Genomic DNA, 224,936 nt, shown 5'->3' on the forward strand with positions numbered 1-224,936 from the left:
GCCGAAGCGAAGGAGCCCCCGGAGAGCGCATCGCGTCTCTCCCTGTCAATTGCTTCATCCATCCTGCGGGTCGCCCCATAAACACCTCCTGATTGAAGGTGTTGCGACGACCGGTTGAATCCGCCTAGTTAGTAGCGGTGCAGTTAATTTGTCCAATACCGGTACCCTGATTGGTCGCGGTCTGGTAGCGGGCAACATCACCGGTGGCGCTGCCAACACCATCACCGCCAGCGGTGGCGCATTGACATTGGGCAATTTGGACTCTAACGGCGGCTACACCTTTGGCGGCACGTTGAACGTGGGTAGCCAACAAGTAGTGCTGTTGTCCGCAGACAAGGCCCAACTGGGCATGGCCACCAACCTGGGCGCAGGCGGCAATCTGAGCACGGTCAACGGCGCTAATCTGACCAACGGCAACAGCCTCAACTTCAACGGCAACAGCACCATCCAAGGCAACTTCACCAACAACGGCAGCGTAGTTGGCAGTGCAGGCACATTGAGCTTTGTGAACGATGTCAACGGCGCAGGCAGCTACGCCGGCAACATTGATTTCAAAGCCGCCTTCAACCCCGGCAACAGTCCGGCAGCGGTGAGCTTCAACGGTGGTAACGCCACCTTTGATACCGCATCAGTACTGAACATGGAAATCTTTGGCAGCACCCCTGGTACCCATTACGACCAATTGGTCAGCATCAACACGCTCACCTTCAACGGCAAACTGAATCTGGTGTTTGGCAACGGATATGTGCCCTTGGCAGGCAGCAGTTTTGCGCTGTTTGGGTTCAATACCTTCAGTGGCTCCTTCGGCACTGCGGCAGATGGTTATTCCAAAATCACGGTGGCCGGCTACGATCGCACTAAACTGGACTTTTCACACTTGGCCATAGACGGCACATTGAGCGTGACCGCAGTACCTGAACCAGAAACCTACGCCATGCTGCTGGCTGGTTTGGCGCTGCTGGGCGCAGTGGCACGTCGCCGCCGCGCAGTGGTTCAATAGGCGTAACTATGTTGACCAAAACCCAATACTTTCTGAGCGCCACCTTGGGTGGTGCGGCCATTGCGCTGGCAGTAGCGAATGGCGTGATGTTTACCGCTAACCAAGCTGTACAGGCTGAACTGGCCCAAAAGCAAGCCTACTTGCAGCAGACAGGCCAGCTGGAGGGTATCTACACCAATATCGCCACTTCCTTGGCGCAGTGGGCAGTCAAAGACAACGACCGCGCAGTGATTGATATGCTTGGCAATCTGGGCTTGAGAGTCACAACTAATGCAGCGCCTGCCGCTGAAACTGCCCCGGCCAAGAAGCAATGAGCACGACCATGAACGCGCTAACAAACGCAACCCATAGGCCCTACAGTCCTTTTATCCCTTTATTGTTGATGGGCGTAGCGCTAGTGGGCTGGCTGAGCTTTCAGACCGTGCAACTGGTAGCTGAGCGCAACCAACTTAGCGCCCAATCCACGGCAATGGTCCCCACGCTGGAAAATGCTGCCAAGTTGCGCGCGCAAGGTGATGCCTTGGTCAAGGCCACGCAGGCACTTGCTGGCCAGGGCAACCCTAACGCTCAGCGCATGGTAGCCGAGCTGCAACGCCGCGGCATCACCATCAAAGCACAAGAAAAATAGGCCTCTAGTCCTGACTGGTACTGCGCGAGTAGCTGCGAAATTTGTAGCAAAAGTGCTGTGCCAAGCCAGCGCTATATGGGGTTATCAGACCTGCCTTTCTACAATAGAGCCCAGTTCAACGGGATTTCTATGACCAGCACGCTTCCCCGGGTTCAGCCGGGCTCCTTTCTTACCTTGCATTACCGCCTGGGCGGCCCCGCCGGGGACATCATCAACACCTTCGACGGCAAGCCCGCCACCCTGAGCTTGGGCACCGGCGAACTCTCCCCCGCTGTTGAAGCCTGTTTGATGGACATGGAAGAGGGCGCCCGCGCCACGTTTGAGTTGCCCGCAGGGGCCGCTTTTGGCGAGCGCAACCCCGATATGCAGCAATGGCTGGCCCGCAAGGTACTAACCCAGATGGGCGACCCGCTGGAGACCTACAACGTGGGCGATGTGGTGCAGTTCCCCACGCCCGATGGCCAAGGGCAGTTTGCAGGCGTGGTGCTGCAACTGCGTGGCGAAGGCGCGGAGCGCGCGGTGTTGTTCGACTTCAACCACCCGCTGGCCGGCCAGCCGGTCACGTTTGAAGTGCAGCTGATCGGGGTGCTATGACAACGCCTGCCATGCCTCAAGAAATCCTTCTGGCTGAGCCACGTGGCTTTTGTGCCGGCGTAGACCGCGCCATTGAAATCGTGGAGCGCGCCCTGGCCAAGTTCGGCCGCCCTATCTACGTGCGTCACGAGATCGTGCACAACACCTATGTGGTAAACGACCTCAAAGAGCGCGGCGCCATCTTCATTGAAGAGCTGGACGATGTACCGCCGGGCGCCACGCTGGTGTTCTCGGCCCACGGCGTGAGCCAGGCCATACAGCGTGAGGCTGAGCGCCGGGGTTTCCAGATATTTGACGCGACCTGCCCTCTGGTGACCAAAGTGCATGTGGAAGTGGCCAAGCTGCACAAGGAAGGTTATGAGTTCATCATGATCGGCCACAAGGGCCACCCCGAGGTGGAAGGCACCATGGGTCAGCTGGAGAGCGGCATTCATCTGGTGGAAGACGTGGCCGATGTGGCTCGCATCCAGCCCGGCCAGACCGACAAGCTGGCGGTGGTCACCCAAACCACCCTGAGCGTGGACGATGCGGCAGAGATTACCGATGCGGTGGTTGCCCGTTTCCCGCTGATCAAGAAGCCCAAGATGCAAGATATTTGCTACGCCACCCAGAACCGCCAGGACGCGGTCAAGGTGATGAGCCCGCAGGTGGACATCGTCATCGTGGTGGGTAGCCCTACCAGCTCCAACAGCAACCGCCTGCGCGAAGTGGCCAAAAAACTGGGCACTGATAGCTTCATGGTGGACAACGCCGATGAGCTCAAGCCGGAGTGGTTTGAAGGGCGCTCCCGCGTCGGCCTGACAGCTGGCGCCAGCGCCCCCGAGATTCTGGTGAAGGCCGTGATCGACCGCATCAAGGCGCTGGGCGCCGTGTCGGTGCGCAAGATGGACGGCATTGAAGAAACCGTGAAGTTCCCGCTGCCCAAGGGCCTGAAGCTGGACGCATGAAGCTTTGGTGAGTTGCTATGAAATACGTAGCTACTTGCGCAATAAAATAGAGGGCTAGAGCCTGATTTGATTAAGAAAATAGAAACACCATGTTAGACATTACCCTGCTGCGCAAAGACCTTGACTCGGCGGTTGCCCGCCTGCTGACCCGCAAGAACCCCCAAGCCTTTCTGAATGTGGACGCGTTCAAGGCGCTGGAAGCCGAGCGCAAAACCATCCAGATGCGCACCGAAGAACTGCAGGCCAAGCGCAACAGCGTGAGCAAGCAGATCGGCATGCTCAAAGGCAAGGGCCAACATGCAGAAGCCGACGCCGCCATGGCCGAAGTCGGCACCCTGAAAGCCGAGCTGGAAGCCTCTGCCACCCGCTTGGATGCCATTCAAGCCGAGATGGAAAAAATGCTGCTGGCTGTACCCAACCTGCCGCACGAAAGCGCGCCCGTGGGAGCAGACGAATCCGGCAACGTGGTGGCCCGCACTTGGGGCACGCCAAAGACCTTCGACTTTGAAGTCAAAGACCATGTGGATTTGGGCCAGCCGCTGGGCTTGGACTTTGAGATGGGCGTCAAGCTCACCGGCTCGCGCTTTACCGTGATGAAGGGTCAGATTGCCCGCCTGCACCGTGCACTCGCGCAGTTCATGCTGGACACCCAAACTGGAGAACATGGCTACACCGAGTGCTACACGCCCTACATCGTCAATGGCGACAGCCTGCGCGGCACCGGCCAGCTGCCCAAGTTTGAAGAAGACCTGTTCGCTGCCAAAAAGGGCGGCCAGGACGGCGGCGATGACAACACCGCGCTCTACCTGATCCCCACCAGCGAAGTGCCTTTGACCAACTTTGTGCGCGATGTGGTGTCTGCCGAGAGCGACCTGCCCATCAAGCTCACCGCACACACTCCGTGTTTCCGTTCTGAAGCTGGCAGCGGCGGTCGCGATATCCGCGGCCTGATCCGCCAGCACCAGTTCGACAAAGTGGAAATGGTGCAAATCGTGCACCCGGAGAAGAGCTACGAAGCCCTCGAAGAGATGACCCGCCACGCCGAAGCCATCCTGCAAAAGCTGGGCTTGCCCTACCGCGTGATGAGCTTGTGCACCGGCGACATGGGCTTTGGCGCCGCCAAGACCTATGACCTCGAGGTCTGGCTGCCCGCCCAAAATACCTACCGCGAAATCAGCTCGGTCTCCAACTGCGAGGCCTTCCAGGCACGCCGCCTCCAGGCCCGCTTCAAGAACGCGCAGGGCAAGAACGAACTGGTGCACACCCTGAACGGCTCCGGTCTGGCCGTGGGCCGCGCGCTGGTGGCCGTGCTCGAAAACCACCAGAACGCCGACGGCAGCATCACCGTGCCCGAAGTACTGCGCCCCTACATGGGCGGTGTGGACGTGCTCAAGGCCTGAGTTGGCAGAGCAGGCCGCCGGGCCTGCTAGAATCGCTGCTTCGTTTCGACCGATGCGAAGTCAGGAGAGGTGGCAGAGTGGTCGAATGTACTTGACTCGAAATCAAGCGTAGGGGCGACCCTACCGAGGGTTCGAATCCCTCCCTCTCCGCCAAATGATGAAGCCTGCATTCCCACCGGAATGCAGGCTTTTTTCATGCCTATTGCTGTTTACTTGGTGGTACCCAATGTGGCTTCGAGCTTTTTGTTGTCCAAGTAGCGGCTGAGCTCGGCTACGCCAGCGTTCACCCGTGGGTTGGAGAGCAGCTCGCGGGCCGCCACTTGGCCCAGGGTCTGGAAGCTGCTTTGGAAGGCAGCAGCGCCTTCGTAATTGATGGCTTCGCGGGCTTCGGCGACGCAGGCGCGCGTCAGCAGGCGTTCAAACAGGGCTGCCGCGTTTTTGTTGATTTCGAGGCGCTGGGCGTCCGTGAAGTTGGCGTTGCGGCTGACCTCCGGGTGCAAAGACATCACGGCGAACATCCATTGCGCGAGTTGCGTGCGGTCTTCCTGGGCGGTGGAGCGCACCAGGCACTTGGTGAGCTCATCTCCATACACGCCGGCATGGGCGGGGGCGGCGGCCAGGAGTGCGGTTGTGGTTGCCGCAGTGAGCAGGGTACGGAGACGAACAGGCAAGCGGGCCATGGTGGGGTTCTCGGGTGGATGAAATGCTGCGCATCGTAACCCGAGGGCGGGCGCTGTCATCCTCGCGCAATAGACCGGTGTCACACTCGGGCCCAGACTAGTTTTGGAGTGCATAGCGTGGTTCAAGGTTTTCAACGTCGGCGTGTGGTGATGGCGCTGACGACAGCGTGGATGATGGGCGGTGCCGCGGCCCAAGTCAGTTTTCCCGAGAAGCCCGTCAAAATCGTCGTGCCTTTTGCGCCCGGCGCGGGCACCGATGCCATGGGCCGCCTGATGGCGCAAAAGCTCGGCGAGGTCATGGGCGGCAGCTTTGTGGTGGAAAACCGCACCGGTGCCTCGGGGGCCATCGGCACCCAGTATGTGGCGCAGCAGCCGGCCGATGGCTACACCTTGCTGCTGGTGGCGTCCCCCTTCACGACGGTGGCCGCATCCCTGCCGACGGCGGGTTACGACCCGATCAAGAGTTTTACCCCGGTGGGCATGATTGCCAGTGGCCCCCTGGTGTGGGCCACCAACCACCAGACCGGTATTCGCACCATGCAGGAGCTGGTGGCCTATGCCAAGCAAAAGCCCGGCGTGCTGAACTACGGCTCGGCCGGTGCGGGTGGCGTCAATCACCTGGTGCTGGAGCTGCTCAAGTCCCGAACCGGTACCTTTATTACCCATATTCCGTACCGCGGCGTGGCGCCAGCAGCCATGGACATGATGTCCGGCCAGGTGCAACTGGTGACCGGCACCATCCCGGCCTTGCTGCCGCTGATCAAAGAGGGGCGTATCCAGCCGCTGGCCGTGACCAGTGCCAAGCGCTCCAGCGCCATGCCCGAGGTGCCCAGCATGGCAGAGGCCGGCTTCAAGGGGTTTGACGTGCAAAACTACTTTGCCCTGGCCGCCCCCGCAGGCACACCGGCAGCAGTGATCGACAAACTCAACACCGCCCTGAACAAGGTGGTGACTCTGCCCGAGGTGCAAGCCCGCTTCAAGCTGGATGCCGTAGACGCCACCCCCGGCACACCGGCCGCACAGACCCGCTTTATCGAGGCGGACTACCGCGCCTGGCGCGACGTGGTGCGCACCCAAAACCTGAAGATTGAATAGCCCGTGTTTGCCCGCCTGTTGGCGGCTTCACAGGAGCCCGGCGGGCTGGCTTCTCACGCGGGTGCGTGGAACAATGCGCGCATGTCCTCGCGATTCCTGATTTTCTGCTTGGCCGGCGCCCTGAGCGCCACCCTGTCTTACGCCCAACTGCCTAAGCGCGACCTCACGGTAGAGCTGCGTCAGGTGGAGGATGGGCGCGAAGACGGCGCCACCCGTTTTGGCACCAAACCCGATGTGCCTTTGATGGCGCCGCAAAAAATCCAGGTGCGCAATGGTGAAAAAGGCAGCCTGCGCATGAACCAGTCGGTGCCCATGCAGTGGGTGCAGTCCGCCAGCAGCCAGAGCAACAGTATCAGTTCCGGCGGGACTTCGGTGACTAGCAGCGGCGGCGGTGTGAGTCAGTCGGTGCAGTGGTTTGACGTGGGTCAGAGCATTACCGTCACGCCGCGCTGGCCGGGTGGCAACAAGGATGCGACGGTGGAGGTCGATGTGCAGCAGGCCGATATGGCCGTGCAGCACAACGCCGACATGCCGCGCCAGACCCGCAACCAGCTCAGCACCACGGTAACCACGCCTTTGGGCCAGTGGGTCACGATTGCCGCCACCGGCAATGCGCCGGCCCGCCAAGGCAGCTTCAGCAGCGAGGGCAGCGCCGAGGCACGGCGCCTGCTGCAAGTGCGGGTGCTGGCACCCTGAGGCGAATCAGGGCGTTGGCGTTGACGCCGGCTTAGCGCGCCAGCGGGTTGGGCGTAGGCTCGGCCACCTTGTGCAAGGTGTTGCGGTCGGTGTGGTGAAAAGGCTCGTCGCGGCCCAGAATCTGCAGCACCGTGTCTTCGTCATAGCTCCAGGTGCCATCGGCGTGGATCGTCACTTTGATGCGGAACTCCGTGGTCTTGAAGGCGTGCTGCAAAAACGGTGCCGAGCAAATGCCATAGGTGTCCAGCCCGTGGGTGGCGACCAATTCAAACTCGGTGGCATCGGCGCTGGCCTGGCCGGCTGCCATGGCCACCTGCCCGCGCGGGATGGTCAGCGTGTGGATGATGGTGCCGGTGGCCGGCTCCCACAGCCAGTAGCCCACCTGGTCGTGGTAGGTCTTGACCTGGTCCGGCTTGGTGACATGGGTGTGGTAGCGCAGGCCGTAGAGCAACTGGGGCCCGTTGGTTTGCGGGTCAATGGGCTGCAGCTCAATGCGCTCATGAAACGCCTGCTTTTTGGGGCCTTCGGCCTTGGGCTTCACATCCAGGCCGCGCATGCCTTCCCACACACCGGCCATGGCGCGCAGCGGGCCGAGGTTGGCCAGGGTGTTCACATCCACGGAAAAGGGTTCGGTGTAAATGTCTTTGGGAAAGTCACTCATGGTCTGGCTCCGTCCTGGGTATGAATAAAAATGGCCTCTAGCGCCCGCGCTGCTTGCGCGAGTAGCTACTAAATCAATAGCGTATCAAGCCTGCGCCTTGGCTGCTTTTTCCTTGGCCGCTTCTGCGGCAGCGGCTGCCAGTGCGTCGATGGCTGCGCTGGCAGTGCTTGTGCCGGCTGCATCCAGCGGCTCCAGGGCGCCAGCCAAGGTGTTCAGGGCGGCAGCACCTTCGCGCTGCAGTTGCGCAATGGCTTGGCCGGCGTCTTTGCCAGACGCAAAGGCCTTGCTTTGCAGCAGCACGGTGCCGTCCGCAGCGGCGAGCTTGAAGTAGAACTGGCCGTCTTTCTCGCGGTATTGCTTGAAGGACGCCAGCGCCACTTTTTCCACCTTCGCGGCTGTGTTTTGTGCAGCCGCGCTCAGGCGGCGCAAGCCCACGGCGCTGCGCAGCTGGGCCATGAAGGGGGTGGCAATGGCGCGGGCCTTGGTGGCGCCGGCCAGCAGCAGCGCCTCGACCTTCTCCGGGTGGGCCATGTAGTTTTCGTAGGCGGCGCGCATGGGCGCAATCTCTTGGTCAATGCGCTCCAAGAGGATGGTTTTGGCATCGCCCCAGGCAATGCCCTCGGCGTAGGCCTGGCGCAGCTTGGCGGTTTCTTCTTCCGACGCGAAGGCCTGGTAAATCTGGAACAGGGCCGAGCCCTCGGTGTCTTTGGGCTCGCCGGGCGCGCGGGAGTCGGTTTTGATGCCGGCAATCAGCTTTTTGAGCTGCTCGCGGCTGCTGAAAAGCGGAATCGTGTTGTCGTAGCTCTTGCTCATCTTGCGGCCGTCCAGGCCGGGCAAGGTGGCGACGGATTCTTCAATCTCGGCCTGAGGTGGCACAAAGTGCTCACCGTAGCGGTGGTTGAAGCTGGCGGCCATGTCGCGCGCCATCTCAATGTGCTGAATCTGGTCGCGGCCCACAGGCACCTTGTGGGCGTTGAACATCAAAATGTCCGCGCCCATGAGCACCGGGTACATGAAGAGGCCGGCGGTCACATCCGCGTCCGGGTCCACGCCGGCAGCGGTGTTCTTGTCCACCGATGCCTTGTAGGCGTGGGCGCGGTTGAGCACGCCCTTGCCGGTCACGCAGGTCAAAAACCAGGTGAGCTCGGGAATTTCGGGCACATCGCTCTGGCGGTAAAAGGTCACATGCGACGGGTCCAGACCCGCAGCCAGCCAACTGGCCGCAATTTCCAGGGTGGAGCGCTGGATGCGCTCGGGTTCGTCGATTTTGATGAGCGCGTGGTAGTCGGCCAGAAAGTAAAAACTCTCCACGCCCGGTGTTTTGCTGGCGCGTACGGCGGGGCGGATGGAGCCCACATAGTTGCCCAGGTGGGGCGTGCCGGAGGTGGTGATGCCGGTGAGAAAGCGAACAGTGCTCATGGGTGCAAATCAGTCAGTCAAATCAGGGGTCAGATCACAGGGCGTGCGCAGCTTAGCGCGCCAGCAGGGAAAACGGGGTCAGCAGCAGGTCCAGCAGGCCGAAGGTCAGCCCCATCACGGGTTGCATCCACAGCGTGCTCAGTATGCCGGCAATCACCAGCGCCATCACGATGAAGAAGCCCCAGGGCTCAATGCGCGAGAAGGCCAGCGCTTGTTTGAGCGGCAGCAGCCCCACCAGAATGCGGCCGCCGTCCAGCGGGGGCATGGGGAAGAGGTTGAAGGCAAACATCACCACATTCACCAGCACGCCGCCCTCACACATTTTGAGGAAGAAGGGTTCGGTGACCCCCGCGCCTGCGAGCAGGTACATGGCAATGCCCCAGGCAAGCGCCATCAGCAGGTTGGCGCCCGGGCCGGCCAGGGCCACCCAGATCATGTCGCGCTTGGGGTTGCGCAGGTTGCCAAAGCGCACTGGCACCGGCTTGGCATAGCCGAACAAAAAAGCCCCCGAGGTCGCAAAGTACAAGAGCAGCGGCATGAGCAGCGTGCCCACCGGGTCGATGTGTTTGGCGGGGTTGAGGGTGATGCGGCCCAGCGACCACGCGGTCTTGTCGCCAAAGTACAGCGCCGCATAGCCGTGCGCGGCCTCGTGCACCGTGATGGCGAACAGCACCGGCAGGGCATAAATGGCAACGGTTTGAATCAGGTGTGCAAAGTCCACAGGGGGGGTCTTCTCGGTTGGAATAAAAACAGGATACCTGTTGCGCCTCAGAGCCCGAGGCGGGCAGGGTCTCCGCCGCCCTGGCGGATCAGCTCGGGCTCATCACCGGTGAGGTCCACCACCGTGGTGGGCTCCAGAGCGCAGGCGCCAGCGTCGATCACGGCGGCAATCTGGTGCTCGTAGCGATCGCGGATGTCATGGGCGTCATTGAGCGGCTCGGTTTCGCCTTTTGCTATCAAAGTAGTAGCTAGCAGCGCAGATCCGTAGAGCGCTAGCAGCTCCTGGAGCACATGGTGCTCGGGCACCCGCAGGCCGATGGTTTTGCGCGAAGGGTGGCTCACGCGGCGCGGCACTTCTTTGCTGGCTTCCAGAATGAAGGTGTAGGCGCCCGGTGTGGCGGCCTTGAGCAGGCGGTATTGCTTGTTGTCCACCCGCGCGTAGTTGGCGAGCTCGCTCAGGTCGCGGCACAGCAGGGTGAGGTGGTGCTTGTCGTCCACCCCGCGGATGGTGCGCAGTTTGTCGGCTGCAGCCTTGTCGTCGAGGTGGCAGACCAGGGCGTAGCTGGAGTCGGTGGGCACGGCCAGAATACCGCCTTTCTCCAGCAGGGCAATCGCCTGCTTGAGCAGCCGGGGCTGGGGGTTGTCGGGGTGAACGTCGAAATACTGCGCCATGGCGGTGGGGCGCAGGAGCGCCGGTGATGCGGGTTTATTGGATACGGGAGCTCAGCAACTCCCACACGGGGGTGAGGCCAACGGGCAAAGGGGGCAGAGTGCCCAGCTCGGTGTGGCTCTCGTCGGGGCTGTGAAAGTCGCTGCCGCGCGAGGCGGCCAGGCCAAACTCTTTGGCGGTGCTGGCGTAAATTTGGTATTCGGGCACCGAGTGGCTGCCGGTCACCACTTCTACCCCCTGGCCGCCGTGGCCCTTGAATTCGGTGAACAGCGCAAATTCTTCATTCGGGCTGAACTTGTAGCGCGCCGGGTGGGCAATCACCGCCATGCCGCCGGCTTGGGTGATCCACTGCACCGCGTCTTTGAGCAGGGCCCAGCGGTGCGGCACATAGCCGGGTTTGCCTTCGGTGAGGTATTTGCGGAAGACTTCGTTGGTGTCTTTGCACACCCCGGTCTCTACCAGAAAGCGGGCAAAGTGGGTGCGTGAGATGAGTTCGGGGTTGCCCACGTACTTCAGGGCGCCGTCGTACGCGTCTTGGATGCCGGCTTTGGCCAGCCCATCGGACATTTCCATGGCCCGCTCTCTGCGCCCGCCCCGGGTGCGTTGCAGGCCTTGGCGCAGCTCGTTGTTGCTCGCATCAAAGCCCAGCCCGACGATGTGCACGGTCTGGTGCAAAAACGTCACGGAAATCTCGACCCCGGTGAGGTAGCGCATGCCTTGGGCATGGGCGGCGTCGCGTGCGCGCTGCAGGCCGCCGATTTCGTCATGGTCCGTCAGGGCCCAGAGTTGCACGCCGTTGGCCTTGGCGCGCTCCGCCAGGGCTTCGGGGGTGAGCGTGCCATCGGACACCACGGAGTGGCAATGGAGGTCAGCGTTGAGTAGTTGGGTCACCGCTTCATTTTAGGCGCTGCCCCCCGGCTGTGCCGGTGGCCGGGGCTTAAAACGGCACCGGTGCGCTGAATTCCACCACCTGCCCACTCACCGGGTGGGGAATGGACAGGGTGCGGGCGTGCAGTTGCAGCCGGTCCGACAGCGCCAGCGCCTCGGGTGTGGCATACAGGGTGTCGCCCAGCATGGGGTGGCCCAGTGCCTGCATATGCACCCGCAGCTGGTGGGTGCGGCCGGTGACCGGCTCCAGCTCCACGCGGGAGCAGCCCCGCGCGGTATCCACCCCGATGCAGCGCCAGCGGGTGAGGGCTTGCTGGCCTTCTGCGTAATTGACGGTGCGCTTGGGGCGGTTGGGCCAGTCCACGAGCAGGGGCAGGTCAATCTCCTGCCAGCTGTCGCTAATCGGCAGCAGGCCGATGACCACGGCCTCGTAGCGCTTGTCCACCAGCCGCTTCTCAAAAGACAGGTTGATGGCCCGCTGCGCCACAATGCCACGCGCCATGACCACCAGCCCGGAGGTGTCTCGGTCCAGCCGGTGCACGATCAGGGCTTCGGGGTAGGCGTCTTGCGCGCGCTTGCTCAGGCAGTCCTGCTTGGCTTCGCCCCGGCCGGGCACAGTCAGCAGGCCGGCGGGTTTGTTGAGTACCAGCATGGCATCGTCCACGTACACCACAGGCAGCTCGGTCTGGGCAGGCGGGTTGTAGTGGTCGTCAGGGCTGTGCATCGTGGTTGCGGATCAGGCGCTGCACGGTTTCGCACAGCTCGTTCACATCATTGGGTTTGTAAATCAGGGCGCTGGCGCCTTCTTGCAGGGCGCGCTGCTCGATTTCAGGCGTGACGTAGCCGGAGGCCAGCGCCACCGGCAGGTCCGGGCGTATGGTCTTGGCGTCGCGCAGCAGGTCCACACCGCTGTAGCCGGGCATGTTGTAGTCGGTCACCAGCAGGTCGTACACGCCGGGCTGTTCTTGCAGGGCCTCTTTGGCCTCAAGCGGGTCGGTAAACACCGTGACCTTGAAGCCCTTGCGGGTGAGCACCCGGTTCACCAGAAACACCAAGGCCTGGTCATCGTCCACATACATCACATGTTTGCCGTGGCCTTCGACCACCGGCACCGGCTCGGCCTCCACGGCCGCTACCGGCTCGGCGCTGGTGGCCGGGAAATACAGGGTGAACACGCTGCCCTGGCCCGGTGCGCTTTGCACATCAATGCCGCCCTGGTGGGTTTGCATGATGCCGTGCACCACGGCCAGGCCCAGGCCCGTGCCTTGGCCGACCTGGCGGGTCGTGAAAAACGGCTCAAAGATGCGCTCAATCGTCTCCTGGCTCATGCCGCTGCCGGTGTCGCGCACCCGCAAGGTCACATAGCGGCCCGGCGGCACGCCAATGCGGTCGTTAAACGGCAGTGCCAGCACGGTGGTGCTGAGCTCGATGGTGACCGAGCCCTTCTGGTGCCCCAGCGCCAGAATGGCGTTGGTGCACAGGTTGAGCAGGGCCTGCTCCACCTGGGTGGCGTCTGCCAGCACCGAGGGGCAATCGTCCGGCACCACCAGGCGCAAATCCACACCGGGCGGCAGGGCCACACGCACCAGGCGCTGGGTTTCCTGCACGACCTCGGCCAGTTGAATGGGCAGGCGCTTGGGCGGCTCGTTGCGGCTGAAGGTCAAAATCTGGCGCACCAGATCGCGGGCGCGGCGCCCGGCCTTGTCGATCTCCTGCAAGCTGACCAAGGCGGCGGAGTCGGTGGGCGTGTCTTGTTTGGCCAAGTCCACATTGCCCAGAATCGCGCTCAGGATGTTGTTGAAATCATGGGCAATGCCGCCGGCCATGGTGCCCATAGCCTGCATTTTTTGTGACTCGCGCAGCTGGGTTTCCAGCGCAATGCGTTGGGCCTCTGCCAGTTTTTTGGCGGTGAGGTCGCGCGCAAAAATGGTGGTGATGGAGCCTTGCCCGCCCGGTTGGCCCCGCAAAATGGCAGCGGCCGGGTCCTCGGGGCGGAAGGGCGTGCGGGTGCGCAAACGGCGCTCCAGCGACACGCTGATTTCCACATAAATTTGTTTGCCGCTCAGCGTGGTGGCAGTGAATTCGCCCAGCATGGCCTGCGCAGGCACGGCACCGGCGCTCAGCGCTTTTTCTACATCCGGCAAAAACTGGCCCAGCCGCGCCCCAAAGGCCTCCTCGGCCGGGCAGCCGAACAGGGTGGTCGCCGCCGGGTTGAACACGGTGATGCACTGCTTCTCATCGATGCACAAAATGGCATCCAGCGAGGAGTTGATGATGGCAGCCATTCGGTTTTCGCTCAGCAGCAGGTCTTCATTGCGCTGGCGCAGTACGGCGGCGCTCTCTAGCAAGGCATGGCGCTGAGCCAGCAAGGGGCCCTGGTCGATCACGGCGCAGATGAAGTGGGCTAAATCGTCGCTGGGGTTTTCAATGCGTGCAATGTGCAGGTCGCCGGTGAACGAGCCTTTGGAGCCCGCGAGGAATTGCACCTCACTCACCTCGCTGGTGCCCTCTTGCCGCGCGCTGGAGAAGGCGACTGCCACTTCGTCGGTGTGGTCCGGCCCCACAAAGGGCAACAAAAAGTTCAGGGGCGCATCGGTTTCCAGTGGCTGAAAGAGGCGCAGCGCCATGGCGTTGCTGGCCAACACCAGGCCCACTTCATCCACCACCATCAAGGCCAGCGGCACGTTGGAGAACAGGGTGGCAAAGCGCTCGGAGGCGCCTTCGGCCTCTTGTTGTGAGTAGCGCAGCGCCTTGTTCTGGATTTCCAGCTCGGCCTGGTATTTGCGCAGGTCTTCGATCATTTGCGACGGCGCATAGCCATCGATGATCATGTGCTGGCCCGCCCGCGCTTCACCCAGCGCAGCTTGTACGGAACGCAGGTTGAACTGGGGGCGGCGGTAGCGTGAGAGCTTGGGCATCAACGGCGGACCACCTGCTGGCCCGGCGCGTAGTCGGCAGCTTTGAGCGGGCTGTGCGCAGCGATGTAGGCGCGCAGCACATCGGCGTCCACAAAGCCGGTGTCCACATAGCTCGGGTGTTGGGTGATTTTGGGGTAGCCATCGCCACCCGACGCCACAAAGTTGTTCACGGCCAAGCGGTAGCGCGCACCGGGCTCCACCGGCTTGCCGCGCACGGTAGTTTGCGTGACTACGCCTTGCTCGATCACCAAGCCAATGCCTGCAAACTGCGCAAAGCCCCCGGAGCCGGTGGACAGCTTGGCGACCACGGCCAGGTAGTCCATCAGCTCTTTGCCGGTGAGCTCCACCACCGCAATGGTGTTGCCGAAGGGGTGCACGGTGAGCACATCTTTGTAGGTGATCTTGCCGGCCGGCAGGGAGTCGCGCACGCCGCCCCCGTTGACGATGGCCAGGTCCGCCTGGGTTTTCTCCATCATGGAGCGGCCGATCATCACTCCCAGCGCGGCGGGTTGGCTGCGCACCACGGTGCGGTCGCCTTCCAGGCGCCCATCGCTGCTGCCCACTTCCACCATCAGCTTTTGCTGGCCGAACTCCTGGAAGGGTTTGAGCAGTTGCAGCATCTCAGGAGACTCTGCAATTTCTTGCGTGTAGGGCACGAGGCTGGTTTTGCCTTCGGCGGTCTTCACCGGCTTTTTGAGGTTGATGGGGATGAGTGCGTACTTCACCAGCTTGAATTCACCGTTCTTGTAGGTGAAGTCTGCCCGGCCCACGTACTTGCCCCACTCGTGGGCCTGCACGATCCAGGTGCCGTTTTGCCGGTCGGGCTGGCAAGCGCTGCCCGGCACGTAGGAGCGGTCCAGCACGTTTTCTGCCTTCATGCAGGCCGGATTCTGGGTGTGACCGCCCACCACGAGGTCAATGCCTTTCACCGCCCGCGCCAGCTCCACATCGCCGGGGGCTTGCGTGCCGTGCTGGCCGTTTTCATAGTGGCCCATGTGGGTGGCTGCAATCACCACATCCGCTTTGCTACGCAGCTCCGGCAGCACCTTGGCGGCCTCGGTCTGTGCGTTGCGGAATTCGGTGTTGCGGATGTTGTCCGGGTGCACCATGCGCTGGGTGTCTTCGGTGGTCAGACCCATGACAGCCACCCGTACACCGCCCAGATTGAACAGCTTGTAGGGCTCGAACATGCGCTTGCCATCGCGGTAGATGTTGGCCGACAGCATGGGGAATGTGGCCAGCGCGCGCTGCATTTGCAGCACCACGGGGGGCTTGTCGAACTCGTGGTTGCCCACGGCCATGGCATCGTAGCCCAGCAGGTTCATACCGCGGAAATCCGGCACGGCGTCTTGCAGGTCGGACTCCGGCACGCCGGTGTTCACATCGCCGCCATCGAGCAGCAGGCTGTAGCCACCAGCTGCGGCTACTTCTTGGCGGATCTGGTCCACCACTGTTTTGCGGGCGGCCATGCCGTATTCGCCATCCCGGTTCTTCCAAAAGCGACCATGGTGGTCGTTGGTGTGGAGGATGGTGATGCGGGTTTCCACGTCCGGCTGCGGGCCGTGGGAGGTGATGCCAGCGCAGCCGGCCAAGGCCAGCGCAGAACACAAAAGAAGGGGGCGGTAGACGTGTTGCATAGAGGCCTAGCGGGTGGGGGCGTTGCGAATCTTGTTTATATCAAACTCAGTCACTGGCGCGGCCTGGTTACCCCAGCTGCTGCGGATGTGGTTAAGCACACTGACGAGGTCGGCGTCGCTCAGGGTGAGTTGGTAGGGCGGCATGCCAAAGGGCTGTGGTTTGGCCGGGGTGGAAGGGCCATAGCCCCCATGGAGCACGGCCAGTACCAGGTTGTTGGTGTTGGCCATGCGCACGGCGCGGTTGCCTGCGAGTGCGGGGTAGGCGTCGTCTTGGCCTTCGCCTTGTTTGCCGTGGCATTGGGCGCATTGATTGTCGTAAATGCGGGCGCCTGCCGGGTAGGCGGGGCTGCTGGTGCGGGTTTCGCCGGCGGATGACGCCGTGGCACCGTTGTTCAGGGTTTGCAAATAGAGCGCGACGGAGCGGGCATCGTCCGGGCTGAGGTACTGCGTGCTGTTGCGCACCACTTCGGCCATGGGGCCAGACACAAAGGCCGTGCCGTGTTGGCCCCGGGTGAGCAGGGTGGCAATGTCTTCGGTGGCCCACGCACTGAGTCCGGCTTCCCCGGCGTCGTTGAGCGCGGGGGCGTACCACTGGCCATCCGGCAGCACTGCGCCGCTCCAGGCTGCGCTGCTGCGCAGGCCGCCCAAGGCATTGCGCGGGGTGTGGCACTCGGCGCAATGGCCCAGGCCTTGCACCAGGTAGGCACCACGCCGCGCTGAGGGCGGGCTGGATACGGATTCTGGTTGGTGGGTGTCGATGGAGGTGTCTGCCGGGCTGAAGTGCAAGAGGCGCCAAGCGTTCAACGCCGTTTGGCTACCCAAAGGCCAGCGCAGCTGGTGGGCTGGACGCGATGCGGTGACCGGCGGTAGGGTTTGCAGGTAGGCAAACAGGGCGTCCGCATCAGCCCGGTCTATGCGGGTGAAGCTGGTGTAGGGGAAGGCCGGACTGAGCACTGTGCCGTCCGGGCGCTCGCCGTGGTGCAGTGCGCGCCAGAAGTCCTCAGAGGTCCAACCGCCCAGACCCGTGGCTGGGTCGGGTGTGAGGTTACTGCTGTACACCGTGCCGAAGGGCGTGGTGAGCGGCGCCCCACCGCCGTAGGCCGGCCCGCCCCGGCTGGTGTGGCATTGCATGCAGTTGCCCAGGCGTGCGAGGTAGGCGCCGCGCTGGATCGTGGCGGGAGTGCTGTCTCCCTGCACGGGCACTGTTTGTCCCCGGGCGGCTTGGCGCATGGCAGGGGCCGCGTATTCGGCCCAGAGCACAAAGCTGACTGCTCCCGCTGCGACTAGCAGGCCACCCAGCGCAACCAGCCGGCGTAACGAAAAATGGGCGCGGCTCATGGCGCGCTCCCACATTCCGGCAAGGCGGGGGACCCCGCCGGGCGCGCAGGCAGGGTGGTGGCCGGGGTCGCGTTGGCAGGCACCGGTTGTGAGGACAGCCATTGCGATACCGCATTCACATCCTCATCATTGAGCCGCTTGGCAATGGTTGCCATGCAGTCGGGTGCATGGGCTTTGCGCAGGCCGGTTTGCCAGCCGCCCAGTTGGGCGTTGAGGTAATCCCGCGGCAAACCCAGCAGCCCGGGGATGGCGGGGCTCACGCCGGTGAGTGCACTGCCATGGCACTGCACGCAGGCCGGAATCTGGCGGGCCTTGTCGCCCTCCAGCACCAGGGCTTTGCCTTTGGCGAGCACATCCTTCGTCGCGGTGGCGGCTGCGGGGGGCGGGTAGGGAATATGCAGGCTGGCAAAGTGCTCCGCTATGGCGCGCAGGTATTCGTCGCTTAAGGGCGCAATCAGGCCTTGCATCAGGCTGTATTGCCGCCGGCCCTGCTGGAAGTTTTGCAGCTGGTGGTAAAGGTAGCCGGCGGGTTTGCCTGCCAGGCGAGGGTAGTAGCCATCCGGCCCGGCGCGGCCCTGCTCGCCGTGGCAGGCGGTGCAGGCACGGGTGCGCTCGGCCATGCTGTTGTCAAAGGCCGAGGCACTGGTGGGCACCGCGATGGCCCCCAGGGCGCACCAAGAAAAAAGCGCAGTGAATGCACCGCGCTTCAAAAGGGTCAGGCTTGCTCGCATGAGAGCTAGCTTACCGCAGCCCGTCTAGGCGGGCCCGTCCGCCCAACAGACGGCTTGACGCTCCGCCGACCAACTGGTGAAGTGGGCGCCGTAGGCCGCATCGATACTGCTGCGTTTGACTTTGAGGGTGGGCGTGACCAGTCCGTTTTCAGCCGTCCAGGGGATGGTGGAGGCCGCCAGAAAGTCCAGCTTTTCGTGGGGCTCCAGCTGCTGGTTGACCGATGCCAGGTGCTTGGATAGCTGGGCCTCCAGCGCAGCGCGGCCTTCTGCCGAGTGGCTTTGTTGCAGGGCTTCCGGTGACAGCATGACGATGGCAAACGGCTGCGGGAAGTTGGCCCCGGTGACGGCGCAGGCCTCAATCGCATCGTGGGCCACCAGCCGGTCTTCAATGGGGGCGGGCGCTATGTATTTGCCCTTGCTGGTTTTGAACAGGTCTTTGACCCGGCCGGTGATGGAGAGGTAGCCCCTTGCGTCGATCTGGCCCTTGTCGCCGGTGCGCAGCCAGCCATCTTCAGTGAGAGCTTCTGCGGTGAGTTCTGGGTTGCGGTAGTAGCCTTTCATCAAGGCCGGGCAGCGCATCTGGATTTCGCCGGTGTCTGGCGCAATCCGGCTCTCAATGCCGTCATACGGCAGTCCCACGCTACCTGTCTGGCGGGAGCCGGGCAGGGTTGAGTGGGATACGCCGCTGTTCTCGGTCATGCCGTACACCTCGATCAGGTCCAGGCCCAGGGCACGGTACCACTGCAGCACATCCGCAGGCATGGGGGCGGCGCCACCCGCCGCAAGCCGGCACTGGTCCAGGCCCAGGCCTTTCAAAATTTTGCGGCGCACCACATTGCCCAGTAAGGGGATGCGCAGCAGCACGCGCAATTTGTGCTCGGGCAGCTTGGACTGCACCCCGTGCTGGAACTTGACCCACAAGCGCGGCACCGAGAAAAAGATGGTGGGCCGCGCCCGCTGCAAGTCCTGCACAAAAGTGTCCAGCGATTCGGCAAAAAAGATACGCCCGCCGTACCGCAGCGAGGCTTGCTCAATCAGCATGCGCTCGGCCACGTGGGCCAGGGGCAGGTAGGAGATGTAGCGGTCCCCGCTGTGCATGGGTACTCGCCGCGTGGCGCACGACACGCCCCAGGCCATCGAGTCAAAGGTGTGCACCACGCCCTTGGGCTTGCCGGTGGTGCCGGAGGTGTAAATGATGGTGCTGGTCTGCCCGCCCGGCGGCTGTGGGCTGGCGGCCATGGGGGTGGCTGCGCGCACCAGCTCTTGCCATTGGTGCGCGTGCATGCCGGGTGCCAACGGCAGCGCGATCAGCGGCAGCCCAGGGGGAATGCCGACATCGAGGTTGCGGGTGTCGTCCATCTTGCCGATGAACAGGGCCTTGCTCTCACTGTGCAGCAGGATGTAACTCAGCGCCTCGCCGTTGAAGGTGGGGTAAATGGGCACCGACACATAGCCTGCCATCACGATGGCCAGGTCCGCCAGAATCCAGTGTGCGCTGTTTTGGCCGATGATGGCCACCCGGCTGCCTGCGGGCCAGCCTTGGGCCTTGAGCCAGCTCGCCATGCACCGCACCTGCGAAGCGGCTTGCGCCCAGGTGATGTCGAGCACCTGTCCGCCCCCCATGGGCTGGGAGAGGTAAATGGCGTCGGGGCGTTCTCGTTCCCAGCGGTACAGGCAGGCCAGGGGCAGGTCGGCCGGCTGCACAGTGATCGTGGTGCTCATGGTGGTCCCTGATAGTGCTTCAGGGCATTGTTGGGTGCAGGGCCTTCAAGCGGCAATGGTGATGACCCTAGGTGCCGCAGGGGTGGGACCCCCGTGTTTGTACGGAGGCTCAGCCGGGCAATGCCAGCGCCAGCGGCTGCTCCAGCACCAGGTCGGACTGCGCCCTGGCCACACACGGCAGGCACCAGCCCTCGGCTTTTTCTTCCGCGCTCAGACCCGGCCAAGCCATCGGGTAGGCCACGGTGCCGGAGAGCGCCCGGCATATGCAGGCCCGGCAGGTGCCGTTGCGGCAAGAGCTGGGCAGCTCAATGCCCGCCTGCAAGGCCGCCTGCAGCAGGCTCTGCGTGGTGCTGGCGGTGAATTCGCGGTGCAAGGGGAGCAGTTTGACGACGTGGCGCACATGCTCAGCATCGGTCGTTGCAGGGGGGAATGGGGCGTTCATCGAAGACCTGAAAAAAGGGCCAATTGGGTAGTTTCCCGAATGCTGCGACAATCACGCTCTTTTTTTCAATTTTGCTTGAGTTTGCGTTAGACATGTCCAGTACGACTACTTTCAAGGTTCGCCCCGCCACACTACGTGATGCCAAAGCCATCGCTGAGCTCCACAACTCTTCTGTTCGCGAAGCCTTCAAAAGCATGCTGGCCGATACACCGGTTCCCGTAACCCCCTTGGACAAGCGCCAGGCTTACTGGCGCGAAGCGATTGAGTACGCCGAACCCCAGGTTCAGGTGGCCATGGATGACGACAAGATCGTCGGATTCGTGGGTTTTGACCGCTCCCGCGACAAGGGCACCCCCCCCACTATGGGCGAAATCTGGGCCATTTATGTGGCTTCCAGCCACTGGGACAAAGGCGTGGGACTGGCTCTGTGGGATGCTGCCCGCGAAGGCTTGCTCGAAGAGGGTTGTGCCAACGTCAGTATCTGGCTGCCGATTGCCAACGAGCGCGCCATGCGCTTCCACGAGCTCGCTGGCTTCAAGCGCGAGATGAATACCGCCAAGACCGTGCAGATCGGTGCGGTCAAGATCGAGGAAATGCGCCTCAAGCGCCCCTTGAACTAACTGCCTCTCTTTGCGGGGGCGCACCGGCAGCTATGCTCTGTCTCCATGCAACGCCCCCGCTTTCTCCCTGACGATTTCACCCTGATCCTGCTGGCCGTGGTCACCCTGGCCAGCGTGTGGCCTGCCCGAGGCGGCACGGCCCAGGCGTTTGAATGGATCACCAGCGCCGCCATTGCCCTGCTGTTTTTCATGCACGGCGCCAAGCTCTCTCGCGCCAATGTGGTGGCCGGCCTGAGCCACTGGCGGCTGCACCTGCTGGTGCTGGGCTTTACCTTCGGGTTGTTTCCACTGCTGGGGCTGCTGCTCAAGCCGGTGTTCGCCTGGACGCTGAGCCCCGAGCTGGCGGTGGGCATGCTGTTTTTGTGCACCTTGCCGGCCACGGTGCAGTCCGCCATTGCGTTCACGGCCATGGCGCGGGGCAATGTGGCAGCGGCCGTGTGCAGCGCGTCAGCTTCCAGCCTGATAGGCGTGTTCGTAACGCCGCTGCTGGTGAGCTGGCTGGTGGTGCCCGGCGGCTTGTCGGGGGGGAGCGCGCTGGATGCGGTGATCCACATCATGGAGCAGCTGATGCTGCCGTTTGCGCTGGGCCAGCTGTTGCAACCGCTGGTGGGTGGCTTTGTAAAGCGCCATGCGGCCACGCTCAAAATGGTGGACCAAAGCTCCATCCTGCTGGTGGTTTACACCGCCTTCAGTGCGGCGGTGATCGAAGGGCTGTGGAGCCGGGTGCCGGTGTTCACACTGCTGGTGTTGGTGCTGGCCTGCTGCGCGCTGCTGGCGCTGGTGCTTGCTATTACCACTTGGGGCAGCCGCAAGCTCGGTTTTGCGCTGGAAGACCAAATCACCATCGTTTTTTGCGGCTCTAAAAAGAGCTTGGCCAGTGGCGTGCCCATGGCCAAAGTGCTGTTTGCCGCGCCGCAGGTGGGCATGATGTTGCTGCCCTTGATGCTGTTTCACCAAATCCAGCTCATGGTGTGCGCGGTGCTGGCGCAGCGCTATGGCAAGCGCCCCGATTGATTTGCTATTGATTTAGGAGCTGCTCGCACAGGTTCTGCGGGCGCTAGAGGCTGAATGGACTCTGTATCGGTGCTCTGGGCTACCCCAAGCCTTTCGAGCGGTCGGCCACCATCCGCTTCCGATAGTTGTATCAACACATGTCTCAGGCGCGATACAGACACTGACCGATACAAATTCGGCCCGCACGGGCGGAATTGCGGGGTGATGATGCCGCCTTACGCGCTCACGGCTCGCACGCGGAGCGCTTTGGAATGCAGGTCTACCTGCACATCATTTTTCTGCACAAAAGGCTGTTATGAAATCAATCGCCAAATCCCTACTCACCAGCTCAGTCATCGTGGTGGCCCTGTTGACCAGCGGTTGCGCCAATCTGTCGGCGCGCGACCGGAACACCGTCACCGGCGCCGGAGTGGGCGCGGTGGCCGGCTCCATCCTCACTGGCGGCGGCAGCCTAGGTACTGTGGGCGGTGCCGCTATCGGGGGGTACATCGGCAACCAGGTGCGTAAGTAGCATCGACCGGTTGAGACGGGTGATAGGCCGATGGGCAGCCACGGGAGTTTGCCTTGTGCGGTCGAATGCCTGAGCACCGCCCACAACCCCGCCAAGGCTCAACCTGCTTTCGCTCCCGCCCCATGCGCCAGCAGCACCTTCGCGGCTTCAATCCGGTGCTGCATCTCGATCTGCGGGTCATTCATCACTCGCAGCAAAAACGCTCGGGGGCCGGTACTCTCCATCTCTTGCGCCGTTGTAGCCGTTGCGGCACGCACCGAAGGTGCAGTGTCTTCAGGCCGCAGCGCAGGGCCTAGCAGCGCCAAGGCTTGTTGGAATTGGGGCCGCGTGATGGAGCGCAGCCGGCCCAGTATGTCGGCTTGCTGCTCGGGGTTGGGGGGCAGGTCTAGCCACGGCTCGTCGGCAAATACGGCGGGCAGGTCGGCGCTGATGAAGGCGGACCAGTTGCCGCTTGCTTGGAGTGCGGGCACTTGCGGTGCATGCACCCACACCTGGGCGGCGTCGCTGGCGGGCTGCGGGTAGAGGTGTACTCGCTTGGCAGGCACGCCGGGCAGGTAGCGGCGGTGCAGGCCTTGCAAAAACGCTGCGGCCTCGAGTACCGGCACCGGCTCGCTCACCGAAAACCACAGCTGCAACCCCTCGGTGCCCGATACCGCAATGGCTGCGGCGGGCAGTTCCAAGTCTGCTTGTGCGCCTTGCCATGCGGCAGACAAGGCTGCCCAGTCGGCTGGGCGGGCGATTTCGAGAACAAGGGCGCGCACATGGCCATCGGCGCCGACCAGGCTGGTGGGGGCTTCGTGGGCCGGGTGTGGCACCCGGTAGAGGCGGGAGAGTTCCTGCGTCAGCCGCACTTGGGGTCGCAGACGGTCTGGGATTTGCCGATCAGTTTGCGGGTTTTGAGTTCGTTGCGCGGGCGGTGCTTGCCGCACAAGAAGCAGGACATGGTGGAGGGGCCGGTGCTGGACGCTGTCATGAAGGGGGAGCCCCCGACTTTGGACTTGTAGCGCAGGCCGTCTTCAAGAATTTTGGTTTTGGAGGGTGGCTTAGTCATACCCCCGATTTTACTTGCTCGTGGATAACCCGCATGGGCGGGTCTGTGGGGCCACAGAACTGTCAAACACGCGCACTAGCATGGCCTGGCGATAAACGTGTACTTGATTCCAAAACCCCGAGGCGACAACGAATGCAAACCATCTTCCCATCCACCACGGCCCATGTACTGAGTGCGAACCACAGCCTGGTGGTCAGGGAATCCAACCACTACCGGTTTTGCTCCGGCCGCTGCCAGTCGGAGCGCCCCACCGAGGGCGGGGTGGAATTGGCGCCGGGCCGCTGGCGTTGCATGAACTGCTGGATGGCCATCACCCGCAAGCGCGGCTGAGGCCGCGAGCCTCAGGCCTCGCCGCCGAAATGCTGGGTGAGGTTGTCGATGTACTGCTCCACCAGCTTTTCAAACTCGGCCTCGGCCACCGGGCCGGCCACCATTTTCATGAGGCCCGGCAGGGGCAGGGTGAGTTCGCCCTGAATCTCCAGCACGATGTTGGTGGACTTTTTGTTGTCGGTGATCTTCCAGCTGCCTGCAACCAGGGCATTGCCCTCACCTTTGACGGGCGTCCAGCTCACGGTGCCCTTGGCTTTGTTGGAGGTGTATTTGGAGGCGTACACCGTTTGCAGAGTGATGGAGGCGATGCCGATTTTTTCCATTTCCCAGCGGTAGGCGCCATCGCCCAGGTCGACCAACTGGTCCACCTTGGGGAAGTGGCTGGCCGAGGCGGGCACGTCGGACAACACCGCGAACACCTCGCTGGCCTTGGCCTTCACATCAAATTCGTAACCCAGGTTGATTTCTACGGTGATGGCCATGGCCGGTGTCTCCTCATGTGTGGGGTGTGCCGGCAGATATTACTGTGCTTTGACGCGTGCGGCCTGGAGGTGCGCGCCCAAAAAACGTGCGGATTAACCCGACCTCAAACGCTGCAGGGTGAGCTGCAGCAGCCGCGCATCCGAGCTGGCACGGTGCCGCTGGGTGCCGCGCTCGCTGGCGATTTGCGCTTTGACGATGTGCCACTGCGCGGCCTCCTCCTCCGTCAGAAGCCCTCGCAGGTTTTCGAGCTTGAAGCGCGGCGTCATGCCGGCGGCCTCAAACAGCACATTGAGCCAGGTGAAGTCGTTGGCCCAGCCGTCGGTGTACACCGTTTGGCCGGCCAGCTGGGTGTTGAGCCGGGTGGCCACTTCGCGGGCGCGCAGGCCGCGCTGCTGCAGCAGCTCGCGGGTGATGCGGTGCAGGGCGGCGGCGCTGTCGTCCCAGTGGGTCCAGTCCTGCTCGGGTTGCACCAGGGTGCAGTAGGCGTGCCCGTCGGGCAGCACATAGCCCACCTCGATGGGGTAGCTGCTGCGGCCCAGGCCGGAGGCTTCGATGTCGAGCACCGTAGGGGCAGAGGGCGGGGCAAGACGTTCTTGTGTGACAGTGGCAGACATGGTGGGGAGCGGTACCGCTTTTGTTTTCCATTCTCCAGCAAGCTTTGCGCCAGCCCTGTGGGGGTAAGCCCTGAGGGGCATACGCCAAACGGGTGACAATCGTCGTTTCAACAGCACTTTGTAACCACCATGGCCAGCAGCCTTCTTGCCCTTCTTGACGACATTGCCACCATCCTGGACGACGTTGCCGTGCTCAGCAAGGTGGCCGCTAAAAAGACGGCCGGTGTGCTGGGTGACGACCTAGCCCTCAATGCGCAGCAGGTCACCGGTGTATCCGCCGAGCGCGAAATTCCGGTGGTGTGGGCCGTGTGCAAGGGCTCGCTGGTCAACAAGCTCATTCTGGTACCGACGGCCCTGGTCATCAGCATCGTGGCGCCCTGGCTGGTGACACCATTGCTCATGGTGGGCGGCGCCTTTTTGTGCTTTGAAGGTTTTGAGAAGCTGGCCCACAAGTTCTTGCACCGCGCAGAAGACGACCAGGCCCACGAAGCCGAGCTGATGCACGCCTTGCAAGACCCTGCCGTGGACCTGGTGGCGCTGGAGAAAGACAAGATCAAGGGCGCCATCCGCACCGATTTCATCCTCTCGGCCGAAATCATTGCCATCACGCTGGGCACGGTGCAAACCAGCCCTTGGACCACGCAGCTCATGGTGCTGGCTGGTGTGGCCTTCATCATGACGGTGGGCGTGTACGGACTGGTGGCCGGTATCGTGAAGATTGACGACCTGGGCCTGTACCTGACCCGCCGCCCCTCCGCCACGCCGGAAGGCGGTTTCACGCAGGCGCTAGGGCGCGGCTTGCTGCGTGCGGCGCCGCTGCTCATGAAGGTGCTGTCTGTGGCCGGCACAGCCGCCATGTTTTTGGTGGGGGGCGGCATTCTGGTGCACGGCCTGCCGTTTTTGCACCACCTCACCGAAGGCCTGCCCCTGGGCTTTGTGTGGGACGGGTTGATCGGCATCGCCGCTGGTGCCCTGGTGCTGGCGGGTGTGACGCTGGTGCAGCGCCTGCGCCAGGGTTTGAAGGGAAATTAGCCCTTGGCGCCCGTGCAATCTGCGCAAGCAGCTCCTAAATCCATAGCAACCGGTCTGGCGTTGGCCATTGCCGGTGCCATTGCTTTCAGCGGCAAAGCCATCATCGTCAAGCTGGCCTACCGCTATCCCGGGGTGGATGCGGTGAGCCTCATCATGCTGCGCATGTTGATGGCGTTGCCGTTCTTTTTGGCCATCGTGTGGTGGACGGGGCCGCGTGCCCGCCGGGCCGGCCACACCGTGGTGCCGCTCACCACCCACGACAAGCTGGGTGTGCTGGGGCTGGGCATTACCGGCTACTACTTGGCCAGCTTTCTGGACTTTGCGGGGCTGGCCTATATCTCTGCCTCGCTGGAGCGGCTGATTTTGTATATCAACCCCACCCTGGTGGTGTTGCTGGGGGTTGCGCTGTATGGCCGCAAGGTGAGTGTGGCTCAGGGTGTGGGTATGGCCATCAGCTATGGCGGCGTGCTGCTGGTGTTCGGCCACGAGGTGACGCTGGCTGGCGGCCATGTGGCGCTGGGCGCCGCGCTAGTGCTGGGCAGCGCCATCAGCTACGCGCTGTATTTGAGCTACAGCGGTGAGCTGGTGCAGCGGCTCGGATCGCTGCGGCTGGTGGGGCTGGCCACCAGCGTGGCCTGCGTGCTGTGCATTGCGCAATTTGTGCTGTTGCGGCCGCTGAACACTGCTTTTGCCGTGGCGCCCGAGGTGCTGTGGCTCTCACTGCTCAACGCCACAGCCTGCACGGTGGTGCCGGTGCTGATGGTGATGATGGCCATTGAGCGCATAGGCTCCGGCTTGGCCGCGCAGGTGGGCATGGTGGGGCCTATGTCCACCATCCTCATGGGCGTGCTGCTGCTGGATGAGCCCATGAACCTGTGGGTTGTGGGCGGCACCGTGTTGGTGCTGCTGGGGGTGTACGTGGTGAGCAGCCGGCGCTGAGGCGCTGGGTGTTTGTGCAACAAAGGAGAACGCAAGATGGATTTGGGAATCAAAGGCAAATGGGCATTGGTGTGCGGCGCAAGCAAAGGCTTGGGCTTGGGCTGCGCGCAGGCGCTGGCCGCCGAGGGCGTGAACCTGCTCATCGTGGCGCGGGGTGCGGAGGCCCTGGAACAATCCGCTATGAATTTAAGAGCTGCTTACGCAGACAAGACGGGCGCTGAAGTGCTTTTTTGTGCCCAAGACATCACCACCGTGGCCGGGCGTGAGGCGGTGTTTGCCATGCGTGCGGACTTTGACATCGTGGTTACCAACGCCGGCGGCCCGCCGCCCGGCGACTTCCGCGACTGGGACCGCGAGGCCTGGATCAAGGCGGTGGACGCCAACATGCTCACGCCCATTGAGCTCATCAAGGCCACGGTGGACGGCATGGCCGCACGCGGCTTCGGGCGCATCGTCAACATCACCTCCAGCGCGGTGAAGTCGCCTATCGACATTTTGGGCCTGTCCAACGGTGCGCGCAGCGGCCTGACCGGCTTTGTGGCCGGCGTGGCCCGCAGCAGCCTCGCTGCCAAGGGCGTGACCATCAACAACCTGCTGCCCGGCAAGTTCGACACCGACCGCATTGCCGCCACGGTGAAAGCCACCTCGGCCAAAACCGGCCAGAGCGTGGAAGACATCCGCCGCTTGCAGCAGGCCCAGATTCCGGTGGGCCGCTACGGCACGCCGGCCGAGTTCGGCCAGGTCTGCGCCTTTTTGTGCAGCCAGCAGGCCGGTTACATGACCGGCCAGAACGTGCTGGTGGATGGCGGGGCGTTCGGTGGCACTTTTTAGGGCGGTCCTTTTTAGGGCATCGCTTTTTCAACCACCGGCACCGTAGCCCGGGCTTGGGCGCGGTAGCTTTTAGGTGTTATGCCGAACTGCTGCCGGAAGCTGCGGATGAAATGGCTGGCGCTGGCAAAGCCGCAGCACCAGGCAATTTCTTTCACCGCTGAATCGTTCTCCGCCAGCAGGCGCGAGGCCCGCACCAGACGCTGGCGCAGCACCACCTGCCACAGGTGTTCGCCGGTGCTGCGGCTGTACAGGTTGGAGAGGTAGTCCGCCGTGCAGCCCAACTCTTGCGCCAGAGCGGCCACCGTCAGCTCGGTATCGCCCAGTCGGTTCTGCACCGCCACCCGCAGCCGCGCCAGCAAAGGCAGCTCGCTGGAGGCCGCTGCCTGCGGCGTATCCAGCAGGCGGGCGACGGCCGACAAGGCGGTCAGTACCAGCGCCCGCTGCTGCAGCGGCCATAGCCCGTGTGCGTCTTGGGGCGGGGGCTTGGCTGCGTCGTTGAGCCAGGTCTCGATGCGTGCGGCCTCTACCCCCTGAAAACTCTCCAGAAAAAAAGTGGCGGGCCGTCCGGCGGGCAGCTCGATCGCCGAGTGGCACGACAAGCTCTGGTGGTCCGCATGCACCACGATGTTGAAAAACGGCTGCTCCTGGGCACTGCCCACCCATTCGTCGTGCAGCAGCTTGGGCGGCACCACCAGCGCCTCGCCCGCCTGCAGCAGCACCTGGCCCTGGGGAAAGCGGAACTCGGTGTAGCCCTGCACCTGCAAAAACAGCTCGGCGTTGAGGTGCATATGGCCTGCGCCGCGCGTCGTCAAGCCGGTGTGGGGCGGGGGCTGCACCAGGCGCAGGCTGCCGTCTGCGGCGCGGCGCACAAAGTCGGCTAAGGCATGGCGCAGGCGCTGTGCCTGCGCGGTGGCCTGGGGGTGGTCGGGGCCAATGGCGGCCACGCTGCAGCAGTCGGGGAGTGACGGAGTTAAGTTTTTTGCTACTTTTGTCATTTTGCTGGCATGGATGAAGATTGCTGCTGCTGGCCCAAGCCCTTACGCTATGGCTCTGCTGCTTGCGCTATTTTGGCGCTATCAGGGCTTTTTTTTGTATTTTCATGTCAACCAAGATTAATCATATTCACGGCAGTCCTGCGCAAATTCGCGCAGCTATTTGGGCCACGCGGGGCTTGTTCACGGTGCTGGGTGTTTTTAGTGCGGTATGGGGGGTGCATATTCCGTCGGTCAAGCAGCAGTACGCGCTGGGCGAGGCGGCCTTGTCCTTGGTGCTGGTGGCCTTGGCCATGGGGGCGGTCACGGCCTTGTTTTTTGCCGGGCGCACCATAGGCCGCTTGGGGGCCCGCAATACGGCCATGGTCTGCGCGGTGGTCATGGCTGGCATGCTGGGCTTGGTGCTGCATTGGCCTTCGCTGGGTTGGCTGTTGCCGTCCATGCTGGTGCTGGGCGCGTCGTTGAGCGTGTATGACGTGGCCATCAATACCGAAGGCTCGGCGCTGGAGGCGGCGGGTGGGCGCCCCATCATGGGCAGCTTGCACGGCATGTTCAGCCTGGGGGCCATGGGGGGCGCGGCCATGGCATCGGCCCTGATCGGGCGCGGGGTGCCGGCCTCTTGGCAGCTTGCCGGGGTGGGCGCAGTCGTTGCGGTGTGCATTGTGGTGGGCTCACGCTGGATGCTGCCCACGCCCCCGGCGACCGAAGAGGCCAAGGTGCATTTCACCTGGCCGCGCGGTGCGCTGCTCATCATGGGTTTGCTCACCTTTGCCGGCATGAGTGCCGAAGGGGTGATGTTTGACTGGTGCGTGCTCTACCTGCAGCAGGAGGTGCGCATGTCGCATGAGCTGGCGGCGGTGGGGTACTCCGCCTGCGCGGGGGCCATGGCCGTCATGCGTTTTGCCGCGGACCGCTTGCGGGCCCGCTACAGCGAGCAGCGCCTCATACGCGCCAGCGGCACCGTCACCGCCCTGGCCATGCTGGTGGTGTTGTGGGGGCCTAATCCGTGGATCACCATTGCCGGTTGCGGCGTGGTGGGGGCGGGCCTCGCGATGATCGTGCCGATTTTGTATGGCGCAGCCAGCCGGGTGCCGGGCACCACGCCCGCCGCGGCGATTGCGGCAGTGTCATCCATCGGCTACGCCGGTTTCATGGTGGGGCCGCCCTTGATCGGCACCATTGCCCAATACGCCTCGCTCACCGCCGCCATGGCCGTGGTGGTGGTGGCTGCCACCATCTTGGGCTTGAGTGCGCGCTACGTGCCCGAGAAAACGGGTTGAAAGTGGCGGGCGTGGCCCGCCGGTCGGCTTACTTGCGGGACGATATGACGATGCCCGACACAATCAGCACAAACGCCGCTGCGTGGTAGAGCCGGGGTGCCTCGCCGATGAAGATGGACGACAGCACCGCGGTGAACAGCGGCGTGAGGTTGATGAAGAAACCTGCCACGGCCGGCCCCGCGCGTGACACACCGGCGCCCCAGGCGCCGTAGGCGATGACGGCCGGCCCCACGGCAATGAAAGCCAGCGCGGCGAGCAGCCAGGCGCTCCAGTCGATGTGGGCAGGGGTCAACAGCCACTCGCCACTGGTGAAGGCGAGGGACCAGCCCAGGCCGAACACAATTTGCCCCAGCAAAAACGTAGACCAGTTGGCGCGGATGGCGGCCGACTCCGGGGTGGGGTGGGCCAGCAGCCAGCTATAGGTGGCCCAGGCGATAGACGCCAGCAGCACATACACATCCCCCGGCACCAGACGCAGGTGGCTGATCACCTGCCAGTCCCCCCGCCCCAGCACCAGCAGCACCCCGGCAATCGACAGCACCGCGCCCAGCATCTGCCGGCGCGATACCGGCACCTTGAACAGCACCCGCCCGATCAGCAGCATCCACACTGGGGTGCTGGCACCTACCAGCGTCACGTTGATGGCGGTGGAGGTGTTGAGGGCCAGGTAAAGCAGCGCGTTGTAGCCGCCGATGCTGAACAGGCTGAGCAGCGCAAAGCGCTTCCACTGTTGCCACAGGCCGCTATCCGGGCGCAGCACCCGGCTGGCCAGGGGCAGCAAGATCAAAAACGCAATGGCCCAGCGCAATAGGTTGAGCGTCATGGGTGAAATCAGGGGGGCCACCAGGCGGCCTACCACCGCGTTACCGGACCACATGAGGGGGGGAATCACCAGCAGGAGGGCGGCAGTCGGGGTCAGGCGTTGGGTCATGGCCTGCACTGTAGCAAGGTGCTGCCTATGAGCCTTGCGCTGCGGTGACAGCAGTTTTCTGGCACCATGTTGTGCATACTTTTAACAACCTTCGTCTGGAGACACACAGCATGAGTTCAGTGACATCCCGCGCCATCCACATCGCCCAGCATGGCGGCCCCGAGCAGCTGCAGTTGGTGCAGGTCACGGTGGGCGAGCCCGGCCCGGGTGAGGTGCGCATCCGCCACCACGCGGTGGGGCTGAACTTTATCGACGTGTACCAGCGCTCCGGCCTGTATCCGCAGCAGCTCCCGGTGCAGCTGGGCATGGAGGCTGCCGGCGTGATCGAGGCGGTGGGCGAGGGCGTGAGCCACCTGCAGGTGGGCGACCGTGCCGCCTATGCCAGCAACCCGCCCGGCAGTTACTGCGAAGTGCGGGTCATGCCCGCCAAGTGCGTGTGCAAGCTGCCGGACGGCATCAGCTTCGAGACCGGTGCGGCCATGATGCTCAAGGGGTTGACCGCCCAGTACCTGCTCAAACGCACCTTGCCACAAGGCGGCTTGCAGGCGGGTGACTTTGTGCTCTTCCACGCGGCCGCCGGCGGTGTGGGCCTGATTGCCTGCCAGTGGGCCAAGGCGTTGGGCTTGCGCCTGATCGGCACCGCGGGTTCTGAAGAAAAATGTGCTCTAGCGCTTGCCAATGGTGCGGAGTATGCTATCAATTACAGAGCAGAAAATTTTGCGGCCCGCGTCAAGGAGATCACCGGCGGCAAGGGCGTCAAGGTGGTGTACGACTCGGTCGGCAAAGACACCTGGGAGCAGTCGCTGGACTGCCTGGCTCCTTTTGGCCTGATGGCCAGCTTTGGCAACGCTTCCGGCCCGGTAGCGCCTTTTGCGCCCGGCATCCTGGGCGCCAAGGGCTCTATTTATGTGACCCGCCAAACCCTGTTTACCCACATTGCCACCCGCGAAAGCACCCAGGCCATGGCCGACGATTTGTTTGACGTGGTGCTCAGCGGCAAGGTGAAGATCCACATTGCCCAGCGCTACGCCCTGGAAGACGTGCAGCAGGCCCACAAAGACCTCGAAGCCCGCCAGACCACGGGTTGCACCATCCTCACGCTGTAAGCGGCACCCGACCATAAAAAAGGGCACACCAGAGGGTGTGCCCTTTGCTTTGGGGAGTTAGGCAGGTTTAAAACACGAAACCGGCCGACAACACCTGCTCATTCATCCACAGGGTTTGGTCTGCCGTGCCCTTGTACACCGGCACGCCGCGCAGCACGCCGTAGGCGATTTTGTTGGTCAGCTCGACGAACATCGACTTGTAAACCCGGTAGCGCAAGCCCACTTCCACACCGGCTGTCCAGCCGTTGATCTGCCACCAATCGTTCTTTTTGAAGCAGCAGACGTTTTCATTCTTCGGGCCCACCTCGTTGGCGTTGCCGAAAATAATGTTGTCGGCGTGCGGCAGCAAAATGCCGGCGCCCACGCGACTGATCAGCTGCAAGTCACCCGGTTTTTGCTCGGGGCCCCGCAGGCGGTGCAACCACACCGCGTTGACCATGATGTGGTTCAGGCCGTTGTGCAGCGCGTAGTTGAAGTTCTGCGGGGTGATGGTCATCGACGAGGTGGCGCCCGGGGTGGTCACGGTGCCATCCACGGCCACGGTCTGGCCGTAATCCACGTTGTACTTGCTGTGGTCGATGTTCAGCTCGACCGCAAATGTCTTCTCGGGGTTCAGGAACTTGCCGATCCGGATGTTTTCCTGCGGGTTGGTGAAGTCGAGGTTGAACAGCGAGCTCAGGCTGTCGCCCACGCTGGAGGGGAAGTCGCTGCCCTTGGCCTGGCGCACGGTGTAGTCGTAGCCCAGCTCGGGTTGGGTCACCCGGATGTCCGAGGGCGCGTACTGCTGGCGGCTGTAGCCCCAGGAGAAATACCAGTTTTCATCGGTGTTGACCGCTTTGTTGAACTGGGTGCTGACGGCGTTGGCAGCCGGGGTGGCCTCAGCGGCCGGTGCGCCATTCTGGGCGATGACCACGCTTTGGGCCAGCGCTGCGGAGCAGGGCAATAGAGTCAGCAGCGCTGCCAGCAGCAGGCTTGATCGGGTAGTGGTATGCATAGGGGAGCTTTCAGGCAGAGCGGGCGCACTGCCGGGCAGAGTCGGGCGCGCAGAGAGCTGCGAGTTTAAGGCATCCCCCCGAAAAACCGCCCCGCCGGGGTTTGATGCGCCTCAAACCCGGCCGCTTTTCAGCGCCCCGTGGTTTCCTGCGGCAGGCGCAGGCGGTTGGGCGCCAGCTCACCTGCGGAGTCCAGAATCGGGTAAGCGATGGAGCAGATGTGCGAGTTGATCCGCTTCAGATCGCTGATCAAGTCCAGATGCAGCGAGCTGGTCTCAATGCTGGGCAGCGTGTTGTCGGAGAGGCGGGCGATGTGTGTGGCGGCGTATTGGCGCTCCAGGTCGCGGAACTTGGTTTTTTCTTCCAGCAGGCGGCGGGCATCGCGCACATTGCCGTTCAGAAACACGCTCATGCCCAGGCGCAGGTTGTCCACCAGGCGGGCATGCAGTTCGCAAATTTCGGCCAGGCCGGCTTCGGAGAACTGGCGGCCTTTGTTGATTTTTTTCTCTTCAATGTCTTGAATGACCCGCTCAATGATGTCCCCGATCTGCTCCATATTGATGGTGAAGCTGATGATGTCGGTCCAGCGCTTGGCTTCGTTTTCGCCCAAGGCTTCGCGGGAAATTTTGGTCAGGTAGTACTTGATGTCGCTGTACAGCTCATCCACCGTGTCGTCCATTTTGCGCAGCTCTTTGGCCAGATGCACATCGCTGTCCTTCATGACCTTGATGCTGCCCAGCAGCATGGCTTCCACCACATCGGCCTGGTGCATGGCTTCGCGCACGGCGCAGGAGATGGCGAGGCTGGGGGTGGACAGCGCGGTAGGGTCTAGGTGGCGCTGGCGGCCGGCTACGGTGGTTTTGTCGGGCTTGGGAAGCCAGTGCTCCACCCAGCGCGCCACAACTTGGGTGATGCCGATAAACGCAATGCCCACGCCGACGTTGAACGCCAGGTGAAAGCCCACCACCAGGGTGGCTGCATCGCCGATGTAGGGGCCGGCAACGCGCAGCCACAGGCCTGGAAAGAGCGACACCGCAAAAACGCCCAGTACTTTGAACACCAGATTGCCCAAGGGCACCTGGCGGGTCTCGATGTTGGCGTGCAGGGTCGTCAGCACAGCCAGCAGCCCGCTGCCCAGGTTGGCGCCCAGCACCAGCCCGAGGGCAACATCCACCGGAATCACGGCCGTGCTGGCCAGGGTGGCCGTGAGCAGCACAATGGCCAGGCTGGAGTACGACACCACCGCCAGCGTGGCCCCCACCAGCAGCTCCAGCAACAAATCGCTGCTCAGGCTGCCGAGCAAGGCTTTCACGGTGGCGGCCTGCGTGAGTACCGCCGTGGACTGGGTTACCAGCTTCAAGGCCAGTAGCATCAGCCCCAGCCCGATCAGCACGCGGCCCACTCGCCCGGCCGTGGTGGACTGCTTGGAGATGAACAGCACCACCCCCACAAAAATGAACAAGGGAGACAGCCAGGACAGGTCGCGGGAAAACACCACGGCCATCAAGCTGGTGCCGATATCGGCGCCCAGCATCACAGCCAGCGCCGAGGGCAGGTTCACCAAGCCCTGGCCTACGAAGGACGACACAATGAGTGCGGTGGCGGTGCTGGACTGCACCACGGCGGTCACGCCGATGCCCGAGACGACGGCGGCAAACCGGTTGCTGACGCTGCGTGCCAGGATGGTGCGCAGGTTGGCACCGAAGACCCGGAGAATCCCGGTGCGCACCTGCTGAGTCCCCCACACCAATAACGCAATGGCAGCAAACAGATTCAGCAGATGGGTCACGCAGGGTCCTTATCGCAGCAGGTGGGCGAATGCCTCAGGTTTTTCGCACCCTCAGCAGTTCGTCCAGTATCAGGCAAACCGCTCCCACGGAAATCGCACAATCGGCAATATTGAAAGCCGGAAAGTGCATACCACTCCAGTGGAAGTCCAAAAAGTCCACCACATAGCCGTGCAACAAGCGGTCAATGACATTGCCGATGGCGCCGCCCAGAATGCAGGCCATTGCAAAGCTGAACAGCTTTTGCCCTGCATGCGAGCGCAGCAGCCAGATGATGACCGCCGCCGCCACAAAGCCCAACGCTGTGAAAAACCAGCGTTGCCAACCCCCCGCGTCGGCGAGGAAGGAAAACGCCGCCCCGGTGTTGTGCACCCGTACGACGTTGAAGAAGCTGGTGACATAGGTGCTGTCGCCCAGGCGGTAGAAGCCGACTATCAGTGTTTTGGTGAACTGGTCTGCCAAAAGCAAGATAAAGGCCAGGCCCAGCCACTGCAGCATGCCGCCGCTTTTGCCGGAGCCCTTGCTGAAGGTCTTGCCGAACCCCTTGTTGTTACGGGCCATTACGCGAACTTCCGAGCTTCACCCGCACCATACAGGTTGCTGGTGCAACGGCCGCACAAGGTGGGGTGCGCGGCATCTGCCCCAACGTCGGCACGGTAGTGCCAGCAGCGCTCACACTTTACGTTATTCGAGGCTGCAACGCTGATGGACTGTGCGCCACCAGCTACCAAAGTGATAGCGCTGGTGATGAACACAAACTTCAAGTCTTCGCCCAGGCTGCTCAGGATGGCGAACTCTTCGGCCGGCACGGTAAGCGTCACCTCGGCCTGCAAGGAGGCGCCCACCTGGCCTGCGGCGCGCAGGGTTTCGATGTCTTTGTTGACCGCCTCACGCACCGCACGGATGCGGGTCCACTTGGCCAGCAAGGCTTCGTCCGGCGTGGCAAAGGTGGCGTAGCCGTCCAGGAAGATGGAGAGCTTGGTGGCTTCGGGCGTTTTGCCTTCCGCACCCAATACCGCCCAAGCCTCTTCAGCCGTGAAGCTGAGGAAAGGCGCCATCCAGCGCAGCATGGCTTGGGTGATGTGCCACAGCGCGGTTTGCGCGGAGCGGCGGGCCAGGCTGTTGGCGGCGGTGGTGTAGAGGCGGTCCTTGAGCACGTCCAGGTAAAACGCGCCCAAATCTTCACTGCAATACACCTGCAGTTTGCTCACCACAGGGTGGAACTCGTAGACCTTGAAGTGCGCCAGGATGTCGGCCTGCAACTGCGCGGCACGGGCCAGCGCGTAGCGGTCGATCTCCAGCAGTTGGTCCACAGGCACCGCGTCTTTGACCGGGTCAAACTCGGAGACGTTGGCCAGCAAGAACTTGAGCGTGTTGCGCACCCGGCGGTAGGTGTCCACCACGCGGGCCAAGATTTTGTCGTCGATGTTCAGGTCACCGGAATAGTCGGTGCTGGCCACCCACAGGCGCACGATTTCGGCGCCCATCTTGCTGGTGATGGTTTGTGGCTCCACCGTGTTGCCCAAGCTCTTGCTCATCTTGCGGCCTTGGCCGTCGGTGGCAAAGCCGTGGGTCAGCAGGCCGCGGTAGGGCGCGCGGTCGTAAAGGGCGCAGCCCAGCAGCAGCGAGCTGTGGAACCAACCGCGGTGCTGGTCGTGGCCTTCCAGGTACAGGTCGGCCTCAGGACCTTCTGCATGGAACGGGGGCACCGCGTAGGCATCCTTGTGGCTGCCGCGCAGCACGTGTTGGAAGGTAGAGCCGGAGTCGAACCAGACTTCCAGGATATCGGTGCTCTTGGTGTAGCTCGGTGCGTCGGCTGCGCCGAGGATGTCCTCGACGGACACGCGGCTCCAGGCCTCGATGCCGCCTTGCTCCACGATGTCAGCCGCCTGGTCCAGGATCTCCATGGTGCGGGGGTGCAGCTCGCCACTGTCTTTGTGCAGGAAGAAGGGCACGGGCACACCCCAGCTGCGCTGGCGCGAGATGCACCAGTCCGGGCGGTTGGCGATCATGTCGCGCAAACGGCTGCGCCCGTTTTCGGGGTAGAAGCTGGTTTGCTCGATAGCGTCCAGCGCCAATTGGCGCAAGGTCTTGGGCGCTTTGTCTTTGGTGAATACGCCCGCGCCTTCATCCATGCGGATGAACCACTGGGCGGCTGCGCGGTAGATCACCGGCGTCTTGTGGCGCCAGCAGTGCGGGTAGCTGTGGGTGATACCCACGGTGGCCATCAAACGGTTGTGTTCGCGCAGGGTGTCGATGACGTTGGCGCAAGCCTTCCAGATGTGCTGGCCGCCGAACAGGGGCAGCTCGGCGTCGTACACACCGTTGCCCAGCACGGGGTTCAAAATCTGGTCGTATTTCAGGCCATTGGCAATGCAGCTGTTGAAGTCGTCCACACCGTAGGCGGGCGAGGAGTGCACGATGCCGGTGCCGTCGCCATCGCTCACATAGTCAGCCAGGTACAGCGGCGAGAGGCGCTTGTAGCTGTATTGATTGCCGGCCACGTTCACGTCTGCGGGCAGGTCGTACAGCGGGTGGCGGAACACCTGGCCGCGCAGGGCTTCGCCCTTGGCGGTGGCCAGCACGGTGCCGGTCAGGCCGAAGCGCTCCAGGCACTTCTCTACCAGGCTGGCGCCCAGCAGTAGCACGCCCTTGGGCGTGTCCACCAGCGCGTATTCGAGTTCGGGATGGGCGTTGAGTGCCTGGTTGGCGGGGATGGTCCAGGCGGTGGTGGTCCAGATGACGGCGAAGGCTTGCTTGCCAGCAGGCAAAGCGTTCAGTCCGAAGGCTTTCGCCAAGCCGGCGGCGTCGTTGGACTCAAAGGCCACGTCCAGCGTGTCGCTCTTCTTGTCGGCGTATTCGATCTCGAACTCGGCCAAGCTGGAGCCGCAGTCAAAGCACCAGTACACGGGCTTGAGGCCACGGTAGACAAAGCCACGCTCGATCACCCGCTTGAAGGCCCGGATCTGGCCTGCCTCGTTGGCGGGGTTCATGGTCTTGTAGGGGCGCTCCCAGTCGCCCAGCACGCCCAGGCGCTTGAAGTCTTCGCGCTGCTGGTTGATCTGCTCGGTAGCAAACGCGCGGCTCTTGGCCTGCATGTCGTCGCGGCTCAGGTTGCGGCCGTGCAGTTTTTCGATGGCGTTTTCGATCGGCAGGCCGTGGCAGTCCCAGCCGGGGATGTACTGCGCGTCAAAGCCGCCCAGTTGCTTGCTCTTGACGATCATGTCCTTCAAGATTTTGTTCAGCGCGTGGCCGATGTGCAGCTTGCCGTTGGCATACGGCGGGCCGTCGTGCAGCACAAAGAGGGGCTGGCCAGCGCGCGCATCGCGCAGTTTTTTGTACAGGCCTTCCTCGTTCCACTTTTTCACCCAGGCGGGTTCGCGCTTGGGCAGGTCGCCGCGCATGGGGAAGGCGGTGTCGGGCATGTTCAGCGTCGCGCGGTAAGCGCCGGCTTCGGCCTTGGGGCTGGGGGTAGTGGATTCGGTCATGGCTATGTATTCGGGTCGGGGTGGGCCGCGTGGGGGCAAAAGAGGGGTTCACACGCGGGGCCAGGTGCGCGGTGGGAGGCTAGGCGGGCCCTCCCAGCCCTGTCAAATTCGCTGGGCGAACCAGGCGCGTGCGTCGTCGCGGTCCTTCTGTATCCCCACGGTGAGGGAGTCGAGGCCGTCGTATTTCAATTCGTCGTGCAGTTTGTGCAGCAGTTCCACGCGGATGATTTTACCGTAGGCCCCCTCAGGGCCCAGGGTGGCGGGCCAGTCCAGGCAGTGGGTCTCCAGCAGCACGCGGCCGCCGTTGACATCGTTGGGGTCCAGCGAGGGGCGCACGCCCAGGTTGGCCACCCCTTGCAGGGGCGCGTCGGCTAGGCCGTGCACCAGCACCACAAAAATGCCGCTGGCGGCGGGTTTCCAGTGGGCAAAGCGCAGGTTCAGGGTTTTGAAGCCCAAAGTGCGGCCCAGCTTACGCCCGTGCACCACGTGCCCGGAAATGCAGTACGGGCGGCCCAGCAGGCGGGCGGCGGCGGCCATGTCGCCCCGGCCCAGTGCCTCGCGCACGGCCGAGCTGGATACGCGCAGGCCGTGCACCTCGTAGCTGTTCATGCGGGCCACGTCAAAGCCGTGGGCCTCTCCCGTGGCGTCGAGCAGGGCGTAGTCGCCGGCGCGGGCCTTGCCGAAGCGGAAGTCGTCACCCACCAGCACATAGCGGGCGCCCAAACCATCTTGCAACACCTGCTGGATGAAGTCTTGCGGGCTCTGATTGGCGAGCCGGGCATCAAAAGGTAGCACGATGGTCTGGTCGACACCGGCCTTGGCCAGGTCGTCCAGCTTGTCGCGCAGGGTGCCCACGCGGGCCGGCGCCAGCTCGGGTTTTTGGTGGAGTTGGGCGAAATAGTCGCGCGGGTGGGGCTCGAAGGTCAGCACACAGCTGGGCACGCCACGTTGCTGCGCCTCGCTCTTGAGCAGGGCCAACATGGCCTGGTGGCCCCGGTGCACGCCATCGAAGTTGCCAATCGTTACCGCACACGCTTCGGCGACGCCAGGGTGCTTGAAACCGCGAAAAACCTTCATGGAGTTGTTATCTTTTTGATAGCAGGCCGCGCACACCGGTCCGGCGCCTGAAGCCAATTTGTCATGTAAACACGGTATATTGTGACCTAGCAGGGCTCGGGCGACTCGTCCGGTGCGCACTTGCAGACCTTTGCAGACTTGTGTTGGTGGTTGTTTGAACCGTTGATGGAGGCGTTGCGTGAAAGTCTTGAAGTTGTCGGCCCAAGGGCTGCCCCAGTCCTGGATATCGCTGGAGCAAGCGGTGATTCACTACGCTGCGGACGAGGTGCGCTGGGAAGCCGGCGGCGAGGTGGCCGTGTTCCACGGGGGGCACAACGCGCTCACCGGGCAGCAGTCCATCATCCGCGTCAACAGCATCATCGGCACCCGTGGCGTGCCCCGCATCAATCCCTTCAACCTGCGCCCCGGCCTGACCAACGCCAAGCTGTTCATCCGCGATCGCAATGTGTGCGCCTACTGCGGCGGGCACTTCCATGAAAACGACCTGACGCGCGAGCACATCATCCCGTTTGCGCAGAACGGCATCGACAACTGGATGAACGTGGTCACCGCTTGCCGCCCCTGCAACCACCGCAAGAGCCACCGCACCCCCGAGCAGGCCAACATGCCGTTGCTCTACACCCCGTACGTGCCCAGCTTGTGGGAAGACTTCATCCTGCGCAACCGCCGCATCCTGGCGGATCAGATGGAGTTTTTGATGGCGCATGTGCCCGCCTCGTCCCGCTTGCTGGTTTAGCATGCGGGCATGACCAGCTCCGCACAACGACCCGCTACCCGTACCCCGTCCGACCGCCCGCGCATCGCCCTGATTGCGCACGACCGCAAAAAAGACACCATGGTGGCGCTCGCTCAAGAGTTCGCCCCTTATTTGCACACCTGCATCCTGATGGCCACCGGCACGACCGGCGGTCGCTTGGTCGATGAGGTGGGCCTCACCGTGGAGCGCATGCTCAGCGGCCCCTGGGGTGGCGACTTGCAGATCGGCGCCCGCCTGGCCGTGGGCGAAGTGGATGCCGTGATCTTCCTGCGCGACCCCATGACGCCCCAGCCGCACGAGCCCGACATCAATGCCCTGGTGCGCGCCTGCGATGTGCACGACGTGCCGTGTGCCACCAACCTGTCCAGCGCACGCTTGGTGCTCGCGCAGTTGCTCCTGAAAGCATAGCTGCTCGCGCAATTCCAGCGGGCGCTGGAGCCTGTTTTCATGCTTAACCCACGGTGATCGGCACAAACAAGCGGTCTTCCCCGCGCAGCACCAGCAAGGCCAGCTTCTTGCGGCCTTGACCCAGTTGGGACTTGAGCGCGTCTGGGGAGCTGGCCAGTTCGCCGTTGACTGACAAAATCACGTCCCCGCTGCGCAGGCCCGCGCGTTTGGCGGGGCCGTCCGCCACCTCTTCCACCACCAAGCCGCCCGCCACCTGTGCTTCGGCCCGCTCCTGACGGCTCAGGGGGCGCACTGCCAAGCCCAGTTGCTTTTCTTGCGGCGCTGCTGACTCCGCAGCCACCTTGCCGGATTCCATCTGGCCGAGTGTGATGTTCAGCTCTTTGGCTTTGCCCTGGCGCCACACCCCCAGGCTGGCTTGCGTGCCGGGCGCGGTGTCGGACACCAGCGGTGGCAGCTCGCTGGACTGGCTGATGGCGGTGCCGTTGAATTTCAAAATCACATCCCCCGCCTGCAGACCGGCTTTGTCGGCAGCGCTGCCCTTGTCCACCGAGTTCACCAGGGCGCCAGCGGGCTTATCCAGCCCGAAGGATTCGGCCAGCTCGGGGCTCACTTCCTGGATGGTGACACCCAGGCGGCCACGGCTCACCTTGCCGTGCGCGAGCAACTGGCCCTCGACCTTCATGGCCACATCAATCGGAATGGCGAAGCTCAGGCCCTGGTAGCCGCCGCTGCGGCTGTAAATTTGGGAGTTGATGCCAATGACTTCACCCGCAAGATTGAACAAGGGGCCGCCGGAGTTGCCGGGGTTGATGGCCACATCCGTTTGCAGGAAGGGCACATAGCCCTCGTCGGGCAAGCTGCGCGATTTGGCCGAGACGATGCCGGCTGTCACCGTGTTCTCAAAACCGAAAGGCGAGCCGATGGCGACCACCCATTCCCCCACGCGGCTGTTTTTGGGATCACCGATTTTGACGGTGGGCAGGTCTTTGGCGTCGATCTTGAGCACCGCCACGTCCGACAGCTTGTCGATACCCAGCACCTTGGCCTTGAACTCGCGTTTGTCCTTGAGCTTGACCGTGACTTCGCTGGCATCGGCCACCACGTGGGCGTTGGTCAGCACCACGCCATCGGATTTGACGATAAAGCCCGAACCCGTGCCCCGGGTGGGCGCGTTGTCGGGTTCCATGGGCGGCTGGAAGCGGCGGAAGAACTCATAAAACGGGTCGCGCGGGTCCAGCTGCGGGCCACCACCACGCGCGCTGGTTTTGACCGTGCCCTGCACGCTGATGTTGACGACGGCCGGGCCTTGCTGCTCGGCAATGTCGGCAAAGCCTGCCGGTGCAGTGCCGCGGGCGTCGATGGCGCGGCTGATGGCGGTGGGCTGGGCATCCGCCGGGGCGGCGGCCGGGTTGCGTTGCGAGAGTGCGTAGCCGCCCAAAAAGCAGCTGGACGCCAGCACGCCGATGAAAGTTGCCTTGAGGTAGAGGGAACGCTCTGTGAGTGCCATGGAGTGGATCCTTTCCGAAAACAGACAAGAAGCCGTTCAGATAAGGTCGCTCTGCCCCGAGTTCCAGAGGGGAATTGCAAAGAATTGTGAAGCGCCCGGGCACGTCTCGCGCACCCGGGGCAGAGGTGTGGCCGGTGGCTTACAGCGGGTGGCTCACCAGCTTGAAGTCGGCATCTTCTTCAAAGGTTTTGACGGTGAAGCCAAGGCTGCGCATCAGCTTGAGCATGCCGGGGTTGTGGGTGAGCACCAGGCCCTCGATTTCGCTCAGGCCTTTGTCGCGGGCTACGTCCATGATGGAGAGCATCAGCCGTGAGCCCAGGCCTTTGCCGGCAAAGTCGTCCGCTACCACCAGCGAGAACTCGCAGCTCGATTTGTCAGGGTTGGTCACGTAGCGCGAGACACCGATGATGCGTTCGGTCTCTAGCATCTCGCCGTCTTCGCCCGCAGTGCGGGTTTTGTGGACGGCAACCAGCGCCATTTCGCGGTCGTAATCAATCAGCGTGAAGCGGGCGAGCATGGCGGGGGGGAGCTCATGCATGCTGGAGACGAAGCGGAAGTAGCGGCTCTCTTTGGAGAGGCCTTGCACCAGGTCCTGCAGCATCTGCGCGTCGTCCGGCTGCACCGGGCGCACGGTGTACTCACCGCCGCCGCGCATGGGCCAGAGTTGCTCGTACTGGGCCGGGTAGGGCAGGATGGAGAGGTGGTTGTAGTTGTGCACCCGGCTGCTCACGCCTTGCGGCGCGTTGTCGATGACGATGCGCGCATCCACGGCCAGCGCGCCATGCTCGTCCACGATGATGGGGTTGATGTCCATCTCGCGCAGCTGGGGCAGCTCGCACACCATCTCGGAGATGCGCAGCAAGATCTGCTCCAGCAGGTCGATATTGGCGGGCGCGTTGCCGCGCCATTCACCCAATGTCTCGGCCACTCGCGAGCGCTCGATGAGGCGGCGCGCCAGAAACTGGTTGAGCGGGGGCAGCTCCATGGCGCGGTCGTTGATCAGCTCGATCATGGTGCCGCCGGCGCCGAAGGCAATCACCGGGCCGAACGGGTCATCAGTGACCAAGCCTATATAGATTTCGCGGCCATGGCGCGAGCGCACCATGCTTTGCACCGTGACGCCGTTGATGCGGGCGTCCGGGCGCAGGCGCTTTACGGTTTGCATCATGTCGTTGTAGGTGTCGCGTACGCCGGTGGCGTTCAGGATGTTCAGCGCCACGCCGCCTACGTCCGATTTGTGGCTGATGTCGGGCGAGTCGATTTTGAGCACCGCCGGAAAGCCCAGCTGGGTGGCAATCATCATCGCCTCGTTGGCGCTGCGGGCGAGGATGGTGCGGGTGACGGGAATGTGGAAGGCCGAGAGCAGGGTCTTGGACTCCATCTCGGTGAGCACCTTGCGCCGCTCAGCCAGCACGCTCTCAATCACCAGCCGCGCACCTTCAATGTCGGGTTTGGCCAGGGTGGAGAGGGGCGGTGGCGTTTGCTGCAGCAGCAACTGGTTTTGATAGAAGGACGCAATGTTGCTGAAGGCGCCCACTGCCGCTTCCGGCGTGCGGAAGCTGGGTATCTCGGCGGCTTTCAGGATGCCGCGGGCGGCGTTCACCGTACTGTCGCCCATCCAGCAGGAGAGCAGGGGTTTGCCGATGGTTTTCTTGACCTCGGCCAACGCGCTGGCCACCTCGGAGGCATCGTGCCCAGCTTTGGGGGAGTAGATGGCCAGCACGCCGTCCACGCCCCGGTCTTTGCCAGCGGCGTTGAGTGCGGCTTTGAAGTGGCTGCCATCGGCTTCTTCCGACAGGTCAATCAAATCCACCAGCGAGGCCAGCTCGGGCAAATGGGGCTTGAGGGATGCAGCAGTTTCGCTGGACAGGCGCGCCAGCTGCAGTTGCAGCTCGTTGATCCAGTCGGCTGCCAGCACACCGGGGCCGCCGCCGTTGGTCACGATGGCCAGGCGTTTGCCCACGGGGCGGTAGCGCGAGGCCAGGCACTTGGCGGCTGAAAACAGCTCTACAAACGAGCGCACCCGCACAGCACCTGCGCGGCGCAGGGCGGCGTCAAATACATCGTCGCTGCCCACAATGGCGCCGCTGTGGGTTTGGGCGGCCTCGTTGCCGGCGGGGCGGCGGCCGGCCTTGAGCACCACCACCGGCTTGGCGTTGGCCGCCATGCGCAGGGCGCTCATGAAGCGGCGTGCGTCGGCAATGCCCTCCATGTACACAATGATGCTTTGGGTTTGCGCGTCGTTGGCTAGAAAGTCCAGCACATGGGCAATGTCCACCGAGGTGTGGGCGCCCAGCGAGACGACGGATGAAAACCCCACGGCATTGTTGGCCGCCCAGTCCAGCATGGATGCCGTGAGCGCGCCCGATTGCGACACCAGGCCCAGCGGCCCGCGCTGGGCCAATGGGCCGGCCGCACTGGCGTTGAGCTGGAGCTGCGGGCGCTGCAAGCCGAGGCAATTAGGGCCCAGCAGCTGCACGCCTTCGCGCTTGGCAATTTTGGCCAGCGCTGCCGCCTGCTCCGCGCTGATACCGCTGGAGAGGATGACCGCGGCTCGGCAGGCAATGCGCCCGGCAATTTCCAGCGCCGCGCTCACATCCTTTGGGGGCAGGGCGATGATGGCCAAGTCCGCCCGGGCCTGGGCCAGGTCGGCCAGGGTGCCGGTGCTGTGGATGTCCAGAAAGCGCAGGGTACCGGTGAAGGTTTGGCTTTGGAGCGAGGCCACCAGCGCACGGGCTTGGGGGGTCAGGCCCTCAGGGTGTTCGGTATCCCCGGCAAACACAATGATGGATTGCGGTGCAAACAGGGGGGTGAGGTAGTGTTTTTCCATAAGAACTCCCTTGGGTGGGTGCAGCTGGCGCTCAGTCGGCGCCTATCAGCACTTTGACGTGTTCGGCCACGCTGCGGGCCAGGGGGTTGAGCACGTAGCCACCCTCCAGGCACGAGATCACGCGGCCTTTGCAGTGGCGGTTGGCTACGGCCATGAGCTGGCGGGTGACCCAGGCGTAGTCGGCATCGACCAGGCCAAGGTTGCCCATGTCGTCTTCGCGGTGCGCATCAAAGCCGGCGGAGATGTAGATGAGCTGCGGGGCAAAGGCGTCCAGCGCGGGAATCCAGCGGGTGGACACGGCATCGCGAAAGGCCTCGCTGCCCGAGCGGGCCGGCAGGCCCACGTTGCACATATTGGGGCCAGTGGCACTGTCGCCGGTGTTGGGGTAGAGGCCTTTTTCAAAAATCGAGCACATCAGCACCCGCTCGTCACCCCGGAAGATGTCTTCGCTGCCGTTGCCGTGGTGCACGTCAAAGTCGATCAGCGCCACCCGCTGCAGGCCATGCACATCCAGCGCATGGCGGATACCCACCGCAACGTTGTTGAAGAAGCAAAAGCCCATGGCCGCCGAGCGCTCGGCATGGTGGCCCGGCGGGCGCACATTGCAAAAGGCGGTAGGCACTTGGCCGCTGAGCACCAGGTCGGTGGCTTGCACCGCCGCACCCGCAGCCCGCAGGGCCGCCGGGATGGTGAAGGGGTTCATGTCGGTATCGGGGTCCACCTTGTGGTAGCCCTCTTTGGGGGCGGCCTCTATCAGCTCATTCACATAGTTGCTGGCATGGGCCCGGCCGAGCTGCGCCTTGGTGGCCAGCGGGGCGTCGTAGGTGTTCATGTAGTCCAGCAGGCCGCGCAGCAGCAGCATGTCCTGGATGGCGCCCAGGCGCTCGGGGCACTCGGGGTGGTGGGGGCCCATTTCGTGGCGGGCGCAGTCGGGGTGGGAAATGAAGGCGGAAAGCACGTTGTCTCCTGCATGGATATTTTTTATCAGTCTATGCATACATGCTGACACCAGTCTTGATGTGGGGCAATAAGCCGTGCCCCCGCGGGTTTCGGGGGATTGGGGCGTGCAGCGCTGCACAGTTGATACCATCGTGGCACCCATGACGCCCAAGCCCGCTTCCTCCCCCTTTGCCCGCTCTACCCCCCGTTTCATGACCGCCAGCGCCCAAGGCTTGGCGCTGGTGCTGTGCGTGCTCGTGTTGGTGTACGGCTTGTTGCCCGGTTTGCTGGCCGTGTGCCTGGGCTTTATGGCGACGCAGGCACTCAGCACCCCGAGTGCGCGCTGGACGCGCTGGCGGCCCAGCACCTTGGTGGCGGCTACGGTGGTCATTGTGGTGCCTTTGTTGCTGGTGACGCTGGGCTTGTCCAACGCCAAAGGCATGGTTTTCAGTGCAGGCGCGCAATACGAAGCTTTGTTGCACCACTTGGCCGGCACCGTGCTGGAAATCCGGCAGAAGCTGCCGCCCAACCTTGCCGCCCACCTGCCGGACGAACTGGTGGCAGCGCAGGCTTGGCTGGCGGCGTATCTACAAAGCCAGGCCCATGCGCTCACCGGCATGGGCTCCGCCGGTCTGCAGGGTGGCTTGCTGGCTTATGTGGGGCTGGTCATCGGGGCGCTGATTGTGGGCACGCCGGGTGTGAGCCAGCCGGCGCCCTTGCGGGCGGCTGTCCGCCAGAGGGGGCGCTATTTTGTGGGTGCTTTCCGGCAGATTGTGGTGGCGCAGTTCTGGATTGCGACTTTCAATGCGGCGTGTACCGCTGTGTTTTTGTTTGGCGCTCTGCCCCTGTTGGATGTGCGCATTCCGTACAGCAGCATGCTGGTGGCGTTGACGTTTTTTGCCGGGCTGATTCCCATTGTGGGCAACCTGTTGTGCAACGGCGTGCTCACGCTGGCGGGCATGTCGGTGGCACCCATGGTGGGGCTGGCCTGCCTGGTCTTTTTGATTGCCATCCACAAGTTTGAATACGTCATCAACGCCAAGGTGGTGGGCAAGCGCACCGGCACCTCCGCGTGGGAGTTGCTCACGGTGATGTTTGTGGGCGAAGCCATTTTCGGCGTGGCCGGTTTGGTGGCCGCGCCGCTGTACTACGCCTACGTTAAGCGCGAGCTGGTGGAGGAGGGGCTGGTCTAGCCCTCAAGCGAACACCCCCGCTGTGTCTTGCATGCGGGCCGACACCTCGCCCAAGTGGTGCAGCGTGTCGCCAAAGCTCATTTCCAGCTCGGTGAGCTTGCGGAAGTAGTGGCTCACGATGTACTCGTCCGTCACCCCGATACCGCCGTGCAACTGCACCGCCTGCTGGCCGATGAAGCGCATGCTGTTGCCCAACTGGTATTTCGCGCGGGCCAGGGCCGCGCGGCGCTCCGGTGCGGGGGCGTTGAGCTTGAGGCTGGCGTAGTAGCTCATGGAGCGGGCCAGTTCCAGCTGCATCTTCATGTCGGCCACCCGGTGGCGCAGCGCCTGGAAGCTGCTGATCGCCACGCCGAACTGCTTGCGGGTGTTGAGGTAGTCGGCGGTGATGTCCAGCGTCTTGTCCATCACGCCTACGGCCTCGGCGCAGGTGGCGGCAATGCCAACGTCCACCGCATGCTCGAGCGCGGCTTGGCCTTGAGTAGTGATGAGCTGCGCAGGTGCGTTTTTGAAGAAGACTTCTGCCGCGCGGCCACCGCCCTGGGTGTTGTAGCCCCGGGGGCTGACGCCGGCGGATTCGCGCTCCACCACAAACAGACCCATCACGCTGTTGACCTTGGCGGAGACGAGGTAGGCATCGGCCTTGTCGCCGGCGGCCACTATGCTTTTTGTAGCATTCAGCACATAGCCACCGGGCGCTTGGTGCGCTTTTCCTGCAATGGCGTCGAGTGCGTAGCGGCTGCCGCGCTCCTGGTAGGCCAGCACCACCAGCTTTTCACCGCTGGCAATGCCGGGGAGCCATGCCGCTCGGGTGGCCGCGTCGGCGTAGCCTGCCAGCACCGCGCCGGCGATCAGCGCATGGGGCAAGGGCTCCAGCACCATGCCGCGGCCCAGCTCCTCTATCACCACCATGCCGTCGATGGGACCTAGCCCCATGCCACCATCGTCTTCCGGCACATAAAGGCCGGTCAGGCCCAGCTCAGCCAGCTCGGTGTAGGCGGCCCGGTCGAAGCCACCGGCCTTCTCGGCAGCGCGGCGGCGCTCGAAGGTGTAGCCCTTGTCGACGTATTTGCGCACCGCGTCGCGCAGTTGTTCCTGGTCGTCAGAAAAATCAAAGTCCATGTTCTTCTCCGGTTAGCCCAGCACGACCTGGGAAACAATGTTTCGCTGTACTTCATTGCTGCCGCCATAGATGGTGGTCTTGCGCAGGTTGAAGTAGGTGGAGGCCAAGGGCGCGTTGCCCACTTCGCCACCGGGAAAGCCGCCCAGGGCGCCGGCAGTGGCGTCGCCTTGCCAGCCGGCTTCCATGGCTTCGCGGATGAGCGGCAGGGCAAATGGGCCGGCGGCCAGCATCATCAATTCGCTATAGCGCTGCTGGATTTCGCTGCCCCGGATCTTCAACAGGCCGGCAATGTCCAGCGAGTTTTTGCCGCTCTTCTCAGCCGACAGCACGCGCAGCACTAGCATCTCCAGTGCGATCACGTCCACCTCCAGCTTGGCGATTTCATCGCGGAAGCGGCTGGCGGCGGCGCCTCCGGTGGCCGGGTCCCACACGCCTTCGCGCTTGGCAATGCGCTTCAAGCGCTCCAGCTCGCGCTTGGCGCGGTTCACGTCGGCAATGTTGGTGCGCTCGTGGCTTAGCAAGTGCTTGGCATAGGTCCAGCCCTTGTTTTCTTCTCCAATCAGGTTTTCGGCCGGCACTTCCACGTTGTCGAAAAAGACTTCGTTCACCTCGTGGCCGCCGTCCAGCATGATGATGGGGCGCACCGTCACGCCGGGGCTTTTCATGTCGATGAGCAGGAAGCTGATGCCGGTCTGTGGCTTGCCCTCGGTGCTGGTGCGCACCAGGCAGAAGATCCACTCGCCGTACTGGCCCAAGGTGGTCCAGGTTTTCTGACCGTTCACGATGTATTTGTTGCCCTGGCGCTCTGCACGCGTCTTGACTGAGGCCAGGTCCGAGCCGGAGCCCGGTTCGCTATAGCCTTGGCTCCACCAGACCTTGCCGCTGGCGATGCCGGGCAAGAAGCGCTGCTGCTGCTCCGGCGTGCCAAAGGCCATGATGACCGGCGCCACCATCACCGGCCCGAAGGGGATGACCCGGGGCGCACCGGCGAGGGCGCATTCTTCTTCAAACAGGTGCTTTTGGATGGCAGTCCAGCCCGGGCCGCCGAATTCCTTAGGCCAGCCGAAACCCAGCCAGCCCTTGGCACCCAAAATTTGGGCCCAACGCTGGTGGTCTTCGCGGGTCAACTCCAGGGCGTTGTGTACCTTGTGGGCGATGTCGGCAGGTAGGTGGGCGTGTACCCAGGCGCGCACTTCCTCGCGAAAGGCCTGTTCCTCGGGCGTGAAAGCCAAGTCCATTGCAGTCTCCTCGGTGTTCTTCGAATGGGGTGACCGCTTTTTAGCACGGTCGTTCTTTTATTCTTGTCCGGGTTGCGACATGCCGAGTTCGGCGCACAGTTTTTGCACCGTGGCACGCAGCTCGGCCACCTCGGCTTCCAGCTGGGTAACGCGGGCCTGCAGCTCGGCGCTGGCGGGGCCCGATACGGCGCCAGACCGGCTGACTACCGCCGCGCTGGCATCCACCGGCCCGCACAGCAGGTGGGCCCAGCGCTGTTCGCGGGCGCCGGGTGCGCGGTCGAGCTTGATGACCAGGGGGCCGCCTTTTTCTTCGCTGCGCTCCTGCAACTCGTCCAGAAACGCTTCCACCGACGAGGTGTCGGCAAAGCGGTACCAGCGCTCCGCATTCAGGCGCAGCTCGGCCGCAGTTTGCGGGCCGCGCAGCATCAAGAGGCCCAGCAGCACCGCGCTTTGCTCGGGCACACCGATGCCGCGCTGGGCGTTGTGGGTGAACTTGGTGGCGCGTCCGCCGCTGGTCTCGTGCACCAGGCCAGCCTCGCGCAGGCTGTCGACCGCGCTGCTGACTTCGGATTCGCTCAGCTCCATCAGCGGTTCGCGGCTGGTTTTCTGGTTGCAGCCCAGCATCAGGCTGTTCAGGGTGAGCGGGTAGCTGTCGGGCACGGTGCGGGCTTTTTCCATCAGGGTGGCGAGCACGCGGGCTTCAACAGGGGAGAGCAAGAGGGGGGTGGTCATAATTCAGCCAGTTATGAAAAACATCGTGATTTTGATCTCTGGCGGTGGCTCCAACATGGCTGCCATCGTGCGCGCTTCGCAAAAAGAAGACTGGGCGGCGCGCTATGGCGCCCGGGTGGCTGCGGTTATCAGCAACAAGGGCACCGCAGGCGGCCTGGTGTTTGCCAAAGAGCAGGGCCTGGACACCCATGTGCTGGACCACAAAACCTATGCCGACCGCGAGGCATTTGATGCCGCCCTGGCCCAAGTGATTGACCGCTACGACACGCCGCAGGCGCCGGTGCTGGTGGTGCTGGCCGGGTTCATGCGCATTTTGACGGCGGGCTTTGTGGAGAAATATGCGGGGCGCCTGGTGAACATCCACCCCTCGCTCTTGCCGGCCTTTGGTGGTTTACACACCCACCAGCGGGCGCTGGATGCCGGCTGCCAATTCGCCGGTGCCACCGTGCACCTGGTGACGCCCGAACTGGACCATGGGCCGATTCTGGAACAAGCCGTGGTGCCGGTGCTGCCTGGCGACACGGCAGACACTTTGGCCGCCCGGGTGCTCACGCAGGAGCACCGCATTTACCCCCGGGCGGTGGCCAATTTGCTATCGAAAAAGTAGCTGCCAGCGCACATTCCGTTTGCGCTAGCGGCACTTTTTATGCTGAAGCGCTGAGCAGGCTGCTGGTGGTGCTGCCACTCCAGCCTTGCGCCACTTGGGCGTAAATTTGCTTGGCCAGGGCGGCGATGGCGGCACTGGCTTTGCTGTCATCGGTGCTAGAAGTCGACGAAGCGCTGTCAGATGTGGAGCTGCTGTCGCTGCTGGACAGCGACGACACCGCGTTTTTGATTTCGCCCACCAGCCGTTCGATCTCTGACACCGTGCCGTCCTGGTTGGTGTCCAGCGGATCGTAGGTGGTGCTGCTGGATTCGGACTTGCCTGCGCCGCCAGGGCCGCCACCGGGTGGCGGACCGCCTGGCCCACCGGGGCCTTGCGCACTCTGGGTGCCGCTGCTGCCTTGGGCGCCTTCCGGCGGCTGGGGCTGGCCCGCCTCAAACTCGGTCTGCGAGAGCGAGCCGTTGCCATCGGTATCGAGTTTGCTGAAGTCCTGGCTCACATCCTGCCCGGTGTCCGACTTGATTTTGTCGGTGAGCACTTGGAGCTCGTCTTGGCTGACTGAGCCGTCGCCATCGGTATCCACTTTGGCAAACAGGTCGTCCTGCTTGCCGTTGCTGCCGCCCATGCCACGGGACTGCGCGAAGTCCATGGTGGAGGGGGGCGGTGGCATCAGGTCTTTCATGCCCTGGTCCAACTCGTCGCTGGAGAGGCTGCCGTCGGCGTTGCTGTCCATTTTGGTGAACAGTTCTTTGCTGTCGCCCAGGCTGGTGCCTGTTTTGCTGGCGATATCGCTCAACATGCTGCTGAGTTCGGTCTGGTCGACGCTGCCACTGCTGTCGGTGTCGACCTTGGCGAACATCTTCGCCTGGTGCTGGGCCCGTTGTGCACTGACCGCCGCCCAGGCATTGCTGGAACCGCTGACCCCGCTGATGGTGCTCATGGTCATTTCCTTTCTCGGTAGGTGGGTGAAGTGCCACCCGGAATCCAAAAAGCCGAGCGACAGCTTGATTCTTGAAAGCGGAGGTATCGCCGGTTTGTCGGCTTTGTACCGGGCTTGATACAAAAGGCGGTTTCAAGCGTTGAGAAGCGGGCCGCACACCTGCCAATTCAGGGCTTTGCGAGGCGGGTGGTTTTCTAAACTGAGCGGGCCGAAGGGACTGTCCATGCATACCAAGATATCCATCCTCATCGTTGACGACGACGCCGAAATCACCGAGCTGTTGGGCGAGTACCTCAGTCGATTCAACTTCGAGGTGCACACGGCTTGCGACGCAGACAGCATGCGCGCCCAGTTGGCCCTCCATGCGGTGAATCTGGTGGTGCTGGATGTGATGCTGCCCGGCACGGACGGGCTCACCTTGTCCCGCGAAATCCGTGAACGCTCCCAGATCCCGGTGATCATGCTCACCGCCCGAACCACCACGTTTGACCGCATCATGGGGCTGGAAAACGGGGCGGACGATTACATGGGTAAACCCTTTGAGCCGCGCGAACTGGTCGCCCGCATCCATACCGTGCTGCGCCGCGCCCAGGGCGCCAAAGACGCGGCGCCCAATGTGGCCCGCAGCGATGTGGTCTGCTTTGACGGCTGGGAGCTGCACCGCGAGGAGCGCACGCTGGTGTCGCCTACCGGGCTGGTTGTGGCCCTCTCCAACGCCGAATTCCGCCTCCTGAATACCTTTTTGCAGACGCCCCGCCGCCTGTTCAGCCGCGACCAGCTCATGGAGCAGGCGCGCGGCCGCGCCATGGATGCGTTTGAGCGCAGCATCGACCTGCTGGTGTCCCGCCTGCGGCAAAAGCTGGCCGATGACCCCGACGAGCCTTCCATGATCAAAACCGTGCGCGGTGCGGGCTATATGTTCAACGTGCAATCGGTCCAAGGGCGCATGGCGTGGCGGGCCTGAGCCTGCGAGCCGCCGCGCGCAGCCATGTGGCGGCGTGGGCAGCGCGCTGCCTGCCCGACAGCTTGTTTGGCCGTCTGGCCTTGCTCTTGGCCGTGGCGGTGCTCAGCAGCCATGTGTTGGCGTTGACGTTGCTCTTTGAAATGCGCCCCGACTTTAAGCCGGGCTTTCCACCGCCTGGTCCGCTGGCCACACCGTCTTCTCTGGCGCCGCCTTCGGCATTGGGGCTGAGCGCGCGCCCACAGCCGCAAGATGCTCCTTTTGCGGAGCCCCCGCCCCATCGGGGCCCCGGCCCGCATGGCGGCCCGCCGCCCGAGGGCTTGTTGCTGGACATCGGCGTGCGCCTCACGGCGCTGCTGCTGGCGGGCTGGGTGGGCGCGCGCTGGCTCTCCAGCCCGGTGCAGCGCTTGGCGGATGCCGCCCGCGAGCTGGGGCACAACTTGCACCGCCCGCTCTTGCCGGAGACCGGCACCCGTGAGTGCCGCGAGGCTACCCGTGTGTTCAACCAAATGCAGCAGCGCATTTGCGCCCAGCTGGAGCAGCGCGACCAGTTTGTGGCCGCGGTGTCGCACGACCTGCGCACCCCGCTGACCCGCCTGGCGCTGCGGGTGGAGTCCCTGAAAGACGACACCGAGCGCCAGCGCTTTGGCAAAGACATTGCGGAAATGGACACCATGATCCGCGCCACGCTCGACTACCTGCGCGGCGCGGCAGACGCTGAGCCCTGGATGCCGCTGGATGTGGATTCTCTGGTGAGCAGCCTGGCGCATGACCAGCAAGACTGCGGTCACGACGTCGCGGTGGAGGGGCCAGCGTGCGGCGCGCCGGTACGGGCCCAGTCCAGCGCGCTGCGGCGCTGCATTACCAATTTGCTGGACAACGCGGTGCGCTACGGCGGCGGTGCCCGGGTGCAGTTGCTGCAAGCCGGCAGCACTTTGCGGGTGCTGGTGCGCGACCAGGGCCCCGGCATACCCGAAGGCGAGCTCACTAAAGTGCTGCAGCCCTTTTACCGGGTGGAGGGTTCGCGCAACCGCCACACCGGCGGGGTAGGGCTGGGCTTGGCAGCGGCGCATGAAATCGCCCGCCAGCACGGCGGCAGCCTGCAGCTACGCAACCGGCCCGGCGGCGGGCTGGAGGCCGAGCTGGCCTTGCCAGTCCTGTGAATTTGCTATGAATTTGTGAGCTGCTTGCGCATATTCCGCGAGCACTAGAGGCTTATTTCATTCCTCAATGCGGGTAAAGCGGGGCAGCGCCACGCCATTGATCACCACGGTTTCCAAAAACATGGCCGCAGGCCGCACCCACAGGCCATGCTCGCCGTAAAGGGCGCGGTACAGCGTCATGGGCTCACAGGTTTCGCTGTGGCGTACGGTGTCCAGCACCTGGTATTCCATGCCCTTGTAATGGCGGTAGCGGCCGGGCGGGGTGATCACGAGTGGAGGGAGTTTTTCATCAGACATGGGACAATACTAGGTTATGCATCCAAAAGCCCTGCTTGACGCCTGTTCCGAATTGGTCCGGCTCACCCTCAAATTCGATCACCCCGCAGACGCGATCGTCTCCCGTTTCTTCCGCGATAACCGTGGCCTGGGGCCGCGCGAGCGCGCCACGCTGGCCGAGACGGTGTACACCGTGTTGCGCAAAAAACAGTTGTTTGACCACCTGGCCCCCTCGGGCAGCGGCCCCAAAGAGCGCCGCTTGGCGATTTTGGGTTTCTACGGCCCCGGCGACTTTTTGCGCAGCGCGCTCTCGGACCAGGAAAAACGCTGGCTCGACCAGTGCGAAGCCGTCAAACCCGAAGACTTGATGGAGCGCCACCGCCACAACCTGCCCGAGTGGTTGGTGCAACCCCTCAAAGACCAGCTGGGCGATGGTTTCTGGCCGCTGGTGGACAGCCTCAACCTGGGCGCTGGCTTGGATTTGCGCGTCAATGCCATGAAGGCTAAGCGTGCGGATGTGCAAAAAGAGTTGCAGCAAGCCGGCATCAAGGCCGTGCCCACACCGTTTTCCCCGTGGGGCTTGCGGATTGCCGGCAAACCCGCGCTGAACAAGAACGAAGCCTTTTTGCGTGGCGACTTTGAAGTGCAGGACGAAGGCTCGCAGCTGCTGGCCATGCTGGTAGACGCCAAACGCGGCGAAATGGTGGTGGATTTCTGTGCCGGTGCCGGTGGCAAAACACTGGCACTGGGCGCCGCCATGCGCAGCACCGGGCGCTTGTACGCCTTTGATACCTCCGCCCATCGCCTGGACGCGCTCAAGCCCCGCATGGCTCGCAGCGGGTTGTCTAACGTGCATCCCGCCGCCATTGCCCATGAGCGGGACGACCGCGTGAAGCGCTTGTCCGGCAAGCTGGACCGGGTGCTGGTGGACGCGCCCTGTACTGGTTTGGGAACTTTGCGCCGCAACCCTGATCTGAAATGGCGTCAGACGTTGGCGGGTGTGGAAGAGATGGCGGTCAAGCAAGCAGCCATTCTGCAAAGTGCCGCCCGCATGGTGAAGTCCGGTGGCCGCTTGGTGTACGCAACCTGTAGCGTTTTGCCGCAAGAGAATGAAGCAATTGCCGATGCCTTCTCCGCTGCCAACCCCGATTTCGTGCCGCTGTCCGCGGGTGAAGTCCTTGCGAACCTCAAGGTTGACAATGCACCAAGCCTGTGCAGCGGTGGGGAAGACGGCCAGTTGTACCTGCGTTTGTGGCCCCATTTGCATCAAACAGACGGATTCTTCGCTGCGGTTTGGCAAAAGAAGTGAAACTTTTGACGAAAGTTAATGTTTTTTAACTTCACGTTGATTTATCTAGCCAAAACTGACAGCTCCATCTAAAATAATGGCTTAGCAAAGAGGCGTCTGACGCCTTTTTGTCATAAATAACCAACCTCGTTGAGAGACTGAGTAAATTATGTTTTTATCTGACTGGGCTGTGCTGAACGCAGCGATCGATTGGCTGGCCCACGGTGCGTGGAATATTGCGTGGTGGCAAATCGTGTTGTTTGCACTGGCGCTAACCCACGTGACCATGATCAGCGTGACCGTGTTTTTGCACCGCCACCAGGCGCATCGCTCGCTCGATCTGCACCCCATTGCATCCCACTTCTTCCGCTTCTGGCTGTGGTTGACCACTGGCCAAGTGACCAAGGAATGGGCTGCCATCCACCGCAAGCACCACGCCAAGTGCGAGCAGGCGGAAGATCCGCACAGCCCCCATGTGTACGGTATCAAGACGGTGCTGCTGCAAGGTGCCGAGCTGTACCGTGCCGAGTCGAAAAACAAGGAAACCATGGCCCGCTTCGGCCACGGCACTCCGGACGACTGGATTGAGCGCAACCTCTACACCCGCTATTCTTGGCAAGGTGTGGGTTTGATGATGATCATCGACCTGTTCCTGTTTGGTGCCGCAGGCTTGGCTGTCTGGGCTTTGCAAATGGCATGGACGCCCATCACGGCTGCCGGCATCATCAACGGCGCCGCCCACTACTGGGGTTACCGCAACTTTGAAGCGCCTGATGCGTCGACCAACATCTCGCCTTGGGGCATCATCATTGCCGGTGAAGAGTTGCACAACAACCACCACACTTACCCCACATCGGCCAAGTTGTCGGTGAAGCCTTACGAATTTGATATCGGCTGGATGTACATCACCATCATGAGCGCATTGGGTCTGGCCAAAGTCAAAAAGACACCGCCCAAGGCTGCCTATGGCGACGCCCGCCCTGTGGCGGACGAGAAGACCTTGGAGGCCTTGATCGCTAATCGCTACGAAATCATGGCCACTTACGCCAAGGGTGTTCGCCAGGCGGCCCGCGATGAGCTGGAAGCCATGAAGGCTCGCAGCGCCGATGCCGCCATGATCCAAGCCGCCAAGCGCTGGATGCACCGGGATGTGGACAAGGTACCTGCCGCCGCTGCACCCCAGCTGGCCCAGGCTCGCGCAGCATCTCCCGTGTTGGACAAGATGGTGACCATGCGTGAAGAGCTGCGTCAGATGTGGCTCAACACCAGCGTGTCCCGCGAGCAGTTGACCAAGGACCTGCAAGGCTGGTGCCACCGTGCGGAAGAAAGCGGCATTGCTGCGCTGCGTGACTTCTCCATGAAGCTGCGCGCTGCACGCGTGTAAGCGTTTTTCGCCTGATTTAGAAGCCCGCTCAGCGCGGGCTTTTTTATGTCTGGATATTTCAGTGGTTCGCAAGAGGCGGTGAGCGCAGCGGTTTTGCGCAGGTCAAGGAGGAGCCCGAAGGGCGGAGGACACGGAGCAAAGCCGCTGCGCTCACCGCCTCTGGAGCAGCTACGAACTATTTTTGGACGTAAAAAAGCCCGCACTGGGCGGGCTTTTTCATCAAGGCAAGCGTGAATTACTTCAGCTTGATTTCCTTGTAGTCGACGTGCTTGCGAGCAACGGGATCAAATTTCTTGATCAACATTTTCTCGGGCATGGTCTTCTTGTTCTTGTCGGTCGTGTAGAAGTGACCGGTACCAGCTGTAGATTCCAGCTTGATTTTTTCGCGTCCGCCTTTGGTTGCCATGGTGCTTTACTCCTTAAGCTTGACCACGTGCGCGCAGGTCGGCGAGCACAGAATCGATACCGTTTTTGTCGATCAGACGCAGGCCGGCGTTAGAAATACGCAGGCGAACCCAGCGGTTTTCAGACTCCACCCAGAAACGGCGGTATTGCAGGTTCGGCAGGAACCGGCGCTTGGTTTTGTTGTTGGCGTGGGAAACATTGTTTCCGACCATGGGGCCTTTGCCCGTTACTTCACATACGCGTGCCATGTGGACACTCCGATTGATACGGCCGGTGCAAAAGTGCACCAACCTCACCTCGCCAAGAGAAAGGGTGGCGGTAACCCCCCGCTGATGACTCAGCGGAACTTGCCGAACCCCTCGGGAAGAGGGCGGCCCCTCACGGGGCGAATTCAGCAAAGCCTTGGATTATAGCGTTTCCCCAAAAGGGGTTGCAAACCGCTTATTCCTGCTGTTCCAAGAACCTTTGTGCGTCCAGTGCCGCCATGCAGCCGGTGCCGGCGCTGGTGATGGCTTGGCGGTACACATGGTCTTGCACATCGCCTGCCGCGAACACGCCGGGGATGCTGGTTTGGGTGGCGAAGCCTTTGAGGCCGCCTTGGGTCACGATGTAGCCGTTTTCGAGCTCCAGTTGGCCTTGGAAGATGTCGGTGTTGGGCGCGTGACCGATGGCAATGAAGCAGCCTTTGAGCGTCACATCTTCCGTGGAGCCGTCATGCACGCTTTTGAGTCGGATGCCGGTGACACCAGACGCATCGCCCAGCACTTCTTCCAGGGTTTGGAAGGTTTTGAGTTCAATTTTGCCCGCAGCCACTTTGTCCATTAATTTGTCCACGAGGATGGGCTCAGCTTTGAACTTGTCACGGCGGTGCACCAAGTAGACCTTGCTGGCAATGTTGGACAAATACAGGGCTTCTTCCACCGCGGTATTGCCGCCACCGACCACGCAGCACACTTCGTTGCGATAGAAAAAGCCATCGCATGTTGCGCAGCCAGACACACCGCGGCCCATGAAGGCAGATTCAGATGGCAGACCCAGATATTTGGCAGAGGCGCCCGTGGCGATGATCAGCGAGTCGCAGGTGTAAGAGTCTGTGTCACCCTTAAGCGTGAAAGGGCGCTTGCTCAAGTCCACCGCATTGATGTGGTCGAAGATGATTTCTGTCTTGAAGCGCTCGGCGTGCTCCTGAAAGCGCTGCATCAGCTCAGGGCCTTGGACCCCGTTCACATCGGCGGGCCAGTTGTCCACTTCGGTCGTGGTCATCAGCTGGCCGCCCTGGGCAATGCCGGTGACCAGCACTGGGTTTAGGTTGGCGCGGGCTGCATAGACAGCAGCGGTGTAGCCGGCAGGGCCGGAGCCGAGGATCAGGACCTTGGCGTGTTTGGTGTTAGACATGATGTAACCTTATCAATACGAAAATCAGGAACTGGGCCGTGTACAGTTCGACGGGAAGCACCATCTTCGGGCTGGTGCCGGCGGGCGATACCGAAGGCTTGCAAGAAGCCACCGGCTGATTGTATGAACTAGCACACCAGAAAGCAGGGACTCTTGAAATGGCAATGTTGAGTAACCAGGATTTGATTCGCCGGGTGCCTCTTTTCGCCAATTTGACGCAAGAGCAGGTCGAAGATTTGGCCGTCAATGTCAGCAAACGCAAGATCAAAAAGGGTGAGGATGTTGTCCGCCAGGGGCAAAATTCCCATGCGCTGTTTTTGATTTTGTCGGGTCGTGCCCATGTGGTGATGACGGACAGCAAAGGCAAGGAAGTCATTCTGGCGACCTTGAAAGCGGGCGACTATATTGGCGAGATGAGCCTCATTGACAACGAGCCGCATTCGGCCACGGTGCAGGCAGACACCCAGCTGGATGTGCTGGAGCTGGGGCGTGAGGATTTCACCCGCTGCGTGAACAACAACGCTGCCATTGCTGCAGCGGTGATGCGCGGCTTGGTTCAGCGCCTGCGCACGGCGGACCAGAAGATTGTGTCCCTGGCCTTGATGGGGGTGTATGGACGCGTGGCCAATGTGCTGCTGGACATGGCCGAGCCTGTCGACAAGGGCGAAATGCTGATCCGCGACAAGGTGTCGCGCTCTGACCTGTCCAAAATGGTCGGCGCCTCCCGCGAGATGGTGAGCCGGGTCATGAAAGACTTTGAAGACCAAGGCTTCATCCAAACCAACAAAGACGGCGGCATCCGCGTCTGGGAACGCCGTTCCAAGCCGCGCTGATGCGGTTCTGCACCGCTCTACGCTGGTGCACCATGACATGACATATTCGTTACACACACTCCACTCCCCGACCCGGCAGAAAGCGCCGGAAGCGCCTTCCGGCCTGAGCCGGTTCGGCAATGAAATTGCACTAGTGGTGGGTTTTGTCCTGCTGGCGCTGTGGTTGATCGCGCTGTTGAGCTATTCCGCTCAGGACGCGGCGTGGTCTACCTCCGGCTCCGGAGCGCCTACCCACAACCATGTGGGGCGTTTGGGCGCCTTGTGGGCGGATTTGAGCTACTTTTTATTTGGTTTTTCGGTGTGGTGGTGCGTCGCCGCAGCGGGGCGGGTTTGGCTGTCCTTGCTGGCGGATCGTTTGCGGGGCGAGGAAGCCGTAGAGGCAGCACCTGCGCAGACTGAGAGGCACCGCCGCTGGTTGTTCTGGGGCGGATTGGTATTTTTGATGTACGCCAGCACCACGTTGGAGTGGGCGCGGTTGTACCGCCTGGAGTTGATGCTGCCGGGCGCCAGTGGTGGCGCCTTGGGCCAACTGTTGGGCCCGTGGAGTGTGCGCTGGATGGGGTTTGCCGGCTCCGGCTTGGTGTCGATTGTGTTGGGGCTGGTGGGGGTGTCGCTGGTGTTCAACTTCTCGTGGCCGCGCGTGGCGGAGCGCTTGGGGGCGTTTCTGTATTCCTTGGTGGAATCCCGCCGGGAGAAGATAGAAGCCGCCCAAGACCGAGAGCTGGGCCAATTGGCGGTGCGCGAGCGCGAAGAGGTGTTTTTGGAAGAGCGTGGCGAGGAAACCATCGTTCACCAGCCACCGGCACCGGTGGTGATCGAGCCGGTGATGGTGGAGCTGCCGCCCAGCGTGCGCGTAGCCAAAGAGCGCCAGAAACCCCTGTTCAGCGAAATGCCGGACAGCAAGTTGCCGCAAGTCGCTCTGCTGGACGACCCGCAGGTACGGCAGGAAACCGTGTCCCCTGAAACGCTGGAAATGACCAGCCGCATGATCGAGAAGAAGTTGAAAGACTTCGGCGTTGAAGTGCGGGTGGTGCTGGCCCAACCCGGCCCGGTTATTACCCGCTACGAGATCGAGCCCGCCACTGGGGTGAAGGGTTCACAGATCGTGGGGCTGGCCAAAGACTTGGCGCGTTCCCTGAGCCTGGTGTCCATCCGCGTGGTGGAGACGATTCCCGGCAAAAACTACATGGCACTGGAATTGCCCAATGCCAAGCGCCAGAGCATCCGGCTGTCCGAGATCCTGGGTTCGCAGGTCTACAACGAAGCCAAGTCCATGCTCACCATGGGTCTGGGCAAAGACATCATCGGCAACCCTATCGTCGCCGATCTGGCCAAGATGCCGCACGTGCTGGTGGCGGGTACCACCGGTTCCGGCAAGTCGGTGGGTATCAACGCCATGATCTTGAGCTTGCTCTACAAGGCCGAGGCACGCGATGTGCGCCTGCTGATGATCGACCCCAAGATGCTGGAAATGTCGGTGTACGAAGGCATTCCGCATTTGCTGGCGCCGGTTGTGACCGACATGAAGCAGGCTGCGCACGGCTTGAATTGGTGTGTGGCGGAGATGGAAAAACGCTACAAGCTGATGAGCAAGATGGGCGTGCGTAACTTGGCGGGCTTCAACACCAAAATCGACGAGGCCAAGGCCAAAGGCGAGTTCATTTACAACCCCTTCAGCCTCACACCCGAGAGCCCTGAGCCCTTGCAGCGCTTGCCGCACATTGTTGTCATCATCGATGAATTGGCTGACTTGATGATGGTGGTGGGCAAGAAGATTGAAGAGCTGATCGCCCGCTTGGCCCAGAAGGCCCGCGCGGCCGGCATCCACTTGATTTTGGCGACCCAGCGCCCCAGCGTGGACGTGATCACCGGCCTGATCAAGGCCAACATTCCTACCCGTATTGCTTTCTCGGTGGGCTCCAAAATCGACAGCCGCACCATTCTCGACCAGATGGGCGCAGAAGCCTTGTTGGGCATGGGGGACATGCTCTACATGGCCAGCGGCACGGGCTTCCCGGTGCGGGTGCACGGTGCGTTTGTGAGTGACGACGAAGTGCACCGCGTGGTGAGCTACCTCAAGAGCCAGGGTGAGCCGGACTACATCGAAGGTGTTCTCGAAGGCGGCACAGTCGATGGCGAAGACGGCCCCGGCGGTGAAGACGGTGGGGGCGAAAAAGACCCGATGTACGACCAAGCCGTGGAAGTGGTGCTCAAAAACCGCAAGGCCAGCATCTCGCTGGTGCAGCGCCATTTGAAGATTGGCTACAACCGCGCCGCGCGTTTGGTGGAAGACATGGAAAAAGCCGGTCTGGTCAGCGCCATGAGCGGTAGCGGCCAGCGCGACATTCTGGTGCCCAGCCGCAATGAATAAGGTGAGTATGAAGCGTTTTGCTACTTTTTTGATAGCTGCTTGCGCACTGTCTGCGGGCGCTACAGGCCTGAATGACCTGGAATCCTTTATCAAGGGTGTCAAATCCGGCAAGGCCGAGTTCAGCCAGGTGGTGACGGCGCCTGCCAAAGAAGGGCAGGTGGCGCGCAGCAAGGTTTCCAGCGGAACCTTCGAGTTTTTGCGCCCCGGGCGCTTCAAGTTCATCTACAAAAAGCCGTTTGAGCAAACCATTGTGGCCGATGGCCAAACGCTGTGGCTCTATGACGTGGATTTGAACCAGGTCACCTCCCGCAAGCAGGCGCAGGCCTTGGGCTCCACGCCGGCAGCCTTGATTGCCTCGTCGGCCGATCTGAAAGCCTTGCAGGCCGACTTTGCGCTGGCCGATGCCGCAGACAAAGACGGTTTGCAGTGGGTACAAGGTGCCCCAAAGGCCAAAGAGAGTCAGTTGCAGTCGGTGCGTGTGGGCTTCAAGCAGGGGCAACTGGCGGCGCTGGAGATCGTGGATAGCTTTGGCCAGCGATCGGTACTGACGTTTAGCAGCTTCGCCGCCAATGTGCCGCTGGACGCCGCCGCCTTTCAGTTCAAGCCGCCTGCCGGGGCAGACGTGGTGCAGCAATAAGCGCGTCCGTGGCCACCGCACCCAAACACCAGCCGCTGGCAGAGCTGCTGCGCCCCAAGACATTGGGCGAAGTGATCGGCCAGCAGCATTTGCTGGGGGAGGGCATGGCCCTGCGCTTGGCATTTGAGTCCGGCCAACCGCACAGTTGCATTTTGTGGGGCCCGCCTGGCGTCGGCAAAACCACTATCGCCCGCTTGATGGCAGATGCGTTTGATGCGCAGTTCATCACCATCAGCGCGGTGCTGGGCGGCATCAAGGAAATCCGCGAGGCGGTGGACCAGGCCCTGACTGCGCGGGATGGTCTGGAGCAGCGCCGCACCATTGTGTTTGTGGACGAGGTGCACCGCTTCAACAAAAGCCAGCAGGATGCGTTTTTGCCGCATGTGGAGAGTGGCTTGTTCACCTTCATCGGGGCTACGACGGAGAACCCGTCGTTTGAAGTCAATTCGGCGTTGCTTTCTCGAGCTGCCGTTTATGTGCTGCAGCCGCTGGATGCCGAGAGTTTGAAGCAAATTGTGCTTCGAGCGCAGGCGGAGTCTGCGCTACCAGCTATCGAATCCATAGCAATTGACCGGCTGATTGCGTATGCCGATGGCGATGCCCGCCGCCTGCTCAACACGCTGGAAACCCTGGCGATTGCGGCTCGCCAGGAGCAGGTGCCTGACATCACCGATGCCTGGCTGCTCAAGGTGCTGGGCGAGCGCATGCGCCGCTACGACAAGGGCGGCGAGCAGTTTTACGACACTATTTCCGCCTTGCACAAAAGCGTGCGCGGCTCCGACCCGAATGCCGCGCTGTACTGGTTCACTCGCATGCTCGATGGCGGAGCAGACCCCCGCTACATGGCGCGCCGCTTTATTCGCATGGCGGCGGAAGACATCGGCCTGGCCGATCCGCGTGCCCTGCGTTTGGCGCTGGATGCCGCAGATGTCTATGAGCGTCTGGGCAGCCCCGAGGGCGAACTCGCGTTGGCCGAGTGTGTGGTGTATCTGGCCGTGGCGCCCAAGAGCAACGCGGTCTACAAAGCCTTCAACGAAGCCAAGGCTTTCGTGAAGAAAGACGGCACCCGCCCGGTGCCCATGCACCTGCGCAACGCCCCCACCAAGCTGATGAAAGAGCTGGACTACGGCAAAGGCTACCGCTACGCCCATGACGAGGAGGGCGGGTTTGCCGCTGGCGAGCGCTACCTGCCCGAGGGCATGCCTGATACCGAGTTTTACCGGCCCGTCGAGCGGGGCCTGGAAATCCGTATTGCTGAGAAGCTGCGAGATTTGAAACAGCGCAATCAGAAGAAAAACTAATAGTGCATGAAATGCGATATGAGTTGCCAAATCGGCATGAGACTCAAGGGTAAACCCACCCTGTACCCCCGAGACCCTCTGGTCTGACCTCGCTAGAATCGCGGCACTGCTTTGGCCTGCACCGCCAGTGAACCTGACGTGGCAGGCTTATTGCTTTCGATGGTCTAACGCCACCAGTGTTAACGGCCATGGCCGTTCGCACACAAGAACAACGGAGTTTTCTATGGATATTTTGATACAGCAGATCATCAATGGTCTGGTGCTGGGTAGCATGTATGCGCTCATCGCACTCGGCTATACGATGGTGTACGGCATCATCAATTTGATTAACTTTGCCCACGGCGAAGTGGTGATGGTGGGAGCCCTGACCAGTTGGACCATCATCGGTTTGATGCAAGAGTCCATGCCCGGCACCCCCGGCCCTGTGATTCTGCTGATTGCGCTGGTGATTGCCTGCGTTGTCGCAGCCGCTCTGAACTTTGTGATTGAAAAGGTGGCTTACCGCCCCTTGCGTAACAGCCCCAAGCTGGCTCCCCTGATCACGGCCATCGGCATGTCCATCTTGCTGCAGACCCTGGCCATGATCATCTGGAAGCCCAACTACAAGTCTTACCCTACCTTGTTGCCCGGTAACCCGATTGATATTGGCGGCGCGGTGATCACGCCGACGCAGGTCATGATTCTGGGCGTGACGGCCGCCTCTCTGGCCGTGCTGATGTGGCTGGTCAACTACACCAAGGTCGGCCGTGCCATGCGCGCTACGGCAGAGAACCCCCGCGTTGCTGCCCTGATGGGTGTGAAGCCTGACGTGGTCATTTCCGCCACCTTCATCATTGGCGCTGTGCTGGCGGCCATTGCGGGTGTGATGTATGCCTCCAACTACGGCACTGCGCAGCACGCCATGGGCTTTTTGCCTGGCTTGAAGGCGTTCACGGCAGCGGTGTTCGGCGGTATCGGCAACCTGGCCGGTGCGGTGGTGGGTGCCTTGTTGCTGGGCTTGATTGAAGCCATCGGCGCGGGCTACATCGGCCAGCTGACCGGTGGTGTGCTGGGTAGCCATTACTCGGACATCTTTGCTTTTATCGTGTTGATCATTGTGCTGACTCTGCGTCCTTCCGGTTTGCTGGGTGAGCGCGTTGCGGACCGTGCCTGAGGAGAACCTGCACATGAACCCCCAAAAACGTCTTTTGACCATGCTGCTCTGCGCAGCGGGCTTGCTGATTCTTCCTTTCGTGCTGCAAGGCTTTGGTAACGCATGGGTGCGTATTGCCGATATGGCGCTGCTGTTTGTGTTGCTCTCGCTGGGCTTGAACATTGTGGTCGGCTATGCCGGCTTGCTGGACTTGGGCTATGTGGCGTTTTTCGCCATCGGTGCTTACATGTACGGCCTGATGTCCTCGCCCCATTTGATCGAGACCTTTCCGGCGATTGCAGCCATGTTCCCCGATGGCATGCACACCCCGCTGTGGGTAGTGATTCCGCTGGGTGCCGCTCTGGCGGGTATTTTTGGTGTGCTGCTCGGCGCGCCTACCCTGCGTTTGCGGGGCGACTACCTGGCCATCGTGACTCTGGGCTTCGGTGAAATCATCCGTGTGTTCATGAACAACCTGGATCACCCCGTCAACATCACCAACGGCCCCAAAGGCATTAACCAGATCGACCCGCTGCACTTCTTTGGCCTGAATCTGGGCAAGAAGCTGATGATCGGCGAGATTGAAGTGGCCTCGGTGACTCTCTATTACTACCTGTTCCTTACTTTGGTAGTCATCAGCGTGATCATTTCCCACCGCTTGGAGTTGTCCCGCGTGGGCCGTGCCTGGATGGCTATTCGTGAAGACGAAATCGCCGCCAAGGCGATGGGCATCAACACCCGCAACATGAAGTTGCTGGCCTTCGGCATGGGCGCAACCTTCGGTGGTGTGTCCGGCGCCATGTTTGCTTCTTTCCAGGGTTTCATCTCTCCCGAGTCTTTCAGCTTGATGGAGTCGGTGATGATCGTGGCCATGGTGGTATTGGGCGGTGTGGGTCACTTGCCCGGCGTGATTTTGGGTGCGGTGCTGTTGGCTGCGCTGCCTGAAGTTTTGCGCTACGTGGCAGGCCCTCTGCAAACCATGACCGATGGTCGACTGGATGCCTCCATCCTCCGCCAGTTGCTGATTGCGCTGGCCATGATCAGCGTGATGCTGCTGCGCCCCCGTGGTCTGTGGCCTTCGCCTGAGCACGGCAAGTCCTTGCAAAACGCCAAGAGCTGAACTTTGCGAGCTTCCCGCTGCCAGCGTGCAGCGGGGAACTTCAACTGATTGGAATACCTATGACAGATACAGTATTGAACGTCTCCGGCGTCTCCAAGCGCTTCGGTGGCTTGCAGGCCTTGAGCGATGTGGGCATCAAGATTGAGCGCGGCCAGGTATACGGCCTGATCGGCCCGAACGGTGCCGGCAAGACCACCTTCTTCAATGTGCTGACCGGCTTGTACACACCGGATAGCGGCAAATTTGAACTGGCCGGCAAACCATACCAACCGACAGCGGTTCACACCGTGGCCAAAGCCGGTATTGCCCGCACTTTCCAGAACATCCGCTTGTTCGCTGAAATGACAGCCTTGGAAAACGTGATGGTGGGTCGCCATATCCGCACCCACTCCGGTTTGCTGGGCGCCGTGTTCCGCACCCCCGGCTTCAAGGCGGAAGAATTGGCGATCGCCAAGCGCGCCCAAGAGCTGCTGGACTATGTGGGCATCGGCAAATTCGCTGATTACAAATCCCGGACATTGAGCTACGGTGACCAGCGCCGCTTGGAAATCGCCCGTGCACTGGCCACGGATCCCCAGCTGATTGCGCTGGATGAGCCTGCTGCCGGTATGAATGCGACCGAAAAAGTCATGCTGCGCGAGCTGATTGATCGCATCCGCAAGGACAACCGTACCATTTTGCTGATCGAACACGATGTGAAGCTGGTGATGGGCCTGTGCGATCGCGTCACGGTGCTGGACTACGGCAAACAAATTGCCGAAGGTACCCCTGCAGACATTCTGAAAAACGAAAAAGTGATTGAGGCCTACTTGGGCACGAGCGGCCACTAAGGATTAACGTATGACTACCCAGACTCTGCTCAAAGTAAAAGGCCTGAAAGTGGCTTATGGCGGCATCCAGGCCGTCAAAGGTGTGGACTTCGAAGTGCATGAAGGCGAGTTGGTCTCTTTGATCGGCTCCAACGGCGCCGGCAAGACCACCACCATGAAAGCCATCACCGGTACCTTGCCCATCAATGCGGGCGATATTGAATACCTCGGCAAAAGCATCAAGGGCCAAGGCCCTTGGGATTTGGTCAAGCAAGGACTGGCCATGGTGCCGGAAGGCCGTGGTGTGTTCACCCGCATGACCATCACCGAGAACCTGCAAATGGGTGCTTACATCCGCAGCGACAAGGACGGCATTCTGGCGGACATCGAGAAGATGTTCACCATCTTCCCGCGCCTGCGTGAGCGCAAAGACCAGTTGGCAGGCACCATGTCCGGTGGTGAGCAGCAGATGCTGGCCATGGGCCGTGCGCTGATGAGTCGCCCCAAGGTGTTGTTGCTGGATGAGCCCTCCATGGGTCTGTCTCCCATCATGGTGGACAAGATTTTTGAAGTGGTGAAAGACGTGTACGCCCAAGGCGTGACTGTGCTGCTGGTGGAGCAGAACGCCAGCCGTGCGCTGTCCATTGCGAACCGTGGTTATGTGATGGAGTCCGGCGTCGTCACCATGACAGGCAATGCCGCCGACATGTTGACCGACCCCAAGGTGCGTGCCGCCTACCTCGGCGAGTAAGTTTCCAAGCGCTTAAAACAAAGGCCGCCGGCTTACACCGGCGGCCTTTGTCGTTCAGGCAGAGGCTTTATCCGCCTCGGAAGTAAAGGCGTCTGCAAAAAACTCTTCTTCCGGCAATCCTGCATTTGCCACGAAGTCCCGTTTGGCGGACTCGATCACGATGGGAGCGCCGCAGGCATAGACTTGGTAGGCGCTCAGGTCTGTAAAGTCAGCCAACACTGCCTGGTGCACAAAGCCGGTTTGGCCTGTCCAAGCGTCTTCCGGAAGCGCATCTGACACGACTGGCACGTAGGCCAAGGTAGGCATCTGCTTTTGGACGTCCTTCACCCAAGTGTCCATGTAAAGGTCTTGTGGACGGCGGCCACCCCAATACAGGCTTGCTTTGCGCGTAATGCCTTGAGCCAGCATGTGCTCCAGCAGCGCCTTGATGGGCGCAAAGCCAGTGCCAGAGGCCAGCAGGATCATGGGTTTGTCGGAGTCTTCCCGCAGGAAGAAAGACCCATGAGGCCCCTCCACCCGCAGAATTTCTTTTTCCTTCATGGCGCCGAATACGTGGTCGGTGAATTTGCCACCGGGCATATGGCGAATGTGCAGTTCCAGAGTGTTGCCCTGCGGCGCATTGGCCATGGAGTAGCTGCGGCGCGCGCCATCGCGGAGCAAGAATTCAATGTACTGACCGGCGCGATACAAAAACGTGTCGTTCGCTGGCAGTTGAAGTTGCAGCACCATGACGTCGTCAGACACCTTTTGTAGGGTCGTCACACGGGTAGGCATCTTTTTGATCGGCAAAGCACCTTCTGCTGACACCTGTCTGGATTCCAGCACCACATCGGAGGTAGCGGTCGCACAGCAGGTCAACACCAGTCCTTGCGCTTCTTCCTCGGGGCTCAGTGCCTTTGCTTGATGGGCGCCGTGCACCACGCTTCCGGACAGCATCCTGCATTTGCAGGAGCCACATGCGCCGTCTTTGCAACCATAGGGCAGGCCTACCCCTTGGCGTATGCCTGCAGCCAGCAGCGTTTCGTCGCTGTGTGTGCTGAAGGTGCGTCCGCTGGGCTGCACGGCAACAGAAAAAGTCATGGTGGCGGATGCGGTCTCGCTCATCTTCGGTATCCTAGGTGGCTGCTTTGTCAACAACCCTCGATTTTGCCTTCAAACCAATCCCCCCTCGGTGCGCTCCCGGCGCGGTTCAGACGACCGCGTGTGCTGGTGGTCGGTTGCGGCGATGTGGCGATGCGCGCCATTCGACAGTCCGGTTCGCACATTCGTTGGATGGCGCTCACCTCCAGCGAAGAACGCATTGCTGAGCTCCGTAAAGCCGGTGTGATGCCTTTGCTGGGCAATCTGGATAAGGCGTCCAGCCTGAGAAGATTGGCAGGCTTGGGCAGCCGTTTGATGTACCTGGCGCCGCCGCCCACGGAAGGATGGACCGATCCGCGCGCCGCAGCCTTAACCCGGGTACTTCGATTGCGCAGTCCCTTGCACTCCGCGGTCTATGGTTCGACGACCGGGGTCTATGGTGATTGCTCCGGTGAATGGGTCTCAGAGACGCGAGCTGTATCCCCGCAAACCCCTCGCGCGCAGCGCCGTGTGCATGCGGAAGCTGTGTTGCGCACATGGGGCAAGGCCACGGGCACGCCCATGGCGGTGCTGCGGATTCCAGGTATCTATTCGCCGGACCGGGAGGGTGGGACACCTCGAACCAGATTGCAAAAAGGCACACCGGTACTCCAGCCCCAAGACGACGTGTACACCAACCATATCCATGCGGATGACCTAGCCCGTGCTTGCATGCGGGCGCTCTGGGCGGGCGCTCCCCAGCGAATCTACAACGTGAGCGACGACACCCAACTGAAAATGGGGGATTACTTCGACATGGCGGCAGACTTGTACGGTTTGCCACGCCCGCCCCGTGTGGCACGAGACAGTGCCCAAAAGCAGCTGCCTGTCATGTTGTTGAGCTTCATGAGTGAGTCACGCCGTATCGACAATCAGCGCATGAAGACTGAGCTTCGGTTGCGATTGCGTTACCCGGATGTGGCTGCCGGCTTAATTAATGTCAGTGCCCTTCAGCCCGTAGAGCTTTAGTAGCAGCTGCCAGACAAGCCAGCTGCTCATCAGCGTGATCGGGTAGGCCCATAGCACATCGCTCAACCAGTGGGCGACCGCTGACATGCGGGAGAAGCCGATGGCAAGTCCGGAAACAGTCCCTATCACTAACCACACCTTGCGCCTGCGCGCATGGATCAACATCAGGCTGCTGAAGAAGAAGCCACAGGCCACGTGCCCGCTGACAAAAGAGCAGTTGTTGTCGCATTGGTCCGTCATCACCGCAGCACGGGTGAACTGCTGGGTACCACCAAAATTTTCGACTTGGTAGGGGCGGGCACGTTGCCAGTGCTCCTTGAAACCCCAGTTGACCACCGCACCGGGGCCGGCAATGCCGGCGCAAACCACAAAAGCCAGCGGCAAGCGCCAAGCCTTCCATCGCTGCGCAAAGTGCGAGACGAGCCATGCGATTGCGCAAATGGCCAACATGGTCCGGAATGCGGCTGGCATCCAGGCATTGATCCATTCCACCCACCACCAGCTGACCGAATCAATGGTGGGTGTGGCGCCGGTAAAAAGAGCCGCGGCGCGAAGGTCCAGTTCCGGCCAGATTGTGGGTATCAGCGCCACCAGAACCGAAGCCGCCACCAGTTTCCAGAACAGGGCAGGTGTGCGATCTTCTGTGGAGTGCATGGACATGGTGCGTGGGAGGGACACAGAAAGCAGATTGTGATGCAAGCCGTTTCGGGCGTACGCCGGATCGGGACATTGCCGGTGGACTAGCAGACAAAGAAAAAGCCGAATGTCTTTGGGACATTCGGCTTTTATCTGGTGCCCAGGGCCGGACTCGAACCGGCACGCCTTGCGGCGGGGGATTTTGAGTCCCCTGAGTCTACCAATTTCACCACCTGGGCAGGTATTTTGTGAAGCACGAATTATGGCACATTTACGGCATGAAATATCCAACTATTGAAGAAGCAATCGGAAAAACACCTTTGGTGGCCCTGCAACGCATTCAGGCCGCGGACAACCAGGTGCGCAACAACGTACTGCTGGGCAAGCTAGAGGGCAACAACCCTGCGGGTTCGGTGAAAGACCGCCCCGCACTCTCCATGATCCAGCGCGCCCAGGAGCGCGGCGATATCCAGCCCGGCGATACGCTGATAGAGGCCACGTCAGGCAACACTGGCATTGCGCTGGCCATGGCGGCTGCGGTCAAGGGTTACCGCATGATTTTGATCATGCCGGAAGACCTGTCCATCGAGCGGGCGCAGACCATGAAAGCGTTTGGCGCCGAGTTGATCCTCACGCCCAAAAGTGGTGGCATGGAGTACGCGCGCGACCTCGCCGAACAGATGCAGCGCGAGGGCAAGGGCCGCGTGCTCGACCAGTTTGCCAACGGCGACAACCCGCGAATCCATTACGAAACGACAGGCCCCGAGATCTGGGAACAAACCGGCGGACGGATTACCCACTTCGTGAGCGCCATGGGAACGACGGGCACGATTACCGGTGTTTCTCGCTTTTTGAAAGAAAAGAACCCGGCTATTCGCATCATCGGCGCACAGCCTTCTGAAGGCTCGCGTATTCCTGGCATCCGCAAGTGGCCACAGGAATATTTGCCCAAGATCTACGACCCGTCCAATGTGGATGAGCTGATCTATGTGAGCCAAGGCGATGCGGAAGACATGTGCCGGCGTTTGGCCCGGGAAGAGGGTATTTTCGGTGGCATCTCTGCCGCAGGCGCGTGCTGGGTGGCGCAAGAAATTGCCAAGCGTGAACGGGATGCGGTGATCGTGTTCATCGTCTGCGACCGGGGCGACCGTTATCTCTCGACAGGTGTGTTTCCGGCCTGAGTTTATGAGTCAACTGGCCTGTAGCGCTCGTCCATAGTGCGCAAGTAGCTCCTGAAATAATAGCAAAGGTATCCATGTCTGCAGTATTCACGTTCTGCCCGCAGTGCGCTACGCCCCTGGCTGAGATCACTCTTGCGGAAGATGGCGGTGACAAGACCCGTTGGCGCTGCCCATCCTGCGGCTTTACTCATTGGAACAACCCCACACCGGTGTTGGCTGCTGTGGTGGAGTACCACGGGCAGGTGCTGCTGGCCCGCAATGTCGCCTGGCCGGGCAAGATGTACGCGCTGATTACCGGTTTCATGGAGGCCGGTGAGACGCCGGAAGAGGGCATTACCCGTGAAATTGCGGAAGAAACCAACTTGAGTACCAGTGCGCTCAAGCTCCTAGGCGTGTATGACTTCCAGCGCATGAACCAGGTCATCATTGCCTACCACGCGGTGTGCCATGGAGAGGTCAAGCTCAGCCCGGAGCTCGTGGATTACCGCCTCTATGACCTGCAGGATGTGAAATGCTGGCCGGCGGGCACCGGCTATGCCCTGGCCGAGTTTTTGCGTTCACGCGGGCATGAGCCGGAGTTCATGGACCCGGTATGGCGCACACAGATTGAGCAAGCCGCCGACTAAAATCAACGTCTACGCCAGAAAGCAGCTTGCATGAACTTCGACAAAGAAATTGACACCAGCGGATTGAATTGCCCGCTCCCCATCCTGAAAGCCAAAAAGGCACTCGCTGAATTGCAGAGCGGCCAGACGCTCAAGGTGGTGGCGACGGACCCAGGTTCGCTGCGCGATTTTCAAGCCTTCACCAAGCAGACCGGGCATGAGTTGATTGACCAGCAAACTGCGGGTACCTCCTTCATTCACGTGCTGCGTCGCCGCTGACATTGCGATCAGGGCGTCAACAAAAAAGCCGGCTTGGAGCCGGCTTTTTTGTTATCTGCCGGCGTACCGGCAAACTTGAAATCAGCCCAAACGGGCCAGTTGCTCTTGCACCTTGGTCAGGGTGGCCGCGAAGTCCGCCACGCGCTTGCGCTCTTGCTCCAGCACTGCAGCGGGGGCTTTGGCCACAAAGGCTTCGTTGTTGAGCTTGGTGCTGGCCTTGGCGATCTGCTCTTCCAGGCGCGCCACTTCCTTGCCCAGGCGCAGCTTCTCGGCCGCAACGTCCACCTCCACAAACAGGCACACACGGGCTTCACCCACCACCGCCACAGGGGCAGACTGGGCAGCGGCTTGCCACGCAGCCTCGTTGTCGAACAGCTTGACTTCGTTCAGCTTGGCCAATGCCTGCAGCACAGCGGCAGACGACTGCAGGAAAGCACCTTCAGCTTCTGTCTGGGCTACCACATACAAAGGCAGGCGGGTCGCGGGCGATACGTTCATTTCACCGCGCAGATTGCGGCAGGCATCCACCAAGTGCTTGAGCTTGGCGACATGGGCAATTGCGGTGTCGTCAATGCGCTCGGGCTGGCTGACGGGGTAGGCCGCAATCGAGATCGAGGGGCCGCCACGTCCCGCGACGGGCGCCACCTTTTGCCACAGCTCTTCGGTGATGAAGGGGGCAATGGGGTGCAGCATGCGCAGAATGGTTTCCAGCGTGCGGATCAGGGTGCGGCGGGTGGCGCGTTTTTGCGCATCGTTACCGGTGTTGATTTGCACCTTGGCAATTTCCAGGTACCAGTCGCAGAACTCGTTCCACACGAAGTCGTAGATGGTGTTGGCAACGTTGTCCAAGCGGTAGTCGGCAAAGCCCTGGGCCACGTCGGCTTCGGTCTTTTGCAGCAGGGAAACGATCCAGCGGTCAGGCTGGCTGAACTCCAGATAAGCACCGGTGTCGCACGCGGCGGCATCGTGGTCTTGCAAACCGCAGTCCTGGCCTTCGCAGTTCATCAGCGCAAAGCGGGTGGCGTTCCACAGCTTGTTGCAGAAGTTGCGGTAGCCCTCGCAGCGCTTGCTGTCGAAGTTGATGCTGCGGCCCAGCGAGGCGAGCGCTGCAAACGTGAAGCGCAGTGCGTCGGCACCGTAGGCGGGAATGCCTTCGGGGAATTCTTTCTCGGTGTTTTTGCGCACCGCTGGCGCGGTCTCGGGCTTGCGCAGGCCAGTAGTGCGCTTGTCCAGCAGGGGGCTGAGCGCAATGCCGTCGATCAAGTCCACGGGGTCGAGCACGTTGCCTTCGGACTTGCTCATCTTCTTGCCTTGTGCGTCGCGCACCAAGCCGTGGATGTACACGTGCTTGAACGGCACGCGGCCGGTGAAGTGTGTGGTCATCATGATCATCCGGGCGACCCAGAAGAAGATGATGTCGTAGCCGGTCACCAGTGTGCTGCTGGGCAGGTAGAGGTTGTAGTCGTCGGTGGCACCGGTGCCGGCGCCTTCGTTGCCCCAGCCCATGGTGCTGAAGGGCACCAGCGCGCTGGAGTACCAGGTGTCGAGTACATCTTCGTCGCGGCGCAAGGTTTTTCCCGGCGCCTTGGTTTGTGCTTCGGCCTCGTTGCGGGCCACGATCACGTTGCCGTCTTCGTCGTACCACGCGGGGATCTGGTGGCCCCACCAGAGCTGGCGGCTGATGCACCAGTCCTGGATGTTGTTCATCCATTGGTTGTAGGTGTTAACCCAGTTCTCGGGCACAAACTTCACTTCGCCGCTTTGCACTGCGTCGATGGCTTTCTGGGCGATGGATTTGCCGGTGGCGTCACCCTTGCCGACCTGGTTCATGGCGACAAACCATTGGTCGGTGAGCATGGGCTCAATCACCTGGCCGGTGCGGGCGCAGCGCGGCACCATGAGCTTGTGCTTCTTGACTTCCACTAGGAATCCACCGGCTTCCAGGTCTGCCACCACCTTTTTGCGGGCCACAAAACGGTCCAGGCCTTGGTAGACGGCGGGAGCGTTCTCGTTGATCTTGGCGTCCAGTGTCAGCACGCAGATCATGGGCAGCTTGTGGCGCTGACCGACCTGGTAGTCGTTCTGGTCGTGGGCGGGGGTGACCTTCACTACACCGGTACCAAAGGCCTTGTCCACGTAATCGTCCGCAATCACAGGGATGGTACGGCCGCACAGGGGTAAGGTGACCTGCTTGCCAATCAGCGCGGTGTAGCGCTCGTCTTCGGGGTGCACCATCACGGCCACGTCGCCCAGCATGGTCTCGGGGCGGGTGGTGGCCACAGTGATGTCACCGGAGCCATCGGCTAGCGGATAGCGGATGTGCCAGAGCGAGCCGTCTTCCTCTTCGCTTTCCACTTCCAGGTCCGACACGGCACTCATCAAAATCGGGTCCCAATTCACCAGGCGCTTGCCGCGGTAGATCAAGCCCTGTTCGTAGAGCTGCACAAAGGTCTCGGTGACCGTTTGCGACAGTTTGGGGTCCATGGTGAAGTACTCGCGGCTCCAGTCCACGCTGTCGCCCATGCGGCGCATCTGGGTGGTGATGGTGTTGCCGGACTTTTCTTTCCACTCCCAGACCTTTTTAGTGAAAGCCTCACGGCCCAGGTCGTGGCGGCTGACTTTTTGCTCTTGCAGCTGGCGCTCCACCACGATCTGGGTGGCAATGCCAGCGTGGTCGGTGCCCGGAATCCACGCGGTGTTGAAACCGGCCATGCGGTGGTAGCGGGTCAGGCTGTCCATGATGGTCTGGTTGAACGCATGGCCCATGTGCAGCGTGCCGGTTACGTTGGGGGGCGGCAGCTGGATGGAGAAGTTTTTGCCTTGAGCAGCCGCAGCTGCATCCGGTGCGCTGGTGCCGCGGAAGCCGGCGATGCCGTAGCCGCGCTTTTCCCAATCGGGCCCCCAGTGCGCTTCCAGCGCAGCGGGCTCGAACGATTTGGAGAGGGACTGCAGACCCGGTTGTTCGGGGGCGGTGGGGGCTGCGGGAGTGGGTGTGGAAGCGGTTTCAGACATGGAGGTTCTTCTAAGAGCGAGCGACGATTTTACCGGTGCGGGGGCTGTGAGCCATCTTCTACACTGGCGCCAAGCATTCCACAGGAGACAAACATGCCCAAGGGTTACTGGATAGGCCGTGTAGAAGTGTTTGACCCCGAGGCCTACAAGGCGTATCAGGCCGCGAATGCCGCGCCGTTCAAAAAGTACGGCGCCCGCTTTCTGGTGCGCGCCGGCCGCTTTGAGAATCCCGAGGGTGAGAGCCGCAGCCGCAATGTGGTGATTGAATTCCCCAGCTACCAGGCGGCAGTGGACTGCTGGCATTCCCCCGAATACCAAGCCGCCATCGCCCTGCGCAAAGACGTGTCGGTGATCGACCTGATTTTGATTGAGGGCTACGAGGGCGCGCAGCCGGGGGACTAAGCGGCTGACAGCGCGGTCAGGCGGTGGGCGGGGCGAGGTAGGTGCCCGACTTGCCGCCGTGCTTTTCAAGCAGCTTCACGTCGGTCATGACCATGCCTTTGTCCACGGCCTTGCACATGTCGTAAATGGTTAGCAGGGTGACCTGTACGGCGGTCAGCGCTTCCATTTCCACGCCTGTGCCACCTGTGGTTTCGGCAATGGCCAGGCACTGGATGGCGGGCGGGGTGGTGGCCGTGGCGTGAATCACTTCAAATTCGATAGCCACCCGAGTGAGCATGATGGGGTGGCACAGGGGAATGAGGTCGCTGGTTTTCTTGGCGGCCATGATGCCGGCCACACGCGCCACGCCCAGCACATCGCCTTTGGCGGCCTGCGCGTTTTGGATCAGGTCCAGCGTGTGCTGCTGCATCTGGATGCGCCCGCCGGCTACTGCCTTGCGGTGCGTCAACGGTTTGCCGGCGATATTGACCATGTGGGCATCGCCTTTGTTGTCGAAATGGGTCAGGGCTGAGCCTGCATCTGCGGGGTTGCTCATGGTAGTTTCCTCGTTCGCAATCAATGATGGGTGAGGCGGGCAGCTTCCGGGCCGGGTGCTGTGCGGGCTTAGAGCCTGCGCAAGGCGCCTTCGATATGCGGCTCGCCTTGCGGGAGCACGTTCAGCACAAAGCGGGTGCTGTCTGCCTCTTGCCGGGTATGTAAGGCCACTTCGCCGGGAATCAACAGGGGGCGCTTGAAGCGCAGATCGATTTGCAGGGGCGCGCAAGCGGGCAGATCGCGGCAGAGCAAGTCTACGCAGCGGGCGGCGCTGAACATGCCGTGTGCAATGGCCCGTGGGTAGCCGAACAGGCGTGCCGTGAAAGCACTCACGTGGATCGGGTTCCAGTCACCGGACGGGCCCGCAAAGCGGCGCCCTGCGTTGCCTGCCACCGCCCAGCGAGCCACAGGGCTGCCCCAGTCGGGCCGATCGTCAGGTGGCTGACGTTTTCCGTTACGGGGCAGGGGGGCTAGAAAGGTGCTGGTCTCAGTCCATACCGTCTCGCCCGCAGTTTGCAGCCGGGTATGCAAGGTAAAGGTCTGGCCGCGTTCGGTCGCCTCTATGCCATGGAGCTGGCAGTCCATGTCCAAGGTTTCAAAGTCGCCGATGGGGCGCAGGCACTGCATGCTGTTGGCTAGATGCACCAGACCCAGCAAGCGCAGGGGAAACTGCGGGTGGCTCATGATGGCCATGTGCAGGGGCATGGCCATGGCGTGCAGGTACAGCGGAGGCAAAAAACCAGCGTCGGTGAGGCCGCAGACCTCGCGGTAATGCTTGAGGCGCTTGGCGTCTGCCTGGGCGCCATACCACTGGGCTTCTACTGCAATCGCTAGTTGCTCTGGTGCTGCCTGTGCGGGCCGACCCGCCAGCAGGCTGCGAAACAAGGCCCCGCCATTGCGGGGCCGTGAAGAAAACGCCAGAGAAACGGGGGGCGAAGTGATGAACGGCATGGTGCCGCCATTGTGCATTGCGGCACTGCCGACAGCCCACACCGTTAGAGAGGTGTTTTGCGCAGGGCCGCCTTAAGCAAAACGCGCCCCCTTTTTTTTGGGCATTGGGGGGCAGCGACCCGCGCAGCGGCGGAGCGCGGGGGCTCTTTACTGCGCGTCGACCAGCGCTTGGATGTTGAGCAGGGTCAGCTCGTTGTCATCCGGCTTGCCCAGGGTGCGGCCGCTGGAGTAGGGGAAGTTGTTGTCGTTCACCACCACGATGTGGTTCGCATCCACCACGGTCAGGCCTTCAGGTCCGAGGTGGGGCAGCACAAAGGTTTCTTCGTTCGGGCCGCGCTTGGCCACGCGCTGGGGGTTAGCGATTTTGGTCAGGTCGATAAAGGCCACTTTCCTCACAAAACCATCGGCGTCTGCCTGGGCAAAGTCAATCTTGTAGATACGTTTGAAACGGGCAGGGCGGGTGAAGCAGTCGGTGCGGGGTTCGTCCTTGCAGACGTTGCCGGAGCCTTCGGAGGCATCGTCGCGCTCGATCACGAGGCCGGTGGTGGCACTCAGCATCTGGAAGTCGGCGGCCACATTGCCCGCTTCTTCAAAGGCATATTTCCACTGGCGGGTACTGTAGGTTTTGCTGGCGGCATCCAGTTCCAGAATGCGGGTGTAAGGCTTGCCATTGCGGCTCTCTTGGGCCTTGGCGGCGGCATCCCACAGCGGCCACTCAAACATGGGGTACAGCGTTTTGCCGTCGATGGACTTGGCCATGGGCTCAAAACCGCCGCTGCGGCGCACTTCAAAACCGGCATCGCCGGGGTAGTTGGGCAGGCGGCCATTCATGTAGTGGTCCGGACCGCGGTAGGCCTTGCCACCCACCACGGTCTCAATCACGCCCAGCACCTTGCCTTGGGGGGTCACGCGCAGCACATAGGGGCCGAACTCGTCGCCGATCCACCACTCATCGCCCACGATCTGGATGGACTCGGGGTCAAAGTCCACGCCGGTCAAAAAGCGCTCCGCAGTGGCTTCGTTTTGAATAGCGAAGGGCACCTTGCGGTCCGGGTCGCGCAGGAAGGTGGTTTTGAGGCGGGCCACGTCGCCTTTGGTCCAGTCGGCTTTCACGTGGTGCACCATCAGCAAGGCGTCTTGCGAATTGAGTTTGCTGCCAAAACCGTTGTCGGTCAGGGCCAGAAATTCATTTTTACCCAAGGATACGATGCCTGAGAAGCCTTGTACCGATTGGCCCTTGATCGGCAAGGTGCCGCCGGATTTGCGGGGGTACTTGGGGTCGCCCACAAAGCTGATGCCTTCAATGCTGCCCAGCGCCTCGGTGCGCTGGCGGTTGGCCGCGTTGAACTTGCCCGCAGTTTCAAAGAACGGGCCGGCGGCCTTGGGCGCTTTGACGGTGGTAGTGAATGGCACCGCGGCATGGCCGGCAAGCACGGCGGTGACTTCGGTCTGGGCTTGTGCGCTCATGGCGGACAGGGCTACGGCCAGCGAGGCAGCCAGGCGGGTGGGGGAGAAAGCAATCATGGTGGTCAAGGTTCCCAGTTGAAGAAGGCGCCGAGGCTAAGCCGTTCATATGAAGAAACCGTGACGCTCCAGCGGGGCTTCGCGCCTGCCGGCGGTGGGCTGCAGACCTTCGGGATAAACTGGCTAGCTCGCCCCGCGCAGCCCCCGAATTGCCATGTTGTTTTTGCTCTCCCCCGCCAAATCCCTGGACTACGACACCCCTCTGAACGGGCAGCCGCACACCGCGCCTTTGTTTGTGAAGCAGTCCAAAGAACTCATCACGCTGCTGCGTGACTACTCCCCGCAGCAGATCGCCGAGCTGATGGACCTGAGCGACAAGCTCTCCGCCCTGAACGTAGCCCGCTACGCGGCCTGGTCGCCCAAAGCCACCGAGAAGAATGCCCGCCAGGCCGTGCTGGCCTTCAACGGCGATGTGTACGACGGGCTGGATGCCAAAACACTGGGCTCCGATGACCTTGCTTGGGCGCAGGAGCACGTGTGCATTCTGAGTGGGCTGTACGGCGTGCTGCGCCCGCTGGACTTGATGCAGCCCTACCGCTTGGAGATGGGCACCGGCCTGAAAGGCCCGCACGGCAGTAACCTCTACCACTACTGGGGCCGCCAGCTCTCGGACTACCTCAACACCCGCTTGCAGGCCGACACCACGCCGGTGGTAGTCAACCTAGCGTCCAACGAATACTTCAAGGCGGTAGACCTGAAAGCGCTCAAGGGCAGGGTGGTGGAGTGCGTGTTCCAGGAATACAAAGATGGCAAGTACAAAATCATCAGCTTCTTCGCCAAAAAGGCGCGGGGCCTGATGGCGCGCTACGCCATTGAGCACCGTCTCAGCACGCCCGAGCAGCTCAAAGCCTTTGACGTGGACGGCTATGCGTATGCCGCCGAAGAGTCCACGCCCGAACGCCTGGTTTTCAGGCGAAATAAGGCTTAGGCGCCCGTATATATTGCGCAAGCAGCTATGAAAATAAGAGCAAACGGTATCGACATCGAGGTCGAAGACAGCGCCCGGTACGACCTGTCTTTCACCCACAAACCGGCCGTGCTGCTGATCATGGGGCTGGGCTTGCAGCTAATTGCCTGGCCGCAGGAGCTGGTGGAGGAGCTGGAGGCTGCAGGCTTGCGCGTCATTCGCTTTGACAACCGCGATGTGGGCCTGAGCACCCGCATGGAGGCGGCCGGTAAACCCAACCTTATGTGGGCCAGCCTGCAGTACAAGCTGGGCTTCACCCCTGCCGCCCCTTATTCCTTGAGCGACATGGCCGCAGACGCGATCGGCGTGCTGGACGCGTTGGGCGTGGCGCAGGCCCATGTGGTGGGCGTGAGCATGGGCGGCATGATTGCGCAGCGCGTGGCGCTGGCCGCGCCGCAGCGGGTGCTGAGCCTGACCAGCATCATGAGCAGCAGCGGTGCCAAGGGCTTGCCGGGCCCCGACCCGCAGGTGCTGCGCGCCATGATGAGCCGCCCGCAGGGCAGCAGCAAAGCGGCGGTAATTGACCATTCGGTGGGCTTGTTCCGCGCCATTGGCAGCCCAGCGTTTCCAATCCCCGAGGCTGAGTTGCGGGCCCGCATCACCGCTGGTGTGGAGCGTGCCTTGTACCCGGTGGGCACCTTGCGGCAGATGGTGGCGGTGGTGTCTGACAGCGGCCGGGCCGCCTTGCTGCCCCGCATCACCGCGCCCACGCTGGTGGTGCACGGCACGGCCGACCCGCTGGTGCCTTTTGCCTGCGGGCAAGACACCGCACGCCGCATTCCCGGTGCTACGCTACTGCCTATTGAAGGCATGGGCCACGACCTGCCGCCTGAACCCACTCGCCGCATCCTGGCCGCGCTGCGGAGCCATTTCGAACGGAAATCCTGAATGAACACCCCCGAACAATCCCAACTTGGCAAGTCGTCCGCCTATGTGGACCAGTACGACGCCTCGCTGCTGTTTCCCATCCCCCGTGCAGGCAAGCGTGCCGAGATCGGCATCACCAGTACAGCGGCTGGTGCAGCACCGTTTTTCGGTGCCGATTTGTGGACCGCGTTTGAGCTGAGCTGGCTGAATGCGCGTGGCAAGCCCCAGGTGGCGCTGGTGCACTTCACGATTCCGGCCGAATCGCCCAACATCATCGAGAGCAAGTCGTTCAAGCTCTACCTCAACAGCTTCAACAACACCCGCTTTGCCGATGCCGCCGAGGTGCTGCAGCACCTGCGCACCGACATCGCCGAAGCCGCCTGGCGCGGCGGCCCGGTGCAGTCAGTGGGCGTGCGCCTGATTGCGGCAGACCAGTTTGACCGCGAGCCCATTTACGAGCTCGATGGCCTGAACCTCGACCGCCTGGACGTGGAGTGCACCCGCTACCAGCCGGCCCCCGAGCTGCTGAGCACCGCTCCGGCCGAAGAGGGCGTGGTGAGCGAGGTGCTGGTGAGCAACCTGCTCAAGAGCAACTGCCTGGTCACCGGCCAGCCGGACTGGGGCAGTGTGCAGATCAGCTACACCGGCCTGCAGATTCAACAGGAGGGGCTGTTGCAGTACCTGGTGAGCTTTCGCAACCATAACGAGTTTCATGAGCAGTGCGTGGAGCGCATCTTCATGGACATCTGGACCCGCTGCCGCCCCACCAAACTCACGGTGTACGCCCGCTACACCCGCCGCGGTGGGCTGGACATCAACCCCTTCCGCACCAGCCACCCGCAGGCTCTGCCAGGCAATACCCGTACGGCGCGGCAGTAATTTAATTCAGAAGCTGGGCTTCAAACGCAGCCAAGGGAACCGGCTTGCCGAATAGATAGCCTTGGCAGCGGTGGCAGCCGTGGCGGGCCAGGAAGTCGCGCTGCGCCTCGGTTTCCACGCCTTCGGCCAGCACCTCCAGCCCGAGGTTGTTGCCCATGCCGATGATGGTCTGGATGATCATCGAGTCGGTGGCCTGCACCCCGATGTTGCGCACGAAGGACTGGTCGATCTTGAGCTGGTCCAGCGGCAGGCGGGTGAGGTAGGCCAGCGAGGAATGGCCGGTGCCAAAGTCGTCCATGGAAAAGCGCACGCCCAGTTGCTTGAGGGCATGCATTTTCACGACGGTGTCGTCCACGTTGTCCAGCACCAGGCTCTCCGTCAGCTCCAGCTTGAGCAAATGGGCGGGGGCGCCGCTGTGGCGCAGCACCTGGCGTACCTGGTCCACAAATTCGCTGTGCCGGAACTGCCGTGCGCTTACGTTCACCGAGAGCTGCAGCGCGGCGGTGCGCGGGTCAGCCCGCCAAGCCACCAGTTGGCGGCAGGCTTCTTCGAGCACCCACAAGCCCATGGGCACGATGAGGCCGGTGTCTTCTGCCAGCCCGATGAATTCACCCGGTGCCACCAGCCCTTTGCTCGGGTGGTGCCAGCGGATGAGCGCCTCGGCCCCCACCGGCAGGCCGGTGTCGGTGACTTGCAGTTGGTAAAACAGCTCAAACTGCCGCTCTGCCAGGCCGTGGCGCAGGTCGTTTTCGAGGTTGGCCCGGCTCTCAATCGCAGCGAGCATGCCGGGGTCGAAAAAACACAAGGCGTTGCGCCCGGAGTTTTTCACCTGGTACATCGCAATGTCTGCCTGCTTGAGCAGCTCTGCAGCCGATTGCTTGCCGTCGCCGAACAGGGCCACCCCGATACTGGCCGAGCTGTTGTATTGCTTGCCTTTGAGGTCGTAGGGCTGGTTCAGGGAGCGGAGCACATTGTCGCCCACCAGCTGGGTCTGGCGTGCCGCTTCGCCGGGGTCTGCGCTCAGGTCCAGCAGCATCACCACAAACTCGTCGCCGCCCAGCCGCGCCACGGTATCGGCCTCGCGCACACAGTTTTTGACGCGCGCAGCCACTTGTTGCAGCAGCAGGTCGCCTACGTCGTGGCCCAAGGTGTCATTCAGGGTTTTGAAGTGGTCCAGGTCCAGAAACAGCAGGGCCCCATGCCGCTCGGTGCGCAGGGTGGCGGCAATGGCTTGCTGCAGCCGGTCGGCCAGCAGGCGGCGGTTGGGCAGGTTGGTGAGCGGGTCGAAAAAGGCGAGTTGCTCAATCTCGGCGCTGGCACGACGCAGGCGGGTGACGTCCTGGTAAACGATGACCACGCCTCCGTCCGGTGTGGCCCGCTCGGTGATTTCAATCACATGCCCGTTGGGGAATTCCCGTTCATGGCTGTGCAGCCCCTGAGAGAGCATGGCCATGCGGTTGGCAACCCAGCGCCGGCGGGCGTCTTCGCTCACCTCGCCCAGCGTTTCGCTGGCGGTGATGTGCAGCATCTCTTCAAACGAGCGGCCGACGTGGATGTCTGCCGCCTGCCAGGGGTACATCTGCAGGTAGCGCCGGTTCCAGGTGACGACGCGGCGCTGGGCATCCAGTAGCAAAAAGCCGCTTTCCATGGCTTCCAGCGCCTGGTCGGTCGTGGCCTTGGCCACGCTGATGGAGTGCTGGGCCTGCACCATGCTCTGCAGGTAGCGCACCCCGGCATAGCCCGAGACCGCAAAAAACAGCACCGAGAGCGCCGTGACAAACACAATCACCTGCAACTGCACATTCCAGTCTGCGAGCACCGTGTCCATGGGAATGCTGGCGGTGATCATCAACTCGTTGTAGAGCGTGGCCCGCGAGGCCACGACTGCCGGCCGTTGGCTGATGCGTGATTGCATTTGCACCGCAGCGGTGTTGGTATCCGGGGAATTGCCGAGCGCTGGGCTCAGGAGCAGGCCGGTCAGGGCATCCTGGGCGGGCATGCTGGCCAGCAGCTGCCCGTTGGCGCGTTCCAGGGTGGTTTCCAGTTGGGTGATGTCCGCACCTTGCACCATGATGGTGGTGATCAGATTCACCGGCACCTCGGCCACCGCCAGCAGCTTCTTGCCGTCTGCCAGTTTGAGGTGGCGGGCAAAGTACAGCATCGGCTCCGAACTGCTGGGGCTGAGCACCGGCTGGCTGATGAGCAGGGTGGATACGGGCTGCTCGATGGCCAGCTTTACAAAGCCGGGCAAGGTGCCCAGGGTGGCTTCGTTTTCCGGGCTTTCGGAAGAAGCGATGACTGTGCCTTCGGCATCCAACAGCCACACGTTGCGCACCAGCAGGTTTTGCCGCGTGGCGCCCTGGATCAGCTTGCCCGCCAGCGGGCCTTCCAGCCAATCGGCTTGCATGTTTTCGAGGTTGAGTTGGCTGTTGAGGCTGGCCAGCAGCACATCCACCCCCAGAAAGCTGCGGTTCACCGCGGCTTGCGCGCCGGTCACAAAGCGTTCGGCCTGGGCTTTGCCATCGGCAATGGCACTCTGGTGCAGATTGCGCGCCAGCAACAGCCCTGCGCTGACCACGGCCAGTATCAGTATGGCGGTCAGCAGGACGACGAACCGGCTCTCGGGGGCGTAGGGCTTTTTCATGTCAGGGCTTGCCGGTGCTCGGGGCGAGCAGCGGTGGCTGCTGTGCGCCTATGGTCTGCTCCCAGATTGCTTTGCAGCGGCTGTTGCAGCGCTGCAGCCAACGGGGCAGCACCACCTGGTGCAGGATGTTTTGCCGCAGTTTTTCGTCTGCGGCGGTGGCCAATACTTCTTTTATGCGGCCCCGGCGGCCATTCACACATTCGGGCGCGCCCCGGTTGCAGGCCAAGCCCTCGTTGGTTTGCAAGTCGCTCTCATGCCAGATGGCGGCTTCCAGCTTGGGCAACTCGCGGCGCAGCACGGTGCGCAGGTCCGAGGGCAGGGCCTCCCAGGCGGTGGTGTTGGCACCAAAAATAGCCAGGCCCCAGGTGATGGGCAGCGTATACACATAGCTGGTGACTTCGTGCAGGCCCAGCACATTGCCCGACATGGTGCCGGTAATGGCGCACTCGGTATTGCCTGAGGCCATGTTGGGCAATATTTGTGCAAAGCCGGTCACTACCGGAATGGCGCCCAGTGCACCCACAAAGTCGGATTGGGTAATGCCCGACACCCGTACCCGCCGCCCGGCCAGGTCGGCCAGCGAGGCAATCGGTTTTTTGCAAAACACCACCTGCGCCGGGTAGGTGTAAATGGCCAGCAGCTCAATGTGGTGGCGGTTGCGCAGGGTTTTTTCGAGGTAAGGGCGAAATGCGGAAATGTTTTTGCGCAGGGTCTGGATGTCGGGGTTCATGCCCGCCAGGTCTGCCGCCGCAAACTCCGGAGCCTGGGCAGAGGCTTGGCTTAGCAGCGCCGTGCCCAGCGGCACCACGCCCAGCTGCATCAGCCGCAGCATCTCGTCGCCGGGAATGCCGGATTGGTCAAACGGCGCAATCTCTGCGGTGTATTTGCCGTCCGTCAGGCGGGAGAGTTCTTCGGTCCAGAAGGGGGCTTCGTTGCGGGTGTATTGGTTCAGGCCGGCCAAGCCACCCACCACCTTGAGCCGGGTGGGCGCTGTAGGTGTGTTCTCGGCCAAGGCGCCCACGCTGCCGCACGCCATAGCCGCCACTGCCAGGCACCGCAGGGCCACGCGGCTGGCCAAGCTTGCAAACTGGGCAAAGCGGGAGTGAGGGGAGCGAGCGTCCGGGCGGCGGTGCATCAAAAAACTGTTTCTCATGATTTGAGAGGCACTGTAACGGCAAGACGCTCCAGTCTGCGCGACTCAGATCACAGAATTGTGTTTTGCATGCCGGCAGACAGGGTTAGCGCATCGGCCGGCGCCGGGCGGCCAAAAAAGTAGCCCTGGAAGGCATCGCACTGCATTTCGGCCAGTGCGTCACGCTGCTCTGCGGTTTCTACGCCCTCGGCAATCACCGTCAGGCCCAGGCTGTGACCCAGCGCCACCACAGTGCGGGCAATGACCGCATCGCTCGGGTCGGTGAGCACGTCGCGCACGAAGGACTGGTCGATCTTGAGTTGCGAGAGCGGCAGGCGCTTGAGGTACGAGAGCGAGGAGTAGCCGGTGCCAAAGTCGTCCAGCGAAAAGCTCACGCCCAGCGCCTTGATGGCCATCATCTTGACGATGATGTCCTCCACATCGTCCACCAGCATGCTCTCGGTCAGCTCCAGTTTGAGCTTGTCGGCCGGCGCGTGGTGACGTTGCAAAGCCTTGCCTACGCTGCACACAAACTCGGGCTGGGCCAGTTGGGAGGCGCTCACGTTCACCGCCAGCGTCCAGTGCGCCGTCATGGGGTTTTTGCTCCACTCGTGGAGCTGCTGGCAGGCGCTGTTGAGCACCCATTCGCCCAGCGGCAGGATCATGCCGGTCTCTTCCGCTAGCGGAATAAAGTGGGCCGGCGACACCAGCCCGCGCACCCGGTGGTTCCAGCGCACCAGGGCCTCGGCACCGGTGCAGCGGCCCTGGCCGTCCATTTGCACCTGGTAGTGCAGCACAAACTCGTGGCGTTGCAGCCCCAGCCGAATCTCTTTGGCCAGCTCGGCGTGGGTGGTAACTGCGGCCTGCATGACCGGATCAAAAAAGCGCGCGGTGTTGCGGCCGGCGGCCTTGGCCTGGTACATGGCCACGTCGGCTTTTTTGAGCAGGTCGTCAATGGTTTCGTGGTCTTCCATGAACACCACAATGCCAATGCTGGGCGTGCTGTTGTAGGCGTGGCCGCGCAGGCTGTAGGGCAGGGCCAGGGCGTCCAGAATTTTGTGGGCCACCACCTCGGCCTGGGTGGCGGCGTCGCCGGGTTGGCCGCTCAAGCCTTCGAGCAACACCACAAACTCATCGCCGCCCAAGCGGGCTACGCTGTCGCCCTCGCGCACGCAGCTGCGCAGCCGGTAGGCCACTTGCTGCAGCAGCTCGTCGCCCACATCGTGGCCCAGCGTGTCGTTGAGCAGCTTGAAGTGGTCCAGGTCCAAAAACATCAGCGCGCCGTGCTGGCCCAGGCGGGTGGAGTTCGCCATGGCTTGGCGCACCCGGTCCATCAGCAGGCGGCGGTTGGGCAGGCCGGTCAGCGGGTCGTAAAAGGCGAGGCGGCGGATTTCTTCCTCATCCTGGCGCTGCTGGGTGATGTCGCGCAGGGTTACGACAAAGGTTTCATTCTCGGCATGCGGAATCCGCGAGGCCGATACATTGATAGGCCGCAGCACCCCGCTGGGGTGGCGGCTATTGATTTCGGTGCTGGTGCCCTCTTCGCCATTGCTTTCGGCGTCATCCAGAGAGTCCAGCAGGGTCAGGTGGCCGGCGGCGTTGCGAGGCAAGGGGGCGCCCAGCAGCTCGTCCAGAGTGTGTGGCCGGGCAGCATCGGGCGCATAGCCCATGATGCGGCAGGTAGCCTTGTTAAAGGTGTGAATGCGGCCGTCGCGGTCCAAGGTGACCAGGCCATCCATCATGCTGTCCAGAATGGCTTGGCGGTAGCGGCCTGCCTCTTCCAGGGCCTGGCGGTCGATCTGGATTTGCCGAGCACTTTGGTCGTTTTCAATCGCCAGGCTCAGCAGGTAGGCGCTGCGGCGTGCGGCCTGCAGCTCGTTGTCGGTGGGAATGCACACCCGGCCGTAGTAATTGGCAAAGGTGCCCAGCACCCGCCCCTTGGTGGAGCGGATAGGGATAGACCAGCACGCCCGCAGCCCGTAGGACAGTGCCAGGTCTTTGAAATCTGCCCAGCGGGGGTCAGTGGCAATGTCGGACACCACCACATCCTGGTTGGTAAATGCGGCCGTACCACACGAGCCCATGTTGGGGCCAATGGCCACGCCCTGCACAGCCAGGTTGTCAACCGCGGTGCAGTAGTCCACCGGCAGGCTGGGGCCGGCACCGTGGCGCAGGTACTGGTCGCTGTCGTCCATCAACAGCACCGAGCCCATCACGCCGGGGAATATGCCCTCGTATTGCACAATGAACTCGGCCATGATGCGCCGCAGCGGCGCGCCCGAGGCCAGCACTTCCAGCAGGCTGCGCTCGGCGGCGTTTTGCTGCTGCAACTGGTGCTGCTCGGTAATGTCCCGGGTGGAGCCCACGATGAAGGCGGGCTGGCCCGCGCTGTCAAACACCGGGGCCAGCGTGGTCAGGGTGTGGCGAGGGAGCTGCTGCCCGGTGCCGACCACATCGTCTTCTCTGAAGATAGGTTGCCCGCTGGCAAACGCCTCCAGGTCCCGGGTGTAAAAAAACGCCAGCTGCTCTGCGCTCAGTATCTCGCTCACCGCCGTGGTGGTCGTGCCCCCGAGGGCAGGCGCCACCGACTCTTTCCACGCCTGGTTCACATACATCACGTGACCCTGCGTGTCTTTTACAAACACCGGCACCGGCACTGCATTCAGCAGTTGAATCAGTTCCGGAGCTTCCAGTGTGTGCAGTCTCTTGTCAGGCATGTCCAGTTCAGCGGCGTGGCCGCCTCGTGTTCGTTGTGAGCCTATGGTAGCTGGAACACCTGCACCGCCCGCGACACCGAGGCCGCGCTGCCATTGAGGCCGTCGGCCGACGCCGCGCTCTCTTCCACTAGCGCGGCGTTTTGCTGCGTCACCGTGTCGAGCTGGGTGACGGCTTCATTCACCTGCGAGATGCCGATGGCCTGCTCTTTGGTGGCGCTGGTAATCATCTGAATCAGGCTGCCCACCTCTTTCACATTAGCCACCACGGCATCAATCGTTTGGCCGGCGCGCTTCATCTGGCTGGAGCCCTCCGAAATTTGCTCGGACGACTGGGCAATCAGCTCGCGAATCTCTTTGGCCGCCGTAGCGCTGCGCTGGGCCAGGGCCCGCACTTCGCTGGCCACCACCGCAAAGCCACGGCCCTGCTCGCCGGCCCGGGCTGCCTCTACTGCCGCATTGAGTGCGAGGATGTTGGTCTGGAAGGCAATGCCCTCAATCACGCTGATGATGTCGCGCATCTTGCCGGACGACTGGTCGATGCGCTCCATCGTCGTAATCACATGGTGCACCGCATCGCCACCCTCGGTGGCCGTTTGGGAGCTGCGCGCGCTTTGCTCCGCCACGCGGCTGGCGGTGTCGGCGGTTTGCTTCACGGTGCTGGAGAGCTCCTCCATGGAGGCGGCGGTTTCTTCCAGGCTGCTGGCTTGCGACTCGGTGCGGGCCGACAAATCCATACTGCCCGACGCAATCTCGGCCGCCGAACGGCTGAGGTTGTTGATTTCCTCGCGCACATCACCCACCACCGCGCGCAAGTTGATTTGAATCTGCCGCAGCGCCCCCACCATATTGCCCAAAGGCGGCGGGTAATCGCTCGACACCGTAGAGCGCAAATTGCAGCCTGCCAAGTCGTAAGAAAACTCTTCGGCCGCCTTGATGGCGGCCGAAAACCGCAGGGTGAACCACGCCATTACCCCGCCGGCACCAGCCAGAAGCAGCAGCAGTTGGGCCAGCGGGCCGGCCAGCAGCTCCCAACCCAAGATTTCGGGCGTCATCGCCAAGGCCACCATGCCCAGCAGGGCCAGGCCCAGCCGCGCAGTCAGCGTAATGCGGCCCAGCGCGCCGGCCCAGCCGCGCACGCCCCGGTAGCGCACCTCGCCACCGCGCAGGTACACGGTGGATTTGCCGGCCTTGTCCTCCTGGTTAATTTGGGCATACAGCGCCTCGGCGGCCTGAATGTCTTGCCGGCTGGGCTTGATGCGCACCGACATATAGCCCTTGGGTTTGCCGTTTTCCAGAATCGGGGTCACATTGGCCTGCACCCAGTAGTGGTCACCATCTTTGCGGCGGTTTTTCACCAGCGCGGTCCAGGGATGGCCGCGGCCTATGGTGTTCCACATGTCGCGGTAAGCAGCGGGCGGCATGTCGGGGTGGCGCACCAGGTTGTGGTTTTGGCCAATCAACTCTTCGTAGGTGAACCCGCTGGTTTCCACAAACGCGTGGTTGCAGTGGGTAATGACGCCTTTGGTGTCCGTCATGGACACCAGCATCCGGTCGGACGGGTAGTCGTACTCTCGCTGGGTAACCGGCAAATTGACGCGCATATGGACTTTCCCCTTTTTTAATGGATTCGTTTAAATCACTAAAGACCCTGCACGCTTCTATTTAGCGCCAGGGCCTATAGATAAGTCAATCTGAATAAAGCAGGGGCAAACCCACCCCTCTTTTGAAACTTGACTACGATCAAATAGATTTGAAAACAAATAAAACAAATAAAGTCAAATTCAATTTTTGCACTGAATTCTACAAATAAGCCATCACTACAAATGCATCATGATGTGGCCCCATGAACGCCACGCAATTCATCGCCAAATGGGGCCCCGGCGGCCCCGCTTACGACCTCAACGAGCGCCAAGGCGCGCAGCCCCACTTCATCGACCTATGCCAACTGCTGGGCGTACCCACCCCCGGCACCGATGGCGACTACCTGTTTGAGCAAGACACCCTCATCGTGGGCGAAGCCCGTGGCTATGCCGACGTGTTCAAGCGCAACCACTTTGCATGGGAAAACAAAGCCCCCGGCCGCAATTTGGATGCTGCGCTCAAGCAGCTCCTCACCTACAGCCTGGCCCTCAGCAACCCGCCGTTGCTGGTGGTGTGCGACCGGCTCACCATCCGCATCCATACCCAGTTCAACGGCCACCCGTCTGAGGTACACACGGTGCTGCTGGGCGAGCTGGCCCAGCCAGAAAAGCAAGCCCTGCTGCGCCGCTTGTGGACCGACCCCGAGAGCTTTCGCCCCAAAAAGACCAGCCGCGACATCACCGAAGCCGCCGCCAAAAGCTTTGCCACCCTGGCCGAAGGCCTGCGCAAGCGCGGCCCCGGCACCAACGAGCATGCCGACGAAGTGGCCCACTTCCTTACCCAATGCCTGTTTTGCTTCTTTGCTGAAGACGTGGGCCTGCTCCCCGGCCGCATGTTTGAGGGGCTGGTCAACAACAAGCAACTCACCCCCGAGCGCCTGAGCCAAGGCCTGACCAACTTGTTCACGGTGATGCGCAAAGGCGGCCTGTATGGCAACGACGACATCCCCTGGTTCAACGGCGGGCTGTTCAAGAAGGTGAAAGTGCCCGCGCTCACCATCATGGAAGTGACCGAACTGCGCAACGCCGCGTCGCTCAACTGGTCAGCCATTGATGTGTCCATCTTCGGCACCCTGTTTGAACGCGGCTTGGACCCCGCCAAGCGCAGCCAGCTCGGCGCCCACTACACCGACCCGGCCACCATCCTGCGCATCGTAGAACCAGTGCTCACCCGCCCGCTGCTACAAAAATGGGAGCTGGTCGCGCAGGAAATACGGGCGCTAATGGCCAAAAGTGTCAAAAGAAACGACAAGCACCACCGCGCCGCCCAAACCCAGTTTGTGCGCTGGCTGGAGCAGCTAGACGCCTACCGCGTGCTCGACCCCGCCTGCGGCAGCGGCAACTTTTTGTTTTTGGGCCTCAAGGCCTTGAAAGACATAGAGCACAAAAGCCACCTCGACGCCGCCAACCTCGGGCTAGACCGGCAGGCCGACTTGGTCACCGGCCCGCACAACGTGCTGGGCATTGAGCTCAACGAATACGCCGCCGAGCTGGCGCGCGTCACGGTGTGGATTGGCGAGCTGCAGTGGCGCATAGAGCATGGCTACGACTTCAAGACCAACCCGGTGCTGGAGCCGCTGGACCACATCGAGTGCCGCGATGCGCTGCTGGCGTTTACGCCGGTGGACGCCCCCTCGTCCTCAGAGGGCGGGGCTGGCGCGGCCCCGACATCCGCCCCGCCCCAGCCCCTTGTGGCAACGGAGGCAGAGTGGCCCCGAGCGAGTGTGGTGATTGGAAATCCACCATTTTTGGGCGATCGCAAAATGATTCGCGAGTTGGGCGAGGCCTACACCCTCACGCTGCGCAAGGTGTATGCAGACCGCGTGCCCGGCGGGGCAGACCTGGTGTGCTACTGGTTTGAGAAGTCGCGCAAAGCTATCCAGAGCCATGGTTTGGGCGCAGCTGGCTTGGTGTCTACCAACTCCATACGTGGCGGCGCCAATCGCAAAGTGTTAGACGCCATTTGCGTCGATACGCGTATTTACGAAGCCTGGAGTGACGAAGGCTGGGTCAACGACGGTGCGGCGGTACGGGTGTCCTTGGTGGCATTTGGCCACGCCGATCAGCCCGCCCAATTGGACGGTGCCCCGGTGGCAGCCATCGCCGCAGACTTGAGCGCACAAGATGCGGCGGGTGGCGGCGACCTCACCACCGCCGCCAAGTTGCCCGCTAATGCGGGCGCCTCCTTCATTGGTACCCAGAAGAATGGCCCGTTCGACGTACCCCGCGAAACCGCTGTGGCGTGGCTGGCCCAGCCTAATCCCCATGGGCAATCGAACGCGCAAGTGGTGCGGCCGTGGGCGAATGGCCTAAGCGTTACCCGCCGTCCAGAGGACGTGTGGGTTGTTGACTTCGACAAGATGTCCGAGTCAGATGCCAGCCTCTTCGAGTTGCCTTTTGCTCACGCTGCACAGCACGTCAAACCGACACGCCTAGAACTTCGGCGCGACTGGCATCGCTTGCACTGGTGGTGCCACGGAGACCCTCGCCCCGCGATGAAGCTGGCACTTGCGCAAATACCGCGACAAATCATTTCGCCGCGTGTATCCAAGCATCGTGTGTTTGCTTGGTTTAGCAGCGCAGTGCTGCCTGATAGCGCCGTCGTCGCTATCACCCGCGCCGACGACACCACCTTCGGCATCCTGCACAGCCGCTTCCACGAACTCTGGTCGCTGCGCATGTGCACCTGGCTCGGCGTGGGAAACGACCCACGCTACACCCCCACCACCTGTTTCGAAACTTTCCCTTTCCCCGAGGGCCTGACGCCTGCCGATACGGCCCACCAGCGCACTGAGGCGCTGGCCGGTGGGGCGCTGATTCCGGCCGAGCTTTCAGAGTCCAATCGGCCTCTAGCGCCCGTTAGTTCTGCGCTAGCAGCTCCTAAAACAGTAGCAATCGGCATCGCCCAAGCTGCTAAGTGCTTCAACGATTTACGCGATAACTGGCTCAACCCGCCCGAGTGGACTGAGCGCGTGCCCGAGGTGGTGCCGCTGGGCATGACCACCAGCCCTTACCCCGACCGCATCGTGCCCAAACCCGGCTTCGAGAAAGAGCTGGCCCAGCGCACCCTCACCAAGCTCTACAACCAGCGCCCCGCCTGGCTGCACGCCGCGCACGAGGCGCTGGACGCAGCCGTCGCCCACGCCTACGGCTGGGCCGACTACACCCCCGCCATGCCCGACGAAGAAATCCTGAAGCGCCTGCTGGCCCTGAACTTGGCTCGGGCCGCCGCATGAGGCGACAGCCCCGCGTGCAGCACCACCAACTGGTGGCGCTGCCGTGGCAAACCGATACCGGTTTACTGGGGCCTGCGGTGCCAGATTGGGCGCTAGACAGTTGGGCCAGCAAGCGCCACCGGCATCAGCGCTGGCCCATCGTGGGAGGGGTGGCGCTGCCCAAAGCGCCCACCTATGTGTGTGCGGTGTACCCGTCATTTAAACAAGTGCGTGGTGCGCTGGCCGAGTGGCTGTGCGGTGTGCAAGCGGCTGGCCCCCTGGCGCTGAACGAGCTACTGGCTCGGTTTTGCGCGAGCACAACCACGCTGGAGGACGGTGCTCTGTGCCTCGTGGTGCCGTGGGTGGGCACCGCCAGCACGGGCTCGGCTACCAGCACGGCCCCTGCGCTGCCTGCGTGGCTGGCAACGCTGGGCGAGCGGCTGGTGCGGCGCATACAGGCGCTGCGTGCCAAGTCTTACGGCAGCGGCCGGTGGTGGCCGGCGCCGCAAGCGCTGCAACTACTCGTTGGGCCCGACGGCCGCTTGACCGCGCGCCTGGCATTCGCCCCTCACTTTTGTCCGCCCGGTAAGCCGTGGTGCATGTGGCCATGAAAAAGCCCACCGCCTGTGCTCTGATACGCACAAGAAAAGCTTGATGTGTATCAATAAAGGCAATATCGGTGGGCTAGGCAGGCACAAAGGGGCGGGGTAGCATGGGGCAGAACTTTCACCCTCCTGGACAGGAGGTAACCCATGCTCTCGCAGCTCATTTACACCAGCCAGGCCATTTCGGGCCTTACCGATGCGTGCTTGCAAGACATTGCAGTCACCGCGGCCCGCTTCAATTCCATGGTCGGCATCTCCGGCCTGCTCGTGTTTGACGAGGGCTGCTTTTTGCAGGTGCTGGAGGGGGACGACGCGGCCATCCTCCCGCTCTAACAGCAAATCAAGCAAGACCGGCGGCACCGCAATGTGGTCAAGCTGATTTACGAGCCTATTGCCAAGCGCCGCTTTGCCAATTGGGGTATGCGCCTGGTGGCGGAGGGGGGGGTGGACCGTGGGGCAGACGGCGAGCCCACTCCCGTGCAGCCCTACGGCAGTGCAACGGCCCTGGAGAACTGGCGCGAGCTGTTTATCAACGATGCCTTTGCCCACATTACGGAAGACCGGGTGCGCACGGTGCTCGACGCCTTCGCCCGTGGCCGCTGGCACCCGCGCACCGCCGCCACGCCCGGCGGCGCCCACAGCCACCCCGGCGCGGGCCGCCATGAAGCGGGCGAGCTGTTTATTCCCGGCTGCGCGCTGAGCGACGACCAGCGGCAAGGCCTGCCGCCCACGGCGCCCTTGTTTGCCTTTCAGCCGATTGTGGATTTTGAGAACGGCCGCATCAGCTCCTACGAGGCGCTGCTGCGCGGCCCGGCGGGCGAGCCGCCGCACAGCGTGCTCAGCGCCTTCACTGGCGCGGCGCTGCACCGCTTTGGCCTGCACAGCAAAGCCGCCGCCATGGCCATTGCCCGCCAGCTGGGTAGCGAAGCCCGCCTGTCGCTCAACCTGCTGCCCGAGTCCCTGCTGGTGGACGACAACGCGGTGGACCAACTGGTGCGCGCCGGCGCCGCCTGCGGTTTCAGCCCCGACCGCATGGTGCTGGAAGTGACCGAGGAAGAAGCCATCACCGACCCCGAGCGCTTTGCCGCCGCGGTCAACCGGGTGCGCGCCGCCGGCATGCGGCTGGCGATTGACGACTTTGGCGCGGGCTACGCCGGCCTGTCGCTGCGGGCCGACTTTCAGCCCGACAAGCTCAAGATCGACCGCTGCATCGTCCACAACGTGCACGAAAGCGGGCCACGCCAAGCCATCGTGCGGGCGATTGTGGAGTTTTGCTACTGCCTGGGCATCTCGGTCGTGGCCGAGGGGGTGGAGACGGCGGAAGAATTCCACTGGCTGCGCAGCGCCGGGGTGCACCGCATCCAGGGCTTTTTGATTGCCCGCCCCCAGCTTTGCGCCTTGCCGCCGGTGTGCTGGCCGGGCTAAAACAGTTGGCCCGTCAACCCGTCAACCCGTCTGCCTGCTAGACTTTCTGTATGAAAGCTGCACTCCAACCCGTTGAGCACCTCGGCAAATTTGAGCGATTGCAATTGGTCGAGGATTTGTGGGATGACTTCGCGGGCGAATCCACCTCCGAAACCCGGCCAGACGTCCTGCAAGAGCTGGAGCGCCGTGCCGCTTGGCGCGATGCCAACCCGGGGCAGGGCAAAACGCTGCAAGACATCGCCGCTGCGCTGGGCGTGCGCTTGTGAGTTATCAGGTACTGTTTGAGCCCCCTGCCCAGCTAGACATCGCAGAGGCGTTCACTTGGTACGAAGACAAGTCTTATGGACTGGGCGGTGACTTTTTACGGGTGATAGCCGCCGCCTCGGAGCAGCTACAGCGCAACCCCCACCTGCACCCGCCCACGCAATCCGGATTCCGCCGCGTATTGCTGCGTCGTTTTCCCTACGCGTTGCATTTTCAGGTGCTGGATAACGCGGTGGTGTCTGTGCTGGCCTGCCTGCACCACCGGCGCAGCCCCAGCCGCTGGCCAGGCTAAAACAGCTGGCCGGTCAAACCGTCCGCCTGCCCATCTGCTCCGTTTTTGATAGCTGCTCGCGCACGTTCCGCGGGCGCTAGAGGCCTATTTGGCGCTAAAGACTCCGCCTCGGCCGTCGGCAGCAGCGCACCCACCCGCACCCCCAGCAGGCGCAGGCGCTGGGTCAGCGGGGCGCGCTTGAGGCATTGGCCGGCGATACGGCGAATCTCCTGGGCGCTTGCGGTGTAGTGGTCTACCGTGATGTCGCGCGTCAGGCTTTTGAAGTTGTCAAACCGCAGCTTGATGCCCACGGTTTTGCCCACATAGCCTTTGCGCTGCAAGTCGTCGGCCACCTGCTCGCACAGGCGGGTGAAGATGGCGCCGAGTTCGGCCTTGTCGCGCACGGCGTGCAGGTCGCGCTCAAAGGTGGTTTCGCGGCTCATGCTGACCGGCTCGCTCTCGGTGACCACCGGGCGCTCGTCTTGCCCGTGGGCGGCGGCAAATAGCCAGGCGCCGGTGCGGGGGCCAAAGGTGTCCATCAGCCACTGCTGGTCGCGGGCGGCGAGCTGGCCGATGGTCTCGATGCCGTGTTTTTTGAGCTTTTCGTCCGCTTTGGGGCCGATGCCATTGATCTTGCGGCAGGCCAGCGGCCAGATCATGGGCTCCAGATCGTGCTCGTGCACGATGGCAATGCCGTTGGGCTTGTTGAACTCACTGGCCATTTTGGCCAGCAGCTTGTTGGGTGCCACGCCCACCGAGCAGGTGAGGCCGGTGTCGTCAAAAATGGCTTTCTGGATGAGCCGGGCCAGCACCCGCCCGCCCTCGCGCTGGCCGCCGGGTACGTGGGTGAAGTCGATGTACACCTCGTCCACCCCCCGGTTTTCCATCACCGGGGCAATCTCGGTGATGAGGGCCTTGAAGCGCGCCGAGTAGTGCCGGTATTGCGCAAAGTCCACCGGCAGCAAGATGGCTTGGGGGCAGAGTTTGGCCGCCTTCATCAGCCCCATGGCCGAGCCCACGCCGAACTGGCGGGCCGCGTAGGTGGCGGTGGTAATCACGCCCCGCCCGGTGTAGCCCTGCAAGAGCGGGAAGTCAGTCACCGGAATGTGGTGCAGAGGCCTGTCGGCGTGCCGGAGCAGCAGCGCGTCGTCTGCCTGCCGGCGTCCGCCGCCTATGACGACCGGTAAGCCCTTGAGCTGCGGGTACCGCAGCAACTCCACCGAGGCGTAAAACGCGTCCATGTCCAGGTGCGCAATACGGCGCACGGGGCTGGCGGGGGTGGATGCAGTGGGCGGCGGCATAGCCCGGTAAGGATAGCAAGGCCGCACATGCCCGGGCCTTTGCTCAAGTCCCCCGCCGGCATGACGAAATAAAGCTAAAACCCATTGATTTAGCGGAAATCGATAAAAATAATAATGTTGACATCAAATGTTTTAAACATTAAATTTGCTAAAGTTTGATTTTTCTCAAAACCCGCTGCACCACCCGCAGGAGCTTTTATGACTGCTGAATCGCCCGTTTTCACCGGAACCCACCCTATCGACGTCTCCAAGCTCCCGCCCGCTGCGGTGGAAGATGCATTGCTCATGGGCAAAGCCTGGTACGAAACCCAGCCCACGGTGCAGTACGCGCTCGACGGCAAAGTGCTGGGTGCCAGCCTGCCTTACCTGCAGCTCATGGGCTACACCGCCGATGAAATGGAGGGCTTGAACCGCCGCGACTTTTGCACTCCTGAGACGCTGCAAGACCCGGCGTTTGAGTCGTTTTGGAATCGCGTAGTGGCGGGTGAGTCGCTCACCCAGGTGCGCACCATGGTGCGCAAAGATGGCAGTACCCTGTTTTTGAACTGCGTGTTTGTGCCGGTGCGCAATACGGCGGGCGAGATTTACAAGGTACACAAGCTGGCAACCGATGTGTCCGGCACCAGCGTGCGTGCTCTCGAAGACATGGCCAAGTTCGCCGCTATTGATGGCATGCAGCCGGTGATTGAGTTCACCGCCGATGGCACCATCACCGGCGCCAACCAAAACTTTGTGGACTCCACCGGCTACACCCGCGACGAGCTGGTGGGCCAGCCGCACCGCAAGCTGTGCTTTGACGACTTTGCGGACAGCGAGGCCTACCGCGAGTTTTGGGCCAGCCTGAACGATGGCAAGCCCCATGTGGGCGAGGTGGAGCGCCGCCACAAAAACGGTACCCCCGTGTGGCTGCAGTGCACCTACACCCCGATTGCCGATGTCGAGGGCCGTGTGGCCAAGGTGGTGAAGTTCGCCATCGACATCACCAGCAGCAAGCTTCACTCTTTGGAGATTGATGCCAAGCTCCGCGCCATTGACCAAACCCAGGCGGTGATTGAGTTTGACGTGCAAGGCAACATCCTGGATGCCAATGCCAACTTCCTGCAGGCCATGGGCTATAACCTGCAAGAGCTCAAGGGCCAGCACCACCGCATTTTTTGCGCGCTGGAGTACACCCAAAGCGAGGCTTACAAAGCCTTTTGGGCCGACCTGGCCGCCGGAAAGCCCTCTACCGGCGAGTACCTGCGCCTGAGCAAGACGGGCTCCCCGGTGTGGCTGCAGGCCACCTACACCCCGGTGATGGGTGAGAGCGGCAAAGTGAGCAAGGTGATCAAGTTCGCATCCGACGTAACGCTGGCGAAGAAAAAAGCCCTTGAAGACGAGGGCAAGGTCAATGCCATTAGCCGTGCGCAAGGGGTGGTGGAGTTCGATATGGCGGGCAATGTGCTCACCGCCAATGCCAACTTTTTGAGCCTGATGGAATACGGTCTGGACGACATCGTGGGCCGCCACCACAGCATGTTTGTGGAGCACGAAGAGGCGGGCGGCAGTGCCTACCGCGCCTTTTGGCAGAAGCTGGGCCGTGGTGAGTTTGACGGGGGCGAATACCTGCGCTTTGGCCGGGACGGTAAGCGGGTGTGGATACAGGCCACCTACAACCCCATCCTCGACCTGGAGGGCAAACCCTTCAAAGTGGTGAAGTTTTGTACTGATATCACTTCTACCAAGCTGCTGGCGCTGGAGAGTCAGGTGCGGATGCAGGCGGTGCTGAGCGCCTCGTGCGTGTGGGAGATGGACCGCAACGGCACCATTCTTAAAGCCAATGAGCTCATGTGCAAAGCCATGGGCGGCACCGAAGTCGACCTGGTGGGCAAAAACGAAAACGACTTCATGTTTGACGACACTTCAGACCAAGCCGCCCGCAAGCAGCGCTGGCTCAACCTGCGCGAGGGCAAAACGGCGGCTGGTGAAGTGCGCCGCAAAGCCCTCAACCGCAATGAAGTGTGGTTTGCCACGACCCTAAGCCCCTTGATGGGCTTGGATGGCCAGCTCTCAAAAGTAGTGGTGGTGAGCCAAGACGTTACTGCCCAAAAATTCCAGCGCCTGGATGCAGAGGGTAAATTGGGCGCGATTGACAGAGCGCAGGCCAGCATTGAGTTCGACATGACAGGCAAGGTGCTCATCGCCAATAAAAATTTCCAAAAGCTCATGGGTTACGAGTTGGACGAAATGGTGGGCCGCCACCACCGTATGTTTGCCGAGAGCGCTTATGCGGCATCGGCCGAATACCAGGCGTTTTGGGAGCGGCTGGCGCGCGGTGAGTTTGAGAGTGGCGAGTACAAGCGCATTGGCAAAGACGGTAAAGAGGTGTGGATACAGGCCACCTACAACCCTATCCTCGACCCGCGCGGCAACCCGATAAAAGTGGTGAAGTTCGCCACCGATGTGACGGAGGCCAAGCTGCACAGCGCCGACTTTGAGGCCAAGGTGAACGCCATCGACAAGGGCCAGGCCGTGATCGAGTTTGACCTGCGTGGCAATGTGGTCGCCGCCAACCGCAACTTCCTGGCCAGCATGGGCTACACCCTGCGTGAGGTGCTGGGCCAGCACCACAGCATTTTCTGCACCGTGGAGTACCAGCAGAGCGAGGAGTACCGCGATTTTTGGCTGCGCCTGAACGAGGGCGAGTTCATCACCGGGCGCTTCCAGCGTTTGGGCAAGTACAGCCGCGATGTGTGGTTGCAGTCCACCTACACGCCTATTTTTGACCTCAACGGCAAGCCGGTAAAGGTTATCAAATACGCCTTCGATGTGACCAAGGAAGTGACGCTGGAACACAGCATTGTGACCCGGGCGCATGAGATGAAAAACAACATCAAGAGCCTGGTGCAAAGCATTGGCGAAGTCGCCGAGAACTCGGGTATGGCCTCTGCCAGGGTGAATGAAACCGCCGAAGCCGCCCAGGCGGGCAGCGCCTCGGTGCGGCAGTCCATGGAGGCGATTGAGCGCATACAAGCCAGCACTACCAAGGTGGCCGACATCGTGCGCATCATTGGCGATATTGCCAATCAGACCAACCTGCTGGCGTTTAACGCTGCCATTGAGGCAGCCCGGGCGGGGCAGCACGGCGTGGGCTTCTCGGTGGTGGCGTCAGAGGTGCGCAAGCTGGCCGAGCGCAGTGCGCTGGCCGCCAAAGAAATGGTGGGGCTGATTGACGAGTCGAGCGCCCAAGTGAAAGAGGGCGCACTGGTCAGCCGCGCGGCGGCAAAGAGCTTTGAAGGTATTTTGAGCAACCTGCACACGGCGGTGGACAACGTGTCGCAAATTGCCAGCTCCACCGCCGACCAGCGGGCCATGGCCGACTATGTGGCCGAGTTGATTGCCGGCCTGTCCATGGCTGCCAAGCAGAAAAAATGAGCACCGAGCACGCAGAGCAGCGCTTCGGGGTGTTTCGCCTCGGGCAGATGCAGTTGGCTTTGCCGATTGGCGCGCTCAAAGAGGTCACCCCCATGGGCGCGCTCAGCGCGCTGCCCAGCGAGGCGGGCTGCATCATCGGCGCCATCTCGCTGCGCGGCTTGATGGTGCCGGTGCTGGACTTGCGGCTGGTGGTGCAACACCAGGGCGAGCTGCCCCCCAATGCCGATGTAGTGGTCATGGAGCACGAAGGCCGCCTGCTGGGCCTGGCCGCCGATGGCGTGGTGGGCGTGTATGTGCTGCCTGCCGACGGCGTGAGCCCGGTCAGCCCCATGGAGCCATTGGCCTCGGTGCTGCAAGCCGGCTTTCAGCGGCCGGACGATGGCACCCTGGTGAGCGTGCTCAGCCCCACGGCGATTGCCCGCATTCCCAAAGTGCCGTTTGTGACCGCGCCGCAGAACGCGCTGGCGGGCAACGCACTCACGGCGGGCGTCGGTAAAAATTCAGCCGGCCTGATTGCCGACCCCCGCCACCTCATGCTGATGCGCTGCAGCGGCATACCGGTGGCCATGGCTTCGCAGGCGGTGTTTACCACCCTGATTCAGCCGCAGGTGCAAGGCGCGCACATGGCCTCGGGCAACTTCAAGGGCATGATGCGTTTTGGCGAGCAAGACATTCCCGCGCTCGACCTGGCCGCGTTGTGCGGCTTTGCCCCGCGCGATGCCAGCCAGCCGCCGCAAGCGTTTTTGATGCAGTTTGCCCAAGGGCTGGTGGCGTTTTTGGTAGACGAGGTGGTGAACGTGGTGGTGGCCGATGGGCACCAGATTGCCCCGGTGCCGCTGTTTGCCAACCTCAAGCCCGGCCGGTTTGCCGGCGCACTTCCCGCAGAAGCCATTGCCGAAGACGCGGTGCGCTCGGGGCCGGCGATGGCGGGTTTTCACCTCATTCTGGACGATGCGCACATGCTGGCCGACCCCCATTTGCAAGACGTAGCCGCCATGGCCCGCCAAAGCACCCGCCAAGAAGAGGGCCTGAGCACGGTGGCGCGCACAGCCAAGTCCAAGGGCTTTCGCGAGTTCGGGCAAATGGTGAGCTACCACGTGGGGGTGGATGTGGCCTCGCCCATCCAGCAAATTGCCGAGATATTGACCTGGGACGCCCAAGCCGCCATTCCCGGCATGAACGGCAGCAGCCTGCTCATGAGCCGGGGCCGGCCTATACCGGTGTACTGCCTCTCTGCCCTCTTGGGCAACGCGCGCGGTGCAGCGGCTGCGCAGACCAGCGGCAATGTGCTGGTGGTGGAGGTGAGCGACCAGCTGGTGGGCTTTCGGGTGCCGCACCTGGTGAGCATTGGCGAGGGCAAAACCGCGCCGCGCGAGGCCTCGGACCTGCTGCCCGATGTGGTGCTACTGGGCCAGGGCGACGACGAAAAGGTACTGCGCCTGGTGGATTTGCAGGCCCTGGCCCGCACCCTGCTGGTGTAGCGCCCTAACAGCCGCCTCGGGTAAGATGCCGCCCGGGAGTTATGCCCGGCGCCACTATAAAAAACGGACTGCGCCGGTAAGAAAGTTCACGGCATGTCGTTCACGCCCCCCGCTGTTGTCAGCCGCCGCCAGGTGGTGGGCGCTGGCACGTTTGCGGTTTTTGGCAGTGCCTTGCCGGTGGCTAGCAGCCATGCGCAAGACCGCTATGCCCGCTTCCGGGGGCAAACGGTGGCGTTTTGCATCCCCGACCACCCGCATTACGACGTGATGCAAAAGCTGCTGCCGCAGTTCACTGCAGACACCGGCATCAAGGTGGAGCTGGCGCGCGAAAACATTTTGCGCATGAAGCATGTGCAACTGGCCGAAATGGCCAAACCCCAAAGCAGCTTCGACCTGGTGACCTACATCGTCACCTGGAAGGGCGAGTACGTTAAAAAGAACCTGATTGCCCCGCTGGAGCCGTTTTTCAAAGACGCACGCCTGGCCGACCCCGACTATGCGATGGGCGATTTGGTGCCCCGCTATGTGCAAAACATCGGCTTGGTGGGCGGGCCCAAAGGCTACCTGCCGGGGCCCGGCGCGCGCTTGTACGGCTTGCCCTTTGGCGCCGAGACCTCGGTGCTGGCCTACCGCCGCGATGTGTTTGAAAAACACGGTTTCGTAGCACCCCGCACCTACACCGAGCTGGCCCGGCTGCTGCAGCCCCTGCGTGAGAAAACCGGCATGGCCGCGCTCACCTCGCGCGCGCAGGCGGGCCACAACTGTGTGCATGCTTGGCTGCTGCACCTGAATGCGCTGGGGGGCCGGGTGTTTGACGACCGGTGGATGCCCCGCTTTCACCAGGCGCCCGGCGTGCAGGCGCTGGAGCTGCTCAAGCAAATTGCGGATACCGGCCCCAAAGGCATGGCGCAATTCACCTACAACGACATGCTGGCGAGCTTTCTGCAGGGCGAGAGCGCGATGTATCTGGACTCCACGGCCGTGTTTGGCGCGGTGCGCAGTTCGCCGTTGTCCAAGGTGGAAGGCAAGGTGAGCTATGTGCTGCACCCCCGTGGCAGCCACTACGCCTCGCAATCCGGCGGGTTGGGCTTGGCGATTCCGCGCACGGCAGCGCACGGCGAGGCCGCCTTTTTGCTGATGCAATGGCTGACCGCCAAGGCGCAAGACAAGGCCCTGGCCCGCATGGGCAATGCGCCGGGCCGGGTGTCCACCCTGACGGACACTGCCCTGGTGCGGCAATTCCCCGAGTTCATCACCCTGCGGGAGCAGCTGCGCTATGCCGATCTGGATTGGCGCCCCATCATCCCCGAGTGGGACGAGATCAACACCGGCCCCCTGGGTGCCGCCGTGCACCAAGGGCTGACCGGCGTGAAGCCTCCGGCCAAGGCGCTGGGGGACATCGTGCACCGGGTGAACGACATCATGGCCGCTGCGGGTTACCGCTGAGCGGCCGGGCCAGGCGCTTAGAAAGTGCCTGGCACCAGAATGCCTTGGTTCACATTCTGGATGTTGGTGTGGCCGCAGAAAGCCATGGTCACATCCAGCTCTTTGTGGATGATTTGCAGAGCTTTGGTAACCCCGGCTTCGCCCATGGCGCCCAGGCCATAGACCATGGCGCGGCCGATCATGGTGCCCTTGGCACCCAGGGCCCAAGCCTTGAGAACATCTTGCCCGCTGCGGATGCCACCATCCATCCACACCTCCAACTTGTCGCCCACAGCGGCCACGATGGGGGGCAGTGCGCTGATGCTGCTGGGGGCGCCATCCAGTTGGCGGCCGCCGTGGTTGCTCACCACAATGGCGTCGGCACCGCTTTCGGCGGCGAGCAGGGCGTCTTCCACATCCTGAATGCCTTTGAGGATGAGCTTGCCCCCCCATTTTTCCTTGACCCATTTCACGTCGTCCCAGGAGAGGCGGGGGTCGAACTGCTCGTTGGTCCAGGCGGCCAGCGACTTCATGTCGCTCACCGACTCCACATGGCCCACCAGGTTGCGGAAGGTGTGGCGCTTGGTACCCAGCATCCCTAGGCACCAGCGCGGCTTGGTGGCCAGGTTGATGATGTTGGCCAGTGTGGGGCGGGGCGGGGCAGTGAGGCCGTTTTTCAGGTCTTTGTGGCGCTGGCCGATCACTTGCAAATCCAAGGTGAGCACCAGGGCGCTGCAGCGGGCTGCGCGCGCGCGCTCAATCATTTTGGCCATGGCATTGCGGTCGCGCATCATGTAGAGCTGAAACCAGAAGGGCGAGGAGGTGTTTTCGGCAATGTCCTCGATCGAGCAGATGCTCATGGTGGACAGCGTGAACGGAATGCCAAACTTCTCGGCCGCGCGTGCCGCATGGATTTCGCCATCCGCATGCTGCATGCCGGTGAGGCCCACGGGGGCGATGGCCACGGGCATTTTGGCCGGCACGCCGACCATGGTGGTGGCGGTGCTGCGGTTTTCCATGTTCACCGCGACACGCTGGCGCAGCTTGATCTTCTGGAAATCGCTTTCGTTGGCACGGTAGGTGCCTTCGGTCCAGGAGCCGGAGTCGGCGTAGTCGTAAAACATGCGGGGTACCCGCTTTTCGGCTAGGACGCGCAGGTCTTCAATATTGGTGATCACGGGCATGCAAAGTCTCCTTTTTCGTGCCTGCATGGTAGTGCGCGGCCCGACCGGTGGTTGTGAAATCCGGTTCCGGTGGCGTGAAATTATTGAAGGCCCCTGGGCTAGACTGCGCGGACAAATCAATAGAGGGAGATGCAACATGGTGCTATGGGGTGCAATCTGGGGAGCCATCATCGGGTTTGCCTCGGCCCGGTATGACCAGGGGTCGGCGCTGCTGCTGGGGGCCTTGCTGGGGGCTCTTGCCGGCGTGACCTTGCGCCGCGCTATCCAGAAGCAAATTGCCAAAGAGCTGGCGCAGGCCCAAGCTGCCTATGCGCCTACCCGCCTGCAAGCTCCCGCTGCGCCTGATGATCAGGCCGTACAGCCCGCCACAGCACCCGCAGCCGCAGACGAGCCCTGGGGCGTCCATACCCTGCCACCGGAGCAGGAAACGGTGCAGTCCCCCGAGTTGCCGCAGGCAGAGCCTGCTCAAGCGCCCGGTGCACCCGCGCGCCACCGCACGGTGGACATCAGCACACCGCCCGACTTGGCCTTGCCCGGCTTTGTGGGCGATGCCTGGGCGGCGGCCAAGGCCTGGCTGCTGGGCGGCAACACCATCGTGCGGGCCGGTGTGCTGGTGCTGTTTGTGGGCTTGGCCTTTTTGGCCAAGTTTGCGGCAGACAACGCTTTGTTGCCTCCGGAGTTGCGCCTGGCGGCTGTGGGGGCGGCCGGTATTGCCTTGCTGGTATTCGGCTGGCGCCTGAAAAACCGCCAGCCTTCGCGGGACGCCTATGCGCTGACCCTGCAAGGCGCCGGGGTGGCCGTGCTGTATTTGACGGTGTTTGCCGCATTCCGCCTCTACCAGTTGCTGCCGGCGCAGGCGGCGTTCGGGGTGTTGGCGCTGATTTGCGCCTTGTCGACCGCCATTGCTTTGCTGCAAAACGCGCTGCCCATGGCCTTTATCGGGTTTGCGGGTGCGTTTGCGGCGCCGCTGCTGGTGTCCACCGGGCAGGGCAACCATGTGGGGTTGTTTGCCTACTACCTGCTGCTGGGGGTAGGCATTGCAGTGGTGGCTTGGCTGCGCGCCTGGCGCGCGCTGAATTTGCTGGGCTTTTTTGCCACCTTCGGGGTGGCGACCTTATGGGGCAGCCTGAAGTACGAGCCTGCGTTGCTGAGCAGCACCGAGCCCTTTTTGCTGGCCTTTTTTGCTTTGTATTTGTTGGCCAGCCTGTTTTACGCCACCCGCCATGGCTTGCGCCCGCAGCAAGCGGTGGACGCCACACTGATCTTCGGCCTGCCCATCGTGGCCTTCGGGCTGCAGGCGGCGCTGGTGCGCGAGGTGGAATATGCCGCCGCGTTTTCCGCGCTGGCTTTGGGGGCGCTGTACCTGGGGCTGGGCTGGTGGGCCTTGCGGCGTCAAGGAGGCCATGCAGCAGGTGATGAAGCTGCAGAGGGCGCTCACGTCGGCCGCTGGCTGGCCGAGTGCTTTTTGGCCTTGGGTATGGGCTTTGCCACGCTGGCCGTACCGCTGGCACTCGATGGCCGCTGGACCAGCGCGGTATGGGCCGCAGAGGGCGCTGCCGTGTTCTGGATGGGGCGGCGCCAGCAACGCTGGCTGGCGCGGCTGGCAGGTCTGGTGTTGCAGGTGCTGGCTGCCATGAGCTATTTGCAGAGCGTGCCGCTGTCGTCTGCAAGCGTTTGGCCCTTGGCCAACCCGGCGTTTATCGGTGCGGTGTTGCTGGCCGCTTCGGCGGGGGCGCTGGCGCACTGGACCCGCAGCAGCGCTCCCACGGCGACCGATGCCACAGCGCAGGCCGGCGGCTCCCGCTGGGCGCAAATGCTCACGCTGCTGGAGGGCAAGCTCTCGCCAGTGCTGTTTTGGGTGGGTTTTGCCTGGTGGCAGTGCGCCTTGATGGGTGAGATAGAGCGCCGGGTGCCCGACGCCAGCGGCTACATGGCCCCGTGGTTGCCCCCGATGCTGCAGTCGCACCTGGAGATGCTGGGCTGGCTGCTCAGTGCCTGGGCAGCGCACCGCTTGGCACTGCCAAGCCGGGCCCAACCGTGGGCGATTGCGGCCACGCCGGCGTGGTTCAATCTGCCGGTGATGCTGCTGTTTGCCTTCCAGGGCTTGGCGCAGATGGACCATGTGTTCCAGTACGGGGGCTGGTGGGCCTGGCCTCAGGCTTTGGTGCTGCACTTTGTCACCCTGCGGGGGGTAGACGCTATGGCGCCGCACATCTGGTGGCGCAGGGTGCACAGCGGTGGGGTGTGGCTGCTGGTGCTGTTGGCGGGCAACCTGCTGGTTTGGGCGGTCCAGGGTGCGCAGTTGCAGGGCACCAGTTGGGCGGCCGTGATCTTTTTGGTGGCCGGCGTGCTGGTGCTCTTGCTGCTGTGCCGCGAAGACTGGTACGACGCCGACAGCCGCGCCCGCCTGCGCTGGCCGCTGGACCGGTTTGCCCCAGCCTACTTTTGGACGGCGGCGCTGCCCCTGGTGGCCGGTGTGGCTAGCGGTGCGCTGCTGGTGTCCGTGCACTCCGATGGCAATGCCCGCCCTTTGCCCTACGTGCCCTTGCTGAACCCCACCGATATCACCGTGGCCCTGGCCTTGCTGGCGTGTAGCTTGTGGTTGCGCCGCGTGCGGGAGGGCGGTTTGGACGTGCCGCTGTGGATTCACTCCCGCCGCTGGACGCTGGGCCTGGCCGCGCTCGCCTTTGTGGCCTTCAACACCGTGTGGCTGCGGGTGGCCCACCACTTTGCCGGCGTGCCGTGGGATGCGGGGCGCATGTTTGATTCCTTCCTGGTGCAGGCGGGCTATTCGATTTTGTGGACCCTGCTGGCCCTGGGCCTGATGCTGCTGGCCCACCGCCGCGGGCTGCGGCCGCTGTGGGCGGGCGGCGCAGGGCTGCTAGGGCTGACGGTGGCCAAGCTCTTTTTGGTGGACTTGAGCAACAGCGGTGGCTCGGAGCGCATCGTGGCCTTCATTGCCGTGGGCGTGTTGATGCTCGTGGTGGGCTATGTGGCGCCCTTACCACCTGCACTTTCGCCCCCCCCGGTGGACGTGCCGCTGGACGAGGATGCGCCTACCAAGCCCGGCGCGATCGGAGTCCAGCCATGACGCGGCCGGGGGTGTGGCGCCGCGCCGGTTGGGTAGGTTGCCTACTGGCCTGCACCGTGGTGCCTTTGCGGGCGGCCGAGGCGCCAGTGGCCTCTGAGTTCGCTTGGCGCGGCACCGTGAGCCCGGCTGACGGTAGCAGCCTGGTGCGCATCAGCCTGCCGGTGGATGCGCTGACCCGGCTGCAAACCCACCGCGCGCAGGATGTGCGGGTGTTCAACGCGGCGGGCGAGGTGGTGCCCTACGCGGTGCTTCAGGCCGGCGACTTGGAGCGCAGCGCGCCCGTGGTACAAACCCGCGCCTACCCGGTGCTGCCGCTGTACAGCAGCGCGTTGCCGGGTGCCGCGAGCAGCGTAGCTCCGCCCCCGGGCACGCTGGAAATTCGCTGGAGCGCCGAGGGCACCACGACCTCTGCCTGGGTGCGGCCGGGTGCCAAACCTACGCCCGGCGACGCGCAGGCCTTGCCCGCCGCCTTGCTGGACATGCGCACCGAGAGCCAGCCGCTGGCGGCCCTGGAGCTCAAGGGCGATTGGCCGCGCAACGCCTTGGTGCACCTGGAGCTGGCCAGCAGCAGCGACTTGCAAACCTGGACTCCTGTGCCGGTGAAAGGCCCGGTGTTCCGCTTCGACGGGGCCGACGCCCCGGCCAACACGGCGCTGGAGTTGCAGCAGGCCCAGAGTTTTCAGAACAGCTACCTGCGCGTGCGCTGGGCGGCCGCCGATGGCGTGCGCCTGCACAGCGTGACCGGCCGTGTGGCCCGGCCCCGTGAGCAGGCGGAGCCGGTGCTCACCGATGTGGGCGAAGGCACGGTGGATGGTGCTTTTGCCAGGGTGTGGAATCTGCCCTTTGCCACGCCGGTATTGGCGCTGCAAGTGCAAGCCCTGCAAGACAACACGCTGGTGCCGCTGCGCATCTCCGGCCGTGGTGACGCGGCCCAGCCGTGGCGCTTGCTGGCGAGCACCGTGGTCTACCGCATGGACACGGTGGCCGGTGGACGCAGCAACCCGCCGCAACCCTTGCCCGGCAGTGCCTTGCGGCAGCTGCGTCTGGAAACCAGCAACGGTTTACCGCTGCCCGCTGCGGGTGTGCGGGTGAGTGCGGCATTGGCGCCGGTGCAGGTGGCATTTTTGGCGTCCGGGTCTGGCCCGTTTCAGGTGGTTGCGGGGCGGGCGGGCACTGCCGCCGCATCGGTGGAGGCCGGCACGCTCGCTAGTGCCTCGGCCACGCCCCTGCAGACCCTGCCGTTCACGCCGGTGCGGCAGTTGCGGGCAGACCTGCCCGGTGCGCCCCAGCTGTGGGCCGCCTCGCTATTGCCGGCGAACCTGACGGTACGCAGCGCGGCCCTGTGGGCGGTGCTGCTGCTGGGGGTGGCGGTCTTGGCAGGGGTGGCCTATGCGTTGCTGCGGCAGCTGAACGCCGCCAAGGCTTCGGCATCTCCCAAGCAGGATTGAACGGGCACCGGGCGGGAGGAGGGCTTCCCGCGTGCCCGTTGTCGCGCGTATTGTTTCAGCGGCCCGCGGGCTTCGGGGCCTGCGCTTTGACGCCCGCGCCGCGCACTTCGAGCCGCACCTGGTCGAGCACCTTGCCCTTGGCGTCCACGATCTGAATCACATGCCGGCCCGGCCAGGGTAGCCACAACGCGGTGTTGCCTTTGGCGACTTGCTTGCCGTCGATCAACCAGCGCAAGTTGCTGCCTTCGGCCTCCAGGCTCAGGCGCTGGGCCTGGGGCGGAATGTCGGGATCCAGTGCGAGGATGGTGCCGCTGGTGGGGGCGGTGATGCGTGCGGTGCTGGACGCGCTGTTGCCGGGAGGTTTTGCATCATTTTGGCCTCTAGCGCTCGTGGAATGTGCGCGAGAAGCTCCTTTTTCCATAGCAAAGCTAGTCTGCTCGGTGCCGCTAATGAACCATTCGCTACGAGGCGCTTCGCTTTCCACCGTCACCGTTTTTTGCACCAGACCTGTCGGGGGCTGGGGGGCGCGGCTGCTGCGCTGGCGGTGGAGCTGGTGCATCACCGCGGCCCAGATAGGGGCGGCGCCGGTGGTGCCGCTCACATCCCACATGGGGGCGCCGCTGGCGTTGCCCACCCACACGCCCACGGTGTAGCGCTGGCTGTAACCCACGGCCCAGTTGTCGCGCATGTCTTTGCTGGTGCCGGTTTTGACTGCGGCCCAGAAGCGGGTGGCCAGCACGCTGTCGGTGCCGAAGGTGCGGGCACGGGCCATGGGGTCGCTGAGGATGTCGCCTACGATAAAGGCCGCCCGCGCATCCAGCGCCGGGCTGAAGGGCGGAGGCGCGCGGCCCACGGTGAGCCGGGTGGGGCTGGCGCGGCCACCATTGGCCAGTGTGCGGTAGCTGTTGGTCAGGTTGAGCAGCGTGGTTTCTGCGCTGCCCAGGGCCAGGCTGTAGCCATAAAAGTCGCCACTTTCCTTGAGCGGCATTCCCATGCGGGCCAGCTGTTTCTGAAAAGCGTCGGGCGACACCATGACCAGCGTGCGCACTGCCGGCACATTGAGCGAGGCGCCCAGTGCGGTGCGGGCCGAGACCCAGCCTTTGAACTGGCGGTCGTAGTTCTGCGGAATGTAGAGGCCGCCGGTGGTCTGGATTTGGGTGGCCGAGTCCTCGAGCAGGGAGGCGGCGGTGATGCGCCGCTCCGCCAGCGCCTGCCCGTACAAAAACGGCTTGAGCGTAGAGCCGGGCTGGCGCAGCGAGGTCACAAAGTCCACCTCAGGCGCAGCGCTCAGGGGGCCGCTGCTGTTGACCCAGGCCAGTACCTCGCCACTGGCGTTGTCCAGCACCAGCAAGGCGGCATCTTCCACATGCCGACCACTCAGCTCGCGCAACTGGGTTTGCAGTGCCTGCTGGGCAAAACGCTGCAGGGGCGCGCTCAAGGAGCTGCGTATGGTGGCGGGTGCTGCGGCATCTGACGCTCCATCTGTCGAACGTGAGCGGGCCAGCTGGCGCGCCACATGCGGGGCGATGCCCTCGCTTGCCGCAAAGTCGCGGCGGGCCAAGGCGGACGCCACAAACAGCTCCATGGCTTCGCAGCCGCCGCTGCTTGGGCCTGCGGCCTTGTTTGCGCTGGGGGGCTCCAGGGTTTTGAACACACTGCAGGCCCGCTGGGTGACCTGTGCCTCTTTGGCATTGGGCGCGCGGATCAGGGCGGCGGCCATGGCGGCCTCGCGGTGGTCCAGGCCGTGCGGGGCCTTGCTGAAGAGGCTGCGGCTCAGCGCATCAATGCCCACCAGCTCGCCCCGAAAAGGCACGAGGTTGAGGTAGGCCTCCAAAATCTGGTCTTTGCGCCAACCGCGCTCCAGGTTCTCGGCGGCTATGGTTTGGCCCAGCTTTTGTACGATGCTGCGGCCGGAGTTGCTGCGCTTCAAATCCTCGTCCAACAAGCCGGCAAGCTGCATGGTGATGGTGGAGGCGCCCCGGGTTTTGGTGTTCCACAGGTTGGCCCAAGCGGCGGCGGACACGGCCCGCCAGTCCACTCCGCTGTGCTCGTAAAAGCGTTTGTCCTCGCTCAGCACTAGCGCCGTGCGCAGCGCAGGCGACACATCGGCCAGCGCCACCCACTGCCCGCGGCGCACGTTGGTGTCGGTCCGCAGGCGGTGCAGCACTTCGCCTTGGCGGTCCAGCAGCAAGGTGTCGGAGGGTTGGTAGCCAGCCTTTACTTGCTCAAAAGTGGTCTTGGCGCCCGCCGAATGTGCGCAAGCAGCTATCAAAAGCGTAGCAAAAGTGAGGCGCAGCCTGCCTGTAGCCTTGGTGACCTTGGGCACGGTGTGCCAAGTTTGGTCTGCGTAAACTGTGTTGATCTGCAACCCACCCACCTTTTGCTCTTATGTCTAACGCCGCACCCTTGTTCCAGCCCTTCAGCTTCAAAGGCTTGAAGCTTGCCAACCGCATTGTCATGGCACCCATGACCCGTTCTTTCTCGCCCGGCGGCGTGCCCACTCCGGCGGTGACCGAGTATTACCGCAAGCGCGCTGCTGCCGCTGTGGGACTGATTGTTTCCGAAGGCACGGTGGTGCAGCGCCCGTCCGCCGCCAACGACCCTGATGTGCCGCACTTCTGGGGCGATGCCGCCCTGGCCGCTTGGCAAGACGTCATCAACTCCGTGCACCAGGCCGGTGGCGTGATGGCGCCACAGCTCTGGCACGTGGGCGCAGCCCGCAACCCGCGCACCACCTGGACAGCGCCACCGCCCGTGGATTCGCCCTCCGGCCTGTCGCGCCCCGGCAAAGCCTTTGGCGAGCCCATGACAGACGAGGCCATTGCCGACACCATTGCCGCCTTTGCAAAGGCCGCCGGTGCCGCCAAGCGCCTGGGCTTTGACACCATTGAGCTGCATGGCGCCCATGGTTACTTGATCGACCAGTTCTTCTGGGAAGGCACCAATGTGCGCACCGACAAATACGGTGGCGACTTGGTGGCCCGTGGCCGCTTTGCCGCGGAAATCTTGAAGGCCGTGCGCGCCGAAGTGGGCCCGGACTACCCGGTCATCATCCGCCTCTCGCAGTGGAAGCAGCAGGATTACGCTGCCCGCATTGCTCAGACGCCCGACGAGATGGCCGCATGGCTGCAGCCACTGGCTGACGCAGGCGCAGACATCTTTCATTGCTCGCAGCGCCGTTTCTGGGAGCCGGAGTTTGAAGGCTCTGACCTGAACTTTGCCGGCTGGGCCAAAAAGCTCACCGGCCGCCCCACCATCACCGTGGGCTCGGTGGGCCTGAGTGGTGAGTTCATCGCGGCTTTTGGAGGCGAAAGTTCCAAGCCTGCTTCGCTGGACGAACTGCTGCGCCGCTTTGATCGGGGCGACTTTGACCTGGTGGCAGTAGGCCGGGCGCTCATTAGCGACCCGGATTGGGCTGTGAAGGTGCGTGACGGCCGCGAGGCGGAGTTGTCGAACTTCTCGCCGGCAGCGCTGGGCACCTTGGTCTAAGGCACGCCATGGCCACGACGATCCGCCGACGGCAGGTATGTGTGTTGGGAAGTGCAGAGCCCGGCTCGGCGGCGTATGCACTTGCTGGTGAGGCCGGCCGCCTGATGGCGGGGCTGGGCATCACGGTGGTCAGTGGCTGTGGCAGCCCGGCCACCCGCCATGCCGCCGAATGCGCGGTGGCTGCAGGCGGGCAGGTGCTGAGCATCATCCCCGAAGGCGAAATGCCGTCGCCCGATTGGCCTGCCACCGTGGTGGTGCCTTCAGGTGTGGGGGATGCGCGCAATTTGTTGATGGCCCTGGCGGGCGACGCCTGCCTGGTCATAGGCGGGCGGGCCGGCACCATTTCGGAGGTGTGCCTGGCCTGGTTGCACAAACGGCCCTTGCTGCCGCTAACCGGCTGCGGCGGCTGGTCCGATCAGCTGGAGCAGAACCCGCCGGATGAGCGCAAAAACTCACCCATATTGCCTTGGGTTTCGGTGGCAGAGCTGGAAGCGCGCTTGAAAGCGTTGGGACTCGCTTAAGGCTAATGCCTGCGTCAGAGCAGGTAGAGTGCAGCCAAGCCCAAAACGGCGGGCACGGTCTGGATGTACAGAATGCGCACCATCACCGTGACCGCACCCCATACGCCTGCCACCGCCACGCAGGCCAGCCCGAAAGTGGCAAATGCCTTGGCTATCGCCGGGTCGGGGTAGACCAGGCCCAGCAACAGGGCAGCGGCCAAAAATCCGTTGTAGCAGCCCTGGTTGGACATGGCCGCCTTGCGCGCCTCCACCTCGGACGGCGGAATGCCAAATACCTTTACCCCACGGCTCTTGTAGAGCACGGTTTCCAGCAGAAAGATGTACACGTGGATCAGGCAGACCAGTGCAATGAGGGTTGGGGCTAGGAAGTGCATGGGGTTTGCCTTTGGAGGTGGATATGGCGCGAAGAATACCCACTTGCTGTGCAAGCGCGGGCCATACTTGACGCCTGCGTTACACCCACCGCCCCATGACCGTCCACACCACCCTGCACCTCGGTGCCGACATCAGCAACATTCTCTGCACCGAAGCCGGTAGCGTCGTCTTGCAACAAGAGCTGCCGCTGGGCACCGCATCGCTGGCACGCCAATGGATGCGTCACACGCCGCCTACGCCGCTGGACATTGAGCACGCGATCGAACAGACCGAAGATGTGGTGATGCCACTGGCAGCCAAGCTGGCTCGCACGGAGCAGTTGCAGCTAAGTGGATCAGGCGCTGCGTTGATTCTGCAAGCGGTGAGCGCTGCGCCGGATGCCGCGCTGCATTGGAGCCTGGAGGAAGTGGAAGACCTGTTCAACCGCATCGCCATGGTCAGCCAAGGCCGGCCTAGCGGGCAAGAGGCTTTGCCGACGGCGCCGGAGTTTTATGCGGCGATGGTGATCCTGCGGGAGTGTTTGCACCACCTGAGGTTTGATGGGGTGATGTTGCGGGCTTAGCCCTTTTCACTTCAATGCTGAACAATGTAGACGCCTTCAATTTGGCCATCTGTGTTGAAGTGGATGTCGAGGGAGTCGAAATCGATCCGAAGCCCGCTGCACATGCCAAGGTAGTACTGGTGCACTGAGTCTTTGATTATGTCGGGCTTGCCGAGTAACGCTTCCACGTCATGCGTGGTTTGGCCTGCACGAAGGATGTTGGTTTTTATGTCGTGCGCCATCCCGCCGCGATAGCAGAAAAAATCATCTGCTTTTTTGCTGAGCAACTTCCATTCTTGCGGATGGAAGTTGGATGTTTTGAATATTCCTCCGGTAAACAGCCAGTACTGCCAACCCAGCAAGAGGAGGAAGGCTCCAAGAGCAACAACCATCAAGGTACCGACCACCCGCCACGCACCCCATGTCCTAAGTAATTGAACTCCGGCTTCGGGCGACTCATTTTCATTGCGAGTGTTGCCCATCTTCACTTCACCCCCACCACTTTCACCCGCGCATTCGGCGCCTCCCCAAACATCTCCGGCGCGTACATCGCTTCCACGCGTGAGGGCGGCAGCGAAAACTCACCCACGTTGTTCAGGCGGATGGTGTATTCCATCTTGACCACGCCCTTGGGCAGGTACTCGTAGTAGCTGCGGAAGGATTCGAAGCTGCGTTCTTCGAATGCGGCCCAGCCGTAGCCTTCTTTCTTCTCGCCCTGCGTGGCGATCTCGCTGTCGCGGCCCAGGCCGCTGCCCAGAATCGTGGCGCCGCCGGGCACGGGGTCGGTGATGGCGACCCAGGTCATATCGGCGCTGGCGTTCACCTCAATGCTGATGCGCAGCACGTCACCGCGCGTGTAGCTGCCGGCCGGCAGGCTCTTGTTGGCCTGCTCCACAGGAGTGATGGTTTTCTTGATCTGGTAGCCTGCAAAGAACGGTGCTTTCAGTTGCACCGCTGCTACTGACTGCAGTGTGAGCCACGGCTTGCCCGCGCCCTGGTGGGTCACGTTCAAGGTGTCTTTGACCGCAGTTTTGCTCCAGGGCAAGAACATGGTGTTGTTCTTTAGGTTGCCAGGCGAAGCAGGGGCGCCGAAGATGCTGGTCTGGTGTGCAGCGCCCGAAGCATCGGTGGTCTTGATGCGCTCGACCTTGCTCCAGTCCACTGCCGCTGAGCCTGTGCTCATCGAAGTCTTGGTTGTGCCTGCCACTGGCACGGCTTCAAACTTGGCGCTGAACTTTTCCAGTGCCAAGCCGCCCCACAGGTTGGCGGTGGTGGTGTGCCAGGCGCCGTTTTGTTGGCGGCTGATGAAGCCGTTGGCCAGGCGGCCCATATCGTCTTTCCAGGCCGGGTCGTCCAGCACACTCAAGATGAGGCGCGCGGTGTTCACGTCTCCGCTTTGCATCAGCCACCACCAGTAGTCTTCCTTCTCGCTGCTGAAGATCATCTTGGTGCCCTGGTAGCTGATGCGGCTGCGCAGGATTTGGTTGGCCTCGGCCAAACGCTTGTCGCGCTCGGGTACATCGCTCACGCGCTTCAAGATGTTGAGCCAATCAAGCACCGCATGCGTGGGCCACTGGTTGGGCGCGATGGTGATACTGTTCACCATGCGGCCTTGGGCCTTGCCATAGCGCGACAGTGCTTCGATGGCGGCCAGCTTGCGCATGTCCAGGTCTTTGCGGGGGCTCCAGAACTCGCGCTGGATGCGGCCTTCCACAAAGGCGATCAGGCCGCGCTCCATGGGCGCGCGTATCTCGTCGCTCAGAGCAAACGCCGGGTCAATGCTTGAAGCCTCGTGGGTCGCAGCCAGCAAGTAGGCGGTCAGCGTGTCACTGCCGCGATTGGCCTCTCCATCGCGCGGCGGGAAGTAGTTGGCCAGGCCGTCGCTGTCCAGGTAGCTCGGTATTTGCGCGGCTACGGTTTGCCACAGCTTGCCATCGCGCAGGCCCACGCTCTTGCTGGTCTTTTGCTCCAGGCAGGCAAAGGGGTAGAGGGCAAACCAGTCTTTCACGCCCGGCAGGCCTTCGGCCAGCTTGGGTTGCAGCGCCATCTTCAGGCCGCCACGGCCGGGCAGAGCATCGGCAGGCGCATTCACGTCCATGGTGAGCGGACCGTCAATCTGTACCAGCGTGGCCTGCTGCACCGTGAGCGGCACGGCAGGCACGATGCGTTGGCGGGCCTTCAGCGCGTCTTTGGCGCCGCTGATGGTGTCCTTGGCCTCAATCTCCCACAGGATGGCCTCGTTGCGGCTCAAGGCGAGCTGTGCGGGGGCAGTCACGTTCCATGCAACCTCACGGGCATCTCCCGCAGGTATATCAACGGTTTGTTGCTCTAAATTTAATAGCGCTGCCCGGGGGGTGACGAGCACCTTCATGGCCTGCTTGGTGGTGTTGCGCAGCGTGAGCTGGGCGCGGAACTGGTCGTCCTCACGCACTAGGGGCGGCAGGCCGCTGATGATTTGCAGGTCTTGCGTGGCGCGGATGCTGGTGCTGCCGGTACCAAACAAGCCGCTGGAGGCATCTGCCACCGCAACAATCTTGAAGGTGGTGAGTGCATCGTTGAGTGGCACGGTCACCTGGGCCTGGCCATTGGCGTCCAGCTTGAGTGCTGGCTTCCAGAGCAGCAGGGTCTCCAACAGCTCACGCGCACCGCTGTGGCCGCCCCCGCCACCGGGTGCCACGGCCTTGCGGCCATAGTGACGCCGGCCGATGATTTCCATTTGCGCGGTGGATGTTTCTACGCCCCAGCTGCGCCGCTGCAACATGGCATCGAGCAGGTTCCAGCTGCGATTGGGCATCAGCTCCAGCAGGGCCTGGTCCACGGCGGCCAGGGCCACCTCCGCATTGGCGGCGGGCTGGCCGTTGGGCAGCTTCACGGTGATGGTGACTTGCGCCTTGCCGCGCACGGCGTAGCTTTCCTTGTCGGCCTTCACGCTCACGGCCAGTTCATGCGCCTTGGTGCCCACGCGGATTTCGGCCACGCCCAGACGGAAGGCGGGCTTGCTCAAGTCCACCAACGCGGTGGGCGCTACGTACTCGCGCCCCTCGTACCAGAAGCTGGTCCACCACTCACGCGGGGCCTTGTAGCCCCAGGTGAAGAAGCTGTACCACGGCACCTCGCGCAGGCGGCCGCGCAGCACCAGTGCGCTCACATACACATTGGGCCCCCAGCCTTCCTGAATCTTCAGGCTGATGGTCGGGTCTTGCCCGTTGAGCTGCACCACCTCGGTCTGCACAATGCCTTCGCGCTCCACGGCCACCAGGGCCGTGGCAAAGCGGAAGGGCATGCGCACCTGGAACTTGGCGGTCTCGCCCGGTTGGTAGCTCTTCTTCTCGGGCAGCAGGTCGATGCGATCGGTATTCTCACCACCAAACCACAGCTCGCCCTGCTTGGTGACATACACGCTGCTGGCCGCCTGGATGCTGTTGCCACTGCTGTCCTTGGCCGTCACCACCAGTTCCACTTCACCGGCTTCGTTCAGCGCGGTTTCGCACAGCAACAGGCCGCGCGAATCGCTCTTGCCACTGCAGACGCTGCCCAGCTCTTTGGTGCTGGTTTTGTTGTCGTAGGTGTAGAAGCCGCCCACCATGCGCTTGCGCGTGGTGGTGGTGATGCGGGCGGTGGCTTTTACCTCCAGCGCCACACCGGCTTGCGGTTTGCCGGACAAGTCCAAGGCGAGCGCGCGGAACTTGATCTTCTGCCCGCTGGAGACCCAGCCCTCGGTCTTGATACCGGCAATCACGCTGGCAGGCCACAGAGTCTGGGTGCTGCGCAGGGTTTGCACTTCGCCGTTGGGGTCAGAGTACGTGGCTTCCAGCAGCAGGTCTTGCGGCTGGCGGCTCTTGGGCACATCGGCAATGGTCAGCTTGCCGCCGCCGTTCTTGTCGAGGGTGATCGGCATTTTGTCGGCGATGACACGCGCATCCGCGCTGGCGGTGTTTTCTTCTTCGCCGTCGTCTGAGCGGGCTTGTTGCCCCACTTGCGGTGGCGAGAAGCTGAATTCGCTGAAGTCGGCAAAGTTCAGGCCCTTGCCCCGCACCAAGGCGGACACGCGCACCGGCAGGTTGACCGCGCCGCCACCAGAAACATAGTTGATCTGCACATCCACCGGCACCTGGGTGGCGTTGACCAAGGGCTTTTTCTCGGTGGGGGTGACGCGGCCCTCCAGCACCGGCAGGCGGAATTCTTCGACCCGGAACTCGCCGGTGAAAAAGTCCTGCCGCCCGTTGCCCCTTGATTCATTGCTGAGCTGCACCTGGTAAGCACCCAGCTTGGCGCCTTGAGGGATGGAGAAGCTGTTTTCTGCACTCAAGCCCCCGGTGGCGGTTTTGCGCCACTCCAGTTGCAGCGCGTATTGCTGGCCGCTGCCCATGTGGGTGATGAGTAGGGTGTCCGGCTTGGCATCCGGCAGGCCAAAGCCTTTGCTGGTTTGGGTGCGCAGTACGTGCTTCATGGACACGGTTTCGCCCGCGCGCAGCAGGGTGCGGTCGAAGATGGTGTGGGCTACTTCGTCGGGCTGGGGCTGGCGGCTGGTAGGCACGTTGAAGCGCCAGGGTTCGATGCCGCGGTTCCAGTCGCTCCAGGTAAAGGCCAGGTCTTGCACCGTGCCTTTGCCATCGGCCGCAGGCTGCGCGGCGCGGGCGCTCACAAAGTAGGCGCTGCTGTAGTAGCCGTCTTCCCCGTTGCAGCGGGGCGCTTGGGGCGACACGCCACTCAGGGTGGCAATGCCCTGGGCATCGGTCTGGCCACGGGCCACTTCTTGGCCCCGGCAATCGGACACCACGACTTGGGAACCGGCCACGGGCTTGCCCTTGTCCAGCGAGGTCACCCAGGCGAGCGCGTTTTCGCGGCCGAGCTTGAAGTGCACACCCAGGTTGGTCACCAGTGCGGCGGTGCGGACATACATGGTGCGACTATTGCCGTAGCGCTCGTCCAGTAGGCTGGTGCCCAGCTTTTGGGAGGCGATCTCCACCACATGGAAGCCGGGGGTGAGGGGAATGCCCACCACCTCGAAGGGGCGTGGGTCCTGGCTCTGGGGCTGGGGCAGGTCCAGCGTTTTGGCGCCGGGGCGGCCGTCCAAGAGCGAAAGCATGCGCGTTTGCACATAGTCGCGGTCTGTGGGCGTGGAAGGCTGGGGCAACTTGGTGCCCAGTTCGCGGGCTGCCTGGCTGCGGGAGATGTTGGTCTCGTCATAGCGCAATACCTTGCGGTACCAGGCAATGATGTCGGCGTCCGTCCCCGGCTGGAAGGTACGCACTTTGCCGGCAGGCGCCTTGGCGGCAGATTTGTCCTGCTCGGCGTTCAGTCCCTTGAACTTCAGCGCAGCTTCGACGTTGCGCAAGGTCACCGGCAGCATGGCCACGCCATCGGGCTCGGCAAAGCGCTCCACGATGCCGAAGGGTGAGGCCGCAAACTTGGCCAGCGGCGGCATGGCGGCGGTCGCGGTTTTGAGCGGGAAGCTGTCCGCATTGCGCAGGGTGCGGCCGGACGCGTCTTTGAAATCTTTGGGCAAGGTGATGGTCAGCTGGGCCTGCTCGGGCAGGCCGCCTTCAAAGCGCACGCTGTTGACCACGTTGTCTTCATCACCGCTGTCTTCCGCGAGCACGGGCTTGAAGCTGTTCTTGCCGTCACTCAGGCGAATGGCTTGCAGCAGCTTGGCCGACACCGGCGCATTGAAGCTGAGCTGCAGGGGGCGAATGGGCAGGCAGGCGGCCTGGGCGTTTTCCCGCTCGCAACTGAAGTTGGCCGCAAAGGGCTCGCGCACCTGGTAGGCAAACTGGCGCTCCACCGTGTTGGGCACACCGGGGGTGGTGCCGGTGGCCGGCGTGGCCACACCCTTGCCGAACACCACACTCACTTTGGCCGATGACGACAGGCGGCGCGCGCAAGTCATGGTCACATACGACAGCGGGTCAGCCTTGGCGTAGCCGTCCAATCCTTGGGCCTCCAGGAGCGCCGCGCGCTCTTTGCCCTCGAGAAGGCGGATGCCGATCTTTTCGCCCAGGTCGGATGCCTTGCACCACACATTGGCTTTCACGCTCTCCAGCGTGGCAGGGCCGCTGAGCTGCAAGATAAAGAACTGCTCCTCATCAATGCGGTAACCCTGGTAGGGCTGAATGCTGCGCACAAAGGGGCCACCGCTATTGAATTTATAGCTGCTCGCGCCCGTGATATCTGCGCCTTTGGGTGATTTGAATCCGGGTTTGGTTTGCACCGTGCAGCGCATCCCGGGGGGCAAATCGCGGTCGAAGTCGTAGGCCCACACCCGGTCGTTCACCCAGCGGCCGGTGCCTTTGGTGACTTGGGCGTCACTGCAGCTCAGGGTAAGCGGGGCTTCGGCCTTGGGGTCGCCGAAGTTGACTGCACTCTCGTCAAACTTGGCCACCAGCTGGCGCACCTGCGCCACTTCGCCTTGGGGTGAAAGGCTGATGATTTGCAGTGCTTGGGCGCTCCAGCTCAAGGCGGCCAAACCGCAGGCCAGCAATGCATTTTTTGTTTTCATGGTCGCTCCCCGAAAAAGTGCGCTCAGCGTAGCCGAAAACAGGGGCGGCAACGTGACCATCCGGCGTGGTTTGACGCCCGCGATCGGGTGGATTCAAAATTATTTGTAAAAAGTTGAATCCGGAGCGCATCCGGCCGCGTAATAGGGTCACGAACTGATTTTTCGCCCGAACTTTAGGACTGGACGTGCCCATGAAACAACTATCCACCGCCATCGCCCTCAGCGCTGCCGCCCTGTGCAGCGGCGCCCTTGCTGATACCGGCAAGCTTTTGCTCACCGGGGGCGTGAGCTCCATCGACGGCGCGGCCGGCGGGGGCTTGACCCCGTGGGCCACCATTGGCACCAATGCCACCGAAGGGGAAATGGGCGTCTCAGCCCATATCAGCCGTGCCACGGTCACCGACTACCAGCTCACCACCATGGGGGTGGCGTTTGCGTTTGACGACCGGGTGGAGCTGTCAGTGGCGCAGCAGGATTTCAATGCCTCCCCCGTGACCGCGCTGAACGCGCTGGGCTTTGCTGTGCAAGATGGCCAGCGCATCAAGATGGATGTGCTGGGTGTGAAGGTCAAAGTGGCGGGTGATGCGGTGCTCAACAGCGACACCTGGATGCCCCAGATTGCCGTGGGGGTGGAGCACAAATCGGTGGATGCGGGCTCCATCAAGCCGGTACTGGACTTTTTGGGCGCCAAAACCAGCGGCACCGACTTCTATGTCAGCGCCACCAAGCTCTTTCTGGCCAACAGCCTGCTGGTGAACGGCACGCTGCGCTACACCAATGCCAACCAGAACGGCCTGGTGGGCTTTGGCTCCAAGGACCCCGGCACCAACAACGCCAGCTGGGTACCCGAAGTGTCGGTGGCCTACCTGCTGAGTAAAAACATCGCCATAGGCGCCGAGTACCGTGCCAAGCCCAACAACCTACGTGCGTTCGGCATGGCCAACGGTTTGGGTGAGGGTTTGCAGGAAGACGCATGGAAAGACGTGTTCGTCGCCTGGGCGCCCAACAAGCACAGCTCCATCACCTTGGCCTATTTAGACCTGGGCCGCATCTTGCCGGGTGTGACTTCCAGCCGCAACCAGAGCGGCTACTACTTGTCTGCTCAGTTCGCGTTTTAAGCCGCGCCCGTCTTTGAAAAGGAAATCCCCATGAAAAAACTAATGATGGCCTGCGCCCTGGCCTTGAGCGGTCTGATCCCCCTGAGCGCCAGCGCCCAAACTGCCACGCCTGTGGTCGCCGCCAAGAGCGATGCCCTGTTTCAAGCCCTGGGCGGCAAGCCCGGCTTGCAGGCGCTGATGGACGGTTTTGTGGCCGGCCTCAAGACGGACCCGCGCATTGGTGCGCAGTTCAAAGACACCAAATCCTCCTTCCTCGCTTCGCAGTTGGTGGACCAGGTGTGTGCGGCCACCGGCGGCCCCTGCCAATACGACGGACCGGACATGAAGACCGCCCACGCAGACATGGGCATCACCCGCGCGCACTTCAATGCTCTGGTGGAGGTGCTGCAAGCGGCGATGGATGCGCGCAACATCCCGTTTGCTACCCAAAACCAGTTGCTGGCGCTGCTGGCGCCCATGCACCGCGACATCATTACTGCCAAGTGATATGCGCGTTATCTCCGCATCCTTGGGCCTGCGGGCTGTGGCCGCTGCCGCCTTGTGTCTAGGCCATTGCGCTTCCTTTGCCGGCACCCTGGAGGTGCTAGTGCTGGACCGCGATGGCCGGCCCGCGCCCGACACGGTGGTGATCGTGCAACCCGGCAGCAAAGGCCAACCCCGCACCCCGCTGCCGCTGAGCGCGGTGGTGAACCAGGAAAAACAGCAGTTCAGCCCCGCCGTGACGGTGGTGGGCGTGGGCGCCAAAGTGCGCTTTACCAATAACGACCCGTGGAACCACCATGTGCGCATTGGCACACCCGGCGCGGTGGCCGGCTCGTCGGACGGGCAATCTGCTTTGCTGGAGGGCAAGCAAGAAGGCAAGCCCACCAGTGTGGCGGTATTCAGTATGGACAAGCCGGGTGCGGTGGGGGCGGCGCTCCTGGGCTGCTTTATTCACAGCCGCATGGGCGGCGCCATTTACGTGGCTGACTCGCCATGGACGGCCAAGACCAATAGCGACGGCATTGCGGTGTTTGACGACGTGCCCGAGGGCGCTGCCAGCATCAAGCTGTGGCATCCCGCGCAGCTGGTGGAAAAAGCGGCTACCCCGGTGAATGTGCTTGCGGCTCCGGTCAAGGCAACCGTGCAGCTGGATGTAGCGCCTAGGCGGCGGAGCTAGCCAAAGCCGCCAACTCCACCCGATTGCGCCCGGCTTGCTTGGCGCGGTAGAGGGCGTTGTCGGCGGCTTCCAGCCACTGTTTTGCCTCGGTGCCGACATGCCACTGCGCAATGCCGATGCTCGCAGTTACCGCAATGGTGTGCACGCCCACCAGGCAAGGTGTGGATTGCAGCGCGAGGCGAATACGTTCTGCCGCGACAAGCGCCTTGTCTACGACGCAGTCATGCATCAGCACCACAAATTCCTCACCACCAAAGCGCGCCACCAGATCGCCGCCTCGCGCGGCGCTTTGCATAACCTGAGCTACATGCTGCAGCACAGCATCACCGGTGTCGTGGCCATAAGTGTCATTGACGCGTTTGAAAAAATCCACATCCAATATCGCCAGACACATGGGCGTTGCGTTGCGCTGAGCCAGTGCCAATGCACGCACCAGTGCAGTTTGGAAGGTCCGGCGGTTGGCCAGCTGCGTCAGCGTGTCGGTGGAGGCCATGGTTCTCAAGCGGATTTCCAGCTCTTCCGAAAACGATTCGCTGATGTAGAAAGCCATGAACAAAATGCCGGAGCATGACACGGTGATCAGCAGCTCAAGACGTTTAACCGTATCGGCAGGCAACTGCAGGACCTCTGGGGCAGGCGCCCACTGAAAGTACTCTAGGCCCAAGTAAACCGCCAAGCACTCCAGGCACAGCACGGCCAGCCTTTTGCCGTGCGTGATGGGGACGATCAGCGGTGCCGTCAAAGAGAAAGCCAGAAAGTAAAAGTGGGTATTGATGAAGGTGCCTTGGCCGGAAACGATACCGATCAACACGGTCATTTGGCACACCACACAAGCTGACCAATAAGAAACGGGGCGACATTGCTGCTGCCGCCACCGGAACCAGGCCATGCCTGTCAACACAACGGGCAGTTCATATACAGCGGTCCACATCAGTGCTGGGCTGCCTAGCGACCAGAACAAGGCTATGTAAAACAAGACCGCCACCAGAATAATCGATGGGGTCGCATTGACGATGTACTGGCGCCGCCGCTCGGAGTCCGTGAGTTCCGGGCTTACCCCTAGCTCAACCCAGGCGTTGAACTGCCCGATCAGGATTCCGATGCGCGAACGTGTCGACGTGATGCTCAAAAGACTACGCCTTTAGGTTGGTTTTATCAGTCTAATAGATCGCTTCAACCTAACAATGCAGAGTTTTTTCGGTAGTAGTCTCAAAGCATTTTCTGGATCAGCGCACCCTTGAACAGCACCGGGCCGGTCGGGCCGGTTTCGCTCGGCACGCCGCCTTTGGGCTCCAGGCTGATGGCCAGCGTGGGCACCTCGCGCACATCGTTTTCACCGGCAGTCAGGCGCAGCAGTTTGTCGTTGCTGAGCACGCCGAGCGACTTGGGGCCGCCGCTGGGGGGCAGGGCCCACAGCTGCAGAGAGCGGTCATCCGCCTCCTGGTAGGCGCCTACGCGCTGCAGGGTGAGCTTTTTGTTCTTGGGGTCAAACGTCACCAGCATGGAGGCGGCGGCCTGGTCATCGGCCAGCACGGCCACGTATTCAATTTGCGGGGTGGCCTGCAGCTGGGTTTGCAGCTTGGCGATTTCGCTGCCCAGCTCTTGCCGCAGGTTCAAACCCACGGTAACAGCGGCTACGGTAGCCACGGCGCCGGCTGCACTGGCCACGCGCCACACGGTGAGGCTGCGCAGCCACGCGCCCCAGCCTTCCTCAGTGGCGGTGTGCGTTGCGGCTTTAGCGCGGGCGGCCTGCAGGGCCGCTTGCTCGCGCTCGGCCAGCACCAGGTTTTCAATGCGCGTCCACACCGCCGGTGGTGGGGCGATGCCGGGCTGCAATTCGTTGATGCTGGAGAGGCGCCCTTGCCAAATCAGGGCGGCCGCCCGCACCGGCGCTTGCTCGCGGGCCATGGCTTCAAAGCGGCGGCGGGCGGGGCCGCGCAGGGTGCCCAGGGCGTAGCTGGCGGCCAGGCGGTCCAGCAATTCGGGGTGGTGGTGAATTTTCATGACAACCCTTCAGGCAAAACGCGCCATGCACAGGCGCAGCTGGTCCAGGCCACGGCGTATCCAGGTTTTGACCGTGCCCAGCGGCAGCTGCAACTGGGTGGCCAGCTCGCTGTGGCTCAGGTCGCGCATGTAGGCGAGGTTGACCACCTCGCGCTGCTTGCTCTCCAGCCGGCCCAGGCATTGGTTCAGGGCCCAGGCTTGTTCGCTGGCCTGTGCTGTGTCCAGCGGGGTGGGGCCTTCGCCGGCCAAGGTGTCGGCCAGGGTCTCGTCAATCTCTTGGGTGAGGTGGGTGCGCTCGGCGGCGCGGCGGCGCAGCAGGTCTAGCGCGCGACTGCGCACGATGAGGCCCATCCACGCCATCGGCGGGCTGAGAGACGCGGAGTAGTCCGGGGCCGAGCGCCAGATGTTCAAGAAGGCCTCCTGCAGCACGTCTTCCGCCAGCTCGCGGTGGCTGACCACCCGCAGCGCCAGCCCGTAAAGCTTGCCGGCGCAGGCGTCGTAGAGCGATTTGAGGGCGGCCTGGTCTTGGAGCGCAATGCGTTGCAGCAGAGCGATGAGGCGGGCGTCGGGGTGGTCTTCATGCATTGCTCGATTCTGTCGTATGTGGCGGCGGTCTGGCTTACACCGCCGTGTGTAGGGGGCTTGCGCGGAGTGCCCGCAAGCTACCCACCAGATACGCACCAAGGGGGGAAATGGATTCACAAAAATATTTTTCAGAAAGTTGAATCCAAGGGGCGGTGAGCCTGCGTATTCGATGGGAGAGCCGGATGTTCCGGTCTCACGGAGTTGCTCCCAACCTTTATTGAAGGAATCTGTCATGCCCACCATCGTTCACACCGCTGCGTCCTCCACCTCATCTTCCACCTCGTCCATTGCTTCCCGCCGCGCCTTTATGGGCCGCACCGGCACGCTGTCTGCTGTTGCCGTGGCTTTGCTCGCAGGCAAAGATGCCTTGGCCCAAGGCATGGCGGGTGACACTTCCAAGGACGTGGGCATCCTGAACGTGGCGCTGGGCTTGGAGCACGAGGCCATCAACGCCTACCAACTGGGTGCTGGCAGCGGCCTGCTGCAAAAGCCGGTGCTCGATGTGGCCGTGCGCTTCCAGGCGGACCACAAAGCCCACCGCGACGCGTTGGTGGCCACTATCCAGAAGCTGGGCGGCACCCCGGTCATGGAAAAGAAGCTGGACGACTACGCCAAAGCCCTGAAGGCCGACACCCTGCGCAACCAGGGCGATGTGCTCGATTTGGCCGCCCGCCTGGAGCTGGGCGCCATCAACGCTTACCTGGGCGTGATTCCCGCCTTTGGTAGCAAAGACCTGGCCAAAGTGGCCGGCCGCTTGGCCGCGGACGAAACCATGCATTACACCCTGCTGCAAAACGCGCTGGGCCGCCCCCTGCCGGCGGGCGCATTGTTCTTCGGCGCGTGATGGTGGCGCGCACCTTCCACCGTCGGTGCGCGTGGGCCGTGGTGCTGGGGCTGGGCGCCGCCGGGGCTGCGCTGGCGCAGGCACCGGCCGTGTTGCCGGCGGCCGAGGCGCCATCGCTAAGTCGCGGGCAGCAGCTGGTGGAAAGCCGCTGCTTCGCCTGCCACAGCCTGGACGCCAACCGCGCCGGCCCCACCTTGCGCGGTGTGGTCGGCCGCAAGGCCGGCAAGGCGGAGGGCTACTTTTATTCCGAAGCCATGGCGGCGGCCACCCACACCTGGACGGAGGCCGGCCTCAAGGCCTGGCTGACCAACCCCGAAAAAGTGGTGCCCGGCCAAGAGATGTATTACCAGCTGGACAGCGCCCATGACCGCGAGGACGTGGTGGCCTACCTGGCCAGCGTGTCCAAGCGCGCGCAGAAATAACCCCCCCTCATTTTTCAAAGGAACCTTGTATGCAAACCCGTACCGCTCTCTCTTTGGTGGCTCTGGCCGCACTCACCGCCTGCGCCAGCCAGCCCATGCGTGCCCCGTTCAGCCAGGCAGACTTGCCCGCTGCCGTGCAAGTGCCCGCCGGCCACACCGTGGTGATGGAAACAGCCGCCGCCGGCGACATCACCTACCAGTGCCGCGCCAAGAAAGACATGGCCGGCCAGTTTGAATGGGTGTTTGTGGGCCCGGACGCCGGCCTCAAAGACCGCAGTGGCAAGGTCGTCGGCAAGTACTACGGCCCGCCCGCCACCTGGGAGAGCAACGACGGCTCTAAGGTCACCGCCACCCAAGTGGCCGTGGCGCCCAATGGTGCTGCCAACATCCCCCTCCAGCTGGTCAAAGCCAACCCCGCCACCGGCATGGGCGCCATGCAGGGCGTGAGCTACATCCAGCGCGTGGCCACCATGGGTGGTATTGCGCCGGCCAGCGCCTGCGCCAAGGCCAACGAGGGCGCCAACCAGCTGGTGCGCTACAGCGCCGACTACATCTTCTACAAAGCGATGTAACGCCGATCCCCAAACTGCTATCAAAATAAGAGCTGCTTGCGCATGTTTTACGGGCGCTAGCGGCTCTTTTTGCTTGTAAATATGCCGTTCGGCGGCAGACAAGGTGCAACCGGGGGAAGCTGCCGGTAAACGCCTGCATAATTTCTCCAACAACCGTGCCGGTGGCTGCGCAGGGGCGCCACCGGTGGCCACGGTTGTCTTGAGAACAGGCAGTGCACCATGGGTTTGAGCCATTTTTTCCTGTCCGCCAGTGATGCTGCACGCTTGCTCACCGGTGAGTACGCTATGCCGTTGGTGTTGCTCTCCGTGCTGGTGGCGGTGCTGGCGGGGGTGATGGCTTTTCAGCTGGCGGGCATGGCGCGCACCGAAGAGCGCTCGCTCAACCGGCAAACCTTTTTGTTCTCCGGCGCATTCGTGCTGGGCTCGGGCGTGTGGTCCATGCACTTCATCGGCATGTTGGCCTACAGCGTGTGCAGCAGCGTGCGTTACGACACCACGATTACCCTGGCGTCCATGCTGCCGAGCTTTTTGGCATCGTGGGTGGCGTTGGTGTTGTTGGCCAAAGAGCGTGTCACCGGCTGGGAGCTGCTGGTCAGCGGCGTGCTGGTGGGGGCGGGCATTGGCGTCATGCACTACAGCGGCATGGCGGCGGTACACCACACGCTCACGCTGCGGTTTGATCCGCTGATTTTTGGGGTATCCATTGTGGTGGCGGTGGCGCTCTCCGTGCTGGCCTTGTGGCTGCGCTTTCGCCTGATTGCACACAGCGGGTTCGGCACACAGCAAATTAATTTGCTCAGCGGCGTGGTGCTGGGCGTTGCTATTTCGGGCATGCACTACACCGGCATGGCCGCGACCGGCTTTTTAACTGAGCCGGGTGAAGTGGCCGGGCCGGTATCTAACCTGAACCTGGCGTTTTCAATTGCCGGTATCACCACGCTGGCCATTTTGATCACGGTGGGCGGCAATTTGCTGCTGCGCTTTCGCTCGCTCTACCAGCGCATGGTGCAAACCGAGGCGCGCACCCGCACCATCATGGAAACCGCGGTGGACGGCATTGTCACGGTCGATGGCAAGGGCTTGATTCGCGATTTCAACAAGGCTGCACAAAGCATTTTCGGTTGGCCGGCTGACGAGGCGATGGGGCAGCATATTGACTTGCTGGTGCCGGTGGAGCACCGCGGCCAGCGGGAGTCGTATCTGCAAAGCTACTTTGCCGGCGACCAGAGCGAACAGGCCCGTGCCGGGCGCGAGATTGTGGGCCTGCGCAAAGACGGCAGCCATTTCCCGATGCGCCTGGCTATCGGGCGGGCCCGCTTGAAGAATGAAACCTTGTTTGTGGGCTTTATCACCGACATCAGCGAACGCAAGCAAATGGAGACCGCATTGCGCAAGAGCGAGCAGCAGCACCGCTCGCTGATTGCCAATTTGCCAGGGGTGGCCTTCCGCTGCCGGCTGGACAACGAAGGGACCATGCTGTTTGTGAGCGATGCGGTCGCGCGCCTGACCGGCTGGTTGCCGAGCGACTTTGTGGGCGGTGGCAAGACCTTCGCCCAGCTCATTCACCCCGAAGACCGGGAGTGGACGGCCGCCACGATGGTGGAGCGTTTGCACGCCGACAACGCCTACATGATGGAATACCGCATTCTGGACCGCGCCGGGCATGAGCACTGGGTGTCCGAGAGCGCCAGCGGCGTGCGGGGGGAAGACGGCAGCGTGGACTGGATTGACGGCGTGATGATCGACATCACCGACAGCAAACGCCGCAACGCCGAGTTTGAGGGGGTGGTAAATGCCATCAACCGGTCGCTGGCGGTGGTGGAGTTCGATTTGAATGGCAGGATTTTGAATGCCAACAGTATTTTTCAAGATATCACCGGCTACCCATTGCAGGAGTTGCAAGGGCAGCACCACTCCATGCTGTGTGCAGCCGCAGAGGTTGCCGCGCAGGAGTACCAGCAATTCTGGGCCACCTTGCGCGCGGGCCAGTATGCGGCGGGCGACTTTCACCGCATCGGCAAGGGCGGCAAAGACATTTGGATTCACGGCAGCTACAACCCGATTTACGACCCCGAGGGCCAGCCCTACAAGATTGTGAAGTTCGCCAGCGATTTGTCGGAGCGCTACGCCATGGAGCAAGACCTGCGCGATGCCAAAGCCAAGGCCGAGCAGGCTGCAGCAGCCAAAAACACCTTCCTGGCCAATATGAGCCACGAAATCCGCACGCCCATGAATGCAGTCATCGGCTTTACCGATGTGCTGCTGGACGCACCCGCCAGCGATAACCAGCGCCGCCACCTCACTACCGTGCGCAATGCAGCCCGCTCGCTGCTCACGCTGCTGAACGACATTCTGGACACCGCCAAGCTGGAGCGGGGCGCGGTGGAGTTGGAGCGCAAAGACTTCTCCCTGCGCGAGGTGTGCATGCAGGTGCTGGCCACGCTGCGGGTGAACGCCCAAGGCAAAGGCTTGCCGCTGGTGCTGGACTATGCGGACAGCGAGCCCGAGTTCTTTAATGGCGATGCGCTGCGGGTGCAGCAGATTTTGATCAACCTGGTGGGTAACGCCATCAAGTTCACTGAAAAAGGCCAAGTCACCTTGCAGGTGCAGCAGCACGATGGCGTGGTGCACCTGGTGGTGCAGGACACCGGTATTGGCATTGCGCAGGACCGCATTTCGCATATTTTTGACCCGTTTGCGCAGGCCGATGCGTCCATGACCCGCCGCTTTGGCGGCACTGGCTTGGGCACCACGATTGCCCGCCAGCTCATTGAGCTGATGCAGGGGCGTATCTGGGTGGAGAGTGAAGTCGGCGTGGGCAGCCGCTTCCATGTGGAGCTGCCTCTGGCCCAAGGGCAGCCGGTCGGCAGTGTGTGGGAGCAGGCGGTGGTGGAGTTGCCGCCGCTGCGCATCCTCGCGGCAGACGATGTGCCGCAAAACCTGGAGTTGCTGGAGCTGTTGTTGAGCCGCTATGGCCATATCCTGACCACGGCGACCAATGGCCAGGAGGCGGTAGACGCCTTCATGGCCGGTGGCTTTGACATCGTGTTGATGGACGTGCAAATGCCGGTGCTAACCGGGCTCGAAGCCAGCAGCCGCATACGGCAGTGGGAGGCCGCTGCGGGCCGGGTGCCTACGCCCATCATTGCGTTCTCCGCCAGCGTGCTCGAAGAGGACGTGAAGGAAGCCTTTGCCGCCGGCATGAATGGCTTCTCCAGCAAACCGGTGGATTTGTACCACCTGACGCAGGAAATCGCCCGCTTGCTGGGCATTGCGGTCACACCCGCCAAAGCCGTGGCGCAGCAGGGCGCAGATGCGGCAGCGCCCGTGGTGCGCGGCTCGGTGATCGACTGGCACACCGGCCGCCAACTCTGGGGGAGCGAGCAGCGCCACCGCGAGGCGATACGCCGCTTTCTGGCGGACTACGGCGATGCCGTGCCACGTTTGCGCCATGCGCTGGCTACGCCCGCAGAGCTGGGCGCCTAGCTGCACAAGCTCAAAGGTGCGGCGGCCAACTTGGCCTTGTCGCGCACCACCGCATTGAGCGCCACGCTGGAGCGGGAATTGGCTGCAACCGGGCCGCAGGGCATGCCGGCGCTGCTGAACCAGCTGGCAGACGAGCTGGGCAATGTGAAAGAGGCCTTGTCCCAGTTGGTGGGCGATGGCGCGGGCGACACCGTGCAGCCGGTGCCCGAGCAAGGTGCGCTGGATGTGCCACGTTTGCTCGCGGTGCTGAAACAGCTGGACGACGCACTGGCGCGCGGGGAGCTGGCCGAAAGCGCCGTGGCCGCCTTGGCAGAATTGCTACCGGGCAAGGACTACACGGCGCTAGATGACGCCATCAACACCTTTGACTTTGAACTGGCAAGGCAGTTGCTTACTGACTTGCGCAACCGATACAGCCACGAGGAGCTTGCGCCATGAAGCAGCAGGACGAACGCCCCAAAATTCTGGTGGTGGACGATGAGCCCACCAATCTGCAAATCCTGCGGGAAGTGCTCAACCAAGACTACCGCCTGCTGTTTGCACGCGACGGCGAGAAGGCCTTGCAACTGGCGGCAGACGAGTTGCCCCACCTGATCCTGCTGGATGTGATGATGCCCGGCCTGACCGGGCTGGAGACATGCCAGCGCCTCAAAGCCAACCCCGCCACGCAGGCGATACCGGTGATTTTTGTGACGGCGTTGAGTGATGTACGCGACGAATCTGCAGGTTTTGAGGCGGGTGGTGTGGACTACATCACCAAACCCATCAGCCCGCCGGTGGTGCGTGCCAGGGTCAAAACGCACTTGTCGCTGGTGCATGCCGATGCGCTCAAAAAGACCCGACTGCAAATTATTCAGTGCTTGGGCCGTGCCGCGGAGTACCGCGACAACGAAACCGGCCTGCACTCCATCCGCATGAGCCACTACTCGCGCATTCTGGCGCTGGCGGCGGGCTTCAGCACAGGGTTTGCCGATGAGTTGTTTTATGCCGCACCCATGCACGACATCGGCAAGATCGGCACGCCCGACGGCATCTTGCTGCGCCCCGGAAAACTCTCGGCAGAGGAGTGGACCATCATGCAGCAGCATGTACATATTGGCGCCGAGATTTTGGGCGAGCACGACTCGCCACTTCTGCAAATGGCCCGGGTGATTGCTTTGGCTCACCACGAAAAGTTTGATGGCAGCGGCTACCCCTACAAGCTGGTGGGCGAGGCCATTCCCATCGAGGCCCGCATCGTAGCCATTGCTGATGTGTTTGACGCCTTGACCTCAGTGAGGCCCTACAAAAAAGCCTGGTCGGTGGAAGAGGCGGTGGCCCTGCTGCAGGCTGAGAAGGGCAAGCACTTCGACCCGGAGCTGGTGGACTTGTTTTTGGGCCAGCTGCCGGCGTTGCTGGAAATCAAGGAGCGCTACGCAGAGAGCCCGGAGCCGCCCGACCTCCCCGCCGTGCCGCCCCCCGCTTCCGTGTAAACACGCCAATCACCCGAACCTGGTGCTTGGCCTGCTCGCTCATGCCTGTGTGCCGCAGCCGGGCGCGGCTCCACAAGACGAGGTAGGGCCTACATCAGAATGCTATCAAAATAAGAGCTGCTTGCACATGTTTTACGGGCGCTAGCGGCTCTTTTTGCTTGTAATTGAAGCCTTGTTGTTCTGGTGCATCGCAGTGGGCGGTGTGGAGAGCTTGAGGCCCGAGTGACACGCTATACTGATAAAAAAAACAGTACTTCAGTGCACCTTGCGGAGGCCCCATGCTTAACGACACTGCCGCGCCCAACGGGCTCTTTACCGACGATAACCACACTGCACGTTGCGTCTGGTGCCGCAGCACGGCCGAATACCAGCGCTACCACGACCAGGAGTGGGGCTTCCCGGTGCACAGCGACACGCGCTTGTTCGAGAAGATTTGCCTTGAAGGCTTTCAGGCGGGCTTGAGCTGGCTCACCATACTGAACAAGCGCGAGTCCTTCCGCGCCGCCTTTGCAGGTTTTGATATGGACAAGGTGGCCCTGTTCGATGAGGCCGACGAGAAACGCCTGGTGCTGGATGCCGGCATCGTGCGCCATCGCGGCAAGATTGCTTCCACCATCAACAACGCCAAAAAGGCTCAGGAGCTGCGAGCAGAGTTCGGTAGTCTGGCGGCCTACTTCTGGGGCTTTGAGCCTGTCAGCGGCAGCCGCCCGGCCACCATTACCCACCAAACGCTCAGCGGGGTGACCACCTCGCCGGAATCAATCGCACTGTCCAAAGACTTGCGCAAGCGCGGCTGGAGCTTTGTGGGCCCCACCACCATGTATGCCTTCATGCAGGCCATGGGATTGGTGAATGACCACCTGGAGGGCTGCCACGCCCGCGAGCGAGCCCTGCAAGCCAGAGCGGCCTTTGTGCCGCCCCGCAAGCCTTAGGCCGCGGCTCCGGCAATCGCTGCCAACAGGGCGTCGTGGCCGTTGTAGAGCGCGTCGCCACGCACCAGGCGAGCGCCGCTCGCGCCGTGGACCACCATGGCCGGCACGCCTTGTGCGCCATGGGCCTGCATGAGGCGGCGGGCTTTCTGCACGCGGGCATCGTGCTGGAGTTGCAGGTCTGCGTCCTGTCGGGCTAACAGGTCGGCCGCCGCCGTCAGGCCCCTGGCACGCAGTACGCCGTCCACACCTTGCGGGGTGCAGATGTCCAGGCCATTGACGTAGCGTGCCTCCTGCAAAAGCTTCAAGGTATTCAGTTCTTCCGCCGGTGCGGTGTGTGCCACGGCAGTGAGGGCGAGAGAGGCGGCGGATGAATCAAATCGGGTGCCGTGCTGGCCCAGCACCTGGCTGCGGTAGGCCTCGCTAAAGGTCTGGCCGGTGAGCTTTCCGATGCGTACATCGTTGGACCACGCAAAGTCGGCGAAGTCTGCGCTCATCACGCGCCCGCCGCCGCTGAACAAGCCGATGGGCGCCAGCTCCAAGGAGATCGTCGCTTCCTGCCCCAGGCGCTGGATGGCAGGGGAGGCGCCGTAGCACCAGCCACACAAGGGGTCGAATAAATAGGTCACGGAGGTCACAGTGGTGGACATGGGGTGGAGTTTTTTCAATGGTTGTTAAGCGTGGCGGCTGCGAGCGCTTGCTCAAAAAGGACGATCTCTTCCTGCAGGCTACCGCGGCTGCGGAAGTGACGGGCGGCGCGGTTGTACCAGTTCTCGGCGTCTTCCAGATCGCCTTCCTGCAGGTGCAAGATGCCGTGCAACCAGGCGCCCAGCATGGAGTCGTCCTTTTGCACCTGGTCGTGTGCGGCGTTCCAGCGACCCGCGTTCAGGTCTTGTAAAACTTGGTGAAGAAGGGACATGTGCGCTCCTGGGTGCAGGGATGGATGCCATGCCTTAGGGCATGGCGACGGGGTTTACCACTTCATTTCGCCGGTGTTGACCTTGGCGCCGATGTCCAGCGACAGGCCGCCGTCCGTCAGGGCAGGGTAGGCCTGCTTCATGGCGGGGATCAAGGTGGCGCTGGTCTTGTTGGCAGCGAGGTTTTTCTCGAAAGTCTGCAAGTAGTCTTTGGTGAAGGCAATGTTGCTGGCGTCTACCTTGGTACCTGCCTTCATGTGGCCGGGAATCACCAGCTCAGGCTTCAAAGCGGCCATTTCGTCCAGCTGGGCTACCCATGCGGCGCGCTCTGCAGCGGTTTGTGTGTCAGCGGTCCAGACATGCATGTTGCCGAACACGCCGATGTTGCCGACCACCGCCTTGATGGACGGAATCCAGGCATAGGGGCGGTGTGCCAGCAGTCCTTGGGTGCCGCGGATCTCGATGGTCTGGCCTTCCAGCGTCAGGGTGTTGCCTTCCAGGGCACGGGGCACCACGGGCTTGCGGGGGGCGTTGGCGCCCATTTTGGGGCCCCAGAACGCGACCTTGCCAGCCAGCTTGGGCGCGAGTTTGCCCAGCACAGCGGGTGTGGTCACCACGTCGGCCTGGGGGAACACTTCTTTCAGGGCTTCCACACCGAAGTAGTAGTCAGGGTCGGCCTGGCTCACGTAGATGGTGGTCAGTTGCTTGCCACTGTCGAGCACGTTGGCAGCGATGCGCAAGGCGTCGGCACGGGTGAAACCGGCGTCAATGACGATGGCGTCTTTCTGGCCATAAACCAGCGTGGAATTGACGTTGAAGCTGTTGGCATCAGCGTTGTAGATCTTGACGGTGAGCGGTTGTTGGGCGTTTGCTGCCCCAGACAGTGAGGTAAAGGCGATGGCCAGCGATGCGGCGATAACGGTAGTGCGGATCATGGTGAACTCCTGGTAGTGGTTGGACGCTAAGAGGACGTCTCATCAGCGTTGGGTTGAACTTTAATTTCAATATCCGCGCAGATAAACCCGATAATTCGGCCAAAACTGTTTCATAAAATGAGCAAATCATGGACCGTTTAACCGCCATGCAGGTGTTTGTGGAGGTGGCGCAGAGTGGCAGCTTCAGCGCCACGGCCGACAAGATGGACATGTCGCGCGCCATGGTGACGCGTTATGTAGGCGAGCTGGAGCAGTGGCTGGGCGCACGCCTGCTCCAGCGCACTACCCGCAGCGTCACGCTGACCGACGCCGGTGAGAGTTGCCTGCGCCGCAGCCAGCAGATGCTGGCGCTCATGGAAAACGTCGAAGAAGAGACCAGCCGCCACGACGGCGCGCTGCGCGGGCAACTGCGGGTGACCTGCAGCATGTCGTTCGCCTATGCGGAAATGGCGGCGGCGATTGCCGACTTTCTGGCGTTCTACCCGCAGCTCAAGATCGACCTCAACGCCAGCGAAGGTGCACTCAACCTGGTGGAGGCGCGCATCGACTTGGCCATTCGCATCAGCGCCGAGCCGGACCCGGCGCTCATCGGCCGGGTGCTGGCGCCATGTGCCTCGGTGCTGGTGGCTTCGCCGGACTACCTCGCAAAGCACGGCACGCCACAGCTACCCGCAGACCTGCAGGTGCACCGTTGTCTGAGCTATGCCAATTTCGGCAAAAGCATATGGAAACTGCACCGCGGCGAGGAGCACGCCGAGGTGCATGTGGGCAGCCACTTCAGCGCCAACGAGGCCACGGCTTTGCTGCGGGCTGCGCTCGCAGGCGGCGGGGTGGCCATGCAACCCACGTACCTGGCAAGCCCTCACCTGCATGATGGAAGCTTGCAACAGGTGCTGCCGCAGTGGCAGCTGCCCATGATGTCCATCTACGCGCTCTACCCCTCGCGCAAGCACCTCTCTCCGGCGGTGCGGGCTTTGCTGGACTTTTTGGTGGAGCGTTTTGCGAGCGAGCCTTGGAGGTTGCAGTGCTGAATTGCTATGAATTCAATAGCTGCTCGCGCATATTCCACAAGCGCCAGGGCCATTTTTGCTTGGAAGTTAGCCCAAGTGCTCCACCACCAGCACCGCCTTGGCCATGCCTTTGCCGGTGTTGCTGATGGCGTGCTGCACGTCCACCGCGTAGCGCGCGCTGTCGCCCGCCTTGAGCACCTTGCTGCTGTCGGCGGCCTGCACCGTGAGGCTGCCGCTGAGCACCGAGAGGTGCTCTTTCGCGCCTGCCTCGTGCGGCTCGGAGGCCAGCACGCCGCCGGGTTCTACGGCCAGCTCGTACCACTCCACCCGGCCCGCCAAGGCAATGGGTCCCAGGATGCGCAGCGTGCACTTGCCGTCCGGGCTGGTGGTGACAGGGATGGTGTGGGCCGGTACCAGCTCCACCGTCGGCGTGGCCTTGTCGGCAGTGGTGTTGCCCAGCAGGTCAGTGAGGCTGATGCCCAACGCCGTCGCCAGGCGCCACAGTACACCGACTGTCGGGTTGGCTTGGTTGCGCTCTACTTCGGAGAGCATGGATTTGGAAACTCCTGCGCGTTTGGAGAGCTCGTCCAGCGAGAGCTGTTGCGCCTTGCGGGCGTCTTGCAGTTTGGAGCCTACAGCTGGGGGGCCGTCGACCAAAGGAGTAGGGTGGGGGACTTGCGCCATGCTGGTGTTGGTCGGTAAAATGGATTTTTGTTCGATATACCGGAAATATCCGCTAAAACGATATTACACCGCCATGACCACTTTGCCTACCTCTCTGTCCACCGTTGCCCCCGGCCACTATTTGCAATTCGCCAGCGACAACACCTCCGGCATCTGCCCCGAGGCCATGCAGGCTTTCATGGCGGCCAACACGGGCTTTGCGGCGTCCTACGGTAATGACGACGCCACGCGCTTGGCCTGCGACCGCATCCGTGAGGTGTTTGAGGCGGACGCCGAGGTGTTCTTTGTGTTCAACGGCACGGCGGCCAACTCGATCGCGCTGGCGTCCTTGTGCCAGTCCTACCAGGCCGTCATTTGCAGCGACACCGCTCACGTCGAGACCGATGAGTGCGGCGCGCCCGAGTTTTTCTCGAATGGCTCCAAACTGCTCTCCGCCCCGCACCGCCACGGCAAGCTCACCTCGGCCGGAGTGCTGGAGGTCATCACCCGCCGCACCGATGTGCACTACCCGCGGCCCAAGGTCGTCACGCTGACCCAGTCCACCGAGATGGGCTCGGTTTACCAGAAGGGCGAGATCAGTGGCATCAGCCGCATCGCGCAGGAGCACGGCCTGAAGGTGCACATGGACGGCGCCCGCTTCGCCAACGCCGTAGCCGCCCTCAAGGTGGCGCCGGCCGACATCACCTGGCGCGCTGGGGTGGATGTGCTGTGCTTTGGCGGCACCAAGATGGGCTTGCCGATTGGTGAAGCCATCGTATTTTTTGACCGCAAGCTGGGCGAAGAGTTTTCCTACCGCTGCAAACAGGCCGGGCAGCTGGCCTCCAAGATGCGCTATCTGTCCGCCCCTTGGCTGGCCATGTTGACCGACGGCACCTGGCTGCGTCACGCCGCGCACGCCAACGCCATGGCGCATCGCCTCTCAGAGCGCATTGCCGGCATCGCCGGTGCCGAGTTGCTGCTGCCCACCGAAGTGAACGGCGTGTTCGTCAACTTGCCCGAGCCCGCCATTGCCCGCCTCAAGGCGCTGGGCTGGACCTTCTACACCTTCATTGGCGGCGGTGCGCGCTTCATGTGCTCCTGGGCGACCACCGAAGAGGCGGTGGACCACTTGGCCAGCGATCTGGAGCGGGTGCTGGCGGGTTGAATGAGCGAGTAAATGCTACGAATTTTGTAGCTACTCGCGCAATAAAAACGGGGGCTAGGCCCCCATTTCGTTCGAAAGTAGTTGGTTGAACCTCAGCCCAAGCGAGCGCGGTGCCGCGCAATCTGCGCACGCACTTGGGCCGGCGCGGTACCGCCCAAAATATTGCGCGCATTGAGCGAGCCGCGCAGGCTCAGGCACTCGTACACATCTTTCTCGATACTGGCATGGAAGCCCTGCAGTACCGCCAGCGGCAATTCAGACAAATCGCAGGCGTGGCTCTGGGCTGCCTTCACCGCGTGGGCTACGGTCTCGTGGGCATCGCGGAAAGGCAGGCCCTTCTTCACCAGATAGTCGGCCAGGTCGGTGGCAGTGGCGTAGCCCTTGAGGGCAGCGCGTTCCATGGCTTCGGCGTTCACGCTGATGCCGCCTTCTTTCTGGCCCGTGGCCGCATTCACCTGCCCGCCAATCATCTCGGAGAAGATGCGCAGCGTGTCCTTCAAGGTGTCCACGGTGTCGAACAGCGGCTCTTTGTCTTCCTGGTTGTCCTTGTTGTAGGCCAGGGGCTGGCCTTTCATCAGGGTGATCAGGCCCATCAGGTGGCCAACCACGCGGCCGGTCTTGCCGCGTGCCAGCTCGGGCACGTCAGGGTTTTTCTTCTGCGGCATGATGGACGAGCCGGTGGTGAAGCGGTCGGCAATCTTGATGAAGCCGAAGTTCTGGCTCATCCAGATGATCAGCTCTTCGCTCATGCGGCTGATGTGCACCATGGTCAGGCTGGCGGCACTGGTGAATTCGATCGCAAAGTCGCGGTCGCTCACGGCGTCCAGGCTGTTCTGGCAGACGCCGTCCATGGCTAGCGTCTTGGCCACGCGCTCACGGTCCAGCGGGTAGCTGGTGCCGGCCAATGCGGCGCTGCCCAGCGGCAGACGGTTGGTGCGGCGGCGCACTTCCGCAAAGCGCTCGGCATCGCGGCTGAACATTTCCACATAGGCCAGCATGTGGTGGCCAAAGCTCACGGGCTGGGCCACTTGCAAATGGGTGAAGCCGGGCAGGATGACTTCCGCGTTTGCTTCAGCCACATCGACCAGCGACTTTTGCAAGTCCACCAGCAGCTCGCCAATCAAATCAATCTCGCTGCGCAGCCACAGGCGCACGTCGGTGGCGACTTGGTCGTTGCGGCTGCGGCCGGTGTGCAGGCGCTTGCCGGCATCGCCCACCAGCTGGGTCAAGCGCGCTTCGATGTTCAGGTGCACGTCTTCCAGGTCCAGCTTCCACTCGAAAGCGCCGGATTCGATTTCGCCCCAGATCTGGGCCATGCCTTTTTGGATGGATGCGTGGTCGTCGGCACTGATGATGCCCTGCGCGGCCAGCATTTCGGCGTGTGCCAGGCTGCCGGTGATGTCGGCTTGCCAGAGGCGTTTGTCAAAAAACACGCTGGAGGTGTAGCGCTTGACCAGGTCGCTCATGGGCTCGGAAAACAGCGCGGACCACGCTTGGGACTTTTTATCGAATTGGTTTTGGGACATGGGAGGCGCTTTTCAGGAAAGGAGTCAAAATCCGGTGGACATGAACGACAACCAAATATTATCGACGTTCCAGGACCTGCCCCCCACAGGGCGGCCTGCAGCACCCGCGCCGGTGCTGGTGTTTGATGCCTGCCACATCGGGGTGGTGCTGCGCGCGGTGTTGTTTGTCGAGGTGTCGCTGGCGGTGGTGTGCATGTTTGCTTCCGCCAGCGTGTGGGACTGGATTGCCCGCTTGGCCCTGGTCACCGGTGCGGCGCTACCAGGTACCTTGGCGTGGTTGTTGGCGGCTTGTATTGCCAAGCGCTGGCTCGCAGGCATGCCCAAGGCGGCGCAATACGCCTTGGCCATCGCGCTGGGGGGAATTGCAGGCTTGTATGGTTGCGGCCTGCTTGCCTGGTCCGGTCTGCTGGAGAGCCCGCCCTGGGTGGCCAGCCTTTTTTCTGGGGCCTTGTTGTCCAGCCTCTTGGTGGCGGCTCTGGTGATGCGTGCCAAAGGCCGCACGCCGGCGGATACGGCGGCCCGCCTGGCCGAGCTGCAGTCGCGCATCCGGCCGCATTTTTTGTTCAATACCCTCAACAGCGCTATTGCCCTGGTGCGCGCTGAGCCAGCCAAGGCCGAGGCCTTGCTCGAAGATTTGAGCGACTTGTTTCGCCACGCGCTCAAGGACCCGAGCAGCTCGGTCACCCTGCGCGAGGAGTTGTTGCTGGCGCAGCGTTATCTTGCGATTGAGCAGGTGCGGTTTGGCGAGCGGCTGCAGGTGCAGTGGGACCTCGACCCGAAAGCCGAGGCCGCCCATCTGCCGCCCCTGATTCTGCAACCGCTGGTAGAAAATGCGGTCTGTCATGGCGTGGAGCCCAGTGCGCAGGGGGCCGCCATCAAAATTTCGACACGTTGCAAAGGTACGGTAGCGGTCATCAAGGTCACCAACACGGTGCCTGCAGGGCAAGGCGCACGCGGCCACGGGCTGGCGTTGCGCAATGTGCAGGAGCGGTTGGCTTTGTTGCATGATGTGCAGGGCCAATTCAAGAGCGGCCTGAAAGACGGTGTGTACCAAGTGCGTATGGAGGTGCCTTTATGACTGCAATGCAGCCTGACACCCAGTTGCGGGTGATGCTGGTGGACGACGAGCCCTTGGCCCGGGCCCGCATGCGTACCTTGCTGGGCTATTGCACCCACCCCGCGGTGCATGTGGCAGCCGAAGCCCCAAATGCCGAACAGGCCGCCGCCTTGCTGCGCCAGCAGCCGGTGGACCTCGTGTTTCTGGACATCCACATGCCCGGCAGCAGCGGCTTGGCTTTGGCGCAAACCTTGCGCAGCCTGCCGTATCCGCCGGCCATCGTTTTCGTGACCGCGCATGCGGAGCATGCCGTAGCCGCCTTTGACCTGGAAGCAGTGGACTACCTGACCAAGCCTGTGCGCCTGGAGCGCCTGCAGGCAGCGCTACAAAAAGCAGAGCGCTTTGCGCATGCCAGACGTGCGCTACAGGCCGATTTGGTGAGTGAAGAAGTGCTCATCATTCAGGAACGCAACCGCACAGAGCGTGTGCCTTTAACGCAGGTGCTTTACTTCAAGGCCGAGCTCAAATACATCACGGTGCGCACGGCCACGCGCAGCTACATCCTGGATGGCGCCTTGAACGACTTGGAAGAAAAGCACGGCGGCAAGTTCATCCGCATCCACCGCAATGCGCTGGTAGCCCGCAAGATGGTGCGCTCCCTGGAGAAGCATTTCGATGCGGAGGAGGGCGAGGGCTGGGCCGTGCGGCTGCAAGGCTTGGAGGAGCTGTTGTCGGTATCGCGGCGGCAGCTCGCCTCGGTCAGAGCGCTCATTTCTCAATGAGGGGGTGGTGGCGCCATAGTGGGCTTGCGGGTCTTGCGGGTCTTGCGGGTGCGCTGTGTTTTAGCTTTGCCGCGGTGGCTGGGGCCCAGCCGGCGCTCAAAGTGCGCATCGGGGTGGAAGACGATTGGCGGCCCTATGCCTATGTGCAAGCCGGGCAACCGGCCGGCTTTGCGGTCGAGCTGGTGCAGGCTGCCTGGGCGGCGGCAGGGGTCGCGCTGGAGTTGGTGCCACTGCCCTATGCCCGTTGCATGTATGAGGTGGAGAGCGGCAAGCTCGCCGGTTGTTTTGACACCTTGCGCGACCCCCGCACTGAAAACAAATACCTCTGGCACAGATACCATTTGTTTCGCGCCCGCATCGGCATCTATGGGCGCACTGACGGCGCCAAAGAAACGGTCAATGTGCAGGCATTGCGTGGCAAGCGTGTAGGCGTGACCAACGGCTACGACTACGGCACCGCGTTTGATGGCGACCCCGCTATGGTCCGTGATGTGGCGGCGTCCGATTTGACGTCGCTGCGCAAGCTGGTGGCCGGGCGGGTGGACTACGCGCTGGTTTATGACCGGGTGGCCGCAGAAATTGCATCCAACAACCCGACGCTGGGCCATGGATTCCGTTTGCGCGGGGTGCTCCTGGAGCCGAGCTTGTACCTGTCCTTCTCCAAAAAGTATCCCGGTGTGCAGCCCTTGATCGCCCAGTTTGATGCCGGGCTGGATGCCATACGCAAAAACGGCGAATACGCGCGGATCGAAGCGCGGTGGCGGTAAATGCATGGCGTTTGCCGCCATAAAAAAAGGGCCCGCAGGCCCTTTTTGTTTTTAGGCATCGTGCCCCATCAGCCCGTGTTGCGCAGGCCGGCAGCAATGCCGTTGATGGAGATGTGGATACCGCGCTGCACCCGCTCGTCCGCCTTGCCTTCGCGGTAGCGACGCACCAGCTCCACTTGCAAGTGGTGCAGAGGGTCGATATACGGGAAGCGGTGGCGGATGGAGCGCTGCAGTGCGGCGTTGTTGGCCAGGCGGTTTTTTTCACCGGTGATGGTGGCCAGCGCTTGGGCGGTGCCATGCCATTCGGCTTCAATCGCGGTAAATATCTTCTTGCGCAGGCGGGCGTCGCTCACCAGCTCGGCGTAGCGTGAGGCCAGCGCCAGATCGCTCTTGGCCATCACCATGTCCATGTTGGAGAGCAGGGTGCGGAAGAAGGGCCACTGCTTGTACATCTTCTGCAGCAAGGCCACGCGCTCTTTTTGCTCGGCGGCAGTGCCGGTGCCCACAAACTTTTGCACAGCCGAGCCGAAGCCGAACCAGCCCGGCAGTGTCAAGCGGCACTGGCCCCAGCTGAAGCCCCAGGGGATGGCCCGCAGGTCTTCAATCCGCTGCGAGGCTTTGCGCGATGCAGGGCGTGAGCCGATGTTGAGTTCGGCAATTTCGCGCAGCGGGGTGGAGGCGAAAAAGTATTCGGTGAAGCCTGCGGTTTCGTACACCAGCGCCCGGTACGCCGACATGCTGTTTTGCGACAGCTCGGCAGCGGCCTCCAGGAAGGCCTTGGTTGCCGACTTGGTGGGTTGCAACAAAGTGGCTTCCAAGGTGGCCGCGACCAGGGTTTCCAGGTTGCGACGACCGATTTCAGGGTTGGCGTACTTGGAGCCGATGACTTCACCTTGTTCGGTCAGGCGGATCTGGCCGCGCACGGTGCCGGGAGGTTGGGCCAGGATGGCCTGGTAGCTCGGGCCGCCGCCGCGACCCACCGTGCCGCCACGGCCGTGGAACATGCGCAGCTGGATCTTGTGCTGGGTGGCCAGCACGTCAAAGAGTTCCACCAGCGCGATCTCGGCGCGGTACAGCTCCCAGTTGCTGGTGAAGATGCCGCCGTCCTTGTTGGAGTCGGAGTAGCCCAGCATGATGTCTTGCTCCGCACCGCTGCGCTTGACCAGATCGGCCACGCCGGGCAGGGCGTAGAAGTCGCGCATGATGGGCGCGGCATTGCGCAGGTCTTCGATGGTTTCAAACAGCGGCACGACGATCAGGTCGGCAGTCGCTTCGGCATCCAGGGTGCCGCGCACCAGGCCCACCTCTTTTTGCAGCAGCAACACTTCGAGCAAGTCGCTCACGGTTTCGGTGTGGCTGATGATGTAGTGGCGAATGGCCTCTACGCCGAAGCGCTCGCGCATCACCTTGGCCATGGCAAAAATTGCCAACTCGCCTTGGGCATGGGCCGAGTACTCCACGCCGTGCACCCGCAAGGGGCGCGCATCGTTGAGCAGGCCCAGCAGAAGGGTGCGTTTTTCTTCTTCGGCCAGGCTGCTGTAGTCGGCATGCACGCGGGCGGTGGACAGCAGCTCGGCCACCACTTCCTCGTGTTTGTCGGAGCTTTGGCGCAAATCGACAGTGGCCAAATGGAAGCCGAACACTTCCACCGCGCGGATCAACGGGTGCAGGCGCTGCGCGGTCAGGGCCGCACCGTGGTTGGCCTTGAGCGATGCTTCGATGGTCCGCAAGTCGGCCACGAAGTCTTCGGCTTTCAGGTACGGGTTCTGCGGCGCCACGGCGTGGCGCGCAGCTTCGGTGCCGGTCAGGTCTTTGAGGGTGGCTGCCAGGCGGGCGTACATGCCGGTCAGTGCACGGCGATAGGGCTCGTCCTTGCGGTGGGCGTTCTGGTCGGGGGAGCTTTCGGCCAGGGCTTGCATCGCGGGCGTGCAGTCGGCCAGCATGGCGGAGATGGAGAGTTCGCCGCCCAGGTAGTGCACCTCGGTCAGGTAGTGGCGCAGGGCCACTTCGGCTTGGCGGCGCAGGGCGTATTCCAGCGTCTGCGCGCTGACGTTGGGGTTGCCGTCGCGGTCACCGCCAATCCATTGGCCCATGCGCAAAAAGCTGTGCACCGGCTGGTTGCCCAGCATGTCTTCCAGGTCGGCGTAGAGCTTGGGAATCTCGCGCAGAAAGGTGGACTCGTAGTAGCTCAGCGCGTTCTCAATTTCGTCGGCCACGGTCAGCTTCGAGAAACGCAGGAGGCGCGTCTGCCAGAGCTGCATCACCCGGGCGCGCATTTGGGCTTCGTTGGCGGCCAGCTCTTTGGGGGTGAGCGCGTCTTTTTTGCTGTCGACGATGCTGGCGCGTTGCTTGATCTCATCGCGCTGGGTCAGCAGTTGGGCGATGTCACGCTCTGCATCCAGAATGCTCTTGCGCTGCACTTCAGTGGGGTGCGCGGTGAGCACGGGAGACACAAAGCTTTGTGCCAGTGTTTGCGAAATTGCCTTGGGCGCAATGCCAGCCCAGCGCAGGCGGGACATGGCAACTTCAATGCTGCCTTCCTGGGTATCACCGGCACGCTCGTGGATGGCACGGCGGCGGATATGGTGGCGGTCTTCGGCGAGGTTGGCGAGGTGCGAAAAATAGGTGAATGCGCGGATCACGCTTACCGTCTGGTCGCCAGACAGGCTCTTGAGCAATTTTTTGAGGGCCTTGTCGGCTTCCTGGTCGGCATCCCTACGGAAGGCCACCGACAGGGTACGGATTTTTTCGATGAGCTCATAAGCGTCAACACCTTCCTGCTCCCGGATCACATCCCCCAGAATGCGCCCAAGGAGGCGGATGTCTTCTACCAAGGGACGCTCGTTGTCTTTTGCGCGCTTGGCCGTTTCTGCGGCAGGTGCTTTATTCATAGGTCTGGGAGTGATGTGAGAGAGGCTTCGGATGAAGCAAGGAACGCGCCCATGCTAGCATCGAAGGCATATTTTCGATTACAGCCGAGTTACGATTTTGCCCACTTTTACGATCGCCACCCGGGAGAGCCGTTTGGCACTCTGGCAAGCAGAACATGTCAAAGCCCTTCTCGAGCGAAGCGGGGCCTCGGTGTCCCTGTTGGGCATGACGACTAAAGGTGACCAGATTCTGGACCGTTCTCTCAGCAAAGTGGGAGGCAAGGGCCTGTTTGTCAAAGAACTGGAAATCGCGCTCGAAGAAGGCCGGGCCGACCTGGCCGTGCATTCTCTCAAAGACGTACCCATGGAGTTGCCCGAGGGCTTTGTGCTGGCGTGCGTGATGGAGCGCGAGGACCCGCGCGACGCTTGGGTGTCCAGCAACTATGCGAGTGTGATGGACCTGCCGCAAGGCGCGGTAGTGGGCACCTCCAGCCTGCGCCGCGTCGCCCTGCTGCGGGCCATGCGCCCGGACCTCAAGATTGAACCCCTGCGCGGCAACCTCGACACCCGTTTGCGCAAGCTCGACGATGGCCTGTACGACGGCATTGTGTTGGCGGCCGCTGGTCTCAAGCGCTTGGGGCTGGCGTCCCGCATCCGTGCCGTGTTCGAGCCCGAGCAAATGTTGCCTGCCGCAGGGCAGGGTGCTCTGGGCATCGAGATCCGCGCGGATCGCACCGATGTGCACGGTGCGCTCGCCCACTTGGTGCACCAACCCACTTGGCTGGCGGTGTGTGCGGAGCGTGCGGTGAGCCGCATGATGGGCGGCAGCTGTTCCATGCCGCTGGCGGCGTATGCGACGTTCACCGGCGACGAACTGCACATCCGTGCTGCCTGGGGCGATGCTGAAGGCGTGCAGCCCGTGGTCTATGCCGATGCGACGGGCCTGGCCCGCGATGCCGCTGCGGCAACCGTTTTGGGTGAGCAGGTCGCGCGTGCGCTGCAGGCGGCTGTCAGCGCTTTGTCTTCCTAGGCAGTTACGAAAGGGTTGTATGCGCGTCATCATCACCCGCCCCGAAGCAGAAGCCGCGCCCTGGCTCAAGGCGCTGGATGCTGCCGGCTACACCAGCTGGAGCCTGCCGCTGATCGATATCCGCCCGGCGGCCAACGCGGCGGCGGTGGAGTCGGCCTGGAGCCGCTTGTCTGAATTCGATGCGGCCATGTTTGTCAGCCGCAATGCGGTGCATTATTTTTTTGAACGAAAAAGCCTTGTAGCGCCCGTATTCACTGCGCAAGCAGCTATCAAAACCAGAGCGTTTGTGACCGGCCCCGGTAGCTACGGAGCGCTGCAGCGCGTGGGCGTGGAGCCCGCGTGGGTCGACGCGCCGGACTTCCACTCCGGCCAATTCGATTCCGAGGCTCTCTGGGCCGTGGTGCGCACACGCGTGGTGCCCGGTTACCGGGTGCTGATTGTGCGCGGCGTCACCATGGATGAGGGCGCCAGTGACGAGGGCTCCGGGCGCGACTGGTTTGCGCGCCGCGTGCAAGATGCGGGCGGTGCGGTGGAGTTTGTGGTGTCGTACGAGCGCCAGCGCCCGCAGTGGGATGCGGCGACCGTCGCCCAGGCGCATGCCGCGGCAAGCGATGGCACGGTGTGGGTGTTCAGTAGCTCGGAGGCCATTCGCAACCTGCAGCAATGCTGCCCCGGCCAAAGTTGGGCACAGGCCCACGCCGTGGTGACCCACCCGCGCATCGGCGACGCGGCGCGGCAAGCAGGTTTCGGGCGGGTACAGGAGTCCAAACCCCTCCTGCCGGCGCTGATGGCGTCGATAGAATCGCTGCAATGAATTCCGAAGCCCCAGCCTCCGCAGCATCCGCCGGTCCGGACGCGTCTTCCAGCCCCTTTCCCGGCGCTTTGCTTCCAACCGTCAAGTCGTCCCGTCGTTGGCTGCGTGGTGTTGCGTTGGTGGCTGTGGCCGGTGTCGCTGGCAGTGGCTTACTCTGGCAAAAGCTGGGCAATATCCAGGAGCAACTGGCCCGTCAAACGGCCGAGTCCGGCAGCCAAGCCGGTGAGGCCCGTGCGACGGCTAAACAGGCCCAAGAGCTGGCGATCGAGACGGCTGCCAAGCTGGCTGTGCTGGAAGCCCGTCTCAGTGAAGTCGCTTTGCAGCGCACCCAGCTCGAAGAGCTGATGCAAAGTTTGTCCCGCTCGCGGGATGAAAATCTGGTGGTAGACATTGAGTCCTCGCTGCGTCTGGCCCAGCAGCAGGCGCAATTGACAGGAAGTGTGGAGCCCTTGCTGGCATCGCTCAAGTCTGCCGAGCTGCGGGTAGCCCGGGCAGCCCAACCCCGTTTGACTCCTTTGCAGCGCGCAATCGCCAAAGACGTGGCCCGGATCAAAGCCACTGTCCTGTCGGACACCCCTGCGATGCTGGTGAAGCTGGATGAGTTGGTTTCTCTCGCTGATGACATGCCAGTCGGCAATGCGGTGATCGCCCCCAAGTCTGCCCCTGGCCTTAGGCGGGAGACGGAGGAATCTTTGTCCGGCTGGTCCGGTCGCCTGCTGACGATGGTGCGGGAAGAGGTGCGGGGCTTGGTGCGTGTCAGCAAGATTGAAAATCCGGATGTGGCTTTGTTGTCGCCGGAGCAGTCCTTTTTTGTGCGTGAAAACTTCAAGCTCAAAGTCTTAAACGCCCGTCTGGGATTGCTCTCCCGTCAGACAGAAGCTGCGCGTACGGATCTGGTCTCTGCATCCAATGCACTCACGCGTTACTTCGACGCCAACTCCCGCAAGGCACAAACAGCGCAGGCTTTGCTGTTGCAGCTGCAATCGCAGATGCGCACGCTCGAAGTTCCCCGTGTTGATGAAACCCTGGCCGCCCTGGCCACTGCCGCTGCAGGACGCTGACTATGCGATTTGCCTTGTGGCTGATGGCCTTGTTCGGTGTCGCGGTAGCGTCTGCCTTGTTTGCAGGTGACAACCAAGGCACCTTGACCTTGTACTGGCCGCCTTACCGGGTGGATCTGTCATTGAACCTGGTGTTGCTGGGGCTGGCTTTGACCTTCCTTACGCTGCATCTGGCGCTGCGGGGGCTTGCCGGGCTGTTCAGCATTCCGCAACAGGCGCGCCGCTGGCGTTTGTCCTACAAGGAGCGAACCATTTATTCGGGCCTACTGGACACGATCTCGCACTTGGTAGCCGGCCGCTATGTGCGGGCGCGCAAGGCGGCCGAGCTGGTGGTCGCGGTGGAAGATGCCATGCTCTCCAGCGGCGACGCCTTGCCGGACGCCGCCCGCCTGCGTACCCTGGCCCATTTGCTGGCAGCCGAGAGCGCCCATGCCTTGCAAGACCGCAGTACCCGGGAAGCCCATTTTCAGCACGCACTCGACGAAGCCGCCAGCAAAGAGGCCAACGACTTGCGCGACGGCGTACAACTGCGCGCAGCCCGCTGGGCGCTGGAAGACCGGGACGCTTCGGGTGCCGTGCAGTGGCTGGAGCAGTTGCCCGTGGGCACGGCCCGCCGCACGATTGCGCTGCGCCTGCGTTTCAAAGCGGCGCGTCAGGCCCGCAATACCCGTGTGGCATTGGATACCGCACGGGTGCTGACCAAGCACCGCGCGTTCTCTGAAGTGGCAGGTGCCGGCATTGTGCGTGGCTTGGCGCTGGAGCTGTTGCGCGGTGCCCACGATACAGCCCAGATGGAGCACGCTTGGGGCGCGCTGGAGGCCGCCGAGCGCCAGCTGCCCGACGTGGCGCTGGAAGGCGCTGAGCGCTTGCTGGGCCTGGACGGCGATGCCTCGGTGGCACGCCAGTGGGTGCTGCCGCTGTGGCAAAACCCGCAGACCCCGGCGCTGACCTACGAGCAGCGTGTGCGCTTGGTGCGTGTGCTGGAGCGCAGTTTTATGGCGGCAGATGCTCCGGCGGACAGCACCTGGCTCTCTCGCATCGAGGCTGCACAAATGGCCCAGCCGGGTGATCCGCTGCTGCAGTACCTGGCTGGCGTACTGTGTGTGCGGCTGTCCTTGTGGGGCAAGGCGCAGGCGCTGTTGCGGCAGGCCATCCCCATGCTCAAAGACGCCGACATGAAACGCAGGGCTTGGCTGGCCATGGCGGAATTGGCGGAGCAACGCTCGGACAGCAAAGCTGCAACAGAGGCCTACCGGGCAGCCGCCAAGGCGTAAACCGCGATGACGCCGCTGCGTGTTGCGGCTATTATGGTTTCATGGCAACACTCATTGAACACCTGATCAAGCTCACGGACCACCGGGACCGTGATTTGCTGGAACTCACGCTCTCCAAGGCGTTGATTGACCTCATTCCTATCCAAAGGGTGCTGGTATCCAAGGTAGTGAGCGAAGAGGGCGTCAAACGCTGGATGGACGTGACCGTGCTGGACGCCCGCGGCGGCGGCAAGGTGGTGGACCCACTGCGCATCGATTTTCAGACCCTGCCCCTGCTAGAAGATAACCGCGACCGGCTGCATTGCATCCAAACCCAAGAGCAGGTAGAAATTGCCTGGGCGGGCGAAGAGGGCCCCCGTATCACCTACCTGCCTTTGTTTGCTGATCCGGTGGTGGGAGATGAGGGCGTGCTGGAAATTCACTCCGCCAGTGCGCTGCAAGAAGGGCAGCTGCAGACCGTGGGCGACTTGTCCCGCGTGTTCCGCAATATGTACCGCCTCTTGGCCTATAGCGACCGGGATGCGCTCACGGGTTTGCTCAACCGCAAATCCTTGGACGACACGTTTTACAGCGCGGTGCTCGAAGAGCTGGGCGAAGTCGAAGATAGCGCCGCAGCAGCCCGCCAGTCCGCTTTGGCCCCGGGACAGGAACGCCGGCACCGGGTGCCGCCCAACTATTGGCTGGGCACGATCTCGGTGGACAACTACGGAGTCATCAACGATCACAACGGCCACCTGATCGCCGAAGAAGTGTTGCTGCTGGTCGCCCGCATCATGAACAACACCTTCCGCACCTATGACCGTTTGTACCGCTTCGGTGGCGAGCAGTTCGCAGTGTTGATGCACTGCCCGGATGAGGCTTTGGTGCTCGCCGCGTTTGAGCGCTTCCGTGCCAATATTGAAAAATTCAATTTCCCGCAGGTCGGGCGTTTGACGATTTGTGCAGGCTTTACCCGCGTGAGTCCGGACGATTCCCCCAGCACGGCACTGGAGCGTGCAGAGCGGGCGGTGGACTATGCGCAGCACCATGGCCAGAACAAGGTGTTCAGCCATGCTGAGTTGGTGCGCAAAGGCTTTTCCGGCGACTCCTTGAAAATTGGCGCGGTGGATATTTTTTAAAACGAAGAGTTACCCGACCCAATGACAAAGGGCGCCACGAGGGCGCCCTTTGTCATTGGAGGGCTCGTCATCCCCAAGGGAATGACGAGCACATCACTCAGGCCGTTTGATTTTCTTCAAAGGGCAGTTTCAAGTCCCGCAGGTCGCGGCGGGTTTCCACCAACACCAATGGGCGGTCATCCAAGGCCACGGGCGCAGGACGCTCGCGGGGGATGTGCACCGGCTTGGGTTCTGCCGCGATAGCGGCTTGCACGGCAGCGATCTTGTCAGCGTCCGAGTTCACCCACTGCAAACCGGAGCCGGAGGCAACTGCCGCCAAGGCGTCGGTGGGCAGTTGGTAGCCCTCCACTTTGGGCATGCGGCCCGAAGACGTTGCTGCTGCGGGGGTTGCAGTGGCTGCTGGCGCTGGAGCAGCAACTGCCACTGCAGGCGCAGCAGGTGCCACCGATACAGGAGCCGCTGCTACGCGTGCTGCCGGAGCAGCCGAGGCCTCAGCGGCAACAGGAGCTACCGGTGCGGGGGCAGGGCTGGCAGCGGGTGCTTCCAGTGTTTCCGCTGCGTCGGTGCCTTCCGCAGGCGCTCGCTCACCACGGGGGGCACGGTTGCCGCGGTCACGGCCATAGCGGTCGCGGGAGCGGCGTTCACGGGGCTCTTGGGTGTTAGCGGCATCGCCAGACACTTCTTCTGCTTGCACAGGCTCCGCTTGGGCGTCTGCGGGCAGGTCGCCTGCAGGCGGTTCGCTACGGTTAGCGTCTTCGTTGCGCGGGCCACGGTCGTTGCGGCGGCCGCGGCCATTGCGGTTGCGGCCTTCACGGGCTTCGCGCACTTCGCCTTGTCCGTCTGCCACGGCTTCCACGCCGTCTGCCAAGGCCTGAGGGGCCTCTGCATTCACGTCCGCGTTGCGGGGGGCATTCTCGTTGCGATCTCCATTGCGAGGACCGCGGTTGCCGCGTTCATTGCGGTTGCCACGTTCCTGGCGGCCTTCGCGGCTTTGCGGTGCTGCCGCGTTGTCCGATTGCAGGCTGACGTCAGCGCCTGGAGCCTTTGCCTGCTCGCCGTCCATACGGTCTTGGCGCGGGGCGCGATCGCCGCGTTCGTTGCGGTTACCGCGTTCGCCGCGTTCACCACGGCCGTTGCGGTCGCCGCGCTCGGGGCGGCCACCGCGCTCTGTGCGCTCGCCGCGGCCGTCAGGACGGGCTTCGTTGCGGGGCTCGCCACGGCCTTCACTGCCACGTTCACCACCGCGATCGCCGCGCTGGTTACGGCCACCGTTGCGGTTGCCATCGCGTCCGTTGCGGCCTTCGCGCTTGTCGTCGGCCTTGGCCGGTGCAGGTGCTGCGGCAGGCGCTGGCGCAGCTTCAGGAGCTGCAAACAGGCTCTTGATCCAACCGAAAAAGCCTTTGGAGGCTGGTGCCGCTGCCACGGGTGCCGCCACTGGAGCCGCCACGGCCTTGACGGGCTCGGGCTTGGGAGGCGCGATAGGAGCCGGTGCATCCGGCAGTACGCCCTTGATGACGGGAGTCTGCTTGTTGGTCGGCTCTTGCGAGCGGCGGGTCACGCCGGTGGCTTCTTCCATGTCGTCGGCCATCTTGTAGCTGGCTTCGATGTGGTCCAGGCGCGGGTCGTCATGCTTCAGGCGCTCGAGCTTGTAGTTGGGGGTTTCCAAGGTCTTGTTGGGCACCATCAACACGTTGATGCGTTGCTTCAACTCGATCTTTGCAATCTCGGTGCGCTTTTCGTTCAGCAGGAACGAAGCGACTTCGACTGGCACCTGGCACAGCACGGAGGCGGTGTTGTCCTTGAGGGACTCTTCCTGGATGATTCGCAAAATCTGCAGGGCGCTGGATTCAGTGTCGCGGATGTGGCCGGAACCGCCGCAACGGGGGCAGGGGATGGACGCACCTTCGGAGAGGGCCGGGCGCAGGCGCTGGCGGCTCATTTCCATCAAACCGAACTTGGAGATGGTTCCGAACTGCACGCGGGCGCGGTCCTGGCGCAGCGCATCGCGCAGGCGGTTTTCCACTTCGCGGCGGTTGCGGGACTCTTCCATGTCGATAAAGTCGATCACGATCAAGCCACCCAAGTCGCGCAGACGCATCTGGCGGGCCACTTCGTCAGCGGCTTCCAGGTTGGTGCGGGTCGCGGTTTCTTCGATGTCGCCGCCCTTGATAGCGCGGGCCGAGTTCACGTCCACGGAAACCAGCGCTTCGGTGTGGTCGATCACGATGGCGCCGCCGGAAGGCAGGGTCACGGTGCGGGCGTAGGCGGATTCGATCTGGTGTTCGATCTGGAAGCGGCTGAACAGCGGCGCGTCGTCACGGTAGCGCTTCACGCGGGCGGCGTGCTCGGGCATCACGTGGGCCATGAACTGCTGGGCCTGCTCGTACACGTCGTCGGTGTCGATCAGGATGTCGCCGATGTCGTGGTTGAAGTAGTCGCGGATGGCGCGGATCACCAACGATGACTCTTGGTAAATCAGGTAAGCGCCCTTGCCGCCCTTGGCTGCGCCGTCGATGGCGGACCAGAGCTTCAACAGGTAGTTCAAGTCCCACTGCAGCTCAGGAGCGCTGCGGCCGATACCGGCGGTGCGGGCGATGATGGACATGCCGTTGGGGTATTCCAACTGGTCCATGTTTTCTTTGAGTTCGGCGCGGTCTTCACCTTCAATGCGGCGGGATACACCACCACCACGGGGGTTGTTGGGCATCAAGACGACATAACGGCCCGCTAGGGAAACGAAGGTCGTCAGGGCTGCGCCCTTGTTGCCGCGCTCTTCTTTTTCCACTTGCACCAGCAGTTCCTGGCCTTCGCGGATCGCGTCCTGGATGCGGGCCTGGCTGGCAGACACGCCTTGCTGGAAATACTGCTTGGAGATTTCCTTGAACGGCAGGAAGCCGTGGCGGTCTTCGCCGTAGTCCACAAAGCAGGCTTCCAGGGAGGGCTCGACGCGGGTGACGACCGCTTTGTAGATGTTGCCCTTGCGCTGCTCGCGGCCTTCAATTTCGATTTCGTAGTCGAGGAGTTTTTGTCCGTCGACGATAGCCAAGCGGCGTTCTTCAGCCTGCGTGGCGTTAATCAGCATCCGTTTCATGGATTGCATCCTTCTTCAATAAGCACATGCCCTCTTGGGGCTAACGAAGCCGGACTGACGAATTGAAGTGAGGAGGAATTGCCGGAGAACTTCAGGTCACACGAGGTGTCGAAGCGTAGGCGCGTGGATGGGGACGAGGGATTGCGTTTGTGAACTTGCTATCAAATGAATAGCTGGTTGCGCAGGTAGTACCGGGGCTGCAGGCCGATTTGTGCCATTAAACGGCGCGAAAACGCTCCGCAGGCACAGGGTCATCAGGCTTAGCAACACAAACATCTCGTTTCATTCCGTCCGTCAACCGTGGGCTGACGGACTTGGGGTATTCCGTATCAGGGTTTCAATTCGTCGGCTTGACCGCTGGGTGACACCGCCATCGCCCACAACTGGCGGGCAATTTGCGGGTCGCGCCCACCGGAGGCTTCGACCTTCTAGCGATGCGTTCAGTGGGGTGTGGACTAAACTCCAGACAAATCAACCACTTACGGCACGTCGCTAGTGAAACACATTATAGGGGGCAATCTGCCCCTACCCACCCCCCTTGCCAACGCCCAAGTCAAATCCGTCACGGTGGACGAAGAGAGCGACGGCCAGCGCCTGGACAACTTTCTCATGCGCGAGCTCAAAGGGGTGCCCAAAACCCATGTGTACCGCATCATCCGTAGCGGAGAGGTTCGGGTCAACAAAGGCCGTGCCAGCGCGGACACCCGCATTGCCACCGGCGACATTATTCGCCTGCCGCCGGTGCGCATTTCGGAGCGTGCCGAGCAAAAAACAGCCGCCATGGCTGAGCAGGCGGGTCGCTTTGTGCCCGCCAAGGATTTTCCGGTGCTGTTTGAGGATGACTACTTTTTGGCGGTCAACAAGCCTGCCGGCGTGGCGGTGCATGGCGGCTCGGGCGTGAGTTTCGGCGTCATCGAGCAGCTGCGCATGGCGCGTCCCAAAGCGACATTTTTGGAGTTGGTGCACCGCTTGGACCGGGAGACCAGCGGTATTTTGCTGGTGGCCAAGAAGCGCAGCGCCCTGAAAAATTTGCAAGACCAGTTCCGCGAGCGGGAAACCGGCAAGACCTACCTGGCCTTGGTGGCAGGGCAGTGGCCTACTAATAAGAAGGTGCTGGACAAAGCTTTGCAGAAGTACCTGCTGCCGGATGGCGAGCGCCGCGTGCGGGTGGTGGCCAAGGATCACCCGGACGCCATGCCGTCCTTGAGCTTGGTCAAGGTGCATTCGGTCACCCCTGCTGCTTGCACGGCGCAAACACCGCAGCACAGGGCGTATTCCCTGCTGGAGGTAACCATCAAAACCGGCCGTACCCACCAGATCCGGGTGCACCTGGCCTCGGAGGGCATGGGCATTGTGGGGGACGACAAATATGGCGACTTTGAGCTGAACAAGGCACTGACGCGCGACGAAGGGTCTGTGCCGCTCAAGCGTATGTTTTTGCATGCCTGGCGTTTTCAGTGCAATCACCCGGCCACGGGTGAGCGCGTGGCACTGCAGACAGACCTGCCGCCCGAGCTTGCCCGTTTTCTGCTGCAGGCCATTCCCGAAGACCCGGGCGCGGCCGTACCGGTTCAGGGTTAAATCGGGGCATGAATTCCAACGCTTTTCGCCCCCGCCGGTTCGATCTGATCGCTTTCGATTGGGACGGCACCTTGTTTGACTCCACGGCCCTGATCACCCGCTGTATCCAGCTGGCGGTGAAAGACGTGGGTGGCACCGTGCCGAATGACAAAGATGCTTCCTATGTCATCGGCATGGGGCTGATGCAGGCGCTGGCCCATGCCGCGCCCGATGTGCCGACTGAGAAATACCCGCTGCTGGGTGCCCGCTACAAGCACCACTACAGCGTGCACCAGAATGACATCACCTTATTTGACGGCGTGCTGGAGATGCTGGACCGGCTCAAAAACCGCCAGCACTTGCTGACGGTGGCCACCGGCAAAAGCCGTGGCGGGCTGAATGAAGCACTGCGCGATGTCAACCTGCAAGGCATTTTTGATGGCTCGCGCACCGCAGACGAGACCGCCGGCAAGCCGCATCCCCTGATGCTGCAGGAGCTGATGATGGAATTCGGCGTCGAGGCAGACCGCGTGCTGATGATCGGAGACACCACCCACGACCTGCAAATGGCGGTGAACGCCGGCTGTGCCAGTGTGGCCGTGAGCTATGGCGCCCATGAGCCGGACAGCTTCGGCGCGCTGGGCCCCCTGACGATTGCCCACTCGGTGGTGGAGTTGGACGCCTGGCTGCAGGCCAACGCCTGATATTGATTAGTCTGACAAGGAGCCCTCATGCAGGATGCTGTTCCCGAGTCCCTCGGAATTGCCTTGTGTAACTCCGCCGATCTGGTGGACAGCGGGCTGGCAGTGCCCTTTGACGTGATTTATTGCGGCCAGACTTGCTACGCCTTTGTCATTCGCTACGCAGGCAAGGTGTATGCCTATCTGAACCGCTGCTCGCACGTGCCCATGGAAATGGACTACCAGCCCAACCGGTTTTTTGACCTGACCGGGCATTGGTTGATCTGCGCCACCCACGGGGCCATGTACTCCCCCCAGACGGGCCAATGCCGCACCGGGCCCTGCCGTGGCAAATTGGTGTCGATTGCGGTCACCGAGGTGGACGGCGTGGTCCACTGGCATACTTCCCCCCATCTCCAACCGGTATCTTTTTAAATGACCGACTCCCAATTTCCCTCCGATGCACCCGAAGAGCCAAAAGTGCCTGTAGCGCCCGTAGAGACTGCGCAAGCAGCTCCTGAAAAAGTAGCAAAAACGGCTGCGGCTACCGAGGGGTGGGAGCGCGCCACACTGGAAAAACTGGCGACCGCCGCTTTGGTTGAGCAGCGCGCAGCGCGGCGTTGGCGCAACGCCATCCGCATTGCCTGGCTGGTGTTTTTGAGTGTGGTGGTGTGGTTGGGCATGCAGCAAAGCGGTGCGCCCAGTGATATTGCGACGCCACACACTGCGGTGGTGAGCATCCACGGTGAAATTGCTTCGGGCAACGAAGCCAGCGCCGAGGTCGTCGTGGCTTCCGTGCGCGCCGCGTTTGAAGACCAGGGCGCCAAGGCGGTGGTTTTGCTGATCAACTCCCCCGGCGGCAGCCCGGTGCAGGCGGGCATCATCAATGACGAAATCCACCGCCTGAAGGCCTTGCACAAAAAGCCGGTGTACGCGGTGGTGGAAGAAACCTGTGCCTCGGCGGCCTACTACATCGCCGTGGCGGCAGACGAAATTTTTGTGGACAAGGCCAGCATCGTGGGCAGCATCGGCGTGCTGATGGACGGCTTTGGCTTTACCGGCCTGATGGACAAGCTCGGTGTGGAGCGCCGCTTGCTCACCGCCGGTGAGAACAAAGGCTTTCTCGACCCCTTCAGCCCTCAGACGGAAAAGCAGCGCGTGTTCGCGCAGGCCATGCTGGACCAGATTCACCAGCAGTTCATCGGCGTGGTCAAAGAAGGGCGCGGCAAGCGCCTCAAGGAAACTCCGGACATGTTCAGCGGCTTGTTCTGGACCGGCCAGCAGGCGATTGAGCTGGGCTTGGCCGACAAACTGGGCAATGTGGACTATGTAGCCCGCGAAGTGGTGAAGGCGGAAGAGGTGGTGGACTACACCCGTAAGGAAAACGTGGCGGAGCGCCTCGTCAAGCGCTTTGGCGCCTCCATCGGTGAAGGCGCCATCAAGGCCGTTCGCAGTCTGCCGGCCTTCCACTGATTTGCCGGCTGCGGTGGCTTAACGGCCGATCGAAAACACGGTGGGGGTGGCGTTGTCCAGCGCCCATCCGCTGTGCTTCCAGTGTTTGACGGTTTGGCTGTGGGTGGCCGCGCTTTCCAGCGTCAGCCCACTGGACGTGGCTAGCCGGGTGTTGGTTTGCAGGGTTTGCAACAGGCTCTGGAGCAGGGCAGTGTTGCGGTACGGCGTTTCAATGAAGAGCTGGGTTTGCCCGGTTTTGAGCGCCAGGGACTCCAGCTCCTTGATGCGCTTGACTCGCTCGGCAGGGTCTGAGGGCACGTAGCCCACGAACGCAAAATTTTGCCCATTCAAGCCGCTGGCAGCAAGCGCTAGCAACAGGGACACAGGACCCACCAGCGGCACCACACGAACGCCCAGTTCATGGGCCGCACGCACCACGGACGAACCCGGGTCGGCAATGGCGGGCATACCCGCCTCACTCACCAAGCCGATGTCGTGTCCTTGCAGGGTGGCGGCCAGCAGGGGCTTGGCGTCAAAGCCCCCTTGGTGGTCGCCTTTTTTATGAACTTCGCGTGGCAGCTCTTGCAGCTGCATCTCTTGGATGGGAGCACACAGCGGGTGCGACTCTCCCACTCGTTTCAGGTAAGCGCGTGTGCTCTTGGCGTTTTCGCAAATCCAGTGGCGCAGGCCCGCTGCTCGGCTCAGCGTGTGCTGGGGCATGCTGTCGGTGAGCGGGCTTTGGGTGGCGCAGCCGAAGTCCAGCGGAGCTGGCACCAAGTACAGCGTGCCGGTCATGCGGGTGTGCCCAGCAGGTTCAAGCCCGCCGCGCGCAGCATGCGGCAGGTGCGGATCAGCGGCAACCCGACCAGTGCGGTCGGGTCGTCGTTGTCAATCGCGTCCAGCAGGCTGATGCCCAGGCCTTCGCTTTTGGCGCTGCCTGCGCAGTCATAGGGCTTTTCGGCTTGCAGGTAATGCTCTATTTCGGTGTCGGAGAGGTCGCGGAATTGCACTTTCACTGCCGCCAGATCTTCCTGCACAAAACCACTGGCTAGGCACACCACGGCTACCGCCGTCTGAAAGATCACGGTTTGCCCGCGCATGGCTTGCAGCTGGGCGATGGCCCGCTCATGCGTGCCCGGCTTTCCGAGGGGCTGGCCTTGCAGATCAGCCACTTGGTCGGAGCCGATCACGATGGCCTCCGGGTGCTGCTCGGCCACTGCACGGGCCTTGGCCAGCGCTAGCCGCCGTGCCAGTGCTTCCGGTGCTTCACCGGGGAGGGGTGTCTCGTCCACATGGGGTGCTGCGACGCTGAAAGGCAGGCGCAGCCGCTCCAGCAATTCACGCCGGTAGACGGAGGTGGAGCCCAAAACGAGTTTTCTTGGTGGGGTGCTTTGCATGGTGTGATTCTCTTACACTGCGCGCATGAAACATGAATACTCGCCCCGCAGCCTGTCCATCAAAGCATTCGCCCAGGCCGCCGGTGAACTGGAATCCAGTCTCCCGCTGGCGGAATTTGAGCGTTTGCGTGGGGAATCGCTGGGGCCTGTTGAAGGTGTGATGGTGGCATTTTCGGCTCAGGGCGAAATGCTGGAAGACGCGGCTGGGCAGGATGAGCCTTGGGTGCACTTGTCGGGCACCACCACGCTGACCATGACTTGCCAGCGCTGCCTCGGACCCGTGGCTGTCGATATCGATTTCGAGCGCTCTTTCCGTTTTGTGGCCAATGAAGCCTTGGCTGAAGTGGAAGACGAAGAGTCGGAAGAAGACGTGCTGGTGATGAGCCGCGAGTTCAACCTATTAGAGCTGGTAGAAGATGAGTTGCTGATGTCCATCCCTCCTGTGCCCAAGCACGAGGAATGCCCCACAACTGTCAAGCTGGCTGCTGCCGATGCGGATTTTGTGGATGCGCCGGCCGACAAACCCAACCCGTTTGCTGTCTTGCAGCAACTCAAAAAGTAAGGCTTGGCGGGTGCCCTTACTTTGGGCTATAATCACAGGCTTCGTGTGCGTAACCCGCCGCGTTTTTACTAAACCCAACCGTGTTGCCACCTGCGCAGCACCTTTGCCCAGGAGCCGATCATGGCCGTTCAACAAAACAAAAAATCTCCTTCCAAGCGCGGCATGCACCGTTCGCACAACGCACTGAATGTGCCCGGCATCGCTGTGGAACCCACCACCGGTGAAACCCACCTGCGTCACCACATCAGCCCCACCGGTTTCTACCGTGGTCGCAAGGTGCTGAAGACCAAGTCTGAAGCCTGATTCTTCTGAATCCCGCAAAGCCCGAAGCTACAGTTTCTGTAGCGACGGGCTTTTGTCATTTTGGGGCCGGATAATCTCCCGCTACCTTGTCGTTGGATTGAATAGCGCATGATTACGATTGCCGTTGATTGCATGGGGGGCGACCATGGCCCTCAGGTCACTTTGCCAGCCTGTACCGAGTTTCTGGATCGGCACCCGGATGCCGCTTTGGTGCTCGTGGGCTTGCCTGACGCCTTGAAAGGCTTCTCGCACCCCCGCGCCACAGTGGTGTTGGCCAGCGAAGTGGTCACCATGGATGACCCGCTGGAAGTCGCCCTGCGCAAGAAGAAAGACTCCTCCATGCGGGTCGCGGTACAGCAGGTCAAGGATGGCGCTGCACAAGCGGCGGTGTCTGCCGGCAATACCGGGGCGCTGATGGCGATTTCCCGCTACATCCTGAAAACGATTGACGGCATTGAGCGCCCGGCGATTGCCGGCCAGATTCCCAATGCCAAAGGTGGCGCCACGACGGTGCTGGACTTGGGTGCCAACGTGGATTGCACTGCCGAGCACTTGCTTCAGTTTGCGGTCATGGGTTCTGCTTTGGTGTCGGTGCTAAGTGGCGATGAATCCCCGTCCGTCGGTTTGCTCAATATCGGTGAAGAAGTCATCAAGGGTAATGAAGTGATCAAAAAAGCGGGTGAACTCCTGCGATCTGCCGCCAAAACGGGCGATTTGAATTTTGTTGGCAATGTCGAAGGTAACGACATTTTCAAGGGCACGGCGGCCATTGTGGTGTGCGATGGCTTTGTGGGTAATGTGGCGCTCAAGACCAGTGAAGGCTTGGCGTCCATGTTCGGCACCTTTTTAAAAGCCGAGTTCTCGCGCAACATCCTGACTAAATTGGCAGCTATCGCAGCTTATTCGGTCTTAAATGCGTTTAAAAGCCGCTTTGATCACCGTCGTTACAACGGTGCAGCGTTGCTGGGCTTGCGTGGCCTGGTGTTCAAGAGCCATGGCTCCGCGGATGCGGTGTCCTTCGGCAACGCCTTGAACCGCGCGTATGATGCAGCCCGAAACAACTTGCTGGACCGCGTTCAGGTTCGCATTGCCCATGCTGCTGCTTTGCTGACGGTGGCAGACGCTGGCGCTTAAGCTGAACGGGGTGCCCACCACACCACCCATGACACGTTATTCCCGCATCACCGGCACCGGAAGTTATGTGCCTCCGCGTCGGCTCACCAATGCCGATCTGGCCGCCGAATTGGCTGCCAAGGGGGTTGAAACCTCAGATGAATGGATCGTCGAGCGCACCGGTATCCGGGCCCGCCACTTTGTGGCAGATGGCGTGTACAGCAGCGACCTAGCCCTGGAAGCCTGCAAAAGCGCCTTGCAAGCTGCCGGTCTGCAGGCCTCTGACATCGACCTGATCATTGTGGCCACGTCCACCCCGGACATGGTGTTCCCCTCCACAGCCTGCATTCTCCAGAACAAGCTGGGCGCCAATGGCGGCGCGGCCTTTGATGTGCAAGCCGTGTGCAGCGGCTTTGTGTATGCGCTGACGGTGGCCGACTCCCTGATTCGCACCGGCACCGCCACCAAGGCCTTGGTGGTGGGCGCCGAAGTGTTCTCCCGTCTGCTGGATTTCAATGACCGCACCACCTGCGTGCTGTTTGGTGATGGCGCGGGCGCGGTGGTGCTGGAGGCGTCTGACACCCCCGGCATTCTGGCCAGCGATTTGCACGCCGATGGCAAGCATGTGGGCATCTTGTGCGTGCCCGGCCATGTGTCCAACGGCAACATATTGGGCGACCCCTTGCTCAAGATGGACGGCCAAGCGGTGTTCAAGCTCGCCGTGGGCGTTCTCGAAGACGCCGCCCGCGCCACGCTGGCCAAAGCCGGCAAGACGGAAGCGGACATTGATTGGCTCATCCCCCACCAGGCCAATATCCGCATCATGACCAGCACCGCCAAAAAGCTGAAGTTGCCTATGGAAAAAGTGGTGGTCACCGTCGACCAGCACGGCAACACCTCGGCCGCTTCCATTCCTTTGGCCTTGGATGCTGCGGTGCGTGCAGGGCGCGTCAAGCCTGGTCAAAACCTCATGCTCGAAGGCGTGGGTGGCGGCTTTACCTGGGGCGCAGTGCTCCTGACTTTGTAGCTGTTTGCGCAAATTCCACGGGCGCTAGCGCCTGATTTGATGGTGAATTGATATGAAACCTTTTGCTTTTGTTTTTCCCGGACAGGGCTCCCAATCCGTAGGCATGCTCGACGCTTGGGGCGAGCACCCCGTCGTGTTGGAGACCCTGAAAGAGGCGTCTGACGCCTTGGGCGAAGACGTGGCCCAACTGATTCACGAAGGCCCCAAAGAAGCGTTGGCGCTGACCACCAACACCCAACCGGTGATGTTGGTGGCCGCCGTGGCCGCCTACCGCGTCTGGATGTCGGAGACGGGTGTGGCACCGCAGGCGGTGGCTGGCCATTCCTTGGGCGAGTATTCCGCCTTGGTGGCGGCAGGCGCATTGACCCTGGCGCAAGCGGCGCCGCTGGTGCGCCTGCGCGCCCAAGCCATGCAAGAGGCCGTGCCCGTGGGTGTGGGCGCCATGGCTGCCATTCTGGGTATGGATGCTACTAAAGTGATAGCTGGTTGCGCAGAAGCGACGGCGGCTTTCGGCAATTCGGGTACTGAAGTGGTGGAGGCGGTGAACTTCAACGACTCCGCACAGACCGTGATTGCTGGCAGCAAAGCAGCGGTAGACAAGGCTTGCGAAATCCTCAAGGCCAACGGCGCCAAGCGCGCGTTGTTGTTGCCGGTGTCGGCACCTTTCCACTCCAGCCTGATGAAGCCCGCCGCCGAAAAGCTCAAGGCCCGCCTCGAAGAGATCGAGATCGCTACCCCGCAAATCGCGCTGATCAACAACATCGACGTAGCGGTGGAGGTAGATGCGGACCGCATCCGTGACGCCTTGTACCGCCAGGCCTTCGGCCCGGTGCGTTGGGTGGAGTGTGTGCAGGCCATCAAGGCCCGTGGGTTGACCACCTTGGTAGAGTGCGGTCCCGGCAAGGTGCTGGCCGGTATGGTCAAACGTATTGATGCCGAGATGACAGGCGCAGCCCTGTTCGACCCGGCCTCCTTGGAAGAAGTGAAAGGTGTGTTGGCATGAGTGAAGTGAAATTTGAAGGCCAAGTGGCTTTGGTGACCGGCGCATCCCGCGGCATTGGGGCCTCAATTGCCCTGGAATTGGCGCGCAAGGGTGTCAAGGTCATCGGCACAGCCACCTCCGATGCCGGTGCCGCCAAGATCCGTGAAGCCCTGTCGACCTTTCCCGGTTGTGACGGACGTACGCTGGACGTGAACGACGGCGCCGCAGGCGATGCCTTGGTGGATGCCATTGCCAAAGAGCAGGGCGGTTTGCATATTCTGGTGAACAACGCCGGCATTACCCGCGACACCTTGGCCATGCGCATGAAGGATGACGACTGGGACGCCGTGGTGGACACCAACCTCAAAGGTGTGTTCCGAATGAGCCGGTCCGTGTTGCGGACCATGATGAAGCAGCGCTACGGCCGCATCATCAGCATCACCTCGGTGGTGGGCGCGTCCGGCAACCCCGGCCAAGCCAACTACGCGGCCGCCAAGGCCGGCGTTGCCGGCATGACCCGTGCGCTAGCGCGTGAGCTGGGCTCGCGCAACATCACCGTGAACTGCGTCGCCCCCGGTTTCATTGAAACCGATATGACGGCGGGCCTGCCTGAAGAGCAGCAAAAAGCCCTGCTGGGCCAGATTCCCTTGGGGCATCTGGGCAAACCGGCCGACATTGCGCACGCCGTGTGCTACCTGGCTTCGCCCCAGGCAGGCTATGTGACGGGGCAGGAAATGCACGTCAACGGCGGCATGTACATGTAAACAAGAACCCCGCCGAAGTGTCCGAACGGCGGCCCGGTTAGAGACAAGTCTCTAGGGCGGGTAAAATCTCGGATTCTTTTACAACCCTTAGAGGGAACCCATGAGCGATATCGAAGTCCGTGTCAAAAAAATCATTGCTGAACAACTCGGCGTTGAAGAGTCCCAAGTCACCAACGAAAAAGCCTTCGTGGCAGATCTGGGTGCTGACTCCCTGGACACCGTGGAACTGGTGATGGCTTTGGAAGACGAGTTCGGAATCGAAATTCCTGACGAAGACGCAGAAAAGATCACTACCGTGCAAAACGCGATCGACTACGCGAACACCCACAAAAAGGCCTAATACGCCCTTGCAGTGCTCCTTGGGCACCGCACCCCCGGTCCGGAACCGCAGGATGAATGCCTGCAGGTGTCCGGCCGGTCCTTTTGAATTCTCCCGTATCGCCGACAAGGCGGTATTTCTTTGACGAACTGCTGAATCCAGATTTCTATGTCCCGTCGTCGCGTTGTTGTCACTGGTTTAGGTTGCGTGAGCCCCGTTGGAAATACGGTGGCGCAAGCTTGGTCGAATGTGCTGGCCGGCCAGTCCGGTATCGGTCTGATTTCCAAGTTCGATGCATCCGCATTTGCCTGCAAGATCGCCGGCGAAGTCCGCAACTTTGATTTGGAGACGTACATCAACTCCAAAGAAGCCCGGACCATGGACACCTTCATCCACTACGGCATTGCCGCCGCAGTGCAGGCAGTGCAGGATTCCGGTTTGAAGACCAACGATGCGCTGAGTGACGAAGAGTCCGTCCGCATCGGCTGCGTGATCGGCTCGGGCATCGGCGGTTTGCCGATGATTGAAAACACCCACGTCGAATACACCAACCGCGGTCCCCGCCGTATTTCGCCGTTTTTTGTGCCTGCCTCCATCATCAACATGACGGCAGGGCATGTGTCCATGCGCTATGGCTTCAAGGGCCCCAACATCGCCATCGTGACCGCATGCACCACTGGCTTGCACTGCATCGGTGAAGCCGGCCGCATGATTGAGTACGGTGATGCCGACGTGATGATTGCCGGTGGTTCCGAAGCCACTGTGTCGCCTTTGGGCGTGGGCGGCTTTGCGGCCATGCGTGCCTTGAGCACCCGCAACGACGACCCTGCCACGGCATCCCGCCCTTGGGACAAAGACCGTGACGGTTTTGTGCTCGGTGAGGGCGGCGGTGTGATGGTGCTGGAAGAGTACGAACACGCCAAAGCCCGTGGCGCCAAGATTTATGCCGAGTTGGCAGGTTTCGGCATGAGTGCCGATGCCGGCCACATGACCGCCCCCAATATGGACGGCCCGCGCCGCGCCATGGTGAGCGCCCTGCGCAATGCAGGCGTGAATGCAGACCAAGTGGACTACCTGAACGCGCACGGCACTTCCACGCCGCTGGGCGATGTGAACGAAACCAACGCCATCAAGGCCGCTTTGGGGAATCACTCCAAGCGCGTGGTGGTGAATTCCACCAAGTCCATGACCGGTCACTTGTTGGGCGGAGCAGGGGGATTGGAGTCAGTATTTACCGTGCTGGCCTTGCACCACCAGAAGAGCCCGCCCACCATCAATATCTTCAACCAAGACCCCGAGTGCGACTTGGACTACTGCGCCAATACCGCGCGGGATATGAAGATCGACGTGGCCGTGAAAAACAACTTCGGCTTTGGTGGCACCAACGGCACCCTGGTTTTCAAGCGCGTCTAACAGCCTGCTGGCGCACCCCTGAAGGACTATGCACAGGCCGCCGGCAACCCGCTTTTCCGTGCAGCGTTCATCGCGATTCGGTATGGTGTTGGTGTGCTTGGGTCTGCTGTCGTGGGGAGCTGTGGTGTGGGCAGCGCTTGCGGGCTTTAGCGAACCCCGGTTCGCTACCGTGGCCGCAAGCGGAGTGGTGTCGATCGTTTCCCTGTGGATTTTTTGGCGTAAGCAGCCCGTGGGGCATTTGCGCTGGGATGGCGAGCAATGGCATTGGTCCGCTAGCGCAGCGCCTTTGCAGGCGGTGTCCATTCAATTTGACTTCCAGTCCAGCCTCTGGGTGGTTTTGCGCACCCATGACCGCCAGCGTATTGGCCTCTGGCTGGATGAAGATCCCGAAGACCCCTGCAATTGGCGTGCATTGCGCCGCGCCTTGGTGGGCTCGCAAGGGCTTGCGGTCTCGCCCCTGGCCTCCGAAGACCGGTGGGCGGCATGAGTGAGCTGATGCCTCCTGTGCCACCACCCGCGCCAGATGCAGATTGGCCTTTGGTCGAGCGCACGATTGCGGGCGACCAGCGGGCGTATGGCTTGCTGGTAATGAAGTACCAGCGCCGCATTCAGCGTCTGGTGGGCCGCATGGTGCGGGATGTGGACTTGGTGGAAGACATCACCCAGGAAACCTTTATCCGTGCCTACCGTGCCTTGCACCAGTTCCGTGGCGATGCGCAGTTCTACACCTGGCTGTACCGCATTGCGGTGAACACCGCCAAAAAGGCCTTGCTGGAGCTGAAGCGGGACCTCACGATTTCCGAGTCTTTTCTGGCGCGCGATGAGGAAGATGAAACTTCTGTCCGCCAAAACGAACCAAGTAGTGACGAAACCCCCGAAACCGTGCTGGCCGCCAAGGAAATTGCCGGTGTGGTGAATGCTGCGATGGACGATTTGCCCCAGGAGCTGCGTCAGGCGGTGGTGTTGCGGGAAATCGAAGGACTGAGTTACGAGGAGATTGCCTTGACCATGGCCTGCCCGATTGGCACGGTGCGGTCCCGGATATTCCGGGCGCGTGAGGCCATATCGGCCAAGGTAAAGCCCCTGTTGGACAAACAAACCGGTAAACGTTGGTAGCTTGTATGGCGAATATGACTGAAACCCCTTCTGCACTGCACGCGCAGCTTTCCGCTCTGGCGGATGGTGAGCTGCCGGCGCACGAAATCGGCGCCCTGTTGGATGCGCTGGAGGCGCAGCCGCAAGCTCACCAGTGGTGGACTGCGCACCACGCAACGTCGGCGGTGGTGTGTGGTGAGGTGGTCGCCAGTGCATCCGGCGAGGTGGCGTTTTGGGAGCGCTTGCAAGGGCGGCTTGCGTTGGAAGCGCCCGTTAGTACCGTATCTGCACCAGGTTTGCCGGTAGAGGCGCCGGTTGCGGCGTCTGCCCTGGCGGCGAATGATCCGTGGTGGAAGTCGATGCGCTTGGCGTCGGTGGCTGCAATGGTGTCGGTGGGCGTGGTGGCGGCTTTGGTATGGCCTTCCTCGCAGGAGGCGCAGTTGGCGGTGGCGCCCGTATCTGTTGCGCCTGCCACTGCTCCTGTTTTGGTAGCTGCCGGTGCAGATTCCGCGGGCGCTAGCGTCATGTTGAGGGATCCTGCCTTGGATGCGTTGATGGCGGCCCATCAGCAAATGGGCGGGCATTCTGCTTGGCAGGCTCCGTCCGGCTTTTTGCGCAACGCCACGTTTGAGACATCGGGGCGATAAGCGTGAAATTCTGGTGGCAAGGTTCCAAATGGCAGTTGCTCGCGGGCGTGTGTGTGCTCCTGGCGGGTATGCAGTTACCCGCGCAGGCGCAGGTATCGGTGCAGGAGGTGGCGCCCGTGAGCGCCTGGTTGCTGCGCTTGCACGAGGCATCGCGGCACCGCACCTATACCGGCACCTTTGTGGTCACGGCCGGCACCAAGATGGCCAGCGCCAAGATCTGGCATGTGTGCGAGGGCGAACAGCAACTGGAGCGCATCGAGTCTTTGAGCGGCACTCCGCGCTCTACGTTTCGTCGCAATGACGAGGTGCTGACGCTGTACCCCACGGCACGGGTAGGCATCGCCGAAACGCGGGAAACCTTTGGCGTGTTTCCGGCCTTGCTGAAATCGCAAAGCCGCGCCTTGGACGAGTTTTATGCGCTCAAACCCATGGGGGTGGAGCGGGTGGCCGGCATCGAGGCGGATGTGGTGCAGATCACCCCCAAAGATGGCTTGCGCTATGGCTACCGGGTGTGGAGCGAGAAAAAATCCGGTCTGGTCGTGCAACTGCAAACCTTGGATGTCGATGCGAAGGTGCTGGAGCAGTCGGCTTTCTCCGAGCTGCAACTGGATGTCGCCGTCAGCCCCGCCAAGCTATCGCAACTGATGGCGCAAACCGAGGGCTACCGCATTGAGCGCCGCAAGGCGGAAAAAACCACTGCCGCCGCCCAAGGCTGGGCCATGGCGTCAGCGGTGCCCGGCTTCAAGCCGGCGGGTTGCTACACCCGCCCGATCGCGCTGCTGGCTGGAGCGTCGGGCAAAACCGAGCAGTCCATGCAATGGATGTTTTCTGACGGCTTGGCCACCGTGTCTCTGTTTGTGGAGGCCTTTGACGCCAAGCGCCACCTGCACGAGGGTGCAGCCGACTTGGGGGGCGCCACGCGCACGCTCACGCGCAAGGCGGGTGCTTGGTGGATCACGGCGGTCGGCGAAGTGCCGCCGTCCACGCTGGCGCAGTTTGCGCAAGCACTTGAACGTAAAAAATAAGCCTCTATCTCATTTTCTTTTCGGAAAGATCAACCATGACTGCCTGGATGCCTTCTTCTTTGCGGCGTATGTGGCTTGTCGCCGCCCTTGTGTCTACGCTCGTGCCCTTGGTGCCCGCCGGGCCGGCTTACGCGCAGGCGCGCGGATTACCTGACTTCACCGATTTGGTGGACCAGGTGGGGCCATCGGTGGTCAACATCCGGACCCTGGAAAAAGTCAGTACTCGCGCGCAAGCGGGTGCGCCCAGCGAGGAGGACATGCTGGAGTTCTTCAAGCGCTTCGGCTTGCCCATTCCTAATCTGCCTAAGCAAGCCCCCAAGCCCAACCGCCCGCAGCCCCAAGCGCAGGAGGAAGAGCAGCCACGCGGTGTGGGATCCGGTTTTATCCTCACCTCTGACGGAGTGATCATGACCAACGCCCACGTGGTGGATGGGGCCGATGAAGTGATCGTGACCCTGACCGATAAGCGCGAGTTCAAAGCCAAAATTTTGGGCGCGGACAAACGCTCCGATGTGGCTGTGGTCAAAATTGATGCCACGGGCCTTCCTGCGGTGAAGGTCGGTGATGTGAACCGCTTGCGGGTCGGCGAGTGGGTGATGGCCATCGGCTCGCCCTTCGGGCTGGACAACACGGTGACTGCCGGTATCGTGAGCGCCAAGCAACGCGATACCGGGGACTTTTTGCCCCTCATCCAAACGGATGTGGCCATCAACCCTGGCAACTCGGGTGGGCCTCTCATCAATATGCGTGGCGAAGTGGTGGGGATCAACAGCCAGATCTATTCGCGCTCAGGCGGGTTCATGGGCATTTCTTTCTCCATCCCCATGGACGAGGCGGTGCGGGTCAGCGACCAGTTGCGCGCCAGCGGGCGTGTGTCGCGTGGCCGCATTGGCGTGCAGATTGACCAAGTGAGCAAAGATGTGGCCGAGTCCATCGGCTTGGGTAAGCCCACAGGTGCCCTGGTGCGCGGTGTTGAGGCGGGTTCACCTGCCGAAAAGGCGGGTGTCGAAGCGGGCGACATCATCACCCGCTTTGATGGCAAGGTGATTGAGAAATCCAGCGATCTGCCTCGTATTGTGGGTGGCACCAAGCCGGGCACCAAGAGCACCATGACCGTGTTCCGCCGTGGCGGCAGCAAAGAGCTGCAAGTCACGATTGCAGAGATCGAGGCAGACAAGCCGGTGGCCAAGGCCAGCGCCAAAGAAGACAAGCCGAGCGTCTCCATCGCAACCCAGGTCTTCGGCCTGACGGTCAGCGCCTTGACGGATGCTATGAAAAAAGAAGCAGGTGTCCGCGGTGGCGTGCGGGTAGAGGCCGCGAACGAAGCAGCGGCCCGGGCAGGTTTGCGCGAGGGCGACATCATTCTCCAAGTGGCCAATGTGGAGGTGTTGACCACCAAAGAATTTGACGCCGTGCTCGCCAAGCATGACAAAACCAAGCCCCTGAACGTGCTGTTCCGGCGCGGTGATTGGACGCAATACGCGGTCATCCGAGCAGGGCGATGATGGGCGAGCAACCCTAAAGCACAGCGGGCTTTGGGGTTGTTTTGCGCAAAATCTGCCGGCGAATGCATTTCTTTTGGGCCAAAACTGGCACCGCTGCCGTGTGCAGGTGGCGGCTTGCTTTTAAGCGTTGGTTAGAATCACGGGTGTCTTCGGTTCAAAGAAGATATATAGAACTTGCGATAATCCATCATATGGGACGTCGTTGATTGCCCCACAGCCACTCCACAGTTCGCCCACATGTTGTTAAGGTGTTGTGCAGTGATTCTGTGGATATGTTGTGAATAAGTTTGATGTTGCCCTGGTGCAACGACCCCTGAACCGGTTTTTTTGGGCTGTGCTCTCTGGACTTTTTGCCTACAATGGGCTTCCAACTATCGCAGTTGCCAAAAGATTGTTGGTTCAGGGCGCGTCCTCACTCGACGCGCCCTTTTTTCATGCCTGTTCCTTTTAATTCAATTACTTGAAGCGCGTCGTTGATGAATCACATCCGAAATTTTTCGATCATTGCCCACATTGACCACGGGAAATCCACGCTGGCGGATCGCTTGATTCAGCGTTGCGGCGGGCTGGAGGCGCGTGAGATGGAGGCGCAGGTGCTGGACTCGATGGACATCGAGAAAGAGCGTGGGATAACCATCAAGGCACAGACCGCCGCACTGCAGTACAGGGCCAAGGACGGCAAGGTTTACAACCTCAACCTGATCGATACGCCCGGGCATGTGGACTTCTCGTATGAAGTGTCACGATCCCTGTCGGCCTGCGAAGGTGGCCTGCTCGTGGTCGATGCTTCACAAGGTGTGGAAGCGCAAACCGTGGCCAACTGCTACACCGCACTGGACCTCGGTGTGGAAGTGCTGCCGGTGCTCAACAAGATTGATCTGCCCAACGCCGATCCTGATAACGCACGCAGCGAGATCGAAGACGTGATTGGCATCGATGCCACCGAGGCGATTGTCTGTTCTGCCAAAACCGGCTTGGGTATCGACGACATTCTGGAAATGATTGTGGCCAAGGTGCCTGCGCCCCGAGGCAACCCCGATGGCCCGCTGCGCGCGATGATCATCGACAGCTGGTACGACAGCTTTGTGGGTGTGGTGATGCTGGTGCGCGTGGTCGATGGCCGCTTGGGCAAGGGCGAGCGCATCAAGATGATGGCCTCGGGCGCCATGTACAACGCCGACAACGTGGGCGTGTTCACCCCCGCCAACCAGCCGCGCCAGTCGCTGGAAGCAGGCGAGGTGGGCTACATCATCGCCGGTATCAAAGAGTTGCAAGCGGCGAAGGTCGGCGATACCGTGACGCTGGTAAAGCAGGGCACGGGCGGGGCGGCCTTTACCGCCACTGAGCCCTTGCCCGGCTTCAAGGAAATCCAGCCACAGGTGTTTGCGGGTCTGTACCCCACCGAAGCCAGTGAGTACGACTCGCTGCGCGATGCGCTGGAAAAACTCAAGCTCAACGATGCATCCCTGCACTACGAGCCTGAAGTGTCCCAGGCCTTGGGCTTTGGCTTCCGCTGCGGTTTCCTCGGCTTGTTGCACATGGAAATTGTGCAGGAGCGGCTGGAGCGCGAGTTCGACCAGGACCTGATCACCACCGCGCCCAGCGTGGTTTACGAGGTGATGAAGAACGACGGCGAAGTCATCAAGGTGGAGAACCCTTCCAAGATGCCCGAGGTCGGCAAGACGGCGGAAATTCGCGAGCCCATCGTGACTGTGCACCTCTACATGCCGCAAGAGTACGTGGGCGTGGTCATGACCTTGGCCAACCAGAAGCGCGGTGTGCAGATGAATATGGCCTATAAGGGCCGCCAGGTCGTGCTGACGTATGAAATGCCGCTCGGTGAAATCGTGCTGGACTTCTTTGACAAGCTCAAGAGCGTGAGCCGCGGCTACGCGTCCATGGACTATGAGTTCAAGGAATTCCGTGCATCCGACGTGGTGAAAGTGGACATTTTGCTCAATGGCGAGAAGGTGGATGCCTTGTCCATCATCGTGCACCGCAGCCAATCTGCGTACCGTGGCCGTGCCGTGGTGGGCAAGATGCGCGAGATCATTTCGCGCCAGATGTATGACGTGGCGATCCAGGCGGCGATCGGGGCCAACATCATTGCGCGTGAGACAATCAAAGCGCTGCGCAAGAACGTGCTGGCCAAGTGCTACGGGGGCGATATCTCCCGCAAGCGCAAGCTGCTGGAAAAGCAGAAAGCCGGTAAAAAGCGCATGAAACAAATCGGCTCGGTGGAGGTGCCGCAAGAAGCCTTCCTCGCCATCCTTCAAGTGGAAGATTAATGCAAGCATTCACAGCGGCCGTGCTAGCGGCTTTCGTTGCCTATGGCGCGTCCTGGTATTTCGGTCTGGTCGACGGCAACTTTGCGCTGCTCTTGTTCATCGCGAGCATGGTGACAGGTGCTTATTGGCTGGCAGAGCGTTTCTACTTTTTGCCCCAGCGCCAGCGCGCCGTGGCAGAGCTGGAAACCCAGGATGCCAAGCGCCGCGAAGGCTTGGCCAACATGGGCATCACCCAGGTGGATGGCGATATCCAGGAAGCTAAAGTCAAGTTGCTGATGCAGCCCTGGTGGCTGGATTGGACGGCGGGGCTGTTCCCCGTGATCATCGTGGTGTTCCTGCTGCGCTCTTTCTTGTTTGAGCCCTTCAAGATTCCTTCCGGCTCCATGATCCCGACCCTGTTGGTGGGCGACCTCATTCTGGTCAACAAGTTCACTTACGGCGTGCGCTTGCCAGTGCTCAACCTCAAGGTCACCGAAGGCAACAAGCCCCAGCGTGGCGACGTGATGGTGTTCCGCTACCCGCCCAAGCCGAGCTTGGACTACATCAAGCGTGTGGTGGGTGTGCCCGGAGACACCGTGGCCTACCTGAACAAGCGCCTCACCATCAACGGCAAGCCGCTGGAAACCAATGCCTTGCCCGACTTTTTTGATGAAGACGCGAGCCAATACTTCAAGCAGTTTGAAGAGGCCTTGGGCGACAAGCCGCACCGCTTGCTGAACGACGCGCGCCGCCCAGCCTTTGTGGCCGGTGTGGAGAAGTTTGACGGCATGGAGAACTGCAACTACACCGTCGAAGGCGTGACTTGCAAGGTGCCCGAAGGCCAGTATTTCATGATGGGTGACAATCGCGACAACTCGCTGGACTCCCGCTACTGGGGCTTTGTGCCGGATAAAAACATCGTCGGTAAAGCATTTTTTGTGTGGATGAACTTCACCAATCTCAAACGCATTGGCGGGTTCCACTGAGTTGATGTCGCAGCGAAACGTAGGGGCTTACAACATGCACAACGCATCCAAACAACGCGGTATTTCTTTTATCGGCCTGATTTTTTTCGGTGCTATCCTGGCCATGACTGGCGTGGTGATTGCCCAAGCGGTGCCGACCTACATCGAGTACTTGGCGGTTGAAAAAGCGACGCAACGCGCCAGCGCCGGACAGTCGGTTGCCGAAGTGCGTTCGATTTTTGACAAGGCCACTGAAATTGACGCGATCAAGTCTGTTACCGGCAAAGACTTGGAAGTCACCAAAGAAGGCGACAAAGTGGTTGTGGCTTTTGCTTACGAGCGCGAAATTCACCTCGCCGGCCCCGCCTACCTCACCCTCAAATACGCAGGACGATCCAAATAAGTGGCAGATGGTTTGACCGCGCTGCAGCAACGGCTGCAGCACCAGTTTTCGAATATTTCCCTGCTGTCGCGGGCGTTGACCCACCGCAGCTTCTCTGCTGAGCACTACGAACGCTTGGAGTTTCTGGGCGATTCCGTTTTGGGCTTGGCCATTTCCGACCTTTTGTATGCGCGCCTGGGCAGTTTGCCGGAGGGCGATTTGTCCCGCGTGCGGGCCAATCTGGTTCGCCAGGAAACGCTGCATGAGTTGGCCCTGAAGCTGGGCTTGTCCGATGTGCTCAAACTCGGCGAGGGTGAAATGCGCTCTGGTGGCCCCAAGCGGGCGTCCATCCTGGCGGACGCCTTGGAAGCCATCATTGGCGCGGTGTACTTGGACGCCGGCTTTGCCAAGGCGCAAGCGCTGGTACATCGCCTGTTTGAGGCGGTGGAAATCAATCCGCAGATGCAGGCGATTGGCAAGGACGCCAAAACCGAGTTGCAAGAGTGGCTGCAGGGCCGCAAAATGAAATTGCCGCTGTACACGGTGGTGGGCACCATTGGCGCAGCCCACAAACAGAGTTTTGACGTGGAGTGCGAAGTGCCCGAACTGCGCTTGTCAGAACGCGGCATCGGCGGCTCCCGCCGCGCCGGAGAACAGGCAGCGGCTGCGGCCATGCTGCAAACCATTAAAGCAAAGGTCAAATCATGAATGCTCCTAAAAAAGTAGCTGCTCGCGCAGGTTCCACGGGCGCTAAGGGGCAAAAAGACACTCAAGCAACGACACTAGTGGTGGAAGTGCAAGACAACCTGGATGCCATGCTCGAAGGCCTGCTCAAGAGCACGCCCAAGCTCGCTACCCCCGGTACGGATGGCGAAGGCCAGCGCTGTGGTCTGGTGGCCATCGTGGGCAAGCCCAACGTGGGCAAGTCCACACTGCTGAACGCGCTGGTGGGCCAGAAGATCAGCATCACTTCGCGCAAGGCACAAACCACGCGCCACCGCATCACAGGCATGCGCACCGAAGGGCAGACCCAGTTTGTGTTTGTGGATACCCCCGGCTTTCAGACGATTCACGGTAATGCGCTGAACAAGTCCCTGAACAAAGCGGTGCAGGGCGCGGTGTCCGATGTGGACTTGGTGTTGTTTGTGGTGGAGGCGGGCAGTTTTACGTCGGCGGACGAAAAGGTTTTGAAACTGCTGGGCGACGGGATTCCTGTGGTGCTGGTGGCGAACAAGCTGGACAACGTGAAAGAGCGTGCCGGCTTGGCACCGTGGTTGCAGGCCATGCAAGCGCGCGCCAAATTCACCGAGATGATTCCTCTGTCCGCCAAGAACGCCAAGGACATTGAGCGCTTGCTGGGTATTTGCGAGAAATTCCTGCCCGAGCAAGCCTGGTGGTACTCGGAAGACGAGTTGACCGACCGCAGCGAGAAGTTTTTGGCCAGCGAGCTGGTGCGCGAAAAGCTGTTCCGCCTGACCGGTGACGAGCTGCCTTACACCTCCACGGTGGTGATCGACAAATTCGACGAAGAGCCGCCCCAGAAAAAGGGCCAAAAGCGCCTGTTGCGCATAGCTGCCACCATCGTGGTGGAGCGCGATGGCCACAAGGCCATGGTGATCGGCGACAAGGGCGAGCGCATCAAGCGCATCGGCATGGAAACCCGCGTGGAGCTGGAAAAGCTGGCCGATGCCAAGGTGTTTTTGGAGCTGTGGGTCAAGGTGCGCTCCGGCTGGGCGGATGACGAAGCCCGTGTGCGCTCCTTCGGGTATGAATGAGCACACCCCCCGGCTTGCTCGCTTCGCGTAGCCGCTTTCCCCCTTGCAGGGGGCAACGCCTGCGGCCTGGCATAGCCAGTTCCACGGCGTTTGCTGGCAGCAAGGCACGCTGACGTATGGCGACCAAACGGATTGCCGACGAGCCGGCGTTTGTGCTGCATCGTTACGACTGGAGCGAGAGCAGCCTGATTCTGGAGGTGTTCACCCGCCATTACGGCCGGGTGGCGCTGGTGGCCAAGGGGGCGAAGAAGCCGACGTCCAGTTTCCGTCCCATTCTGTTGCCGCTGCAGCCTTTGCATGTGGCGTTCGGGGGCGATGCGGAGATCCGCACCTTGCGCAGTGCGGAGTGGCAGGGCGGACATGTGATGCCCACGGGCGATGCACTTTTGTCCGGCTACTACCTCAATGAGTTGCTCATCACCTTGCTCGCGCGGGACGATCCGCATGCCGAGCTATTTGACATTTACGCCCAGATCGTGCGCGTGATTGCCAGCGAACACGGCGAGGTGTTGCAAGCGGCATTGCGCACCTTTGAGTTGCTGCTGCTGCGCGAAACCGGTTTTTTGCCTCAGCTGGATGTGCAAACCATGACGCTGGCACCGCTGGATGTCCAGGCTCGCTACGTGCTGGTGCCCGAGGGTGGCTTGCGCCTGGCCGGGCCGGAAGACCGCGCGGGCTTACGCGGGGCACAGTGGGTGGCGCTGCAAGACGCGATTGCCGACCACGCACCCTTCACCACCACGCTGCGGGCGTGTGCGGAAGTGATGTCCGAACTCAAGCCCCAGTTGCGGGCACTGCTGCACTACCATTGCGGCGTCAAGACGCTGCGCACGCGGCAGATGATGATTGATATTCAAAACCTATGAAAACCCATCTCTCCGTCAACCTGAACAAAGTGGCGCTGGTGCGCAACACCCGCCACCTCGGCATTCCCAGCGTCACCCGCGCAGCGACTTTGTGCCTGGAGGCGGGCGCCGCGGGTATCACGGTACACCCGCGCCCTGATGCACGCCACATCCGCGCGCAGGATGTGCTGGACTTGGCGGAGCTGCTCAAAGCCTGGCCGGACCGCGAATTCAATGTGGAAGGCAACCCGTTTCACAACCTGATGGACTGTGTTCGCGACCTGCGTGAGCGCGGTCTGCCGGTGCACCAGGTAACTTTTGTGCCCGACTCGGAAGGCCAGTTCACCAGTGACCACGGCTGGAGCTTCCCCGCGGATGCCGCCCGCTTGCAACCCTTGATTGACGAGGCCCATGCCCTGAACCTGCGCGTTAGTTTGTTCATGGACGCAGACCCTGCCGCCATGGCGGCAGCGAAGGCGGTGGGCGCCGACCGCATTGAGCTCTACACCGAGCCGTTTGCCGCCGCGTGGGGCACCGCGGATCAGCAAGCGCAATTGGATCGCTTTGCTGCTGCTGCCCAAGCTGCACTGGACGCAGGCCTTGGCGTGAATGCCGGCCATGATTTGAACCGTGACAACCTTACCGCCTTTGCGCAGCAAGTGCCTGGTTTGCAAGAGGTGTCCATTGGCCATGCCCTGATTGCCGACGCGCTGGAGCTGGGTTACACCGCCACCATCAAGGCCTATCTGGCCTGCCTCGGTCAATAAGGACGGCTTTGATCTACGGCATTGGCACCGACATTTGCGATGTGCGCCGCATACGCGCCAGCGTGGAGCGCCACGGCGAGCGCTTTGCAGCCAAGGTGCTGTCCGATTCAGAGATGAAGACCTGGAAGGCACGCAGCGCGCGCTGGCCTGAACGCGGTTTGCGCTATCTGGCCACCCGTTTCAGTGCCAAGGAGTCGTTCAGCAAGGCGATTGGCTTGGGTATGCGTATGCCCATGAGCTGGAAGCTGTGCGAAATTGCGAATGAGCGCAGCGGCAAGCCTGTCATCGTGCTGCATGGCGAGCTGAAGGCCTGGTTTGACGCCCAAGGCCTGCAGGCTCACATCACCGTGACAGACGAAACCGACTACGCCGCGAGCTTCTGTGTGGTGGAAACCTGCTGAAATTTGAGCCAAATTGGCATCCAGCCCTCGTAGAATATGCGCAAGTAGCTCCTTAATTGATAGCAAAAAAACCATGACATTCCACGCCCCTTTGATCATCGATATCGCCGGTACCAGCCTCACCGCCGTGGACCGCAAGCGCTTGAAACACCCGCTGGTGGGGGGCATGATTCTGTTTGCCCGCAACTGGCAAAACCGCGAGCAGCTCACGGCCCTGTGCCGCGACATCAAAAAAGTACGCTCCGATTTGCTGATCTGCGTAGACCATGAAGGCGGGCGTGTGCAACGCTTCAAGACCGACGGCTTCACCCACCTGCCGCCCATGCGCGCCTTGGGTGAAATGTGGATGCGTGACATCGTGCCCACCACCTCCACCAAGAAGGCAGGCGCTCTGGATGCCACCAACGCGGCCACCGCCACCGGCTATGTGCTGGGTGCCGAGTTGCGCGCCTGTGGTGTGGACATGAGCTTTACGCCGGTGCTGGACCTGGACTACGGCGAGAGCAGTGTCATCGGCGACCGCGCCTTTGCGCGCGACCCGCGCGTGGTGAGCATGCTGGCCAAGAGCCTGATGCACGGCCTGCAAAAAAGCGGCATGGCCAACTGCGGCAAGCACTTCCCCGGCCATGGCTTTGTGAAGGCTGACTCGCACATTGACATTCCGGTGGACAAGCGCAGTCTCAAGGCCATCCTGGCGGATGACGCCGCACCGTACCGCTGGCTCAACACCGTGACCAGCAGTGTCATGCCCGCTCACGTGATTTACCCCAAGGTGGACAGCCGCCCCGCAGGCTTCTCTAGCGTGTGGCTGAACGACATTTTGCGCGGCCAATTGGGCTTTACCGGTGCCATCTTCAGTGACGACCTGTCCATGGCCGGTGCTCGCTTGATCGACGGCAAAACCGTGAGCTACACCGAAGCGGCTGTGGTGGCGTTGAATGCAGGCTGTGATCTCGTGCTCCTGTGCAACCAGTCCATGGCCAATGCCGAGGGCGGCGGCAAGGCGGTGGACGAGCTGATTGACGGCCTGACCGAAGCCCAGCTCAAGGGCCAGTGGCAGGCGCTGGAGGCCAGTGAAGCCCGCCGCCGTGCGCTGCTGCCTGCGAGCACCGCTCTGGCGTGGGACGACCTCATGGTGCACCCCGATTACATGCAGGCACTGGACTGGATCGCCTGAAACCCTGAGCAGCGCCAGCCATGGACTTTGCCGCGCTGATTTACCACCGGCAAGCCTTTCTGGACGGACAATGGTGGTTGCCGCTGACGGCGCAGTGGGCGCATTTCAGTGCCACCCATGCCCTGGCGAACGCCGCCGGGGCTGTGCTCTTGGGGGTGTTGTTCCGGTCGTGGCTGCGTCCCCCACAACAGGCGCTGGCATGGGGCGGAGGTGTCCTTGGCGTCGCGGTGGTGCTTATTCTCGACACCCAGTGCAGCTACTATGCCGGCGCATCAGGCGCCCTGCATGGCTGGGCAGCGGGCGGCGCGCTATGGGCCGCGCTGGACGTGCCCAAGAAGCAAGGACATCAAGCGCGCTGGGCGTGGGCCTTGCTCTTGGGTATCGCGGTCAAATTGGTTTGGCAGCTCATTTATCCGCCGCAGACGCAGGATTGGGGCTTTCCGGTATACCAGCCCGCGCACTGGGCCGGGGCGGCAGGTGGTATTGCAGGCGTGTTGTTATGGCGTAGTGCGCGGGCGCTGCGCTAGCCGGTGCACCACCAGCGCCAGCATCGCCAAGGCGATCAGCGCGACATGGTCCAGCGCACCGCCGCCCCCGCCTCCGCTGGCGGTAACCCCCGTTGATGCGCTAGCGGTAGACACCATGCTGACGCCTACGTAGCTGTCTGCGGTTTTGATGTTTGGGGACGCGGTGGTGGCCCGAAAGCGAAATACCAGAAGAGTTTCGGTGGAGCTGGCGGGTGTCACGATGCTGGCGCTGTTGCTGCTGGCATTGGCAATGCTGACAGCCGGCCCGGCAACCTGTGTCCACTGCATGGTCGCCACGGCGGTGCCGCTGGCACCCGGGGTCGCGGTGCCTGTCAATGTTACGGAGGTGTTGCGTGACACTCCTTGGGTTGCGCTGGCGGTGGCCGTTGCCACTGGTGTGTCATCGTTTTGCACCAGCACGACGGCGGCATCCGCATCCAGCATGCCCGCCCCACACGCATAGTTGCCATTGCAGTAGGTGCCCACGGGAAAGCTGCGTGCTGAATTCACCAAACGGGAGGCAACCTCATCCGGGGTGATGCCGGGCTTGACCTGGTACATCAGCGCCGCTGCTGCGGCAACCAAGGGAGCCGAAAAACTGGTGCCGTTGGCGCTGGCATAGGTATCTGCCGACGGAGTTTGCGTGCCTGTGTTGCTGGTGCTGTAGATGCTGACGCCGGGCGCACTCAATGTGGTTCCCGCTCCCAAATTGGAAAATGAGGGGCTGCTGCCATCGGTCCGATGGCCGGTGACCGCAATAACGCCCTGACAATTCGCGGGTGCAGTGATCGTGGTGTTGCTGCCGTCGTTACCGGTGGAGACTACGACGGTCGCTTTTTTGAGGGTGCGCACGTCATTGATTGCCGCCTGGTAGGCGACGTTGCAGTTGCTAATGCTCCCCAAGCTGAGATTGATCACTTTGGCGGGATTCGGGTTGGTCAATAGCCCCACGGTGATGCCCGCCGACCAGCGGATGGCGTCTACCACGTCCGATAAATAGCCGCCGCACACGCCCAGAACCCGTGCTGGGATAACCTTGGCGCGGTAAGCCGCACCGGCCATGCCGGCACCGTTGTTGGTCGCTGTCGCGATCAGTCCGGCAACCCGCGTGCCGTGCCAACTGGAGGCGCTTGTCGTGCAGTAGGAGGGGTTGGTGTTGCCATCGCCGGGGTCCAGGGCGCTGGCATCACGGCTATCACCATCGTTGGCGGTCACGTAGACGCCCGTGGCATCCGCAGAAATGAAGTCGTAGCCCCCGGCAATGTTGTTGGTTGTGTCGCTGTTCACAAAATCGGCATGCGGGCGGTAGCCCGTGTCCAGGGTGGCAACGTACACCCCTTGACCGCTGACGGGCGCTGCCGCGGACGTGCTCCTGTTCCAGGCACTGGCGAAGTTGGCGGCGCCCAGATCGGTGCCGGGTGCCTTGAGGTACCACTGAGGGTTGCTGCCACTCGTGTAGTCGGGGTCTGTGGCAGCAAAGGCATGCGGGTAGACCCGTTCATCCACGACCACGCTCTCCACGTCGGGGTCTTGGGCCAGTGCTTGGACCACGGCTTGCATCTGGAGGCGGGTCAGGGCCTGACCGGTCTGGTACACGTGGCTACCTCCAGAGGCCGCCCGCAGGTGAGACAAGGTGCCTGCACGTCCGGCCGAAGCCTCTTGCGCTGCTCTGGTGATGCGTTGGCTTGTACGGGTAGTGGCTCCACTGGGCTTGTCTGCAGTGCGGGCGAGGCTGTCGTCCTTGAACTTGACCAGAATCCGCTGTAACGCTTCCGGCGTGCGGGGCGCAGATGCGGCACCACTCTCTGTCATGGTGCGGGGGCGGGTCCGCAAATCCAAGTCACCGGCGGGTCCGGAATAGCCCCAGACCAACCAGCCCAGCAGCACCGGTGCCAGAAGTGTCTGCAAGAGGGGGCGGAGTCGCTTCATGCGAAGGCAGTGTAGCGGCTCAAGGTAAAGACAAAGGCCTGTGTCGGGCACAGACGGCGGCGTAGGCGGTATCGGTCTCCACCTCTTGGCATAGCGTGGTGTGGTAGAGCGCCTGCGTCGATTCGTGCCACTCTTCCAGGCCTCTGCCGTGGCACTTCAGAATGGCCTCGTGCCGTGCCCATGCGCGCCCGAAGGCGGCGGGCCGGGCCTGCGCTGCCAAGGCCGCCATCTGTGAGGCGGTGTCTGGTGGTAGGTAGTCCTGCGCCAGCTGGAGGCATTCACCAGGCAGAAAATCCGGGTTTTCCAAATGCAGCACATCGATACCCACTGGGCCCTGCACATCCAAGGCGATGAGTGACAGGTGTGATTCGTGGCTGAATGACGCAAATACTTTCCGCCCGCGCACTGTCAGTACGGGGGCTTGGCCGGGGACGGTGTGGAGTGCGACGTCGGCAGCATCGCATTGAAAGAATGCCTGCGTGCCTTGTATCAACGCTTCGCGTGCCCGGCTGCGCGCCACTTCGCGTGAGGGCAGCGTGCGGTACGGGAGTGCCAGCACGGCGCATCCGGTGTGCTGCAAGTCTGCAATTGCCTGGTCTAAATCTGCAGGCCTTGACCGTGAGGCGAGGGCACGTTCTGCAGGCATGTGCCGCTCCTCAGGCCTCTACCGGCGCCGCCGGGCAACCCGCCCACTTGCTCGCCGGGGGAATGCTTTCGCCTTTCATCACCAGCGTCAGCGGGCCCAACCAGGCGTCGGCACCGACTTCGGCGCTGTACAGAACTGCGCTGCGGGGGGCCATGTACACCCGTGGCCCGATCTTGACGGTATCGATCTTCATGACACGGTCTTCAAACAGATGGGTTTGCGGGCAGGTGAGTGCGTTGAGTTCGCTGTAATCGCCAATGTGCACGCAGTCGAACTCCGTGATGTCGGTGGTGTCCATGTACACCCCTTTGCCGATGCGGCAGCCCAGTGCATTGAAAGCCAGCGGCAACCAGGGTGTGCCACGCAGGTAGCGCATGAAGTTGGGCACGGCTATGCCTTCAAACAGGTTGGTGACCCCTTCAGACAGCCACACAAACGACGTCCACATGGGGGTGCTGCGTTGGCGGTAGCGGCCCATCAACAGCCACTTAAGTGCCACGACGAACAGGTAGGTGCCCAGCCCGTACAGCAGGCCCGATGCCGTGAGGTAGCCGATTACCGACCACCACTGCCCCTCGCCGGCATATGGCATGACCTTGAGCACGATGGTGTAGCCCACCGAAATCACAATGGCGTGTGGCGCCACGATACGGAACGCTTCAATCAGGCCGCGCGCCAGGCGTCGTCCGGTGGAGGGTTTGAAGGTCAGGTACTCAGGGAAACCGGCGGCCTCTTCGCGTGCCGGCAAATGCAGGGGCGGGGAGCCCAACCAGGTGTCTCCATCGTGCATACGTGCGTTGGCGGGCGCGGTGGAGTGCACGCCGATCAGCACGTTCTCGGGCAGCACGGTGCCGTCGGGGATGTAAGCGCCATTGCCCACGAAGCTGCGTTTGGAGATGACGGTGGGGCGCATGGTCATCCAGCCGCCGTCGATGTGCTCGTCACCCAGCATCACCGCATCGGCGATGAAGGTTTCATCGCCCAAGGTCAACATGTCGGGCACCAGTCCGAGGGCGGATGAAATCTCTGCATCCCTACCCACTTTGGCACCCAGCAGGCGGTACCACCAGGGGGCGTACAGGGTGGCGTACACGCCGTGCACCACCTGCAGGCTGGATTCCTGTATCTGGTTGACCAACCATTTGGCGCAGTACAGCGGGCTGTGTACTGGCCAACTGCCCGGGCGCAGGCGGGGTAGCACGGTCCAGCGGATGCCCGCAGACAACAGCGCTGTGCACACCAGCAAGACCGCCGCCGCGGGAAAGGCCAGCAAAAAATACTTGAGCAATTGCCAGCCGGTGCCGCTCACGGCCAACGCCGGAAAGCGTTCCACGTCATCCACCCAGTCGATCAGCACGAAGCTCGGAAACACGGGCAAGAAAAACAGGGTGGCAATCCATAGCGCACCCAGCACAAAGTACACCCCTTCCGCCCACTGGTGCCATGCCCGGTAGGGGGGGCGGGGGGGCTGTGTCTGGGCGTCGAAGGGGCCACGGTCCCGGGCTGGAGAGCCTGTCCAGATGCGGGCCTGGGGCACGGTCTGACCATCCCGCAGTGCGGACTGCCCTTCCAAATGGGCCCACGCTTCGAGGCGGGTGTTGCCTTCGAGCACCGCATACGAGCCCACTGCGCTGTGCGCTTCCAGCGTGATCTGCCCCAGCAACAGCCGCCCATGCTCAACCCGGGCGTTTTCCAGGTTCACTGCGTTGCCGATGCTGCAGGCCTCGCCAATGTCCAGCAAATCGGGTGCACGCAAGGTGATGGAGCCGATGACCACGTCCCGCCCCACCTTGGCACCCAGGGCGCGCAACCACCAGCGGTACATGGAGGAGCCGCTGAGCAGGTACACCGGTGCAGCCTCCAGCAAGCGATCGGCCAGCCACCAGCGGTAATAGGTCCAGCCCCACAAGGGGTAGCTGCCGGCCCGTTGCCGCCCGACGAGCAGCCATTTGCCTGCAATGGCTACTGCAAACTCCAGCACGGTGGCCAGCAGGTAGGCCAGCACCGAGGCCGCGATCGCGCGGGGGATGGAGTCGTCCGGTTCGCCGGTGTAGAAGTGGTAGGTGAAAAATGGTGCCAGCCATTGCCCCATGCGCATGGCGACCAGCCAGGGGACGGCCGCCGCCTGGGCCAGACCGCAGCGCCAACGAGGCCAGCTCCCCGGGGGAGTCCACTGGGTGTCGGCTTGCTCGGCCGTGGCACGGGGCGCATCCAGCGCGGCGGCAATCGCACCCACCGTGCGGTGTTGGTAGATGTCGCGCACCGTGACATGGTCGTAGCCGGGCTGTTGGCGCAGCCGGGAGGCCAGGCGTGCGGCAAACAGCGAGTGCCCACCCAGGTCGCGGAAGAAATCTGCGGCGCGGGTGAGCGTTTGCCCGGGAAACAGCTGCGCCAGTGCGGCAAACAGCACGGTTTCCCCTGGGGTCACCGGTGTGTCGCTGTCCCCGGCGATGGGGGCTGTCTGGCTCAGGGGCCGGGCCTTGAGTTGTTTGCGGTCTATCTTGCCGGAGGCGAGGCGCGGCATGGCTGGCAGCACCTCCATGTGGCCCGGCACCATATAGCTTGGCAAGCGCGCGGCGAGCGCCTGGCGCAGGGCCGCAGTGTTGATTTCACCGTGCGCATCGCCCACCAGAAAGGAAATCAGTTGGTCCACCCCGTCTTCAGCCCGCAGCACCACGGCGGCGGCGGCTACGCCGGCTTGGTCGCACAGGGCGGATTCAATCTCGCCCAGCTCCACCCGGAAGCCGCGGATTTTCACCTGGTCATCGGTGCGGCCCAGACAGTTCACTTGCCCCTCGGGTGTGATGCTGGCCAGGTCGCCGGTGCGGTAGAGGCGCTGGTCGTGCGGGCCGGTAGCCCAAGGGTTGGGCAGGAATTTTTCAGCCGTCAGGTCCGGGCGGCCCAGGTAGCCGGCAGCGACGCCGGGTCCGGTGATGCACAGCTCGCCGGTCTGGCCGCGCGGTACCAGGGCGAGGGTGCTGGTGTGCTCCACGTCCAGCACCATCAGCCCGTAATTGGGCAGGGGTTGGCCAATGGTGACCGGCTCGCCCGCCCTCAGCTCCGCCAAGCTGGCGGACACAGTGGCCTCTGTGGGCCCGTAAGTGTTGAAGACCTGCCGGCCCGGCTGGGCCCAACGCTCTACCAAGGCGGGCGGACACATTTCGCCTCCGAGGTTGATGATGCGCAGGCTGGGTATATCCCGGCTGAACAGGCCCAGCAGCGTAGGCACGGCATGCAGCACGGTGATGCCCGCCTGCTCCAGCACGCCGGGCAGGCTTTCAATATCGCTGCTCACTTCTTTAGAGGCAATCCACAGCATGGCACCGACCAGGTAGCTGATCCAGATTTCCTCGAACGACATGTCAAAGGCCACCGAGAAGCCTTGGTACACCCGGTCGCCTTCGCGCACGCCGAGCCGCACGTTCTCGCTGCGCAAAAAGTGGCAAATGCTGCCCTGGGTGATGGCAATCCCCTTGGGTTTGCCAGTGGAGCCCGAGGTGTAAATCACATAGGCCGGATCGCGAGGCTCTGCGCGGCTGCGGACCCGAGGCGGGCAGGGTTGCCCCAGTTGTTCGGGCGTCCACAGCGGCATGTTGCCTGTACCGAGGCTGGCGCGCAGGGGCTCTGCCATGGTGGTCTGGCTGATCAGGCCTTGGGCCTGCGCGTCCTCCAGGCAGGTCCACACGCGGTCCGCCGGTGTGTCTGCGTCCAGGGGCAACCAGGCTGCGCCGGTTTTGGCAATGGCGAGTTGCATCACCAGCAAGGGCAGGCCGCGCGGCAGCCAGAGGCCCACCATGTCGCCACCGCCAATGCCGGCTGCCAACAGGTGGCTGGCGGCGGTGTCGGCCAAGGTGTTCAACTCCCGGTAGGTGAGTGTGGCGGTGGTGTCGATGAGGGCGGGGGTGTCCGGGCAGCGCCGGGCGGTGGCCTCAAACAGGTCTGCCAGCACCTCGTGGCGCAGCAGTTCGGGCATGTCCGGTCCGCGCAGCACGTCTGCGCCCGGCATGGCGGGCGCCGTGGTCCGGGCGGTCATCAGGGCGAGCGGTGCAGGCGGGGGGCCGACAGGGCGATGATCATGTCGCGCGTGGCTTCGTCAATTTGTCGGTGTTTGAGCAGGGAGCCGTCTGCCGTCATCAGGGCGCGCAACTGTTGCAAGTCCTTGACCGTGGGCGCGACTTTGATTTGCGCAAGCGCAGCCTGGCTGTTGTTGCTTTTGATGAGGGCGGCCACTTTCGGGGCCCAAACGCTTGGACGGGACATGGTGCTGAAAACTACACAGGAAGTTGCTTGTGCATCATTTTCGCACATTGCCCTCAAACACTGTGCGCGGCTAGCTATAAAAATGATAGTGAATGCCAGCAGGTTTCTCCGCACTTGATGGGTGTGGACGCCGCGTGGTGGCGGGGCATCCGGTACCATGGCGGGCTTCGCTGTCATCACCCTATTGCCATGAAAAAAACGCTTGTCCTTCTCTCCAGTGCCGCGTGTGCGCTGGCGCTTTTCAGCAGCCCGCTCCAGGCGCAGGAGGCGCGTAGTGGTACCTTCAAAACCGTGCAGGGCGGTGTGTCGGTCGGGCAGGGCGAGGTGCGGCGTGCGGTGCAATCCGGTGGCGCAGTAGCTGAAGCCGACCAGGTGCAAACCGACGCCACCGGCTCAGCCGTGTTGCTGTTGCGTGACGGCACCACCATTGCGGTGGGCCCCAACACCCGGGTGGATTTGACCCGCTTTCAATTTGACAGCACCACCCAGCAAGGCAGCCTCGTGGTGCGGGTGTTGCAAGGCACCATCCGCATGGTGACGGGCTTGCTGGGTAAAACCCAGCCGGATAACGTCAAGGTCAGCACGCCGGCCTCCACGGTCAGCGTGCGGGGTACCGACTTTATTGTGGAGGTGCTATGAGCATGCGTTTTGTTGCCCTGTTGGGATTGGTGGCTTTACAAGCCTGTGCGCCCCTGAGCCGTGTGACCTTGCTGCCCCAAGACGATGGCCGCGCCACCGCCGTGCAGGTGCAAAGTGCCTCCGGCGTGGTGGATGTGACCCAGCCCTACCAGACGGCCGCGCTGCAGCGGGATGGCCGCTTGACGGCGCAGCAGTCCAGCGCGGAGGAGGTGCGTGCGGCCTATGGCCCACTGTTGGCTTTGCCGGTGCCGGCAGCTGCCCGCTTCACCCTGCAGTTTGAGCCCGGCAGCTCTGTCCTCACGGCCGAGTCCCAAAGCCAGTTGGAGGGCATCCTGGCCCAGGCCCGCGCCCGTGCGGGCGGCGAGATGGTGGTGGTAGGCCACACTGACCGCACCGGCTCACCGCAAGCCAATGACACTTTGTCTTTGCAGCGTGCCCAAGCGGTGCGTGAGTTGCTGATCAAGCAGGGCTTCGCACCTGAGCTGGTAGAAGCTGTGGGCCGTGGCGAACGGGAGCCGCTGGTACCCACCGAGGCCAACGTGAGTGAGCCCCGCAACCGCCGCGCGGAAATCATCGTCCGCTGAAGCAGACGTGGGGGGAGCCGTGAAAAAATCTTTGTCTGATCTGGGCGGCTTGGTGTACTCCACCGAGGTGGGGCGCACCTGCCCCACGTGCCGCCAGGCGATTGCTGCCTGCACTTGCCATACGCCGAAGCGCCCGGTGGGGGATGGCATTGTGCGCGTGTCCCGCGAAACCAAAGGCCGTGCGGGCAAGGGCGTCACCCTCGTCAAAGGCGTGCCGCTGAACGACGATGCCCTGACCGCCTTGGGCAAAAAACTCAAGGCTGCGTGCGGCTCCGGTGGCACCGTCAAAGAGGGTGTTATCGAAGTGCAGGGTGACCATGTCGAGAAGGTCATGGCGGCGCTGGTGGCCCAAGGCTTTACCGTCAAGCGGGCCGGCGGCTGATGCAGGCCGAAGATCTGCAAAAACTGGTGGAGCGCCCCATGCCTTTCGGCAAGTACCAAGGGCGTTTGATCGCTGATTTGCCGGGCGACTACCTCAACTGGTTTGCCCGTGAAGGGTTTCCCAAGGGCGAGATCGGCCGCTTGTTGCAGCTCATGCATGAGATTGACCACAACGGGCTGAGCGACTTGCTCACGCCTCTGCGCGCACCGCGCTACTGAGGGGCCCGCGAGAGGCGGGCTCCACGCCCTTCAGGGCAGCGGCACGTCGTGCAGCGTGCCGGGCGCCAGCCCTTGCAAGGTGTAAGCGCCGATCGCGGCGCGTACCAGGCGCAGGGTGGGGTAGCCCACCGCCGCCGTCATGCGGCGCACCTGCCGATTGCGACCTTCGCGGATGATCAGCTCCAGCCAACTGGTGGGAATCGATTGGCGAAAGCGCACCGGTGGGTCGCGCTCCCACAGGCTTTCCGGTGGCGGAATGCGCTGTACGCGTGCCGGCAGGGTGATGCCGTCGTTCAGCATCACGCCTTGGCGAAGGGCTGCCAAGGCGGGCTCGTCCGGTTCGCCTTCTACCTGCACCCAGTAGGTCTTCTCCATCTTGTAGCGCGGGTCGCTGATGCGGGCCTGCAGCTTGCCATCGTTGGTGAGCAGCAGCAGGCCTTCGCTGTCGGCGTCCAGCCGCCCGGCCACGTAGATGCCGGGAATGGTGATGAAGTCCTTGAGCCCGCGCCAGCGCCCCTCGGGTGTGAACTGGCTCAGCACGCCGTAGGGTTTGTTGAAACAGAGCAGGCGTGAGCCGGCAGGTGCAGTCATGGTGCGCAATCCGCTGCTGCTGCCCACAGCCGTTCGCCCGTGGCTTCCAGGTGGGTGAGGTAGATGCGCACCTCAAACTCCAGCTGGTGGTAGCTGGGTTCCATATGGGTGCAGAGCTGGTAGAAGGCCTTGTCGTGCTCGCGCTCGCGCAGGTGGGCCAGCTCGTGCACCACGATCATTTTGAGGAAGGGCTCCGGCGTGTCCTTGAACAGGCTGGCCACCCGGATCTCGCGCTTGCTTTTGAGCTTGTTGCCCTGCACGCGCGACACCGTGGTGTGCGTGCCCAGCGCGTTTTTGACGACATGCAGCTTGCTATCGAACGCCACTTTGCTCAAGGGCTCAGTGCTGCGCAGGTAAGCGGCCTTGAGGTCCTGCACATAGTCGTACAGCACCTTGTCGGTCCGCACCCCGTGCGCTTGCGGGTAGCGGCGGGTGAGCCAGTCGCCTACACGGCCCTCGTCCAGCATGCGCTGCACCTGGGCCAGTGTGTCTGCAGGGTAGCCATTCAGGTAGCGCAGCGTAGGCATTGCTACCATTTTCATAGCTGCTTGCGCAGATTCTGCCTGCGCCAGGTGCCGATTTGGCTTCAAACCTGAATCACACCTCGCGGCGCAGGGCCGGGAACAAAATCACGTCGCGGATGCTGGCGCTGTCAGTCAGCAACATCATCAAACGGTCGATGCCGATTCCGCAGCCACCGGTGGGGGGCATGCCGTATTCCAGGGCGCGCACAAAGTCGTGGTCGAAGTGCATGGCCTCGTCATCGCCGCTGTCTTTGGCAGCCACCTGGGCATGGAAGCGGGCGGCCTGGTCTTCGGCGTCGTTCAGCTCGCTGAAGCCGTTGCCGAACTCACGGCCGGTGATGTAGAGCTCAAAGCGCTCGGTCACTTCGGGACGATCGTCGTTGGCGCGTGCCAGTGGCGAGATTTCGGTGGGGTGCTCCATGATGAAGGTGGGGTTCCACAGCTTTTCTTCCACGGTCTCTTCAAAGTACAGCACCTGCAGGCTGGCCAGTGTGCGGCCGGCGAGCTTGTTCTTGGCTTCGTTCAGGCCCAGTTTCTTGAGCGCGTTGGTCAGCCACTCGGCGTTGTCTACGTTGTCGCCGACCTCGGTGTACTTGCGGATGGCTTGCACGATGGTCAGGCGCTCAAACGGCTGGGCCAGGTCCACGGGCTTGCCGGCGTAGGTGAGCTGCAGGCTACCGGTGGCACGCTGTGCGGCATCACGGATCAGCTTCTCGGTGTAGTCCATCAGGTCCTGGTAGTTCCAGTAGGCCGCGTAGAACTCCATCATGGTGAACTCGGGGTTGTGGCGCACCGAGATGCCTTCGTTGCGGTAGCTGCGGTTGATTTCGAACACGCGGTCAAACCCACCCACGATCAAACGCTTGAGGTACAGCTCGGGCGCAATGCGCAAGAACATTTCCTGGTCCAACGCGTTATGGTGGGTCTTGAAGGGCTTGGCGTTGGCACCACCGGGAATGGGGTGCAGCATGGGCGTTTCCACTTCCAGGAAGTTGTGGCCCACCATGAACTCACGCAGCGCGCTCACGGCCTTGCTGCGCGCCACAAAGCGCTTGCGGGTTTCCACATCGGTCATCAGATCGACATAGCGCTGGCGGTACTTCACTTCCTGGTCAGCCATGCCGTGGAACTTGTCGGGCATGGGGCGCAGGCTCTTGGTCAGCAGGCGAATGCTGGTGGCGTGGATGGACAGCTCGCCGGTCTTGGTTTTGAACAGCGTGCCCTCTGCGGCCACGATGTCACCCAGGTCCCAGTGCTTGAAGGCGGCATACAAGTCCACGCCCACGTCTTCGCCGCGCACATAGAGCTGGATGCGACCGCCGCTCGGGCCGAAGGAGGAGTCTTGCAAGGTGCAGAAGCTGGCCTTGCCCATGACGCGCTTGAGCATCATGCGGCCGGCGACCTTGGCGGTGGCGCCCAAGGCAGCAAGTTCTTCGGTGGTTTTGTCGTTGTAGGCGGCGAACAGGTCTTCGGCCTTGTGCTCGGGCTGGAAGTCGTTGGGGAAGGCCACGCCTTGGCCGGCCACCTGTTGCTCGCGCAGTACCTTGAGCTTTTCGCGGCGCTCGTGGATCAACTGGTTTTCGTCTTGCGGTGCGGGAGCAGCTTGGTTTTGGTCAGACATGGAGTGACTTCAGGGTTTGGTATGGAATTCGGCACCCCTCAAGGGGTTTTGGCCGCAACCCTCCATTGTAAGAGGGCAGCCTGCCGCTATGATGCGCTCGCACTTCACTTGGATGGCCCATGCTCTACAAAATCGTTGCCCTGTTGTTGGAGGTCGTGTCCGGTCTGTTGACCAGCACTTGCCTGCTCCGCCTGTACATGCAACACCAACGCATTCCGCTCTCGGCCCGCTCGGGCAACCCGCTGGGGCGTTTCATCTTTGCCTTGACCGACTGGATCGTTTTGCCTTTGCGCCGTGTCATTCCCGCCATCGGTCCCTGGGACATGGCGAGCCTTTTGGCTGCATTTTTGATCCAGTTGGCCCACTTCGGCGTGTTGTGGTCGCTCAACGGTTTTGGGGTGACGCCCCTGTCCATCGTGGTGCTGGCTTTGCTGGGCTTGGTGCGGCTGAGCCTGTCCGGTCTGACGGCCATCGTGCTGGTCTATGCGGTGCTGAGCTGGGTGCAGACGCAGTCTTTCCTGTCTGACCTGATGGAGCGCTTGGTGACGCCCGTATTGGCACCCATCCGCAAGGTGTTGCCGCTGGTGGGTGGGGTGGATTTGTCACCCTTGGTCCTGCTCGTGCTTTTGCAGATCATTACTATCGTGTTGGGCGATGTGCAGTACGGGCTGCTCTCCGCAGTGGCCGGATAAAAAAAAGAGGCCCGATGGGCCTCTTTTTTTGGGGTGTGCCGGTAAGGCTTAAATCACCGAGTCCGCAGGCTGGCGCTGCAGCATCGCCAAAGTCTCAGCGATCGTCTTGCGCAGCTCGCGGCGGTCAGAGATGAAGTCGATCGCACCCTTGGTTTGCAAGAATTCGGAGCGCTGGAAGCCTTCAGGCAATGTCACCCGTACGGTGGACTCAATCACGCGGGGGCCGGCAAAACCGATCAACGCTTTGGGCTCTGCAATCACGATGTCGCCCAAGAAAGCAAAGCCTGCGCTCACGCCGCCCATGGTGGGGTCGGTCAGCACGCTGATGTAGGGCAGGCCTTTTTTCGCCAAACGAGTCAGGGCTGCATTGGTTTTGGCCATTTGCATCAGGCTGAGCAAGCCTTCCTGCATACGAGCACCCCCGGTAGCGGTGAAGCAGAGGAAGGGCACTTTTTGCTCAATGGCAGTCTCCACGCCGCGCACAAAGCGCTCGCCGACCACCGAGCCCATAGAGCCACCCATGAATTCAAATTCAAAGCAGGCTGCCACCAGGCTCACGCCGTGCACAGCGCCGCCCATGACGATCAGGGCATCGGTCTCGCCAGTGTTTTCCAGTGCTTCTTTGAGGCGTTCGGGGTATTTGCGGCTGTCCTTGAATTTCAATGCATCGACGGGCAGCACTTCCTGGCCGATTTCAAACCGGCCTTCGTTGTCCAGAAACGCATTCAGGCGCGCGCGGGCACCGATGCGGTGGTGGTGACCGCAGCTGGGGCAGACGTTCTGGTTTTGCTCCAGATCCGTTTTGTACAACACCGATTCGCAGCTGGGGCACTTGATCCACAGGCCTTCGGGCACGCTGCGGCGCTCCGTGGGGTCGGTGTGTTGAATCTTGGGGGGTAGCAGTTTTTCCAACCAACTCATGGGATTTCTCCAGTGCAGTGCCCACAGGGGCGTCCAACAGACAGGGGGCGATTATCCGTCAAACCGCCCCCGCCATTTTTCGGGCTCAGCCTTGGTCCAAGGCGGTGCGGATTTCCTGCAGAAAGGTCTGCGCTACCGGCCCCACCTGCTCACGGGGTGCGTTTTCCAGCAACTGGATGATCTTGCTGCCGATGACCACCGCATCAGCCACTTTGGAGATGGTTTGTGCAGTCGCCGCGTCGCGGATACCGAAACCCACACCTACCGGGGTGCTGATGTGCTGGCGGATACGGGGCAACATGGCCTCCACTGCACCGACGTCCAGTGCGCCCGAACCAGTGACGCCTTTGAGCGATACGTAGTACACATAGCCGCTGGCCACACGGGCCACTTGCTGCATACGCTCATTCGTGCTGGTGGGCGCCAGCAGGAAGATCAGGTCCATGTTGTGGGCCCGCAGGTCGGCGGCAAAGGCCTCGCATTCTTCGGGCGGATAGTCCACGATCAGCACACCGTCCACACCGGCCTCGGAGGCGTCTTTGACAAAAGCGCTGGCTATACCGCCTCGGGCATGTTTCTGGTCGTAGCGTTCCACCGGGTTGGCGTAGCCCATGAGTACCACGGGCGTGGTGCTGTTGGTCTTGCGGAACTCGCGCACCATGGAAATCACTTGCACCATGCCAATGCCGAAGGCCAAGGCCTTGTCCCCGGCCTTTTGGATCACGGGGCCGTCGGCGCTGGGGTCCGAGAAGGGCACGCCCAGCTCAATCACATCCGCCCCGCCCGCGACCATGGCGTGCATCAGGTCTGGCGTGACGTCGGCATAGGGGTAGCCTGCGGTCACAAAGGGAATGAGCGCCTTGCGACCTTGGGCTTTCAGTGCCGCGAATATGGTGTCAATGCGGCTCATGCTGCACCTCCTGCTTTCACCAACTGCACGGGTTGTTCGCCACCTTTGACTGATTGGCCACGGCAGCTGGGTCGACAGTAGAAGTCGGCATTGCTTAGGTCGGCCACGGTGCCGATGTCCTTGTCGCCACGTCCGGACAGGTTCACCAGAATGCTTTGGTCAGGGCGCATGGTTTTCGCCAGCTTCATAGCGTAGGCGACGGCATGGCTGGATTCCAGTGCGGGGATGATGCCTTCGGTGCGGCACAGGTAGTGGAAGGCGTCCAGCGCTTCCTTGTCGGTAATGCCCGCATACTCCGCGCGGCCGATGTCGGCCAGGAACGCATGCTCAGGGCCCACACCGGGGTAGTCCAAGCCCGCGCTCACGCTGTGGGTCTCGGTGACCTGACCGTTGTCGTCTTGCAGCACATAGGTACGGTTGCCGTGCAGCACGCCGGGGCTGCCCTTCTGGATGGACGCGGAGTGTTTGCCGCTCTCCAGACCTTCGCCCGCTGCCTCCACCCCAATCAGGCGGGTCTGGTCGTGATGGATGTAGGGGTGGAATATGCCCATGGCGTTGGACCCACCGCCCACGCAGGCGATGACTGCGTCGGGTTGCTCGGTCTTGCAACCGGCAGCGGCCAGCATTTCGGGCATTTGCACCAAACATTCATTGCCGATCACGCTCTGGAAGTCGCGCACCATCATGGGGTAGGGGTGTGGGCCTGCCACAGTGCCGATGATGTAGAAAGTGTTGTCGACATTGGCAACCCAGTCCCGCATGGCTTCGTTGAGTGCGTCTTTGAGGGTCTTGCTACCGCTCTCCACGGGCACCACGGTGGCGCCCAGCAGCTTCATGCGGTAGACGTTGGGGCTTTGGCGCTTCACGTCTTCGCTGCCCATGTACACCACGCATTCCAGGCCGTAGCGGGCGCAGATGGTGGCGGTAGCCACGCCGTGCTGGCCGGCGCCGGTTTCGGCAATCACGCGGGGCTTGCCCATGCGCTTGGCGAGCATGGCCTGGCCGATGGTGTTGTTGACCTTGTGGGCACCGGTGTGGTTCAGGTCTTCGCGCTTCAGGAAGATTTGTGCACCGCCCATTTCACGGCTCATGCGGGCCGCGTGGTAGACGGGGGAGGGGCGACCGACAAAGTGGGCCAGCTCGGACTGGAATTCCGCCAGGAACTCAGGGTCGTGCTGGTACTTGGCGTACGCATCTTTGAGCTCGTTGATGGCGTGGGTCAGTGTCTCGGAAACGAAGCTGCCGCCGTATTTGCCGAAGTGACCTTTGGCGTCGGGTTGTTGGTAATCGAACATGGTGTTTACATTCCTGCAAGATGCCGGTCCGCCGCACGCACGGCGGCAACGAACTGGCGGATTTTTTCGGGATCTTTGATGCCCTTGATGGGCTTGCCGTCAGCGTCTTCGGCTTCGACGCCGGAGCTCACGTCCACAGCCAGCGACTTACAGCGCGGCCGTACTGACGTGATGCCATCGCCCACGTTTGCACTGGTGAGTCCACCACTCAAGACGAGGTGAGCGTTGACGCTTGGAGGAAGGAGTGACCAATTGAATGTTTTGCCACCGCCACCGTAGCCGTCCACATGGGCGTCTAACAGAATGGCTTGGGCGGTCGAATAATCGTGCACAAATTGTACGAGGTCTAAGCGTTCTGCGCCTTCGTCCAATGGAAAGCGGGCAGCGCGCAGATGCGCCCGTGGGTTGGGGCGGTCACTTGCTGCTTTGGCGAGCGCCATGCAAAGCGTGGGTGTTTCATCCCCGTGGAACTGCAGTATGGCATTGGGCAAAAGTTCGCACGCCCTGCGTGTCAAGGCGACGGTCGCGTTCACAAACAACAGAACCGGCGTGACAAAGGGCGGTAGTCGGCGTGCCAATGTGGCGGCGCGTTCGGGTGTGACGTACCTGGGGCTCTTGGCGTACAACACGAAGCCGATGGCGTCTGCGCCTGCAGCGACCGCAGCATCAACATCCTGCTCGCGGGTCAGGCCGCAGATTTTGATTCGAGTACGGGTGTAAGTGTCAGTGTGCGTAGTGCTTGCGTTCATGGCAACGCATCATACGCAGGCGTGCGGTCCGGCATGCCCCATTTCGGGTCGTAGCGGGGCCCGAGAAAGTACAAACCATCTGGTGAGAAGGTGGGGGCCGCTACTTTGCGGTTTCGCGCAGCCAATACTTCCGCCATCCACTCCGGAGGCTTTTTGCCTTGGCCGATTTGCACCAGGCAGCCCATGATGTTGCGGATCATGTGGTGCAAAAACGCATTCGCTTCAAACTCGATGCGCCAGTAAGCGCCGCGCCGGTGAAAGTCTATGCGTATCAGGTTTTTGACGGGGCTCAGTGCTTGACACTGTGCGGCGCGAAAGGAGCTGAAGTCGTGCTCGCCCAGCAATATGTCTGCGGCTTGCCGCATGGCGTGCTCGTCTAGGGCGTTGAACGTCCACCCTACGCGGCCGGTTTCCACACTGGGCCGGATGGGCGACTCCAGCAGCACATAGGCGTAGCGGCGCGAGAGCGCAGAGGCACGGCAGTGGAAGTCGGGCGTGGTTTTGACGGCCCATTGCACCGATATGTCTTTGGGCAAATTGGCGTTGGTGCCACGTATCCAGGAGTAGGTGTCGCGGTCCAACTCCGTGTCGAAGTGCACCACCTGCATCAGACCATGCACACCGGCATCCGTACGCCCGGCGCACAACGTGGAAACGCGTTGGGAGCAAAACGTACCCAACGCCTTTTCCAGCTTGTCTTGAACCGTCTGGCCGGAGGACTGGCTTTGCCATCCCTGGTAACCCTGGCCGTTGTAGGTGACGCCTAAAACGATGCGCACAGACCCTCAGTCGTAAAAGGCTCGCCGGTCATCAAGGTGCATTAGCTCAGTTGCGCCAGCGCTTTTTGGGCCTTGGCGCGCATGTCGCCGGTGGCCTCGGACATGACTTCTTCAATCAGGGCGCGTGCGCCGTCTTCATCGCCGATGGAGATGAACTCTTCAGCCAGCGCCAACTTGGTTTCTAGGGGGTCTTGGCTCAGGTTGTCCGGGGCGGCGGTCGGCTGCTCTGTGGGGCTGTCGAGCTCCATGGACAGTGAGCCCATGTCGAATTCCATCATGCCCAAATCGGCCGTTTGGCTAGGAGGTGGGCTGGCCTCTACCGGCACAGGGCTGGTGGATTCGAACTTCAGCGGTGCGTTGTTGTCCATTTCCAGCGGTACTTCCAGGTCGTCCAGCGACAAAGAAATTTCCGGCATTTGGCCCACTGGCTCGAATGAAGGGGATACGTCGCTCGGGGGTTCGATATCCAGATCGAAATCCATGTCCAGCGCGTTGTCGTCGGGGGTGGCGTTCAGCTTCAGGGTGCGTTCTGCTTCGGCAGACATGTCCCCGCCGGTCACATCGCTGATCGCGCTGGCCGCAGGGGCATCGTCCAGGGAGAAGTCGAGGTCCAAGTCCAGGTCCACACCACCTGACAGGTCAGGTTCGAGTTCCGCGTGGGCCGATTGGGGCACGGTGCTACCCCCAAAGCCGGAGGCCGCCACAGCGGCCGCTGCGCCACCCGATACCAGGCCGGATGCGGGGGCGCCGCCGGGTTGGTACAGGGGGTTTGTGGGGTCAATCGACAAGCCGGTTTCGCAAATACGGGCCCATTCGGGGCTGGAGGCGCCGGTCAGCTTGTAGGCGTCGGTGGCAGTGCTCTCAAAGCTGCGCGCATCGCGGCGTTTGGCAAAGATTTCCAGCAATTTGGTATGGATCGCCAAGCGGCCGGGGTTGGTACGCACGGCTTCTTTGAGAATTTCTTCTGCCTGCAGGTCCCGGCCATAGGCAAGGTACACGTCGGCTTCGGCGACCGGGTCCACGTCATCCGCCGCATCCAGCTGGCTGGCGGAGTACACCATGGAGGATGCACTGAGCGGGCCGTTCTGGTTGGTGTCCACGCGCTGACCACCGCTGGCGCCGAAGAAGGAATCGGGCTGCAGGCGACTTTCCAGGAAGGCGCTGTCTACTTGGGACGCATTTTTCTTGCGCTGGCGCATACGGTAGGCGGCAAAGCCTCCGAGCAAGGCCAGCAAGCCTGCGGCTCCAGCGGGTACTAAGGGGTCTGCCAGCAATTCGTCCAGCAAGCCAGGCTCTTCCACCATAGGGGCCGGCGCCGGAGCCGCTACTTTGGCCGGGGCGGGGGCAGGCACAGGTGCCGAAGCGGAAACCGGTGCTGGCGTTGCCACTACGGGCGCAGAAGCTGCAGCCTGCGGAACAGGCGCGGAGGGTGCAGGGGCAGGCGTGGGTGCTTGCACGGCTGCCACAGGAACAGCCGGTGCCGGTGTGGCTGCTGGCGCGCTCGCAGGCGCTGCGGGTGCCGGGCTGGGGCTGGCCTTGGCCGTGATCTTGTTCAGATCACTGATGTTTTTGGTGATTTCAGCAGCACGGGCAGCGGCATCTTTGGCTTCACGCTCTTTGGCGATTTTGGCTTCATCGGCCTTGGAGGCCACAGCGCCCTTCGACAAGGTCAGTTTGTCGGGTGTGCCGGAGGCGGGCTTTTTGTCTTCTACTTTGGCTTCTACGGCGCCGCTGGCTTTGCGGTCTGCCGCGCCTACGCTGGCTTGGGGCGCGTTGCCGGCCAAGTTGCGGCGGAAGTCGTTGAAGTCTTTGCTTTGCGCCACCACAATTTTGGAGGCCTCGGCAGTCGACACACTGGTTGCGTCTTCCTTGCTCGGCAGCGTCATGACAGCGCCGGCGCGCACGCGGTTCAGGTTGTCATTGACAAACGCGTCGGGGTTGGCACGCAGCAGGGCTACCAACATCTGGTCCAGCGACACGTCTGCCGGTCGGTGGGCATTGGCAATTTTGCTGGCGGTATCGCCGGACTTGACGGTCAGGCGTTTGTCATCCGGGGATGATGCCTTGCTTGCTACTCTTTCTGTAGCTGCTCCCGCAGGTTTGGCGGGCGCTGGAGCACGATTGGGCTCAGAAGCGGGCGCAGCAGCGGTGGTGCGTGGCGCGACCGGTGCGGCGACTACTGCAGGTGCTTGCGTCTGCGCCAGGGTAGGCGCAGGTGCCGCTTTCTTTAGGCTGGGCGGGTCCAGCAACAAGGTGTAGTCGCGCACGATGCGGCCGGAGGCCCAGATCGCTTCCAGAATCAGGTCTACAAAGGGGTCGTTGACAGTGCGGTCGCTGGAGAGGCGCAAATACGCACGGCCATCCGGGCGGCGTTGCAGGCTGGCTTGCAGGCTGGTGAGTGCAGGGCTGAATTCCAGGCCCGCTGCAGTAAAGGCTTCGGGTTGTGCAACCCCTGCTTTAAGGGATGCTGCCTCTTCGGCGGTAATGTCCGGAACCTCAATCTCTGCACGCAAGGGCTCGCCCAACGCAGACTGAACCGTCAGCCGACCGAGCGAAAGCGCGTAGGCCCCGGTGCTGGACAGGCCGAGTAGCGCAATGGCTGCGGCTGCAACAGCGGTTTTTTGCCAACGATGTGTCTTTGCGATCAATTTATAGGCCTCCGGTGCTCACGCGAGCGGCAGTGTACTTGGCTGTTTGCGGGCAAAGGAGCCCGACTCTTCAAACGTAAAAAGTACCATAACATCAATATCTTACGCAGACAAGCTAAGAAAGCTTTTAACTTTCAAAGCCTGTCCGGTTTGTCTATTGTCACCGTCTCGCTTGTTGCCTCGCGGCAACGACGTGTAACTCTCTGTTACGCGTCGAGCAGGATGCGCAACATGCGGCGCAGCGGCTCGGCCGCACCCCACAGCAGTTGGTCGCCGATGGTGAACGCGCCCACGTATTCAGGCCCCATGGCCAGCTTGCGGATACGGCCCACGGGGATGGTCATGGTGCCGGTCACGGCCACGGGGGTCAGGTCCTGGATGGTGGCTTCGCGGGTGTTGGGCACCACTTTGACCCACTGGTTGTCGGCGGCGATCATGGCCTCGATGTCGGCCACGGGAACGTCCTTCTTCAGCTTGAAGGTCAGGGCCTGGCTGTGGCAACGCATGGCACCCACGCGCACGCAGAAACCGTCCACGGGAATGGCTGCAGAGCTGAAGCCTTCACCCAGTCCCAGGATCTTGTTGGTTTCCGCCATGCCTTTCCACTCTTCCTTGGATTGGCCATTGCCCAGGTCTTTGTCGATCCAGGGAATCAACGAGCCACCCAGGGGCACGCCGAAGTTGGCGGTTTCCGCGCCGGTCAGGGCGCGCTGCTTGGCGATGACTTTGCGGTCGATTTCCAGAATCGCGCTCTTGGGGTCGTCGAGCAGGGCTTTGACCTCTGCATTCAGCGTGCCGTATTGGGTCAGCAGCTCGCGCATGTGCTGTGCGCCGCCGCCGGATGCGGCTTGGTAAGTCTGGGTGCTCATCCACTCGACCAAGCCGGCCTTGTAGAGTGCGCCCACCCCCATCAGCATGCAGCTCACGGTGCAGTTGCCGCCGACCCAGTTTTTGCCGCCCTTGGCCAGTGCATCCTTGATGACTGGCATGTTGACGGGGTCCAGGATGATGACGGCGTCTTTTTCCATACGCAGGGTGGAGGCAGCGTCAATCCAGTGGCCGTTCCAACCGGCAGCGCGCAGCTTGGGGAACACTTCGGTGGTGTAGTCGCCGCCTTGGGCGGTGATGATGATGTCGCAGCGCTTGAGCGCGTCGAGGTTGTACGCGTCTTGCAGCGTGGTTTCGTTCTTGGCTTGTGCGGGGGCCTTGCCGCCTGCATTGCTGGTGGAGAAGAACAACGGTTCGATCAAATCGAAATCGTTTTCCTGCACCATGCGATCCATCAACACCGAGCCGACCATGCCGCGCCAGCCGACCAAACCTACCAACTTGCTCATATCAACGCCCTTTCAATGTAAACAAACGATGCCCGACCTGGGCTGTTTGCTCCGGCTCGTCTGGCCGGGGGCGCACGACGATACCGGAGCTGGATCAGCCCTTAATGGTCGTGGTTTTGGAAATGATTGCGCGCGCGGCCTTGGCTGCCTGGGTGGCAGTCAACAAGCTCACTGAGAAGGGGCGGGCGGCAAACATGAATTTATTGTAGCGCAAAACAAGAATTTTTTGCTCCGCGCGGACTGAAATGATTTTGCTCGGCGAAGGCCTGTTGCGCAACAGACCTTCGCCTTGCGGTCTTTAGGCCAGCGCCTTGAGCACTGCGTCGCCCATCTCTTTGGTGCTGACGCGGGTGGTGCCTTCGCTGTAAATATCGCCCGTGCGGAAGCCTTGCTCCAGCACCTTCTTCACGGCGGCTTCGATACGTTGGGCAGCTGATTCCTGGTTCAGGCTGAAGCGCAACATCATGGCCGCACTCAGGATGGTGGCCAGCGGGTTGGCAATGCCTTTGCCGGCAATATCCGGTGCGCTACCGTGGCTGGGCTCGTACAGGCCCTGGTTGCTGCTGTTCAGGCTGGCTGAAGGCAACATGCCGATGGAGCCGGTCAGCATGGACGCTTCATCAGACAGGATGTCGCCGAACATATTGCCGGTGACCAGCACGTCAAACTTCTTGGGCGCCTTGACCAGTTGCATGGCAGCGTTGTCCACCAGCATGTGGTCCAGTTCCACGTCGGGGTACTGCTGACCGACCTCGACCATCACGTCTTTCCACAGCTGTGAGGTTTCCAGCACGTTGTTCTTGTCGACGCTGGTGACGCGCTTGCTGCGCTTTTGGGCGGCCTGGAACGCCACGTGCGCAATGCGTTCGATCTCGGGGCGGCTGTAGCGCATGGTGTCGAACGCTTCTTCCGCACCGGGGAAATGGCCGTCAGTCGCAATGCGGCGGCCGCGGGGTTGGCCGAAGTAAATGTCGCCCGTCAGTTCGCGGATGATGAGGATGTCCAGGCCCGCAATCAGCTCAGGCTTCAGGCTGGAGGCGCCTACCAACTGCTCGTAGCAGATAGCGGGGCGGAAGTTGGCAAACAGGCCCAGGTTTTTGCGCAGGCCCAGGATGGCCTGCTCGGGGCGGAACTGGCGCTCCAGCTTGTCGTATTTCCAGTCGCCCACCGCGCCGAACAACACAGCGTCGGCTTCTTTGGCCAGCTTAAGGGTGGCTTCGGGCAGGGGGTGGCCATGGGCCTCGTAGGCGCAACCGCCCACGAGCGCGGTTTCCATTTCCAGCTTGAGGTCGAGGGCGTTCAAAACCTTGACGGCTTCTGCCACGATTTCGGTGCCGATGCCGTCACCCGGCAAAACTGCAATTTTCATGATGTCCTTTGAATACTATGAATTTGATAGCTGCTTACGCAGACATGGTCTGCGCTAGCCAGGGTTTTGTGGCCAAACGTTGGGCTTCGAACGCCTTGATCTTGTCGGCATGGCGCAGGGTCAGGCCGATGTCGTCAAAACCGTTGAGCAAGCAGTACTTGCGGAAGGCTTGCACGTCGAATGGAATTTCTTCGCCCTGCGGCTTCACGATGACCTGGCGCTCCAGATCGATGGTGAGCTGGTAGCCGGGGAAGGCTAGCGCTTCGTTGAACAGCTGGTCCACTTGTGCCTCGGTCAGCACGATGGGCAGCATGCCATTTTTGAAGCTGTTGTTGAAGAAGATGTCAGCGTAGCTGGGCGCAATGATGGCGCGAAAACCATATTGCTCCAGCGCCCAAGGAGCGTGTTCGCGGCTGGAGCCGCAGCCGAAATTCTTGCGCGCCAGCAGGATGGATGCACCGGCGTAGCGGGGCTGGTTCAGCACAAAGTCCGGGTTGGGCTTGCGGCTGGCGGGGTCCTGGCCGGGGAAGCCCGCGTCCAGGTAGCGCCATTCGTCAAACAGGTTCTGGCCGAAGCCGGTTTTGCGGATGGATTTGAGAAATTGCTTGGGGATGATCGCGTCGGTATCCACGTTTTCGCGGTCCATGGGCGCAACCAGCCCTTGGTGAACGGTAAAGTTTTTCATTTTTTGGCAGCGCCTTCAATTTTTTCGCCTGCTTTTTGCAGGTCCTGACCCATACCTTTGACCGTGTTGCAGGCAGACAGCAACAGCAGGGCAGCGGCGCATGCGGCGATGAGTGTGGTTTTCATATTCAGTCCTTTCTGGGGCTCAGGCGAACTTGCGGATATCAACAAAATGGCCGTGGATGGCAGCCGCCGCCGCCATGGCGGGGCTCACCAGGTGGGTGCGGCCACCGGCACCCTGGCGGCCTTCAAAGTTGCGGTTGCTGGTGGAGGCGCAGCGCTCACCGGGCTCCAGGCGATCGGCATTCATGGCCAGGCACATGGAGCAGCCGGGCTCGCGCCACTCAAAGCCGGCGGCCTTGAAGATCTCGTGCAAGCCTTCGCGTTCGGCCTGTTCTTTGACCAAGCCGGAGCCGGGCACGACCATGGCCAGCTTGATGTTTTTGGCGACTTTCTGGCCCAGCTTCTTCACCACCGCTGCGGCTTCGCGCATGTCTTCGATGCGGCTGTTGGTGCAGGAGCCGATGAATACCTTGTCCACGAACAAATCGTTCAAAGGCTTGCCGGGCTCCAGGCCCATGTAGGTGAGTGCCCGCTCGATGGCGCCACGCTTGTTGGCGTCTTTTTCTTTGTCGGGGTCCGGCACGGTGGCGTCTACGCCCAGCACCATTTCTGGCGAGGTGCCCCAAGTGACTTGCGGCACGATCTGGGTAGCGTCCAGCTCGACCACGGTGTCGAAATGCGCGCCGGCGTCAGAGTGCAGGGTCTTCCAGAAGGCGACCGCCTGGTCCCACTCCACTGCAGCAGCTTCGGGGGATGCGGCGTTGGCGCCGGGGGCCAAGGGGCGGCCTTTGACGTAGTCGATGGTCTTTTCATCCACGGCGACCAGGCCCGCGCGCGCGCCGGCTTCGATAGCCATGTTGCACACGGTCATGCGGCCTTCCATGCTCAGTGCACGGATGGCGGAGCCGCCAAACTCGATGGTGTAGCCGGTGCCGCCTGCGGTGCCGATCTTGCCGATGATGGCCAGCACAATGTCTTTACCGGTGATGCCGGGAGCGACGGTGCCTTCGACCTTGATCAGCATGTTCTTGGCCTTTTTGGCCAGCAGGGTTTGCGTGGCCATCACGTGCTCGACCTCACTGGTACCGATGCCATGCGCCAAGGCCCCAAACGCGCCGTGGGTGGAGGTATGGGAGTCGCCGCACACGACGGTCATGCCGGGCAGGGTGGCGCCGTTTTCAGGCCCCATGACGTGCACGATGCCCTGGCGCTTGGACAGGAAAGGGAAGTAGGCAGCAGAGCCGAATTCCTTGATGTTGCTGTCCAGCGTAGTCACTTGCTCTTTGCTGGTCGGGTCGGTAATGCCGTCGTAGCCCAGCTCCCAGCCGGTGGTCGGGGTGTTGTGGTCGGCAGTGGCCACGATGGAGCTGATGCGCCAGACCTTGCGACCGGCTTCACGCAGCCCTTCAAACGCCTGGGGGCTGGTCACTTCGTGAACCAGATGGCGGTCGATGTAGAGGATGGAGGTGCCATCGTCTTCGGTGTGGACGACGTGGTCGTCCCAGAGTTTGTCGTAGAGCGTGCGTGCCATAGGTGCTTTCTTTAGAGAGACGATTTTAGGTGGTCGACCAGCAAGCGCGCGCTGCGCGGCAGGGTCGAAAAGTCGCGGGCCACCAGCTCAATGCGGCGGTGGGCCCAGGGGTCGGTGAGGGGCACTGCGGCCAGTTCGCCAGCGTTGTGCATCAGCATGAATGCGCGCAGCGGCATCACGCCCACGCCCAAGCCGTTGTGGATCATGCGGCACATGGCATCCAGCCCGGTGACTTGAATGCGCAGTTTGATGCTTTGCCCCAGCGCGGTGGCAGCCTGGCGCATGGCGACATAAATGGAGCTGTTGGAATGCAGGCCCACATGGTCCAGCGCCAGGGTGTCCGCGAACGCGATGGAGGCTTCTCGGGCGAGCGCATGGGTGCGGGGAACAATGAGCACCAGCTGGTCCTGCCGGTAGGGCAGGGTCTGCAACTCACCCACGCCATCTGCCGTGTTGCACACGCCGAAATCGGCAGCACCTTCCTCGACGGCGCGAATGACTTCGGTGCTCAAGTGCTCTTCCAGATCAATCTTGATGCCTTGATGGCTACGGATAAAGGCGCCCAGGTCTTCCGGCAGAAACTGCACCGTGGCCGAGATGCTGGCGTGTACCCGCACCTGGCCTTTGGCGCCGTCTGCATATTCCGTGAGCTCGGTGTGCATGCGGTCCAGGCTGAAGAACACGCTGCGGGCGTGGTGCAACAGGCTTTGCCCCGCTGGGGTGGGGTGCACACCACGGGAGTGGCGCTGCAGCAGCTGGCTGCCCAGCGCCAGCTCCAGATCACTGAGCCGCTTGCTGAGTGCCGAGGGGGCAATGAACTCTCGTTCTGCCGCCTTGCCGATGCTGCCAGTCTCACAGACGGCCACGAACATCTGCAGCGATGTCAGGTCCATTCGGCGGGTGAGAGGGCGGTCCATGTGTGGCATGAAGAATTGACATCGTAATCAACGATGATGATGCGATATTTTCCCACTTGTTGCAGGATTGGTCATCGCATTTTGCGATGTCATGTGTCTTTGCCGGGGAAGACTTCAGCATGAACGGCCGGTGCTGCAGTAGGTCGGCGTTTGCTATGGAATCAGGAGCTGCTTGCGCAAGATCCATAAGCGCTAGAGCCGTATTTGATATAAAAAACCCCGCGGCCTTTGCAGGCGGCGGGGTTTTCTGGGCAAGCCGGGGAGGGCTTAGCGCTGGTTTAGAGGCTTGACGTCGCGCTTGACGGAGCCGGTGAACAACTGGCGTGGGCGGCCGATCTTGTACTCAGGGTCGCCGATCATTTCGTTCAGCTGGGCAATCCAGCCGACGGTACGGGCCAAGGCGAAGATACCGGTGAACAGGTTCACAGGGATGCCGATGGCGCGCTGCACGATGCCGGAGTAGAAGTCCACGTTGGGGTAGAGCTTGCGCTGGACGAAGTAGTCGTCCTCCAGAGCAATCTTTTCCAGCTGTTTGGCCAACTTGAACAAGGGGTCGTTTTCCAGGCCCAGAGCTTCCAGCACTTCATTGCAAGTCTCTTGCATGAGCTTGGCGCGGGGGTCGTAGTTCTTGTACACACGGTGACCGAAGCCCATGAGCTTGACACCGGAGTTCTTGTCCTTGACCTGCTCCATGAACTGGCCGACCTTGGACACGCCGCCTTGGCGCTGGATGTCTTCCAGCATGTTCAGGCAGGCTTCGTTGGCGCCACCGTGGGCAGGGCCCCACAAGCAAGCCACACCGGCTGCAATGGCCGCAAACGGGTTGGTGCCGGAGGAGCCGCACAGACGCACAGTAGAGGTGGACGCGTTTTGCTCGTGGTCTGCGTGCAGGATGAAGATGCGGTCCATCGCGCGTTCGATCACGGGGTTGACCTTGTACTCTTCGCAAGGCGTACCGAACATCATGCGCAGGAAGTTACCGGAGTAGCTCAGGTCGTTCTGCGGGTACATGAAAGGCTGGCCCACGCCGTACTTGTAAGCCATGGCAACCAGCGTAGGCATCTTGGCGATCAGGCGGATCGCTGCGATTTCGCGGTGCTCGGGGTTATTGATGTCGGTGCTGTCGTGGTAGAACGCAGACAGTGCGCCCACCAAGCCGGTCAATACGGCCATGGGGTGCGCGTCGCGGCGGAAGCCGCGCAGGAAGAACTGCATCTGCTCGTTGACCATGGTGTGGTTGGTCACGAGTTTGTGGAAATCTGTGCGCTCGCTTTCGTTGGGCAGTTCGCCTTTCAACAGCAGGTGGCAGGTGTCCAGGTAGTCCACGTTGGTGGCCAGCTGTTCAATGGGGTAGCCGCGGTACAGCAGTTCACCCTTGTCGCCGTCGATGTAGGTGATGCCGGACTGGCAGGAAGCGGTTGAGAGAAAACCGGGGTCATACGTGAACATGCCGGTCTGGGCGTAGAGCTTGCGGATGTCGATCACATCCGGTCCGATGTTGCCCTGGTACACGGGCATTTCCACGCTCGGGCTGCCGTTGCTGAACGACAGGGTGGCTTTGTTATCCGCTAGTTTCATCTTTCGCCTTTCAGAGAGGTTCTCTCAACATTTTTAAAACTTCATGGACGTCTGCACGGTCCAGTGCAGCATCCACCTGCGACAGCGTTTTTCGTGCCAAGTGCACATCCAACAAATCGTTGTCGCTCAAGTCCATCAGCGCGGCCAGAGCGTCGGCATGGCGCACCGTGAGGGTGTCGCTGTACCGGCGGAAGAAGCGTTCGATGAACAAATCGTTCTCCAGCAGGCCGCGCCGGCACCGCCATTGCAGCTTGCTCAAGCCCCGTTCGTCAATCAATGCTTCCGTCACGCGCTTACACCTTGGCCTGTATTACACGGCACGCAAAACCATCATTTCCTTGATCTTGCCGATGGCCTTGGTGGGGTTCAGACCCTTGGGGCACACATCGACGCAGTTCATGATGGTGTGGCAGCGGAACAGGCGGTAGGGGTCTTCCAAGTTGTCCAGACGCTCGCCAGTGGCTTGGTCGCGGCTGTCCGCGATGAAGCGGTAGGCCTGCAGCAAACCTGCAGGGCCCACGAACTTGTCGGGGTTCCACCAGAAGCTGGGGCAGCTGGTCGAGCAGCTGGCGCACAAGATGCACTCGTACAGGCCGTTGAGCTCTTCGCGCTCTTCAGGAGACTGCAGGCGCTCTTTTTCAGGCGGCACGGTGTCGTTGATCAGGTACGGCTTGATCGAGTTGTACTGCTTGAAGAACTGGGTCATGTCCACGATCAGGTCGCGGATCACGGGCAGGCCGGGCAGGGGCTTGAGCACGATCTTGCCGGGCAAGGTCAGCATGTTGGTCAGGCAGGCCAGACCGTTTTTGCCGTTGATGTTCATGGCATCCGAGCCGCACACGCCTTCGCGGCAGGAGCGGCGGAAGGAGATGGACGGATCGATGGCTTTGAGCTTCATCAAGGCGTCCAGCAGCATGCGCTCGGAACCATCGAGTTCTACCTCGATGTCCTGCATGTAGGGCTTGGCATCCTTGTCCGGATCGTAGCGATAAATGGAGAAAGTGCGTTTGGTCATGATCTGTATCTCGCTTTAGAACGTACGAACCTTGAGCGGCACGGAGTCCACGGTCAAAGGCTTCATCTGCACGGGCTTGTAGCTCAGGCGGTTGCCCTCGCTGTACCACAGGGTGTGTTTGTGCCACTCTTGGTCGTTACGGCCGTTGGGGTGCTCAGCGGTATCGCCGTAGTCGTCCACGGTGTGGGCGCCGCGGCTCTCGTGGCGTGCAGCTGCCGACACGATGGTGGCTTCGGCGGCCTCGATCAGGTTTTCGACTTCCAACGCTTCGATGCGGGCGGTGTTGAAGACCTTGGACTTGTCCTTGAGGTTGAGGGCCTTGACACGCTCGCGCAGCTCGGCAATCTTGACCACGCCTTCGTCCATGCTCTTCTGGGTGCGGAACACACCAGCGTGTTGCTGCATGGAAGCGCGCAGGTCGTTGGCCACATCCTGGGCGTACTCACCGCTGGTGGCGTTGTCCAAGCGGGAAACGCGCTCCAGCGTGCGGTCTGCAGCATCCTTGGGCAGCGGCTTGTGCTCTTTGCTGCCTTTGATGTAGTTAACGATGTGGTTACCGGCGGCACGGCCGAACACCAACAAGTCCAGCAGGGAGTTGGTGCCCAGGCGGTTCGCGCCGTGCACGGACACGCAAGAGCATTCGCCCACTGCGTACAAGCCGTTGACGACCTGGTTGTGCACGTCACCGTTTTGCACGACCACTTGGCCATTGACGTTGGTAGGAATGCCACCCATCTGGTAGTGAATGGTGGGCACCACGGGGATGGGCTCTTTGGTGATGTCGACGTTGGCGAAGTTCACACCAATTTCGTACACCGAGGGCAGGCGCTTGTGGATGGTTTCGGCACCCAGGTGGTCCAGCTTCAAGAGCACGTAGTCCTTGTTAGGACCGCAGCCACGGCCTTCCTTGATTTCCTGGTCCATGGAGCGGGACACGAAGTCACGCGGTGCCAAGTCTTTCAGGGTGGGCGCATAGCGCTCCATGAAGCGTTCACCGTTGCTGTTGAGCAAAATGGCGCCTTCGCCGCGGCAGCCTTCGGTCAGCAACACGCCGGCACCGGCCACGCCAGTGGGGTGGAATTGCCAGAACTCCATGTCTTCCAGCGGGATGCCAGCACGCGCTGCCATGCCCAGGCCGTCGCCGGTATTAATGAAGGCGTTGGTGGAGGCGGCAAAGATGCGGCCTGCGCCACCGGTGGCCAGCAACGTGGTCTTGGCTTCCAGAATGTGGATGTCGCCGGTTTCCATTTCCAAGGCGGTCACACCGACCACATCGCCTTCGGCGTCGCGGATCAGGTCGAGCGCCATCCACTCCACGAAGAAGCTGGTCTTGGCTGCCACGTTTTGCTGGTACAGCGTGTGCAACATGGCGTGGCCGGTACGGTCGGCCGCAGCGCAAGCGCGTTCTACCGCCTTTTCGCCGTAGTTAGCGGTGTGGCCGCCGAAGGGGCGCTGGTAAATGGTGCCGTCAGGGTTGCGGTCGAAGGGCATGCCCATGTGCTCGAGGTCGTACACGACCTTGGGGGCTTCACGGCACATGAATTCGATGGCGTCCTGGTCGCCGAGCCAGTCGGAGCCCTTGACGGTGTCATAGAAGTGGTAATGCCAGTTGTCATCGTTCATGTTGCCCAAGCTGGCGCCGATGCCGCCTTGCGCTGCCACGGTGTGGGAGCGTGTGGGGAACACTTTGGAGAGAACAGCCACATTCAAACCGGCACGTGCCAGTTGCAGGGAAGCGCGCATGCCGGAGCCACCGGCGCCGACGATCACGACGTCGAATTTGCGTTTAGAAACGGAGTAAGACATGTATTAGTGCCCGTTGGAGGTAATCAGAGACGCCACAAAACCTGGATGGCCCAGCCGGCACAGCCGACCAACCAAACGATGGAAAACACTTGCAAGGACAAGCGCACGGAGACGGATTTCACGTAGTCCATCCAGATGTCACGCACACCCACCCACACGTGGTACAGCATGGCGATGATGACGGCAAAGGTCAAAAACTTCATCCACTGCTGGGAGAAGATGCCGGCCCACTTGTCGTAGCCGATGGGGCCTTTGAAAAAGATGACTTGCGCGAGGAGCGCCAGGGTAAACAGGGCCATCAAGACTGCGGTAACGCGCTGCGCCAGCCAGTCGCGCAAGCCGTAGTGCGCGCCAACGACGATGCGCTTGGATCCGTAATTCACTGCCATGGAGAGGTTCCTTCTTGTGGTTGTTAGTAAGCGCCGAACAGCTTGAGTGCCAGCACGATGGTGAGCAGGCTGCCCAGACCCAGAGTGACAACGGCAGAGCTGCGTCCGAACTCTTTGCTGACCGCGTGGTTGATGTCCATCCACAGATGGCGCATGCCCGCGATGAAGTGGTGCAGGTAGGCCCAGATGATGGCCAGTGCCACCAGCTTCACGAACCAGCCCGGGATAAAGCCCACGCCCGCGTTAAACACGCTGGTGAACTTTGCAAATGAGATTTCCGAGGATACGGAGGTGTCGAACATCCAGATAATGAAAGGCATCAGGATGAACATAATGGCGCCGCTGATGCGGTGCAGGATGGACACCCAGCCGGCCGGGGGTAAGCGGTAAGTGGGCAGATCATGCAAGGCATGGATGTTGCGGAATTCAGGCCGCGCGCGTTTGCTGGAGGAGGTGAGCTCAGTCATGGATGGGCTTTCTTGGGATGTAACGTGTTTGTAATTCTGGAGACGGCAGGCCAAAATTCTATTGCACCGCACCAATCTGACATTGGACTTGCATGGTGCGGCGCGTCAATTTAGCGTATTTCGATAGTAGTGTGTGTCGGTCAGGTACAGGCCCCGGCGGAGTTCCATGGGCAGGTCGTTGTAAGTGAAGGCGGTGCGCTCAACGCTAAGCAAGGGCGTGTCGGCGGCAATTTGCAGCAAATCGCGTTGCTCTGTATCGGGGAGCACGGCCTTGATTTTTTCTTCGGCGCGAACCATGCGCACGCCGAATTCTGTTTCAAAAAGGGCGTACATCGCTCCGTCGTAGCTGGTCAGGCGCTCTGCCGTCAGCCCTTTGAAAGGCCCGCCCGGCAACCACAAATCTTCCAGAATCGTGGGAATGCCTGCGAACGAGAGCACACGGCGCACTTGCAGCACGGCATCGCCGGAGCGCAGCGACAGGGCACGCGCCACATCGGCGCTGGCGCGGGTGCGCTTGCAATCGATGATGCGCCGCTGGGCCGGGCCCTCGCTGGTCGGGTCGCCGGATTCGGGCAGCAGGCGCAAGAAGCGGTATTGGGTGTGACGCTCCGCGTGGGTGGCGACAAACGTGCCCTTGCCCTGGCGGCGGACCACCAGGTTCTCTGCCGCCAGCTCATCAATGGCTTTGCGCACCGTGCCTTGGCTGACCTTGTAGCGGATAGCCAGTTCCTGCTCGCTGGGAATGGCGGTGCTGGGCTTCCATTCGCCACTTTGCAGGCTTTGCAGGATGAGGGCCTTGATCTGCTGGTAAAGCGGGCTGAAGGCGGGAGTTGCTGACGCCCCGGCTTGCAGGCCCGGATCGATCGATGCGCCTGGGGCGTTGTCGTTCGAAGAAAGGGTGTTTGCGGGCATGGTGCGGGTGTTTTTGTCAGCAGCGAGTCAGACTCGAAAAATTGCCTCAATCATATCTTATATAAGACATAAGACAAATTGACCGGGCACTAATTTCGAGGGTAAACTCTCGGGCATTCTGCAGCGCAGCACGGCTTGTTGCGGGCGCTGCTCAGTCGCCGTTTTCTCAACACTTCCTGGAGTTTTACCATGAGCAAGAAACCCGTCCGCGTAGCCGTTACAGGCGCAGCAGGTCAAATCGGTTACGCCCTTCTGTTTCGCATCGCCTCCGGCGAAATGTTGGGCAAAGACCAGCCCGTGATCTTGCAATTGCTGGAAATTCCCGACGAAAAAGCCCAGAACGCACTCAAGGGCGTAATCATGGAGCTGGAAGACTGCGCATTCCCTCTGTTGGTGGGCATTGAGGCGCACGCTGACCCCATGACCGCCTTCAAAGACACCGACTACGCCTTGTTGGTTGGCTCCCGTCCCCGTGGCCCCGGCATGGAGCGCGCAGAGTTGCTGGCCATCAACGGCGCCATCTTCACGACCCAAGGCAAGGCCCTGAATGCTGTGGCTTCCCGCAACGTGAAGGTTCTGGTCGTCGGCAACCCCGCCAACACCAACGCTTACATCGCGATGAAGGCAGCGCCTGATCTGCCTGCGAAGAACTTCACCGCCATGCTGCGCCTGGACCACAACCGCGCTTTGAGCCAGATCGCTTCCAAGACCGGCAAGGCCGTGGCAGACATCGAGAAAATGGCCGTGTGGGGCAACCACTCGCCCACCATGTACGCGGACTACCGCTTCGCCACCATTGGCGGCGCATCGGTCAAGGACATGATCAACGACGAGACCTGGAACCGCGAAACCTTCTTGCCCACCGTGGGTAAGCGTGGCGCAGCCATCATTGCTGCACGCGGTTTGTCTTCCGCCGCTTCTGCCGCCAATGCTGCTATCGACCACATGCGTGATTGGGCTTTGGGCACCAATGGCAAGTGGGTCACCATGGGCATTCCTTCCAACGGCGAATACGGCATCCCCAAGGAAATCATGTTCGGCTACCCCGTCACTTGCGCCAATGGCGAATACAAGATCGTGGAAGGTCTGGAAATCGATGCGTTCTCCCAAGAGTGCATCAACAAGACCTTGGCTGAACTACAAGGCGAACAAGACGGCGTGAAGCACCTGCTGTAAGCCTTGGCCCACGCACCGGCGCTCCCCGTGAAGCATCCCCGCGACATCCTTTTAGGTGCGCAGGGGGCTGCGGGTGTGTTGCCGGTGTGCGACCATTACAGCGGTGTCGAAGCCCGCATGGTCAAAAGCCTGCAATTGCAGGCCGACATGACCGAGGAGTTCGGCGCTTGCGTCTTCGACGTGACGCTGGACTGCGAAGATGGTGCGCCTGTCGGTGGCGAGCTAGACCATGCTTATATGGTCGCAGCGCTCGCCCAATCTACGCAAACAGCTCCTGATTTGATAGCAAAAGGCTTGCGCCGCCGTGTCGGTGTGCGCGTCCATGCGGTGGATCACGCCTCGTTTGAGCAGGACGTTTCCATCATTCTGGGCCGTGCTGCCCATGCCTTGAGTTACGTGATGGTGCCCAAGGTCGAGTCGGTGGCGGATGTGGACCGCGTGGTCGCAGCTATGGATTCCTTGGGCCCGGCGGCCCGGGCGCTGCCCGTGCATGTATTGATTGAGTCTCCGGCCGCTGTGCACCGCGCCTTTGATATTGCGGCCCACCCCCGGGTGGAGTCTGTCAGCTTCGGGCTGATGGATTTTGTTTCCAGCCACGGTGGCGCCATTCCTGCAACGGCCATGGGCGTGCGGGCTGCCACTGACGCGGAGACGCTGGACCAATTCCATCATCCCCTGGTCGTTCGCGCCAAGATGGACATTGCCAGTGCTTGCCATGCCCACGGCAAGGTGCCTTCGCACTGCATCGTGACTGAATTTAAAGATACCCAAGCGCTGGCGCGCTCTGCGCGTTACGCGGCCCAAGCCTTGGGCTACACCCGGATGTGGAGCATCCACCCGGACCAGATCCGCCCCATCGTGCGGGCCTTGGCCCCCGATGCGCAGGCGGTGGAGCAGGCGGCAGAGGTGATTCGCCGGGCGGCCACTGCGTCGTGGGCGCCAGTGTCCGTGGCCGGGGTCTTGCATGACCGGGCCAGTTACCGCTTCTTCTGGCAGTTGCTGGAGCGCGCCCACGCGACGGGTGTGCCCTTGCCGGAAGATATGCATTCCTACTTTGCTACGCCCTCGTTGGCAGGAGTTGCTGTATGAAGACGATGAATGTGATGGGGGCCGCGTTGCTGCTGGCCTTGTCTGCGAGTTCGGTCTGGGCTAGTACCCCTGCGGCGCCTGCCAAAAAGCGCCCGGCACATAAATCGGTGGTAATTGCACCATCGGCGCCCGATTTGGCGCCCGTCACCCTTACCCCCGAGCAAATGGCCTGGGCGCAGCGGGTCGTGGTCGGCGTGGTGCCTTGCGAGTTGTCGCAAAAGGTTTCGGTGGAGCCGCACCCCCAGCATGCAGGCCATTTTGTGGTGCAGTCCGGCAAACAGCGGTTTGCCATGGTGCCGGTGCCTACGAGCACTGGCGCGGTGCGTCTGGAAGACACGAGCGCTGGAGCTGTGTGGCTGCAACTGGCCAACAAATCGATGTTGATGGACCAAAAAAATGGCCGTCGCTTGGCAGATGCGTGCGCCAATCCGGAGCAGCAGGCGGTCGCCCTGGCGATGGAAAAGAACCCGGCACCCAGTTTGCTGGAGCCTTTGCCGGTGGCAACACCGCCAGGCTCTGCTATGAAATAAGTAGCTGCTTGCGCAGACGGCGCGAGCGCTAGAGGCTGTTTTTATTGTTTTTGAAGGAGAGTGAAGATGTTGCAAGCTTACCGAGACCATGTAGCTGAACGCGCTGCGTTGGGCATTCCCCCCCTGCCTTTGTCTGCCAAGCAGACCGGCGAACTGATTGAGTTGCTGAAGGCGCCCCCCGCTGGCGAAGAAGCCACCCTCGTGGACCTGATTACCCACCGCGTGCCCGCGGGTGTGGACGATGCTGCCAAGGTCAAGGCCAGCTACCTGGCCGCTGTGGCCCACGGCACTGAAAAGTGCGCTCTGATCTCCCGCGCCCGTGCCACTGAACTGCTGGGCACCATGCTGGGCGGCTACAACATCAGCCCGTTGGTGGATCTGCTGGACGATGCTGCCGTGGCTGCAGAAGCTGCCGAAGGCCTGAAGAAAACCCTGTTGATGTTCGACCAGTTCCACGACGTCAAGGAAAAGGCCGACAAGGGCAATACCTTCGCCAAGGCCGTGCTGCAAAGCTGGGCCGATGCCGAGTGGTTCACCAGCCGCCCAGAAGTGCCCCAGAGCATCACCGTGACCATCCTGAAGGTCACCGGCGAAACCAACACCGACGACCTGTCTCCTGCGCCTGACGCCTGGAGCCGTCCAGACATTCCTTTGCACGCATTGGCCATGTTGAAGAACAAGCGCGATGGCATTACCCCTGAGGAAGATGGCAAGCGCGGCCCGGTCAAGTTCATCGAAGACCTGCGCGCCCGTGGCAACCTCGTGGCCTACGTGGGTGACGTAGTGGGCACCGGCTCCAGCCGCAAGTCCGCCACCAACTCGGTGTTGTGGTTCACCGGTGAAGACATTCCTTACGTGCCCAACAAGCGTTTCGGCGGCGTGTGCCTGGGCACCAAAATCGCTCCGATCTTCTACAACACCATGGAAGATGCGGGCGCTCTGCCGATCGAGCTGGACGTGAACCAGATGAACATGGGTGACGTGGTGGAACTGCGTCCCTACGACGGCAAGGCCTTCAAAGACGGCAAGGAAATCGCATCCTTCCAGGTCAAGAGCGATGTGCTGTTTGACGAAGTGCGTGCCGGTGGCCGTATCCCCTTGATCATCGGCCGTGGCTTGACTGCCAAAGCCCGTGAAGCACTGGGCTTGCCACCTTCCACTTTGTTCCGCCTGCCCCAGAACCCTGCTGACACCAAGAAGGGTTTCAGCTTGGCACAGAAGATGGTCGGTCGCGCTTGCGGTTTGCCTGAAGGTCAAGGCGTGCGCCCCGGTACCTACTGCGAGCCCAAGATGACCTCTGTCGGCTCCCAAGACACCACCGGCCCGATGACCCGCGACGAGCTTAAAGACCTGGCTTGCCTGGGCTTCTCTGCCGACTTGGTGATGCAGTCGTTCTGCCACACCGCGGCGTACCCCAAGCCCGTGGACGTGAAGATGCACCACGAACTGCCCGACTTCATCAGCACCCGTGGCGGCGTGTCCTTGCGTCCCGGTGACGGCGTGATCCACTCTTGGCTCAACCGCATGTTGTTGCCTGACACCGTGGGCACCGGTGGCGACAGCCACACCCGTTTCCCTATCGGTATCAGCTTCCCCGCAGGTTCCGGTCTGGTGGCCTTTGCGGCCGCGACGGGCGTGATGCCTTTGGACATGCCCGAGTCGGTGTTGGTGCGCTTCAAGGGCAAGATGCAGCCCGGTGTGACCCTGCGTGACCTGGTGAACGCGATTCCTTTGTACGCCATCAAGGCTGGCCTGCTGACGGTTGAGAAGAAGGGCAAGAAGAACATCTTCTCTGGCCGTATCCTCGAAATCGAAGGTTTGCCGGATCTGAAGGTCGAGCAGGCGTTTGAGTTGTCTGACGCGTCTGCTGAGCGTTCCGCCGCCGGTTGCACCGTGCACCTGAACAAAGAGCCTATCCAAGAGTACGTCACCAGCAACATCACCATGATGAAGTGGATGATTGCCAATGGCTACGCGGATGCCCGCACCTTGGCCCGCCGTATCGCGGCGCAAGAAGCCTGGCTCAAGAACCCCGAGCTGCTCCAAGGCGACGCGGATGCGGAATACGCAGCCGTTATCGAAATCGACCTGGCCGACATCCATGAGCCTATCGTGGCATGCCCCAACGACCCGGACGATGTGAAGACATTGGCCGAAGTGGCCGGTGCCAAGATCGATGAAGTGTTCATCGGCTCCTGCATGACCAACATCGGTCACTTCCGTGCAGCTTCCAAGCTGATGGAAGGCAAGCGCGACATTCCGGTCAAACTGTGGATTGCACCGCCTACCAAGATGGACGCCAAGCAACTGAGCGACGAAGGCCACTACGGTGTGCTGGGTGGTGCCGGTGCCCGCATGGAAATGCCGGGCTGCAGCTTGTGCATGGGCAACCAGGCGCAGGTGAAAGAGGGCGCCACGGTGTTCTCTACGTCCACCCGCAACTTCCCCAACCGTCTGGGCAAGAACAGCAATGTGTACTTGGGCTCGGCCGAACTGGCAGCTATCGCTTCCAAGCTGGGTCGCATTCCTACCAAGGAAGAGTACCTGGCTGACATGGGCGTGCTGACTGCCGCCAGCGACAAGGTGTACCAGTACCTGAACTTTGACAAGATCAGCGACTACACCGAGTCTGCTGCCACTGTGAAGTAATCTGTCGCTTTGGCGCCCCTGCGCCATTCGTAGCAGAAGCCCTGCAACTTCGGTTGCAGGGCTTTTTTTATAGGCAGCGGGATAATTGGGAAATGAGTTTTTGTCCTCCATTCCCTTTTCTGTGCAGACGGTGCTGCTGCTCGTCCTGAGCAATGTGTTCATGACATTTGCTTGGTACGGGCACTTGAAGAACCTGGCCACTGCGCCCTGGTACGCCGCGGCCATGGTCAGCTGGGGTATCGCGTTGTTTGAGTACTTGTTGCAAGTGCCGGCGAACCGCATAGGCTTTCAGCAGGCAGGCTTTTCGATTGCGCAACTCAAAATCATGCAAGAGGTCATCACGCTCACCGTGTTTTTGCCCTTTGCCATGGTGTACATGAAGCAGCCCTTCAAAATGGATTTTGTCTGGGCCGGGCTTTGCATGGTGGGCGCGGTGTACTTCATCTTTCGGGCTCCGTAACCGCCTGAAACCCACAAGGCTATAGGCGGTTAAACTCGCGGGCATTCTTAAATCAGTCACATGGCTGACATATTTAACCGTTAGGAGCCCCGCATGTTGTTTGGAAAGCTGTTGCCTCGTGAAGGCAATTTTTTTGAGATGTTCAATCAGCATGCGGACCGCATCGTGGAGGCGGCTCAGGCGTTTTCCAAGTTGGTGGCTAATTACAGCGATGCCGACTTGCGTGCCAAATACAACCAGGAAGTGGACGATGCGGAGCGTGCGGCTGATCGTGTGACGCACGAGGTGAACAAGGCCATCCACATCACTTTCATTACGCCGATTGATCGTGAGCAGATTCACTCGCTGATCAACACCATGGACGATGTGGCTGACCTGATCCAGGACTCTGCGGAAACCATGGCGCTTTACGATGTGCGCGTGATGACGGAAGAAATCGTCCGTTTGACCGATCTGAGCGTCAAATGCTGCGAACGTCTGCGCGATGCTGTGAAATTGCTGGCGGATATTGCCGACACGGCAACGGCTGAAGCCGCATTGAAAACCTGCGAAGAAATCGACCGTCTGGAGTCGGATGCCGACCGCGTGATGCGTACGGCCATGAGCAAGTTGTTCCGCGAACAGGAAGATGTGCGCGAGCTGATCAAGCTCAAGGCCATTTACGAGCTGCTGGAAACCATCACCGACAAGTGTGAAGACGTAGCCAATGTGATCGAGGGCATCATCCTCGAGAACTCCTGATTCAACCCGCAGGCTTACTACGATGGAACAAGTCCAGACAGCCCTGTGGGTCGTGGCCCTGTTGGTGGCACTCGCGCTGATGTTCGACTTCATGAACGGGTTTCATGATGCGGCGAACTCGATCGCGACCGTGGTGTCCACCGGCGTGCTCAAGCCCGGTCAGGCGGTGATTTTTGCTGCCTTTTTCAACTTTATTGCCATTTTTATCTTCCACCTGAGCGTTGCCGCGACGGTAGGCAAGGGCATTGTGCAACCCGGTGTGGTGGATACCCATGTGGTGTTCGGCGCATTGGTGGGAGCCATTACCTGGAACGTGATCACTTGGTACTACGGCATTCCCAGCAGTTCCTCGCATGCGTTGATCGGCGGCATTGTCGGCGCCGTGATTGCGAAAGCAGGTGCCAGTGCATTGATTTCGGCAGGTATTCTGAAGACGGTTGCCTTTATTTTTGTGTCGCCTTTGTTGGGCTTCACACTGGGCTCGGCCATGATGGTTGCAGTGGCTTGGATTTTTCGTCGTGCCCGCCCGTCGCGGATTGACAAGTGGTTCCGCCGTCTGCAGTTGCTGAGCGCGGGCGCTTATAGCTTAGGCCATGGTGGCAATGACGCGCAAAAGACCATCGGCATTATCTGGATGATGCTGATTGCAACCGGCTATGTTTCTGCAAGCGACACTGCGCCACCCACTTGGACGATTGTGTCTTGTTACATCGCGATTGGTGCAGGCACCATGTTTGGCGGCTGGCGGATTGTGCGCACCATGGGCCAGAAAATTACCAAGCTCAAACCGGTGGGCGGCTTTTGTGCTGAAACTGGTGGGGCCATGACACTGTTTCTGGCCACGGCGCTGGGCATTCCGGTGTCCACAACCCACACCATCACCGGCGCGATTGTGGGCGTGGGCTCCACCCAACGCGCCAGTGCGGTGCGTTGGGGGGTAGCGGGCAACATCGTGTGGGCGTGGGTCCTGACCATTCCCGCCGCGGCTTTCGTCGCAGCGATCGCCTACTGGGTCAGTTTGCAGATTTTTTAACGAGTTCTGCAGAGGCGGAGGAGGTGCTTTCTTGCATCTGGTACTCAAAAGAGCGCTGGATGCTGAAAGCCAAAGTGGCCATCAAGACCGTGGTGCCAAGCCCCAAGGCGGCCACGAGGCCGCTGACGGTGAGCCAGTTGGTATCTCCTGATGGGCTTTCCGGTTGTTGTGGGTTGAAGCGGGCATTCCATTTCTCGGAGCTCATCAGTCCATAAATCAGGGCGTTTAGGGCGCAAGCCGCCAAAACAAAGCCCAGCAAAGGCATCAGCAGCCAACTTAGTTGGTCATCCACTCCGAGGCTGCGTGCCCGCAGCACCCCATACAGCCCCAGCAGGGTAGGAACGGGAGCGAGCTTGGCAATCCAGTCGTAGCGTCCCAGGTACAGCCGGTGCAGGCCAAGCGCGCCCACCGTGAGTGTTAGCCAGACGGCCAGCGTTTTGTTTTTCATGCGGCGGAGTCTACGGGAGGCGTGCTGTGTCCTGCGCCAATGGCTTTTTCCATCAGCACGATGTCCAGCCATCGATCAAACTTCCAACCGCAGGCAGCGATCACGCCCACTTTGTCATAGCCGCAACTGGTATGCACGCCAATCGATCCGGCATTGGCAGAGTCTCCGATGACGGCAATCAACTTGCGCACGCCGCAGCGCTCGGCTTGCGCCATCAATTCAGTGAGTAGCAGCTTTCCGAGTCCTTTGCCGTGGGATTCTGGTGCGAGATAAATGGAGTCTTCCGCGGAAAACCGGTACGCAGGGCGCGGTTTGAACCAATTGCAATACGCAAAGCCCGCGACTTTGCCCTCTATTTCTGCGACCAGATAGGGGAGGCCTTTGGCCAATACATCTGCCCGCCGGTTACGCATATCGTCTTCCGTGGGGGGCGTGGTTTCAAACGTGCCGGTTCCTGTCAGTACATGGTGGGCATAGATGGCGCTGATGGCGTGGATGTCGGCTTCTGTGCTGGGGCGGATTGTGGTCATGAAATAGATAACGCTATAATGGAGGGCTATTCAGAGTGTCACTGGCCGGGTGGTCAGTTGCGTGTCTCAAACTCTGAGTTCAAGGCTGAATTCTCTCAGCTACCCAAAGGATAAATCATGGTCGTCATTCGACTCGCTCGTGGTGGTGCAAAAGCCCGCCCGTTTTTCAATATCGTTGTTGCTGACAAGCGCACCCGTCGCGACGGCCGCTTCATCGAGCGTATCGGGTTCTACAACCCTATCGCCAAGGAAAACGAAGAAAGCATCCGTATTGCGCAAGACCGCTTGACCTACTGGAAGGGCGTTGGCGCACAGGCATCTCCTACCGTGGAACGCCTGATCAACCAAGCCGCTAAAAAAGCTGCTTAATGGTGTAACCGGCGTGCGTCGCTTGGCGCCGTACGCCGGTTGATATTCCCACCCATGCTCACAGGACTCGAAGTCGCCGAATTGCCGGCAGACGCCATCGAAGTCGGTCGCATTGCGGACGCTTGGGGTATCAAAGGCTGGTTCAAAGTCCTGCCTTACAGTGCTCATCCCGAAGCACTTTTTTCTGCGCGCCAGTGGTACTTGCTGCCTACTGAAAAAGGGGTAAAGCCTTTTTCTGGCACTGCGCTCATGGCGGTCAAAGAATCCAAAGTCCATTCTGACTCGGTGGTCGCTTGTGCGGCCGGCATTGAGGACAGGAATGGCGCCGAAGCCCTCAAAGGCTCCCGTATTTTTATCTCGCGCGCGACTTTCCCCAAAGCTGCTGCGGACGAGTTTTATTGGGTCGATCTGATTGGCTTGCAGGTGGTCAATCGCGAAGATGAGCCGCTGGGTGTAGTCCGTGAGCTGATGTCGACGGGGCCGCAAACGGTCTTGGTCATCGAAGCCATGCAGGACGGCAAACCGGTCGAACGAATGATTCCCTTCGTTTCTGCTTACGTTGACGACGTCAGTTTGGCCGACAAGACCATCCGCGTGGACTGGCAACTGGACTATTGAGGCGCCTGCTGTGCGCTTCGACATCATCACGCTTTTTCCCGAGCTGTTTGCGCCCTTGCTGACGGCAGGCATCACACGCCGCGCCTACGAGAGTGGTTTGATGGATGTGCACCTTCACAATCCCCGCGACTTCGCATCTGGCAATTACCGCCGGGTCGACGATCGTCCCTTCGGTGGCGGCCCTGGCATGGTGATGATGGCCGAGCCCTTGGAGGCTGCCTTGCTGGCGATTCGCGCGCAGCGCAGTGATGCCGCTCCTGTCGTACTGTTTTCCCCCATCGGTCAGCCCTTGCACCATGCTGCCGTGGAGCAATGGTCCCGCAGCGACGGCGCCATTTTGCTATGTGGCCGCTACGAGGGCATAGACCAGCGTTTTATCGACCGGTATGTGGATCTCCAGATCAGCCTCGGCGACTTCGTGTTGTCGGGTGGAGAGATCGCTGCCATGGCGTTGTTGGATGCGGTGGCGCGTCTGCAGCCGGGCGTGCTGTCTGATGCAGATAGCCATCACCAAGATAGCTTCAACCCCGCGTTGGACGGCTTGCTGGATTGTCCGCACTACACCCGTCCGGAGGAGTGGTCCGGCATGCCGGTACCCCCGGTGTTGATGTCGGGCCACCATGCGCGTATTGAGGAGTGGCGGCGTGCCCAGCGCCTGCAATTGACGGCAGCGCATCGTCCGGATATTTTGGAGGCTGCCCGGAGTCAGGGGCTCATTACCGCCAAGGAAGAGCGGATGTTGCAGGCCAAGGATTGAATTGGCTATAATCGAGGGCTAACCGATCCTCTGCCCGGCCAGATAACAAACTTTTTTGGGTTTGATATTGGCGCCAATTCCGGTGCCGGCGCGAGCAAGATCACGAAGGAAACTATGAGCAACATCATCCAAGCGCTCGAGCAGGAAGAAATCGCCCGCCTCGGCAAAACAATCCCCGAATTCGCACCCGGCGACACCGTTGTCGTGAGCGTGAACGTGGTTGAAGGTAACCGCAAGCGCGTGCAGGCTTACGAAGGCGTGGTTATCGCCAAGCGTAACCGTGGCCTGAACAGTGGCTTCATCGTGCGCAAGATCTCCAGCGGCGAAGGCGTGGAACGTACATTCCAAACCTACTCTCCTCTGATCGCCAGCATCGAAGTCAAGCGTCGTGGTGACGTGCGTCGTGCCAAGCTGTACTACCTCCGTGACCGTAGCGGCAAGTCTGCTCGTATCAAGGAAAAGCTGCCAGCGAAGAAGACTGCTGCGTAATCTGCTGCAAGTTCTTTGTGAAAGCCGCCCCGGTGTCAAGCTGTGGCGGCTTTTTTCATGGGAAGCAAACTTGACTACCTCCGCCCGCACATTGCCTGCCTTCGATCCACGCCGCGTTCCCGTGTTGGAAGTAGGCCGCCACTTGCCTGCAGTGTCTGCCGCAGCGCTCCTGCCGGATGCTTTGCGACAGCGGTTCAGGCACCCTCCGGTCTGGTCCCCTGAGCTTCGTGCAGAGTTCAAGTTTTCGGAACGGGAGCCAGCCCATGCCTCCGTGCTGATCCCCATTGTGTTGCGCGAGCAACCCATGGTGTTGCTCACCCAGCGCACCGCCCATCTTTCAAGCCACTCTGGGCAGGTTGCCTTTCCGGGGGGCAAGGCCGACGCTACGGACGTAGATGCGGTCGCCACCGCCTTGCGCGAGGCGCAGGAAGAGGTAGGCTTGAACCCCGCATCCGTCGAAGTGCTGGGAATTTTGCCCCACTACACCACGGGCAGTGCCTTCATCGTGACCCCAGTGGTGGCATTGGTGGAGCCCTCCATCCAACTCACGCCCAACCCGGATGAGGTCGCCCATCTGTTTGAGGTGCCCTTGAGTTTTTTGATGAACCCCGCCCACCACCGCCGTCATCGCATGCAATGGGAGGGGGCCAGCCGCGAGTGGTATTCCATGCCGTATGAAGCGCAGGGCATGGAGTGGTTCATCTGGGGCGCGACGGCTGGCATGTTGCGCAACTTCTACCACTTCTTGCGTGCCTGAGCGGGCGCATCGCTGGGTATGATCGGTCCATGAGCTTCATCTCCATATTGCTGGCGCTGTTGTTGGAGCAGGCCAAGCCCCTGCCGCAGATCAATCCGGTGCACAACACCGTGCGCAACTGGGTCCGCTGGGTCTTGCGCAACTTCGATGCAGGCGCCACTCCCCATGCCTGGTTGGCGTGGTGCCTGGCCGCCTTGGGGCCTGCCTTGATCGTGTTGGCGGTGCACTGGTTGCTGATCTGGCAGCTCGGGTGGATTGCGGCAGCTGTGTGGAACGTAGTCATTCTGTATGCGACCTTGGGCTTTCGCCAGTTCAGCCACCATTTCACCCTGATCCGGGACGCCTTGCTCGCAGGTGATGAGGCCGCGGCACGCGCTGCCTTGGCCAGCTGGAAGCGCATGGATGCCAGTGAGTTGCCTCGTAGTGAAATTGTCCGCCACGTGATCGAGCACTCGGTGTTGAGCGCGCACCGGCATGTGTTTGGCGTGTTTGTCTGGTATTCCATCCTCGCTGCTTTGGGCCTGGGTCCGGCTGGCGCGGTGTTTTACCGCGTCACCGAGTATTTGGCCGTGTTTGCCAAGCGTGCCCCCAAGCCTGAGCTTCCACCGGTGAGCGATGCGGTGCGCGAGCGGGCTTTGCGTGCATGGGAAGCCATCGACTGGCTCCCGGCCCGTGTCACGGCCCTGAGTTTTGCATTCGTTGGCAGTTTTGAAGATGCGGTGGACAGCTGGCGCCGGCATGAGGCGGCCCACCCCTTGGACAACGATGGCGTGGTGCTGGCGGCCACGGCCGGTGCGGTCAATGTCCGTTTGGGCGAAGAGGTGGACGCCGCAGCCCTCACGCCCGAGCCGGCCCACCTGCGGGCGGTGGTTGGCCTCGTGTGGCGCACCGTGGTGATGTGGATGGTGTTCCTGGCCCTGCTGTCGCTGGCACGCCTGATCGGCTGATTCCGGCGGGTTGCCAACAAGCCCAGCTAGTGGCTAGTACCGGGTTTGGGATAGCTCGGCAAATAAATCGCTATAAATTTTGTAGCGGTTAGCGCTGATTCCACCTGCGCCAGAGGCCTCTTTCATTTGATTTAATACGCCGCAGCCGGGTTCATGCAGATGGCTGCAGTTGTAAAACTTGCAGTCACCCGCGTGGGCCTTGATGTCAGGCATCAAACCGGCCAGGTGCATGGGGTCAATGTGGTTGAGCCCGAATTCCTGGAAGCCTGGTGAATCAATCACTGCTGTGGTTTTGGCCTCGTCCACCCAATACAGGCTGGTACTGGTAGTGGTGTGTTTGCCCGAATTCAGGGCGGTAGAGATTTCATTGGTCAACACGTCGGCATGCGGCAGCAGCCGGTTGATGAGCGTGCTTTTGCCGGAGCCCGAGGGGCCGAGCACCAGGGTGGTTTTGCCCTGCATCAGCTCCAGCAACAGCGCCAGTTCGGTGGCGGGCGCGCCTTCCGCCTTGGGCTTGAGTGCCAAGGGCAGCAGGGTGTAGCCCATGTTGCGGTAGATGCCCAGCCGGTCCCACGCCCGCCCGAAGGGCTCTGCCAAATCGCTCTTGTTCAAGGCGATGATGGGGCGGATGCGCTCGGCCTCTGCGGCAATCAAGGCCCGTGACAGCTGGCTCTCCGAAAACTCGGGCTCTGCCGCGATCAAAATCAGCACCTGGTCGAGGTTCGCGGCAAATGACTTGGTGCGGATTTCGTCCTGCCGGTAAAACAGGTTACGCCGGGGCAGCACCTTTTCAATGGTGCCTTCATCCTGCGTCGCCTTCCAGAGCACTTGGTCGCCCACCACGGTGACGCTCTTCTTTCCGCGGGGGTGGCAGATCAGGCGACGGCCATCGGGTGTTTCTACCCACACATGGCGTCCATGGCCCGCCACGACCAAGCCGGGTTCAAGCAGGTGCTGATTCAAAGGGCGGTACTCATGCGGTGGTGCCAGCCGGGCTCGTAGCCGTGCCGATGAGTGCATCCACCAGCGCGGCGCACTCAAAGTCAGAGCGGGATACACCCTGCACGTCATGGGTGTTGAAGCGCACGCTGCAGCTGCTGTAGGTGAGCAAGAGTTCAGGATGGTGATCCTGCTGTTCTGCAATGTAGGCGACCGCGTTCACAAAGGCCATGGTCTTGAGAAAGTTCTCGAAGCGGTAGGTCTTTTCGATGGCGACATCCGCGCCGTCACCATAGAGCTTCCAGCCTTCGGTTTTGGCGAGGCTTGCTATGATTTGTGTAGCTGTTAGCGCAGTTCTGGCGGGGGCTGAAGGCATATTTTTATCAATTCAAGCAGTGGCGAGGACGGGGGCGGCGGCAGGCATACGGGCCAGTCGCTCGGGAGCCGGAGGGTGGGAATAGTAAAACTTCACGTACACCGGATCGGGGGTGAGGGTGGACGCATTGTCCTTGTACAGCTTGAGCAGCGCGGATGAGAGCGCTGCACCATTCGCGTGGGCCACGGCGTAGGCATCGGCTTCGAATTCGTGCTTGCGGGAGAGCTGGGCAAACAAGGGACCGGTGAAGCTGCCGGCCAGCGGCAGGACCATCATGAACAAGAGCAGGGCCAGTGCATCGTTGCTCCCTGTCATGTTCGGGCCAACTCCCAGCCCGGTGTAGAACCATGCCTGTTGACTGACCCAGCCCAAAAGCGCAAACGCCAGCAGGCTCAGGCCGAACAAGGACACCATGCGCTTGGTAATGTGGCCGTATTTGAAGTGGCCGAGTTCGTGGGCCAGCACGGCATCCACTTCGTCAGGGTTCAGCTGCGCCAGCAAGGTGTCGTAAAACACCACCCGCTTGGAAGCCCCGAAGCCGGTGAAGTAGGCGTTGGCATGGGCGCTGCGCTTGCTGCCGTCCATCACGTAAAAGCCTTTGGAAGTGAATCCGCAGCGCGCCATCAAGGCGGATACGCGCTCTTTCAAGGTGGCGTCTTCCAGCGGTTTGAATTGGTTGAATAGCGGCGCAATCCACGTGGGGTACACCAGCATCATCAAGACGCTAAAGCCCATCCAGAGGCTCCAGGTCCACAGCCACCAGAGGCTGCCGGTAGCACCCATGACCCACAGGGCCAGAGCGGCAAGGGGCAGACCGATCAATGCACTGAAAAACAAGCCTTTGGCGGCGTCGATCAACCAGAGTTTGGGTGTCATGCGGTTGAACCCGAAGCGCTGCTCCAGCACAAAGGTGCGGTACAGGGAGAAGGGCAGGTCGATGATGGAGCCGATGATGGAAAACCCCAGCAGCAAAGCCAGTTGCTGCGGCAGGGCGCTGCTGAATTGGCCATCGAACCACGCCAGTAGCGTCTGGTTCAGCGTGTGCAAACCGCCCATCAGGGTCCAGCCCAGCAAGACGGCTGTGCCCCACGCCAGCTCCAAGAGTCCCAGGCGGGCTTGGGCGATGGTGTAGTCCGCCGCTTTCTGGTGGTCTGCCAGTGCAATGTGGTCGGCGAAGGGCGCAGGCACGGCGTTGCGGTGGCGGGCCACATGGCGCACTTGGCGGCTGGCCAGCCAGAATTTCAGCACGACGCTGGCGACCAGGGTGACAGCGAAAAAGAAGCTCATCCACAGGGATGGCGAGAATTCAAACGGGGTGTCTTGCATGGCGGCAGAGTTTAGGCCATCGGCGACAATGGCGGCATGGCTGAACAAAACTCCCCCATCGCGCCCGTGCTCATCAAATCCGACAAAAACCTCGTCTGGCTGGATTGTGAAATGACGGGTCTGGAACCTGAAACCGACCGCCTGCTAGAAATTGCAGTGATCGTGACCGACCCGCACCTGGGCCAGCGGGTCGAAGGCCCGGTGTTTGTGATTCACCAGTCGGACGCCCAGCTCGACAAAATGGACGCCTGGAACAAAGGCACGCATGGCAAGAGCGGCTTGATCGACAAGGTCAAGGCATCTACCGTGACGGAAGCCGAAGCCGAGGCAGCCCTGATTGCGTTTTTGGCTCAATATGTGCCCGCAGGAGTGTCGCCCATGTGTGGCAACACCATCGGGCAGGACCGGCGCTTCCTGGTCAAGTACATGCCCAAGCTGGAAGCCTTCTTCCACTACCGTAACCTCGACGTCAGCACCCTCAAGGAGCTGGCCAAGCGCTGGAAGCCCGAAGTGGCCGAGTCCTTCAAAAAGCAGCAGAAGCACACGGCATTGGCGGATGTCAACGAGTCCATTGAAGAGTTAGCACACTACCGTGAGCACTTTTTGAAATTAAATTAGGTATAAACCCGAATCCATGCCATAATCGTGGGCTTCGCAGGT

General features: G+C 62.1%; 215 protein-coding genes, 2 tRNA genes and 1 pseudogene. 123 read left to right on the plus strand and 95 right to left on the minus strand.

What is annotated here, in order from left to right; genetic code table 11:
• Positions 1 to 148: 148 nt before the first annotated feature.
• From FDM28_RS14480 to FDM28_RS14510, 7 genes are all read left to right on the plus strand, one after another.
• Positions 149 to 1,000 (plus strand): FxDxF family PEP-CTERM protein, encoded by an 852-nt coding sequence (locus FDM28_RS14480; RefSeq protein ID WP_138516359.1) that lies wholly within the window; start codon positions 149 to 151, stop codon positions 998 to 1,000.
• 8 nt (positions 1,001 to 1,008) lie between these two features.
• Entirely contained in the window at positions 1,009 to 1,314 is a 306-nt protein-coding gene (locus tag FDM28_RS14485) for a hypothetical protein (protein ID WP_138516361.1), read from the plus strand.
• A gap of 8 nt (positions 1,315 to 1,322) precedes the next feature.
• A complete protein-coding gene (locus tag FDM28_RS14490; protein ID WP_170211796.1) occupies positions 1,323 to 1,628 on the plus strand; it encodes a hypothetical protein in 306 nt (101 codons plus the stop codon).
• Between the two features lie 129 nt (positions 1,629 to 1,757).
• The gene (locus tag FDM28_RS14495) at positions 1,758 to 2,222 is read left to right on the plus strand and encodes an FKBP-type peptidyl-prolyl cis-trans isomerase (RefSeq protein WP_087496686.1); all 465 of its coding nucleotides are present in this window, start codon (positions 1,758 to 1,760) and stop codon (positions 2,220 to 2,222) included.
• A gap of 11 nt (positions 2,223 to 2,233) precedes the next feature.
• Positions 2,234 to 3,169, plus strand: a complete 936-nt coding sequence (ispH, locus tag FDM28_RS14500; RefSeq protein ID WP_138516365.1) for a 4-hydroxy-3-methylbut-2-enyl diphosphate reductase — start codon at positions 2,234 to 2,236, stop codon at positions 3,167 to 3,169.
• A gap of 89 nt (positions 3,170 to 3,258) precedes the next feature.
• Positions 3,259 to 4,569, plus strand: a complete 1,311-nt coding sequence (serS, locus tag FDM28_RS14505; protein ID WP_138516367.1) for a serine--tRNA ligase — start codon at positions 3,259 to 3,261, stop codon at positions 4,567 to 4,569.
• A 63-nt stretch (positions 4,570 to 4,632) separates the two neighbouring features.
• Positions 4,633 to 4,722: transfer RNA gene (locus tag FDM28_RS14510), tRNA-Ser, on the plus strand.
• Between the two features lie 56 nt (positions 4,723 to 4,778).
• Here the strand turns inward: FDM28_RS14510 and FDM28_RS14515 are convergent.
• On the minus strand, positions 4,779 to 5,249 hold the full coding sequence (locus tag FDM28_RS14515) for a hypothetical protein (RefSeq protein ID WP_138516369.1): 471 nt from the start codon (positions 5,247 to 5,249) through the stop codon (positions 4,779 to 4,781).
• A 150-nt stretch (positions 5,250 to 5,399) separates the two neighbouring features.
• On the opposite strand from FDM28_RS14515, the gene FDM28_RS14520 reads away from it, so the two are divergent.
• Positions 5,400 to 6,344: a tripartite tricarboxylate transporter substrate binding protein gene (locus FDM28_RS14520; protein WP_138516371.1), complete on the plus strand. Its 945-nt coding sequence runs from the start codon at positions 5,400 to 5,402 to the stop codon at positions 6,342 to 6,344.
• 81 nt (positions 6,345 to 6,425) lie between these two features.
• Complete coding sequence (locus FDM28_RS14525) at positions 6,426 to 7,040, plus strand: type II and III secretion system protein (protein WP_138516373.1); 615 nt, start codon at positions 6,426 to 6,428, stop codon at positions 7,038 to 7,040.
• 31 nt (positions 7,041 to 7,071) lie between these two features.
• Here the strand turns inward: FDM28_RS14525 and FDM28_RS14530 are convergent, their stop codons facing one another.
• The 12 genes from FDM28_RS14530 to FDM28_RS14585 form a co-directional block, all read right to left on the minus strand.
• Positions 7,072 to 7,701 carry an FABP family protein gene (locus FDM28_RS14530; protein WP_138516375.1) on the minus strand — a complete coding sequence of 210 codons (630 nt, stop codon included), beginning with the start codon at positions 7,699 to 7,701 and terminating at the stop codon, positions 7,072 to 7,074.
• 84 nt (positions 7,702 to 7,785) lie between these two features.
• Complete coding sequence (locus tag FDM28_RS14535; protein WP_138516377.1) at positions 7,786 to 9,120, minus strand: tryptophan--tRNA ligase; 1,335 nt, start codon at positions 9,118 to 9,120, stop codon at positions 7,786 to 7,788.
• Positions 9,121 to 9,172: 52 nt separating this feature from the next.
• Positions 9,173 to 9,841: a site-2 protease family protein gene (locus FDM28_RS14540; protein WP_138516379.1), complete on the minus strand. Its 669-nt coding sequence runs from the start codon at positions 9,839 to 9,841 to the stop codon at positions 9,173 to 9,175.
• Between the two features lie 47 nt (positions 9,842 to 9,888).
• On the minus strand, positions 9,889 to 10,512 hold the full coding sequence (locus FDM28_RS14545; protein ID WP_138516381.1) for an L-threonylcarbamoyladenylate synthase: 624 nt from the start codon (positions 10,510 to 10,512) through the stop codon (positions 9,889 to 9,891).
• Between the two features lie 34 nt (positions 10,513 to 10,546).
• Positions 10,547 to 11,401 carry a 3',5'-nucleoside bisphosphate phosphatase gene (locus FDM28_RS14550; RefSeq protein ID WP_138516383.1) on the minus strand — a complete coding sequence of 285 codons (855 nt, stop codon included), beginning with the start codon at positions 11,399 to 11,401 and terminating at the stop codon, positions 10,547 to 10,549.
• 46 nt (positions 11,402 to 11,447) lie between these two features.
• Positions 11,448 to 12,122, minus strand: a complete 675-nt coding sequence (locus FDM28_RS14555) for an RluA family pseudouridine synthase (protein ID WP_138516385.1) — start codon at positions 12,120 to 12,122, stop codon at positions 11,448 to 11,450.
• Entirely contained in the window at positions 12,109 to 14,229 is a 2,121-nt protein-coding gene (locus tag FDM28_RS14560; protein ID WP_240792039.1) for a PAS domain-containing sensor histidine kinase, read from the minus strand. Before FDM28_RS14560 ends, FDM28_RS14555 begins: the two co-directional genes overlap by 14 nt.
• A gap of 86 nt (positions 14,230 to 14,315) precedes the next feature.
• Complete coding sequence (gene ushA / locus FDM28_RS14565; RefSeq protein WP_138516389.1) at positions 14,316 to 15,953, minus strand: bifunctional UDP-sugar hydrolase/5'-nucleotidase UshA; 1,638 nt, start codon at positions 15,951 to 15,953, stop codon at positions 14,316 to 14,318.
• Between the two features lie 6 nt (positions 15,954 to 15,959).
• Positions 15,960 to 17,291, minus strand: a complete 1,332-nt coding sequence (locus FDM28_RS14570; protein ID WP_138516391.1) for a c-type cytochrome — start codon at positions 17,289 to 17,291, stop codon at positions 15,960 to 15,962.
• Entirely contained in the window at positions 17,288 to 18,022 is a 735-nt protein-coding gene (locus tag FDM28_RS14575) for a c-type cytochrome (protein WP_138516393.1), read from the minus strand. Before FDM28_RS14575 ends, FDM28_RS14570 begins: the two co-directional genes overlap by 4 nt.
• A gap of 24 nt (positions 18,023 to 18,046) precedes the next feature.
• Positions 18,047 to 19,744: an AMP-binding protein gene (locus FDM28_RS14580; protein ID WP_138516395.1), complete on the minus strand. Its 1,698-nt coding sequence runs from the start codon at positions 19,742 to 19,744 to the stop codon at positions 18,047 to 18,049.
• A gap of 109 nt (positions 19,745 to 19,853) precedes the next feature.
• On the minus strand, positions 19,854 to 20,186 hold the full coding sequence (locus FDM28_RS14585; RefSeq protein ID WP_138516396.1) for a 2Fe-2S iron-sulfur cluster-binding protein: 333 nt from the start codon (positions 20,184 to 20,186) through the stop codon (positions 19,854 to 19,856).
• A 92-nt stretch (positions 20,187 to 20,278) separates the two neighbouring features.
• On the opposite strand from FDM28_RS14585, the gene FDM28_RS14590 reads away from it, so the two are divergent.
• From FDM28_RS14590 to FDM28_RS14600, 3 genes are all read left to right on the plus strand, one after another.
• The gene (locus tag FDM28_RS14590) at positions 20,279 to 20,806 is read left to right on the plus strand and encodes a GNAT family N-acetyltransferase (protein WP_087496704.1); all 528 of its coding nucleotides are present in this window, start codon (positions 20,279 to 20,281) and stop codon (positions 20,804 to 20,806) included.
• A gap of 45 nt (positions 20,807 to 20,851) precedes the next feature.
• A complete protein-coding gene (locus FDM28_RS14595; RefSeq protein ID WP_138516398.1) occupies positions 20,852 to 21,820 on the plus strand; it encodes a bile acid:sodium symporter family protein in 969 nt (322 codons plus the stop codon).
• A 295-nt stretch (positions 21,821 to 22,115) separates the two neighbouring features.
• Positions 22,116 to 22,331 carry a glycine zipper 2TM domain-containing protein gene (locus FDM28_RS14600; RefSeq protein WP_138516400.1) on the plus strand — a complete coding sequence of 72 codons (216 nt, stop codon included), beginning with the start codon at positions 22,116 to 22,118 and terminating at the stop codon, positions 22,329 to 22,331.
• A gap of 98 nt (positions 22,332 to 22,429) precedes the next feature.
• On the opposite strand, the gene FDM28_RS14605 is transcribed toward FDM28_RS14600, so the two are convergent.
• Positions 22,430 to 23,182, minus strand: a complete 753-nt coding sequence (locus tag FDM28_RS14605) for a hypothetical protein (protein ID WP_138516402.1) — start codon at positions 23,180 to 23,182, stop codon at positions 22,430 to 22,432.
• Entirely contained in the window at positions 23,173 to 23,382 is a 210-nt protein-coding gene (locus FDM28_RS14610) for a hypothetical protein (protein ID WP_138516404.1), read from the minus strand. The genes FDM28_RS14605 and FDM28_RS14610 overlap by 10 nt, the downstream gene beginning before the upstream one ends.
• 132 nt (positions 23,383 to 23,514) lie before the next feature.
• On the opposite strand from FDM28_RS14610, the gene FDM28_RS14615 reads away from it, so the two are divergent.
• Positions 23,515 to 23,712 (plus strand): hypothetical protein, encoded by a 198-nt coding sequence (locus FDM28_RS14615; RefSeq protein ID WP_138516406.1) that lies wholly within the window; start codon positions 23,515 to 23,517, stop codon positions 23,710 to 23,712.
• A gap of 11 nt (positions 23,713 to 23,723) precedes the next feature.
• On the opposite strand, the gene FDM28_RS14620 is transcribed toward FDM28_RS14615, so the two are convergent.
• Both FDM28_RS14620 and FDM28_RS14625 read right to left on the minus strand, forming a co-directional pair.
• On the minus strand, positions 23,724 to 24,194 hold the full coding sequence (locus FDM28_RS14620) for an SRPBCC family protein (protein WP_138516408.1): 471 nt from the start codon (positions 24,192 to 24,194) through the stop codon (positions 23,724 to 23,726).
• 93 nt (positions 24,195 to 24,287) lie between these two features.
• On the minus strand, positions 24,288 to 24,809 hold the full coding sequence (locus tag FDM28_RS14625) for a 3'-5' exonuclease (RefSeq protein WP_138516410.1): 522 nt from the start codon (positions 24,807 to 24,809) through the stop codon (positions 24,288 to 24,290).
• Positions 24,810 to 24,938: 129 nt separating this feature from the next.
• Between FDM28_RS14625 and FDM28_RS14630 the strand changes: the two genes are divergently transcribed.
• The 3 genes from FDM28_RS14630 to FDM28_RS14640 are packed head-to-tail and all read left to right on the plus strand — an operon-like array spanning position 24,939 to position 27,611.
• Positions 24,939 to 25,841 (plus strand): DUF808 domain-containing protein, encoded by a 903-nt coding sequence (locus FDM28_RS14630; protein WP_138516412.1) that lies wholly within the window; start codon positions 24,939 to 24,941, stop codon positions 25,839 to 25,841.
• Between the two features lie 12 nt (positions 25,842 to 25,853).
• The gene (locus tag FDM28_RS14635; protein ID WP_420853032.1) at positions 25,854 to 26,780 is read left to right on the plus strand and encodes a DMT family transporter; all 927 of its coding nucleotides are present in this window, start codon (positions 25,854 to 25,856) and stop codon (positions 26,778 to 26,780) included.
• 36 nt (positions 26,781 to 26,816) lie between these two features.
• A complete protein-coding gene (locus tag FDM28_RS14640) occupies positions 26,817 to 27,611 on the plus strand; it encodes an SDR family oxidoreductase (RefSeq protein WP_138516414.1) in 795 nt (264 codons plus the stop codon).
• Between the two features lie 11 nt (positions 27,612 to 27,622).
• Here FDM28_RS14640 and FDM28_RS14645 read toward each other — a convergent pair whose 3' ends face one another.
• Positions 27,623 to 28,555, minus strand: a complete 933-nt coding sequence (locus FDM28_RS14645; protein WP_240792029.1) for a helix-turn-helix transcriptional regulator — start codon at positions 28,553 to 28,555, stop codon at positions 27,623 to 27,625.
• Between FDM28_RS14645 and FDM28_RS17700 the strand changes: the two genes are divergently transcribed.
• Together FDM28_RS17700 and FDM28_RS14650 are read left to right on the plus strand one after the other, a co-directional pair.
• On the plus strand, positions 28,545 to 28,727 hold the full coding sequence (locus FDM28_RS17700; protein WP_170211794.1) for a hypothetical protein: 183 nt from the start codon (positions 28,545 to 28,547) through the stop codon (positions 28,725 to 28,727). The genes FDM28_RS14645 and FDM28_RS17700 overlap by 11 nt on opposite strands.
• The gene (locus FDM28_RS14650) at positions 28,711 to 29,883 is read left to right on the plus strand and encodes an MFS transporter (RefSeq protein ID WP_138516418.1); all 1,173 of its coding nucleotides are present in this window, start codon (positions 28,711 to 28,713) and stop codon (positions 29,881 to 29,883) included. The genes FDM28_RS17700 and FDM28_RS14650 overlap by 17 nt, the downstream gene beginning before the upstream one ends.
• A 28-nt stretch (positions 29,884 to 29,911) precedes the next feature.
• Here the strand turns inward: FDM28_RS14650 and FDM28_RS14655 are convergent, their stop codons facing one another.
• Positions 29,912 to 30,814: a DMT family transporter gene (locus tag FDM28_RS14655; RefSeq protein WP_138516420.1), complete on the minus strand. Its 903-nt coding sequence runs from the start codon at positions 30,812 to 30,814 to the stop codon at positions 29,912 to 29,914.
• Between the two features lie 110 nt (positions 30,815 to 30,924).
• On the opposite strand from FDM28_RS14655, the gene FDM28_RS14660 reads away from it, so the two are divergent.
• Positions 30,925 to 31,920: a quinone oxidoreductase family protein gene (locus FDM28_RS14660; protein WP_138516422.1), complete on the plus strand. Its 996-nt coding sequence runs from the start codon at positions 30,925 to 30,927 to the stop codon at positions 31,918 to 31,920.
• Between the two features lie 67 nt (positions 31,921 to 31,987).
• On the opposite strand, the gene FDM28_RS14665 is transcribed toward FDM28_RS14660, so the two are convergent.
• From FDM28_RS14665 to FDM28_RS14685, 5 genes are all read right to left on the minus strand, one after another.
• Positions 31,988 to 32,914 carry a hypothetical protein gene (locus tag FDM28_RS14665; RefSeq protein WP_138516424.1) on the minus strand — a complete coding sequence of 309 codons (927 nt, stop codon included), beginning with the start codon at positions 32,912 to 32,914 and terminating at the stop codon, positions 31,988 to 31,990.
• A gap of 128 nt (positions 32,915 to 33,042) precedes the next feature.
• Positions 33,043 to 34,701, minus strand: a complete 1,659-nt coding sequence (locus tag FDM28_RS14670) for a Na/Pi cotransporter family protein (protein WP_138516426.1) — start codon at positions 34,699 to 34,701, stop codon at positions 33,043 to 33,045.
• A 34-nt stretch (positions 34,702 to 34,735) separates the two neighbouring features.
• Positions 34,736 to 35,260 (minus strand): signal peptidase II, encoded by a 525-nt coding sequence (gene lspA / locus FDM28_RS14675; protein WP_138516428.1) that lies wholly within the window; start codon positions 35,258 to 35,260, stop codon positions 34,736 to 34,738.
• Positions 35,260 to 38,187 (minus strand): isoleucine--tRNA ligase, encoded by a 2,928-nt coding sequence (ileS, locus tag FDM28_RS14680; protein WP_138516430.1) that lies wholly within the window; start codon positions 38,185 to 38,187, stop codon positions 35,260 to 35,262. Before ileS ends, lspA begins: the two co-directional genes overlap by 1 nt.
• Positions 38,188 to 38,289: 102 nt before the next feature.
• On the minus strand, positions 38,290 to 39,264 hold the full coding sequence (locus FDM28_RS14685) for a bifunctional riboflavin kinase/FAD synthetase (protein ID WP_138516432.1): 975 nt from the start codon (positions 39,262 to 39,264) through the stop codon (positions 38,290 to 38,292).
• A gap of 178 nt (positions 39,265 to 39,442) precedes the next feature.
• On the opposite strand from FDM28_RS14685, the gene FDM28_RS14690 reads away from it, so the two are divergent.
• Complete coding sequence (locus tag FDM28_RS14690) at positions 39,443 to 40,000, plus strand: HNH endonuclease (protein ID WP_138516434.1); 558 nt, start codon at positions 39,443 to 39,445, stop codon at positions 39,998 to 40,000.
• Positions 40,001 to 40,009: 9 nt separating this feature from the next.
• The gene (locus tag FDM28_RS14695) at positions 40,010 to 40,429 is read left to right on the plus strand and encodes a methylglyoxal synthase (RefSeq protein WP_138516436.1); all 420 of its coding nucleotides are present in this window, start codon (positions 40,010 to 40,012) and stop codon (positions 40,427 to 40,429) included.
• Positions 40,430 to 40,472: 43 nt separating this feature from the next.
• Here FDM28_RS14695 and FDM28_RS14700 read toward each other — a convergent pair whose 3' ends face one another.
• From FDM28_RS14700 to FDM28_RS14710, 3 genes are all read right to left on the minus strand, one after another.
• Complete coding sequence (locus FDM28_RS14700) at positions 40,473 to 41,936, minus strand: DegQ family serine endoprotease (RefSeq protein ID WP_138516438.1); 1,464 nt, start codon at positions 41,934 to 41,936, stop codon at positions 40,473 to 40,475.
• A 139-nt stretch (positions 41,937 to 42,075) separates the two neighbouring features.
• Positions 42,076 to 44,766 carry a bifunctional acetate--CoA ligase family protein/GNAT family N-acetyltransferase gene (locus FDM28_RS14705; RefSeq protein WP_138516440.1) on the minus strand — a complete coding sequence of 897 codons (2,691 nt, stop codon included), beginning with the start codon at positions 44,764 to 44,766 and terminating at the stop codon, positions 42,076 to 42,078.
• Positions 44,767 to 44,797: 31 nt separating this feature from the next.
• A complete protein-coding gene (locus FDM28_RS14710) occupies positions 44,798 to 45,724 on the minus strand; it encodes a histone deacetylase family protein (RefSeq protein WP_138516442.1) in 927 nt (308 codons plus the stop codon).
• A gap of 142 nt (positions 45,725 to 45,866) precedes the next feature.
• Between FDM28_RS14710 and FDM28_RS14715 the strand changes: the two genes are divergently transcribed.
• Complete coding sequence (locus FDM28_RS14715; RefSeq protein WP_138516444.1) at positions 45,867 to 46,898, plus strand: AI-2E family transporter; 1,032 nt, start codon at positions 45,867 to 45,869, stop codon at positions 46,896 to 46,898.
• A gap of 3 nt (positions 46,899 to 46,901) precedes the next feature.
• Here the strand turns inward: FDM28_RS14715 and FDM28_RS14720 are convergent, their stop codons facing one another.
• Genes FDM28_RS14720 through FDM28_RS14730 form a run of 3 tightly spaced genes read right to left on the minus strand, consistent with a single transcriptional unit; the run spans position 46,902 to position 49,988 of the window.
• The gene (locus FDM28_RS14720) at positions 46,902 to 48,017 is read right to left on the minus strand and encodes an acyl-CoA dehydrogenase family protein (protein WP_138516446.1); all 1,116 of its coding nucleotides are present in this window, start codon (positions 48,015 to 48,017) and stop codon (positions 46,902 to 46,904) included.
• 12 nt (positions 48,018 to 48,029) lie between these two features.
• Positions 48,030 to 49,256, minus strand: coding sequence for an acyl-CoA dehydrogenase family protein (locus FDM28_RS14725; RefSeq protein WP_138516448.1), 1,227 nt, complete (start codon positions 49,254 to 49,256; stop codon positions 48,030 to 48,032).
• A 57-nt stretch (positions 49,257 to 49,313) separates the two neighbouring features.
• Positions 49,314 to 49,988, minus strand: coding sequence for a YceH family protein (locus tag FDM28_RS14730; RefSeq protein WP_138516450.1), 675 nt, complete (start codon positions 49,986 to 49,988; stop codon positions 49,314 to 49,316).
• 13 nt (positions 49,989 to 50,001) lie between these two features.
• On the opposite strand from FDM28_RS14730, the gene purN reads away from it, so the two are divergent.
• On the plus strand, positions 50,002 to 50,595 hold the full coding sequence (purN, locus tag FDM28_RS14735) for a phosphoribosylglycinamide formyltransferase (protein ID WP_138516452.1): 594 nt from the start codon (positions 50,002 to 50,004) through the stop codon (positions 50,593 to 50,595).
• Positions 50,596 to 50,632: 37 nt separating this feature from the next.
• Here purN and xopAW read toward each other — a convergent pair whose 3' ends face one another.
• A complete protein-coding gene (gene xopAW / locus FDM28_RS14740; protein ID WP_170211798.1) occupies positions 50,633 to 51,532 on the minus strand; it encodes an EF-hand domain-containing protein in 900 nt (299 codons plus the stop codon).
• A 223-nt stretch (positions 51,533 to 51,755) separates the two neighbouring features.
• Here xopAW and FDM28_RS14745 point away from each other — a divergent pair, with 223 nt between their 5' ends.
• Both FDM28_RS14745 and FDM28_RS14750 read left to right on the plus strand, forming a co-directional pair.
• Positions 51,756 to 52,496, plus strand: coding sequence for a response regulator (locus FDM28_RS14745; RefSeq protein ID WP_138516456.1), 741 nt, complete (start codon positions 51,756 to 51,758; stop codon positions 52,494 to 52,496).
• On the plus strand, positions 52,484 to 53,656 hold the full coding sequence (locus FDM28_RS14750) for an ATP-binding protein (protein ID WP_240792030.1): 1,173 nt from the start codon (positions 52,484 to 52,486) through the stop codon (positions 53,654 to 53,656). Before FDM28_RS14745 ends, FDM28_RS14750 begins: the two co-directional genes overlap by 13 nt.
• 57 nt (positions 53,657 to 53,713) lie before the next feature.
• On the opposite strand, the gene FDM28_RS14755 is transcribed toward FDM28_RS14750, so the two are convergent.
• Complete coding sequence (locus FDM28_RS14755; RefSeq protein ID WP_138516460.1) at positions 53,714 to 53,953, minus strand: DUF1653 domain-containing protein; 240 nt, start codon at positions 53,951 to 53,953, stop codon at positions 53,714 to 53,716.
• A 16-nt stretch (positions 53,954 to 53,969) separates the two neighbouring features.
• Between FDM28_RS14755 and FDM28_RS14760 the strand changes: the two genes are divergently transcribed.
• Together FDM28_RS14760 and FDM28_RS14765 are read left to right on the plus strand one after the other, a co-directional pair.
• Positions 53,970 to 55,241 (plus strand): RsmB/NOP family class I SAM-dependent RNA methyltransferase, encoded by a 1,272-nt coding sequence (locus tag FDM28_RS14760; RefSeq protein WP_138516462.1) that lies wholly within the window; start codon positions 53,970 to 53,972, stop codon positions 55,239 to 55,241.
• Between the two features lie 148 nt (positions 55,242 to 55,389).
• Positions 55,390 to 56,604: a DesA family fatty acid desaturase gene (locus FDM28_RS14765; RefSeq protein WP_138516464.1), complete on the plus strand. Its 1,215-nt coding sequence runs from the start codon at positions 55,390 to 55,392 to the stop codon at positions 56,602 to 56,604.
• A 235-nt stretch (positions 56,605 to 56,839) separates the two neighbouring features.
• Here the strand turns inward: FDM28_RS14765 and rpmG are convergent, their stop codons facing one another.
• From rpmG to trxB, 3 genes are all read right to left on the minus strand, one after another.
• Positions 56,840 to 57,010 (minus strand): 50S ribosomal protein L33, encoded by a 171-nt coding sequence (rpmG, locus tag FDM28_RS14770; protein ID WP_087496788.1) that lies wholly within the window; start codon positions 57,008 to 57,010, stop codon positions 56,840 to 56,842.
• 13 nt (positions 57,011 to 57,023) lie between these two features.
• Positions 57,024 to 57,257: a 50S ribosomal protein L28 gene (gene rpmB / locus FDM28_RS14775; protein WP_087496789.1), complete on the minus strand. Its 234-nt coding sequence runs from the start codon at positions 57,255 to 57,257 to the stop codon at positions 57,024 to 57,026.
• Between the two features lie 193 nt (positions 57,258 to 57,450).
• A complete protein-coding gene (gene trxB / locus FDM28_RS14780; protein WP_138516466.1) occupies positions 57,451 to 58,404 on the minus strand; it encodes a thioredoxin-disulfide reductase in 954 nt (317 codons plus the stop codon).
• Between the two features lie 158 nt (positions 58,405 to 58,562).
• Between trxB and FDM28_RS14785 the strand changes: the two genes are divergently transcribed.
• From FDM28_RS14785 to FDM28_RS14820, 8 genes are all read left to right on the plus strand, one after another.
• Positions 58,563 to 59,237, plus strand: a complete 675-nt coding sequence (locus FDM28_RS14785; protein WP_138516468.1) for a Crp/Fnr family transcriptional regulator — start codon at positions 58,563 to 58,565, stop codon at positions 59,235 to 59,237.
• A 37-nt stretch (positions 59,238 to 59,274) separates the two neighbouring features.
• Positions 59,275 to 61,608: a DNA translocase FtsK gene (locus tag FDM28_RS14790; RefSeq protein ID WP_138516469.1), complete on the plus strand. Its 2,334-nt coding sequence runs from the start codon at positions 59,275 to 59,277 to the stop codon at positions 61,606 to 61,608.
• 7 nt (positions 61,609 to 61,615) lie between these two features.
• Positions 61,616 to 62,245: an outer membrane lipoprotein periplasmic chaperone LolA gene (lolA, locus tag FDM28_RS14795; RefSeq protein ID WP_138516471.1), complete on the plus strand. Its 630-nt coding sequence runs from the start codon at positions 61,616 to 61,618 to the stop codon at positions 62,243 to 62,245.
• A gap of 8 nt (positions 62,246 to 62,253) precedes the next feature.
• Positions 62,254 to 63,546, plus strand: coding sequence for a replication-associated recombination protein A (locus FDM28_RS14800; protein WP_138516472.1), 1,293 nt, complete (start codon positions 62,254 to 62,256; stop codon positions 63,544 to 63,546).
• 223 nt (positions 63,547 to 63,769) lie between these two features.
• Positions 63,770 to 64,699, plus strand: a complete 930-nt coding sequence (locus FDM28_RS14805; protein ID WP_138516475.1) for a branched-chain amino acid ABC transporter permease — start codon at positions 63,770 to 63,772, stop codon at positions 64,697 to 64,699.
• 13 nt (positions 64,700 to 64,712) lie between these two features.
• Positions 64,713 to 65,798: a branched-chain amino acid ABC transporter permease gene (locus FDM28_RS14810; RefSeq protein ID WP_138516477.1), complete on the plus strand. Its 1,086-nt coding sequence runs from the start codon at positions 64,713 to 64,715 to the stop codon at positions 65,796 to 65,798.
• Positions 65,799 to 65,857: 59 nt separating this feature from the next.
• Positions 65,858 to 66,628, plus strand: coding sequence for an ABC transporter ATP-binding protein (locus FDM28_RS14815; protein WP_138516479.1), 771 nt, complete (start codon positions 65,858 to 65,860; stop codon positions 66,626 to 66,628).
• 10 nt (positions 66,629 to 66,638) lie between these two features.
• Positions 66,639 to 67,358: an ABC transporter ATP-binding protein gene (locus FDM28_RS14820; RefSeq protein WP_138516481.1), complete on the plus strand. Its 720-nt coding sequence runs from the start codon at positions 66,639 to 66,641 to the stop codon at positions 67,356 to 67,358.
• 54 nt (positions 67,359 to 67,412) lie between these two features.
• Here the strand turns inward: FDM28_RS14820 and FDM28_RS14825 are convergent, their stop codons facing one another.
• Positions 67,413 to 68,462 carry a CDP-6-deoxy-delta-3,4-glucoseen reductase gene (locus FDM28_RS14825; protein ID WP_138516483.1) on the minus strand — a complete coding sequence of 350 codons (1,050 nt, stop codon included), beginning with the start codon at positions 68,460 to 68,462 and terminating at the stop codon, positions 67,413 to 67,415.
• Positions 68,463 to 68,504: 42 nt separating this feature from the next.
• Here FDM28_RS14825 and FDM28_RS14830 point away from each other — a divergent pair, with 42 nt between their 5' ends.
• Positions 68,505 to 69,446 carry an SDR family oxidoreductase gene (locus FDM28_RS14830; RefSeq protein WP_138516485.1) on the plus strand — a complete coding sequence of 314 codons (942 nt, stop codon included), beginning with the start codon at positions 68,505 to 68,507 and terminating at the stop codon, positions 69,444 to 69,446.
• On the opposite strand, the gene FDM28_RS14835 is transcribed toward FDM28_RS14830, so the two are convergent.
• Entirely contained in the window at positions 69,408 to 70,100 is a 693-nt protein-coding gene (locus FDM28_RS14835; RefSeq protein ID WP_170211800.1) for a phosphatase PAP2 family protein, read from the minus strand. The two genes, FDM28_RS14830 and FDM28_RS14835, sit on opposite strands and share 39 nt — an antisense overlap.
• 136 nt (positions 70,101 to 70,236) lie before the next feature.
• Positions 70,237 to 70,321, minus strand: a tRNA-Leu gene (locus FDM28_RS14840).
• A gap of 39 nt (positions 70,322 to 70,360) precedes the next feature.
• On the opposite strand from FDM28_RS14840, the gene cysM reads away from it, so the two are divergent.
• From cysM to FDM28_RS14855, 3 genes are all read left to right on the plus strand, one after another.
• Positions 70,361 to 71,263 carry a cysteine synthase CysM gene (gene cysM / locus FDM28_RS14845; RefSeq protein WP_138516489.1) on the plus strand — a complete coding sequence of 301 codons (903 nt, stop codon included), beginning with the start codon at positions 70,361 to 70,363 and terminating at the stop codon, positions 71,261 to 71,263.
• A gap of 74 nt (positions 71,264 to 71,337) precedes the next feature.
• Positions 71,338 to 71,889, plus strand: coding sequence for an NUDIX hydrolase (locus tag FDM28_RS14850; protein WP_138516491.1), 552 nt, complete (start codon positions 71,338 to 71,340; stop codon positions 71,887 to 71,889).
• 30 nt (positions 71,890 to 71,919) lie between these two features.
• On the plus strand, positions 71,920 to 72,147 hold the full coding sequence (locus tag FDM28_RS14855) for a sulfurtransferase TusA family protein (RefSeq protein WP_138516492.1): 228 nt from the start codon (positions 71,920 to 71,922) through the stop codon (positions 72,145 to 72,147).
• Positions 72,148 to 72,228: 81 nt separating this feature from the next.
• Here the strand turns inward: FDM28_RS14855 and FDM28_RS14860 are convergent, their stop codons facing one another.
• Positions 72,229 to 75,159 (minus strand): valine--tRNA ligase, encoded by a 2,931-nt coding sequence (locus FDM28_RS14860; protein WP_138516494.1) that lies wholly within the window; start codon positions 75,157 to 75,159, stop codon positions 72,229 to 72,231.
• Positions 75,160 to 75,252: 93 nt separating this feature from the next.
• Between FDM28_RS14860 and FDM28_RS14865 the strand changes: the two genes are divergently transcribed.
• Positions 75,253 to 75,561: a DUF1330 domain-containing protein gene (locus FDM28_RS14865; protein ID WP_087496806.1), complete on the plus strand. Its 309-nt coding sequence runs from the start codon at positions 75,253 to 75,255 to the stop codon at positions 75,559 to 75,561.
• Positions 75,562 to 75,577: 16 nt separating this feature from the next.
• Here the strand turns inward: FDM28_RS14865 and moaC are convergent, their stop codons facing one another.
• From moaC to FDM28_RS14880, 3 genes are all read right to left on the minus strand, one after another.
• Positions 75,578 to 76,096, minus strand: coding sequence for a cyclic pyranopterin monophosphate synthase MoaC (moaC, locus tag FDM28_RS14870; RefSeq protein ID WP_138516496.1), 519 nt, complete (start codon positions 76,094 to 76,096; stop codon positions 75,578 to 75,580).
• A gap of 68 nt (positions 76,097 to 76,164) precedes the next feature.
• Positions 76,165 to 77,046 carry a MaoC family dehydratase gene (locus FDM28_RS14875; RefSeq protein WP_170211802.1) on the minus strand — a complete coding sequence of 294 codons (882 nt, stop codon included), beginning with the start codon at positions 77,044 to 77,046 and terminating at the stop codon, positions 76,165 to 76,167.
• Positions 77,047 to 77,193: 147 nt separating this feature from the next.
• Positions 77,194 to 78,570 carry an esterase-like activity of phytase family protein gene (locus tag FDM28_RS14880; RefSeq protein WP_138516500.1) on the minus strand — a complete coding sequence of 459 codons (1,377 nt, stop codon included), beginning with the start codon at positions 78,568 to 78,570 and terminating at the stop codon, positions 77,194 to 77,196.
• A gap of 154 nt (positions 78,571 to 78,724) precedes the next feature.
• On the opposite strand from FDM28_RS14880, the gene yaaA reads away from it, so the two are divergent.
• From yaaA to queF, 3 genes are read left to right on the plus strand one after another with little or no spacing between them, the layout of a single operon-like run.
• A complete protein-coding gene (yaaA, locus tag FDM28_RS14885; RefSeq protein ID WP_138516502.1) occupies positions 78,725 to 79,498 on the plus strand; it encodes a peroxide stress protein YaaA in 774 nt (257 codons plus the stop codon).
• 27 nt (positions 79,499 to 79,525) lie between these two features.
• Positions 79,526 to 80,425 (plus strand): alpha/beta fold hydrolase, encoded by a 900-nt coding sequence (locus tag FDM28_RS14890; RefSeq protein WP_138516504.1) that lies wholly within the window; start codon positions 79,526 to 79,528, stop codon positions 80,423 to 80,425.
• Positions 80,426 to 81,283 (plus strand): NADPH-dependent 7-cyano-7-deazaguanine reductase QueF, encoded by an 858-nt coding sequence (queF, locus tag FDM28_RS14895; protein WP_138516506.1) that lies wholly within the window; start codon positions 80,426 to 80,428, stop codon positions 81,281 to 81,283.
• A gap of 1 nt (position 81,284) precedes the next feature.
• Here the strand turns inward: queF and FDM28_RS14900 are convergent, their stop codons facing one another.
• Genes FDM28_RS14900 through FDM28_RS14915 form a run of 4 tightly spaced genes read right to left on the minus strand, consistent with a single transcriptional unit; the run spans position 81,285 to position 89,377 of the window.
• On the minus strand, positions 81,285 to 83,927 hold the full coding sequence (locus FDM28_RS14900) for a bifunctional diguanylate cyclase/phosphodiesterase (protein WP_138516507.1): 2,643 nt from the start codon (positions 83,925 to 83,927) through the stop codon (positions 81,285 to 81,287).
• Position 83,928: 1 nt separating this feature from the next.
• Positions 83,929 to 85,080 (minus strand): TRAP transporter substrate-binding protein, encoded by a 1,152-nt coding sequence (locus tag FDM28_RS14905; RefSeq protein ID WP_240792031.1) that lies wholly within the window; start codon positions 85,078 to 85,080, stop codon positions 83,929 to 83,931.
• 50 nt (positions 85,081 to 85,130) lie between these two features.
• Entirely contained in the window at positions 85,131 to 87,776 is a 2,646-nt protein-coding gene (locus FDM28_RS14910) for a sensor domain-containing protein (RefSeq protein WP_138516509.1), read from the minus strand.
• A 41-nt stretch (positions 87,777 to 87,817) separates the two neighbouring features.
• Complete coding sequence (locus tag FDM28_RS14915) at positions 87,818 to 89,377, minus strand: methyl-accepting chemotaxis protein (RefSeq protein ID WP_138516511.1); 1,560 nt, start codon at positions 89,375 to 89,377, stop codon at positions 87,818 to 87,820.
• A 242-nt stretch (positions 89,378 to 89,619) separates the two neighbouring features.
• Between FDM28_RS14915 and FDM28_RS17995 the strand changes: the two genes are divergently transcribed.
• The 6 genes and pseudogenes from FDM28_RS17995 to FDM28_RS14945 all read left to right on the plus strand — a co-directional run bounded on the left by FDM28_RS17995 (position 89,620) and on the right by FDM28_RS14945 (position 95,217).
• Positions 89,620 to 92,652: a class I SAM-dependent DNA methyltransferase gene (locus tag FDM28_RS17995; RefSeq protein ID WP_138516513.1), complete on the plus strand. Its 3,033-nt coding sequence runs from the start codon at positions 89,620 to 89,622 to the stop codon at positions 92,650 to 92,652.
• Positions 92,649 to 93,242, plus strand: coding sequence for a hypothetical protein (locus FDM28_RS14925; RefSeq protein WP_138516516.1), 594 nt, complete (start codon positions 92,649 to 92,651; stop codon positions 93,240 to 93,242). Before FDM28_RS17995 ends, FDM28_RS14925 begins: the two co-directional genes overlap by 4 nt.
• A 141-nt stretch (positions 93,243 to 93,383) precedes the next feature.
• Positions 93,384 to 93,647: pseudogene (locus FDM28_RS14930) on the plus strand (BLUF domain-containing protein); the annotation flags it as partial.
• A 9-nt stretch (positions 93,648 to 93,656) separates the two neighbouring features.
• Positions 93,657 to 94,661, plus strand: coding sequence for an EAL domain-containing protein (locus FDM28_RS14935; RefSeq protein ID WP_138516850.1), 1,005 nt, complete (start codon positions 93,657 to 93,659; stop codon positions 94,659 to 94,661).
• Positions 94,662 to 94,711: 50 nt separating this feature from the next.
• Complete coding sequence (locus FDM28_RS14940; RefSeq protein ID WP_138516520.1) at positions 94,712 to 94,927, plus strand: addiction module protein; 216 nt, start codon at positions 94,712 to 94,714, stop codon at positions 94,925 to 94,927.
• A complete protein-coding gene (locus FDM28_RS14945) occupies positions 94,924 to 95,217 on the plus strand; it encodes a type II toxin-antitoxin system RelE/ParE family toxin (protein ID WP_170211806.1) in 294 nt (97 codons plus the stop codon). Before FDM28_RS14940 ends, FDM28_RS14945 begins: the two co-directional genes overlap by 4 nt.
• Here the strand turns inward: FDM28_RS14945 and dinB are convergent.
• Positions 95,214 to 96,497, minus strand: a complete 1,284-nt coding sequence (gene dinB / locus FDM28_RS14950; protein WP_138516524.1) for a DNA polymerase IV — start codon at positions 96,495 to 96,497, stop codon at positions 95,214 to 95,216. The genes FDM28_RS14945 and dinB overlap by 4 nt on opposite strands.
• Positions 96,498 to 96,695: 198 nt before the next feature.
• Between dinB and FDM28_RS14955 the strand changes: the two genes are divergently transcribed.
• The 3 genes from FDM28_RS14955 (at position 96,696) to FDM28_RS14965 (ending at position 102,838) form a co-directional block, all read left to right on the plus strand.
• Positions 96,696 to 99,911 carry a methyl-accepting chemotaxis protein gene (locus FDM28_RS14955; protein WP_138516526.1) on the plus strand — a complete coding sequence of 1,072 codons (3,216 nt, stop codon included), beginning with the start codon at positions 96,696 to 96,698 and terminating at the stop codon, positions 99,909 to 99,911.
• Positions 99,908 to 101,392, plus strand: a complete 1,485-nt coding sequence (locus FDM28_RS14960) for a chemotaxis protein CheW (RefSeq protein ID WP_138516528.1) — start codon at positions 99,908 to 99,910, stop codon at positions 101,390 to 101,392. The genes FDM28_RS14955 and FDM28_RS14960 overlap by 4 nt, the downstream gene beginning before the upstream one ends.
• 93 nt (positions 101,393 to 101,485) lie before the next feature.
• Positions 101,486 to 102,838: an extracellular solute-binding protein gene (locus FDM28_RS14965; RefSeq protein WP_138516530.1), complete on the plus strand. Its 1,353-nt coding sequence runs from the start codon at positions 101,486 to 101,488 to the stop codon at positions 102,836 to 102,838.
• A gap of 17 nt (positions 102,839 to 102,855) precedes the next feature.
• On the opposite strand, the gene FDM28_RS14970 is transcribed toward FDM28_RS14965, so the two are convergent.
• Positions 102,856 to 104,001 (minus strand): alpha-hydroxy acid oxidase, encoded by a 1,146-nt coding sequence (locus tag FDM28_RS14970; RefSeq protein WP_138516532.1) that lies wholly within the window; start codon positions 103,999 to 104,001, stop codon positions 102,856 to 102,858.
• Between the two features lie 136 nt (positions 104,002 to 104,137).
• Between FDM28_RS14970 and FDM28_RS14975 the strand changes: the two genes are divergently transcribed.
• Together FDM28_RS14975 and FDM28_RS14980 are read left to right on the plus strand one after the other, a co-directional pair.
• Positions 104,138 to 107,092: a DUF2339 domain-containing protein gene (locus FDM28_RS14975; protein WP_170211808.1), complete on the plus strand. Its 2,955-nt coding sequence runs from the start codon at positions 104,138 to 104,140 to the stop codon at positions 107,090 to 107,092.
• Positions 107,089 to 108,540, plus strand: coding sequence for a DUF3999 family protein (locus FDM28_RS14980; protein WP_138516536.1), 1,452 nt, complete (start codon positions 107,089 to 107,091; stop codon positions 108,538 to 108,540). Before FDM28_RS14975 ends, FDM28_RS14980 begins: the two co-directional genes overlap by 4 nt.
• A 55-nt stretch (positions 108,541 to 108,595) precedes the next feature.
• Here FDM28_RS14980 and pbpC read toward each other — a convergent pair whose 3' ends face one another.
• A complete protein-coding gene (pbpC, locus tag FDM28_RS14985) occupies positions 108,596 to 110,866 on the minus strand; it encodes a penicillin-binding protein 1C (protein ID WP_138516538.1) in 2,271 nt (756 codons plus the stop codon).
• Between the two features lie 62 nt (positions 110,867 to 110,928).
• Here pbpC and FDM28_RS14990 point away from each other — a divergent pair, with 62 nt between their 5' ends.
• Positions 110,929 to 112,029: an NADH:flavin oxidoreductase gene (locus FDM28_RS14990; protein WP_138516541.1), complete on the plus strand. Its 1,101-nt coding sequence runs from the start codon at positions 110,929 to 110,931 to the stop codon at positions 112,027 to 112,029.
• Positions 112,030 to 112,037: 8 nt separating this feature from the next.
• Complete coding sequence (locus tag FDM28_RS14995; protein WP_138516543.1) at positions 112,038 to 112,550, plus strand: SLOG cluster 4 domain-containing protein; 513 nt, start codon at positions 112,038 to 112,040, stop codon at positions 112,548 to 112,550.
• A gap of 14 nt (positions 112,551 to 112,564) precedes the next feature.
• Here the strand turns inward: FDM28_RS14995 and FDM28_RS15000 are convergent, their stop codons facing one another.
• Positions 112,565 to 112,924, minus strand: coding sequence for a DUF1304 domain-containing protein (locus FDM28_RS15000; RefSeq protein WP_138516545.1), 360 nt, complete (start codon positions 112,922 to 112,924; stop codon positions 112,565 to 112,567).
• A 95-nt stretch (positions 112,925 to 113,019) separates the two neighbouring features.
• On the opposite strand from FDM28_RS15000, the gene FDM28_RS15005 reads away from it, so the two are divergent.
• On the plus strand, positions 113,020 to 113,487 hold the full coding sequence (locus FDM28_RS15005; protein WP_138516547.1) for a hypothetical protein: 468 nt from the start codon (positions 113,020 to 113,022) through the stop codon (positions 113,485 to 113,487).
• Positions 113,488 to 113,498: 11 nt separating this feature from the next.
• On the opposite strand, the gene FDM28_RS15010 is transcribed toward FDM28_RS15005, so the two are convergent.
• Positions 113,499 to 113,948: a hypothetical protein gene (locus FDM28_RS15010; RefSeq protein WP_138516549.1), complete on the minus strand. Its 450-nt coding sequence runs from the start codon at positions 113,946 to 113,948 to the stop codon at positions 113,499 to 113,501.
• A gap of 2 nt (positions 113,949 to 113,950) precedes the next feature.
• Complete coding sequence (locus FDM28_RS15015) at positions 113,951 to 119,965, minus strand: alpha-2-macroglobulin family protein (RefSeq protein WP_138516551.1); 6,015 nt, start codon at positions 119,963 to 119,965, stop codon at positions 113,951 to 113,953.
• 191 nt (positions 119,966 to 120,156) lie between these two features.
• Between FDM28_RS15015 and FDM28_RS15020 the strand changes: the two genes are divergently transcribed.
• The 3 genes from FDM28_RS15020 to FDM28_RS15030 are packed head-to-tail and all read left to right on the plus strand — an operon-like array spanning position 120,157 to position 122,242.
• A complete protein-coding gene (locus FDM28_RS15020) occupies positions 120,157 to 121,083 on the plus strand; it encodes a DUF3034 family protein (protein WP_138516553.1) in 927 nt (308 codons plus the stop codon).
• A gap of 30 nt (positions 121,084 to 121,113) precedes the next feature.
• The gene (locus FDM28_RS15025) at positions 121,114 to 121,569 is read left to right on the plus strand and encodes a group I truncated hemoglobin (protein ID WP_138516555.1); all 456 of its coding nucleotides are present in this window, start codon (positions 121,114 to 121,116) and stop codon (positions 121,567 to 121,569) included.
• 1 nt (position 121,570) lies between these two features.
• Positions 121,571 to 122,242: a cupredoxin domain-containing protein gene (locus FDM28_RS15030; RefSeq protein WP_138516557.1), complete on the plus strand. Its 672-nt coding sequence runs from the start codon at positions 121,571 to 121,573 to the stop codon at positions 122,240 to 122,242.
• On the opposite strand, the gene FDM28_RS15035 is transcribed toward FDM28_RS15030, so the two are convergent.
• From FDM28_RS15035 to FDM28_RS15045, 3 genes are all read right to left on the minus strand, one after another.
• A complete protein-coding gene (locus FDM28_RS15035; protein ID WP_206021981.1) occupies positions 122,226 to 123,059 on the minus strand; it encodes a GGDEF domain-containing protein in 834 nt (277 codons plus the stop codon). The two genes, FDM28_RS15030 and FDM28_RS15035, sit on opposite strands and share 17 nt — an antisense overlap.
• Before the next feature lie 392 nt (positions 123,060 to 123,451).
• Positions 123,452 to 124,246, minus strand: coding sequence for an anti-sigma factor (locus FDM28_RS15040; protein ID WP_138516561.1), 795 nt, complete (start codon positions 124,244 to 124,246; stop codon positions 123,452 to 123,454).
• Positions 124,247 to 124,255: 9 nt separating this feature from the next.
• Positions 124,256 to 124,831, minus strand: coding sequence for an RNA polymerase sigma factor (locus FDM28_RS15045; RefSeq protein WP_138516563.1), 576 nt, complete (start codon positions 124,829 to 124,831; stop codon positions 124,256 to 124,258).
• A gap of 232 nt (positions 124,832 to 125,063) precedes the next feature.
• Here FDM28_RS15045 and FDM28_RS15050 point away from each other — a divergent pair, with 232 nt between their 5' ends.
• The 7 genes from FDM28_RS15050 to FDM28_RS15075 all read left to right on the plus strand — a co-directional run bounded on the left by FDM28_RS15050 (position 125,064) and on the right by FDM28_RS15075 (position 132,559).
• On the plus strand, positions 125,064 to 125,675 hold the full coding sequence (locus tag FDM28_RS15050) for a ferritin-like domain-containing protein (protein ID WP_138516565.1): 612 nt from the start codon (positions 125,064 to 125,066) through the stop codon (positions 125,673 to 125,675).
• Positions 125,676 to 125,677: 2 nt separating this feature from the next.
• The gene (locus tag FDM28_RS15055) at positions 125,678 to 126,097 is read left to right on the plus strand and encodes a c-type cytochrome (protein WP_240792033.1); all 420 of its coding nucleotides are present in this window, start codon (positions 125,678 to 125,680) and stop codon (positions 126,095 to 126,097) included.
• A gap of 29 nt (positions 126,098 to 126,126) precedes the next feature.
• On the plus strand, positions 126,127 to 126,669 hold the full coding sequence (locus FDM28_RS15060) for a DUF3455 domain-containing protein (protein ID WP_138516570.1): 543 nt from the start codon (positions 126,127 to 126,129) through the stop codon (positions 126,667 to 126,669).
• Positions 126,670 to 126,888: 219 nt separating this feature from the next.
• Positions 126,889 to 130,155: a PAS domain S-box protein gene (locus FDM28_RS15065; RefSeq protein WP_206021982.1), complete on the plus strand. Its 3,267-nt coding sequence runs from the start codon at positions 126,889 to 126,891 to the stop codon at positions 130,153 to 130,155.
• Complete coding sequence (locus FDM28_RS17770) at positions 130,156 to 130,593, plus strand: Hpt domain-containing protein (protein ID WP_338110197.1); 438 nt, start codon at positions 130,156 to 130,158, stop codon at positions 130,591 to 130,593.
• Entirely contained in the window at positions 130,590 to 131,627 is a 1,038-nt protein-coding gene (locus tag FDM28_RS15070; protein WP_138516574.1) for a response regulator, read from the plus strand. The genes FDM28_RS17770 and FDM28_RS15070 overlap by 4 nt, the downstream gene beginning before the upstream one ends.
• 278 nt (positions 131,628 to 131,905) lie before the next feature.
• On the plus strand, positions 131,906 to 132,559 hold the full coding sequence (locus tag FDM28_RS15075) for a DNA-3-methyladenine glycosylase I (RefSeq protein WP_138516576.1): 654 nt from the start codon (positions 131,906 to 131,908) through the stop codon (positions 132,557 to 132,559).
• On the opposite strand, the gene FDM28_RS15080 is transcribed toward FDM28_RS15075, so the two are convergent.
• Genes FDM28_RS15080 through FDM28_RS15090 form a run of 3 tightly spaced genes read right to left on the minus strand, consistent with a single transcriptional unit; the run spans position 132,556 to position 134,408 of the window.
• On the minus strand, positions 132,556 to 133,206 hold the full coding sequence (locus FDM28_RS15080) for a DsbA family protein (protein WP_138516578.1): 651 nt from the start codon (positions 133,204 to 133,206) through the stop codon (positions 132,556 to 132,558). The two genes, FDM28_RS15075 and FDM28_RS15080, sit on opposite strands and share 4 nt — an antisense overlap.
• A gap of 14 nt (positions 133,207 to 133,220) precedes the next feature.
• A complete protein-coding gene (locus FDM28_RS15085) occupies positions 133,221 to 133,475 on the minus strand; it encodes a hypothetical protein (protein WP_138516580.1) in 255 nt (84 codons plus the stop codon).
• A gap of 54 nt (positions 133,476 to 133,529) precedes the next feature.
• The gene (locus FDM28_RS15090) at positions 133,530 to 134,408 is read right to left on the minus strand and encodes an MBL fold metallo-hydrolase (RefSeq protein WP_138516582.1); all 879 of its coding nucleotides are present in this window, start codon (positions 134,406 to 134,408) and stop codon (positions 133,530 to 133,532) included.
• Between the two features lie 128 nt (positions 134,409 to 134,536).
• Here FDM28_RS15090 and FDM28_RS15095 point away from each other — a divergent pair, with 128 nt between their 5' ends.
• A complete protein-coding gene (locus FDM28_RS15095) occupies positions 134,537 to 135,439 on the plus strand; it encodes a LysR family transcriptional regulator (protein ID WP_138516584.1) in 903 nt (300 codons plus the stop codon).
• Between the two features lie 66 nt (positions 135,440 to 135,505).
• Here FDM28_RS15095 and FDM28_RS15100 read toward each other — a convergent pair whose 3' ends face one another.
• Positions 135,506 to 136,102, minus strand: a complete 597-nt coding sequence (locus FDM28_RS15100) for a helix-turn-helix domain-containing protein (protein WP_138516585.1) — start codon at positions 136,100 to 136,102, stop codon at positions 135,506 to 135,508.
• Between the two features lie 73 nt (positions 136,103 to 136,175).
• On the opposite strand from FDM28_RS15100, the gene FDM28_RS15105 reads away from it, so the two are divergent.
• Positions 136,176 to 137,246, plus strand: a complete 1,071-nt coding sequence (locus FDM28_RS15105; RefSeq protein ID WP_138516587.1) for a threonine aldolase family protein — start codon at positions 136,176 to 136,178, stop codon at positions 137,244 to 137,246.
• 92 nt (positions 137,247 to 137,338) lie between these two features.
• Here the strand turns inward: FDM28_RS15105 and argH are convergent, their stop codons facing one another.
• Entirely contained in the window at positions 137,339 to 138,772 is a 1,434-nt protein-coding gene (gene argH / locus FDM28_RS15110; protein WP_138516589.1) for an argininosuccinate lyase, read from the minus strand.
• Positions 138,773 to 138,812: 40 nt separating this feature from the next.
• Here argH and FDM28_RS15115 point away from each other — a divergent pair, with 40 nt between their 5' ends.
• From FDM28_RS15115 to FDM28_RS15125, 3 genes are all read left to right on the plus strand, one after another.
• A complete protein-coding gene (locus FDM28_RS15115) occupies positions 138,813 to 139,850 on the plus strand; it encodes a sensor histidine kinase (RefSeq protein WP_138516591.1) in 1,038 nt (345 codons plus the stop codon).
• Positions 139,847 to 140,611, plus strand: a complete 765-nt coding sequence (locus FDM28_RS15120; RefSeq protein WP_240792034.1) for a LytR/AlgR family response regulator transcription factor — start codon at positions 139,847 to 139,849, stop codon at positions 140,609 to 140,611. The genes FDM28_RS15115 and FDM28_RS15120 overlap by 4 nt, the downstream gene beginning before the upstream one ends.
• 74 nt (positions 140,612 to 140,685) lie before the next feature.
• Entirely contained in the window at positions 140,686 to 141,378 is a 693-nt protein-coding gene (locus FDM28_RS15125; protein ID WP_170211810.1) for a substrate-binding periplasmic protein, read from the plus strand.
• A 68-nt stretch (positions 141,379 to 141,446) separates the two neighbouring features.
• On the opposite strand, the gene ppc is transcribed toward FDM28_RS15125, so the two are convergent.
• Positions 141,447 to 144,269, minus strand: coding sequence for a phosphoenolpyruvate carboxylase (gene ppc, locus FDM28_RS15130; RefSeq protein ID WP_138516595.1), 2,823 nt, complete (start codon positions 144,267 to 144,269; stop codon positions 141,447 to 141,449).
• Positions 144,270 to 144,366: 97 nt separating this feature from the next.
• Here ppc and hemC point away from each other — a divergent pair, with 97 nt between their 5' ends.
• The 5 genes from hemC to FDM28_RS15155 are packed head-to-tail and all read left to right on the plus strand — an operon-like array spanning position 144,367 to position 149,545.
• Positions 144,367 to 145,278: a hydroxymethylbilane synthase gene (gene hemC, locus FDM28_RS15135; RefSeq protein WP_138516597.1), complete on the plus strand. Its 912-nt coding sequence runs from the start codon at positions 144,367 to 144,369 to the stop codon at positions 145,276 to 145,278.
• Positions 145,279 to 145,297: 19 nt separating this feature from the next.
• Positions 145,298 to 146,092, plus strand: a complete 795-nt coding sequence (locus FDM28_RS15140) for a uroporphyrinogen-III synthase (RefSeq protein WP_138516599.1) — start codon at positions 145,298 to 145,300, stop codon at positions 146,090 to 146,092.
• Positions 146,089 to 147,153, plus strand: coding sequence for a uroporphyrinogen-III C-methyltransferase (locus tag FDM28_RS15145; RefSeq protein ID WP_138516601.1), 1,065 nt, complete (start codon positions 146,089 to 146,091; stop codon positions 147,151 to 147,153). Before FDM28_RS15140 ends, FDM28_RS15145 begins: the two co-directional genes overlap by 4 nt.
• 2 nt (positions 147,154 to 147,155) lie before the next feature.
• Positions 147,156 to 148,427: a heme biosynthesis HemY N-terminal domain-containing protein gene (locus FDM28_RS15150; protein WP_138516603.1), complete on the plus strand. Its 1,272-nt coding sequence runs from the start codon at positions 147,156 to 147,158 to the stop codon at positions 148,425 to 148,427.
• A 41-nt stretch (positions 148,428 to 148,468) separates the two neighbouring features.
• A complete protein-coding gene (locus tag FDM28_RS15155; protein WP_138516605.1) occupies positions 148,469 to 149,545 on the plus strand; it encodes a GGDEF domain-containing protein in 1,077 nt (358 codons plus the stop codon).
• 97 nt (positions 149,546 to 149,642) lie between these two features.
• Here the strand turns inward: FDM28_RS15155 and FDM28_RS15160 are convergent, their stop codons facing one another.
• Positions 149,643 to 152,636: an Rne/Rng family ribonuclease gene (locus FDM28_RS15160; protein WP_138516608.1), complete on the minus strand. Its 2,994-nt coding sequence runs from the start codon at positions 152,634 to 152,636 to the stop codon at positions 149,643 to 149,645.
• Positions 152,637 to 153,131: 495 nt separating this feature from the next.
• Here FDM28_RS15160 and FDM28_RS15165 point away from each other — a divergent pair, with 495 nt between their 5' ends.
• From FDM28_RS15165 to FDM28_RS15180, 4 genes are read left to right on the plus strand one after another with little or no spacing between them, the layout of a single operon-like run.
• Positions 153,132 to 154,217: an RluA family pseudouridine synthase gene (locus FDM28_RS15165; protein ID WP_138516610.1), complete on the plus strand. Its 1,086-nt coding sequence runs from the start codon at positions 153,132 to 153,134 to the stop codon at positions 154,215 to 154,217.
• Between the two features lie 8 nt (positions 154,218 to 154,225).
• Positions 154,226 to 154,900 (plus strand): HAD family hydrolase, encoded by a 675-nt coding sequence (locus FDM28_RS15170; RefSeq protein WP_138516612.1) that lies wholly within the window; start codon positions 154,226 to 154,228, stop codon positions 154,898 to 154,900.
• A 27-nt stretch (positions 154,901 to 154,927) separates the two neighbouring features.
• A complete protein-coding gene (locus FDM28_RS15175) occupies positions 154,928 to 155,311 on the plus strand; it encodes a Rieske (2Fe-2S) protein (protein ID WP_138516614.1) in 384 nt (127 codons plus the stop codon).
• Positions 155,312 to 156,349, plus strand: a complete 1,038-nt coding sequence (locus FDM28_RS15180) for a S49 family peptidase (RefSeq protein ID WP_138516616.1) — start codon at positions 155,312 to 155,314, stop codon at positions 156,347 to 156,349.
• A gap of 18 nt (positions 156,350 to 156,367) precedes the next feature.
• On the opposite strand, the gene FDM28_RS15185 is transcribed toward FDM28_RS15180, so the two are convergent.
• Together FDM28_RS15185 and FDM28_RS15190 are read right to left on the minus strand one after the other, a co-directional pair.
• Entirely contained in the window at positions 156,368 to 157,123 is a 756-nt protein-coding gene (locus tag FDM28_RS15185) for an SAM-dependent methyltransferase (protein WP_138516619.1), read from the minus strand.
• Positions 157,120 to 157,725, minus strand: a complete 606-nt coding sequence (locus FDM28_RS15190; protein ID WP_138516621.1) for a Maf family nucleotide pyrophosphatase — start codon at positions 157,723 to 157,725, stop codon at positions 157,120 to 157,122. The genes FDM28_RS15185 and FDM28_RS15190 overlap by 4 nt, the downstream gene beginning before the upstream one ends.
• Before the next feature lie 25 nt (positions 157,726 to 157,750).
• On the opposite strand from FDM28_RS15190, the gene FDM28_RS15195 reads away from it, so the two are divergent.
• The 23 genes from FDM28_RS15195 to rrtA all read left to right on the plus strand — a co-directional run bounded on the left by FDM28_RS15195 (position 157,751) and on the right by rrtA (position 177,586).
• Entirely contained in the window at positions 157,751 to 158,287 is a 537-nt protein-coding gene (locus FDM28_RS15195; protein ID WP_138516623.1) for a YceD family protein, read from the plus strand.
• A 120-nt stretch (positions 158,288 to 158,407) separates the two neighbouring features.
• Positions 158,408 to 158,590: a 50S ribosomal protein L32 gene (gene rpmF, locus FDM28_RS15200; RefSeq protein WP_087496852.1), complete on the plus strand. Its 183-nt coding sequence runs from the start codon at positions 158,408 to 158,410 to the stop codon at positions 158,588 to 158,590.
• Positions 158,591 to 158,698: 108 nt separating this feature from the next.
• Positions 158,699 to 159,724, plus strand: a complete 1,026-nt coding sequence (gene plsX, locus FDM28_RS15205; protein ID WP_138516625.1) for a phosphate acyltransferase PlsX — start codon at positions 158,699 to 158,701, stop codon at positions 159,722 to 159,724.
• Positions 159,725 to 159,752: 28 nt separating this feature from the next.
• Positions 159,753 to 160,730, plus strand: coding sequence for a beta-ketoacyl-ACP synthase III (locus tag FDM28_RS15210; RefSeq protein ID WP_138516627.1), 978 nt, complete (start codon positions 159,753 to 159,755; stop codon positions 160,728 to 160,730).
• A gap of 52 nt (positions 160,731 to 160,782) precedes the next feature.
• Complete coding sequence (gene fabD / locus FDM28_RS15215; protein WP_138516629.1) at positions 160,783 to 161,733, plus strand: ACP S-malonyltransferase; 951 nt, start codon at positions 160,783 to 160,785, stop codon at positions 161,731 to 161,733.
• Positions 161,730 to 162,476 (plus strand): 3-oxoacyl-ACP reductase FabG, encoded by a 747-nt coding sequence (fabG, locus tag FDM28_RS15220; RefSeq protein WP_138516631.1) that lies wholly within the window; start codon positions 161,730 to 161,732, stop codon positions 162,474 to 162,476. Before fabD ends, fabG begins: the two co-directional genes overlap by 4 nt.
• A 100-nt stretch (positions 162,477 to 162,576) precedes the next feature.
• Positions 162,577 to 162,816 (plus strand): acyl carrier protein, encoded by a 240-nt coding sequence (gene acpP, locus FDM28_RS15225; RefSeq protein ID WP_087496857.1) that lies wholly within the window; start codon positions 162,577 to 162,579, stop codon positions 162,814 to 162,816.
• 147 nt (positions 162,817 to 162,963) lie between these two features.
• The gene (gene fabF, locus FDM28_RS15230; protein ID WP_138516633.1) at positions 162,964 to 164,208 is read left to right on the plus strand and encodes a beta-ketoacyl-ACP synthase II; all 1,245 of its coding nucleotides are present in this window, start codon (positions 162,964 to 162,966) and stop codon (positions 164,206 to 164,208) included.
• Between the two features lie 169 nt (positions 164,209 to 164,377).
• A complete protein-coding gene (locus tag FDM28_RS15235) occupies positions 164,378 to 164,695 on the plus strand; it encodes a hypothetical protein (protein WP_138516635.1) in 318 nt (105 codons plus the stop codon).
• Positions 164,692 to 165,324, plus strand: coding sequence for a sigma-70 family RNA polymerase sigma factor (locus tag FDM28_RS15240; RefSeq protein ID WP_420853030.1), 633 nt, complete (start codon positions 164,692 to 164,694; stop codon positions 165,322 to 165,324). The genes FDM28_RS15235 and FDM28_RS15240 overlap by 4 nt, the downstream gene beginning before the upstream one ends.
• Positions 165,325 to 165,338: 14 nt before the next feature.
• Positions 165,339 to 165,950, plus strand: a complete 612-nt coding sequence (locus tag FDM28_RS15245) for a sigma-E factor negative regulatory protein (protein WP_138516637.1) — start codon at positions 165,339 to 165,341, stop codon at positions 165,948 to 165,950.
• A 2-nt stretch (positions 165,951 to 165,952) separates the two neighbouring features.
• Entirely contained in the window at positions 165,953 to 166,975 is a 1,023-nt protein-coding gene (locus FDM28_RS15250; protein WP_138516639.1) for a MucB/RseB C-terminal domain-containing protein, read from the plus strand.
• A 35-nt stretch (positions 166,976 to 167,010) separates the two neighbouring features.
• A complete protein-coding gene (locus FDM28_RS15255; protein ID WP_138516641.1) occupies positions 167,011 to 168,480 on the plus strand; it encodes a Do family serine endopeptidase in 1,470 nt (489 codons plus the stop codon).
• A 476-nt stretch (positions 168,481 to 168,956) separates the two neighbouring features.
• Positions 168,957 to 170,768: a translation elongation factor 4 gene (gene lepA / locus FDM28_RS15260; RefSeq protein ID WP_138516643.1), complete on the plus strand. Its 1,812-nt coding sequence runs from the start codon at positions 168,957 to 168,959 to the stop codon at positions 170,766 to 170,768.
• Positions 170,768 to 171,733, plus strand: coding sequence for a signal peptidase I (gene lepB / locus FDM28_RS15265; protein ID WP_138516645.1), 966 nt, complete (start codon positions 170,768 to 170,770; stop codon positions 171,731 to 171,733). Before lepA ends, lepB begins: the two co-directional genes overlap by 1 nt.
• Positions 171,734 to 171,767: 34 nt before the next feature.
• Positions 171,768 to 172,115 (plus strand): DUF4845 domain-containing protein, encoded by a 348-nt coding sequence (locus FDM28_RS15270; RefSeq protein ID WP_138516647.1) that lies wholly within the window; start codon positions 171,768 to 171,770, stop codon positions 172,113 to 172,115.
• Positions 172,116 to 172,802: a ribonuclease III gene (gene rnc, locus FDM28_RS15275; RefSeq protein ID WP_138516649.1), complete on the plus strand. Its 687-nt coding sequence runs from the start codon at positions 172,116 to 172,118 to the stop codon at positions 172,800 to 172,802. It abuts the gene before it with no gap.
• A gap of 107 nt (positions 172,803 to 172,909) precedes the next feature.
• Positions 172,910 to 173,869: a GTPase Era gene (gene era, locus FDM28_RS15280; RefSeq protein WP_240792045.1), complete on the plus strand. Its 960-nt coding sequence runs from the start codon at positions 172,910 to 172,912 to the stop codon at positions 173,867 to 173,869.
• Between the two features lie 116 nt (positions 173,870 to 173,985).
• Entirely contained in the window at positions 173,986 to 174,735 is a 750-nt protein-coding gene (gene recO, locus FDM28_RS15285) for a DNA repair protein RecO (protein ID WP_138516653.1), read from the plus strand.
• Entirely contained in the window at positions 174,732 to 175,481 is a 750-nt protein-coding gene (locus FDM28_RS15290) for a pyridoxine 5'-phosphate synthase (protein WP_138516655.1), read from the plus strand. Before recO ends, FDM28_RS15290 begins: the two co-directional genes overlap by 4 nt.
• 8 nt (positions 175,482 to 175,489) lie before the next feature.
• Positions 175,490 to 175,882, plus strand: a complete 393-nt coding sequence (gene acpS / locus FDM28_RS15295) for a holo-ACP synthase (RefSeq protein ID WP_138516658.1) — start codon at positions 175,490 to 175,492, stop codon at positions 175,880 to 175,882.
• A gap of 73 nt (positions 175,883 to 175,955) precedes the next feature.
• A complete protein-coding gene (gene nagZ, locus FDM28_RS15300) occupies positions 175,956 to 177,059 on the plus strand; it encodes a beta-N-acetylhexosaminidase (protein WP_138516660.1) in 1,104 nt (367 codons plus the stop codon).
• 20 nt (positions 177,060 to 177,079) lie between these two features.
• Entirely contained in the window at positions 177,080 to 177,586 is a 507-nt protein-coding gene (rrtA, locus tag FDM28_RS15305; protein WP_138516662.1) for a rhombosortase, read from the plus strand.
• Here the strand turns inward: rrtA and FDM28_RS15310 are convergent.
• From FDM28_RS15310 to FDM28_RS15325, 4 genes are read right to left on the minus strand one after another with little or no spacing between them, the layout of a single operon-like run.
• On the minus strand, positions 177,557 to 179,515 hold the full coding sequence (locus FDM28_RS15310) for a S8 family serine peptidase (protein ID WP_138516664.1): 1,959 nt from the start codon (positions 179,513 to 179,515) through the stop codon (positions 177,557 to 177,559). The two genes, rrtA and FDM28_RS15310, sit on opposite strands and share 30 nt — an antisense overlap.
• A gap of 19 nt (positions 179,516 to 179,534) precedes the next feature.
• Positions 179,535 to 180,161: a 4'-phosphopantetheinyl transferase family protein gene (locus tag FDM28_RS15315; RefSeq protein ID WP_138516666.1), complete on the minus strand. Its 627-nt coding sequence runs from the start codon at positions 180,159 to 180,161 to the stop codon at positions 179,535 to 179,537.
• 10 nt (positions 180,162 to 180,171) lie between these two features.
• Positions 180,172 to 184,194: a Pls/PosA family non-ribosomal peptide synthetase gene (locus FDM28_RS15320; RefSeq protein ID WP_206021984.1), complete on the minus strand. Its 4,023-nt coding sequence runs from the start codon at positions 184,192 to 184,194 to the stop codon at positions 180,172 to 180,174.
• Complete coding sequence (locus FDM28_RS15325; RefSeq protein ID WP_138516668.1) at positions 184,194 to 184,421, minus strand: hypothetical protein; 228 nt, start codon at positions 184,419 to 184,421, stop codon at positions 184,194 to 184,196. The genes FDM28_RS15320 and FDM28_RS15325 overlap by 1 nt, the downstream gene beginning before the upstream one ends.
• Positions 184,422 to 184,610: 189 nt before the next feature.
• On the opposite strand from FDM28_RS15325, the gene FDM28_RS15330 reads away from it, so the two are divergent.
• From FDM28_RS15330 to FDM28_RS15345, 4 genes are read left to right on the plus strand one after another with little or no spacing between them, the layout of a single operon-like run.
• Positions 184,611 to 185,060, plus strand: a complete 450-nt coding sequence (locus tag FDM28_RS15330; RefSeq protein WP_170211812.1) for a FecR family protein — start codon at positions 184,611 to 184,613, stop codon at positions 185,058 to 185,060.
• Positions 185,057 to 185,644 (plus strand): OmpA family protein, encoded by a 588-nt coding sequence (locus FDM28_RS15335; protein ID WP_138516672.1) that lies wholly within the window; start codon positions 185,057 to 185,059, stop codon positions 185,642 to 185,644. The genes FDM28_RS15330 and FDM28_RS15335 overlap by 4 nt, the downstream gene beginning before the upstream one ends.
• Before the next feature lie 19 nt (positions 185,645 to 185,663).
• Positions 185,664 to 186,026 (plus strand): translation initiation factor Sui1, encoded by a 363-nt coding sequence (locus FDM28_RS15340; protein WP_240792035.1) that lies wholly within the window; start codon positions 185,664 to 185,666, stop codon positions 186,024 to 186,026.
• Positions 186,026 to 186,244, plus strand: a complete 219-nt coding sequence (locus FDM28_RS15345) for a DUF3820 family protein (RefSeq protein ID WP_138516676.1) — start codon at positions 186,026 to 186,028, stop codon at positions 186,242 to 186,244. Before FDM28_RS15340 ends, FDM28_RS15345 begins: the two co-directional genes overlap by 1 nt.
• Positions 186,245 to 186,274: 30 nt before the next feature.
• On the opposite strand, the gene FDM28_RS15350 is transcribed toward FDM28_RS15345, so the two are convergent.
• Genes FDM28_RS15350 through lysS form a run of 3 tightly spaced genes read right to left on the minus strand, consistent with a single transcriptional unit; the run spans position 186,275 to position 188,980 of the window.
• Positions 186,275 to 186,835, minus strand: a complete 561-nt coding sequence (locus tag FDM28_RS15350) for a pseudouridine synthase (protein ID WP_138516678.1) — start codon at positions 186,833 to 186,835, stop codon at positions 186,275 to 186,277.
• On the minus strand, positions 186,832 to 187,377 hold the full coding sequence (locus FDM28_RS15355) for a YgjP-like metallopeptidase domain-containing protein (protein ID WP_420853031.1): 546 nt from the start codon (positions 187,375 to 187,377) through the stop codon (positions 186,832 to 186,834). Before FDM28_RS15355 ends, FDM28_RS15350 begins: the two co-directional genes overlap by 4 nt.
• 55 nt (positions 187,378 to 187,432) lie before the next feature.
• Positions 187,433 to 188,980 carry a lysine--tRNA ligase gene (gene lysS, locus FDM28_RS15360; RefSeq protein ID WP_138516680.1) on the minus strand — a complete coding sequence of 516 codons (1,548 nt, stop codon included), beginning with the start codon at positions 188,978 to 188,980 and terminating at the stop codon, positions 187,433 to 187,435.
• A 119-nt stretch (positions 188,981 to 189,099) separates the two neighbouring features.
• Here lysS and FDM28_RS15365 point away from each other — a divergent pair, with 119 nt between their 5' ends.
• A complete protein-coding gene (locus tag FDM28_RS15365; RefSeq protein ID WP_138516682.1) occupies positions 189,100 to 189,672 on the plus strand; it encodes a YggT family protein in 573 nt (190 codons plus the stop codon).
• A gap of 48 nt (positions 189,673 to 189,720) precedes the next feature.
• Here the strand turns inward: FDM28_RS15365 and accD are convergent, their stop codons facing one another.
• The 19 genes from accD to FDM28_RS15460 all read right to left on the minus strand — a co-directional run bounded on the left by accD (position 189,721) and on the right by FDM28_RS15460 (position 209,042).
• A complete protein-coding gene (accD, locus tag FDM28_RS15370; protein WP_138516684.1) occupies positions 189,721 to 190,593 on the minus strand; it encodes an acetyl-CoA carboxylase, carboxyltransferase subunit beta in 873 nt (290 codons plus the stop codon).
• 85 nt (positions 190,594 to 190,678) lie between these two features.
• Positions 190,679 to 191,503, minus strand: a complete 825-nt coding sequence (gene trpA / locus FDM28_RS15375; protein ID WP_138516686.1) for a tryptophan synthase subunit alpha — start codon at positions 191,501 to 191,503, stop codon at positions 190,679 to 190,681.
• Positions 191,500 to 192,798, minus strand: coding sequence for a tryptophan synthase subunit beta (gene trpB / locus FDM28_RS15380; protein ID WP_138516688.1), 1,299 nt, complete (start codon positions 192,796 to 192,798; stop codon positions 191,500 to 191,502). Before trpB ends, trpA begins: the two co-directional genes overlap by 4 nt.
• A 5-nt stretch (positions 192,799 to 192,803) precedes the next feature.
• The gene (locus FDM28_RS15385; RefSeq protein WP_138516690.1) at positions 192,804 to 193,547 is read right to left on the minus strand and encodes a phosphoribosylanthranilate isomerase; all 744 of its coding nucleotides are present in this window, start codon (positions 193,545 to 193,547) and stop codon (positions 192,804 to 192,806) included.
• On the minus strand, positions 193,544 to 194,326 hold the full coding sequence (truA, locus tag FDM28_RS15390; protein ID WP_138516692.1) for a tRNA pseudouridine(38-40) synthase TruA: 783 nt from the start codon (positions 194,324 to 194,326) through the stop codon (positions 193,544 to 193,546). The genes FDM28_RS15385 and truA overlap by 4 nt, the downstream gene beginning before the upstream one ends.
• 41 nt (positions 194,327 to 194,367) lie before the next feature.
• Positions 194,368 to 196,974 carry a motility hub landmark protein FimV gene (locus tag FDM28_RS15395; protein ID WP_338110196.1) on the minus strand — a complete coding sequence of 869 codons (2,607 nt, stop codon included), beginning with the start codon at positions 196,972 to 196,974 and terminating at the stop codon, positions 194,368 to 194,370.
• Positions 196,975 to 197,180: 206 nt separating this feature from the next.
• Positions 197,181 to 198,311: an aspartate-semialdehyde dehydrogenase gene (asd, locus tag FDM28_RS15400; RefSeq protein ID WP_138516694.1), complete on the minus strand. Its 1,131-nt coding sequence runs from the start codon at positions 198,309 to 198,311 to the stop codon at positions 197,181 to 197,183.
• Positions 198,312 to 198,609: 298 nt separating this feature from the next.
• Entirely contained in the window at positions 198,610 to 199,680 is a 1,071-nt protein-coding gene (gene leuB, locus FDM28_RS15405; protein WP_138516696.1) for a 3-isopropylmalate dehydrogenase, read from the minus strand.
• Between the two features lie 34 nt (positions 199,681 to 199,714).
• Complete coding sequence (gene leuD, locus FDM28_RS15410) at positions 199,715 to 200,365, minus strand: 3-isopropylmalate dehydratase small subunit (protein WP_138516698.1); 651 nt, start codon at positions 200,363 to 200,365, stop codon at positions 199,715 to 199,717.
• Positions 200,362 to 200,490 (minus strand): entericidin A/B family lipoprotein, encoded by a 129-nt coding sequence (locus FDM28_RS15415; protein ID WP_138516700.1) that lies wholly within the window; start codon positions 200,488 to 200,490, stop codon positions 200,362 to 200,364. Before FDM28_RS15415 ends, leuD begins: the two co-directional genes overlap by 4 nt.
• A gap of 19 nt (positions 200,491 to 200,509) precedes the next feature.
• On the minus strand, positions 200,510 to 201,958 hold the full coding sequence (gene leuC / locus FDM28_RS15420) for a 3-isopropylmalate dehydratase large subunit (protein WP_138516702.1): 1,449 nt from the start codon (positions 201,956 to 201,958) through the stop codon (positions 200,510 to 200,512).
• A gap of 11 nt (positions 201,959 to 201,969) precedes the next feature.
• Positions 201,970 to 202,884 (minus strand): LysR family transcriptional regulator, encoded by a 915-nt coding sequence (locus FDM28_RS15425; protein ID WP_138516704.1) that lies wholly within the window; start codon positions 202,882 to 202,884, stop codon positions 201,970 to 201,972.
• A gap of 258 nt (positions 202,885 to 203,142) precedes the next feature.
• Positions 203,143 to 204,453, minus strand: a complete 1,311-nt coding sequence (locus FDM28_RS15430; RefSeq protein WP_138516706.1) for a citrate synthase — start codon at positions 204,451 to 204,453, stop codon at positions 203,143 to 203,145.
• A gap of 10 nt (positions 204,454 to 204,463) precedes the next feature.
• Positions 204,464 to 204,742: an FAD assembly factor SdhE gene (locus FDM28_RS15435; protein ID WP_138516708.1), complete on the minus strand. Its 279-nt coding sequence runs from the start codon at positions 204,740 to 204,742 to the stop codon at positions 204,464 to 204,466.
• A gap of 21 nt (positions 204,743 to 204,763) precedes the next feature.
• Complete coding sequence (locus tag FDM28_RS15440) at positions 204,764 to 205,468, minus strand: succinate dehydrogenase iron-sulfur subunit (protein ID WP_087496898.1); 705 nt, start codon at positions 205,466 to 205,468, stop codon at positions 204,764 to 204,766.
• Positions 205,469 to 205,483: 15 nt separating this feature from the next.
• Positions 205,484 to 207,274, minus strand: a complete 1,791-nt coding sequence (sdhA, locus tag FDM28_RS15445; protein ID WP_138516710.1) for a succinate dehydrogenase flavoprotein subunit — start codon at positions 207,272 to 207,274, stop codon at positions 205,484 to 205,486.
• Positions 207,275 to 207,297: 23 nt separating this feature from the next.
• Positions 207,298 to 207,663: a succinate dehydrogenase, hydrophobic membrane anchor protein gene (gene sdhD, locus FDM28_RS15450; RefSeq protein WP_138516712.1), complete on the minus strand. Its 366-nt coding sequence runs from the start codon at positions 207,661 to 207,663 to the stop codon at positions 207,298 to 207,300.
• A gap of 23 nt (positions 207,664 to 207,686) precedes the next feature.
• Positions 207,687 to 208,130 carry a succinate dehydrogenase, cytochrome b556 subunit gene (sdhC, locus tag FDM28_RS15455; protein ID WP_138516714.1) on the minus strand — a complete coding sequence of 148 codons (444 nt, stop codon included), beginning with the start codon at positions 208,128 to 208,130 and terminating at the stop codon, positions 207,687 to 207,689.
• Between the two features lie 105 nt (positions 208,131 to 208,235).
• Positions 208,236 to 209,042: a GntR family transcriptional regulator gene (locus FDM28_RS15460; protein WP_138516716.1), complete on the minus strand. Its 807-nt coding sequence runs from the start codon at positions 209,040 to 209,042 to the stop codon at positions 208,236 to 208,238.
• A gap of 189 nt (positions 209,043 to 209,231) precedes the next feature.
• Here FDM28_RS15460 and FDM28_RS15465 point away from each other — a divergent pair, with 189 nt between their 5' ends.
• From FDM28_RS15465 to FDM28_RS15495, 7 genes are all read left to right on the plus strand, one after another.
• Positions 209,232 to 210,218, plus strand: a complete 987-nt coding sequence (locus tag FDM28_RS15465) for a malate dehydrogenase (protein WP_138516718.1) — start codon at positions 209,232 to 209,234, stop codon at positions 210,216 to 210,218.
• A 3-nt stretch (positions 210,219 to 210,221) separates the two neighbouring features.
• Complete coding sequence (locus FDM28_RS15470) at positions 210,222 to 211,307, plus strand: HpcH/HpaI aldolase/citrate lyase family protein (protein WP_138516720.1); 1,086 nt, start codon at positions 210,222 to 210,224, stop codon at positions 211,305 to 211,307.
• Positions 211,304 to 211,837 carry a hypothetical protein gene (locus tag FDM28_RS15475; protein WP_138516722.1) on the plus strand — a complete coding sequence of 178 codons (534 nt, stop codon included), beginning with the start codon at positions 211,304 to 211,306 and terminating at the stop codon, positions 211,835 to 211,837. The genes FDM28_RS15470 and FDM28_RS15475 overlap by 4 nt, the downstream gene beginning before the upstream one ends.
• A 66-nt stretch (positions 211,838 to 211,903) precedes the next feature.
• Positions 211,904 to 214,486 carry a bifunctional aconitate hydratase 2/2-methylisocitrate dehydratase gene (gene acnB, locus FDM28_RS15480; protein ID WP_138516724.1) on the plus strand — a complete coding sequence of 861 codons (2,583 nt, stop codon included), beginning with the start codon at positions 211,904 to 211,906 and terminating at the stop codon, positions 214,484 to 214,486.
• Between the two features lie 109 nt (positions 214,487 to 214,595).
• Positions 214,596 to 214,946: a DMT family protein gene (locus FDM28_RS15485; protein ID WP_206021989.1), complete on the plus strand. Its 351-nt coding sequence runs from the start codon at positions 214,596 to 214,598 to the stop codon at positions 214,944 to 214,946.
• A 93-nt stretch (positions 214,947 to 215,039) separates the two neighbouring features.
• The gene (locus FDM28_RS15490) at positions 215,040 to 215,687 is read left to right on the plus strand and encodes a DUF47 domain-containing protein (RefSeq protein WP_138516728.1); all 648 of its coding nucleotides are present in this window, start codon (positions 215,040 to 215,042) and stop codon (positions 215,685 to 215,687) included.
• 22 nt (positions 215,688 to 215,709) lie between these two features.
• Entirely contained in the window at positions 215,710 to 216,720 is a 1,011-nt protein-coding gene (locus FDM28_RS15495) for an inorganic phosphate transporter (RefSeq protein ID WP_138516730.1), read from the plus strand.
• Here FDM28_RS15495 and FDM28_RS15500 read toward each other — a convergent pair.
• Positions 216,701 to 217,168 (minus strand): NINE protein, encoded by a 468-nt coding sequence (locus FDM28_RS15500; RefSeq protein WP_138516732.1) that lies wholly within the window; start codon positions 217,166 to 217,168, stop codon positions 216,701 to 216,703. The genes FDM28_RS15495 and FDM28_RS15500 overlap by 20 nt on opposite strands.
• Positions 217,165 to 217,698, minus strand: coding sequence for a GNAT family N-acetyltransferase (locus FDM28_RS15505; RefSeq protein ID WP_138516734.1), 534 nt, complete (start codon positions 217,696 to 217,698; stop codon positions 217,165 to 217,167). The genes FDM28_RS15500 and FDM28_RS15505 overlap by 4 nt, the downstream gene beginning before the upstream one ends.
• Before the next feature lie 117 nt (positions 217,699 to 217,815).
• Between FDM28_RS15505 and rpsP the strand changes: the two genes are divergently transcribed.
• From rpsP to FDM28_RS15535, 6 genes are all read left to right on the plus strand, one after another.
• On the plus strand, positions 217,816 to 218,067 hold the full coding sequence (rpsP, locus tag FDM28_RS15510; RefSeq protein ID WP_087496910.1) for a 30S ribosomal protein S16: 252 nt from the start codon (positions 217,816 to 217,818) through the stop codon (positions 218,065 to 218,067).
• Positions 218,068 to 218,121: 54 nt separating this feature from the next.
• Complete coding sequence (gene rimM / locus FDM28_RS15515; protein ID WP_138516736.1) at positions 218,122 to 218,685, plus strand: ribosome maturation factor RimM; 564 nt, start codon at positions 218,122 to 218,124, stop codon at positions 218,683 to 218,685.
• Positions 218,686 to 218,695: 10 nt separating this feature from the next.
• Positions 218,696 to 219,442, plus strand: a complete 747-nt coding sequence (gene trmD / locus FDM28_RS15520) for a tRNA (guanosine(37)-N1)-methyltransferase TrmD (RefSeq protein WP_138516738.1) — start codon at positions 218,696 to 218,698, stop codon at positions 219,440 to 219,442.
• Positions 219,443 to 219,556: 114 nt separating this feature from the next.
• Entirely contained in the window at positions 219,557 to 219,931 is a 375-nt protein-coding gene (rplS, locus tag FDM28_RS15525) for a 50S ribosomal protein L19 (protein ID WP_138516740.1), read from the plus strand.
• 70 nt (positions 219,932 to 220,001) lie between these two features.
• On the plus strand, positions 220,002 to 220,688 hold the full coding sequence (locus FDM28_RS15530) for a CoA pyrophosphatase (protein ID WP_138516742.1): 687 nt from the start codon (positions 220,002 to 220,004) through the stop codon (positions 220,686 to 220,688).
• 29 nt (positions 220,689 to 220,717) lie between these two features.
• Entirely contained in the window at positions 220,718 to 221,635 is a 918-nt protein-coding gene (locus tag FDM28_RS15535; protein WP_138516744.1) for a cobalamin biosynthesis protein, read from the plus strand.
• A gap of 33 nt (positions 221,636 to 221,668) precedes the next feature.
• Here FDM28_RS15535 and rsgA read toward each other — a convergent pair whose 3' ends face one another.
• The 3 genes from rsgA to FDM28_RS15550 are packed head-to-tail and all read right to left on the minus strand — an operon-like array spanning position 221,669 to position 224,276.
• The gene (gene rsgA, locus FDM28_RS15540; RefSeq protein WP_240792037.1) at positions 221,669 to 222,598 is read right to left on the minus strand and encodes a ribosome small subunit-dependent GTPase A; all 930 of its coding nucleotides are present in this window, start codon (positions 222,596 to 222,598) and stop codon (positions 221,669 to 221,671) included.
• Positions 222,599 to 222,608: 10 nt separating this feature from the next.
• Positions 222,609 to 222,950, minus strand: coding sequence for a 4a-hydroxytetrahydrobiopterin dehydratase (locus tag FDM28_RS15545; protein WP_138516748.1), 342 nt, complete (start codon positions 222,948 to 222,950; stop codon positions 222,609 to 222,611).
• Between the two features lie 12 nt (positions 222,951 to 222,962).
• Positions 222,963 to 224,276: a M48 family metallopeptidase gene (locus tag FDM28_RS15550; RefSeq protein WP_206021985.1), complete on the minus strand. Its 1,314-nt coding sequence runs from the start codon at positions 224,274 to 224,276 to the stop codon at positions 222,963 to 222,965.
• A 36-nt stretch (positions 224,277 to 224,312) separates the two neighbouring features.
• On the opposite strand from FDM28_RS15550, the gene orn reads away from it, so the two are divergent.
• Entirely contained in the window at positions 224,313 to 224,894 is a 582-nt protein-coding gene (orn, locus tag FDM28_RS15555) for an oligoribonuclease (RefSeq protein ID WP_138516750.1), read from the plus strand.
• Positions 224,895 to 224,936: the final 42 nt, after the last annotated feature.

Source organism: Rhodoferax bucti (assembly GCF_005876985.1).
Taxonomy (GTDB): Bacteria; Pseudomonadota; Gammaproteobacteria; order Burkholderiales; family Burkholderiaceae_C; genus Allorhodoferax; species Allorhodoferax bucti.

Bases quoted from the DNA above. Each gene is read 5' to 3' on its own strand.
- FDM28_RS14485 (WP_138516361.1), top strand. From the start codon at position 1,009: ATGTTGACCAAAACCCAATACTTTCTGAGCGCCACCTTGGGTGGTGCG.
- FDM28_RS14490 (WP_170211796.1), top strand. From the start codon at position 1,323: ATGAACGCGCTAACAAACGCAACCCATAGGCCCTACAGTCCTTTTATC.
- FDM28_RS14495 (WP_087496686.1), top strand. From the start codon at position 1,758: ATGACCAGCACGCTTCCCCGGGTTCAGCCGGGCTCCTTTCTTACCTTG.
- ispH (WP_138516365.1), top strand. From the start codon at position 2,234: ATGCCTCAAGAAATCCTTCTGGCTGAGCCACGTGGCTTTTGTGCCGGC.
- serS (WP_138516367.1), top strand. From the start codon at position 3,259: ATGTTAGACATTACCCTGCTGCGCAAAGACCTTGACTCGGCGGTTGCC.
- FDM28_RS14515 (WP_138516369.1), bottom strand. From the start codon at position 5,249: ATGGCCCGCTTGCCTGTTCGTCTCCGTACCCTGCTCACTGCGGCAACC.
- FDM28_RS14520 (WP_138516371.1), top strand. From the start codon at position 5,400: ATGGCGCTGACGACAGCGTGGATGATGGGCGGTGCCGCGGCCCAAGTC.
- FDM28_RS14525 (WP_138516373.1), top strand. From the start codon at position 6,426: ATGTCCTCGCGATTCCTGATTTTCTGCTTGGCCGGCGCCCTGAGCGCC.
- FDM28_RS14530 (WP_138516375.1), bottom strand. From the start codon at position 7,701: ATGAGTGACTTTCCCAAAGACATTTACACCGAACCCTTTTCCGTGGAT.
- FDM28_RS14535 (WP_138516377.1), bottom strand. From the start codon at position 9,120: ATGAGCACTGTTCGCTTTCTCACCGGCATCACCACCTCCGGCACGCCC.
- FDM28_RS14545 (WP_138516381.1), bottom strand. From the start codon at position 10,512: ATGGCGCAGTATTTCGACGTTCACCCCGACAACCCCCAGCCCCGGCTG.
- FDM28_RS14555 (WP_138516385.1), bottom strand. From the start codon at position 12,122: ATGCACAGCCCTGACGACCACTACAACCCGCCTGCCCAGACCGAGCTG.
- FDM28_RS14560 (WP_240792039.1), bottom strand. From the start codon at position 14,229: ATGATCATCGATGGCTATGCGCCGTCGCAAATGATCGAAGACCTGCGC.
- ushA (WP_138516389.1), bottom strand. From the start codon at position 15,953: ATGCAACACGTCTACCGCCCCCTTCTTTTGTGTTCTGCGCTGGCCTTG.
- FDM28_RS14570 (WP_138516391.1), bottom strand. From the start codon at position 17,291: ATGAGCCGCGCCCATTTTTCGTTACGCCGGCTGGTTGCGCTGGGTGGC.
- FDM28_RS14575 (WP_138516393.1), bottom strand. From the start codon at position 18,022: ATGCGAGCAAGCCTGACCCTTTTGAAGCGCGGTGCATTCACTGCGCTT.
- FDM28_RS14580 (WP_138516395.1), bottom strand. From the start codon at position 19,744: ATGAGCACCACGATCACTGTGCAGCCGGCCGACCTGCCCCTGGCCTGC.
- FDM28_RS14585 (WP_138516396.1), bottom strand. From the start codon at position 20,186: ATGAACGCCCCATTCCCCCCTGCAACGACCGATGCTGAGCATGTGCGC.
- FDM28_RS14590 (WP_087496704.1), top strand. From the start codon at position 20,279: ATGTCCAGTACGACTACTTTCAAGGTTCGCCCCGCCACACTACGTGAT.
- FDM28_RS14595 (WP_138516398.1), top strand. From the start codon at position 20,852: ATGCAACGCCCCCGCTTTCTCCCTGACGATTTCACCCTGATCCTGCTG.
- FDM28_RS14600 (WP_138516400.1), top strand. From the start codon at position 22,116: ATGAAATCAATCGCCAAATCCCTACTCACCAGCTCAGTCATCGTGGTG.
- FDM28_RS14610 (WP_138516404.1), bottom strand. From the start codon at position 23,382: ATGACTAAGCCACCCTCCAAAACCAAAATTCTTGAAGACGGCCTGCGC.
- FDM28_RS14615 (WP_138516406.1), top strand. From the start codon at position 23,515: ATGCAAACCATCTTCCCATCCACCACGGCCCATGTACTGAGTGCGAAC.
- FDM28_RS14620 (WP_138516408.1), bottom strand. From the start codon at position 24,194: ATGGCCATCACCGTAGAAATCAACCTGGGTTACGAATTTGATGTGAAG.
- FDM28_RS14625 (WP_138516410.1), bottom strand. From the start codon at position 24,809: ATGTCTGCCACTGTCACACAAGAACGTCTTGCCCCGCCCTCTGCCCCT.
- FDM28_RS14630 (WP_138516412.1), top strand. From the start codon at position 24,939: ATGGCCAGCAGCCTTCTTGCCCTTCTTGACGACATTGCCACCATCCTG.
- FDM28_RS14640 (WP_138516414.1), top strand. From the start codon at position 26,817: ATGGATTTGGGAATCAAAGGCAAATGGGCATTGGTGTGCGGCGCAAGC.
- FDM28_RS17700 (WP_170211794.1), top strand. From the start codon at position 28,545: ATGGCGGCCACGCTGCAGCAGTCGGGGAGTGACGGAGTTAAGTTTTTT.
- FDM28_RS14650 (WP_138516418.1), top strand. From the start codon at position 28,711: ATGTCAACCAAGATTAATCATATTCACGGCAGTCCTGCGCAAATTCGC.
- FDM28_RS14655 (WP_138516420.1), bottom strand. From the start codon at position 30,814: ATGACCCAACGCCTGACCCCGACTGCCGCCCTCCTGCTGGTGATTCCC.
- FDM28_RS14660 (WP_138516422.1), top strand. From the start codon at position 30,925: ATGAGTTCAGTGACATCCCGCGCCATCCACATCGCCCAGCATGGCGGC.
- FDM28_RS14665 (WP_138516424.1), bottom strand. From the start codon at position 32,914: ATGCATACCACTACCCGATCAAGCCTGCTGCTGGCAGCGCTGCTGACT.
- lspA (WP_138516428.1), bottom strand. From the start codon at position 35,260: ATGGCCCGTAACAACAAGGGGTTCGGCAAGACCTTCAGCAAGGGCTCC.
- ileS (WP_138516430.1), bottom strand. From the start codon at position 38,187: ATGACCGAATCCACTACCCCCAGCCCCAAGGCCGAAGCCGGCGCTTAC.
- FDM28_RS14685 (WP_138516432.1), bottom strand. From the start codon at position 39,264: ATGAAGGTTTTTCGCGGTTTCAAGCACCCTGGCGTCGCCGAAGCGTGT.
- FDM28_RS14695 (WP_138516436.1), top strand. From the start codon at position 40,010: ATGACCAGCTCCGCACAACGACCCGCTACCCGTACCCCGTCCGACCGC.
- FDM28_RS14700 (WP_138516438.1), bottom strand. From the start codon at position 41,936: ATGGCACTCACAGAGCGTTCCCTCTACCTCAAGGCAACTTTCATCGGC.
- FDM28_RS14705 (WP_138516440.1), bottom strand. From the start codon at position 44,766: ATGGAAAAACACTACCTCACCCCCCTGTTTGCACCGCAATCCATCATT.
- FDM28_RS14715 (WP_138516444.1), top strand. From the start codon at position 45,867: ATGACGCCCAAGCCCGCTTCCTCCCCCTTTGCCCGCTCTACCCCCCGT.
- FDM28_RS14720 (WP_138516446.1), bottom strand. From the start codon at position 48,017: ATGGACTTTGATTTTTCTGACGACCAGGAACAACTGCGCGACGCGGTG.
- FDM28_RS14725 (WP_138516448.1), bottom strand. From the start codon at position 49,256: ATGGACTTGGCTTTCACGCCCGAGGAACAGGCCTTTCGCGAGGAAGTG.
- FDM28_RS14730 (WP_138516450.1), bottom strand. From the start codon at position 49,988: ATGACCACCCCCCTCTTGCTCTCCCCTGTTGAAGCCCGCGTGCTCGCC.
- purN (WP_138516452.1), top strand. From the start codon at position 50,002: ATGAAAAACATCGTGATTTTGATCTCTGGCGGTGGCTCCAACATGGCT.
- xopAW (WP_170211798.1), bottom strand. From the start codon at position 51,532: ATGAGCACCATCAGCGGGGTCAGCGGTTCCAGCAATGCCTGGGCGGCG.
- FDM28_RS14745 (WP_138516456.1), top strand. From the start codon at position 51,756: ATGCATACCAAGATATCCATCCTCATCGTTGACGACGACGCCGAAATC.
- FDM28_RS14755 (WP_138516460.1), bottom strand. From the start codon at position 53,953: ATGTCTGATGAAAAACTCCCTCCACTCGTGATCACCCCGCCCGGCCGC.
- FDM28_RS14760 (WP_138516462.1), top strand. From the start codon at position 53,970: ATGCATCCAAAAGCCCTGCTTGACGCCTGTTCCGAATTGGTCCGGCTC.
- FDM28_RS14765 (WP_138516464.1), top strand. From the start codon at position 55,390: ATGTTTTTATCTGACTGGGCTGTGCTGAACGCAGCGATCGATTGGCTG.
- rpmG (WP_087496788.1), bottom strand. From the start codon at position 57,010: ATGGCAACCAAAGGCGGACGCGAAAAAATCAAGCTGGAATCTACAGCT.
- rpmB (WP_087496789.1), bottom strand. From the start codon at position 57,257: ATGGCACGCGTATGTGAAGTAACGGGCAAAGGCCCCATGGTCGGAAAC.
- trxB (WP_138516466.1), bottom strand. From the start codon at position 58,404: ATGTCTAACACCAAACACGCCAAGGTCCTGATCCTCGGCTCCGGCCCT.
- FDM28_RS14785 (WP_138516468.1), top strand. From the start codon at position 58,563: ATGGCAATGTTGAGTAACCAGGATTTGATTCGCCGGGTGCCTCTTTTC.
- FDM28_RS14790 (WP_138516469.1), top strand. From the start codon at position 59,275: ATGACATATTCGTTACACACACTCCACTCCCCGACCCGGCAGAAAGCG.
- lolA (WP_138516471.1), top strand. From the start codon at position 61,616: ATGAAGCGTTTTGCTACTTTTTTGATAGCTGCTTGCGCACTGTCTGCG.
- FDM28_RS14805 (WP_138516475.1), top strand. From the start codon at position 63,770: ATGGATATTTTGATACAGCAGATCATCAATGGTCTGGTGCTGGGTAGC.
- FDM28_RS14810 (WP_138516477.1), top strand. From the start codon at position 64,713: ATGAACCCCCAAAAACGTCTTTTGACCATGCTGCTCTGCGCAGCGGGC.
- FDM28_RS14815 (WP_138516479.1), top strand. From the start codon at position 65,858: ATGACAGATACAGTATTGAACGTCTCCGGCGTCTCCAAGCGCTTCGGT.
- FDM28_RS14820 (WP_138516481.1), top strand. From the start codon at position 66,639: ATGACTACCCAGACTCTGCTCAAAGTAAAAGGCCTGAAAGTGGCTTAT.
- FDM28_RS14825 (WP_138516483.1), bottom strand. From the start codon at position 68,462: ATGAGCGAGACCGCATCCGCCACCATGACTTTTTCTGTTGCCGTGCAG.
- FDM28_RS14835 (WP_170211800.1), bottom strand. From the start codon at position 70,100: ATGCACTCCACAGAAGATCGCACACCTGCCCTGTTCTGGAAACTGGTG.
- cysM (WP_138516489.1), top strand. From the start codon at position 70,361: ATGAAATATCCAACTATTGAAGAAGCAATCGGAAAAACACCTTTGGTG.
- FDM28_RS14850 (WP_138516491.1), top strand. From the start codon at position 71,338: ATGTCTGCAGTATTCACGTTCTGCCCGCAGTGCGCTACGCCCCTGGCT.
- FDM28_RS14855 (WP_138516492.1), top strand. From the start codon at position 71,920: ATGAACTTCGACAAAGAAATTGACACCAGCGGATTGAATTGCCCGCTC.
- FDM28_RS14860 (WP_138516494.1), bottom strand. From the start codon at position 75,159: ATGTCTGAAACCGCTTCCACACCCACTCCCGCAGCCCCCACCGCCCCC.
- FDM28_RS14865 (WP_087496806.1), top strand. From the start codon at position 75,253: ATGCCCAAGGGTTACTGGATAGGCCGTGTAGAAGTGTTTGACCCCGAG.
- moaC (WP_138516496.1), bottom strand. From the start codon at position 76,096: ATGAGCAACCCCGCAGATGCAGGCTCAGCCCTGACCCATTTCGACAAC.
- FDM28_RS14875 (WP_170211802.1), bottom strand. From the start codon at position 77,046: ATGCCGTTCATCACTTCGCCCCCCGTTTCTCTGGCGTTTTCTTCACGG.
- FDM28_RS14880 (WP_138516500.1), bottom strand. From the start codon at position 78,570: ATGATTGCTTTCTCCCCCACCCGCCTGGCTGCCTCGCTGGCCGTAGCC.
- yaaA (WP_138516502.1), top strand. From the start codon at position 78,725: ATGTTGTTTTTGCTCTCCCCCGCCAAATCCCTGGACTACGACACCCCT.
- FDM28_RS14890 (WP_138516504.1), top strand. From the start codon at position 79,526: ATGAAAATAAGAGCAAACGGTATCGACATCGAGGTCGAAGACAGCGCC.
- queF (WP_138516506.1), top strand. From the start codon at position 80,426: ATGAACACCCCCGAACAATCCCAACTTGGCAAGTCGTCCGCCTATGTG.
- FDM28_RS14900 (WP_138516507.1), bottom strand. From the start codon at position 83,927: ATGAAAAAGCCCTACGCCCCCGAGAGCCGGTTCGTCGTCCTGCTGACC.
- FDM28_RS14905 (WP_240792031.1), bottom strand. From the start codon at position 85,080: ATGAGAAACAGTTTTTTGATGCACCGCCGCCCGGACGCTCGCTCCCCT.
- FDM28_RS14910 (WP_138516509.1), bottom strand. From the start codon at position 87,776: ATGCCTGACAAGAGACTGCACACACTGGAAGCTCCGGAACTGATTCAA.
- FDM28_RS14915 (WP_138516511.1), bottom strand. From the start codon at position 89,377: ATGCGCGTCAATTTGCCGGTTACCCAGCGAGAGTACGACTACCCGTCC.
- FDM28_RS17995 (WP_138516513.1), top strand. From the start codon at position 89,620: ATGAACGCCACGCAATTCATCGCCAAATGGGGCCCCGGCGGCCCCGCT.
- FDM28_RS14925 (WP_138516516.1), top strand. From the start codon at position 92,649: ATGAGGCGACAGCCCCGCGTGCAGCACCACCAACTGGTGGCGCTGCCG.
- FDM28_RS14935 (WP_138516850.1), top strand. From the start codon at position 93,657: ATGCGCCTGGTGGCGGAGGGGGGGGTGGACCGTGGGGCAGACGGCGAG.
- FDM28_RS14940 (WP_138516520.1), top strand. From the start codon at position 94,712: ATGAAAGCTGCACTCCAACCCGTTGAGCACCTCGGCAAATTTGAGCGA.
- dinB (WP_138516524.1), bottom strand. From the start codon at position 96,497: ATGCCGCCGCCCACTGCATCCACCCCCGCCAGCCCCGTGCGCCGTATT.
- FDM28_RS14955 (WP_138516526.1), top strand. From the start codon at position 96,696: ATGACTGCTGAATCGCCCGTTTTCACCGGAACCCACCCTATCGACGTC.
- FDM28_RS14960 (WP_138516528.1), top strand. From the start codon at position 99,908: ATGAGCACCGAGCACGCAGAGCAGCGCTTCGGGGTGTTTCGCCTCGGG.
- FDM28_RS14965 (WP_138516530.1), top strand. From the start codon at position 101,486: ATGTCGTTCACGCCCCCCGCTGTTGTCAGCCGCCGCCAGGTGGTGGGC.
- FDM28_RS14970 (WP_138516532.1), bottom strand. From the start codon at position 104,001: ATGCCCGTGATCACCAATATTGAAGACCTGCGCGTCCTAGCCGAAAAG.
- FDM28_RS14975 (WP_170211808.1), top strand. From the start codon at position 104,138: ATGGTGCTATGGGGTGCAATCTGGGGAGCCATCATCGGGTTTGCCTCG.
- FDM28_RS14980 (WP_138516536.1), top strand. From the start codon at position 107,089: ATGACGCGGCCGGGGGTGTGGCGCCGCGCCGGTTGGGTAGGTTGCCTA.
- FDM28_RS14990 (WP_138516541.1), top strand. From the start codon at position 110,929: ATGTCTAACGCCGCACCCTTGTTCCAGCCCTTCAGCTTCAAAGGCTTG.
- FDM28_RS14995 (WP_138516543.1), top strand. From the start codon at position 112,038: ATGGCCACGACGATCCGCCGACGGCAGGTATGTGTGTTGGGAAGTGCA.
- FDM28_RS15000 (WP_138516545.1), bottom strand. From the start codon at position 112,924: ATGCACTTCCTAGCCCCAACCCTCATTGCACTGGTCTGCCTGATCCAC.
- FDM28_RS15005 (WP_138516547.1), top strand. From the start codon at position 113,020: ATGACCGTCCACACCACCCTGCACCTCGGTGCCGACATCAGCAACATT.
- FDM28_RS15010 (WP_138516549.1), bottom strand. From the start codon at position 113,948: ATGGGCAACACTCGCAATGAAAATGAGTCGCCCGAAGCCGGAGTTCAA.
- FDM28_RS15015 (WP_138516551.1), bottom strand. From the start codon at position 119,965: ATGAAAACAAAAAATGCATTGCTGGCCTGCGGTTTGGCCGCCTTGAGC.
- FDM28_RS15020 (WP_138516553.1), top strand. From the start codon at position 120,157: ATGAAACAACTATCCACCGCCATCGCCCTCAGCGCTGCCGCCCTGTGC.
- FDM28_RS15025 (WP_138516555.1), top strand. From the start codon at position 121,114: ATGAAAAAACTAATGATGGCCTGCGCCCTGGCCTTGAGCGGTCTGATC.
- FDM28_RS15030 (WP_138516557.1), top strand. From the start codon at position 121,571: ATGCGCGTTATCTCCGCATCCTTGGGCCTGCGGGCTGTGGCCGCTGCC.
- FDM28_RS15035 (WP_206021981.1), bottom strand. From the start codon at position 123,059: ATGACCGTGTTGATCGGTATCGTTTCCGGCCAAGGCACCTTCATCAAT.
- FDM28_RS15040 (WP_138516561.1), bottom strand. From the start codon at position 124,246: ATGAAAATTCACCACCACCCCGAATTGCTGGACCGCCTGGCCGCCAGC.
- FDM28_RS15045 (WP_138516563.1), bottom strand. From the start codon at position 124,831: ATGCATGAAGACCACCCCGACGCCCGCCTCATCGCTCTGCTGCAACGC.
- FDM28_RS15050 (WP_138516565.1), top strand. From the start codon at position 125,064: ATGCCCACCATCGTTCACACCGCTGCGTCCTCCACCTCATCTTCCACC.
- FDM28_RS15060 (WP_138516570.1), top strand. From the start codon at position 126,127: ATGCAAACCCGTACCGCTCTCTCTTTGGTGGCTCTGGCCGCACTCACC.
- FDM28_RS15065 (WP_206021982.1), top strand. From the start codon at position 126,889: ATGGGTTTGAGCCATTTTTTCCTGTCCGCCAGTGATGCTGCACGCTTG.
- FDM28_RS15070 (WP_138516574.1), top strand. From the start codon at position 130,590: ATGAAGCAGCAGGACGAACGCCCCAAAATTCTGGTGGTGGACGATGAG.
- FDM28_RS15075 (WP_138516576.1), top strand. From the start codon at position 131,906: ATGCTTAACGACACTGCCGCGCCCAACGGGCTCTTTACCGACGATAAC.
- FDM28_RS15080 (WP_138516578.1), bottom strand. From the start codon at position 133,206: ATGTCCACCACTGTGACCTCCGTGACCTATTTATTCGACCCCTTGTGT.
- FDM28_RS15085 (WP_138516580.1), bottom strand. From the start codon at position 133,475: ATGTCCCTTCTTCACCAAGTTTTACAAGACCTGAACGCGGGTCGCTGG.
- FDM28_RS15090 (WP_138516582.1), bottom strand. From the start codon at position 134,408: ATGATCCGCACTACCGTTATCGCCGCATCGCTGGCCATCGCCTTTACC.
- FDM28_RS15095 (WP_138516584.1), top strand. From the start codon at position 134,537: ATGGACCGTTTAACCGCCATGCAGGTGTTTGTGGAGGTGGCGCAGAGT.
- FDM28_RS15100 (WP_138516585.1), bottom strand. From the start codon at position 136,102: ATGGCGCAAGTCCCCCACCCTACTCCTTTGGTCGACGGCCCCCCAGCT.
- FDM28_RS15105 (WP_138516587.1), top strand. From the start codon at position 136,176: ATGACCACTTTGCCTACCTCTCTGTCCACCGTTGCCCCCGGCCACTAT.
- argH (WP_138516589.1), bottom strand. From the start codon at position 138,772: ATGTCCCAAAACCAATTCGATAAAAAGTCCCAAGCGTGGTCCGCGCTG.
- FDM28_RS15115 (WP_138516591.1), top strand. From the start codon at position 138,813: ATGAACGACAACCAAATATTATCGACGTTCCAGGACCTGCCCCCCACA.
- FDM28_RS15120 (WP_240792034.1), top strand. From the start codon at position 139,847: ATGACTGCAATGCAGCCTGACACCCAGTTGCGGGTGATGCTGGTGGAC.
- ppc (WP_138516595.1), bottom strand. From the start codon at position 144,269: ATGAATAAAGCACCTGCCGCAGAAACGGCCAAGCGCGCAAAAGACAAC.
- FDM28_RS15140 (WP_138516599.1), top strand. From the start codon at position 145,298: ATGCGCGTCATCATCACCCGCCCCGAAGCAGAAGCCGCGCCCTGGCTC.
- FDM28_RS15145 (WP_138516601.1), top strand. From the start codon at position 146,089: ATGAATTCCGAAGCCCCAGCCTCCGCAGCATCCGCCGGTCCGGACGCG.
- FDM28_RS15150 (WP_138516603.1), top strand. From the start codon at position 147,156: ATGCGATTTGCCTTGTGGCTGATGGCCTTGTTCGGTGTCGCGGTAGCG.
- FDM28_RS15155 (WP_138516605.1), top strand. From the start codon at position 148,469: ATGGCAACACTCATTGAACACCTGATCAAGCTCACGGACCACCGGGAC.
- FDM28_RS15160 (WP_138516608.1), bottom strand. From the start codon at position 152,636: ATGAAACGGATGCTGATTAACGCCACGCAGGCTGAAGAACGCCGCTTG.
- FDM28_RS15170 (WP_138516612.1), top strand. From the start codon at position 154,226: ATGAATTCCAACGCTTTTCGCCCCCGCCGGTTCGATCTGATCGCTTTC.
- FDM28_RS15175 (WP_138516614.1), top strand. From the start codon at position 154,928: ATGCAGGATGCTGTTCCCGAGTCCCTCGGAATTGCCTTGTGTAACTCC.
- FDM28_RS15180 (WP_138516616.1), top strand. From the start codon at position 155,312: ATGACCGACTCCCAATTTCCCTCCGATGCACCCGAAGAGCCAAAAGTG.
- FDM28_RS15185 (WP_138516619.1), bottom strand. From the start codon at position 157,123: ATGACCGGCACGCTGTACTTGGTGCCAGCTCCGCTGGACTTCGGCTGC.
- FDM28_RS15190 (WP_138516621.1), bottom strand. From the start codon at position 157,725: ATGCAAAGCACCCCACCAAGAAAACTCGTTTTGGGCTCCACCTCCGTC.
- FDM28_RS15195 (WP_138516623.1), top strand. From the start codon at position 157,751: ATGAAACATGAATACTCGCCCCGCAGCCTGTCCATCAAAGCATTCGCC.
- rpmF (WP_087496852.1), top strand. From the start codon at position 158,408: ATGGCCGTTCAACAAAACAAAAAATCTCCTTCCAAGCGCGGCATGCAC.
- plsX (WP_138516625.1), top strand. From the start codon at position 158,699: ATGATTACGATTGCCGTTGATTGCATGGGGGGCGACCATGGCCCTCAG.
- FDM28_RS15210 (WP_138516627.1), top strand. From the start codon at position 159,753: ATGACACGTTATTCCCGCATCACCGGCACCGGAAGTTATGTGCCTCCG.
- fabD (WP_138516629.1), top strand. From the start codon at position 160,783: ATGAAACCTTTTGCTTTTGTTTTTCCCGGACAGGGCTCCCAATCCGTA.
- fabG (WP_138516631.1), top strand. From the start codon at position 161,730: ATGAGTGAAGTGAAATTTGAAGGCCAAGTGGCTTTGGTGACCGGCGCA.
- acpP (WP_087496857.1), top strand. From the start codon at position 162,577: ATGAGCGATATCGAAGTCCGTGTCAAAAAAATCATTGCTGAACAACTC.
- fabF (WP_138516633.1), top strand. From the start codon at position 162,964: ATGTCCCGTCGTCGCGTTGTTGTCACTGGTTTAGGTTGCGTGAGCCCC.
- FDM28_RS15240 (WP_420853030.1), top strand. From the start codon at position 164,692: ATGAGTGAGCTGATGCCTCCTGTGCCACCACCCGCGCCAGATGCAGAT.
- FDM28_RS15245 (WP_138516637.1), top strand. From the start codon at position 165,339: ATGACTGAAACCCCTTCTGCACTGCACGCGCAGCTTTCCGCTCTGGCG.
- FDM28_RS15255 (WP_138516641.1), top strand. From the start codon at position 167,011: ATGACTGCCTGGATGCCTTCTTCTTTGCGGCGTATGTGGCTTGTCGCC.
- lepA (WP_138516643.1), top strand. From the start codon at position 168,957: ATGAATCACATCCGAAATTTTTCGATCATTGCCCACATTGACCACGGG.
- lepB (WP_138516645.1), top strand. From the start codon at position 170,768: ATGCAAGCATTCACAGCGGCCGTGCTAGCGGCTTTCGTTGCCTATGGC.
- FDM28_RS15270 (WP_138516647.1), top strand. From the start codon at position 171,768: ATGCACAACGCATCCAAACAACGCGGTATTTCTTTTATCGGCCTGATT.
- era (WP_240792045.1), top strand. From the start codon at position 172,910: ATGCTCGAAGGCCTGCTCAAGAGCACGCCCAAGCTCGCTACCCCCGGT.
- recO (WP_138516653.1), top strand. From the start codon at position 173,986: ATGGCGACCAAACGGATTGCCGACGAGCCGGCGTTTGTGCTGCATCGT.
- FDM28_RS15290 (WP_138516655.1), top strand. From the start codon at position 174,732: ATGAAAACCCATCTCTCCGTCAACCTGAACAAAGTGGCGCTGGTGCGC.
- nagZ (WP_138516660.1), top strand. From the start codon at position 175,956: ATGACATTCCACGCCCCTTTGATCATCGATATCGCCGGTACCAGCCTC.
- rrtA (WP_138516662.1), top strand. From the start codon at position 177,080: ATGGACTTTGCCGCGCTGATTTACCACCGGCAAGCCTTTCTGGACGGA.
- FDM28_RS15310 (WP_138516664.1), bottom strand. From the start codon at position 179,515: ATGAAGCGACTCCGCCCCCTCTTGCAGACACTTCTGGCACCGGTGCTG.
- FDM28_RS15315 (WP_138516666.1), bottom strand. From the start codon at position 180,161: ATGCCTGCAGAACGTGCCCTCGCCTCACGGTCAAGGCCTGCAGATTTA.
- FDM28_RS15320 (WP_206021984.1), bottom strand. From the start codon at position 184,194: ATGACCGCCCGGACCACGGCGCCCGCCATGCCGGGCGCAGACGTGCTG.
- FDM28_RS15325 (WP_138516668.1), bottom strand. From the start codon at position 184,421: ATGTCCCGTCCAAGCGTTTGGGCCCCGAAAGTGGCCGCCCTCATCAAA.
- FDM28_RS15330 (WP_170211812.1), top strand. From the start codon at position 184,611: ATGAAAAAAACGCTTGTCCTTCTCTCCAGTGCCGCGTGTGCGCTGGCG.
- FDM28_RS15335 (WP_138516672.1), top strand. From the start codon at position 185,057: ATGAGCATGCGTTTTGTTGCCCTGTTGGGATTGGTGGCTTTACAAGCC.
- FDM28_RS15345 (WP_138516676.1), top strand. From the start codon at position 186,026: ATGCAGGCCGAAGATCTGCAAAAACTGGTGGAGCGCCCCATGCCTTTC.
- FDM28_RS15350 (WP_138516678.1), bottom strand. From the start codon at position 186,835: ATGACTGCACCTGCCGGCTCACGCCTGCTCTGTTTCAACAAACCCTAC.
- FDM28_RS15355 (WP_420853031.1), bottom strand. From the start codon at position 187,377: ATGAAAATGGTAGCAATGCCTACGCTGCGCTACCTGAATGGCTACCCT.
- lysS (WP_138516680.1), bottom strand. From the start codon at position 188,980: ATGTCTGACCAAAACCAAGCTGCTCCCGCACCGCAAGACGAAAACCAG.
- FDM28_RS15365 (WP_138516682.1), top strand. From the start codon at position 189,100: ATGCTCTACAAAATCGTTGCCCTGTTGTTGGAGGTCGTGTCCGGTCTG.
- accD (WP_138516684.1), bottom strand. From the start codon at position 190,593: ATGAGTTGGTTGGAAAAACTGCTACCCCCCAAGATTCAACACACCGAC.
- trpA (WP_138516686.1), bottom strand. From the start codon at position 191,503: ATGAGCCGCATTGACACCATATTCGCGGCACTGAAAGCCCAAGGTCGC.
- trpB (WP_138516688.1), bottom strand. From the start codon at position 192,798: ATGTTCGATTACCAACAACCCGACGCCAAAGGTCACTTCGGCAAATAC.
- FDM28_RS15385 (WP_138516690.1), bottom strand. From the start codon at position 193,547: ATGAACGCAAGCACTACGCACACTGACACTTACACCCGTACTCGAATC.
- asd (WP_138516694.1), bottom strand. From the start codon at position 198,311: ATGAGCAAGTTGGTAGGTTTGGTCGGCTGGCGCGGCATGGTCGGCTCG.
- leuB (WP_138516696.1), bottom strand. From the start codon at position 199,680: ATGAAAATTGCAGTTTTGCCGGGTGACGGCATCGGCACCGAAATCGTG.
- leuD (WP_138516698.1), bottom strand. From the start codon at position 200,365: ATGAAAAACTTTACCGTTCACCAAGGGCTGGTTGCGCCCATGGACCGC.
- FDM28_RS15415 (WP_138516700.1), bottom strand. From the start codon at position 200,490: ATGAAAACCACACTCATCGCCGCATGCGCCGCTGCCCTGCTGTTGCTG.
- leuC (WP_138516702.1), bottom strand. From the start codon at position 201,958: ATGGCACGCACGCTCTACGACAAACTCTGGGACGACCACGTCGTCCAC.
- FDM28_RS15425 (WP_138516704.1), bottom strand. From the start codon at position 202,884: ATGCCACACATGGACCGCCCTCTCACCCGCCGAATGGACCTGACATCG.
- FDM28_RS15430 (WP_138516706.1), bottom strand. From the start codon at position 204,453: ATGAAACTAGCGGATAACAAAGCCACCCTGTCGTTCAGCAACGGCAGC.
- FDM28_RS15440 (WP_087496898.1), bottom strand. From the start codon at position 205,468: ATGACCAAACGCACTTTCTCCATTTATCGCTACGATCCGGACAAGGAT.
- sdhA (WP_138516710.1), bottom strand. From the start codon at position 207,274: ATGTCTTACTCCGTTTCTAAACGCAAATTCGACGTCGTGATCGTCGGC.
- sdhD (WP_138516712.1), bottom strand. From the start codon at position 207,663: ATGGCAGTGAATTACGGATCCAAGCGCATCGTCGTTGGCGCGCACTAC.
- sdhC (WP_138516714.1), bottom strand. From the start codon at position 208,130: ATGACTGAGCTCACCTCCTCCAGCAAACGCGCGCGGCCTGAATTCCGC.
- FDM28_RS15460 (WP_138516716.1), bottom strand. From the start codon at position 209,042: ATGCCCGCAAACACCCTTTCTTCGAACGACAACGCCCCAGGCGCATCG.
- FDM28_RS15465 (WP_138516718.1), top strand. From the start codon at position 209,232: ATGAGCAAGAAACCCGTCCGCGTAGCCGTTACAGGCGCAGCAGGTCAA.
- FDM28_RS15475 (WP_138516722.1), top strand. From the start codon at position 211,304: ATGAAGACGATGAATGTGATGGGGGCCGCGTTGCTGCTGGCCTTGTCT.
- acnB (WP_138516724.1), top strand. From the start codon at position 211,904: ATGTTGCAAGCTTACCGAGACCATGTAGCTGAACGCGCTGCGTTGGGC.
- FDM28_RS15490 (WP_138516728.1), top strand. From the start codon at position 215,040: ATGTTGTTTGGAAAGCTGTTGCCTCGTGAAGGCAATTTTTTTGAGATG.
- FDM28_RS15495 (WP_138516730.1), top strand. From the start codon at position 215,710: ATGGAACAAGTCCAGACAGCCCTGTGGGTCGTGGCCCTGTTGGTGGCA.
- FDM28_RS15500 (WP_138516732.1), bottom strand. From the start codon at position 217,168: ATGAAAAACAAAACGCTGGCCGTCTGGCTAACACTCACGGTGGGCGCG.
- FDM28_RS15505 (WP_138516734.1), bottom strand. From the start codon at position 217,698: ATGACCACAATCCGCCCCAGCACAGAAGCCGACATCCACGCCATCAGC.
- rpsP (WP_087496910.1), top strand. From the start codon at position 217,816: ATGGTCGTCATTCGACTCGCTCGTGGTGGTGCAAAAGCCCGCCCGTTT.
- rimM (WP_138516736.1), top strand. From the start codon at position 218,122: ATGCTCACAGGACTCGAAGTCGCCGAATTGCCGGCAGACGCCATCGAA.
- rplS (WP_138516740.1), top strand. From the start codon at position 219,557: ATGAGCAACATCATCCAAGCGCTCGAGCAGGAAGAAATCGCCCGCCTC.
- FDM28_RS15535 (WP_138516744.1), top strand. From the start codon at position 220,718: ATGAGCTTCATCTCCATATTGCTGGCGCTGTTGTTGGAGCAGGCCAAG.
- FDM28_RS15545 (WP_138516748.1), bottom strand. From the start codon at position 222,950: ATGCCTTCAGCCCCCGCCAGAACTGCGCTAACAGCTACACAAATCATA.
- FDM28_RS15550 (WP_206021985.1), bottom strand. From the start codon at position 224,276: ATGCAAGACACCCCGTTTGAATTCTCGCCATCCCTGTGGATGAGCTTC.
- orn (WP_138516750.1), top strand. From the start codon at position 224,313: ATGGCTGAACAAAACTCCCCCATCGCGCCCGTGCTCATCAAATCCGAC.